Source organism: Lysinibacillus sp. FSL R7-0073, assembly GCF_038009065.1.
Taxonomy (GTDB): Bacteria; Bacillota; Bacilli; order Bacillales_A; family Planococcaceae; genus Lysinibacillus; species Lysinibacillus fusiformis.
On record NZ_JBBPAS010000001.1, the window covers coordinates 1850146 to 2077146 of the forward strand.

267 protein-coding genes, 5 pseudogenes and 1 riboswitch (2 of these 273 cut by a window edge) are annotated in these 227001 nt (G+C 37.9%); of the genes and pseudogenes, 195 read left to right on the plus strand and 77 right to left on the minus strand.

The window, feature by feature from the left end; all coding sequences use genetic code 11:
• The 8 genes from MKY88_RS08795 to MKY88_RS08830 form a co-directional block, all read left to right on the plus strand.
• Window positions 1-928: the 3' portion of an ABC transporter permease/substrate-binding protein gene (locus tag MKY88_RS08795; protein WP_340813443.1), read on the plus strand. The gene continues 590 nt to the left of window position 1, outside the view; only the last 928 of its 1518 coding nucleotides appear in the window; its start codon lies beyond the left edge, outside the window; the stop codon is at window positions 926-928.
• 136 nt (window positions 929-1064) lie between these two features.
• Complete coding sequence (locus MKY88_RS08800) at window positions 1065-1703, plus strand: DUF2975 domain-containing protein (protein ID WP_291758473.1); 639 nt, start codon at window positions 1065-1067, stop codon at window positions 1701-1703.
• 11 nt (window positions 1704-1714) lie between these two features.
• On the plus strand, window positions 1715-1927 hold the full coding sequence (locus MKY88_RS08805; RefSeq protein WP_008175687.1) for a helix-turn-helix domain-containing protein: 213 nt from the start codon (window positions 1715-1717) through the stop codon (window positions 1925-1927).
• A gap of 45 nt (window positions 1928-1972) precedes the next feature.
• A complete protein-coding gene (locus tag MKY88_RS08810; RefSeq protein ID WP_069480925.1) occupies window positions 1973-2296 on the plus strand; it encodes a DMT family transporter in 324 nt (107 codons plus the stop codon).
• A gap of 12 nt (window positions 2297-2308) precedes the next feature.
• Complete coding sequence (locus tag MKY88_RS08815; protein WP_069480926.1) at window positions 2309-2680, plus strand: DMT family transporter; 372 nt, start codon at window positions 2309-2311, stop codon at window positions 2678-2680.
• A gap of 68 nt (window positions 2681-2748) precedes the next feature.
• A complete protein-coding gene (locus MKY88_RS08820; RefSeq protein ID WP_414673995.1) occupies window positions 2749-3411 on the plus strand; it encodes an HAD family hydrolase in 663 nt (220 codons plus the stop codon).
• Window positions 3412-3570: 159 nt separating this feature from the next.
• A complete protein-coding gene (locus MKY88_RS08825; RefSeq protein ID WP_193831594.1) occupies window positions 3571-4002 on the plus strand; it encodes a hypothetical protein in 432 nt (143 codons plus the stop codon).
• Between the two features lie 79 nt (window positions 4003-4081).
• A complete protein-coding gene (locus MKY88_RS08830; protein ID WP_328202015.1) occupies window positions 4082-6316 on the plus strand; it encodes a YheC/YheD family protein in 2235 nt (744 codons plus the stop codon).
• An 82-nt stretch (window positions 6317-6398) separates the two neighbouring features.
• On the opposite strand, the gene MKY88_RS08835 is transcribed toward MKY88_RS08830, so the two are convergent.
• Window positions 6399-7610: an ATP-grasp domain-containing protein gene (locus tag MKY88_RS08835; protein ID WP_069480930.1), complete on the minus strand. Its 1212-nt coding sequence runs from the start codon at window positions 7608-7610 to the stop codon at window positions 6399-6401.
• A gap of 140 nt (window positions 7611-7750) precedes the next feature.
• Here MKY88_RS08835 and MKY88_RS08840 point away from each other — a divergent pair, with 140 nt between their 5' ends.
• Entirely contained in the window at window positions 7751-9145 is a 1395-nt protein-coding gene (locus MKY88_RS08840) for a Mur ligase family protein (protein ID WP_291758483.1), read from the plus strand.
• A 146-nt stretch (window positions 9146-9291) separates the two neighbouring features.
• A complete protein-coding gene (locus MKY88_RS08845) occupies window positions 9292-10680 on the plus strand; it encodes a UDP-N-acetylmuramoyl-tripeptide--D-alanyl-D-alanine ligase (protein ID WP_193831597.1) in 1389 nt (462 codons plus the stop codon).
• 50 nt (window positions 10681-10730) lie between these two features.
• Here the strand turns inward: MKY88_RS08845 and MKY88_RS08850 are convergent, their stop codons facing one another.
• The 4 genes from MKY88_RS08850 to MKY88_RS08865 form a co-directional block, all read right to left on the minus strand.
• Entirely contained in the window at window positions 10731-12077 is a 1347-nt protein-coding gene (locus MKY88_RS08850) for a C40 family peptidase (protein WP_328202010.1), read from the minus strand.
• Window positions 12078-12321: 244 nt separating this feature from the next.
• Window positions 12322-12687 carry a VOC family protein gene (locus tag MKY88_RS08855; protein ID WP_069480934.1) on the minus strand — a complete coding sequence of 122 codons (366 nt, stop codon included), beginning with the start codon at window positions 12685-12687 and terminating at the stop codon, window positions 12322-12324.
• Window positions 12688-12770: 83 nt separating this feature from the next.
• Window positions 12771-13355, minus strand: coding sequence for a TetR/AcrR family transcriptional regulator (locus MKY88_RS08860; protein ID WP_193831599.1), 585 nt, complete (start codon window positions 13353-13355; stop codon window positions 12771-12773).
• 11 nt (window positions 13356-13366) lie between these two features.
• A complete protein-coding gene (locus tag MKY88_RS08865) occupies window positions 13367-14080 on the minus strand; it encodes an MBL fold metallo-hydrolase (RefSeq protein ID WP_193831600.1) in 714 nt (237 codons plus the stop codon).
• A gap of 186 nt (window positions 14081-14266) precedes the next feature.
• A riboswitch (cobalamin riboswitch) is annotated at window positions 14267-14455 on the plus strand.
• 217 nt (window positions 14456-14672) lie between these two features.
• On the opposite strand from MKY88_RS08865, the gene MKY88_RS08870 reads away from it, so the two are divergent.
• From MKY88_RS08870 to MKY88_RS08905, 8 genes are all read left to right on the plus strand, one after another.
• Window positions 14673-14840 carry a hypothetical protein gene (locus tag MKY88_RS08870; RefSeq protein ID WP_008175715.1) on the plus strand — a complete coding sequence of 56 codons (168 nt, stop codon included), beginning with the start codon at window positions 14673-14675 and terminating at the stop codon, window positions 14838-14840.
• 82 nt (window positions 14841-14922) lie between these two features.
• The gene (locus tag MKY88_RS08875; RefSeq protein ID WP_328202004.1) at window positions 14923-15567 is read left to right on the plus strand and encodes a TetR/AcrR family transcriptional regulator; all 645 of its coding nucleotides are present in this window, start codon (window positions 14923-14925) and stop codon (window positions 15565-15567) included.
• A gap of 16 nt (window positions 15568-15583) precedes the next feature.
• On the plus strand, window positions 15584-16603 hold the full coding sequence (locus MKY88_RS08880; RefSeq protein WP_036225052.1) for a 2,3-butanediol dehydrogenase: 1020 nt from the start codon (window positions 15584-15586) through the stop codon (window positions 16601-16603).
• 418 nt (window positions 16604-17021) lie between these two features.
• Window positions 17022-18383, plus strand: a complete 1362-nt coding sequence (locus MKY88_RS08885) for a PepSY-associated TM helix domain-containing protein (protein ID WP_291758496.1) — start codon at window positions 17022-17024, stop codon at window positions 18381-18383.
• 183 nt (window positions 18384-18566) lie between these two features.
• On the plus strand, window positions 18567-20045 hold the full coding sequence (locus tag MKY88_RS08890) for a sensor histidine kinase (RefSeq protein ID WP_193831604.1): 1479 nt from the start codon (window positions 18567-18569) through the stop codon (window positions 20043-20045).
• On the plus strand, window positions 20023-20709 hold the full coding sequence (locus MKY88_RS08895; protein WP_328201998.1) for a response regulator transcription factor: 687 nt from the start codon (window positions 20023-20025) through the stop codon (window positions 20707-20709). The genes MKY88_RS08890 and MKY88_RS08895 overlap by 23 nt, the downstream gene beginning before the upstream one ends.
• 141 nt (window positions 20710-20850) lie before the next feature.
• Entirely contained in the window at window positions 20851-21561 is a 711-nt protein-coding gene (locus tag MKY88_RS08900) for an ankyrin repeat domain-containing protein (protein ID WP_328201997.1), read from the plus strand.
• Between the two features lie 306 nt (window positions 21562-21867).
• The gene (locus tag MKY88_RS08905) at window positions 21868-22953 is read left to right on the plus strand and encodes a hypothetical protein (RefSeq protein WP_328201995.1); all 1086 of its coding nucleotides are present in this window, start codon (window positions 21868-21870) and stop codon (window positions 22951-22953) included.
• A 92-nt stretch (window positions 22954-23045) separates the two neighbouring features.
• Here MKY88_RS08905 and MKY88_RS08910 read toward each other — a convergent pair whose 3' ends face one another.
• From MKY88_RS08910 to MKY88_RS08925, 4 genes are all read right to left on the minus strand, one after another.
• Window positions 23046-23651 (minus strand): response regulator transcription factor, encoded by a 606-nt coding sequence (locus MKY88_RS08910; protein WP_069480942.1) that lies wholly within the window; start codon window positions 23649-23651, stop codon window positions 23046-23048.
• Window positions 23648-24274 carry a sensor histidine kinase gene (locus MKY88_RS08915; protein WP_414674010.1) on the minus strand — a complete coding sequence of 209 codons (627 nt, stop codon included), beginning with the start codon at window positions 24272-24274 and terminating at the stop codon, window positions 23648-23650. Before MKY88_RS08915 ends, MKY88_RS08910 begins: the two co-directional genes overlap by 4 nt.
• Before the next feature lie 499 nt (window positions 24275-24773).
• Window positions 24774-25904 carry a DUF418 domain-containing protein gene (locus MKY88_RS08920; RefSeq protein WP_328201990.1) on the minus strand — a complete coding sequence of 377 codons (1131 nt, stop codon included), beginning with the start codon at window positions 25902-25904 and terminating at the stop codon, window positions 24774-24776.
• A gap of 139 nt (window positions 25905-26043) precedes the next feature.
• Entirely contained in the window at window positions 26044-26751 is a 708-nt protein-coding gene (locus MKY88_RS08925; protein WP_291758510.1) for a class I SAM-dependent methyltransferase, read from the minus strand.
• Window positions 26752-26932: 181 nt separating this feature from the next.
• Here MKY88_RS08925 and MKY88_RS08930 point away from each other — a divergent pair, with 181 nt between their 5' ends.
• Window positions 26933-27178: a hypothetical protein gene (locus tag MKY88_RS08930; RefSeq protein WP_036225075.1), complete on the plus strand. Its 246-nt coding sequence runs from the start codon at window positions 26933-26935 to the stop codon at window positions 27176-27178.
• Window positions 27179-27229: 51 nt separating this feature from the next.
• Here MKY88_RS08930 and MKY88_RS08935 read toward each other — a convergent pair whose 3' ends face one another.
• Window positions 27230-28279, minus strand: coding sequence for an NAD(P)/FAD-dependent oxidoreductase (locus MKY88_RS08935; protein ID WP_328201985.1), 1050 nt, complete (start codon window positions 28277-28279; stop codon window positions 27230-27232).
• Between the two features lie 147 nt (window positions 28280-28426).
• Between MKY88_RS08935 and MKY88_RS08940 the strand changes: the two genes are divergently transcribed.
• The 6 genes from MKY88_RS08940 to MKY88_RS08965 all read left to right on the plus strand — a co-directional run bounded on the left by MKY88_RS08940 (window position 28427) and on the right by MKY88_RS08965 (window position 33528).
• Entirely contained in the window at window positions 28427-29215 is a 789-nt protein-coding gene (locus MKY88_RS08940; protein WP_036125139.1) for an ABC transporter ATP-binding protein, read from the plus strand.
• Between the two features lie 16 nt (window positions 29216-29231).
• Window positions 29232-30158: an iron-hydroxamate ABC transporter substrate-binding protein gene (locus MKY88_RS08945; protein ID WP_069480945.1), complete on the plus strand. Its 927-nt coding sequence runs from the start codon at window positions 29232-29234 to the stop codon at window positions 30156-30158.
• Between the two features lie 23 nt (window positions 30159-30181).
• Window positions 30182-31183 (plus strand): FecCD family ABC transporter permease, encoded by a 1002-nt coding sequence (locus MKY88_RS08950; RefSeq protein WP_036225080.1) that lies wholly within the window; start codon window positions 30182-30184, stop codon window positions 31181-31183.
• On the plus strand, window positions 31176-32183 hold the full coding sequence (locus tag MKY88_RS08955) for a FecCD family ABC transporter permease (RefSeq protein WP_069480947.1): 1008 nt from the start codon (window positions 31176-31178) through the stop codon (window positions 32181-32183). The genes MKY88_RS08950 and MKY88_RS08955 overlap by 8 nt, the downstream gene beginning before the upstream one ends.
• Before the next feature lie 426 nt (window positions 32184-32609).
• The gene (locus MKY88_RS08960; protein WP_328201981.1) at window positions 32610-32882 is read left to right on the plus strand and encodes a nuclease-related domain-containing protein; all 273 of its coding nucleotides are present in this window, start codon (window positions 32610-32612) and stop codon (window positions 32880-32882) included.
• A 313-nt stretch (window positions 32883-33195) separates the two neighbouring features.
• Window positions 33196-33528, plus strand: coding sequence for a DUF4288 domain-containing protein (locus MKY88_RS08965; protein ID WP_291758521.1), 333 nt, complete (start codon window positions 33196-33198; stop codon window positions 33526-33528).
• A gap of 429 nt (window positions 33529-33957) precedes the next feature.
• Here MKY88_RS08965 and MKY88_RS08970 read toward each other — a convergent pair whose 3' ends face one another.
• Window positions 33958-34377 carry a topoisomerase gene (locus tag MKY88_RS08970; protein ID WP_328201977.1) on the minus strand — a complete coding sequence of 140 codons (420 nt, stop codon included), beginning with the start codon at window positions 34375-34377 and terminating at the stop codon, window positions 33958-33960.
• Window positions 34378-34534: 157 nt separating this feature from the next.
• Between MKY88_RS08970 and MKY88_RS08975 the strand changes: the two genes are divergently transcribed.
• From MKY88_RS08975 to MKY88_RS08995, 5 genes are all read left to right on the plus strand, one after another.
• Window positions 34535-34954, plus strand: coding sequence for a MarR family winged helix-turn-helix transcriptional regulator (locus MKY88_RS08975; RefSeq protein WP_069480949.1), 420 nt, complete (start codon window positions 34535-34537; stop codon window positions 34952-34954).
• A gap of 13 nt (window positions 34955-34967) precedes the next feature.
• Window positions 34968-36170, plus strand: a complete 1203-nt coding sequence (locus MKY88_RS08980; protein WP_328201974.1) for an MFS transporter — start codon at window positions 34968-34970, stop codon at window positions 36168-36170.
• Window positions 36171-36332: 162 nt separating this feature from the next.
• The gene (gene efeO, locus MKY88_RS08985) at window positions 36333-37202 is read left to right on the plus strand and encodes an iron uptake system protein EfeO (RefSeq protein ID WP_193831611.1); all 870 of its coding nucleotides are present in this window, start codon (window positions 36333-36335) and stop codon (window positions 37200-37202) included.
• Between the two features lie 6 nt (window positions 37203-37208).
• Window positions 37209-38468, plus strand: a complete 1260-nt coding sequence (gene efeB, locus MKY88_RS08990; RefSeq protein WP_328201971.1) for an iron uptake transporter deferrochelatase/peroxidase subunit — start codon at window positions 37209-37211, stop codon at window positions 38466-38468.
• A complete protein-coding gene (locus MKY88_RS08995; RefSeq protein ID WP_193831613.1) occupies window positions 38443-40158 on the plus strand; it encodes an FTR1 family protein in 1716 nt (571 codons plus the stop codon). Before efeB ends, MKY88_RS08995 begins: the two co-directional genes overlap by 26 nt.
• A gap of 57 nt (window positions 40159-40215) precedes the next feature.
• Here the strand turns inward: MKY88_RS08995 and MKY88_RS09000 are convergent, their stop codons facing one another.
• Window positions 40216-41070 (minus strand): pentapeptide repeat-containing protein, encoded by an 855-nt coding sequence (locus MKY88_RS09000; protein ID WP_193831614.1) that lies wholly within the window; start codon window positions 41068-41070, stop codon window positions 40216-40218.
• Window positions 41071-41246: 176 nt separating this feature from the next.
• Between MKY88_RS09000 and MKY88_RS09005 the strand changes: the two genes are divergently transcribed.
• The 4 genes from MKY88_RS09005 to MKY88_RS09020 all read left to right on the plus strand — a co-directional run bounded on the left by MKY88_RS09005 (window position 41247) and on the right by MKY88_RS09020 (window position 46870).
• On the plus strand, window positions 41247-42827 hold the full coding sequence (locus MKY88_RS09005) for a PucR family transcriptional regulator (protein WP_328201967.1): 1581 nt from the start codon (window positions 41247-41249) through the stop codon (window positions 42825-42827).
• A gap of 131 nt (window positions 42828-42958) precedes the next feature.
• Window positions 42959-44227 carry a cytosine permease gene (locus MKY88_RS09010; protein ID WP_328201966.1) on the plus strand — a complete coding sequence of 423 codons (1269 nt, stop codon included), beginning with the start codon at window positions 42959-42961 and terminating at the stop codon, window positions 44225-44227.
• A complete protein-coding gene (locus MKY88_RS09015; RefSeq protein WP_069480956.1) occupies window positions 44224-45327 on the plus strand; it encodes a DUF917 domain-containing protein in 1104 nt (367 codons plus the stop codon). Before MKY88_RS09010 ends, MKY88_RS09015 begins: the two co-directional genes overlap by 4 nt.
• Complete coding sequence (locus MKY88_RS09020; RefSeq protein WP_328201965.1) at window positions 45320-46870, plus strand: hydantoinase/oxoprolinase family protein; 1551 nt, start codon at window positions 45320-45322, stop codon at window positions 46868-46870. Before MKY88_RS09015 ends, MKY88_RS09020 begins: the two co-directional genes overlap by 8 nt.
• A gap of 58 nt (window positions 46871-46928) precedes the next feature.
• Here MKY88_RS09020 and MKY88_RS09025 read toward each other — a convergent pair whose 3' ends face one another.
• Complete coding sequence (locus MKY88_RS09025) at window positions 46929-47141, minus strand: cyclase (RefSeq protein WP_069480958.1); 213 nt, start codon at window positions 47139-47141, stop codon at window positions 46929-46931.
• 208 nt (window positions 47142-47349) lie between these two features.
• On the opposite strand from MKY88_RS09025, the gene MKY88_RS09030 reads away from it, so the two are divergent.
• The 11 genes from MKY88_RS09030 (at window position 47350) to ptsP (ending at window position 57911) form a co-directional block, all read left to right on the plus strand.
• Window positions 47350-48129 (plus strand): hypothetical protein, encoded by a 780-nt coding sequence (locus MKY88_RS09030; RefSeq protein WP_328201963.1) that lies wholly within the window; start codon window positions 47350-47352, stop codon window positions 48127-48129.
• Window positions 48126-48482: a GntR family transcriptional regulator gene (locus MKY88_RS09035; RefSeq protein ID WP_258268392.1), complete on the plus strand. Its 357-nt coding sequence runs from the start codon at window positions 48126-48128 to the stop codon at window positions 48480-48482. Before MKY88_RS09030 ends, MKY88_RS09035 begins: the two co-directional genes overlap by 4 nt.
• 9 nt (window positions 48483-48491) lie before the next feature.
• The gene (locus MKY88_RS09040; RefSeq protein ID WP_328201958.1) at window positions 48492-49214 is read left to right on the plus strand and encodes an ABC transporter ATP-binding protein; all 723 of its coding nucleotides are present in this window, start codon (window positions 48492-48494) and stop codon (window positions 49212-49214) included.
• Between the two features lie 42 nt (window positions 49215-49256).
• Window positions 49257-50177 carry an ABC transporter ATP-binding protein gene (locus tag MKY88_RS09045; RefSeq protein WP_025114913.1) on the plus strand — a complete coding sequence of 307 codons (921 nt, stop codon included), beginning with the start codon at window positions 49257-49259 and terminating at the stop codon, window positions 50175-50177.
• Entirely contained in the window at window positions 50155-51093 is a 939-nt protein-coding gene (locus MKY88_RS09050) for an ABC transporter permease (protein ID WP_069480963.1), read from the plus strand. The genes MKY88_RS09045 and MKY88_RS09050 overlap by 23 nt, the downstream gene beginning before the upstream one ends.
• Window positions 51094-51267: 174 nt before the next feature.
• Window positions 51268-53217: an N-acetylglucosamine-specific PTS transporter subunit IIBC gene (gene nagE, locus MKY88_RS09055; RefSeq protein WP_340813452.1), complete on the plus strand. Its 1950-nt coding sequence runs from the start codon at window positions 51268-51270 to the stop codon at window positions 53215-53217.
• A 96-nt stretch (window positions 53218-53313) separates the two neighbouring features.
• Window positions 53314-54465 (plus strand): N-acetylglucosamine-6-phosphate deacetylase, encoded by a 1152-nt coding sequence (gene nagA, locus MKY88_RS09060; RefSeq protein ID WP_193833635.1) that lies wholly within the window; start codon window positions 53314-53316, stop codon window positions 54463-54465.
• 33 nt (window positions 54466-54498) lie between these two features.
• Complete coding sequence (locus tag MKY88_RS09065; protein ID WP_193831621.1) at window positions 54499-55209, plus strand: sugar isomerase domain-containing protein; 711 nt, start codon at window positions 54499-54501, stop codon at window positions 55207-55209.
• Window positions 55187-55936 (plus strand): glucosamine-6-phosphate deaminase, encoded by a 750-nt coding sequence (locus tag MKY88_RS09070; protein WP_204162653.1) that lies wholly within the window; start codon window positions 55187-55189, stop codon window positions 55934-55936. The genes MKY88_RS09065 and MKY88_RS09070 overlap by 23 nt, the downstream gene beginning before the upstream one ends.
• Window positions 55936-56202: an HPr family phosphocarrier protein gene (locus MKY88_RS09075; protein WP_193831623.1), complete on the plus strand. Its 267-nt coding sequence runs from the start codon at window positions 55936-55938 to the stop codon at window positions 56200-56202. The genes MKY88_RS09070 and MKY88_RS09075 overlap by 1 nt, the downstream gene beginning before the upstream one ends.
• A complete protein-coding gene (gene ptsP / locus MKY88_RS09080) occupies window positions 56199-57911 on the plus strand; it encodes a phosphoenolpyruvate--protein phosphotransferase (RefSeq protein ID WP_340813453.1) in 1713 nt (570 codons plus the stop codon). The genes MKY88_RS09075 and ptsP overlap by 4 nt, the downstream gene beginning before the upstream one ends.
• A gap of 122 nt (window positions 57912-58033) precedes the next feature.
• Here ptsP and MKY88_RS09085 read toward each other — a convergent pair.
• Window positions 58034-58156 (minus strand): annotated as a pseudogene (locus MKY88_RS09085) (HAD family hydrolase); the annotation flags it as partial.
• Between the two features lie 83 nt (window positions 58157-58239).
• Entirely contained in the window at window positions 58240-59007 is a 768-nt protein-coding gene (locus MKY88_RS09090) for a sporulation protein (RefSeq protein ID WP_193831625.1), read from the minus strand.
• 307 nt (window positions 59008-59314) lie between these two features.
• Here MKY88_RS09090 and MKY88_RS09095 point away from each other — a divergent pair, with 307 nt between their 5' ends.
• The 3 genes from MKY88_RS09095 (at window position 59315) to MKY88_RS09105 (ending at window position 61047) form a co-directional block, all read left to right on the plus strand.
• Window positions 59315-60052, plus strand: a complete 738-nt coding sequence (locus tag MKY88_RS09095) for an urease accessory protein UreH domain-containing protein (RefSeq protein WP_328201950.1) — start codon at window positions 59315-59317, stop codon at window positions 60050-60052.
• Between the two features lie 26 nt (window positions 60053-60078).
• Window positions 60079-60789 (plus strand): cytochrome c biogenesis CcdA family protein, encoded by a 711-nt coding sequence (locus MKY88_RS09100; protein WP_069480971.1) that lies wholly within the window; start codon window positions 60079-60081, stop codon window positions 60787-60789.
• Between the two features lie 213 nt (window positions 60790-61002).
• On the plus strand, window positions 61003-61047 hold the full coding sequence (locus MKY88_RS09105) for a hypothetical protein (RefSeq protein ID WP_340814811.1): 45 nt from the start codon (window positions 61003-61005) through the stop codon (window positions 61045-61047).
• 51 nt (window positions 61048-61098) lie between these two features.
• Here the strand turns inward: MKY88_RS09105 and nhaC are convergent, their stop codons facing one another.
• The gene (gene nhaC, locus MKY88_RS09110; protein WP_340813454.1) at window positions 61099-62481 is read right to left on the minus strand and encodes a Na+/H+ antiporter NhaC; all 1383 of its coding nucleotides are present in this window, start codon (window positions 62479-62481) and stop codon (window positions 61099-61101) included.
• Between the two features lie 545 nt (window positions 62482-63026).
• On the opposite strand from nhaC, the gene MKY88_RS09115 reads away from it, so the two are divergent.
• The 6 genes from MKY88_RS09115 (at window position 63027) to MKY88_RS09140 (ending at window position 68423) form a co-directional block, all read left to right on the plus strand.
• Entirely contained in the window at window positions 63027-63647 is a 621-nt protein-coding gene (locus MKY88_RS09115; protein ID WP_025114899.1) for a DUF47 domain-containing protein, read from the plus strand.
• A gap of 15 nt (window positions 63648-63662) precedes the next feature.
• Window positions 63663-64679, plus strand: coding sequence for an inorganic phosphate transporter (locus tag MKY88_RS09120; protein ID WP_008175807.1), 1017 nt, complete (start codon window positions 63663-63665; stop codon window positions 64677-64679).
• A 300-nt stretch (window positions 64680-64979) separates the two neighbouring features.
• The gene (locus MKY88_RS09125; protein ID WP_193831628.1) at window positions 64980-65678 is read left to right on the plus strand and encodes a response regulator transcription factor; all 699 of its coding nucleotides are present in this window, start codon (window positions 64980-64982) and stop codon (window positions 65676-65678) included.
• On the plus strand, window positions 65675-67114 hold the full coding sequence (locus MKY88_RS09130) for a HAMP domain-containing sensor histidine kinase (RefSeq protein WP_193831629.1): 1440 nt from the start codon (window positions 65675-65677) through the stop codon (window positions 67112-67114). Before MKY88_RS09125 ends, MKY88_RS09130 begins: the two co-directional genes overlap by 4 nt.
• 7 nt (window positions 67115-67121) lie before the next feature.
• Window positions 67122-68192 carry a LolA family protein gene (locus MKY88_RS09135; protein WP_340813456.1) on the plus strand — a complete coding sequence of 357 codons (1071 nt, stop codon included), beginning with the start codon at window positions 67122-67124 and terminating at the stop codon, window positions 68190-68192.
• Window positions 68193-68201: 9 nt separating this feature from the next.
• Complete coding sequence (locus MKY88_RS09140) at window positions 68202-68423, plus strand: hypothetical protein (protein ID WP_340813457.1); 222 nt, start codon at window positions 68202-68204, stop codon at window positions 68421-68423.
• Between the two features lie 254 nt (window positions 68424-68677).
• On the opposite strand, the gene MKY88_RS09145 is transcribed toward MKY88_RS09140, so the two are convergent.
• Window positions 68678-69031: a DUF4260 domain-containing protein gene (locus MKY88_RS09145; RefSeq protein WP_193831631.1), complete on the minus strand. Its 354-nt coding sequence runs from the start codon at window positions 69029-69031 to the stop codon at window positions 68678-68680.
• Window positions 69018-69458, minus strand: coding sequence for a MerR family transcriptional regulator (locus tag MKY88_RS09150; RefSeq protein ID WP_193831632.1), 441 nt, complete (start codon window positions 69456-69458; stop codon window positions 69018-69020). The genes MKY88_RS09145 and MKY88_RS09150 overlap by 14 nt, the downstream gene beginning before the upstream one ends.
• Before the next feature lie 115 nt (window positions 69459-69573).
• Here MKY88_RS09150 and MKY88_RS09155 point away from each other — a divergent pair, with 115 nt between their 5' ends.
• From MKY88_RS09155 to MKY88_RS09165, 3 genes are all read left to right on the plus strand, one after another.
• The gene (locus tag MKY88_RS09155) at window positions 69574-70080 is read left to right on the plus strand and encodes a sigma-70 family RNA polymerase sigma factor (protein ID WP_193831633.1); all 507 of its coding nucleotides are present in this window, start codon (window positions 69574-69576) and stop codon (window positions 70078-70080) included.
• Window positions 70073-71263 (plus strand): hypothetical protein, encoded by a 1191-nt coding sequence (locus MKY88_RS09160; protein WP_193831634.1) that lies wholly within the window; start codon window positions 70073-70075, stop codon window positions 71261-71263. The genes MKY88_RS09155 and MKY88_RS09160 overlap by 8 nt, the downstream gene beginning before the upstream one ends.
• Before the next feature lie 233 nt (window positions 71264-71496).
• Window positions 71497-72945: a tetratricopeptide repeat-containing diguanylate cyclase gene (locus MKY88_RS09165; RefSeq protein ID WP_340813459.1), complete on the plus strand. Its 1449-nt coding sequence runs from the start codon at window positions 71497-71499 to the stop codon at window positions 72943-72945.
• A gap of 46 nt (window positions 72946-72991) precedes the next feature.
• Here the strand turns inward: MKY88_RS09165 and MKY88_RS09170 are convergent, their stop codons facing one another.
• Entirely contained in the window at window positions 72992-73546 is a 555-nt protein-coding gene (locus MKY88_RS09170; protein ID WP_193831636.1) for a GNAT family N-acetyltransferase, read from the minus strand.
• A gap of 166 nt (window positions 73547-73712) precedes the next feature.
• Between MKY88_RS09170 and MKY88_RS09175 the strand changes: the two genes are divergently transcribed.
• The 9 genes from MKY88_RS09175 (at window position 73713) to MKY88_RS09215 (ending at window position 81962) form a co-directional block, all read left to right on the plus strand.
• Window positions 73713-74183 (plus strand): DUF2975 domain-containing protein, encoded by a 471-nt coding sequence (locus MKY88_RS09175; RefSeq protein ID WP_069480983.1) that lies wholly within the window; start codon window positions 73713-73715, stop codon window positions 74181-74183.
• A gap of 10 nt (window positions 74184-74193) precedes the next feature.
• A complete protein-coding gene (locus MKY88_RS09180; protein ID WP_008175824.1) occupies window positions 74194-74406 on the plus strand; it encodes a helix-turn-helix domain-containing protein in 213 nt (70 codons plus the stop codon).
• Between the two features lie 204 nt (window positions 74407-74610).
• Window positions 74611-75258 (plus strand): TetR/AcrR family transcriptional regulator, encoded by a 648-nt coding sequence (locus MKY88_RS09185; protein ID WP_193831637.1) that lies wholly within the window; start codon window positions 74611-74613, stop codon window positions 75256-75258.
• A gap of 38 nt (window positions 75259-75296) precedes the next feature.
• Window positions 75297-77615 (plus strand): ABC transporter permease, encoded by a 2319-nt coding sequence (locus MKY88_RS09190; protein ID WP_193831638.1) that lies wholly within the window; start codon window positions 75297-75299, stop codon window positions 77613-77615.
• A 3-nt stretch (window positions 77616-77618) separates the two neighbouring features.
• Window positions 77619-78377, plus strand: coding sequence for an ABC transporter ATP-binding protein (locus MKY88_RS09195; protein WP_328201924.1), 759 nt, complete (start codon window positions 77619-77621; stop codon window positions 78375-78377).
• Between the two features lie 124 nt (window positions 78378-78501).
• Complete coding sequence (locus MKY88_RS09200; RefSeq protein ID WP_069480987.1) at window positions 78502-79020, plus strand: sigma-70 family RNA polymerase sigma factor; 519 nt, start codon at window positions 78502-78504, stop codon at window positions 79018-79020.
• A complete protein-coding gene (locus MKY88_RS09205; RefSeq protein WP_328201922.1) occupies window positions 79007-79669 on the plus strand; it encodes a TIGR04104 family putative zinc finger protein in 663 nt (220 codons plus the stop codon). The genes MKY88_RS09200 and MKY88_RS09205 overlap by 14 nt, the downstream gene beginning before the upstream one ends.
• Window positions 79670-79817: 148 nt before the next feature.
• Window positions 79818-80369, plus strand: coding sequence for a biotin transporter BioY (locus MKY88_RS09210; RefSeq protein WP_008175833.1), 552 nt, complete (start codon window positions 79818-79820; stop codon window positions 80367-80369).
• Window positions 80370-80387: 18 nt separating this feature from the next.
• On the plus strand, window positions 80388-81962 hold the full coding sequence (locus MKY88_RS09215) for an amidohydrolase (protein ID WP_340813460.1): 1575 nt from the start codon (window positions 80388-80390) through the stop codon (window positions 81960-81962).
• A 20-nt stretch (window positions 81963-81982) separates the two neighbouring features.
• On the opposite strand, the gene MKY88_RS09220 is transcribed toward MKY88_RS09215, so the two are convergent.
• Complete coding sequence (locus tag MKY88_RS09220; RefSeq protein ID WP_069480989.1) at window positions 81983-82192, minus strand: hypothetical protein; 210 nt, start codon at window positions 82190-82192, stop codon at window positions 81983-81985.
• 221 nt (window positions 82193-82413) lie between these two features.
• On the opposite strand from MKY88_RS09220, the gene MKY88_RS09225 reads away from it, so the two are divergent.
• The 7 genes from MKY88_RS09225 (at window position 82414) to MKY88_RS09255 (ending at window position 88812) form a co-directional block, all read left to right on the plus strand.
• Window positions 82414-84186: a glycerophosphodiester phosphodiesterase gene (locus tag MKY88_RS09225; protein ID WP_340813461.1), complete on the plus strand. Its 1773-nt coding sequence runs from the start codon at window positions 82414-82416 to the stop codon at window positions 84184-84186.
• Window positions 84187-84304: 118 nt separating this feature from the next.
• Window positions 84305-85255 carry a copper amine oxidase N-terminal domain-containing protein gene (locus MKY88_RS09230; protein ID WP_193831643.1) on the plus strand — a complete coding sequence of 317 codons (951 nt, stop codon included), beginning with the start codon at window positions 84305-84307 and terminating at the stop codon, window positions 85253-85255.
• A 109-nt stretch (window positions 85256-85364) separates the two neighbouring features.
• On the plus strand, window positions 85365-85898 hold the full coding sequence (locus MKY88_RS09235; RefSeq protein WP_328201912.1) for a cysteine hydrolase family protein: 534 nt from the start codon (window positions 85365-85367) through the stop codon (window positions 85896-85898).
• Complete coding sequence (locus MKY88_RS09240) at window positions 85888-86433, plus strand: GNAT family N-acetyltransferase (protein ID WP_328201908.1); 546 nt, start codon at window positions 85888-85890, stop codon at window positions 86431-86433. Before MKY88_RS09235 ends, MKY88_RS09240 begins: the two co-directional genes overlap by 11 nt.
• A 22-nt stretch (window positions 86434-86455) precedes the next feature.
• Complete coding sequence (locus tag MKY88_RS09245) at window positions 86456-87337, plus strand: DMT family transporter (RefSeq protein WP_193831645.1); 882 nt, start codon at window positions 86456-86458, stop codon at window positions 87335-87337.
• A gap of 631 nt (window positions 87338-87968) precedes the next feature.
• On the plus strand, window positions 87969-88178 hold the full coding sequence (locus MKY88_RS09250; protein WP_328201906.1) for a hypothetical protein: 210 nt from the start codon (window positions 87969-87971) through the stop codon (window positions 88176-88178).
• 97 nt (window positions 88179-88275) lie between these two features.
• Window positions 88276-88812, plus strand: a complete 537-nt coding sequence (locus MKY88_RS09255) for a GNAT family N-acetyltransferase (RefSeq protein WP_328201905.1) — start codon at window positions 88276-88278, stop codon at window positions 88810-88812.
• A gap of 93 nt (window positions 88813-88905) precedes the next feature.
• Here MKY88_RS09255 and fumC read toward each other — a convergent pair whose 3' ends face one another.
• Window positions 88906-90297, minus strand: a complete 1392-nt coding sequence (gene fumC, locus MKY88_RS09260; protein ID WP_328201903.1) for a class II fumarate hydratase — start codon at window positions 90295-90297, stop codon at window positions 88906-88908.
• A 275-nt stretch (window positions 90298-90572) separates the two neighbouring features.
• Window positions 90573-90788: a hypothetical protein gene (locus MKY88_RS09265; protein WP_025114870.1), complete on the minus strand. Its 216-nt coding sequence runs from the start codon at window positions 90786-90788 to the stop codon at window positions 90573-90575.
• 526 nt (window positions 90789-91314) lie between these two features.
• Between MKY88_RS09265 and MKY88_RS09270 the strand changes: the two genes are divergently transcribed.
• The 5 genes from MKY88_RS09270 (at window position 91315) to MKY88_RS09290 (ending at window position 95659) form a co-directional block, all read left to right on the plus strand.
• Window positions 91315-92043, plus strand: a complete 729-nt coding sequence (locus tag MKY88_RS09270) for an AAA family ATPase (RefSeq protein ID WP_025114869.1) — start codon at window positions 91315-91317, stop codon at window positions 92041-92043.
• Entirely contained in the window at window positions 92040-93263 is a 1224-nt protein-coding gene (locus tag MKY88_RS09275) for a GNAT family N-acetyltransferase (RefSeq protein ID WP_328201899.1), read from the plus strand. Before MKY88_RS09270 ends, MKY88_RS09275 begins: the two co-directional genes overlap by 4 nt.
• 138 nt (window positions 93264-93401) lie before the next feature.
• Window positions 93402-93539 carry a hypothetical protein gene (locus MKY88_RS09280; protein ID WP_328201896.1) on the plus strand — a complete coding sequence of 46 codons (138 nt, stop codon included), beginning with the start codon at window positions 93402-93404 and terminating at the stop codon, window positions 93537-93539.
• Between the two features lie 70 nt (window positions 93540-93609).
• A complete protein-coding gene (locus MKY88_RS09285; RefSeq protein WP_340813463.1) occupies window positions 93610-94128 on the plus strand; it encodes a GNAT family N-acetyltransferase in 519 nt (172 codons plus the stop codon).
• 313 nt (window positions 94129-94441) lie between these two features.
• Window positions 94442-95659 carry an MFS transporter gene (locus MKY88_RS09290; protein ID WP_340813464.1) on the plus strand — a complete coding sequence of 406 codons (1218 nt, stop codon included), beginning with the start codon at window positions 94442-94444 and terminating at the stop codon, window positions 95657-95659.
• 84 nt (window positions 95660-95743) lie between these two features.
• Here MKY88_RS09290 and pdxR read toward each other — a convergent pair whose 3' ends face one another.
• Complete coding sequence (gene pdxR, locus MKY88_RS09295; RefSeq protein ID WP_340813466.1) at window positions 95744-97126, minus strand: MocR-like pyridoxine biosynthesis transcription factor PdxR; 1383 nt, start codon at window positions 97124-97126, stop codon at window positions 95744-95746.
• 110 nt (window positions 97127-97236) lie between these two features.
• Between pdxR and MKY88_RS09300 the strand changes: the two genes are divergently transcribed.
• Window positions 97237-97677: a GNAT family N-acetyltransferase gene (locus MKY88_RS09300; RefSeq protein ID WP_291758613.1), complete on the plus strand. Its 441-nt coding sequence runs from the start codon at window positions 97237-97239 to the stop codon at window positions 97675-97677.
• Window positions 97678-97776: 99 nt separating this feature from the next.
• Here MKY88_RS09300 and MKY88_RS09305 read toward each other — a convergent pair whose 3' ends face one another.
• Entirely contained in the window at window positions 97777-98460 is a 684-nt protein-coding gene (locus tag MKY88_RS09305) for a class I SAM-dependent methyltransferase (RefSeq protein ID WP_340813467.1), read from the minus strand.
• 230 nt (window positions 98461-98690) lie between these two features.
• Between MKY88_RS09305 and MKY88_RS09310 the strand changes: the two genes are divergently transcribed.
• From MKY88_RS09310 to MKY88_RS09325, 4 genes are all read left to right on the plus strand, one after another.
• A complete protein-coding gene (locus tag MKY88_RS09310) occupies window positions 98691-99290 on the plus strand; it encodes a CPBP family intramembrane glutamic endopeptidase (protein ID WP_340813468.1) in 600 nt (199 codons plus the stop codon).
• A gap of 71 nt (window positions 99291-99361) precedes the next feature.
• The gene (locus MKY88_RS09315; protein ID WP_328201886.1) at window positions 99362-99547 is read left to right on the plus strand and encodes a hypothetical protein; all 186 of its coding nucleotides are present in this window, start codon (window positions 99362-99364) and stop codon (window positions 99545-99547) included.
• Complete coding sequence (locus tag MKY88_RS09320; protein ID WP_328201885.1) at window positions 99540-99707, plus strand: hypothetical protein; 168 nt, start codon at window positions 99540-99542, stop codon at window positions 99705-99707. Before MKY88_RS09315 ends, MKY88_RS09320 begins: the two co-directional genes overlap by 8 nt.
• 8 nt (window positions 99708-99715) lie before the next feature.
• Entirely contained in the window at window positions 99716-100348 is a 633-nt protein-coding gene (locus MKY88_RS09325; protein WP_340813469.1) for a hypothetical protein, read from the plus strand.
• Between the two features lie 75 nt (window positions 100349-100423).
• Here MKY88_RS09325 and MKY88_RS09330 read toward each other — a convergent pair whose 3' ends face one another.
• A complete protein-coding gene (locus tag MKY88_RS09330; protein ID WP_328201883.1) occupies window positions 100424-100921 on the minus strand; it encodes a DUF1648 domain-containing protein in 498 nt (165 codons plus the stop codon).
• Between the two features lie 92 nt (window positions 100922-101013).
• Here MKY88_RS09330 and MKY88_RS09335 point away from each other — a divergent pair, with 92 nt between their 5' ends.
• The 8 genes from MKY88_RS09335 to MKY88_RS09370 all read left to right on the plus strand — a co-directional run bounded on the left by MKY88_RS09335 (window position 101014) and on the right by MKY88_RS09370 (window position 106595).
• Entirely contained in the window at window positions 101014-101754 is a 741-nt protein-coding gene (locus MKY88_RS09335) for a sulfite exporter TauE/SafE family protein (protein WP_193833636.1), read from the plus strand.
• 12 nt (window positions 101755-101766) lie between these two features.
• The gene (locus tag MKY88_RS09340) at window positions 101767-102702 is read left to right on the plus strand and encodes a PD-(D/E)XK nuclease family protein (RefSeq protein WP_328201881.1); all 936 of its coding nucleotides are present in this window, start codon (window positions 101767-101769) and stop codon (window positions 102700-102702) included.
• Between the two features lie 44 nt (window positions 102703-102746).
• A complete protein-coding gene (locus MKY88_RS09345) occupies window positions 102747-103400 on the plus strand; it encodes a hypothetical protein (RefSeq protein WP_340813471.1) in 654 nt (217 codons plus the stop codon).
• A gap of 171 nt (window positions 103401-103571) precedes the next feature.
• Window positions 103572-103835, plus strand: a complete 264-nt coding sequence (locus MKY88_RS09350) for a hypothetical protein (protein WP_083244649.1) — start codon at window positions 103572-103574, stop codon at window positions 103833-103835.
• A gap of 195 nt (window positions 103836-104030) precedes the next feature.
• On the plus strand, window positions 104031-104162 hold the full coding sequence (locus tag MKY88_RS09355) for a hypothetical protein (RefSeq protein WP_328202877.1): 132 nt from the start codon (window positions 104031-104033) through the stop codon (window positions 104160-104162).
• 133 nt (window positions 104163-104295) lie between these two features.
• Entirely contained in the window at window positions 104296-104448 is a 153-nt protein-coding gene (locus MKY88_RS09360) for a hypothetical protein (RefSeq protein WP_193831660.1), read from the plus strand.
• A gap of 213 nt (window positions 104449-104661) precedes the next feature.
• A complete protein-coding gene (locus MKY88_RS09365; RefSeq protein WP_328201878.1) occupies window positions 104662-105825 on the plus strand; it encodes an MFS transporter in 1164 nt (387 codons plus the stop codon).
• A gap of 110 nt (window positions 105826-105935) precedes the next feature.
• Window positions 105936-106595, plus strand: coding sequence for an MBL fold metallo-hydrolase (locus tag MKY88_RS09370; protein ID WP_328202844.1), 660 nt, complete (start codon window positions 105936-105938; stop codon window positions 106593-106595).
• 39 nt (window positions 106596-106634) lie between these two features.
• Here the strand turns inward: MKY88_RS09370 and MKY88_RS09375 are convergent, their stop codons facing one another.
• From MKY88_RS09375 to MKY88_RS09390, 4 genes are all read right to left on the minus strand, one after another.
• Entirely contained in the window at window positions 106635-107801 is a 1167-nt protein-coding gene (locus tag MKY88_RS09375; protein WP_328201877.1) for a Ger(x)C family spore germination protein, read from the minus strand.
• 140 nt (window positions 107802-107941) lie between these two features.
• Window positions 107942-108187 (minus strand): YkuS family protein, encoded by a 246-nt coding sequence (locus tag MKY88_RS09380; RefSeq protein WP_193831663.1) that lies wholly within the window; start codon window positions 108185-108187, stop codon window positions 107942-107944.
• Window positions 108188-108294: 107 nt separating this feature from the next.
• Window positions 108295-108540 (minus strand): hypothetical protein, encoded by a 246-nt coding sequence (locus tag MKY88_RS09385; protein ID WP_328201876.1) that lies wholly within the window; start codon window positions 108538-108540, stop codon window positions 108295-108297.
• The gene (locus MKY88_RS09390; RefSeq protein WP_328201875.1) at window positions 108540-108812 is read right to left on the minus strand and encodes a hypothetical protein; all 273 of its coding nucleotides are present in this window, start codon (window positions 108810-108812) and stop codon (window positions 108540-108542) included. Before MKY88_RS09390 ends, MKY88_RS09385 begins: the two co-directional genes overlap by 1 nt.
• Before the next feature lie 58 nt (window positions 108813-108870).
• Here MKY88_RS09390 and MKY88_RS09395 point away from each other — a divergent pair, with 58 nt between their 5' ends.
• Window positions 108871-109062 (plus strand): transmembrane Fragile-X-F protein, encoded by a 192-nt coding sequence (locus MKY88_RS09395; protein ID WP_328201873.1) that lies wholly within the window; start codon window positions 108871-108873, stop codon window positions 109060-109062.
• Between the two features lie 57 nt (window positions 109063-109119).
• Here the strand turns inward: MKY88_RS09395 and MKY88_RS09400 are convergent, their stop codons facing one another.
• Window positions 109120-109695: an LOG family protein gene (locus MKY88_RS09400; RefSeq protein ID WP_193831665.1), complete on the minus strand. Its 576-nt coding sequence runs from the start codon at window positions 109693-109695 to the stop codon at window positions 109120-109122.
• An 80-nt stretch (window positions 109696-109775) separates the two neighbouring features.
• Here MKY88_RS09400 and MKY88_RS09405 point away from each other — a divergent pair, with 80 nt between their 5' ends.
• Together MKY88_RS09405 and MKY88_RS09410 are read left to right on the plus strand one after the other, a co-directional pair.
• Window positions 109776-110093 carry a MazG nucleotide pyrophosphohydrolase domain-containing protein gene (locus tag MKY88_RS09405; RefSeq protein ID WP_193831666.1) on the plus strand — a complete coding sequence of 106 codons (318 nt, stop codon included), beginning with the start codon at window positions 109776-109778 and terminating at the stop codon, window positions 110091-110093.
• 78 nt (window positions 110094-110171) lie between these two features.
• Window positions 110172-110567: a GNAT family N-acetyltransferase gene (locus tag MKY88_RS09410; protein WP_340814812.1), complete on the plus strand. Its 396-nt coding sequence runs from the start codon at window positions 110172-110174 to the stop codon at window positions 110565-110567.
• A 16-nt stretch (window positions 110568-110583) separates the two neighbouring features.
• Here the strand turns inward: MKY88_RS09410 and MKY88_RS09415 are convergent, their stop codons facing one another.
• Complete coding sequence (locus tag MKY88_RS09415) at window positions 110584-111036, minus strand: NUDIX domain-containing protein (RefSeq protein ID WP_193831667.1); 453 nt, start codon at window positions 111034-111036, stop codon at window positions 110584-110586.
• 96 nt (window positions 111037-111132) lie between these two features.
• On the opposite strand from MKY88_RS09415, the gene MKY88_RS09420 reads away from it, so the two are divergent.
• Window positions 111133-111630, plus strand: a complete 498-nt coding sequence (locus tag MKY88_RS09420) for a hypothetical protein (protein WP_193833639.1) — start codon at window positions 111133-111135, stop codon at window positions 111628-111630.
• A gap of 71 nt (window positions 111631-111701) precedes the next feature.
• Here MKY88_RS09420 and MKY88_RS09425 read toward each other — a convergent pair whose 3' ends face one another.
• On the minus strand, window positions 111702-112874 hold the full coding sequence (locus MKY88_RS09425) for a multidrug effflux MFS transporter (protein ID WP_291760622.1): 1173 nt from the start codon (window positions 112872-112874) through the stop codon (window positions 111702-111704).
• A gap of 380 nt (window positions 112875-113254) precedes the next feature.
• On the opposite strand from MKY88_RS09425, the gene MKY88_RS09430 reads away from it, so the two are divergent.
• A complete protein-coding gene (locus MKY88_RS09430; protein ID WP_328201870.1) occupies window positions 113255-113794 on the plus strand; it encodes a GNAT family N-acetyltransferase in 540 nt (179 codons plus the stop codon).
• Window positions 113795-114826: 1032 nt separating this feature from the next.
• Here MKY88_RS09430 and tlp read toward each other — a convergent pair.
• Window positions 114827-115060: a small acid-soluble spore protein Tlp gene (tlp, locus tag MKY88_RS09435; RefSeq protein ID WP_036221151.1), complete on the minus strand. Its 234-nt coding sequence runs from the start codon at window positions 115058-115060 to the stop codon at window positions 114827-114829.
• A gap of 225 nt (window positions 115061-115285) precedes the next feature.
• Here tlp and MKY88_RS09440 point away from each other — a divergent pair, with 225 nt between their 5' ends.
• The gene (locus MKY88_RS09440) at window positions 115286-115930 is read left to right on the plus strand and encodes a hypothetical protein (RefSeq protein ID WP_054613295.1); all 645 of its coding nucleotides are present in this window, start codon (window positions 115286-115288) and stop codon (window positions 115928-115930) included.
• A 478-nt stretch (window positions 115931-116408) separates the two neighbouring features.
• Here the strand turns inward: MKY88_RS09440 and MKY88_RS09445 are convergent, their stop codons facing one another.
• The 3 genes from MKY88_RS09445 to MKY88_RS09455 form a co-directional block, all read right to left on the minus strand.
• Window positions 116409-116774, minus strand: coding sequence for a VOC family protein (locus MKY88_RS09445; RefSeq protein WP_340813473.1), 366 nt, complete (start codon window positions 116772-116774; stop codon window positions 116409-116411).
• Window positions 116775-117024: 250 nt separating this feature from the next.
• On the minus strand, window positions 117025-117888 hold the full coding sequence (locus MKY88_RS09450; protein WP_340814809.1) for an IS3 family transposase: 864 nt from the start codon (window positions 117886-117888) through the stop codon (window positions 117025-117027).
• Window positions 117852-118412, minus strand: coding sequence for a helix-turn-helix domain-containing protein (locus tag MKY88_RS09455; RefSeq protein WP_036223000.1), 561 nt, complete (start codon window positions 118410-118412; stop codon window positions 117852-117854). The genes MKY88_RS09450 and MKY88_RS09455 overlap by 37 nt, the downstream gene beginning before the upstream one ends.
• Before the next feature lie 603 nt (window positions 118413-119015).
• On the opposite strand from MKY88_RS09455, the gene MKY88_RS09460 reads away from it, so the two are divergent.
• From MKY88_RS09460 to MKY88_RS09485, 6 genes and pseudogenes are all read left to right on the plus strand, one after another.
• Window positions 119016-119558 (plus strand): RNA polymerase sigma factor, encoded by a 543-nt coding sequence (locus MKY88_RS09460; RefSeq protein WP_340813474.1) that lies wholly within the window; start codon window positions 119016-119018, stop codon window positions 119556-119558.
• Window positions 119548-120720, plus strand: a complete 1173-nt coding sequence (locus tag MKY88_RS09465) for an anti-sigma factor family protein (RefSeq protein ID WP_340813475.1) — start codon at window positions 119548-119550, stop codon at window positions 120718-120720. The genes MKY88_RS09460 and MKY88_RS09465 overlap by 11 nt, the downstream gene beginning before the upstream one ends.
• Window positions 120721-121124: 404 nt before the next feature.
• Window positions 121125-121655: pseudogene (locus MKY88_RS09470) on the plus strand (helicase); the annotation flags it as partial.
• Window positions 121656-121792: 137 nt separating this feature from the next.
• A complete protein-coding gene (locus MKY88_RS09475; protein ID WP_328201868.1) occupies window positions 121793-122053 on the plus strand; it encodes a GNAT family N-acetyltransferase in 261 nt (86 codons plus the stop codon).
• 411 nt (window positions 122054-122464) lie between these two features.
• Complete coding sequence (gene trhO, locus MKY88_RS09480; protein WP_069481027.1) at window positions 122465-123406, plus strand: oxygen-dependent tRNA uridine(34) hydroxylase TrhO; 942 nt, start codon at window positions 122465-122467, stop codon at window positions 123404-123406.
• 298 nt (window positions 123407-123704) lie between these two features.
• The gene (locus MKY88_RS09485; protein WP_193831670.1) at window positions 123705-124598 is read left to right on the plus strand and encodes an SDR family oxidoreductase; all 894 of its coding nucleotides are present in this window, start codon (window positions 123705-123707) and stop codon (window positions 124596-124598) included.
• Window positions 124599-125469: 871 nt separating this feature from the next.
• Here the strand turns inward: MKY88_RS09485 and MKY88_RS09490 are convergent.
• Complete coding sequence (locus tag MKY88_RS09490) at window positions 125470-125865, minus strand: glucosamine 6-phosphate synthetase (protein WP_328201865.1); 396 nt, start codon at window positions 125863-125865, stop codon at window positions 125470-125472.
• Between the two features lie 190 nt (window positions 125866-126055).
• Here MKY88_RS09490 and nagZ point away from each other — a divergent pair, with 190 nt between their 5' ends.
• From nagZ to MKY88_RS09515, 5 genes are all read left to right on the plus strand, one after another.
• Window positions 126056-127756: a beta-N-acetylhexosaminidase gene (nagZ, locus tag MKY88_RS09495; RefSeq protein ID WP_328201863.1), complete on the plus strand. Its 1701-nt coding sequence runs from the start codon at window positions 126056-126058 to the stop codon at window positions 127754-127756.
• A gap of 66 nt (window positions 127757-127822) precedes the next feature.
• Window positions 127823-129259, plus strand: coding sequence for a helix-turn-helix domain-containing protein (locus tag MKY88_RS09500; RefSeq protein WP_328201861.1), 1437 nt, complete (start codon window positions 127823-127825; stop codon window positions 129257-129259).
• A gap of 201 nt (window positions 129260-129460) precedes the next feature.
• Window positions 129461-130168 carry a purine-nucleoside phosphorylase gene (gene deoD, locus MKY88_RS09505; RefSeq protein ID WP_144787966.1) on the plus strand — a complete coding sequence of 236 codons (708 nt, stop codon included), beginning with the start codon at window positions 129461-129463 and terminating at the stop codon, window positions 130166-130168.
• Between the two features lie 207 nt (window positions 130169-130375).
• Entirely contained in the window at window positions 130376-131557 is a 1182-nt protein-coding gene (locus MKY88_RS09510; RefSeq protein WP_340813476.1) for a NupC/NupG family nucleoside CNT transporter, read from the plus strand.
• Between the two features lie 248 nt (window positions 131558-131805).
• Window positions 131806-131991, plus strand: coding sequence for a hypothetical protein (locus tag MKY88_RS09515; protein WP_340813477.1), 186 nt, complete (start codon window positions 131806-131808; stop codon window positions 131989-131991).
• 67 nt (window positions 131992-132058) lie between these two features.
• On the opposite strand, the gene MKY88_RS09520 is transcribed toward MKY88_RS09515, so the two are convergent.
• Window positions 132059-134236, minus strand: a complete 2178-nt coding sequence (locus MKY88_RS09520; RefSeq protein WP_328201852.1) for a DNA topoisomerase III — start codon at window positions 134234-134236, stop codon at window positions 132059-132061.
• Between the two features lie 296 nt (window positions 134237-134532).
• On the opposite strand from MKY88_RS09520, the gene MKY88_RS09525 reads away from it, so the two are divergent.
• Together MKY88_RS09525 and MKY88_RS09530 are read left to right on the plus strand one after the other, a co-directional pair.
• Window positions 134533-135012, plus strand: coding sequence for an RNA polymerase sigma factor (locus MKY88_RS09525; RefSeq protein ID WP_193831678.1), 480 nt, complete (start codon window positions 134533-134535; stop codon window positions 135010-135012).
• Complete coding sequence (locus MKY88_RS09530) at window positions 135012-135530, plus strand: hypothetical protein (RefSeq protein ID WP_193831679.1); 519 nt, start codon at window positions 135012-135014, stop codon at window positions 135528-135530. The genes MKY88_RS09525 and MKY88_RS09530 overlap by 1 nt, the downstream gene beginning before the upstream one ends.
• A gap of 27 nt (window positions 135531-135557) precedes the next feature.
• Here the strand turns inward: MKY88_RS09530 and MKY88_RS09535 are convergent.
• Both MKY88_RS09535 and MKY88_RS09540 read right to left on the minus strand, forming a co-directional pair.
• A pseudogene (locus tag MKY88_RS09535) lies at window positions 135558-135731 on the minus strand (SDR family oxidoreductase); the annotation flags it as partial.
• A 203-nt stretch (window positions 135732-135934) separates the two neighbouring features.
• Window positions 135935-136549 carry a TetR/AcrR family transcriptional regulator gene (locus MKY88_RS09540; protein ID WP_328201848.1) on the minus strand — a complete coding sequence of 205 codons (615 nt, stop codon included), beginning with the start codon at window positions 136547-136549 and terminating at the stop codon, window positions 135935-135937.
• Window positions 136550-136928: 379 nt separating this feature from the next.
• Here MKY88_RS09540 and MKY88_RS09545 point away from each other — a divergent pair, with 379 nt between their 5' ends.
• From MKY88_RS09545 to MKY88_RS09605, 13 genes are all read left to right on the plus strand, one after another.
• Entirely contained in the window at window positions 136929-137681 is a 753-nt protein-coding gene (locus MKY88_RS09545; protein WP_025115647.1) for an SDR family NAD(P)-dependent oxidoreductase, read from the plus strand.
• A gap of 530 nt (window positions 137682-138211) precedes the next feature.
• Entirely contained in the window at window positions 138212-139570 is a 1359-nt protein-coding gene (locus tag MKY88_RS09550; RefSeq protein WP_069481042.1) for an aspartate kinase, read from the plus strand.
• Between the two features lie 104 nt (window positions 139571-139674).
• Entirely contained in the window at window positions 139675-139857 is a 183-nt protein-coding gene (locus tag MKY88_RS09555; protein ID WP_025115645.1) for a hypothetical protein, read from the plus strand.
• Window positions 139858-140063: 206 nt separating this feature from the next.
• Window positions 140064-140747 carry an adenosylcobinamide amidohydrolase gene (locus tag MKY88_RS09560; protein ID WP_193831682.1) on the plus strand — a complete coding sequence of 228 codons (684 nt, stop codon included), beginning with the start codon at window positions 140064-140066 and terminating at the stop codon, window positions 140745-140747.
• Window positions 140744-141700 carry an adenosylcobinamide-phosphate synthase CbiB gene (gene cbiB, locus MKY88_RS09565; RefSeq protein ID WP_069481044.1) on the plus strand — a complete coding sequence of 319 codons (957 nt, stop codon included), beginning with the start codon at window positions 140744-140746 and terminating at the stop codon, window positions 141698-141700. Before MKY88_RS09560 ends, cbiB begins: the two co-directional genes overlap by 4 nt.
• Entirely contained in the window at window positions 141687-142781 is a 1095-nt protein-coding gene (locus MKY88_RS09570) for a pyridoxal phosphate-dependent aminotransferase (RefSeq protein ID WP_193831683.1), read from the plus strand. The genes cbiB and MKY88_RS09570 overlap by 14 nt, the downstream gene beginning before the upstream one ends.
• Window positions 142778-143386: a histidine phosphatase family protein gene (locus tag MKY88_RS09575; RefSeq protein WP_340813479.1), complete on the plus strand. Its 609-nt coding sequence runs from the start codon at window positions 142778-142780 to the stop codon at window positions 143384-143386. Before MKY88_RS09570 ends, MKY88_RS09575 begins: the two co-directional genes overlap by 4 nt.
• A gap of 12 nt (window positions 143387-143398) precedes the next feature.
• Window positions 143399-143974: a bifunctional adenosylcobinamide kinase/adenosylcobinamide-phosphate guanylyltransferase gene (locus MKY88_RS09580; protein WP_340813481.1), complete on the plus strand. Its 576-nt coding sequence runs from the start codon at window positions 143399-143401 to the stop codon at window positions 143972-143974.
• A 20-nt stretch (window positions 143975-143994) separates the two neighbouring features.
• Window positions 143995-144771, plus strand: coding sequence for an adenosylcobinamide-GDP ribazoletransferase (gene cobS, locus MKY88_RS09585; RefSeq protein WP_193831686.1), 777 nt, complete (start codon window positions 143995-143997; stop codon window positions 144769-144771).
• The gene (locus MKY88_RS09590; protein WP_258268465.1) at window positions 144744-145340 is read left to right on the plus strand and encodes a histidine phosphatase family protein; all 597 of its coding nucleotides are present in this window, start codon (window positions 144744-144746) and stop codon (window positions 145338-145340) included. The genes cobS and MKY88_RS09590 overlap by 28 nt, the downstream gene beginning before the upstream one ends.
• The gene (locus MKY88_RS09595; RefSeq protein ID WP_232540509.1) at window positions 145292-145684 is read left to right on the plus strand and encodes a bifunctional adenosylcobinamide kinase/adenosylcobinamide-phosphate guanylyltransferase; all 393 of its coding nucleotides are present in this window, start codon (window positions 145292-145294) and stop codon (window positions 145682-145684) included. Before MKY88_RS09590 ends, MKY88_RS09595 begins: the two co-directional genes overlap by 49 nt.
• Window positions 145685-145716: 32 nt before the next feature.
• Window positions 145717-146208: an ECF transporter S component gene (locus MKY88_RS09600; protein WP_340813482.1), complete on the plus strand. Its 492-nt coding sequence runs from the start codon at window positions 145717-145719 to the stop codon at window positions 146206-146208.
• Window positions 146208-146894, plus strand: coding sequence for a hypothetical protein (locus tag MKY88_RS09605; protein ID WP_328201827.1), 687 nt, complete (start codon window positions 146208-146210; stop codon window positions 146892-146894). Before MKY88_RS09600 ends, MKY88_RS09605 begins: the two co-directional genes overlap by 1 nt.
• 187 nt (window positions 146895-147081) lie before the next feature.
• Here MKY88_RS09605 and MKY88_RS09610 read toward each other — a convergent pair.
• Window positions 147082-147381: pseudogene (locus MKY88_RS09610) on the minus strand (transposase); the annotation flags it as partial.
• A gap of 357 nt (window positions 147382-147738) precedes the next feature.
• Here MKY88_RS09610 and MKY88_RS09615 point away from each other — a divergent pair.
• From MKY88_RS09615 to MKY88_RS09640, 6 genes are all read left to right on the plus strand, one after another.
• Window positions 147739-149472, plus strand: coding sequence for an ABC transporter ATP-binding protein (locus MKY88_RS09615; RefSeq protein WP_340813483.1), 1734 nt, complete (start codon window positions 147739-147741; stop codon window positions 149470-149472).
• Window positions 149469-151280: an ABC transporter ATP-binding protein gene (locus tag MKY88_RS09620; protein ID WP_340813484.1), complete on the plus strand. Its 1812-nt coding sequence runs from the start codon at window positions 149469-149471 to the stop codon at window positions 151278-151280. Before MKY88_RS09615 ends, MKY88_RS09620 begins: the two co-directional genes overlap by 4 nt.
• A gap of 48 nt (window positions 151281-151328) precedes the next feature.
• On the plus strand, window positions 151329-151751 hold the full coding sequence (locus tag MKY88_RS09625; RefSeq protein ID WP_193831690.1) for a DUF1801 domain-containing protein: 423 nt from the start codon (window positions 151329-151331) through the stop codon (window positions 151749-151751).
• Window positions 151752-151899: 148 nt separating this feature from the next.
• Window positions 151900-152871 carry an alpha/beta fold hydrolase gene (locus tag MKY88_RS09630; RefSeq protein WP_069481057.1) on the plus strand — a complete coding sequence of 324 codons (972 nt, stop codon included), beginning with the start codon at window positions 151900-151902 and terminating at the stop codon, window positions 152869-152871.
• A 13-nt stretch (window positions 152872-152884) separates the two neighbouring features.
• On the plus strand, window positions 152885-153556 hold the full coding sequence (locus MKY88_RS09635) for a response regulator transcription factor (RefSeq protein ID WP_069481058.1): 672 nt from the start codon (window positions 152885-152887) through the stop codon (window positions 153554-153556).
• Complete coding sequence (locus MKY88_RS09640; RefSeq protein ID WP_340813485.1) at window positions 153553-154542, plus strand: sensor histidine kinase; 990 nt, start codon at window positions 153553-153555, stop codon at window positions 154540-154542. The genes MKY88_RS09635 and MKY88_RS09640 overlap by 4 nt, the downstream gene beginning before the upstream one ends.
• 35 nt (window positions 154543-154577) lie before the next feature.
• Here the strand turns inward: MKY88_RS09640 and MKY88_RS09645 are convergent, their stop codons facing one another.
• Window positions 154578-155447, minus strand: a complete 870-nt coding sequence (locus MKY88_RS09645) for a DMT family transporter (protein ID WP_193831693.1) — start codon at window positions 155445-155447, stop codon at window positions 154578-154580.
• A 99-nt stretch (window positions 155448-155546) separates the two neighbouring features.
• On the minus strand, window positions 155547-156419 hold the full coding sequence (locus MKY88_RS09650; protein ID WP_193831694.1) for a LysR family transcriptional regulator: 873 nt from the start codon (window positions 156417-156419) through the stop codon (window positions 155547-155549).
• Window positions 156420-156559: 140 nt separating this feature from the next.
• Here MKY88_RS09650 and MKY88_RS09655 point away from each other — a divergent pair, with 140 nt between their 5' ends.
• The 15 genes from MKY88_RS09655 to MKY88_RS09725 all read left to right on the plus strand — a co-directional run bounded on the left by MKY88_RS09655 (window position 156560) and on the right by MKY88_RS09725 (window position 169410).
• Window positions 156560-157768, plus strand: a complete 1209-nt coding sequence (locus tag MKY88_RS09655; protein ID WP_340813487.1) for an MFS transporter — start codon at window positions 156560-156562, stop codon at window positions 157766-157768.
• A gap of 29 nt (window positions 157769-157797) precedes the next feature.
• Window positions 157798-158181, plus strand: coding sequence for an SRPBCC domain-containing protein (locus tag MKY88_RS09660; protein ID WP_340813489.1), 384 nt, complete (start codon window positions 157798-157800; stop codon window positions 158179-158181).
• A 109-nt stretch (window positions 158182-158290) separates the two neighbouring features.
• Window positions 158291-159007: a toast rack family protein gene (locus MKY88_RS09665; protein WP_340813490.1), complete on the plus strand. Its 717-nt coding sequence runs from the start codon at window positions 158291-158293 to the stop codon at window positions 159005-159007.
• Window positions 159008-159129: 122 nt separating this feature from the next.
• The gene (locus tag MKY88_RS09670) at window positions 159130-159681 is read left to right on the plus strand and encodes a sigma-70 family RNA polymerase sigma factor (RefSeq protein ID WP_340813492.1); all 552 of its coding nucleotides are present in this window, start codon (window positions 159130-159132) and stop codon (window positions 159679-159681) included.
• On the plus strand, window positions 159656-160732 hold the full coding sequence (locus tag MKY88_RS09675) for a DUF4179 domain-containing protein (protein WP_340813494.1): 1077 nt from the start codon (window positions 159656-159658) through the stop codon (window positions 160730-160732). Before MKY88_RS09670 ends, MKY88_RS09675 begins: the two co-directional genes overlap by 26 nt.
• 87 nt (window positions 160733-160819) lie before the next feature.
• Entirely contained in the window at window positions 160820-161344 is a 525-nt protein-coding gene (locus MKY88_RS09680) for a tubby C-terminal domain-like protein (RefSeq protein WP_340813495.1), read from the plus strand.
• 90 nt (window positions 161345-161434) lie between these two features.
• The gene (locus MKY88_RS09685; RefSeq protein WP_340813497.1) at window positions 161435-162211 is read left to right on the plus strand and encodes an alpha/beta hydrolase; all 777 of its coding nucleotides are present in this window, start codon (window positions 161435-161437) and stop codon (window positions 162209-162211) included.
• A gap of 177 nt (window positions 162212-162388) precedes the next feature.
• On the plus strand, window positions 162389-163330 hold the full coding sequence (locus MKY88_RS09690) for a VOC family protein (RefSeq protein ID WP_069481065.1): 942 nt from the start codon (window positions 162389-162391) through the stop codon (window positions 163328-163330).
• Between the two features lie 28 nt (window positions 163331-163358).
• Window positions 163359-163565 carry a (4Fe-4S)-binding protein gene (locus MKY88_RS09695; RefSeq protein WP_340813499.1) on the plus strand — a complete coding sequence of 69 codons (207 nt, stop codon included), beginning with the start codon at window positions 163359-163361 and terminating at the stop codon, window positions 163563-163565.
• A gap of 15 nt (window positions 163566-163580) precedes the next feature.
• Entirely contained in the window at window positions 163581-163850 is a 270-nt protein-coding gene (locus MKY88_RS09700) for a GNAT family N-acetyltransferase (protein WP_025117018.1), read from the plus strand.
• A 128-nt stretch (window positions 163851-163978) separates the two neighbouring features.
• Window positions 163979-164110: a hypothetical protein gene (locus MKY88_RS09705; protein WP_340813501.1), complete on the plus strand. Its 132-nt coding sequence runs from the start codon at window positions 163979-163981 to the stop codon at window positions 164108-164110.
• Window positions 164111-164270: 160 nt separating this feature from the next.
• Entirely contained in the window at window positions 164271-165953 is a 1683-nt protein-coding gene (locus MKY88_RS09710) for a methyl-accepting chemotaxis protein (RefSeq protein WP_340813503.1), read from the plus strand.
• A 72-nt stretch (window positions 165954-166025) separates the two neighbouring features.
• Entirely contained in the window at window positions 166026-166970 is a 945-nt protein-coding gene (locus MKY88_RS09715; RefSeq protein ID WP_340813504.1) for a hypothetical protein, read from the plus strand.
• Between the two features lie 234 nt (window positions 166971-167204).
• Window positions 167205-168764 (plus strand): right-handed parallel beta-helix repeat-containing protein, encoded by a 1560-nt coding sequence (locus tag MKY88_RS09720; protein WP_340813505.1) that lies wholly within the window; start codon window positions 167205-167207, stop codon window positions 168762-168764.
• 454 nt (window positions 168765-169218) lie between these two features.
• The gene (locus MKY88_RS09725) at window positions 169219-169410 is read left to right on the plus strand and encodes a hypothetical protein (protein WP_025117023.1); all 192 of its coding nucleotides are present in this window, start codon (window positions 169219-169221) and stop codon (window positions 169408-169410) included.
• Window positions 169411-169479: 69 nt separating this feature from the next.
• Here the strand turns inward: MKY88_RS09725 and aac(6') are convergent, their stop codons facing one another.
• A complete protein-coding gene (gene aac(6'), locus MKY88_RS09730; RefSeq protein WP_193831703.1) occupies window positions 169480-169914 on the minus strand; it encodes an aminoglycoside 6'-N-acetyltransferase in 435 nt (144 codons plus the stop codon).
• 170 nt (window positions 169915-170084) lie between these two features.
• Here aac(6') and MKY88_RS09735 point away from each other — a divergent pair, with 170 nt between their 5' ends.
• From MKY88_RS09735 to MKY88_RS09745, 3 genes are read left to right on the plus strand one after another with little or no spacing between them, the layout of a single operon-like run.
• Window positions 170085-170681: a class I SAM-dependent methyltransferase gene (locus MKY88_RS09735; protein WP_258268483.1), complete on the plus strand. Its 597-nt coding sequence runs from the start codon at window positions 170085-170087 to the stop codon at window positions 170679-170681.
• Window positions 170682-170705: 24 nt separating this feature from the next.
• Window positions 170706-171278 carry a DNA-3-methyladenine glycosylase I gene (locus MKY88_RS09740; protein WP_328201765.1) on the plus strand — a complete coding sequence of 191 codons (573 nt, stop codon included), beginning with the start codon at window positions 170706-170708 and terminating at the stop codon, window positions 171276-171278.
• On the plus strand, window positions 171268-171951 hold the full coding sequence (locus MKY88_RS09745; RefSeq protein ID WP_258268485.1) for a DUF1963 domain-containing protein: 684 nt from the start codon (window positions 171268-171270) through the stop codon (window positions 171949-171951). Before MKY88_RS09740 ends, MKY88_RS09745 begins: the two co-directional genes overlap by 11 nt.
• A gap of 5 nt (window positions 171952-171956) precedes the next feature.
• Here MKY88_RS09745 and MKY88_RS09750 read toward each other — a convergent pair whose 3' ends face one another.
• A complete protein-coding gene (locus MKY88_RS09750; RefSeq protein WP_340813506.1) occupies window positions 171957-172253 on the minus strand; it encodes a transposase in 297 nt (98 codons plus the stop codon).
• Between the two features lie 75 nt (window positions 172254-172328).
• Between MKY88_RS09750 and MKY88_RS09755 the strand changes: the two genes are divergently transcribed.
• On the plus strand, window positions 172329-172529 hold the full coding sequence (locus MKY88_RS09755) for a hypothetical protein (RefSeq protein WP_025117029.1): 201 nt from the start codon (window positions 172329-172331) through the stop codon (window positions 172527-172529).
• A gap of 163 nt (window positions 172530-172692) precedes the next feature.
• Window positions 172693-172992, plus strand: a complete 300-nt coding sequence (locus MKY88_RS09760; RefSeq protein ID WP_193831708.1) for a hypothetical protein — start codon at window positions 172693-172695, stop codon at window positions 172990-172992.
• 97 nt (window positions 172993-173089) lie between these two features.
• Here MKY88_RS09760 and MKY88_RS09765 read toward each other — a convergent pair whose 3' ends face one another.
• Window positions 173090-173482, minus strand: a complete 393-nt coding sequence (locus MKY88_RS09765) for a hypothetical protein (protein ID WP_069481077.1) — start codon at window positions 173480-173482, stop codon at window positions 173090-173092.
• Between the two features lie 201 nt (window positions 173483-173683).
• Here MKY88_RS09765 and MKY88_RS09770 point away from each other — a divergent pair, with 201 nt between their 5' ends.
• The 7 genes from MKY88_RS09770 to MKY88_RS09795 all read left to right on the plus strand — a co-directional run bounded on the left by MKY88_RS09770 (window position 173684) and on the right by MKY88_RS09795 (window position 177432).
• A complete protein-coding gene (locus MKY88_RS09770) occupies window positions 173684-174070 on the plus strand; it encodes a hypothetical protein (RefSeq protein ID WP_328201750.1) in 387 nt (128 codons plus the stop codon).
• A 79-nt stretch (window positions 174071-174149) separates the two neighbouring features.
• Window positions 174150-174770, plus strand: a complete 621-nt coding sequence (locus MKY88_RS09775) for an NAD(P)-dependent oxidoreductase (protein WP_328201747.1) — start codon at window positions 174150-174152, stop codon at window positions 174768-174770.
• A gap of 15 nt (window positions 174771-174785) precedes the next feature.
• Complete coding sequence (locus MKY88_RS09780; protein ID WP_328201744.1) at window positions 174786-174956, plus strand: hypothetical protein; 171 nt, start codon at window positions 174786-174788, stop codon at window positions 174954-174956.
• Between the two features lie 158 nt (window positions 174957-175114).
• Window positions 175115-175270: a hypothetical protein gene (locus MKY88_RS09785; RefSeq protein WP_175423014.1), complete on the plus strand. Its 156-nt coding sequence runs from the start codon at window positions 175115-175117 to the stop codon at window positions 175268-175270.
• 159 nt (window positions 175271-175429) lie between these two features.
• The gene (locus MKY88_RS24550; RefSeq protein ID WP_419182580.1) at window positions 175430-175663 is read left to right on the plus strand and encodes a tyrosine-type recombinase/integrase; all 234 of its coding nucleotides are present in this window, start codon (window positions 175430-175432) and stop codon (window positions 175661-175663) included.
• Window positions 175664-175749: 86 nt separating this feature from the next.
• Window positions 175750-176586, plus strand: a complete 837-nt coding sequence (locus MKY88_RS09790) for a GNAT family N-acetyltransferase (protein ID WP_340813509.1) — start codon at window positions 175750-175752, stop codon at window positions 176584-176586.
• 309 nt (window positions 176587-176895) lie between these two features.
• A complete protein-coding gene (locus tag MKY88_RS09795) occupies window positions 176896-177432 on the plus strand; it encodes a CueP family metal-binding protein (RefSeq protein WP_340814813.1) in 537 nt (178 codons plus the stop codon).
• Window positions 177433-177713: 281 nt separating this feature from the next.
• Here the strand turns inward: MKY88_RS09795 and MKY88_RS09800 are convergent, their stop codons facing one another.
• Window positions 177714-177848, minus strand: coding sequence for a hypothetical protein (locus MKY88_RS09800; RefSeq protein WP_340813510.1), 135 nt, complete (start codon window positions 177846-177848; stop codon window positions 177714-177716).
• 713 nt (window positions 177849-178561) lie between these two features.
• Window positions 178562-178762 (minus strand): hypothetical protein, encoded by a 201-nt coding sequence (locus MKY88_RS09805; protein ID WP_036125393.1) that lies wholly within the window; start codon window positions 178760-178762, stop codon window positions 178562-178564.
• Between the two features lie 147 nt (window positions 178763-178909).
• Between MKY88_RS09805 and MKY88_RS09810 the strand changes: the two genes are divergently transcribed.
• From MKY88_RS09810 to MKY88_RS09825, 4 genes are all read left to right on the plus strand, one after another.
• A complete protein-coding gene (locus tag MKY88_RS09810; RefSeq protein ID WP_232540513.1) occupies window positions 178910-179257 on the plus strand; it encodes a hypothetical protein in 348 nt (115 codons plus the stop codon).
• A complete protein-coding gene (locus MKY88_RS09815; RefSeq protein WP_328201735.1) occupies window positions 179241-179879 on the plus strand; it encodes an O-methyltransferase in 639 nt (212 codons plus the stop codon). The genes MKY88_RS09810 and MKY88_RS09815 overlap by 17 nt, the downstream gene beginning before the upstream one ends.
• A gap of 60 nt (window positions 179880-179939) precedes the next feature.
• The gene (locus tag MKY88_RS09820) at window positions 179940-180497 is read left to right on the plus strand and encodes an isochorismatase family protein (protein WP_328201732.1); all 558 of its coding nucleotides are present in this window, start codon (window positions 179940-179942) and stop codon (window positions 180495-180497) included.
• A 409-nt stretch (window positions 180498-180906) separates the two neighbouring features.
• Window positions 180907-181791 (plus strand): AraC family transcriptional regulator, encoded by an 885-nt coding sequence (locus MKY88_RS09825; RefSeq protein WP_328201730.1) that lies wholly within the window; start codon window positions 180907-180909, stop codon window positions 181789-181791.
• An 11-nt stretch (window positions 181792-181802) separates the two neighbouring features.
• Here the strand turns inward: MKY88_RS09825 and csaA are convergent, their stop codons facing one another.
• The 3 genes from csaA to MKY88_RS09840 form a co-directional block, all read right to left on the minus strand.
• Window positions 181803-182135 (minus strand): chaperone CsaA, encoded by a 333-nt coding sequence (gene csaA / locus MKY88_RS09830; protein WP_069481086.1) that lies wholly within the window; start codon window positions 182133-182135, stop codon window positions 181803-181805.
• A 98-nt stretch (window positions 182136-182233) separates the two neighbouring features.
• Window positions 182234-182410, minus strand: a complete 177-nt coding sequence (locus MKY88_RS09835; RefSeq protein WP_008179752.1) for a hypothetical protein — start codon at window positions 182408-182410, stop codon at window positions 182234-182236.
• A 114-nt stretch (window positions 182411-182524) separates the two neighbouring features.
• The gene (locus tag MKY88_RS09840) at window positions 182525-183241 is read right to left on the minus strand and encodes a hypothetical protein (protein ID WP_193831717.1); all 717 of its coding nucleotides are present in this window, start codon (window positions 183239-183241) and stop codon (window positions 182525-182527) included.
• A 270-nt stretch (window positions 183242-183511) separates the two neighbouring features.
• Here MKY88_RS09840 and MKY88_RS09845 point away from each other — a divergent pair, with 270 nt between their 5' ends.
• The 6 genes from MKY88_RS09845 (at window position 183512) to MKY88_RS09870 (ending at window position 187445) form a co-directional block, all read left to right on the plus strand.
• On the plus strand, window positions 183512-183796 hold the full coding sequence (locus MKY88_RS09845; RefSeq protein ID WP_328201723.1) for a DUF5316 domain-containing protein: 285 nt from the start codon (window positions 183512-183514) through the stop codon (window positions 183794-183796).
• Window positions 183797-183830: 34 nt separating this feature from the next.
• Window positions 183831-184037 carry a hypothetical protein gene (locus MKY88_RS09850; protein WP_328201720.1) on the plus strand — a complete coding sequence of 69 codons (207 nt, stop codon included), beginning with the start codon at window positions 183831-183833 and terminating at the stop codon, window positions 184035-184037.
• A gap of 106 nt (window positions 184038-184143) precedes the next feature.
• Window positions 184144-184452 carry a hypothetical protein gene (locus MKY88_RS09855; RefSeq protein WP_008179743.1) on the plus strand — a complete coding sequence of 103 codons (309 nt, stop codon included), beginning with the start codon at window positions 184144-184146 and terminating at the stop codon, window positions 184450-184452.
• Between the two features lie 67 nt (window positions 184453-184519).
• Window positions 184520-185874, plus strand: a protein-coding gene (locus tag MKY88_RS09860) for an IS3 family transposase (RefSeq protein WP_156314004.1) whose coding sequence is annotated in 2 segments (ribosomal slippage) — window positions 184520-184973 and window positions 184973-185874 — 1356 coding nt in all. Because the reading frame shifts where the segments join, the coding sequence is not laid out codon by codon here.
• Window positions 185875-186010: 136 nt separating this feature from the next.
• Window positions 186011-186430 carry a hypothetical protein gene (locus MKY88_RS09865; protein ID WP_193831720.1) on the plus strand — a complete coding sequence of 140 codons (420 nt, stop codon included), beginning with the start codon at window positions 186011-186013 and terminating at the stop codon, window positions 186428-186430.
• Window positions 186431-186632: 202 nt separating this feature from the next.
• Complete coding sequence (locus MKY88_RS09870; RefSeq protein ID WP_193831721.1) at window positions 186633-187445, plus strand: DnaD domain protein; 813 nt, start codon at window positions 186633-186635, stop codon at window positions 187443-187445.
• Here the strand turns inward: MKY88_RS09870 and MKY88_RS09875 are convergent.
• Window positions 187442-188359, minus strand: coding sequence for a phosphotransferase family protein (locus tag MKY88_RS09875; RefSeq protein WP_340813515.1), 918 nt, complete (start codon window positions 188357-188359; stop codon window positions 187442-187444). The two genes, MKY88_RS09870 and MKY88_RS09875, sit on opposite strands and share 4 nt — an antisense overlap.
• A gap of 386 nt (window positions 188360-188745) precedes the next feature.
• Between MKY88_RS09875 and MKY88_RS09880 the strand changes: the two genes are divergently transcribed.
• Window positions 188746-189525, plus strand: a complete 780-nt coding sequence (locus MKY88_RS09880) for an N-acetylmuramoyl-L-alanine amidase (RefSeq protein WP_328205128.1) — start codon at window positions 188746-188748, stop codon at window positions 189523-189525.
• 111 nt (window positions 189526-189636) lie between these two features.
• Window positions 189637-189921, plus strand: coding sequence for a hypothetical protein (locus tag MKY88_RS09885; protein WP_193831723.1), 285 nt, complete (start codon window positions 189637-189639; stop codon window positions 189919-189921).
• Window positions 189922-189963: 42 nt separating this feature from the next.
• Here MKY88_RS09885 and MKY88_RS09890 read toward each other — a convergent pair whose 3' ends face one another.
• From MKY88_RS09890 to MKY88_RS09905, 4 genes are all read right to left on the minus strand, one after another.
• Window positions 189964-190566, minus strand: coding sequence for a copper amine oxidase N-terminal domain-containing protein (locus MKY88_RS09890; RefSeq protein ID WP_258268504.1), 603 nt, complete (start codon window positions 190564-190566; stop codon window positions 189964-189966).
• A 154-nt stretch (window positions 190567-190720) separates the two neighbouring features.
• Window positions 190721-191212: a DUF2975 domain-containing protein gene (locus tag MKY88_RS09895; RefSeq protein ID WP_258268505.1), complete on the minus strand. Its 492-nt coding sequence runs from the start codon at window positions 191210-191212 to the stop codon at window positions 190721-190723.
• Between the two features lie 140 nt (window positions 191213-191352).
• A complete protein-coding gene (locus MKY88_RS09900) occupies window positions 191353-192060 on the minus strand; it encodes a DNA alkylation repair protein (protein ID WP_340813517.1) in 708 nt (235 codons plus the stop codon).
• Between the two features lie 171 nt (window positions 192061-192231).
• Window positions 192232-192852, minus strand: a complete 621-nt coding sequence (locus tag MKY88_RS09905; RefSeq protein WP_258268507.1) for a hypothetical protein — start codon at window positions 192850-192852, stop codon at window positions 192232-192234.
• A 225-nt stretch (window positions 192853-193077) separates the two neighbouring features.
• Between MKY88_RS09905 and MKY88_RS09910 the strand changes: the two genes are divergently transcribed.
• The 6 genes from MKY88_RS09910 to MKY88_RS09935 all read left to right on the plus strand — a co-directional run bounded on the left by MKY88_RS09910 (window position 193078) and on the right by MKY88_RS09935 (window position 196908).
• Window positions 193078-193413: a KGG domain-containing protein gene (locus tag MKY88_RS09910; protein ID WP_258268508.1), complete on the plus strand. Its 336-nt coding sequence runs from the start codon at window positions 193078-193080 to the stop codon at window positions 193411-193413.
• Window positions 193414-193605: 192 nt separating this feature from the next.
• On the plus strand, window positions 193606-194163 hold the full coding sequence (locus MKY88_RS09915; protein WP_328205119.1) for an integrase: 558 nt from the start codon (window positions 193606-193608) through the stop codon (window positions 194161-194163).
• 72 nt (window positions 194164-194235) lie between these two features.
• Entirely contained in the window at window positions 194236-194418 is a 183-nt protein-coding gene (locus MKY88_RS09920; RefSeq protein WP_230584799.1) for a hypothetical protein, read from the plus strand.
• Between the two features lie 255 nt (window positions 194419-194673).
• Window positions 194674-194892 carry a hypothetical protein gene (locus MKY88_RS09925; protein ID WP_258268510.1) on the plus strand — a complete coding sequence of 73 codons (219 nt, stop codon included), beginning with the start codon at window positions 194674-194676 and terminating at the stop codon, window positions 194890-194892.
• Window positions 194893-195222: 330 nt separating this feature from the next.
• Window positions 195223-196260, plus strand: coding sequence for a threonine aldolase family protein (locus tag MKY88_RS09930; protein WP_258268511.1), 1038 nt, complete (start codon window positions 195223-195225; stop codon window positions 196258-196260).
• Between the two features lie 96 nt (window positions 196261-196356).
• A complete protein-coding gene (locus MKY88_RS09935) occupies window positions 196357-196908 on the plus strand; it encodes a DUF1697 domain-containing protein (protein WP_328205110.1) in 552 nt (183 codons plus the stop codon).
• Window positions 196909-197484: 576 nt separating this feature from the next.
• Here MKY88_RS09935 and MKY88_RS09940 read toward each other — a convergent pair.
• Complete coding sequence (locus MKY88_RS09940) at window positions 197485-197685, minus strand: hypothetical protein (protein WP_258268514.1); 201 nt, start codon at window positions 197683-197685, stop codon at window positions 197485-197487.
• Window positions 197686-197849: 164 nt separating this feature from the next.
• Between MKY88_RS09940 and MKY88_RS09945 the strand changes: the two genes are divergently transcribed.
• Window positions 197850-198653 carry an SDR family NAD(P)-dependent oxidoreductase gene (locus MKY88_RS09945; RefSeq protein ID WP_328205107.1) on the plus strand — a complete coding sequence of 268 codons (804 nt, stop codon included), beginning with the start codon at window positions 197850-197852 and terminating at the stop codon, window positions 198651-198653.
• A gap of 66 nt (window positions 198654-198719) precedes the next feature.
• On the opposite strand, the gene MKY88_RS09950 is transcribed toward MKY88_RS09945, so the two are convergent.
• The 8 genes from MKY88_RS09950 to MKY88_RS09985 form a co-directional block, all read right to left on the minus strand.
• A complete protein-coding gene (locus MKY88_RS09950; protein WP_328205105.1) occupies window positions 198720-199223 on the minus strand; it encodes a DinB family protein in 504 nt (167 codons plus the stop codon).
• 77 nt (window positions 199224-199300) lie between these two features.
• A complete protein-coding gene (locus tag MKY88_RS09955; RefSeq protein ID WP_328205103.1) occupies window positions 199301-199498 on the minus strand; it encodes a hypothetical protein in 198 nt (65 codons plus the stop codon).
• A 133-nt stretch (window positions 199499-199631) separates the two neighbouring features.
• Window positions 199632-200504 carry a DMT family transporter gene (locus MKY88_RS09960; RefSeq protein WP_340813520.1) on the minus strand — a complete coding sequence of 291 codons (873 nt, stop codon included), beginning with the start codon at window positions 200502-200504 and terminating at the stop codon, window positions 199632-199634.
• A 541-nt stretch (window positions 200505-201045) separates the two neighbouring features.
• On the minus strand, window positions 201046-202005 hold the full coding sequence (locus tag MKY88_RS09965) for a bile acid:sodium symporter family protein (protein WP_258268519.1): 960 nt from the start codon (window positions 202003-202005) through the stop codon (window positions 201046-201048).
• A 113-nt stretch (window positions 202006-202118) separates the two neighbouring features.
• Window positions 202119-202544, minus strand: coding sequence for a GNAT family N-acetyltransferase (locus MKY88_RS09970; RefSeq protein ID WP_340814814.1), 426 nt, complete (start codon window positions 202542-202544; stop codon window positions 202119-202121).
• A 216-nt stretch (window positions 202545-202760) separates the two neighbouring features.
• Complete coding sequence (locus MKY88_RS09975) at window positions 202761-202955, minus strand: hypothetical protein (RefSeq protein WP_258268520.1); 195 nt, start codon at window positions 202953-202955, stop codon at window positions 202761-202763.
• 108 nt (window positions 202956-203063) lie between these two features.
• Window positions 203064-203372: a hypothetical protein gene (locus tag MKY88_RS09980; RefSeq protein ID WP_258268521.1), complete on the minus strand. Its 309-nt coding sequence runs from the start codon at window positions 203370-203372 to the stop codon at window positions 203064-203066.
• Between the two features lie 276 nt (window positions 203373-203648).
• Window positions 203649-204101: a CBO0543 family protein gene (locus MKY88_RS09985; RefSeq protein ID WP_309138010.1), complete on the minus strand. Its 453-nt coding sequence runs from the start codon at window positions 204099-204101 to the stop codon at window positions 203649-203651.
• Between the two features lie 149 nt (window positions 204102-204250).
• On the opposite strand from MKY88_RS09985, the gene MKY88_RS09990 reads away from it, so the two are divergent.
• Both MKY88_RS09990 and MKY88_RS09995 read left to right on the plus strand, forming a co-directional pair.
• Window positions 204251-204505 (plus strand): hypothetical protein, encoded by a 255-nt coding sequence (locus tag MKY88_RS09990; protein ID WP_340813522.1) that lies wholly within the window; start codon window positions 204251-204253, stop codon window positions 204503-204505.
• A gap of 300 nt (window positions 204506-204805) precedes the next feature.
• Window positions 204806-206578, plus strand: coding sequence for an oleate hydratase (locus MKY88_RS09995; protein ID WP_328205094.1), 1773 nt, complete (start codon window positions 204806-204808; stop codon window positions 206576-206578).
• Window positions 206579-206741: 163 nt separating this feature from the next.
• On the opposite strand, the gene MKY88_RS10000 is transcribed toward MKY88_RS09995, so the two are convergent.
• Window positions 206742-207203 (minus strand): GNAT family N-acetyltransferase, encoded by a 462-nt coding sequence (locus MKY88_RS10000; protein WP_258268523.1) that lies wholly within the window; start codon window positions 207201-207203, stop codon window positions 206742-206744.
• Window positions 207204-207281: 78 nt separating this feature from the next.
• On the opposite strand from MKY88_RS10000, the gene MKY88_RS10005 reads away from it, so the two are divergent.
• Together MKY88_RS10005 and MKY88_RS10010 are read left to right on the plus strand one after the other, a co-directional pair.
• Complete coding sequence (locus MKY88_RS10005; RefSeq protein WP_328205091.1) at window positions 207282-207680, plus strand: pyrimidine dimer DNA glycosylase/endonuclease V; 399 nt, start codon at window positions 207282-207284, stop codon at window positions 207678-207680.
• 16 nt (window positions 207681-207696) lie between these two features.
• Window positions 207697-208317 (plus strand): HAD family hydrolase, encoded by a 621-nt coding sequence (locus tag MKY88_RS10010; protein ID WP_328205087.1) that lies wholly within the window; start codon window positions 207697-207699, stop codon window positions 208315-208317.
• 35 nt (window positions 208318-208352) lie between these two features.
• On the opposite strand, the gene MKY88_RS10015 is transcribed toward MKY88_RS10010, so the two are convergent.
• Window positions 208353-208823: a DinB family protein gene (locus MKY88_RS10015; protein WP_193831743.1), complete on the minus strand. Its 471-nt coding sequence runs from the start codon at window positions 208821-208823 to the stop codon at window positions 208353-208355.
• Between the two features lie 361 nt (window positions 208824-209184).
• On the opposite strand from MKY88_RS10015, the gene MKY88_RS10020 reads away from it, so the two are divergent.
• Together MKY88_RS10020 and MKY88_RS10025 are read left to right on the plus strand one after the other, a co-directional pair.
• Window positions 209185-209880, plus strand: a complete 696-nt coding sequence (locus MKY88_RS10020) for a hypothetical protein (protein WP_051889636.1) — start codon at window positions 209185-209187, stop codon at window positions 209878-209880.
• Between the two features lie 9 nt (window positions 209881-209889).
• Window positions 209890-210087, plus strand: a complete 198-nt coding sequence (locus MKY88_RS10025; protein ID WP_031419964.1) for a hypothetical protein — start codon at window positions 209890-209892, stop codon at window positions 210085-210087.
• Between the two features lie 737 nt (window positions 210088-210824).
• On the opposite strand, the gene MKY88_RS10030 is transcribed toward MKY88_RS10025, so the two are convergent.
• The gene (locus tag MKY88_RS10030; protein ID WP_328205081.1) at window positions 210825-211052 is read right to left on the minus strand and encodes a hypothetical protein; all 228 of its coding nucleotides are present in this window, start codon (window positions 211050-211052) and stop codon (window positions 210825-210827) included.
• Between the two features lie 101 nt (window positions 211053-211153).
• Window positions 211154-211318, minus strand: a complete 165-nt coding sequence (locus MKY88_RS10035; protein WP_340813529.1) for a YjcZ family sporulation protein — start codon at window positions 211316-211318, stop codon at window positions 211154-211156.
• A gap of 389 nt (window positions 211319-211707) precedes the next feature.
• Here MKY88_RS10035 and MKY88_RS10040 point away from each other — a divergent pair, with 389 nt between their 5' ends.
• Window positions 211708-214926, plus strand: a complete 3219-nt coding sequence (locus tag MKY88_RS10040) for a collagenase (protein WP_340814815.1) — start codon at window positions 211708-211710, stop codon at window positions 214924-214926.
• A 138-nt stretch (window positions 214927-215064) separates the two neighbouring features.
• Window positions 215065-216422, plus strand: a protein-coding gene (locus MKY88_RS10045) for an IS3 family transposase (RefSeq protein ID WP_340812835.1) whose coding sequence is annotated in 2 segments (ribosomal slippage) — window positions 215065-215518 and window positions 215518-216422 — 1359 coding nt in all. Because the reading frame shifts where the segments join, the coding sequence is not laid out codon by codon here.
• A 152-nt stretch (window positions 216423-216574) separates the two neighbouring features.
• On the opposite strand, the gene MKY88_RS10050 is transcribed toward MKY88_RS10045, so the two are convergent.
• Both MKY88_RS10050 and MKY88_RS10055 read right to left on the minus strand, forming a co-directional pair.
• Window positions 216575-217369 carry an SDR family NAD(P)-dependent oxidoreductase gene (locus MKY88_RS10050; RefSeq protein WP_328203318.1) on the minus strand — a complete coding sequence of 265 codons (795 nt, stop codon included), beginning with the start codon at window positions 217367-217369 and terminating at the stop codon, window positions 216575-216577.
• Window positions 217370-217399: 30 nt separating this feature from the next.
• Window positions 217400-218383 carry an AraC family transcriptional regulator ligand-binding domain-containing protein gene (locus tag MKY88_RS10055; protein ID WP_340814816.1) on the minus strand — a complete coding sequence of 328 codons (984 nt, stop codon included), beginning with the start codon at window positions 218381-218383 and terminating at the stop codon, window positions 217400-217402.
• Window positions 218384-218805: 422 nt separating this feature from the next.
• Here MKY88_RS10055 and MKY88_RS10060 point away from each other — a divergent pair, with 422 nt between their 5' ends.
• The 4 genes from MKY88_RS10060 (at window position 218806) to MKY88_RS10075 (ending at window position 220599) form a co-directional block, all read left to right on the plus strand.
• Entirely contained in the window at window positions 218806-219108 is a 303-nt protein-coding gene (locus tag MKY88_RS10060; RefSeq protein WP_340813530.1) for an RNA polymerase alpha subunit C-terminal domain-containing protein, read from the plus strand.
• Window position 219109: 1 nt separating this feature from the next.
• Window positions 219110-219670: a DUF4256 domain-containing protein gene (locus MKY88_RS10065; RefSeq protein ID WP_340813531.1), complete on the plus strand. Its 561-nt coding sequence runs from the start codon at window positions 219110-219112 to the stop codon at window positions 219668-219670.
• A 302-nt stretch (window positions 219671-219972) separates the two neighbouring features.
• Complete coding sequence (locus MKY88_RS10070) at window positions 219973-220173, plus strand: cold-shock protein (RefSeq protein WP_008175097.1); 201 nt, start codon at window positions 219973-219975, stop codon at window positions 220171-220173.
• 198 nt (window positions 220174-220371) lie between these two features.
• Window positions 220372-220599 carry a hypothetical protein gene (locus MKY88_RS10075; RefSeq protein ID WP_069481122.1) on the plus strand — a complete coding sequence of 76 codons (228 nt, stop codon included), beginning with the start codon at window positions 220372-220374 and terminating at the stop codon, window positions 220597-220599.
• 256 nt (window positions 220600-220855) lie between these two features.
• Here MKY88_RS10075 and MKY88_RS10080 read toward each other — a convergent pair whose 3' ends face one another.
• Entirely contained in the window at window positions 220856-220978 is a 123-nt protein-coding gene (locus tag MKY88_RS10080) for a YjcZ family sporulation protein (protein WP_080709324.1), read from the minus strand.
• A gap of 990 nt (window positions 220979-221968) precedes the next feature.
• Here MKY88_RS10080 and MKY88_RS10085 point away from each other — a divergent pair.
• On the plus strand, window positions 221969-222151 hold the full coding sequence (locus MKY88_RS10085; RefSeq protein WP_069481123.1) for a hypothetical protein: 183 nt from the start codon (window positions 221969-221971) through the stop codon (window positions 222149-222151).
• Between the two features lie 253 nt (window positions 222152-222404).
• Here the strand turns inward: MKY88_RS10085 and MKY88_RS10090 are convergent.
• The 4 genes and pseudogenes from MKY88_RS10090 to MKY88_RS10105 form a co-directional block, all read right to left on the minus strand.
• A pseudogene (locus MKY88_RS10090) lies at window positions 222405-222709 on the minus strand (GNAT family N-acetyltransferase); the annotation flags it as partial.
• Window positions 222666-222986: a hypothetical protein gene (locus MKY88_RS10095; RefSeq protein WP_340813534.1), complete on the minus strand. Its 321-nt coding sequence runs from the start codon at window positions 222984-222986 to the stop codon at window positions 222666-222668. The gene MKY88_RS10095 and the pseudogene MKY88_RS10090, both read right to left, overlap by 44 nt.
• A 350-nt stretch (window positions 222987-223336) precedes the next feature.
• The gene (locus MKY88_RS10100; protein WP_340813535.1) at window positions 223337-223984 is read right to left on the minus strand and encodes an excalibur calcium-binding domain-containing protein; all 648 of its coding nucleotides are present in this window, start codon (window positions 223982-223984) and stop codon (window positions 223337-223339) included.
• A gap of 251 nt (window positions 223985-224235) precedes the next feature.
• Entirely contained in the window at window positions 224236-224592 is a 357-nt protein-coding gene (locus MKY88_RS10105) for a helix-turn-helix domain-containing protein (protein ID WP_340813536.1), read from the minus strand.
• Between the two features lie 159 nt (window positions 224593-224751).
• On the opposite strand from MKY88_RS10105, the gene MKY88_RS10110 reads away from it, so the two are divergent.
• Window positions 224752-224946 carry a helix-turn-helix transcriptional regulator gene (locus MKY88_RS10110; protein ID WP_340813537.1) on the plus strand — a complete coding sequence of 65 codons (195 nt, stop codon included), beginning with the start codon at window positions 224752-224754 and terminating at the stop codon, window positions 224944-224946.
• A 69-nt stretch (window positions 224947-225015) separates the two neighbouring features.
• On the opposite strand, the gene MKY88_RS10115 is transcribed toward MKY88_RS10110, so the two are convergent.
• Entirely contained in the window at window positions 225016-225348 is a 333-nt protein-coding gene (locus tag MKY88_RS10115; RefSeq protein WP_340813538.1) for a hypothetical protein, read from the minus strand.
• A gap of 462 nt (window positions 225349-225810) precedes the next feature.
• Between MKY88_RS10115 and MKY88_RS10120 the strand changes: the two genes are divergently transcribed.
• From MKY88_RS10120 to MKY88_RS10145, 6 genes are all read left to right on the plus strand, one after another.
• Window positions 225811-225954, plus strand: coding sequence for a helix-turn-helix domain-containing protein (locus MKY88_RS10120; protein WP_340813539.1), 144 nt, complete (start codon window positions 225811-225813; stop codon window positions 225952-225954).
• Window positions 225951-226076: a hypothetical protein gene (locus tag MKY88_RS10125; protein WP_340813540.1), complete on the plus strand. Its 126-nt coding sequence runs from the start codon at window positions 225951-225953 to the stop codon at window positions 226074-226076. Before MKY88_RS10120 ends, MKY88_RS10125 begins: the two co-directional genes overlap by 4 nt.
• A gap of 25 nt (window positions 226077-226101) precedes the next feature.
• Window positions 226102-226323 (plus strand): DUF2786 domain-containing protein, encoded by a 222-nt coding sequence (locus tag MKY88_RS10130; RefSeq protein ID WP_340813541.1) that lies wholly within the window; start codon window positions 226102-226104, stop codon window positions 226321-226323.
• A 26-nt stretch (window positions 226324-226349) separates the two neighbouring features.
• Entirely contained in the window at window positions 226350-226427 is a 78-nt protein-coding gene (locus tag MKY88_RS10135) for a phage holin (RefSeq protein ID WP_419182590.1), read from the plus strand.
• The gene (locus MKY88_RS10140) at window positions 226424-226648 is read left to right on the plus strand and encodes a M15 family metallopeptidase (protein ID WP_340813542.1); all 225 of its coding nucleotides are present in this window, start codon (window positions 226424-226426) and stop codon (window positions 226646-226648) included. The genes MKY88_RS10135 and MKY88_RS10140 overlap by 4 nt, the downstream gene beginning before the upstream one ends.
• A gap of 161 nt (window positions 226649-226809) precedes the next feature.
• Window positions 226810-227001, plus strand: partial view of a hypothetical protein gene (locus MKY88_RS10145; protein WP_340813543.1) — the 5' portion only. Its footprint extends 93 nt past the window's final position; the window shows 192 of its 285 coding nt (coding positions 1-192); its start codon is at window positions 226810-226812; the stop codon falls past the right edge of the window.

Sequence of the window (227001 nt, forward strand, 5' to 3'; positions counted from 1 at the left end):
ACTGAAAAAGCTTGAATCGCTGTCATTTAGAAAAACAGTAACAACCGTTAGTATAGTAAGTATTGCTGCTTTGATGATGATCTTCATTCCACTGCTAAATAGCAAAGACCAGGATGAAATTGTCATCGCTGGAAAACTTGGAGCGGAGCCTGAAATTCTCATCAATATGTATAAGTTATTAATTGAGCAGGATACAGACTTAACGGTGCAATTAAAGCCAGGACTTGGAAAAACTTCATTTGTATTTAATGCGTTGAAATCTGGTAGCATTGATATATACCCAGAATTTACAGGCACAGCCATCTCGGAATTTTTAAAGCAGGAAGCAATCAATAACAACGAGGCAGATGTCTACCAGCAGGCGAAAGATGGTATGCTAAAGCAATTTGATATGATTATGCTTAGTCCGATGAACTATAACAATACGTATGCGTTAGCAGTATCGGAGGATTTGGCTGAAACATATCAACTACAAACGATTTCGGACCTTAAATCGATAGAACAGGCTGTTAAAGCAGGATTTACATTAGAATTTAATGATCGTGAAGATGGATATATCGGGATTCAAAAACGCTATGATATTGCCTTTCCATCTATTGCAACAATGGAACCTAAGCTACGCTATCAAGCGATTGAATCGGGAGATATTAACCTACTTGATGCTTATTCAACGGATAGTGAAATTCGTCAATACAAGCTCCGCGTATTAGAGGATGATCAAGCGCTGTTCCCGCCCTATCAAGGAGCCCCATTATTACGGCAAGAAACGCTTATCGAGTATCCAGAAATTGAAGCATCTTTGAATAAACTGGCTGATCAAATTTCTGATAATGATATGCGAGAAATGAATTATCAAGTGAATGTAGAAGGAAAGCTAGCGGCAGAAGTAGCAAGAGAGTATCTACTAAATGCCGACTTATTGAAATAAACGATCAGGACCCTCTAGCATTAATGTGCTAGAGGGTTTTATTTCTATCAATAATAATTTAATGATAAACGTTAATTTATTATTGATAGAGACAAATGAAACTGTATAATAAAATAGAAGGAAGGGGATGCTGACAATGGAGAAAACGATTCAGAGTAAAGAATTTCAATTGTTGACTAAGGGACTTCGTACGATTTTTACGATCATCATGGTTCTCATGATTTTTGGCATGGCGTTAATGACAGTTATTTGGGTTGGCGCAATGATTGTGTCAGAAAATGATGTGAATGTTTGGTTAGCCAAGGCAAGTGTGACTGCTTCCATCCATTTTGAGGGGTTGGAAATGCTGCTGTCCGAGCAGACAGTTCAAGATATGCACTACTCGAAAATAGCTGTCGTGAAATTATTATTAACTGCTACAATATACATAACTATTTTATTTTTGATGGTTGTTCAAGTAAGGAATATTTTAAATAATTTATCAAAAGGGATCATATTTTCGTTAGATAATAGTAAAAAAATAGAAAGAATTGCGTATTGTGTGATAGTCTTGAGCTTAACTGTGAATGCATTTCGTACATATATCGTTTATCTAATGATGCAACCATTTAAGCTTGAATCGCTTTTTGTACAAACGGATTTTATTACAGGGATCAGCTATCATTTCACAGGCATTAATTGGACACTATTACTATGTGGTTTGGTGATTTGGACCATTGCGCGTATTTTCCGTTACGGTGCTTTTCTCCAAGATGAATATGATGCAACAGCTTAGGAAGTGAAAATATGACCATAATTATTCGCTTAGACCGGATGCTAGCGGATCGTAAAATGCAGCTGAGCGAGCTTGCAGAGAAGGTTGATGTGTCGATTGTCAATCTTTCAAATTTAAAAACAGGCAAGGTAAGAGCCGTGCGTTTCTCTACTTTAAATGCCATCTGTAAGGCTTTGGGCTGCCAGCCGGGGGATATATTAGAGTATGTTGAGGATGAAGATTAGTTATCGTAGCATCTAAACATAGCAGCAAGAAAGGGTTTTTGAAAAATGAAGGTTTTCAGTTTTTTATTCATCGCCATTGTAGCAGAAGTTTTTGCTAGCTCCATGCTCAAGCGTACCGAAGGCTTCTCCCGTTTTTGGCCATCTCTCGGTGTGGTGGTCGGCTATGGAACGGCCTTTTATTGTTTAGCCTTAACCTTAAAAACCATCCCCATTGGCACTGCCTATGCAATATGGGCAGGGTTAGGCACAGCACTAACGGCTATTGTAGGAGTTGTGCTATATAAGGAAATATTCAATCGTAAGAAGGTACTAGGGATTCTTTGTATTATTGTAGGTGTCGTGGTGCTCAATCTTGCGGGTGGTCATTAGGAGGCTAACGCGATGAAAGGCTATTTATTTTTATCACTTTCGATTATTAGTGAGGTCTTTGCGACAACAATGCTGAAGCTATCGGACGGCTTTACTGTTCCAGGACCATCTGTGGCGGTGGCGCTTGGCTATGGAATATCATTCTATAGTCTATCATTATGCTTAAAAACCTTGCCATTAAGTCTAGCCTATGCCATCTGGTCAGGTGTCGGCACCGCCTTGACAGTGATTGTAGGCATTGTCATTTGGAACGATTTGTTTAACCTCTATTCTGCGCTTGGAATCGCACTCATAATAGGCGGCGTTATTTTGCTGAATCAAGGAGATCGAAATGGCAGAGAGACCGATAGCAAAGTGGAAGTAACGGATAGCATGCGAGAATAGACGGATAGAACCAGCAAAGTGAAGGCTAGCATGCGGGAACGGGATATTAGCTTTTTTGGGGGAGGAGGATGTTAATGAAGGCTATTATTTTTGATTTTGACGGGACGATTATTGATACAGAAACAGCTTGGTATACGGTTTTTAAGGATGCTTATGCATCATATGGTGTGGAATTATCGTTAGAGACGTATGCGAAATGCCTTGGGACAAATCTTCAGGATTTTAATCCTTATACTTATCTCATTACACATCATCAGATGGATTTGGATGTGGAGGCATTTCGAACAACTATTCAGGGAAGGCATGCGGAGCTGATGGAATTGGAAGTGATACGACCTGGTATTTTAAATCTTTTGCAGCAAGCAAAGAAAGCGGGTTTAAAAATGGGTCTTGCAAGTAGCTCAAGCCGTCAATGGATTGATCGGTTTGTGGATGCATTGGATATACGAGAGTTTTTTGATTGTTATTGTACGGCTGATACGGTGACAAATGTTAAGCCTGATCCTGAGCTGTATTTGCAGGCGCTTGAACAGTTAGGTGTAAGTGCTAGTGAAGCGATAGCTATGGAGGATTCGCCAAATGGAGCACGTGCAGCTTTGGCAGCGGGCCTTCATACGGTAGTTGTTCCCAATACCATCACCAAGCAATTACCTTTTGCTACAGGTCATCATACAATAGATGATTTAGAACAATATGATTTAGAAGATCTACTGGCATGCTTTGTCAAATAATGATTTGCTTCGAACCTCTAACCATTCATTTCGTTTGGTAGAGGTTTTTTTAGTTTCTTTGTGAAAAAGTCGTCATATTATTTATCTGTACATATTATAACGAGAGGGCAACTTACGGGGACCAAGATACTTATTCAGACTAGAAAGGGGGGCTACGATTTGAATAGTGAGAAAAGAAGAAATCATTTTTTATGCGAAGCTTTGTGCGATTTGAAGGATCTTCAGGATATTATGATGGATTTTCATTCTAAATATTTCGGTCAGCTGCTTGTAAAAATAGTTGGGAGTGATACGATTCCGTTTTTTTTAATTACCAATAGTGGCGCTCATTTAAGGTTAATGGATACGGTAAAGAATTTTGAAACGGAGTTTTTCCGTATAGAGGATGTCGATAAAGATCGATATCGGGGCACGGTGTCATTGCTGCGCGCCTTTGACTATGAGGGGAACGATACAAATTTCCTTGCAGATGTAGTGAGGCTAGAAAAAACAAGTACAGAAAAATCCATTGAACTTAGTGGCATTTCAGCGATTCAGCTATTGAAGCCAGATATGCTAAAAGGGAAATTTATCATAGAACCTAAATGGTAGCATCATATTAAACTACTAGAGCTAGAGCATCTGTCTATATGAAAGGGATTAAGAGTGAATGTATTAGAGAGAGAATCTAATGAAAGGAAGTTTAGCTATGACGATTATTGGTATGTTGCATCATCGACTTGATCCAACGACAGTTCTCAAGTCTTATGCGTATGCAGCAGTTGCAAAGGCAGAAGGGGCACAGTTTTTTTATTTTACACCTAAAAGTGTTGATTTTGCGAAACGTTCCATTCGAGCTAAGGTTTATGAGGATGGGCAGTGGCAGGAAAAATCAATGCCCTTTCCAGATGTTATTTATAATGCGGGGAGTCCCGAGAAGTTATCTGTGTCCAAAGAGATTATTGATCGTTTAAAAGAAGAGATTCCCTTTACGACGTATTCGATAGGAAATAAATGGAATGTAATGAAGCGATTAAAGGAAGCTAAGGAATTTGAACAGTATTTGATTCCTTCTGAAATTGTCAAGGATGCCGATGTATTTCATAAGTTTATTAATTATTATAAAAGGGTTGTGTTTAAGCCAATTGATGGTCGTAAAGGAAAAGGAATTTATTTTATTACGAAGGCGGGACCGAAGAATTTTGAGGTGAAAAAGGATAGTACGAATACAATCTATTCAAAGCCTCAATTAGATGCCTTATTAAAAGAGCAGCTTGCGTCAGGTACTTTTATTATGCAGCCTTATATTCAATCGATTACAAAGGCAGGTCAAGTATATGATTTCCGTCTGCATGTGCAAAAGAATGGTGAAGGTAAATGGGTGGTGACGACTGTCTATCCTCGGATTGCTCCAAATGGCTCTATCATCCCGAATATTAATAATGGAGGATTCACCAATTACTTAGATCCATTTTTAGAGCAAGAGTTCAAGGAAGAAGCTTACAACATTCGGCGAATGCTAGAGCATTTTTCTTTAGCACTGGCACATCATCTAGATGAAATACAAATGGAGAAATTCGGGGAGGTCATTGATGAAATTGGCATTGACGTCGGTTTAGATCATCAACAAAAAATTTGGATGTATGAGGTTAATTGGCGCCCAGGCTGTCCTCCTGCTTTTTATTTAGAATTAGATGTTGTGATTAATTCCATTCGCTATGCGATGTATCTAGCAAAAAATCAAAAACCTGTAAAAAAGAAAATTGTTCAACAGAAAAGCAATCAAACGGACGTCAAAAAGGATATTGTACAACCAAAAAGCAATCAAGTGGAGATCAAAAAGAACCTACCTATTATTGCCATTACGGGAAGTGCGGGAAAAACAACAACCAAAGCATTTGTCGGTTCGATTTTATCAAAAAAATGGAATGTGTTTGAATCAAAGGATTATTGGAATACGACAGAGCATACAAAAAAGCATAAGGAAGAAATCAATGATTCTCATCAGGCTGTCGTATTAGAATATGGGATGGCCTACCCAGGTATTATTACGAATCACTGTAGCATTATTCAGCCGAATATTAGTATTGTGACAAATATTGGTTTAGCCCATGTAGGTAACTTTGATGGGGATGTAAGAGGAGTTGCGAAGGCGAAATCTGAATTGATTCATGGAATGGATCAACAAGGGCTATTAATATTGAATAAAGATGATGAGAATTCAAAATATTTAGAGACACAGCAATTTAAAGGGAAAATGTTAACGGTAGGTATAAAAAGTGATGCTGATTACCGAGCATATGATCTTCAGTATAAGGATATTGGCATGTCCTTTAAAATGAAGCTACATGGGCAAGAAATAGAATTGTATATTCCTATACTGGGAGAGCATCATGTTTATAATGCCCTTAATGCTGTAGCGGTAGCTGATTATTTAGGGTTTAGTCCATTGGATATTCAGGCGGGGCTCAACTTTAAAAAGCCACCAAGACGATTAACGATTTATAACTTGCGCGATGATATTACGGTCATAGATGATACTGTTCACTCCCATCCACAAGGAGTCCGAGCAGCCATTGATGTACTGACGAATATTGCTAAGAAACGAAAAGTGGCGATTATTGGACAAATGCGTGAGCTTGGGGTGTTGAGGGAAGAAGAATATCGGAAGGTTGGCGAGTATATTTATGAGGTAGGCATCGATGAATTCATCACCTATGGATTTAGGACAGATGAAATGAGCAATGCAGCGATTGAAATGGGCATGGACCCATCTAGGGTACACCATTTTATTAATAAAGATGCCTTGCATGCACTGCTAGATAAACTGATCAAGCCTCATGATACGATTCTCGTCAAGGGTGCTAGTAAAACGAATATGTTTGAAACGGTGAAATATTTGGACCAAACATTAAAAGATGAATAATTAATTACGTTAAGGTAACTGAATGGATATAAAAACCCGAGTAACTGTCCACTGGCAAGCGGCAATTATTCGGGATTTTTTTTCATACTCTTAAAATAAACTTAATTTCTTTGGCGGCATTTGTTGCATGATTCCGAGCTTCAGATAAGGTTGAACCTTGTGCAATGACATAGGCATAACGGTGACCCATTGATAAAGGGGGGGTTAATAAAGTACCTTTCCTTGGCTTAACATAAACCTCAACCACTCCAGTTGAATTCGTCGCTCTTGTTCTGCCAATCACTTTTTCTAAAATTCCTTTGCTTTCCACAATGACATATTTTGTGTAAACAAACTTTTTATGTCTAGGCTTAAGATTAGGCTCTTCGCCAAGTAGGAGCTTGAGTGTTTCTTCCACTAAACTAAATCCGAGAGCTGCATGAAGCATATTGTTCATGGCACCTCCAGAAATCCTTGGGTTAATCTCAATGAGTTTCCAGCCGTTTTTTGTCAATCGTAGCTCCAAATGAAGAGCGCCATTTTCTATATCAAAAGCTTTGACGATGGACTGAAGAACTTCCTCAATGCCTGCCTGAATATCCACAGGAGCTTTCACTAATACTCCATAGCCTGTTATGATAAACCGTTTCCCTTGAGTAATTTCCTGCTCAATAATGCCAATTACATGTGATTGCCGTTGATATACGACCGCCTCCACTAAATATTGAGGGCCTTCCAAATATTCTTCAATCATAATCGTTTCATAGGGGTTTTTACTGCGCAATGCTTTGAGGTGGTTATTCAGCTGGTCGGCATCTGTTGCTAATAGTACATCTTTTGAACCTGTTGACTTTGGTGATTTCACGATTAATGGAAATGTTAAATTTTTCGCAATGGGTTCATTAGGCCTCATGAGTGAAAATTTTGGAGAGTATGGTTGGTCTTTTAAATAATTTCTGGTTTTTTCTTTATCCTCCATAATTTCAATTGCAGAGGAGGATGTATAGTTATGACAAAATTCATCACATAGCATTGAAGCAACATGGACAAATGGATCAACAAAACTAACGATACTTTTTATCTCTAATCCGGTTTTCCCTAGTTTATCAATTTCCTCTTTCATTCTCTCGATATTCAAAGTATCAATGAGTATCATTCTATGAATATCGGGGTAAGATCGGCGCTGCTGAAGTTGTTTTTCATTATTGGTGAAAAGTATTGTGAAATAGCCTAATCTTTCTGCTGCTCTTGTTGCTTCACGACTAGACCCGGATTTGTTTGTACCGATAAATACAATCGCTTTCAGGTATATCACTCCTTCTATTGGTACTTAGATACTTAATCACCTTTATATATATGCTACGAAATAGTTTTCTTCTAGTTGTGTATCTTGTCTACATCCAAGCAACTTTTAAGAGGTTACATATACTAGAAAAGAAAGGAGGGAGAAAAGATATGAAGCCTCTTTCGGTGAAAAATTTAGCAATGATTACGGCGGGCTATTTAGTGCAAGGGTCTGAGGAAATGCTAATACAGCATGGTGCTTATCGATTAAAACAAGTGAAAAAGCCCAATACGGCCCTTTTTACAAGTAAACGTATTGTTAATTGGAAAAGTCTTGAGCCACTTTCTCCTCTTGTAATAGTGACCGACAGAGCATATCGGCCAAATGACATTCCAGCCCAGATCTTCATCATACAGGTTGCGAATGTAAATGAGGCATATTGGAAGTTTGTTCATTTTTATCGCAATCAGTTTCATATCCCCATTGTTGCGATTACTGGTACTTCAGGCAAAACAACGACGAAAGAGATGATTAAACATATTCTATCTGCTGATCGACAAGTGACAGCAACGACATTAAGTAGTAATTCAAGAACGGCTTCATTACAATACTTACTGAATATTGAAGAAGACACAGGAGCTGCTGTATTTGAAACAGCTGTTGGCTCACCAGGGGATGTCACGAATGCCGGGAAGTATTTCAAGCCGACTATTGGGATTATTACTAATATTGGTGCCCATCATTTGAATTATTGTAAGACGCTTGAAGGCTATATTCAGGCAAAGGGAGAAATGCTAGACATCATTCAACCTAAAGGAACCCTCATCATAAACGCCGAAGATATGAATACTCAAAAATTAGATATCTCTAAGTTCAATGGGCGCATAGTGAAAGTAGGCATCCATGATTCTTGTCACTTTCGGGCGAGCCATATCCAATACTATCAAAAGGGTATGAACTTTAAGTTGCATCATAATAGAAAAATCTATGACATTTTTGTACCAGGATTTGGTCAACATCAAGTATACAACGCCCTTGCTGCCATTGCAGCTGCCTATGAAATAGGAGTACCCATTCCAGTTGCCGCCAATCAACTTCAATCTTTCCGACAATTGAAAAAGCAATTACAGCTCTTTGAGGGCATTAATCATTCCATGCTTTTAGATGATACATGGAGTATTACTACAACTTCCTTAGAGGCGGCCTTAAAAGTGTTGAATGAGCTCGGAGAAGGTAAGAAAAAAATTGCTGTTATTGGCACTATTACCGATTTGGGTTCATGGGGCTATATTATTCATGAGCAGGCGGGTGAATTAATTCAACGTATTGGTGTGGATGTGCTCATTACTATTGGAGAGCATGCGCGAATTATGGCTGATCATGCGGTGAACTTAGGGTTTAACGCTCCTGTGTATACCTATAAAAATAGCACGCTTGTTTATCCATTGTTGCAGAAAATTGTGGATGAAAATACGATAGTCCTTATAAAGGGTGATATGTATAGTGAACAGATTTCGAAATTAGCAGCTGATCTTAAACTTAAACCCCCACCTCCCACAGTTTAGCTCACTTCTTCATTTATAGGATATTAACTGTGTCATATAGAATGCCACTCTAATAAGGTATAGTAATTGATCAGAAATGAAGCATTCGTGATCAAGAGAATTAATAGGTCTGAACAAGATTGATAAAGAAAGGAGGCGTAGTACACTTGCAATCCATTAGTGTGCAAAAAATTAGAAGCGTCCTACAGGGGGAAATTATCCATGGATTAGATCAATGGTCTGTGAAGCATGCAATCTACTATAATCGACATGATTTAACTCACAATCATACACTTATGTTTGTTAGTCGAAGTGATAAAATCAATTGGCAAGAGATTGATAGAAAGGGCCCCTCCCTTGTCATTTCCGATAAACCGGCTACTGAGTTGAAAAATGCATTAGATAATACAACGGTTTTACACGTCAAAAGCGTTGCGCAGGCATACTGGACATTTATCGAATATTATCGTGGCCTTTTTCAAATACCGGTTGTGGCATTGACTGGAACTTGTGGTAAAACGACAACGAAAGAGATGCTAAAACATATTGCTAGTAAACATTGGCAAGTGCAAGCATCTGTTAGCAGTAAAAATGAGCCAAGGCAATCATTGCCCTATTTGACGGGCGTTGATGAAAAAACACAGGCTGCCATTTTTGAACTAGGCTTGGGGAATACGGGTAACATAAAACATCAATGCATGATCTATCAGCCGACTATCGGCATTATTACGAATATTGGTGTTCACCATTTAGATGGCTGTCTCAATCTTGAAGGTTATATTAAAGCGAAAGCAGAGATAGTAGAGGGAATTCGAGCAGATGGTACACTAATAATTAATGCAGATGATGCCAACATCCAAAAAATATCATTACAAAAATTTAAAGGGAAAATTATTAGATTTGGCTTACAGAATACGGCTGATTACAAAGCTTCCGCTATCCAATTTGCTCATACAGGCATGAAATTTGTGCTAGAAGTAGCAAACACTAAGTATAATGTGTTTGTGCCTGGTTACGGCGAGCATCAAGTATATAATGCGTTAGCCGCCATTGCTGCCTGTAGCGAAATGGGACTTTCCATACGTCAGGCTATTGCAGGGTTAAGAACCTTTAAACAAATGGCGAGACATTTAGAATTTACGACTGGTATAGGTGAAAGTACGATTATTGATGATACGTGGACCAACAATCCGACTTCTGTCGAAGCAGCTTTGAAAGTGTTAGACACAGTAGGAAAAGGAAAAAAAGTCATTCTTGTGCTGGGGGATATAAAGCGATTAGGAAATTTTGAAGAAAAATATCATCGGGAAATTGGCTCCAAAGTAGCTGAAAGACAGATAGATACATTAATTACGATCGGCAAAAGGGCAGAGGCAATTGCCGACCAAGCAAAAAAAGATGGAACTAAAGCAGAGGTTCATACGTTTAAAGATGTAACAGGTGTTTTAGAATTATTGAAACCAAAGCTTGACGCGGACACGATTGTTCTCATAAAAGGACCGATGTCGAGTAGATCCATGATTGAATTTGCCAACAATCTTAAAAATTTATCCTAAATAAAAGGGGTGTCTCTACTAGTTGAGACACCCTACCATTTAAAGCTTTGTTATTTTAACACACGTCGAGCTGTAACAAAATTCTTTTGCGCCCAAGTGGAGCTTAAATTTTGTTTGACAACATTGTTAGTTGTCATACTAATATATTGATTATTTCCTAAATAGATGCCTGTTTGCGTGATATTTGCTCCTCCATCATTCGTTGAGAAGAACAATAAATCACCTTTTTGAAGCTGAGATTTAAGCACTTTTGTACCGACTAAAGCCTGTTTGCTCGCTAGTTTATCCTTTAAATCAATGCCGTTTTTGTTAAATACATAGTACGTAAATCCCGCGCTTGTGAAAGTTAGTGCACTCTCATTATACGTATAACCAAATTTTGCTTTGCTTGTTAAACCTGAAGCTGTAGCAATAATCTTATCGGCCGACGTATTTGCTGAAGGTGCACTTACAGAGGGGGTGTCAGAGAAAACCCGCTTAGCTGTAATATAGTGTTCTTTATAGTAATCAACTAATAAAACTCTCGTCATCACGCCATCGGAATTAGGGATGATAATACGGTGATCACCGGCATAAATCCCAACAATTGAAGGGTTTTTTGAGCCTGTCACACTATTAAAGAATACTAAATCACCCTTTTTCAAGTTTGCACGTGCTACTGTTGATCCTTGGTTCATTAAATCATTTAACGTTTTTGCCCCTAGTGTCACACCGCTTTTACGATAGACGAAATCAACAAATGCTGGGGCTGTAAAGCGTAGACTCGATTCATTCGTTGATGAACTAATCGTTGCTTTATTTTTATAAGTTAGCGCATTCTCTACAATTTTATCACCTTTTGTTGCTGGGTTGGCAGATAGAAGGGTAGGTAAAACGCGTCGTGCTGATACATAGTTTTCAGTATAATAAGGTTTACTATTTAAATCTGAGATCACAATATTTTGCTTGGAATCAGCCATGTGGATCATTTTATTGCCACCGATATACATACCAACATGGTCGGGATCCGTTCCTGTTTTTTTACTCTTAAAGAATAGTAAATCACCTTTTTGTAATTGGTTTCGCGCTACATATGTGCCTTGTTGAATCATATAGTTTTCATTATACGTCCCAAGATCTACACCATTTTTCTCGAAGATATACATTAAAAATGAAGCACAAGAAAATTTATATGGATATGTAGGCTTGTAAACCGTATTGCTATATGTCGATTGACCCATTAAGCTTTTACCAGTTTGAATCAATTGATCGGCTTTAGCGGCAACTGCCTGTGCGTTGTTTTGTGCATTTGTTGTAGCTGCCTCTACTTGAATTGGCTGCATCGCTGTTTGGACTAATCCGAATGAGCTAAATCCAATTGTTAATGCAAGTGTTGTAGATAAAAATCGTTTATTCATGTTGATTATAACCTCCTGAAGCGTCTAGTAGGATTTCTCCTGTATCGTCTTGCCTTGGAAATAATCGTAGCATGAAAATATAGGGCTTCTCGGCGGTAAATGTTTCCAAGGAGAAGTAGGGGAGTGCCTCAACGCCTGCTATAAGTGGCTTTATCGAAGGAATTTACAGTTATATTACAAATGTTTCAGTAAACTGTAATATGGGAGGATTTCATATAAAAAAACTGCCCCAAAATAGGACAGTTTAGGCAATTGCCTGAATGATTTCTACTCGATTACCAAATGGATCTCGACATTCAAAACGCTCATAATATGGGATAGGTACAGATTCTACTATTTCGATTTGATGTGCGGCTAGTTTCTTCTTCCAGTAATCAATATCTTCAACTTGATACGCAATATGAGCCTTTGTCGACAATCGATCAAAGCCATCCTCTGTTCCTACATGTACCTCTTGGTGACCAAGCTGTAACCAAAATCCGCCTCTACCTTTAAGAGAATCGGGTTTTTCTTTTTCTTTCAGACCTAAGACACCGCAATAAAAATCTTTTCCTTGATCCTCTGAACCTTTTGGAATAGTAATTTGCACATGATGTAAAGCAATAATCATAGTTAGACCTCCTGTTTCAATTACTCATAGCTAATTATAGATTTATTTCTAAATATTAACAATGTAAGACGGTGTGGCAACATCTACGTTTCAGGCTGATTCAGCATAACTGCATGAATGCCTTCTATAAAAGTATTTATTAAGATGGAGAAGCTTTTATTACTATCAAGCGGCATCCCGAATCCCCCTAATTGTTCAATGGAAGTGAATCCATGAAGAATACTGCGTAATCCTCTGACCATATGAATCGCCATTTCGTCTTGCAAATGATAGGTATCTAATACACGAAGAACAAGCTGCACGATAGATTCTTGAGCCTGCTGTAATTCAGGATCATTAGCATCTGGAAAACGAGTGGTAGCATCATATAACCCGGGGTGCTCCCGAACAAATTGAATATAAGCTTTACTAATTGCACGAATGGCATCATCACCTGAACGTCCCACTGCAGCTTGAAGCATATATGCTTGCAAGCTCTTGATGCCTTGAATGGCTAACTTTTGCTTCAATTCAGGTAATCCATCAAGATGGTTATACAGGGAAGGAGGTCGCACTTCTAATTTCTCTGCTAAAAGCCCAATTGACAGTTGGTCCAATCCGTGTTCATCCACTAATTCTGTTGCCATTTGTACAATAATAGATAAATCTAATTTCATACGACGAGACATTTCCTCAGCTCCTATTGTCTTTGTAAACTTTTTTCTGCTTCTGCAATAGCTGTTTCCAAAAGCTTTTCTGGCTGCATTAACATCTTTCCATGTCCGACGGCTAGTAGACTTGGCTTTAATTTACTTAATTTTTTTGCGCTTTCAAGTGCCGAGCTTTTATCCCATGTAGCAAGGGCAGGAAACGGAAATAATGGATTCATCATACCTGATACGACAAGCTTTCCTCTTGTTATAAGGGCGTCTCCAGCAATTAAACTTCTATTGCGTGTGTCGAAAAGAGTAATAGAGCCAGGAGTGTGACCTGGGGTTGCAATTACTTCTAATGAACCTACCCGTGCACCATCTTCCAGTAAAATATCTGGCTTAGTTTTAATGTTTTTAGGAAGGCCTCCCTTGATGGGTACAGGCTTTTCATTGGGAAGCAAGGTTTTATTCCCCTCCAATAATAGGGCATCCCTTGAAGAAATGTACACCTGACAATCAGGTATTACTTCTTTTAATGTATCTAAAGCCCCTATATGATCATTATGTGCGTGGGTAATAATGATCTTCGTTATTGGTTTTCCTATAGTTTTAGCTGCATCCATAATACTTTTTGCACTATAAGGTAATGCAGCATCAATCAGTGTTAGCTCATGTTGCTCTTCTACAAAATAACAATTAACAGGAAATATTCTAGGCATAAATGACAATTGATACACGGTATTGATAGTAGAAACCTTCATTCTCATAATACCTCCTATAAACTAATTATATTTTTATTTTAACTAATACAATTAGTTTTTGCAATATTCTCTTTAAATGGGGTGTATAGTGCTAGAAATATTGTGGAAATAGCTGAATGGGTGAATAAACTATAGTTTTTTTGGAATCTAGTAAGATCGTATAAACCTTATGGTATAATAATAAAAACGGAATAATAGGATAGAGGTACAAACCAAATTGGGTTTGTTTAAAAGGGAAGATCGGTGAAAATCCGACGCTGTCCCGCAACTGTAAATGGGAGCACATTTCAAGAGACCACTGTTACGCCTTGTAATGGGAAGGTGAAAGGTGTGAAGAACATAAGCCAGGAGACCTGCCTTTATCTAGTACAGCCAAAAAAACCTACGCGGATAGGGGGTGTTGAGTGTGACTAGAGAAATTCTCCTGCATGCTCATAGTGCGATGAATGCTAAAAGGGTAGCTTCTATGAAGAATAGAAAGCTTATTTCCATACGGCAAACATCGTATTATGTCGTGTATTTGTCATAAAAGACATCTTTCTAATGAGGGAAAGATGTTTTTTTTATGTAAATTATTAAAGGAGTGGTCCACATGAATCCACAAGTTGTTGAGTACTATGAAAGTTTATTTAAATTTGAAATTATGCAAGAGCCAAAGCCCTTGAAGGAGCTTGTTGAACAATATGTTGGGCATGATACGGCACATGAGCAATCTATTTTAGCAGCGTACGCAAATGTGATGAAAGAATTAATTGGATAATCAATTGAAGGCTACTTCTTATGGGGTAGCCTTTTTTATTGCGCATTTGTTGACAACATTTTGTAGGAGGCGTAAGATTCTATTGAACAATTGTTTTGAACGTTTGTTCAAAAAAGAGGTGAGACCTGTCGATAAGAAAGATTTAGTACAAAAAGAAAAAAATAAAGAGGTAAAAGATCAAATAGTACAGGCGGCAAAATTATTATTTTCTTCAAGAGGATACGATGGAACGACGGTGAGACAAATTTGTGATGAGGCGAATGTATCGCTCGCACTTGTTTCCTATCATTTCGGTGGCAAAGAAAATGTCTTTAATGCACTATTCGAGCCGCTCCGCCATACTTTTATGAATGCGCATTATGATGTCAATGATTCACTAGAAGCACTTCGTAGCTTTTGCAGAAACTTTGTCCTTTATCGCATTCAAGAGCATGAATTAATTGATATTTTACAGCAAGAGATTGTGATGAATAGTCCACGATTAGAGATGCTGAAGGACGTATTTTTACCTTCATGGGAGCAGCTTCGGACAATTTTACAAGCTTGTTTAGAGCAACAAACAATTCATTTTGATTCCATTGATGTTGCCCTTAACTTCATCATGGGGACATTAATGTACTCACTCAATAATCCATTTTTAAATCGATCCGAATTGCCATTAACACCTGAACAAATTGCAGATCTTGCAGTAGATTTCGTGTTAAATGGTCTACAAACAAACTATTAAAAAGAAGGTAATCGCAATGAAAGCAGCAAAATTTTATGGCATGAAAGATATACGAGTAGAGGAAGCCGAACTTCCTGTACTAGAAAATGGAATGGTGAAAGTAAAAATTGCATTTGCAGGGATATGTGGCAGTGATTTACATGAGTATGTAGGTGGTGCTTATGCATTCCGTACACAGCCAGTATTAGGACATGAATTTTCGGGAGTAGTTGTGGAGGTCGCAGAGGGTGTCACTCACACCAAAGTGGGAGACCGTGTGGCAGTGGAACCACCTATCCCATGTGGAAAATGTGCGAACTGTAAACGTGGCTATTCAAACTTATGTAAAAGCGGCCAGTCATATGGCTATACGATTTCAGGTGGTTTTGCTGAATATGCTGTTGTTCGTGAGGAAAATATTTATCATCTTCCTGAAGGTATGAGCTTAGAGCTAGGCGCACTTGTTGAACCTACAGCCGTAGCCGTTCATGCTGTTCGTCAAAGTCAATTAAAGCTTGGAGACACAGCCGCTATTTTTGGTGCAGGTCCCATTGGCTTATTAATTTTGCAAGCTGTGAAAGCAGCAGGAGCAAGTGAGATCTTTGTAGTAGAGGTTTCTGATGAACGACGCCAAAAAGCATTGGAGCTAGGCGCAACCTATGTCATTAATCCAATCGACACAGATGCTGTTGCCTTTATTCGTGAGAAAACTAACGGTGGGGTGGATGTTGCCTATGACGCAGCAGGTGTCCAAGCAACCTTCTCAAGTGGCGTAAGTGCTGTTCATCCTGGTGGAGAATTTAAAATTGTCAGTGTTTGGGAAAAACCAGTGGAATTCAATCCGAACGCGGTAGTTTCTCCTGAAGTGAAAATTAGCGGATCATTTGCTTACGTGAATATTTTCCCAGAGGTCATTCGATTACTAGCACGTGGGGTAATCGATGGGCAGGCAGTGATTACTAGCCAAATTGCTTTAGAGGATATCGTTGAAAAAGGCTTTGAAGCACTCATGAAAGATCGTAGCCAATGTAAAATCCTTGTGAATATGAGTTTATAAAGCTAACCTAAATCGTAGCCGAACCGGTGTCATCACTGGTTTAGCTATGATTTTTTACATCTTTTAAATAACAGAATACCACTAGGAATACATTTGTTTGTCATAAAACTGCCTTTAGGACTTCATTCTTATTTCACTTTTACTTTATATAATAAATTTGATATTTATCTTCATTCAGCAAATATTTGTACAGAAAGTAGTACCAAATACAGAAGGTTCCTCCTTCATAGGAGCGATGAATGCTAATTGAGTGTTCAAACGCCTACTGAATCAAGATAATGCCTCAAGCGGATATCACAGATTTTGAAGAGGAACTTTCGAACTTTCCGGCCAAGCTCCTCTTCAAAATCTGGTCGCAGCCTACCATCAGCGGCAATTACGGTGAGGCGTATTTGATCAAATAGATTGGAGATTAAAAATGAAAAATCTGCTTTATTCAAGGTTTTGGCGTTTGCATTTTTTCGCAGCCCTTTGTATTACGCCATTACTGCTATCTCTCACATTAAGTGGGATCGGTTATTTGTTTTTTACAGATGTAGAAAATCGCTTATATGATGATTATTTTTTTGGCGATAGCCATAAAGAAGAGGTCTTAACAATTGATGAAGCAGTGGAAAAAGCAGAGGCAGCATTTGCAGGATACTCCACGACAAAAGTGATTATGTTGGAAGAGCCTTATAATACACGTTTAACCTTATCAAATGGCAATGAACAGAAATATGTATTTTTAGATGATCAAAATCAAATGGTTGGGAGTCAGGATGCCAATTATACATTTTCTAATATTATGAGAAATACCCATAGCTCTCTATTTATTGGTGGTACATTTGTCAATTATTTAGTAGAACTTGCGGCATGCTGGACGATCTTTTTATTACTATCTGGACTTTATATGACATTGAAAGGCGATTTATTGAAAAAGCGCAAGTCGGAAAATAAACGACAAAAAAGTAAGAGATACCATGCGCTTGTTGGGACAATCATTACTATTCCAATGGTGATGTTCATTTCTACAGGGCTTTTATGGTCGGCTTTTCAAGGTTCAATACTGGCCAATATAGCGTCAGAAAGCCCAACTTTCGGCTACCCATTATTACAGCAAAAGCCACCAACATCCGATGTGTCTGAAATTCCATGGGCAACTCGTCAATTAGAGGCGCCAACATCTGAGGGAGAACATGCACAGCATCACGGTGGTGGGTCTGTCCGTTATACAAACGACAACCAAATGACCATTGCTAATCTTGAAAAAGAAATCACGGCCATGAATATCGCCAAACCTTATTCGATTATATATCCGTCAAACGAAGAAGGCGTATATACAGTGGCAAAGGCTAGTAATTCAGGTGTAACAGGACTTGATGTCAAGCCTACAGACGAAGCAACGATGTATTTTGATCAATATAGCGGCAAGTTTATTGATCAAGTTAACTACGAGGATTATGGTATGCTGGCGAAGTTCTTCACATGGGGCATTCCTTTACATGAAGGTCATTTGTTTGGCTGGCCAAATAAGCTGTTAAACTTACTCGTATGTTTAGCCTTTTTAGCAGTAATTGTATGGGGAATTCGCACTTGGATTTTACGTAGAAAAAAAGGGGAACTATCTGCGCCACCACAAATTTCACATAAAATCTCACTACCTTTCGTCATCTTCCTTATTATTTTAGGAATTATCATGCCATTGTTCGGTGCCTCGTTGATCGCAGTGGTGTTGATCGAATATTTCATTTTAGGATGGCAAACCAAAAAGAAACTAAGAGCAGAAGAAACTAAATAAAAAGAATGGATACGGCACAACCAAAATGTGCCGTATCTTTTTTTGTGGTGATTATTTCAATTGCGTAAGCCGAATACTATGTTGATGCTGAAAATTATTTATAGATTTTTCAGCACGATTTTATAAAGTTTTAAGATTTGTATGATACATTGCTATTAGTTTCAGCTAATTGGGGGAATTTAGATGTCAATTAAAACGAGGTTTTTGCTATCTTATGTAGGCGTTATTATTATTGCGATCACGCTTTTACTTGCAGCGGTTTTTCTTTTTTCCTTTGCTATCACAGGTGATGTTAAAGCAATTGAGCATTTTTACAAAAAATCATATGTCCAAAAGCCTTTAACAACAGTAGAGGAAAATGCTTTTTTAGATTTGAAATTATTGGCTAAAAATAATCCCCAGCAGCTTTTAGATATCGAACAGCTACAAACGATAAATGCTCCTTCCATAGAGATTGTTGTGCGTAAAGACCATCAAATTGTTTTTGCAACTCAGCAAGAGCATCAACAATTATTACTGCAAAGTTTACCAGGTTTTGAGGCGACCAATATTAATTCACGTGACACAATCATGATCAATCAAGCGTTTTATACGTATGTGAAGTTTGATTTTTATTTCCCAGACAAAACGGAAGGGAGTATATTTGTTTTAAGAGAGGTTAGTTCACATGCGGAAGTAACGCGAGAATTATTACCTATTTTGTTAGGTATCTTATTTGTATTATTTATGATGATTATCGGTTTACTCAATTATTTAGTGTCTAGAAGCATTATTAATCCAATTACAGCCTTAAAAGAAGGGGCTCAACGGATTAAATCGGGTGATTTAGATTTTGAAATTACATCTCGTTCTAATGATGAAATAGGTCAGCTCAATCGATCGTTTGAGGAAATGAGAGTCAAGCTCAAGGAGTCTGTACAAATTCAGCTTCAATATGAAGAAAATCGAAAAGAACTTTTATCGAATATCTCCCATGATTTAAAAACGCCGATGACCTCTATTATTGGCTATGTGGAAGGCATTAAAGATGGTGTAGCGAATACCGAAGAGAAAATGGATAAATATTTAACAACGATCTATACGAAAGCTAAGGATATGGACGTATTAATTGATGAATTATTTTTATTTTCCAAATTAGATTTGAAAAAGGTTCCGTTCCAAATGGACAGTGTGGATCTTCAACAATATATGCATGATTATGTGGAGGATGCTAGCTTTGACTTTATTGCCAGAGATATTCATTTACAATATATATCAGCAGGCTCACCGCTTATTGCTATGGCAGACAGGGATAAATTAAGACGTGTCTTATCTAATTTATTGAGCAATAGTGAAAAATATATGGATAAATCCTATAAGCAGATCATTATTTCCTTACATGAGCGAGTAGATGATGCAATCATTCAAGTTACGGATAATGGTACGGGTATTGATCCTACGGCATTACCACATATATTTGATCGTTTTTATCGTGCGGAACCTTCTCGAAATTCGCAAACAGGTGGTAGCGGTCTTGGGTTAGCGATTGCAAAACAAATCGTCCTTGAAATGGGCGGCGATATTTGGGCAAAGAGCGAATTAACAAAGGGAACGAGCATTTTCATTTCGTTGAAAAAGGATGAGGAAATGAGGAAAGATCATGAAAAAAATACTATTAATTGAAGATGAAGTAAGCATAGCAGAGCTCCAACGTGATTATTTAGAAATTAATGATTTTATGGTAGATATACAACATAATGGCGATGAGGGGCTGAAGCAGGCACTTCACGGTGATTATGATTTAATTATTTTAGATATTATGCTTCCGGGTATGAATGGATTTGAAATTTGTAAACAAATTCGAGCAGTGAACAATATCCCCATCTTATTTGTGTCTGCCAAAAAAGAGGATATTGATAAAATTCGTGGCCTGGGTTTAGGGGCAGATGATTATATTACCAAGCCCTTTAGTCCAAGTGAGCTTGTGGCAAGGGTCAAGGCGCATTTATCAAGATATGAGCGTTTAGCCTCTAACCAACCAACGAATAATATGATGTCTATCCATGGTATTACAATCGATACATCCGCTCGTAAGGTTTTTGTGAATGGTGAAGAAGTGGCCTTTACGACTAAGGAATTCGATTTGCTTGTATTTTTTGTTAAACATCCGAATCAAGTATTAAGTAAAGAACAATTATATGAGCGAAACTGGGGCTATGAATCCGCTGCAGATGTTTCTACAGTTACCGTGCATATACGAAAGCTTCGTGAAAAAATTGAACGTGATCCTGCACAGCCAAAGTTTTTAGAAACCATATGGGGTGCAGGTTACCGCTTAAATGTATAAAATCAATGCCTCGTCGTCTTGACGAGGTTTTTTTATTGAAATTTTAGACTTTTTTAAGAAATGGTTAATAGGTAATTTAGCAATGACTTGTAAACTAAGAATATAACGACAAAATTAACTAGTGAGGACGGTGCATAGCAAATGAAAAAAATGCAAGCGGTCACGATCGCTTTATCATTTTTACTGCAGGGATGTGCCCCAAATGATACGGAGGTCATAAAGCTTAATAAAGGAGGAAATGAGGAAATGGCAACAGATTTGGTTAGTCAATTGTTTCAAGCAGTAGAAAAAAGAAATATAGAATCGCTTAAAAAGGTTATCAATGAAAAAGTAGATATCAATGCTCGAGACTCAAACAATCGAACAGCATTAATGATTGCTACATATAATCAGGATGTGGAAGCAGCGAAATTACTAATCGATGCAGGTGCCGATGTAAACATCCAGGATGATATGAAAAACACGCCTTTCTTATATGCTGGTGCGGAAGGCTATTTGGATATATTAAAGCTAACGATTCAAGCAGGTGCCGATCCTACAATTGTAAATCGCTATGGTGGAACGGCATTAATTCCTGCAGCTGAGCACGGCTATATTGATGTCATTGAGGAATTATTAACTACCACTAGCATCGATGTAAATCATGTCAATCATTTGGGGTGGACCGCATTGATGGAAGCGATCGTTTTAAATAACGGCAATCCGACACAGCAAACAGCCATTCAATTGTTGATTGATCATGGTGCTGATGTCAATATTCCAGATAAAAATAATGTATCACCTTTACAGCACGCGAAACAGAAAGGGTTTAAGGGGATAGAAGAAATCCTTATTGCTGCAGGAGCCAAGTAAAGCTGAAGCAGGAGTCATCGCCCTTCGTTCCAAGCAATTTCTGCATAAAGCACTACATTTCCAATTTGTTCCTAAATTTTAAGTGGGGTGAAAACAAGAGGGAGCTATTAATTCATTTATAGAAAGCCTACATAAAAGTCATCGAGAAGATCACACTCTCGATGACTTTTGTTCTATCGTCAACTCTTCTTAAATATTTTTCTCTATTTTTTAATTCTTTTTTAATAGTTTATTTATTGGCAGTTTAGATATGGACTTTATGATAAATATTGTAAACCAAATTAAACCAAAAGGGGAGTTTGTAAGATGAAAATAAGAAAACGTATTGTGCCAGCAGCACTAGCTTTATCAGTATTATCAGTAGGTCTAGTCACATTTAGCGAGCCGTTAAATGCAGATGCAGCAGGTCATAAAGTAGTAGCAGTTACGAAAAATGAGCAGGTGGCGAGAATTACTAAAGTGAAGCCATTAAACACAATGACATTACAAGTTACTTTTAACCAGCCTTTAGCAGCAGCCGATATTGATCCAAACAATTTAGAGGTTATTAAAAAAGATTTTAATTTTAATGGAAATTTAGAGATTGTCAATGTTCCACGATTAATGACAGGTTCTACGAGTACATATATTGTACCTGTTACGTTCCAGGAAGATGATTTCATCTACAGATTGAGCTATAAAGAACAACCTAATAGAATCTTTGAAGGGACAGATGAAAAAGTACTTGTACGAAATGTAGCGCAAGTAACAGATGATACTTTTACATTGGAGTCATTGCAAGAAGATGGTGTAGTGGATTATGCCAATATCATTGAGGCTTACCGTGGAGGACGTGAAGATCTTGCTTTTAGCTTAGATCGTCAAAATCGTGATGCAAGTGGCAAGCGCTTTGATGTTATTTCTTCTTTACGTGATCGCTATGTGACAGTGAAAACAAGTGAAGGGGAGGAGTTTGTTGCTAATTATGTGCCTTTTACACAAGCAGCGGATGGTAAACAAGCACCTCAATTTAGATTACCGGCAGGTCAAACTTTAAAACAAGGTGTCACATACCGAGTGTACTCTCAATGGGCAGAAATTGATGTAAAGAGCTTTGTTGCAAAAAAAATAGAACCGTTTACATTGCAATCAGCTAAAGCGATCGATAGTAAATCATTTGAATTACAATTAACAAATGACCCCCAAACTGACTTATTAGCTGGCAGAAGTGTCGAACTTCGTGGTAATGATGGCAGCACATTACAAGCTCAATATCGATATTCATCACGTAAAGGGGCAGTAGGAGTCTTTGATATTGCGAATGGTGGCACATTAAAAGCTGGTGTAAGTTATACGGTGACGCCATTAAATAATTGGGCTACAGCGACAAATGTAGTTCTACAAGGTAAATAAACAGTAATAGAATAATGAATATGTCAATTGAAATATGTAGCATACGTTCTCCTATCAAAAAATCCCGTCACAGTGTGGCGAGATTTTTTGATTTATAGCCAGCCTTTATCACTAGCAATTTGAGCAGCTTGCTGTCTTGATTCCACTTGGAGCTTCTGTATAGATGTTGATAAATAATTACGAATGGTACCTTTAGTTAAAAATAATTGTTTACTGATTGCGTGAGTGGTTAAGCCTTCCTTCACCAGTTGTAGTACGGCAATTTCTCGCTCATTTAAAGGATTTTGCTCCTTCATAAATAAAGTAGCGGCCAAATCTTTACTGACCACCTTTTCGCCCTGCATAATCTTGCGAATCGTAGCGATTAAATAATCGATCGGTTCATCTTTCAGTAAGTAGCCGTGTACTTCACAATCCATTGCTTTTTGTAAATAGCCTGGGCGTGCAAACGTTGTGACAATCATCACTTTACAGGGCAAATTGGCCTCTTTAATTTTTTCTGCAAGCTCTAATCCAGACAGATGGGGCATTTCTATATCTACAAGGCAAACATCGGGTAGTTCCTGCTGAATGTAGTCCCATGCTTTTTGACCATCAGAAACTTCAGCTATTACTTCAATATCTGGTTCGAATGACAAAAGGGATGTTAAGGCACCACGTAACATTTGTTGGTCCTCTGCTAGTAAAACTCGTATCATGTCAAGGGCTCCTTTCCATCTTGAATTGGTATGCTAAATAACACCTTCGTGCCTGTCTTTGTATCCCCTTCAAACAGGGCATACCCTTGCAGAACACGCATTCTTTCTTTCATCGAGTTCATGCCATTGCCCAGTCCCTTCTGTTCCAAACCAATCCCATCATCTTGAATAGCAATGGTATATTGTGTATTTCGACAGTGGATTTGCATCTGGCAGTTCTGAGCTTGACTATGCTTCAACATATTAGTAGTAGCCTCACGTACACATAAAGCTAGCATTGTTTCCTCAACACTTGAAAGAACAATTTTTGGACAGTGATTGTGAATGGTGGTTGTAATATTGGCACTTTGTAATAGCTGCTGGCAATGTAGCAGCTCCGTTTGTAGAGACACGAAATTCATATCTGAAACGAGCTCACGTACTTGCTTTAAGGCTGTACGTGTAGTAGCTAAGATGTCATTTAATTCTTGTTTGACACTAGAAGGATCTCGGTCGATAAGTTTAGTTGTCAATTCGGTTTTCACTTTAATCATTGTCAGGGTGTGACCAATGGTGTCATGAAGATCTCTAGCAATGCGCTGTCTTTCCTCTTGTTGAACAAGCTGGGTATTAACATCTGCCAATTCATTTTGTAGATTTTTCGATTTTTCTACAAAATAAATGAGGACAGGGAATACCAATTGAATGATCATCATGGGTACTAGTACTTGTGAATCAACGAGTGCTAGGGAATTTGTGGTCGCCAAGAAAACGATTAAAAACATGACAGCCATACCAAAAATTCCGCTAGCAATATGCCATTTTGATTTTGCTCTCCCTAATAAATCGGCAAAGGTAAATCCGAAAATAAGCATGAAGATGTCCTCGTAAATGGCAAGGATGGCAATAAGAAGGAAGCCCACAAGTGAGGCAAGTAGTAGCTTCCAATCTCGATTCCATAAAGCCATGTAGAAGGCACCTAGGTACAAGCCTAAAATAGCTATTTTAGCTGTGAAGGGGAGTCCGGATTGAGACCATAACACCATCGCTACCAAAACTATTATGGATACAACATCGATGATTAAATAATGTTTAACTTGTTCTCTGGGATATATTTTTATGGCTTACACCATCCTCTGTTGTTTATTCTTTTGTTAGAGCGTGAATCGTTTTTTTACGGACCCATTCCATCGGGCCAATATGGAATTGGTGCTGCCAAAATGTTGCTAGGACTAGCTGTAGGCAAGATAGGGCAACCCAAATACTTATAACAAGAATGCTATTTACATGCCCACCTAAGCCAAGTCCCCAGCCGTAAAAAATAATAGACGCCAGCACATTTTGCAGGACATAACAGCTCAATGACATTTTGCCGACATCGGCAAAGCGTTGCCAAAACCAATCTAGCTTCTTATATTCTACCAGTTTACCTAAAATTCCAATATAGCCAATTGATAGTATTGGCGCACATAAATAACGAACAGGTAAATCAAAAAGTCCCCCGGGAATAAAAATTAACAGATTTAATGGAATTCCAATGAATACACCGATTGTAAACAGTTTTTGTCGAGCCTGATGTCCTTTATTCGTTGGCGAAAAAACCTCATTGCGCATAAACTTGACGCCAAGAATAAATAAAAAAACATTCATGGGGATAATAAAAATAGCTTCTGTCCGATAAAATAAAAAGTTTGTTAGGCGATGCTGTACTTGCTCCAGCCATGTACCATTTTCATAGATGGCTGCGACAGTTTCCATACCATTTAGGGAAACGCTATCCGCAAGCAAGGAAATGACAAAAATAAAGAGAATGAGGAGGACATGAAAGCTACCCAAAAGATAGAAAGCCCATGTCATCACTTTGTCGCCTAATCTAATTAAAATAGCCACGATCAAAGCAGTAACGGCGTAGCTCATTAAAATATCATATTCCATGACAAATGTGTAATGAAGCAGTCCCTCCAACCCTAAAAAGACAATCGTCCATAGATACACGCCAGGCCAAGCTCTTCCTCTACGAAGTGCTTGCTGGTATTTTAGCTGTAAACCTACCCCAAACATAATCGTTAATAATCCTAGGAGCTTTCCGTTTACAAAAAATAGTACTAACATACGTAAAAAATCATTGAAAGACCACCAACCAGAATAATTACTCGTTGTGATATACGATAAATCACCGAGATAAGCAAAAATCCAAATATTCGTTCCGAGTGTTCCTAAGACAGCGAAACCTCTTAGCATATCGATAAAGGGAAGCCTTTGTTGTGTTTTCATTGTTCTATCACTCTTTCCTTGTTTTTCTTATATTCATGATAAAAAAAACAGGAGGGGAAAACCTATTCACACGAGTCAAAAAAACTATATGACAGGTGTCACAAAAAAACCAGCAACGCTTTGGATGCTGGTTAGACGATTATTTTGTACATGTATAGATGCGATAATCTAAAATAGTATCGTATTTTTCGTTCATCCTAATATGCTGATCCATGACATCATACAATGTGGATTCAATATCCTTAGAAATGTGGAATTCTGGCTTGGATGAGATATCCTTGTTTTTTTGTATGCGAATATCTTGAAACCCTGTCTCTTGGAATAAAGCAACCCAATCCTTTTTCGTGAGGAGAGCATCGAATCCGTAAAATTGTTGGATGTCGTCTGCCAGCTGCGTGGAAAGTAGCATAGGGATGGTAAATTCAATGGCAATCAAGCGTCCACCTTTTTTCAATAAACGGAAAATCTCTTGCAATGCACGTTGTTTATTTACAAAGGCAAGAACTGATTCAGCAAGTACAAAGTCAAATGCTTCATTGGATAAAGATGTTTCCTCAATCGAGCCTTGAATGATATTGACTGATAAACTTGCTTTTTTCATGCGGTGACGTGCCTTTTCTATCATGATGGGATTGATATCGATACCCGTTACATTTGTTGCATAATGGGAGGCCAAAAAGGCAGCTGTTTGTCCTGTACCACAGCCAACATCTAAAATATGAGAGGCGGGCAGAATACTCTCATTCTTCATGATTTCCTTTGATAGATTAATGCCCCCAGGATGGGCACCACCAACACCAAATTTCGCTAAAAATTGGAGATAATTAGAATTTTGAATGAAAACCACCTTCTTTTTATATAGTATGAAAAGAAAACTAGTATGGTTCCCTTACATATGGTAAAAATCTAGAAATCCCTATTTTTTATAGGACAAAAATAGATAATTTTTGATACTTCTTCATACGTCTAATTCCTTCATAAAAGACGCACATATACTAGGGAAGAGCTTTTAGATAGGAGGTGTATAAATGCCACATTTTCAGCCGAATTATAGAAGAGGAGTCTATCCTTCAAACAATATGGGAACTTTTGGTCCTCCATTTCGAGGTAGAGCGATGCAACCTAACTATCCACCCAATCAGCAATTTCAAGGTCCTAGAATAGGAGGGAGGTTGCCAGATCATCTAAATACAATTATGGGTCATGCTGGAACGATTACGAATGGCGTAAATATGTTAAGACAGATGGGGGCACTATTAAGTTTATTCAGATAAAAGAAAGAAACCCTCTTAAGAATGCTTTCTTTAAGAGGGTTTCTATTATGATTAATGGGATGGGACAAGTTCTTTTTCGATAATGGAGCGGTTTTTCTCTTTAAATAGTTCATTATGAGAGGACACCATTCCATGGCGATAAGCAGTTGGCTCTAAATAAGTTTTAATAGAGTTGACCGCATTGGCTGCATCCTGGAATGTCCCAAGTAGCAAATTAATTTTTCCTTCAAATGATAAAATATCTCCTGCCGCAAAAATACCAGGCTGTACTGTTTCACCTGTTGCTTTGCCTTCGAAATAATAATCATCCTTTTTAGGAATCGAAATCGCTTCATCAAACGTGAGGGACGCTTCACAATTATAGCCATGACTAATGATGACCTCATCAATTTGACGAGTGTAGCTTTCCTTCGTTTTTGAGTTTTCACATCTCACTAATTGAATAGCCGTTTTATCATCATTCGCTAAAAGCTTTGTAATCGTCGTATTACATTCAATAAGGACCCCAGCATCAAGGGCTTCTTTTACGGTTGCTTCATGCGCTGATAATGTATCTTTACGGTAAACCACTGTCACACTTTTAGCAATGGGGCTCAGTTCGACAGCCCAATCAATGGCCGCATTGCCGCCCCCGGAAATAAGGATATCCCTATTCACAAAACGTTTATAGGATTGAACGGTATAGTGTAAATTGGACATTTCATACTTCTCAGCACCTTCCAGCGTTAGTTTCTGAGGATTAATAATACCTCCACCAACCGCTAGTAGAACTGTTTTTGAATAATGCTTTTCACCAGTTGCTGTATGTACAATAAATAGACTTTCTTGTCGTTCAATAAAATCTACTTTTGTATTTGTTAGGATAGTAGGGTCAAATGTTTTAGCTTGCTGGATCAATTGTTTAACAAATTTCTCGCCTAAAATAGGGGGGTGACCTCCTATATCCCAAATAAGCTTTTCAGGATAAAGTAATACTTTTCCACCAAGTTGAGATTGGCTCTCTATTAACTTTGTTTTTAACCCTCGTAAACCACTATAAAAGGCGCTATACAAGCCGGCAGGGCCTCCGCCAATAATTGTCACATCATACACTTGTTGCATTGTTATTGCCACATCCTTAATTAATAGTAAAAAAGTAATTGACAAAATCTTATCATAAAACTAGACTAATTTTAGTGATAATGATTATCATTTTTAACAGTGCCTATAATAGCATGGAATGAAGTAAAAAGAAAGAGAGGGTCCAAATTGCGTTTAGAAGTAGAATCGATTCGTGTTGGTTATGAGAATAAAACGATTGTGCATGACTTATCGCTGCAAATTCCAGATGGCAAAATCACAACGATTATTGGGTCAAATGGTTGCGGAAAGTCTACCTTATTAAAGGCCATTACACGTATTTTAAAGCATGAGAGTGGACAGGTCATTCTGGATGGTCAAAATATATCCAAGATGAACACGAAAGAATTGGCGAAAGAACTTGCCATTTTACCGCAAAGCCCAGAAAGTGCACATGGTTTAACAGTGGAAGAGCTTGTATCCTACGGTCGATTTCCCTATCAAAAGGGCTTTGGCAATTTATCACAGAAAGATAAAGAGGTCATTGACTGGGCTTTACAAGTTACAAAAACAGAAGACTTCCGCTTGCAATCTGTAGATGCTTTATCAGGTGGACAGCGTCAACGAGTGTGGATTGCAATGTCCTTAGCCCAAGAAACCGACATTATATTTTTAGATGAGCCGACAACCTATTTAGACATGGCACATCAATTAGAGGTTTTAGAATTACTCTATAAGCTCAATGAAGAACAAGGGCGTACGATTGTTATGGTACTCCATGATTTAAATCAAGCCGCACGTTTTTCTGATTATATTGTGGCACTGTCACAAGGAGAGCTTGTTAAATTTGGAACAGCTGAGGAAGTCATGGTTCCAGAAGTATTAAAAAAAGTGTTTAATATTGATGCTGTAATTGGCCAAGATCCACGAACAAACAAACCAATGTGCATTACATATAACTTATTACAAACCGTTTAAAGGAGAATGAAAGACAATGAAGAAGTGGTTATTACCAATGTTTATGATGCTCGTACTCGTACTTGCGGCGTGCGGCAATAAAGAAGAGAAAACAGAAAAGGCTGATGAAGGCTCGAAAGAAGCAACTTCAGCAGAAACAATTACTTATCAATCTGAAGCAGGTCCTATTGAAGTACCAGCAAACCCTAAACGTGTAGTCGTGTTATCTTCATTTGTAGGGGATTTATTACAGCTTGATGTAGATGTTGTCGGTGTAGATGCATGGGCAGCAAAAAATCCAAACTTTGAAGATGCTATTAAAGATGCAGTAGTTGTAGAAAATACTGATATTGAAAAAATTCTTGAGCTAGAGCCAGACTTAATTATTGGTTTAAATGGTATAGAAAATGCTGATAAATTATCAGAAATCGCTCCAACTGTATTATTTACGTATGGGAAAGTAGATTATCTACAACAATTTATTGAAATCGGTAAAGTTGTAAATAAAGAAAAAGAAGCAACGGCATGGGTAGAAGATTTTAAAGCACGTGCAGCAGAATCAGGTAAAAAAATTAAAGAAAAAATCGGTGAAGATGCAACTGTCACAGTGGCAGAAAACTTTAATAAACAATTTTATATTTATGGCGATAACTGGGGTCGCGGAACAGAGATTTTATATCAGGAAATGGGCTTGAAAATGCCTGAAAAAGTTAAAGAAACAGCTTTAGAGCCTGGCTACTATGCGATTTCTCAAGAAGTTTTAGGGGATTATGCAGGGGATTATGTGATTTTCAGTATGTTCCAAGACCAAGATAACTCATTTACAGACGCAGCATGGTTTAAAGATTTAGAAGCAGTGAAAAATGGTCATTTATTTGAAGTGAATGCAAATGCCTTTTATTTCAATGACCCGATCACGTTAGAACATCAACTGAAGTTCTTTGAAGAGAAATTTTTACAATAATTAGTAGAGAGTAGCGAAGGCAAATGACAAAGTTTCGACAGTTACCATTTTGGCTTCAGGTATTGCTTGCATTGATCGTATTAATCGGCACAGCCTGTATCTCACTGTGCTTAGGTGCAGCGAATACGAGCATTCAAGATGTCTATCAAGCAATTGTCGGACAAAGTGGTGGTAAGCATTACACGATTTTACGTGAAATTCGATTTCCTCGTATCATTGCTGCTATTTTTGTTGGCAGTGCACTCGCAGTTGCGGGAGCGATTATGCAGGGGGTTACACGCAATCCATTAGCTGATCCAGGGCTACTTGGTTTAACAGCAGGGGCAAATGCTGCCCTTGCTTTAACGATGGCATTTATCCCGAAATTTTCCTATTATACATTAATTTTAGCCTGCTTTATTGGAGCTGGAATTGGTATGATGATCGTTTATGGGATCGGTGCCTCTACTAAGAAAGGCTTCTCTCCATTGAGACTTGTTTTAGCTGGTGCAGCGGTTACTGCTTTATTACAAGCGGTTGCTGAAGGCACGGGCATTTTATTTCAAATTTCCAAGGATGTTTCGATGTGGACAAGTGGCGGGTTCATAGGCACGACATGGCAGGCGTTATTGATCGTTCCTGTTATTGTCATAGGTCTCCTATTGTCATTTGCTTTTAGTCGTCAATTAACGATTTTAAGTTTAAATGAAGAAGTTGCGGTAGGTGTTGGACAAAATACAACATTGATTAAAGGTATTATGATGTTTGCTGTCGTTATTTTAGCAGGCTCTGCCGTAGCTCTTGTTGGGAATCTAGCATTTGTTGGCTTAATGGTACCCCATATTGTTCGTGCGTTTGTAGGGACAGACTATCGTTTTGTCTTACCGATGAGCGCAATTATTGGCGGCTGGTTTATGGTGACGGCTGATTTTGCAGGACGCATGATTAATGCACCATTTGAAACGCCAGTTGTAGCGATTGTTTCGATTCTTGGTCTACCATTCTTCCTACTATTAGTAAGGAAGGGAGGACGCCAATTTGTTTAAAGAAGGTCGCAAAAAACAGCGAAAATGGCTTTTTACTTGGCTTGTCGTCACGTTATTCATTTTTGTTTTAGGCATTTCTTTAGGACCAGCCTCAGTTTCGTTTGATCGCATTCTCCCAACCTTGCTAGGCGATGGTAGTTTTAAAGAATCCTTCGTATTATTCTCAGTTCGCTTACCAAGAATGTTGGTATTAGCAGCGGCAGGGATGGCATTAGCTTTAGCAGGTGCAGTCCTACAAGGGGTTACACGCAATGATTTAGCAGATCCAGGGATCATTGGTATTAATGCAGGAGCAGGTGTCGGGATTACAGTCTTTTACTTACTTGTAAATGGAGATCTCCCACACTTTGCTTATATATTGCCAGTTGTAGGATTTTGTAGTGCTCTTTTCACTGCCCTTTGCATTTACTTTTTCTCTTATCAACGCAATAAAGGGGTGCAACCCGTCCAACTGATTTTAATTGGGGTAGGGGTAGCCTCTGCTTTATCTGGGGTTATGATGGTTTTAATTTCCTCAGCAGAGCGTAGTGATGTGCAATTTATTTCCCAATGGCTTGCAGGAAGTGTTTGGGGTACGGATTGGCCATTTTTCTGGGCTTTAGTGCCTTGGCTTGTCGTGGGGATACCGTATATTTTCTATAAATCCAATGTCTTAAATGTCTTGGCGATGACGGAGCAAACAGCCGTAGGTCTTGGGATGAATATAGGGCGCGAGCGGTTACGCTTATTAATCGTGGCTGTGGCACTAGCAGCAGCAGCTGTTTCTGTAACAGGTGGTATTGCCTTTATAGGATTGATGGCACCTCATATTGCCAAACAGCTTGTCGGACCACGCTACCAATTCTTTTTACCATTGACATTATTCATTGGCGCAAGCCTATTAATGCTGTCCGATACTATTGGTCGTGTTGCGATTGCTACTGCAACTGTACCAGCGGGTATCATTGTTGCCTTTATTGGCGCACCTTACTTTTTATATTTATTACGGAAAAATGTATAGAAAAGTGATAGCGCTAGTAAATGGATGCTCGAAAGCAAAGGCTTTTGAACTAGTGAAATGAATGAAAGATTTATTTTACAAAATTTATATGGCAAGTTTTTAGGAACCTCATTTGTTGAGGTTCTTTTTTTATATAATCAAGGCAGGAGGTGAATAAATGATTCTATAAGCACGTCGAACATCGGAGACACAAAAGGCACTAGAAGCCATTGTTCGAAGACTCTCGATCTCTCACAGCGAGTATTCGAATTTTGATGAAAACTTAAGACGTTTAAAGGCTGGATACGCAGGCGAACAGCGTGTTGATGCAGAATGGCTTGAGATAGACCTACCTGCCCCCTATCATTTTCTCCTTGATTTTCAAACTAAGAATAACCTCGGCTATACTCACCAAATGGACACCATTTTCTGGGTCGACACTTTTTATTGATTGTAGAAATCAAAAATATAACAGGCGTTCTCTCATATGATACCTCCTTTGCACAATTGACACGGATGACCTCAGAAGGCAGAGTAGAGGGAATGACTGATCCATTTCTTCAACTTGAACGACATGTAGGATGGATGAAAAAACTGTTACAACAAGAAAACTTTCAATTGCCTGTTTTGCATGCAGTCGTGCTAGCAACAAAAAATGGAATTTTATCAGAAGGTTTTCAAGGACAGCCAGTATTTCATGAAAATGGTGGAAATTCATAAGAGAAAAATTAAAAAATAAAAAACATTAAACTATCTTAAATATTTTTTTTGAAAAAAGGGATATCGCAATTTCATTGATTCTAAATCATAGACATCTTACCCCTATATCCCTTTACTTTAACATTTAATTCCAATATATTGAAAGAATAGAAAAGGGACTATTAGAAGCGAATTTTCAGGCGAATATTATGACAAAACCCTTAACGAAATTGAAAAAGACGCTAAAGCGGCTAATGCACGTGCAAGAACGGCAAAAAAACTGTTAAATGATAATCACTTTAAAAAATGAATGAATAATTTAGGGAGATAAACTATGAGTATCTATTCAGTAAAATTATTATTAGAATCTACTGTAACACCAAACACTTATTCATCTAAAACATTCGAAGAAACAATCATATTAATAGAGGCTGCAAGTCACAATGAAATAGAAACGAAAATTCATAGACATTTTGTTGATAATACTTACGAAAATGCAGATGGTGGACAAACTACGTGGAGTCTGGTCAAAATTTTGGATACATTTGAGATTATTGATGAATTCGAAGGGAATATTAATTTCAAAGAAGTTTACAGCCGCTTTTTACCATTTGATGAACCTATTACTGCAGATGAAGTCATAAAATTATATTACCTTGACAAGTAAGAAACAGTTTTGTGCTATAGAATAGAATTTTAATCAAGAATAAACAATGATACAGTTAAAGAGAGTAGATTCCTACTCTCTTCCAAATAATTCTATCATGTAAAAAATTAGTTTAAATTACCATTCTATTTCTTTTTCCAGACCTTCTTTTTCTAATAAAAATATAAGATTGATGAAATAAAAACGGAGTAGCAAAACCAAATGCTACTCCGTCTCCATTTCATCAATCATTTCTAATTGAAACTAAACAGCAGATACTTCTTGAATCTCACGCTGTATGTATTTCTTTTCACCCCAAGTATATAAAATTAAATATAATCTGTTGTATCAACCTTCATATACTCTTTCAATTCACTATGACTAGTATACTTTTTTAACTATCTTTTTAAAACGGAGGTACTACTATCTCATATGTCGCTAACACTTCCGTTAGTATGTCTCAATTGTTATGGTTATATTTTCTTTGTTAATTGTTACGTTTTCTGTTTCAGTAACATGCTTAATGGAATCTTCAATTAAAGGTTGAATCACTGAATCATCCACTTTTACATTCTTGGGGAAACTTACTGAAATGGTCATTTCTTTAGAGGGGTTACCATCTAGCATGATTGCTATTGACTCACTATCAAGTTCCGTTTGTTCTGTAATAGATCTGATTATTTCATTTTTTACTTCTGATAATAACGTTAATTCAGCGTTTTCCTCATTTGTCGGAGCAACTACTGCTTCCTGCTCGCTTTCTACTCCTTGTCCTCCTTTCTCTTCTCCATTACAGCCAACTAATAAAATTGACATAAATACCATGCCCGAAAGTATACCCTTTTTCAATATTTTTCTTTCTTCTTCCAAAGTATTTTATAGAATCCCCACTTAATTCAAGTGTTACAAAAAATAACAAATGCACCCAAAACATCCTTATTTTGTAGATGTGAAATCCCGACTAGACAAATAAAGATTTTAGGTATATAGTTAGCTAGGCTAACTAATATAAAGAGGAAGTGATCTTGTGACAATTGAGCAGGAGTTTTTTAATCAGTATCGTTTAATGTATAGACCATTTATCAATAAGTTGAATGTGCAACTTGAACCGTATCAGTTATATAGCTCACAGTGGGCAGTACTTCGTTTTTTAAAGGATAAAGGTCCGCATTCCTTTGTTGATATTGCGAATTTTATGTCTATTGAGAAGCCGAGTGTGACGAAGCTTGTACATAAACTTGTGGAGCTTGGCTATGTAGAAACGATGGCGGGCAAGGATAAGCGGGAAAAGCTTGTCCATTTATCGGCGCATGGGGAAGAGCTTGTGCAGGAGATTAAAGCACACTTGAAGCCATTTTTTGAGCATGCACTGGCAGGTGTACCTCAACGAGATATTGAAATAGCGACACAGGTTTTTGAAAGAATTTGTATGAATATTAATCAATAGGAGAGCGAGTAACGTGGAAGTAACAACAAGAAAGAAACTATGGACAAAGGACTTTTTAATTGTCTCACTCATTAATTTTACCATTACGTTAATCTTTTATTTATTAATGGTTACGATTGCTGCTTATGCAGTAGAACATTTTAATGCATCTACAAGTACAGCCGGTCTTGTTTCGAGTATTTTTATTATCGGGACATTATTAGGGCGTCTTGGGACGGGCCGTATTATTGGGGATTGGGGAAGTAAGAAGACATTATTTTGTGGATTGCTTTTATTTATGCTGTCAACGATGTCCTATTTTATAGCAGGGAATTTACCTTTACTTATGCTGAATCGTTTAATACAGGGGATTGCCCTTGGGGTAGCAAGTACAGCAACGGGAACGATTATTGCACAGATTTTACCCCCTGAGCGACGCGGGGAAGGGATTGGTTATTATAGCTTAAGTGCCATTTTAGCCACAGCTATTGGACCATTTGTCGGTATTTTATTAACGCAGCTGTTTGAGGATTACCGCATGATTTTTGCTGTAGATTCAGTTTTAGCTATTATCTGCTTTTTCATGTATTTTATCGTAACAGTGCCAGATGCACCGAAGAAGGCGAAGGATGCGGCAGCGAAGGCTGGCTTTAAGGTGACGAACTTCATTGAATTGCGCGCTGTTCCGATTGCTTTTGTTGCACTAGTCATCGGTTTTGCGTATTCGGGCGTCATGTCCTTTATGACCTTTTATGCGAAGGAGCTTGATTTAGTATCAGCAGGCAGTTACTTCTTCATTATCTATGCTATCGTCATTTTAGCTACACGTCCATTTACAGGGAAATTACTGGATACAAGAGGCGCTAATATTATCATTTATCCATGTTTGGTGATTTTTGCTATAGGTATGTATGCATTTAGTTCAGCGTCAACAACGATTGCATTTTTAATTGCTGCAGCTTGTATCGGTATTGGCTATGGTAACTTTAACTCTGTTGCACAGGCTATTGCTATTAAAGTAACTCCGAATGAACGTTTAGGACTTGCGACATCTACTTACTTCATTTTTTATGATTTAGGATTGGGTGTCGGGCCTTATTTCTTAGGATTATTTGTTCCATCTGCGGGCTACAGAGCCATATTCTTTGCGATGGTCTTTGTCATTTTATTATCTATTATGCTTTATTATTTCTTACATGGTAAACATGAAAAATTGAAACAATCAAAAATTTTGTAGATTAGAATCATTATATTGTAGAAAAAACGTCTTTTTTCTAGTTGTTCGTAGAAAACAACTTAAAAATGACGTTTTTTTCTTTTTCAAAAAAATTATCTTGCATTAGAGGATGATAATCATTATCATCACAATATAAAACAAAATCGGGAGTAGGTACGAAGTATGAAAAACAAATCATTATTGTCAGTATTAGTAGCAGGAGGTATTCTAATGGCTGGCTGTGGTAATACAGAAGATACAAAAAAAGAAGATAAGTCTGAAACAGAGCAAACAGACAAAGTTGCACAAGAGGTTGATTTATCTTCTGAACTATCAGCCTATCAACAATTTGCATTAGAGCAAATGGATCAATTTTTACTAGAAACAGAGAAATTCGTGAATCTTGTTAAGGCTGGCGATATTGAAGGAGCAAAAGCTGCGTATGCACCAGCGCGTATGTATTTTGAACGTTCTGAACCAATTGCGGAAAGCTTTGGCGACCTAGATCCCCGTATTGATGGTCGTTTAGCTGATATACAGGAAGAAGGAAAAGGCGAAGAAGAATGGTCAGGCTATCATAAGCTTGAGCATGCGCTATGGGAAGAAAATACAACTAAAGGCTATGAGACTGTGGCTGACCAGCTACTTGCAGATGCCAAGGAATTACATGCCCTCGTACAAACAGTTGAAGTGACTCCTGATTTAATGATTACAGGTGCTGTTGATTTATTAAATGAAGTGTCAACATCTAAAATTACAGGTGAAGAAGAAATTTATTCACATACAGACCTGTATGATTTTAAAGCGAATATTGAAGGTGCTGAAAAAATCTTTGAAATTTTACGTTCAAAATTAGAAGCGAAAGATTCAACATTAGTCACAACACTTGATGAAAAATTCAAAGCGGTGGATGATTTATTAGCACAGCATGCAACTGCTAATGGTGGCTATGTTTCCTACGAGGAATTAACTGAGGACCATACAAAAGCGCTTGCGGCAGCGGTAAATCAGCTTGGAGAACCATTAAGTCAAATGGGAATCATTTTGGAGTGAACATAAATGACAGCGTCAAATGAAGAAAAATGGATGAATAAAAAAATCTCTAGACGTGATATGTTGAAACTGACTGGCATTGGGGTGGCAGGTGTTGCCATCGGTGCATCTGGTTTAGGTGGCGTGATGAAAGCAATGGGCTATGATGTTTTTGAGCCTGTTGCTGACAGTTCCACTGCGAGCAATAAGGTCAATTTCTACGGTAGCCATCAGTCAGGTATTGTAACACCAGTACAAACGAATATTTATTTTGCTTCTTTGGATGTGTTAGTGACATCTAAGAAGGAACTGCAAGAGTTGTTCCAGCAATGGACACCTCTTGTTGTGCGCTTAATGAATGGTGAAGTAATGGCTGATGTATCGTCGAATACGAGAGTACCGACAGGTGATACAGGTGAGGCAGAGGGTTTAGATGCTGCCAATTTATCAATTACTATTGGTGTTGGAGCTTCCTTATTCGATAAGCTTGGTATGCAGCATTTAAAGCCAGCGGAATTAAAGGATTTACCACATTTCCCAAAAGATCAGCTACAGAAAGAATATACAGGTGGTGATCTGTGTATTCAAGCCTGTGCAGATGATCCGCAGGTGGCATTCCATGCAGTCCGCAATTTAGTGCGTGCAGCGTCAGGGAAAGTGGAGATTAAATGGTCACAGGCTGGCTTTAACTCGTTTCCAGCAGGTGGTGGTACCCCTCGAAATCTCTTTGCGTTCAAGGACGGTACGGTGAACCCCTCCATTACAGATGAGAAGGATTTAAATAAGGTTGTTTGGGTGGATAAAGGCTGGCTAAAGGGAGGCTCTTATTTAGTTGCGCGTAAAGTTCAAATGCATCTTGAGACATGGGATCGTACATCTTTAAAAGATCAAGAGGCTACATTTGGTCGTTACCGTGATACTGGGGCACCGATGGGTAAAACAAAGGAATTTGATGATTTTGATGTAGAGGCGAAGGATGATAAAGGGAATTATATTATGCCTGATACATCACATGTTCATTTAGCTCGTAAATCAGGAGCTCGTATTTTGCGTAGATCTTATTCCTATGCATCAGGTGTAATGTCAAATACAGGCACTCATGATGCGGGGCTTATCTTTATTTCATTTCAAAAAGACCCAGCCCAATTTACGACGATTCAAAATAGCTTAGGGCGTATGGATAAAATGAATGAGTATATTACCCATCGAGGCAGTGCAGTGTTTGCTTGCTTCCCTGGTGTACAAAAGGGGAGTTATTTAGGTGAAGCACTTTTTAACGCGCTGTAGTATCGTGATTGCTTTAGTTCTAACTTTAGCTTTACCTGCACAAGCTGCCCAATCCTATAGTCATTTATATATTGCGATTAGTGACGCATTGATGAATACGAAGCAGGATAAAGAGGCAGAGGCAAAACAGGCACTAGGACAATTTGCTACAGACTGGGCTAAGGTTTCTTCTGAACAAAAAGAAGCGAAAGCAAAGGTTGATGAGATCCTTGCGCAAGCAACAGAGGCCAAGTCAAAGGATGACCGTTTAGAGGCACTTTCTGCCTTGTCGAATGCATTACGAGCTCTAGAAAAACTGGAAAATCCAGTAGATGAGGCTGCACAGCGAGCAGAGTTTGGGCAAAAGATGAAGCCTATTTTGGCAGACTTTGAAAAAGCATTAGCTAGTGGCGATGTTCAGGCTATAGATGGAGCCTACAAGGATTTTAATCTCAAATGGAATAAAAGTGAGCGACCTGTACGTGAGCAAAGTATTGCAATGTATGGGCAAATCGAAACACAGATGGCATTTCTACGAATCTCTATTTCTGCGGAAGAGCCGGATATCGCTTTAATGAAAACTCAATTTGCAGATTTACAACAAACGATTGCAGATTTTGTAGCGGGTAAAGAAACAGCTGAAGCGGTAGAAGGGGACTATTCATTAGCTACATTAATTGCTTATATTGATGAGGCATTGGACTTTGTAGGTGATGGTGATTATAAGGCAGCATCTAATAAGGTTCGGGAGTTTATTACGATTTGGCCACGAGTTGAAATAGAAATCTCAACTCGTAATGGTAGCCTTTATACAAAAATTGAAAGTGATATGCCCATTATCGCAAGTGATTTATTAAAATCCTCTGTCGATCAAGAGGCTATTACGAAAAAATTAAATACATTCCGTACCGAAATAGAGTTGATTCAAGGTGATTCAGATTATACAGTTTGGGATGCAGCGTTAATATTACTTCGAGAAGGGCTAGAGGCTTTACTCATTATATTAGCTCTTGTGTCATTTCTTAATAAATCAGGGCAGAAGAAAATGCGTAAATGGATTTATATCGGAGCGTTTGTGGGCGTTCTGTTATCAGCCGTTGCCGCAGTTCTTATGTCAACGATTTTAAATTCGGCTACAATTGATACGAATCGTGAATTAATGGAAGGCTATGTAGGCTTACTGGCTGCAGCGATGATGATTGGTGTAGGTATTTGGCTGCATAGTAAATCGAGTGTGGTCAGTTGGAATCGCTATATTTCGAAGCAAATGGGCAATGCCATTTCAAGTGGCTCTATTTTTGCTATGGCAGCGATTAGCTTCTTATCCGTTTTCCGAGAAGGGGCAGAAACGCTTGTCTTTTACGCGGGTATTGCACCGAAAATGACGACTTCTCAATTTATCCTTGGGATTGTCGTGGCACTCATTATCCTTGCCGTGCTTGCCATTGTGTTGTTTAAGGCTAGTGGCAAAATTCCTATTCATAAATTCTTTGCTGTCGCAACATGGCTCATTTATATATTAGCCTTTAAAATAATCGGTGTCAGTCTGCATACATTGCAGCTAACAAATAAGATTTCTACCACGATTGTCGATGGCTTACCTGTCATAAGCATGATTGGTTTTTATCCAACCGTAGAAACTATGATTGGGCAAGCGATTTTACTAGCATTGATCGTGGCAACGATCATTTATAAAAAGAAGCAAGCCTAAGTTTCTTTAGCAAACGTCTATGGCCGGAAAAGGATGTCTCTATGGAGGCATCCTTTTTTATTGCCAATGAGCTGGACGGTTAATATATGAGGGTAGTTTCGTAGTGTTGTCACCTTGTGCGGCATTGATTTGCATTTGTGTTAAAAATAAACTTGTCGATAAATCTGCACCGCGTAAATTCGTATCACGCATATCGGCCCCAATGAAATCTACCCCTTGTAAATTGGCTCCTTGTAAATTGGCAGCAATTAAATAGCCACCTCTTAAATCAGTAGCTCGCAAATCTTTCCCCTTTAAATTTTTACCCATCCAATCAGCACCACGCTGATTTAATTTGGGAGAAGTTTTCCCCTTTACTAGACGCTGTCGCATTTGTTCGCTAGTTTTTAAAAGGAGTGCATTTACCGGCATACGAATAGCAACCATGTCCAGTGCCAATAAACCATTTGCGTCAAGCTCCGTTGCCTGCTGTAGCTGCTCTAATTGTACGAGGAGCTGCTCATGGAGCGCATTGTCAACTTGATAGGATAGAGCTTCAGCTACATAAGCAATCATTTCATACAGCTGCTCCATAATTGGAAACACTTGAAACATCTTGTCAGCATGTTCTCGTGATTGGCGCCAATCTTGCCCTTTAAATGTCACTTGGGAAACTTGCTGACCAGCACCTAAGCAATCAAAAACAGTACAGCCTTTATAGCCGCTTTTTCTTAGCTTGCTATGGATTTGGCAGCTATAGTCCTCCTTTAAATTGGAGCATGGCTTACCTGCTGGTTTATCCATGGCAAAATCACTGGAAGCGACTATATTTAATGCTGTACAACATAACCCAAAACAGCTTTGGCAATCTGCCTGTAAGCTTTCTCGGATTGTCGTGCCAAACGATGTGTCTCTATTTGTTAGTTTAGACATCCTCTTTTTCCCTCTCTTACCTCATAAACTTAGCTATTAGTTTAGCACGTACATGCTAGCTTATGAAATAGGAAGACAACCATATTTTGAAAGACAGGTGCGATTATGGTATTCTTCTTCACAAGACGTTGTATAGAAAATTTAGAAAAGTAGTGGTGGTTGAACATGGGGTAACGGTGAAAGATTTATTGCAATTGCCTTCCTTTCGCGGGGCAGACGTTTTAACAGGTCGAGATAATCTGCATCGTACGGTCTCTTCTTTATCCGTTTTAGAAGTATCGAATGTTGATTTTTATTCGAAAATTATTAATCGTGTGCAAGAGGAATGGTATGCAGAAGAGCTGGTGATTAGCTCTTTTTATTCCATTCGAGATAGTGTAGAACAGCAATGTGAAACAATTCAGCATTTACACGATTTAGGAGAGCTGGGCCTTATCTTATATTATGTTGGTATCGTGTTGCCACATATACCAGAGGAAGTTCTCGCCTTAGCCGAATCTCAAGGGTTTATTATTATCTGTATGCCAAAGAATGATTATTCCCTCCGATATAATGAGGTTATTTATGAGGTTATGGAAGCGATTGTTAGTAACCAGGGTGTCAATGACCATTTTGTCAAGGAAACATTAGAGAAGGTATCCTTATTGCCTGAGCATTTAAGAAGTGTCGAAATTACATTGAAAATGCTTTCAGATCGTTTGAAAGCCAATATTCTGCTAACCAATAGTCATTTGGATATTATCAATCAAGTCATGTGGCCAAGAAATTCATCATTAGATGTGGTCCATGCTATCCATGAATGCTCACAATCACAAGTTTATCGTGAAACAGGTAAATTCGAGTTAAAACGAAGTGACATCTCATGTGTGATTGACTATAAAAGAGTGCATCAAAAAAATGGGGAGCCTCTCTTTTTATTCCTTATAAAGGAAAATACCGATTTACCTGCCAAGACAATTGAAAAGGTGAGTGAGGTTGTCCAAGTCGCGATTAATTTATGGGGAGACAAGCATGATGAGGTCAGCGAATATGCCTTAGTCAAAGCAATCATTAATGATGAAAGTGAAAAAATGAGAAGATTAGCCAATCTCCTTCATATTGATGTTTCTGCTATTCAAATGATGTGGCTAGTATATATGCATGATTTAGCAGATGAAAAAAGGATTCGAGATGAGTTAGAAGAGCAGCTGTCTAAGTACTATCAAACAAGAGTCATTCAATGTATTGACCATTGTATGATTGTGTTACTTGGGAATTGCCTATATAAGCACCATGAGTTTGAAATTACTGCTGAATATAATGAAACTACCAATTACGCTGGACAAATCGCAGAAATCGTCTATGCACCAAAAATGAAAAACACGAAGGCTGTTCGTCAGATGTATCAGTTGGTCAATCAGGTAGGGGATAAAGCCCACACAATATACCCCATGCGAAAATTGTTTACGGCAGCTGAGGTTCGTTCCATGAAACGAGCTATTGATGTAAGTAAGCAGGGGGAAGAAATGATTGAGGAATATTTATCAGTCATTGAACCCATTTTACATGATCATGATACATTACAGACATTGATTACCTTTTTATTAGATGCAAATGCAAGTGTGGAGCGCTGTGCGGAGCTACTTTATATTCATAAAAATACGGTAAAATATCGTATCAAAAAAATTAGTGAGCTGATTGGCACAGATGTGACCATTTACGCCGAATTTTATGATGTGTATATGGCTTGCATGCTCTATCGATTAATTAATGATTAGAATGATCTGGAATTTTGTCATTTTGAACAAAATTTCAGATTATTTTTTTTATTTACGCAAAAGACTCCCTTCTATGCTTTCTTTATAATTAAAAACATTCATCCATCACCCAAGTATAAGGAGGGAGTCACTTGAGAAATGACAACAATGTTCAATCGTGGTATAGCTTAGGGATTATTTGGGCTGGTGCCATGATATGTATTCCTAGTTTATTAGTAGGAAATGCACTCATTACAAGTATGAGTTTATCGAAGGCACTGGCTGTAGCATTTGTAGGCTACGCAATCGTCGTATTCATTATGATATTACAAGGAATGCAAAGTAGTGATTTAGGTAGGCCGACTGTTCATGTCGCTGGGCAAGTGTTCGGTAAAAAGGGCTCTCGTACTATTTTATCTATTATCCTAGCTATCGCTTGCTTAGGGTGGTTTGGTATTCAGGCTAATGTTTGTGGGGTTGCCTTAGCGAATTTGCTAGCAATCTATCACTTGAATATACCAGTTCCTCTAGCATCGTTCATAAGTGGTATGGTCATGGTTGTATCTGCTATTTATGGCATGAAAGTATTACGTACATTAAGCTATATTGCTGTCCCATTATTAGTCATTATTTGCGTATATGGTTTAGTTCAAACATTAGCTGGGGATCAGCTGGAGTTTATTCGTGCTTACCAACCACAAGGAAATATGAGCTTTATGGATGGGTTAGCAGTAACAATTGGCTCATTCGCATTAGGGGCAGTTATAGCGGGTGATTATTCTCAATTTTCCAAAAAACGTTCGGATGTTTTCAAGGCTGCTACGTTAGGAATTATTCCTGCTGGAGTGCTAATGATTGGCGTAGGGGCTATTTTAACAATTGCATATCAAACAAGTGACATTACCGCAGTCTTTTTGCATATTGCTACACCATTTATTGGCGGGGTTGGCTTGATTTTAGCCACTTGGAAAACCAATTTGGTCAATGCGATTTCAGGCGGTATTGCCTTAATTAATGTATTTGACGTAGCTAAAAACAAAGAGAGAATGGCGATTTTTGTTGCTGGGACAATTGGTACGATTTTAGCGGTCGTAGGGATTTTAAATTACTTCACACCGATTATGTCGATTCTATCCGCGATGATTCCACCTGTTGCAGGTGTCATGATTGCTTCCTATTGGGTCATCCATAAAGGTCGTAAAGATAGCTGGGTTGAGGTGGAAGGCGTTAATCGCTTAGGGGTGTTTTCTTGGCTAGTTGGGGCAGTGATTGCCTGTATGCCCGTTGTATTCTCCTTATTTCCTAAATTGCCGACATTACCTAATCAACCAATGATCGGCATTATTATTTCATTTGTTATTTATTATGTTGGGTATCGTGTATCCGTACAAAAAACTGTCATATTGGAGGAACATAGATGAGATATTTAGATCAAGCGGCTATTGAACATATAGCTATAGGTGCAGCATTTTTAGGAACTGGAGGTGGCGGAGATCCATATATCGGGAAATTAATGGCGCTTTCTGCCATTGAAAAAAATGGCCCTGTTCGGTTGTATTCCGTGGATGAAATTGATGATGAGGATTTTTTCATTCCCGCAGCTATGATGGGAGCACCATCGGTTTTAGTTGAAAAATTTCCTCGTGGCGACGAGTTCGTAAAGGTTTTCCAAAAGCTTGCGCAGTATTTAGGTAAGGATAAAATTGCTGGTACATACCCGATGGAAGCGGGTGGGGTCAATTCGATGATTCCGATTGTGGTAGCTGCACAGCTAGGTTTACCTTTGATTGATTGCGATGGTATGGGGCGCGCATTCCCAGAGTTGCAAATGGTGACGTTTAACTTAGATGGCATTTCGGCCACACCTATGGCCATCACAGATGAAAAGGGCAATATCGGCATTTTTGAAACGATTGATAATAAATGGACAGAGCGTATTGCTCGCTCTGCAACTGTTGAGATGGGAGCTAGCTCTTTAGTGAGCTTGTATCCAACAACCGGTGCTCAAATTAAGAAAAGTGGTGTGCATCATATTGTGACACTTTCAGAAAAAATTGGTGAAATTATTGCCTCTAAAGATCAAGAGGTGAACGATAAGCTAGCAAGCCTTTTAAAGCTTATTGCAGGGTACGAGTTATTTCAAGGGAAAATTGTCGATGTGATTCGTGAAACGAAGGGCGGCTTTAACTTAGGGAAAATGCTTCTAGAAGGAATTGATGGCTATAAAGATGATCAGATGAAGGTGCATTTCCAAAATGAAAACTTATTGGCAGAGAAGAACGATCAAGTTGTAGCGATGACACCAGATCTGATTTGTTTAGTCGATTATGAAACATTATTGCCTGTGACGACAGAAAGTTTAAAATACGGCAAACGTGTGCGCGTAATTGGTTTACCATCACATGAAAAATGGCGCACAGCAAAAGGGATAGAAACAGCAGGACCAAAATACTTTGGTTATGATTATGATTTCGTGCCAATTGAAGAATTGGTGAAAAAGGGGGTAGCTGAACATGTATAAAATTGGAATTGACGTAGGCGGAACAAATACAGATGCCATACTTTTAGATCATAATAGTCAGCTTATTTATAGTGTGAAGTCACCGACAAGTTTAGATATTAAATCAGGTATTGAACAATCATTACAGCAATTATTACAGGGGGCAAACATTGATAAAACGAAAATTACACATGCCATGCTAGGGACAACACAATGTACCAATGCCATTGTTGAACGTAAAAAACTAGCAAGGGTTGGTGTTATTCGACTGGGCTATCCAGCTACAGCCTCGGTTCTACCTTATACAGCTTGGCCATCCGATATGATTGATAAATTATCAGGAAATTATGCAATCGCACATGGAGGCTATGAATACGATGGCCAGTTATTGAGTGCGCTTGATCAGGAAGAGGTTACAAAGCTCTTAGAAGAATGGCGTGACCAAGTAGAATCAATTGCTATTGTAGGTGTCTTTTCATCTATTAAAAATGATCAAGAATTGCAGGTTCGTGACTGGATTCAAGCAATCTATGGTGAAGATTTCCCGGTTTCTTGCTCATCGTTAATTGGCTCTGTAGGCTTAATTGAACGTGAAAATGCCACGATTCTAAATGCAGCTCTATGCAAGGTTATCGAGACGACAACACAGGGCTTTATTCAGGCCCTTCAAGCGGAAGGCATTTTTAATGTAGAAGTGTACCTATGTCAGAATGACGGTACATTAATGTCCATCGACTATGCGAAGCAATTCCCAATCTTGACGATAGCTTGTGGGCCAACAAATAGTATTCGAGGTGCTTCGTATTTATCACAAATTCAAAATACAATGGTATTAGATGTAGGTGGTACGACGTCGGATATTGGCGTGTTACAAGATGGATTCCCCCGAGAATCTTCAGTCGCGGTGGAGGTAGGGGACATCCGCACTAACTTTAGAATGCCTGACATTATTTCAGTCGGACTAGGTGGCGGTAGTATCGTTCGAGTGAAGGATAATAAAATTACCGTTGGTCCAGATAGTGTCGGCTATAAAATTAGTGAAGAGGCATTAGTTTTTGGTGGGTCGACTATGACAACAACAGATATTGCCGTCCGTTTAGGTCTTGCAGAAGTAGGAGATCCAAATTTAGTGGCACATATTGATGAAGCATTTGCTAAAGCCGTTCAAGAAGAAATTTCTTCGTTACTAGAACAGGCCATTGATAAAATGAAAACATCGTCAGAGGATGTATCGCTTGTTTTAGTGGGCGGGGGTAGTATTATTGTGCCAGAAAAAATTCAAGGTGTTTCAACGATTGTCAAATCGGAATACGGCGGTGTGGCAAACGCCATTGGAGCATCCATTGCACAAATTAGTGGACAATACGAGCAAATTTATATTTATTCCAAAGAACCTCGTGAGGAATCTTTAGAAGACGCACAAAATAAAGCAGTAAAACAAGCTGTATTAGCAGGTGCCCTTGCGGAAACCATTGAATTGGTTGAAGTGGAAGAAACACCATTAGCCTATCATCCAGAAAACGCAACAAGATTAAAAGTAAAAGTAGTAGGGAAAATGATTTAGCGAAGAAGAGTCCTAAAGAGGGCTCTTCTTTTTTAATGCATTAAGAGGTCGAGTTGGACTAATCTTGTCGTTTATGTTTTTCATTAATAATTTTCTTGTTAAGAATGCTTACTCTGCCAACCATTAGTAACCTCATATCTTCTACAATATATTGAGCTAACGCTTCGTCAGATATGTCATCTCCTTCAATATCAAGGCGGAATCTTTGCCCTTGAATGCCCCCTCCATTTGTAAACTCAATGTCAAAATCAAATAGCACCCTTTTTTCCATTCCACTATCACCTTTCCTCCGTCTTCGTGTGCTCTCAATGTATTCTGATTTTACTAAATTGATGCGTGAAGACCCTATGCTATACAGGTTAATGGTTTCATCCTAACCAAATGAGGCTCTATCTTCTTTTTTCTTGTATTTGGCACTTGAAAATAAATAAGTCATAGTGTAATATCTGACTAGTACACTATGACACGAGGTGTTGAGCATGAAAAGTTTTGTAGGACTTTTAAAAAAAGAATGGGTACTTTACCGCTCTTGGTTTTTGATGGGGATATTTGCAGGCATTATGCTTTCCTGGATCGTTCCCTATGTATTGCATCAATTCGTTGATCTCTTTGCTCAAGAAAATCAGCTTGCATTTGCCTTTACGCTTCTCGTTCTTTTTGTAGGTGGATTTTATTCCGTCTTACAATTTTTAGGGAGTATGCGATTGGATATTAAAGCTAAGGAAAGTTGGCTCCATTCCACTAGCTCCATCACAAAGCTAATAGGAGCAAAGATAGCTTGTTCACTAATAGGGTATGCGCTTTTTAATACGCTCTTTGTGAGTTTTGCCATCTTTCATCTAAAAGAAGAGTTTATTGCAAATATTGGACAAATCGTTTTTGTTTTGGTAATAATTGTTATTATGTTAACCATTTTCCAATTTATGTTATTTGTTTTGCTGTTGTTCTTTTTAGCTTTTTACTTGCAATTGAAGCATGTGATTGGGCGTTTTTCCATTGTGTTGACGATGGTTGCTTTTGGCTTTACAACATCTGCTTGGGTACGAATAACGGAGAGTCATTTTTATGAAATGGTTTTCCAACGTGGCGCCATTTCGTTAAGCAAATTAGAACCGTTTTTACCCAAAGTAAGAGCGACAACAACGATGGAATGGAGGCTAGGCTCTATTTATGTTGTTGAAGAAGTTGCTTTCATTTTACTCATCGTGCTGCTCTTTTTAGCGGCATCCAAGTGGCTTGAAAAGGTGGTATTACGATGACGATGGATTTTTCACGTGATAAACCGATTTATAGTCAGCTTGTCGATCGGATATGCGGGGACATTTTGAAGGGGCAACTATTGCTTGGGGATCGACTGCCCTCTGTTCGAGAATATGCAGTCGAAACGGGTGTCAATGTAAATACGGTGCAACGAGTCTATAAGGAGTTAGAGGCAATGAATATAACGGAAACCAAACGAGGACAGGGCACATTCATTACGACCAATGAAGAACGCATTGAAGTATTACGAGAAGATATGAAAAATAAGTTAGCCGAAAGTTTTTTAACATCTATCGAGGCATTGGGGTTTTCTAAAGAAGAAATGCTCGTTGTTTTAGAAAATAAAGCGTGAGGTGAAGGAATGTTACAGCTATCGAATGTGTCTTTTCAGTATAAAAATAAGCCCATTTTACAGGATATATCCTTTTCCTTTCCTATTGGACAGATCATTGGGCTAGTTGGGGAAAATGGTAGTGGTAAATCTACACTTCTCAAAGTTTTAGCTGGCTTACTACGATCTTCAACTGGTGAAGTAGTATTAAATGGTCAACCTATTTCCCGACGTAGTGCGGACCAAATTGCTTATTTACCAGATACAGATTTGTTTTTTGATTATTATACGGGGGAACAGCTTTTTCAGCACTACGCCTCACAATTTGAAGACTTTTCCTATGATAAGGCTTGTATAGTAGCAGAATTTTTACAGGTGGATAAAAATACGAAGCTACGTCAATTATCAAAAGGGAATCGTGGTCGTATGAAAATGGCTGCTACACTGGGCCGAGAAGTTCCTTATTATTTAATGGATGAACCATTTGCTGGGCTAGATCCCATTGTGCGAGAGCAGCTCATTAAAGGTTTAATTCAATTTACGGACATTGAAAATCAAACGATTTTGCTGTCTACACATGAATTATATGAGGTTGAACCGATTTTAGATCAAATTATTTTATTAAAAGCTGGCTCTATCACAGCTTATGAAGACGTAGAGACATTACGTGATGTGACCAATAAAGATGCGGTTGAGTGGATGAAAGGTTTTTATCGTCATTCTACCAATGACACAGACCACAATAACTTTTAACGATAAAGGCTTAGGCGTAACAAAAAGAAAGGGTGAATAAATATGACAGAACCAATTGTTCAATTGCAAAATCTATCGAAGACCATTCATGGAAAGCAATTAATACAACAATTAAACATTGATTTATATCCAGGACAAATTACAGGTTTTTTAGGACCTAATGGGGCAGGGAAAACAACGACGATTCGTATGATGACAGGTCTCATGCATCCAACAGAGGGCAAGGTCATCATTGATGGGCTTTCGCTACAGGAGCATTATGAGGAAGCGATTAGCAAGGTTGGTGTGATTGTCGAAAATCCAGAAATGTATAAATTTATGTCAGGCTATAAAAATTTATTGCATTTTGCACGTATGCATAAAAATGTTACAAAAGAACGAATTATGGAGGTCGTTAAACAGGTTGGTCTAGAAAATCGTATCCATGAGAAGGTTTCAACGTATTCTCTTGGTATGCGTCAACGACTTGGGCTTGCTCAGGCGCTGTTACATCGACCAAAATTTCTAATATTAGATGAACCAACGAATGGTTTAGACCCAGCTGGTATTCGAGAATTCCGTATGTACCTTCGCAAAATTGCGGCAGAAGATAATGTTTCTGTTTTTGTATCTAGTCACTTATTATCTGAAATTGAGCTAATGTGTGATCGAGTAGCCGTAATTCAAAATGGTAAACTGATCGACATTCGTGAAATTCACAATGAAAGTACATCGTTCTACTATGTGGAAGCACAGCCACAAGAGCAGGTTTCTGCCCATCTGGCACAACATGATTACAAGTTTGAGGCAGTGAATCAGGGCTATGTAATTGAGTTGAAGAAAGAGGATGTTCCTGCATTGACGTTAGGGCTTGTGCAAGCAGGTATGCAGCTATTTGCCGTACAGCCACATCAGAAAACATTAGAGGATCAATTCTTAGAAATGACTGGAGGCGGACAAATTGCTGAAGCTAATTCAAAATGAATGGATGAAATTATGGCATAAAAAAGGGACGTGGGCAATGGTCGCTATGCTTGTCCTTGTCATTCTAGTTCCTGGTGGCATCATGAAATATTATGAGGGTAAATCATCAGATGAAGGATCATGGCAGGAGATAGAGCAGCAGTCTATCCAAAATAATAAGGCAATGCTAGCAGAGGAGGATATATCCGAGGAAGACAAAGCATTTTTTGAAGAGCGAATTGCTATTTCGGAGTACCGTTTAGCCCATGATGCGCCGAGTCAAAAAGATAACAGCCTTGCAAGCTTTATGTCCTTTACAAGCAATATGCTAACACTTGTTACGTTATTTACGGTTATTACAGCTGCAAGTATTGTATCTAGTGAATTTTCAACAGGTACCATTAAAATGCTGCTGACTCGTCCAATGTCCCGTGCGAAAGTGTTAACGTCTAAATTATTGACGACTTTTTTATTCGGTTTGTTTTTAGTTGCTGTAAACGTAGTCGTGAGTGCAATTGTAGGTTTAGTATTATTTGGGGTAGGTTCAGGTGTGGAATTAGAGATTGTCAATGGGCAGGTGGCTGAAAAGGCAGTATGGAATGATTTAGCCTATCATTACCTACTATCTGGCGGTGATTTTGTCATGTCGACATTATTTGCCTTTTTAGTCGGTTCAGTGTTCCGTTCTAGCTCATTAGCAATCGGCTTAACGATGTTCCTTTCATTTACAGGTGGCATGATCGTCATGTTCTTAAGTAGATACGACATTGTAAAATATATTTGGCTAACACATTCAGATTTAACTCAATATGAAAAAGATATGTTAATGGTTCCAGATATGACAATGCCATTCTCGCTAACTGTATTAGCTATTTACGCTGTAATTTTCCTAGTGATTAGTTATACATCCTTTATGAAACGAGACGTTACTGCATAATTTAAATAAGAACTGTGCCCTAATACTTTATTGGGGTACGTTTTTTTTTGCAGCAAGAATTATTAAAAAAGTATTTATTTTTTTTCAAATTGCGCCTATAATAATAGCAACTTAATGAAAACGCTTTTTTTTCATAAAAGTGGTCTAGACAACTATACCAAAGGGGGATAAAGAATGTTTGCTTTCTTACAAAAAATCGGTAAGTCACTTATGTTTCCAATCGCGACATTACCGGCAGCAGCCTTGCTTTTGCGTTTAGGTTCTGGGGATATGCTTGGTGCAGTACCGAATGAAGCAATCCAGTATATTGCTAGTATTATGGCCGCTTCTGGGAATGCTATACTAGGCAATTTACCTATTATTTTTGCGATTGGTATTGCGATGGGGTTAGCACATGATAGCAGTGGGGGAGCAGCTCTTGCGGGTGCGATTGCTCACCTCGTATTAATAGCCGTTTTAGGGACGGTTAATGAAGAATTAAATATGGGTGTGTTTGGCGGTATTATTGCCGGTATTACGGCAGGCTTACTGTATAACAAATATTATAATGTGAAATTTCCAGAATGGTTATCATTCTTTGGTGGACGACGGTTTGTACCAATTATTACGTCCATCACCATGGCGATTTTAGCGAGTATTTTAGCGATCGTTTGGGGACCAATTCAGGGCGGTATTGATGCTGTCGGCAATTGGATGATCGGTGCAGGATCACTTGGCGTTGGGATGTATGGTTTTTTCAACCGTCTGTTAATACCAGTTGGTCTTCACCATGTAATCAATACCGTTATTTGGTTTGATTTCGGGGAATTTACGAATGCCGCGGGAGAAATTGTGAAAGGGGATATCCATCGTTTCTTAGCAGGAGATCCAACCGCTGGACATTTCCAAGCTGGTTTCTTCCCAATTATGATGTTCGGTTTACCAGCGGCTTGTCTTGCGATGTATTTTACAGCGAAAAAAGAAAAACGCCCGATCGTCGGTGGGATGTTCGTATCTATCGCTTTAACTGCCTTTTTAACAGGTGTTACGGAGCCGATTGAATTTTCATTTATGTTCTTATCACCAGTTCTTTATGGTATCCATGCAGTACTAACAGGTATTTCGCTTGCGGTTGCCTATATGGTTGGGTTCCGTGATGGCTTTGGATTCTCAGCAGGGTTAATTGACTACTTGCTAAACTTAGGTTTGGCCGATAATCCATTACTGCTACTACCATTAGGTTTAGGCTTTGGGGCAATTTATTTTGTGGTCTTCTATTTCTTAATTAAAAAACTGGACTTAAAAACACCAGGACGTGAAGATGATGATGAAGAAGATGGAGAATCACATTCAGCTATTTCCGATGATATCGATTTACGTGCCTACTACACAATTGAAGCATTAGGTGGTAAAGATAATATTCAGCAAGTGGATTACTGCACGACTCGTTTACGTATGTCCGTACAGGATGCCAGTGCCGTGGATGAGAAAACATTGAAACAAACAGGTGCGCGAGGTGTTATGCGTATTAGTAAAACCAATGTACAAGTAATTATTGGAACATCTGTTGAGTTTTTAGCTGAGGCTATGAAAGAACGTCTGCAAAAAGGCAACCCAGCACCAGCTAATGCCCAGTTGCCGACGGAACAGCCTGTAGCGACAGTGGAAGTAAAAAATGAAGCAGCAACAACTTTCCATGATTTTGAAATGCCGATGACGGGAGATTTATTACCCTTATCAGAAGTACCGGATGAAGCATTCTCGGCTGGCCTGATGGGTCCTGGTTTTGGGATTCGTCCGACAGATGGAACTGTTTATGCACCGTTTGACGGTCAAGTGGTGATGATTTTCCCTACGAAGCATGCGATCGGTTTAAAATCTGATACAGGATTAGAATTATTAATTCATGTCGGATTAGATACTGTAACGCTTAATGGTGAAGGCTTTGACATACTTGTTTCAGATGGTCAAACAATTAAGCGTGGGGATGCATTATTAAAAGCAGACATCAAAAAAATTAAGGAACAAGTGCCTTCCATTATTACCCCTGTAGTTTTCACTAGCCTAATGGGGCAAGAGATTACGCTAGGAAAATCAGGTTTCCAAAGAGCAGGCTCTACCAATATTATTTCAATGAAAAAGTAACAATTCATAGGGCTGTTTGCGGAGGAATACATGGGCAATGATATTGCAAATGGAACCTTTTCAATAGCCCTTGTTCAAGAAGAGGAGATGTTTTTCTTGAGTTTAATAATTCGGAACATCACAGTGGTCAATGCTAGTGGTCGAGATGAACAGATGGATGTGTGGATGAAGGATGGCAAAATTGCTCAGATTGCCCATCATATTGAGGCGCAGGGCGTTGAACAATTAGATGGTTCAGGCAAGTTCTTATTGCCAGGATTTATTGATATGCATATTCACGGGTCTGCCCAAATGGATACAATGGATGCATCCGATGAAGGGTTACATATCATGGCCAAATCACTTTTAAAAGAAGGTACAACCAGTTTTTTAGCAACTACGATGACACAAAGCTTTGACAATATCGAACGGGCCATCACCAATGTGGCACAATTCCAGCCAAAGCCAGATGAAGCGGAAGTACTAGGTCTTCATATTGAAGGACCTTTCGTATCGAAGCAGCGGGCAGGAGCTCAGCCACTTGATTATATTGTCCAGCCAGATGTAGAAATTATTACAAAATGGCAAGCATTAAGTGGTCAAAAAATTAAACAAATTACGCTAGCACCTGAAGAACCTAATGGAATGACAGCTGTCCAAAGCCTTTCTGAAAGCGGAATTATTGTATCAATTGGTCATTCCGATGCTACATTTGATCAAATACAAGAAGCTGTTCAATTAGGTGCATCACAGGGGACTCATTTATACAATCAAATGCGCCCATTCCATCATCGTGATCCTGGTGTGGTCGGTGGTGTTTTGCTTTTAGATGCCATAAAGGCTGAACTGATTGTTGATTTTATTCATATGCATGAAGGAGCTGTGGAAATGGCTTATCGCTTGAAGGGGGCAGACGGAATTATTTTAATAACGGATGCGATGCGAGCGAAGGGTATGCCATACGGTGAATATGATTTAGGTGGTCAATTGGTGCATGTGACAGAATCAGGAGCCCATTTATCGAACGGTTCACTGGCAGGTAGTATTTTAACAATGGATCAAGCTGTACGAAATATGCATCAGATTACCAATTGTACATTGGAGGAGCTTGTGAAAATGTCCAGCTATAATGCCGCTCAGCAATTAAAATTAACGAACAAAGGGCAGCTTATAGAAGGATATGATGCGGATGCGGTGATTGTGGATGAACATTTACTGCTACATCAAACGATTAAAGCTGGCCAAATCAATATGCATGCAAACAATTAGTAAGAAACGTTTGAAATGAAAAGGTGATAGATCATGAATACCTATTTTCAACAAGTCAATCGCTATTTAACAATGGTGGCACAACAAGAAAATGAACAAATTAACCATGTAGCAAAGTTAATCGTCAAACGTCTCGTACAGGGAGGCATTATCCAGTTATTTGGTTCAGGCCATTCCATGTTATTAGCACAAGAATGTTATTTCAGGGCTGGTGGCTTAGTCCCTGTCAAACCGATACACATTGAATCCTTAATGCTACATCAGGGAGCACGGCAATCTTCACAAAATGAAAAGAAGCAATCATTTTTAGCCTCCTATAAGGATCAGCTACAGTTTGATGACAAAGATGTTTGTATCGTTATTTCAACATCTGCCAACAATCCAGTCCCTATTGATATGGCGATCTACGCAAAAGAAGCAGGTGCGCATACGATCTCACTGCAATCATTGGCCTATCAACATCAGCCATCACGCCATCCTACAGGCAAACGTTTAGAGGATATCGTAGATGACGTTTTAAATACGCATGTCCCGTTAGGGGATGGGGTTTTAACAGTTGATGAGTTGCAATATGGACCTGTATCTACAGTGTTAGGTGCAGCGCTATTAAATGCTCTATTCGCCCGAATCATTGAAGTTCTGCATGAACAAGGCGCCAGCTTACCAGTGTTTGCTAGCAGTAACCTAGGCAACACCAATAATGACGAGCTCATTGATCAATATGGTCAGCGCATTCATTTTTAAGTCTTTAGGAAAAGGAGGATATGTGGTGAACATAGAAAGATTTGATTCAAAAGAAGATTTATATGCACGTGCAGTAGCCATCATAACAGATGCTAAAAATAATGGGTCCACAACGTTCGGGCTAGCTACTGGTGGGACGATGGAACCGTTGTATGCTAAAATCTGTAAAACGGATATTGATTTTTCGAATTGCATTAGCTTTAATTTGGATGAATATGTAGGGCTTGAAGCTAACCATGAGCAAAGCTATGCCTATTATATGCATCAGCATTTATTTCACGAAAAACCATTCCAGGTATCTTATTTACCAAATGGCTTAGCAGCTGATCCTTTAGAGGAAGCAGCTCGCTATGAGGCACTATTACAACAACATTCCTTAGACTTTCAATTGCTGGGTATCGGACAAAATGGACATATTGGTTTTAATGAACCAGGCACACCATTTGAATCCTTGACACATCTTGTGACATTGGAAGAATCGACTCGTCACGCCAATGCTCGCTTCTTCTCATCGATTGATGAAGTTCCCACGCAAGCGTTCACTATGGGGATTCAATCTATAATGCGTGCAAAATGCATTTTGTTACTAGCAGTGGGAGAAACTAAGCGTGAGGTGTTAGAACGTGTGCTGGCCTCTGATTATACGGAGGAAATTCCAGCAAGTGTTTTATCCAGACATCCAAATGTCATCATTTTAACAGACTTACAAGTAGAGGAGAATAAATAATGAAAACACAACAATTTACAGTAATCGATCCTTTAGGAATTCATGCACGTCCAGCGAGCCAGCTTGTGGCAAAGGCTACGCCATTCACTTCCGCTATCGAAGTGCGTACGGAAGAAAAAGCAGCAAATTTAAAATCTATTCTTGGCGTAATGGGATTAGCATTAAAGCAAGGTTCTCAATTTACACTTTATGTAGAGGGGGAAGATGAAGAGCAAGCATTTGAGGCATTAGCAACATCATTGACAGAAATGGGGCTTGCACAATGACACATCTCACTGGTATTGCCGCTTCAGACGGCATTGCCATTGCTAAAGCGTATCGTTTTGTACAACCGGATTTAACATTTAGCCAAACAACAGTTCAAGATGTTCAGGCGGAGCAGCAACGTTTAGCCGCCGCCCTTGCCAAAACGGAGCAAGAGTTAGTGGCGATCAAACAGCAAACATTAAAAAAATTCAGTGCCGAGGAAGCAGCCATTTTTGATGCGCATTTATTAGTGGTGAATGACCCAGAATTAATTGGGCCTATTAATCAAAAAATAGCTGACGAAGGGGTCAATGCAGAGTTTGCCTTACATGAAGTTTCATCAATGTTTGTGGCATTATTTGAAAGTATGGATGATGAATACATGAGTGCACGTGCATCCGATATTAAAGATGTGACAAACCGCATGTTAGCACATTTACTCGGTGTACATATTCCAAACCCAAGTAATATTAGTGAACAGGTGATTATTGTAGCCAATGATTTGACTCCTTCAGAGACGGCTCAATTGGATCGTAACTTTGTTCTTGGCTTTATTACTGATATTGGGGGCCGTACCTCTCATTCAGCGATTATGGCCCGTTCGTTAGAGATTCCTGCAGTAGTTGGAACTGGAGCAGCAACTACGACTATTCAAGATGGAGATTTATTAATCGTGGATGGTTTATCAGGTCAAGTGCTTATTAATCCCACGGCAGATGTAATTGCCAGCTATCAAGAAAAAGCGCAAAGCTGTCATACTAAACAAGCGGAATGGTCAACTTTAGTAAACGAACAAACGGTGTCTCAAGACGGTGTACATGTAGAGCTAGCCGCTAATATTGGCTCTCCAGGCGATTTGGAGGGCGTGTTGCGTCACGGGGCTGAAGGAATTGGCTTATATCGAACAGAGTTTTTATATATGGGTCGAGAAAATCTGCCATCTGAGGATGAGCAATTTACAGCTTATAAGACAGTTCTTGAAGGAATGCAAGGTAAGCCTGTGGTCATTCGAACACTAGATATTGGTGGAGACAAACATTTGCCGTATTTACCGCTACAAGAAGAAATGAATCCATTCCTTGGTCATCGTGCCATTCGTCTATGCTTGGATCAACAGGAATTATTCCGTACGCAATTGCGCGCATTACTAAAAGCATCTGTATATGGCAATCTGAAAATTATGTTCCCAATGATTGCGACTATACAAGAGTTCCGAGATGCCAAAGCTATTTTGTTAGAAGAGCAAGAAAAGCTAGTAGCAGCAGGGAAGGAAGTAAGTGCTGACATTGAAATTGGCATGATGGTGGAAATTCCTGCTACAGCAGTGATGGCTGATGTTTTTGCTAAGGAAGTTGACTTTTTCTCCATTGGAACGAATGATTTAATTCAATATACAATGGCTGCAGATCGTATGAATGAAAAAGTATCTTATTTATATCAGCCTTATAATCCAGCTATTTTACGCTTGATTCAAATGGTCATTCATGCCGCCCATCAAGAACAGAAATGGGTAGGGATGTGTGGAGAGATGGCAGGCGATGAGCTAGCAGTTCCTTTATTGCTTGGCTTAGGCTTAGATGAATTTTCAATGAGCGCAACATCCATTTTAAAAACACGTTCTTTATTGAAGCGCCTGTCTGTAAAGGACATGCAAGCTTTAGCGGCTGAGGCATTACAATGTGCAACAGCTGAAGAAGTTATGGAAAAAGTAAAGCATGCAGTAAAATAACTTTATGCTCAAAACTATCTTTAAGGTGGTTCAGGCTGTAGATGAACTCAAAAAATTTTGAGTTGTCTACAGTCTTTTTTCATTTCGATGAAATAGGACGAAGAAGATCAAGCATTAACTCAATAGCTTTCTTTTGGAATATGTTTCAATGTCTTACCATATTGCGACTCAATAAATAATTTTACAGATTCATCTCTGTTCAACAAAATTCCATCTAAATCAAATAATACTGCTTTTATTCCCATGCAATAAAACCTCCGCCTTCATAAAAGAAGCTAGGAGAAAAAGTAAAGTAGTTGAAGTGCTCTTCAACTACTTTTTATTGAAATTACATATGCTTTGAAATAAGTTGTTGGAGTTTTTCTGGAAGCGTCGGTAAATCGTGCATCGTAATTGTTGTTCGAACGTAGCTTTCATCCATCTCTAAAGCCTCTGCGAAGAAGCTCCCAATGCCTCTTACTTTGCGGTCAATTTGTAAAAGAATTTCTGCTGAATGATTGGACTGGGACAGGAAGACCATTTCAAGTTCATCTAGATGACCTCTAAAGGAGCCTGTTGGTACAAATTCAAACTCCTGTACAAATGGATAATACCCACGGAAGCGAGCTGGGGCTTGCTCACATTCTGCTTCTCGTAAACGAAAACCTAATCGACCTATAGCATCAAGTATTTGCGCTGCGAGGGTTGTTGGCTGGACACGAATATAATCTTTGTCACTTGGGTCAACGGCGTTTTTAATATCGAGTCCAGTTTGAATCCAGACCTGCGTTTTACCCGCACTAATCGGTGTTTCAAATGGCAGTGTCAACGAAATGGGAATGACCTTTTCTTCACTAGAAGCTAGTGTAAAAGGCTCTGTCACTTTGACTTTTTGTAGAGTGGCCACCTCTGTATGTTTATGATCATTTGACTCTCGTATATATGTCGTATTAATAGACAGATAGATGGAATCCACTTGTTGTTCAACTTGACCGCCACGCACGATGATTTCCCCGCGCATGACTTCTCCAGCTTGATAAGTATCCTTTTCCAACCTTGTATCGACCGTTGCTGAACCTATCCCAAAACTTGCTAGTGCTTTATGAAAAAAAGACATTCTTACATTCCTCCTACTGACATTGTTAGCTATACATACGCACAGTTTGAAAAAAGGTTTCAAGACTCGTAAATTTTCACCATACTAATTGAAAATCGAAAAGGGATGCAGTACCTCAAACGGAAGGACCGCTCTCCGTGAAGATTCGAATTAAAGCTTCTACCAACAAAAAGACATACTTTGATCACATCATCGTCTTCTAAAAACAGGAGAGTCGATTTCTGCATCATTTATTCATATTTAACCTTTATACTAGTTTTGGCTAGTTTGTAAAGCTGAAATGATGAATAGATTGAAGGTGTTTAAATTGTATAGTTTTTTGTCAGCTATTAGTCAGTTTCTAAGTGAGCCAATCAATCAATTTTTAAATGCCTATGAGCATTCAGCATGGGCTATGGCGATTCTGTTAGGTCTCATAGGGGCACTAGCTCCATGCCAAATAACCGGCAATATGAGTGCTATTACATTTTATGGAAATAAAACCCTGCAAATGAAAAATAATTGGCAGGAGATACTGTTTTTTATTCTTGGCAAAATAGTTGTTTTTAGTGGACTTGGGCTTTTAGCATGGTTATTTGGTCAATCGTTTGAAACTAAAATGACATTGTATTTTCCCATTTTCCGTCAGGCCATTGGACCAATTATGGTGATGACAGGACTCGTTTTATTAGGTTTATTGAAGCTGAAATTTTTAAATCGTCTGTCGATGTTTATTCCTCCCGTTATGAAAGGGGGCAAATTAGGCTCTTTTTTAATGGGCGCTAGTTTCTCTATTGCCTTTTGTCCGACCATGTTTGTGCTGTTTTTTGTATGGCTAATGCCCATCGTAACTGGCACATCCTATGGGCTTATCTTACCTAGTATTTTTGGGGTTGCAACTTCTGTACCACTACTCATTATGCTTCTTTTCATTTATCTTTTCGATGCTAAGCGACTCATTTTACGAACAAGCATGAAGATGGGGAGAGTTATTCAAAAAGTGGCAGGCATATTGTTACTATTACTAGGTATAATGGACACGATTACATATTGGGGAATAACTTAGCATGTAATATGTAAGGAGCGATCAAAATGAATCCAGATATGAATCTTTTTTTAGCCTTTGGCGCAGGATTTTTAAACTTTATTTCGCCATGCACCTTACCGCTCTATCCTGCTTTTATTTCTTATATTACAGGGATGTCACTGGATGAGCTTCAGGGAAACAATAAAAAATTAAGAACGATTGGTATGTTGCATACACTGTTCTTTTTAATTGGATTTTCAGTAATTTTTATTTTCTTAGGATATAGCTCATCTGTTGTCGGGTGGTTTTTCTTCCAGTACCAAGATGTATTGCGACAGGTTGGGGCTATTTTAATTGTTCTCTTTGGTTTAATTATTATAGGGGCCTTGACCCCGAAGTTTTTAATGCAAGAAAAACGTCTTTCCTTTAAAAATCGTCCTACAGGCTACTTGGGCTCCTTTTTCATCGGGCTTGCCTTTGCAGCGGGATGGACCCCTTGCACAGGCCCGATTACTGGGGCAGTTTTTATGATGGCTTCTCAACATCCAGGGATGGGTATGTTTTATATGGTTGCCTATGTTTTAGGGTTTGCCATACCATTTTTCCTGCTATCCCAATTTGTCACGAAACTCGCATGGATACGAAAATATAGTCAAACGATTACAAAAGTGGGTGGCTATTTCATGATTGTGCTAGGAATTGTTTTATTTTTCGACGGTTTAACAGTAATCATCATTTGGCTAAGCCCATTGTTCGATGGTTTTTCAGGATTTTAACGCTCTTCACATTCCTCTATACTACTTTGTTACATTACTTTTGTCGTAACAGACAGTATTGATTTTACTTATAGGTGTGTGTAGTACTAGTAAAACAGCAGACGATGTTTCTCTCAATGAACGGGGCTGGAAAGATACGGTGTCCATTGAACCAGATGAAACAGTTAAATTGGCAGGAAGTTTCAAGATAAGGGTGTCCATTGTCATTTATTAGTGCATGAAGATAATGGTATGATGGGACAAGTGAAGGTAGAATAGAAACTTTTTGAAACATAAAAAGGTAGCTGATCAAAAATCAGCTACCTTTTGTTATTGCTCAAGCTTTGTTAATGTTTTGCCACTCCAACCAAAAATAACGGTTAGAATTGGTCCAAGCAAACAGAAGAAGGTGAATGGTAGGTAATCGAGTGTGGAAATTCCAAGGACACTTGTGATGAAAATACCACAGACACTCCAAGGTACAAGTGGATTGACAACCGTTCCAGCATCCTCCATGACACGTGATAAGTTTTTAGGTGCTAGGCCAACCTTCGCAAATTGAGCTTTAAATGCTTCACCCGTTAACAGGATAGATAAATACTGCTCACCGATTAATGTATTGACTCCAATGCCGGTAAGAGCGGCGCCTGTAATAACGGAACCGGCACTTTTAAATAAGCTTTCAACCTTAGCTAAAATACTTTGTATGATACCAAGTGTGAACAAAAGGCCACCCATTGTTAAGGCCAGTAAAACAAGAGCAATTGTAAATAGCATACTATTCATGCCTCCGCGTGTCAGTAAGGCATCTACTTCCTTATTACCAGAGTGAGAGACATAGCCATCAAATAAAACTTTGAAGACGTCTGAAGCTGGTAGGGGATCTAGTGTATAAGATAGGCCTACACCGAGAATAGAGACAACGGCTAATGTAATAACGGCAGGAGCTTTATAAAAAGTCATAATAACGAGGACAACAATTGGCAATAATGTATACCAATGAATAAGTCCTGTAGTCAATAATCCTTCTTTAAATTGCTCCACAGTGTCAAAAGATGTTGCTTCGCCTGTTGGCGATAAAATAGCGTATAGTACGAATGAGATCAGGAAAGCAGGGATAGTTGTCCAGCCCATATTTTTAATATGTTCAAATAAATCTACACCGACTGTTCCTGAGGCAAGATTGGTTGTATCGGATAATGGTGACATTTTATCACCAAAAAAAGCACCAGAAACAATTGCACCAGCTGTTATGGTTAATGAAATGTCCATGGCACCTGCGATACCCATAAATGCCACTCCGACAGTTGCTACTGTTGTTAACGAACTACCAACAGAAATACCAACGATGCTACAAATTAAAAAAACAATGGCAAAGAAAAAGTTTGGTGAAACAGTTAAAAAACCATAATAGATGAGCGTAGGGATTGTTCCACCCATCATCCAGCTCGAAATTAAAATACCAATAAAGAAAAAGATGAAAACAGCGCCCAATCCAGCACTAGCACCAGCAATCATTCCACCCTCTAGATCGCGAAAGGGAACTTTTTTTAGTAATCCATAGGCTAGTAAAAGTGAAATAACGAGAAAAATCGGAATATGGGGTGTTGCTTTTAAATACCCAATACTAAAAGACATTGTGGCAATAATTAAAAGTATAACGAAGCTTGCCTCAATAAATCGAGGGTTGCTTTTAGCTTCTATTCGAAACATATGAAACCTCCTAATAAATACTTCTTCGCTTCAATGCGGTGAAGCCCAAAAGTATTATAGCACGCTAATATTTTTTGTCAATTGACAGAAAATTGCAGGATTCCCTCAAGTAAATGCTCTCATGTTGCTGTCCGCAATTTTATGTATAAGCAGCAACGAGGACGAGCATAACAAATAGGAAAGGTGACATGTTTCGACATTCTGTAGGTAAAAAATAACAGAGGTAATACTTATTTCGAATGTAAATATCGTTTACAATTCCTTAACATTTCACGTGGTAAACAAATAGGGAGAAAAAAGATTATTTCAAGTATTTTTATAAAAATAACAGAAAAAATGGTCATATTTAAAGAAAAAATAGTGATTTTTATTATTTGATTTCCAACGTTTACAACTTGGAAACCAGCCTAAAAATAAATGTGGCAAATTTTATATTACAGTTTTGTAAAATCAACATTTAACTGTTTAAAATTTTGTAGAATTGTGTAAATGTTTTGTTATGATGGTTCAGAAATTGATAATTTTTATTTTACAGGAGGAACAAGATGTTCAACTCAAACAAGCAAGATCCATTTTTTCAGTCATTATTAAAAATCGCTAAAAATGTGAATGAGGGAATTTATTATGCTCATAATGCCCATATTCAAGATATAGATGCGTTAAAAGAAATTGCCGATACAATGAAAGAATATGAAACAAGCGGCGATAAATTAATTCATGAGCTTATCGTTATGCTCAATAAATCATTTATGACACCAATTGAGCGAGAAGATATCTTAGCTTTAGCCAATAAATTAGATGATGTAATTGATGGAATGGAAGGCTGTATTGCTCACTTCAATATGTACAATTTAACGGAAGTAACGGAGCCAATGCGTCAATTCCTAACATATATAGCGAAGAGTACTGATGAGATGGTACAAGCCATGGAGCTATTAAATAATAAAAAGCTTGTAGAGATGCGTAAACATGCGATTCAAATTAAAGATAATGAACGTGAATGTGATGAAATCTTCCGTTCCTCTATGAAACAGTTATTTATTCAAGAAAAAGATCCAATGCGCCTCATTGTTTTCAAGGATATTTATGAGCAATTCGAGGATATTGCTGATAGCTGCCAAACAGTGGCAAACACAATTGAAACAATAATTATGCGTAACGCATAAGATGGAGTGTAACAAATGGATACAATATTACTAATTACCATATTAGTCGTTATATTCGCCTTAGTGTTCGACTTTATAAACGGCTTCCATGATACAGCGAACGCTATTGCAACGTCTGTATCAACCCGTGCATTAAAACCACGTACAGCGGTTTACATGGCTGCAGTTATGAACTTCGTCGGAGCCATTACATTTGTTGGGGTTGCCAAAGCCTTAACAAAAGATATTGTGGACCCGTTTACCTTAAATGCCTATGATGGCGATATCACAGGTTCTGTCGTCATTTTAGCAGCTCTATTATCTGCCATTACATGGAATTTATTGACATGGTATTTTGGAATTCCATCTAGTTCCTCCCATACATTAATTGGGTCAGTAGCAGGTGCCGCTATTGCAGCAGCTGGATTCAGTATTCTGAACTATGCTGGGTTTATTAAAATTTTACAAGCATTGATTTTCTCACCACTACTAGCGTTTGCCGCTGGTTTCCTAATGATGACCATATTGAAGGTCATCTTTAAAGATATGAATTTATACCGTACAAATAAAGGCTTCCGTACCATGCAAATCGGGACAGCTGCCTTGCAATCATTTACACACGGAACGAACGATGCTCAAAAAGCCATGGGTATTATCACATTAGCTTTAATCGCAGGTGGATTACACACAGGTGACGATATTCCTTTCTGGGTACGTTTTGCAGCAGCTACAGCAATGGGTCTTGGTACCTCTGTAGGTGGTTATAAAATCATCAAAACAGTGGGTGGCAAAATTATGAAAATTCGCCCAGTGAATGGAGTAGCAGCTGATTTAGCTTCGGCTTCCATCATCTTTGGTGCGACATTAATACACTTACCAGTATCCACAACACATGTTATTTCTTCATCTATCATGGGTGTAGGAACAGCACACCGTGTCAAAGGCGTTAAATGGGGAATGGCCCGTAAAATCGTCACAACATGGGTCATCACTATGCCAATCTCTGCAGTAATGGCCGCATTAATTTACTATTTTTTAAGTTTATTTTTCTAGCTTGATCAGAAGAATGCACAATCACTGTGCATTCTTTTTTTGTTTGGAAAAAAGTGCCGGATAGCCCAAGCAGAGTGGAGGATAGAATCGAGGAATCAGATAGAATGAGTGAAGTGACGGATAGCGCTGCTGAAGTGATGGATAGAACGACCAAAGAGAAGGATAACCCCGTGCAGAAGAAATGGAAAACCCCAATCATTTGTGTAAAATTCAGATTCGTTCTATGTTAAATATAAAGAAAGTGTAAAGTTCGGAGAAAATCGTTTTTTCCGTAGTAAGGTTAGTGCAGGAGGAGAATGGATGAAGGTAAAGTTATTACTGATTGAGGATGATGCAGCTATTGGTCGCATTGTCAAAGATACAATGGAGCAAGAGGGCTATCTGGTAACATGGGCAACTACAGGTCTTGAAGGGCTGGCAGATTTTCAGGCACAACCATTTGATTTAGTGTTGGTGGATTGGATGCTACCAGAAATGGATGGTCTTACAGTTTGTCAAAATATACGTTGGGAAAGTGATGTGCCCATCCTTATGATGAGTGCTCGTAAAGAAGAAGCGGATAAGGTGGAGGGCTTGCAGGGAGCGGACGATTATATTGCAAAGCCGTTTAGTTTGGAGGAATTAAAGGCTCGGGTGGCATCTCATCTTAGACGCTGGAGACGCTATAACAAGCAAGACGATGTAGAAAAGCAGACTGCCTATGCCAATGGATTAATAATTGATTGGCAACGAGAAATAGTGAGCGTTAATCAGCAAGAAATAGCGTTAACTCAAAAAGAATTTGCTCTTGTCAATCTATTAGCAAAAAATCCGAATCAAACCTTTACGAAAGAGGAACTATATCAGCATATTTGGCAGCAAACGACTTTAGAGGACACACATACTGTCACAGTACATATTAAGGCACTACGGGAAAAGCTTAAGGATTCGGTTAAACATCCATATTTTATTCAAACTGTGTGGGGCAAGGGTTATCGTTTTATTGGTGAACCATTATGAAAATTAAATCTTGGTTACTTATCACTTTTTTTATTGTCATGGTGTTGCCCATATCTGGTGCTTATAGTCTATATGTGTGGATAAATGCTTATTATCAAGATAAAAATGTTGCGGAATACTTTGATAAATGGACGGAGCTAAATCAGGTAAAAGCGATCGTTGACAATCCAGCACTATATCAAAAAAATGCAAATTTAGAAGAGATAGAAGAGCTGACCAATGAGCAGCTAGCGATTACACTTTACACGAAATCAGGTTTTGTCTTATATTCCTCTAACCCTTTACAATCGGGCTATGTATGGAAAGAGCGTATGTTTAAAGGTTTATATGATTTACAACAATCGTACAACGCTTTTACCTACAAGGAGCCTGTATATCACAATGGGGACTTGTTGGGCATCTATGAAGTTCAATTAATAAGAACTGATTGGGTAAAAGGTGTAGAGAAGCGTTCATGGCTTGTTATTATAGGCGCTATCTTGCTGTTTCTAGTGATTTATATAGGGGTCATTTTGTTGCTTAATAGGAAACTTAATCGACCATTAAGAGAACTGATGCATCAAATGCGAAATTTTGCCAAAGGTGAGCATATAGAATCCAATTTAAGTACAAGAAAAGATGAGATTGGTTCACTCTCCCAAACATTTATGGCGATGCAACATGAAATTGAAATGACCCGGGCTTCCTTAAAAGTAGAACAACAGCAAAAAGAGATGATGATTGCAAGTATCTCCCACGATTTAAAAACGCCTCTTACCGCTATTCAAGCCTATGCGGAATCCTTACTAAACAATGATTTATCACAACAGCAGCAAGAAGAATATCAGCAGGTCATCATCACGAAGGCTGATCGAATGAAGCATATGCTAGAAGATTTATTGATGTTTACATTACTCCAATCAACGAACTATGAATTAGAGCTGGTAGCCGTTGATGGGGAAGAATTTTTTGAGATGGCTTTGTCAGACTATGAACCGTTATGTGAGGAACAAAGTTTTACATTAGAAGTGTTCTGTGATGTAGATGGGCTGTATGCTGTGCACCCTAAACAACTTCAGCGCGTGATTGATAATTTATTGAGCAATGCATGGCGTTATGGTGAGATCGGTACATCTATTGGTTTAGCGGCGATTAAAGCTGGAAGTTTTCCGGAATGGGGGTTTGATTTCCTTAAGCCAGCTTTAACAAAGCAAGAGGGTATGTATTTGATCGTGCAGAATGTTGGGCAGGGCTTGCCACAAAAGGACATTGTAAAGTTATTCGAGCCCATGTATCAAGCGGATCATGCAAGATCAAAGGCTGGAGAACGAGGAACGGGACTTGGCTTAAATATTACGAAACAAATAATTGAAAAACATGGTGGCACTGTAGAGCTGCTTTCTAGGGAGAATATTGGAACAGCTGTTGTCTGCTGGCTACCACCTATAAAGGAGTAAATGAACTATGAATTGGAAAAAATCATGCCGAGCAGCGGGCTTAATCGCTGCCATGACATTTAGTTTAGTAGGCTGTAATACGGAGGCATCGTATTCACCGCAAGAAATTATTGAGCAAGCACTCCAGGAATCGAGGGAACCACTTACCTATTATGGCGAATATACGTTAGATATGGGGGAGCTAGGTGGCAAAGTTCAAGTGAAAGAATGGGTCAAGAATAGCAATAGACGTATAGAGATGAAAGGGGACAATGATGAACATGTCATCACGGTCAAAACTGATTCTGAACTGATAAGTTATGATGTCACTCAACATACAGCCTATAAAATGGCTTATCCACAAGGTGAATTAGACGGACTGCAATCGCCTAGGGAAGAGGTACAGCTTGTTTTTAATTTGGTTAAAGATACACATGATATTAAGATATCCGGTGAAGAGAAGGTTGCTGGGAGAGACACATATAAAATTGTAGCAAAAGCTAAAAAAACTGAATCATTATTTGGGGATATAGAAGCATGGATTGACAAAAAAACTTGGCTGACGTTAAAAATGAAATCAGATAATGCAGGTAATCAAATGATCACTGAATACTCAAAAATAAATGTTGGTGAAAAAATTGATGATCAACAATTTATACTTGATCTACCAAAGGATGTAACAATCCAAGAAATTAGCGGTGAAGATACTTCAGAATTAATTTCATTGGACGAAGCGAAGCAACAACTAGAAAAGTTTTTAATGGTTCCGCCAGCAAATGGTCTTACTATAGATAAAATTTCAATGGTTAAAGGATTAGAGGATCGACCAGAATATTCTTTTGACATTGGATTAGATGGGGAGCTAGCTTTTTTCGTCACTATTTTTAAAGCAGATGATAGTATCGCTGAAATTGGCCCCATCTTAAATGAAAAAGAGATAGATATTCGAGGACAAAAAGGAACGGTTATGGATGATAAAAATTTCCGTTCGATTGCTTGGCAAGAAAACGGCTACCAATATAGTATTGTTGGCGAAAATCCTGAATTAACGATAGAGGATCTTGTAAGCTATGCAAAACAAATGGAACTTGTTCAATGAGGTGATGCTATGAAACGAACACAAGGGCTGAAATGTCTTGCACTGTTTTTATTTACTACTATTTTTTTATACGGGGTAGGCGATACCTATCAAGTGTCTTGGCTACAATTTCATTTTACAGGCCAATATGATGAAGTAGGCTTTTATTTCAGCTTTACTTCACTTATTCCGATATTAATAGGATTATTGATGGTAGGGCTTTATGAATCACTGTTAAAACGATTAATATAAAAAGTTTAAAGGCAGGATCTCGGATGAGGGTCCTGCTTCTTCTAGTAGGAATACAGAGTATCTATTACAATGTTTATGTAAAAAGGTTTTATCCTCAACAATAGATTTCCCCCTTGTTAATGGCCATTTGCTTTTATTTTACGTTAACGTATTTACAGCATTTAAAAGAGGAGACATTCAAGTAAATGATCGTTCATTGATCCCTTAAGGAGCCTGGTTATCCAAGCTCCTATTTTTTTGCTTCATCTTGCTCATTATGCAATCTGCTGTAAATGTGTTTTTGTAAAGGCTTCGTCATATTTTAATCCGTAACCGAGTGCTCGATCTAAGAAAATATGTGCCAGCCAAATCAAGGCTACCATCAGAAGTGTTGATATGGAAAGCGTAAAGCCAATCACGAGAAGTACAGCAGGTATGACAAAGCTATGGCCCATATTATAGCAAAGGGCACCCATTTTTGAATTGATCAAATAACCGACCATAGTGATATCAGGCAGCAATAAAAATAAAATAAATGATAGCCATGAAAAATCTAAATGCCCATAAAAAAAGGCCATCAAGATAAAGGCGATGACATATTCTAGAGAGATAATTTTACGTAGTTTCATTGTAGCCACGACCTTCCTGTAAATTTTGGTACATACCTTCAATAAGTGAGTTAATTTTTTCTTGATTGTTTTTAAATTGTCCATTAGCCATTAACGTTTTAGTTAGCTGTAGCGATTGTAGTGCATGCTGATAAAAGTGCATGAGCTGTTCAATATGGTCAATCTTTGCAGAAAATAGCTGTACTGTTTCTTCATTACACTTTGTGGATATAGGTTTTTGTTCGAGTGTCAGTAAATAGTTGATTTCTTGTAAGGTAAAGCCAAGCTGGCGAAGGACGAGAATAAATTTCATGGTCTGTTCACATGTGCCATCATACTCACGGTAGCCATTGTTTAACTTCTGTGGATGTAATAGTCCTTCTTTTTCGTAATAACGGACTGTATCGGTGGATAATTGAAACTTCTCGGCAAATTGTTTAATTTTCATATGAGCACCTCCTAAAATCATCCTAACATTGGAGTATGCTCCAAGGTCAATAAACTTTATGAAAAAATTTGAAACGGTCATGAAGTGGGAATCGTTTATTGTGTAAGAGGGGGAGGTGGATGGCATACTTGAACAAATAATTGATGAACATGCAGAGCATTTATTGCGTCTCGCTTATTTTTATGTAAAGAACCGACAAACGGCGGAGGATATTGTACAGGAGGTTTTTATTAAATTTTCTCAATGTAATTATGAGGAACGTGGGCAGCTACGCGCTTTTTTATCCACTTTAACGATTAATCAAAGCAAGGATTATTTAAAAAGCTGGCATTATAAAAAACTACTAGTACAAGAAAAAGTGTTTCCTATGAAGTGGAATAAACAGCGTGATGAGCTAGTCGTGGCGGAGGAACGATCCTCTGTGGGAGCCTCAATTTTAAAGCTAACACTTCTGTATCGAGAGCCGATCATTCTTTATTATTTTGAAGAAATGAAAATACATGAGATTGCCCGATTATTAGGAGTTTCAGAAAATACGGTGAAAACAAGGCTGAGACGGGCAAGAGAGGCATTAAAGCCCCATCTGAAGCAGGAGGAATGGGAGGTGCTAAAGGATGAATAAATTACACAAAGAATTGGTGAAAGTAGCGGGGGATATGACGAGTAGCAAAGAACGTGTTAAACATCGTGTGCTCCATCCTAGGAATTCCAACAAGAAGCCTTATCGATTCACACTTTTATCGGTCGTGCTCACCCTATGTGTGGCAGGATTTATACTGGTACAGCTGTTAGGGAAGGAAACAACCCAGACGACTACATGGTTTCATGAAACACAGCTCGATCATTTCGAGCGTATAACCCAAATGATGTGGCCAAATCAAAACAAGGAATATTATAAAGAAGAGGCTTATCGTTCGTATGAGAAGCTTGTTGCTGCCTACTATTTTGCAGAGTCATTAGGAATTACCTATACGAAGGATGAACTTGAGACGGAGAGGAAAAACTTCGTTGAGCAAATGGAAATACTACAGCAATCGCCTAAATATAAAGCTTTTTTTCGAGGATTAGAACCAAGTAAATATGTGGATGTTTATATGAAACCCCTCCTGCCGATGTATACAGCTAGAACGAAGCTCTACGCGGTGTATAAGGAAAAATATCCAACTTTTTATGCCTACAAAGGAGTAGCGGATATTGAGGCTAGTCGGTACTTCCAAATGAATTTTGCTGAACAGGCGACGGCCTTTCAAAAGGAAAATAACATCGTGGACCATTCTAGTACATCTGGCATCTCTTTAGTGGGAACCGTTGCAAAGGTTGAGTCAAATGCTTTTTTATTTATCGAAGGTATCATTCCAAAAGATCTCGATCATATGACAGAAGAACAGCTGGAGGAAAAGTATGAGCAAGCTGACTGGTACCCTGTATTAGCTGATTTTCCTGTAGAGCAAGGGGACTATATTACCCTCCATTCGACTGAAACGGGTAGCATAGAGGAAAATGGGGTTGTCCGAAAATACGGCTTATTAAACGATGTGAAGGTATTAGAGCCTGACGTCACTGTGGAGCTCAATCTGCAAAATGAACAAGAAGTAGCTGAATTCTTGCAGGATATGCCTTGGCAGACTGCTGACTATATGAGAAGACCACCTAATTACTCCTTTCAGGTGGAAGGGGTGCGTATTGAAATATGGAAAGGCTATGGAGGTTCACTTTATCTCCAAAAGATAGGAAGCGGAGAAATCAAATTGAACTCCGAAAAGGCCAAGAAATTAAAAGAATTACTAGGTATAGAAGAATCTTAACAAGTCTCTGTGAAAGAGGCTTGTTTTTTGTTAGCGAGAAAATTATAGTGAAAGTACTATGTTAAATTTACCATTAAAATATAAAGTTAGAAACATAGGATAATATACACAATAATTTGTTTGTCTAGTATTAATTGCTTAATTTTGTAAAAATAAATGAGTCCAAAGAATTGTAATATTTTATTCGTGCAGGTAGTATTAAAGAAGTAAGGTTGAAGATAAGGGGGAGCGGTATGAACGTACAAGAATTTGAAGAATTATGGATTACGCTCAATGAATTGTATAACGCGGATCGTTTTTTAGAATATATAGAAATAAGTAGTGCCGCAGTCGAAAGTGCCATTAAGCTTGGAATGTATGATAAGGCAATCCTTCTATTACGTTATAGCTGTGCCAGCTATTTTCAAACAGGTGATTTACAGCTATCGATTAGTGTACTTGAACAATATCGTGAGCTAACTTTTCAACATGGTAATGATATTGATCTCATTCAGTATTATAATATAGCCGCGATTTATTGGGGGACATTTGGTCATTTAAAGAAATCTGAAGAGCTGATGTTAAAGGGCTTAAAAATTGCTGAATCTATTCAACATGTGGAGAGCTTGGGGAAAATTTATAATAATCTGAGCGATTTGGAAATCTCTATGGGCAATTATCGTACAGCCAAGGAATTCGCCTTAAAAAGTCTTTATTACTCGAATGCGTTTGAAGTGCAACATAAAGAGCCTTATACAGGAATTATGTATCCAAAAACAAACCTAGCAGTATCACTTATATGGCTAAATGAGTTTGATGAGGCCAATATACTATTACAAGAACTACTAGCCACGATTCATAACCCGCCTTATTCAAAAGTACAATTAGAGGTTTTCAATGCCTATGCCATTCTCTGTGAACGACAGGGACGGGTAAGTGAAGCTATTGATTTATATCAAAAGACTAAACATTATGCTTTGCAAAACAATGATCTGTCTTTGCTTCAAATTATCTATAATTCATTAGTGAAGCTTATAGAGGATCAAGGCAATAAAATTGTATTATGTGCTGTTCAGAAAGAATATATTAATATTTTGTTAGAAATTCAACGTGAAAATTACTCTCATGTATTATTTGAAATGGAGTACAACGATCATAAGAAGCAATTTGAAAAAAATGCTTATTTCGATCCACTGACGAATATTTACAATCGACGCTACTTTGATGAAAATGCAAAGAGGATGCTCGAAAAAGCAGCTGAAGGTAATCAGCAATTAGCATTAATGATGGTGGATTTAGACCATTTTAAAGAAATTAATGATATGAATGGTCATCTATTTGGAGACGATGCATTAACGAATACCGCCAAAACATTGCAAGATTATTTTCAACCCTTTGAATCAATAGTCGCACGTTTTGGTGGAGACGAGTTTATAATTCTCAGTCAAGTAAAAGAGGGGGAAACGGTACAAACATTGGCCGACAACCTTTATCAAACCTTAACGGCTTTGTCACTCATGGTGAATGGTGAAACAGTTCAATTGGAATTTAGTATTGGTGTGAGTACTAATAATTTTGGCAAGATAAAGATAGTGGAAGAGCTCATCAAACATGCAGATGAAGCGCTCTACAAGTCGAAGCGTAATGGACGCAACCAAATTACACACTATAACCATTATTGTGATGTGGGAAATGGTATTTAAAGAGAAAGAGGCATGACTTTATAGTAGGTGCCTCTTTCATGTACGTTTACAAGCTACTGTATGGATTAATAATGCCGTAAAACACGATATCTTCAAAAGTACTATTTTTAAAAACATGATCCTTTAACTTACCTTCATACTGCATGCCACACTTCTCCATGATTTTGCCAGAGGCGGGATTGGAAAGAAAATACTGCGCATAAACACGATGATACTGTTTTTCTTTAAAAGCAAATTCAATGATGGCACGGGCAGCTTCTGTTCCATAGCCATTTCCCCAATACGGCTCACCTATCCAATAAGCCATTTCTCCATTTTGGTGTTGTTGACGATTCGACAGTCCAATGGCCCCATATAAATGCCCACTTTGTTTGTCCGTTATGGCATATTCATAAAGCTTCTCTTGCTCAAAATTTTGTTGATGATTGGAAATCCATGACATTGCACAGTCTAACGTATAGGGATAGGGTAAATTTAACGTGCTTTTATATAGAGCAAAATTATTACATAATAAACTTACTTCAGGTGCATCAGCTTCTGTGAAAAGTCGGAGCAAGAGACGCTCTGTTTCTATTGTTTTTTCTGCAGCTTTGTAAATCATTGAAATACCTCCTTCATCAATGGTAAAACCGATTATAGCACAATAAAAAGAAAAATAAACCAAATAATGGATATTAATATCATCATGAAATTAGATAAAAATTTATTGTAAAACGATAAATTATATGGTAAATTGAACAGGATAATAAATAAAAGAGGTGCGTAATATGAAACGGGAAACGCTCTTTTTAAAGATCGCTGTTCTTCTAATGGGATTGCCGGTTTTTGCCTTATGTATATGGGTGGTGCCACGTGTTGCTTTAGATACAGCCCAGCATTCACCGGTCTTAACGACTGTTGCATTACTTGGCGTCTATGCAACGGCAATCGCTTATTTTGTTGCTCTATATACGACGATCAAACTGCTAAGCTATATTGATCAAAACATTGCATTTTCAGAGCTATCAGTGAAAGCTTTAATTAAAATAAAATATTGTGCAATTGTCATTAGTAGTGTTTACGTGGTTGGCATGCCACTGATATACTATGCTGCAGAAGTAGACGATGCTCCAGGTCTTATACTTATTGGAATGGTCATTATTGGTGCTTCTTTTGTAGTTGCAGTTTTTGCAGCTGTTCTTCAAAAGCTTCTAAAAAATGCCATCGATATCAAATCAGAAAATGATTTAACGGTTTGAGGTGAATACTATGGCGATGATTATCAATATTGATGTCATGTTGGCGAAACGGAAAATGAGTGTAACAGAACTTTCAGAGAAGGTTGGCATAACGATGGCGAATCTTTCTATTTTGAAAAATGGTAAGGCGAAAGCGATTCGCTTTTCAACGTTAGAGGCGATTTGTGAGGCGTTAGAATGTCAGCCAGGGGATATTTTAGAATATAAAAGGAACGAAGAATAAAAACTGTAGTTAAAAGCCGTCGAGAATCACTCTCGATGGCTTTTGTCGTTTTTCGTACGGGTCATCAGCATTTAATTGGAATAGGATAGCTCTTTTTATTGTAAAAAAAGAATGTAGAAAATATTGCCATATGGAATATAGTTGTGCTACGATAAAGCTAAGAAAATTCGACAGTCAGTCGGTCGATTGTAGGGGGTTATTAAGATGAGGGAAATGAAAAAGGCAGAAGAACGCAGAAATGAAATTTTAGATGCAGCAGATAAACTGTTTACGCAGAAGGGGTTTGATGGCACTAGCACAAATAATATTCTTGAAAAAGTAGGAATTGCACGTGGTACTCTTTATTATCATTTTAAATCCAAGGAAGATATTATGGATGCCCTCATCGAACGTTATACGGAAACGATGTTAACGAAGGCAAGGGCAGTGGCTGCGGACCATAGTATTGCGGTGAATGAGCGCATATTGAGGGTTGTAATGGCATTAAATATGCAGAATGAAAATGGTCAGGAAATTATGGAACATATTCATAAGCCGCAAAATGCATTAATGCATCGAAAAATACAGCAGGTGGTCATGAATCAAGTACCGCCATTATTGACTAGTATCATTCGTGAGGGTATTGAACAAGGGATTTATCATACACCATACCCCTACGAATGCATGGAGATGATTGTCGCATATACAAATACCGTTTTCGATGATGATTTGGTGTTGTTGTCAGAGGAAGAGCGGGCTGCTCGTGTCCCAGCATTTATCTTCAATGTGGAGCGAATGCTTGGCGTGGAAAGCGGTAGTTTGTTGTACATGATGAAAATGTTTGGTCATGAAGGAGAAGACGGGACAAAATAATTGTACTTAAGGTCTTAATGCTGACAAAGGGGTGACCTATGTATTTCAAAATTGTGCGGAATGATATAGCGAATAGTAAGCTGATTACATGTTTGACAACACTGTTTGTAGCAGGTGCGGCTATGCTTGTTACGCTTTCAGCCGTCCTTATTGTTCATTTATCAACTTCTATTAATACATTATTAAATCAAGCAGAAACACCTCATTTTCTTCAGATGCATTCGGGTACTATCGATCAAGCGCGTCTCATTGATTTTGCCGAGCGAAATGAGCTGGTGGATGAATTTCAGATCAACGAATTTCTCAATGTAGAAGGTGCCAAGATCAACATTGCAGGCAAAACACTTGCACAAAATGTTCAGGACAATGGGTTGACCACGCAAAGTGAGAAGTTTGATTTTTTACTAGACCTTGATGGGCATGTGATTGAAGTGGATAATGGTGACATTTATGTACCTGTAGGCTATATGAAGGACGGCACAGCCAAGCTAGGTGATACAGTGATGGTCCATAATAAGCCATTTACGGTTGCAGGTTTTTTACGGGATTCGCAAATGAATTCCATGTTAGCATCATCCAAGCGATTTCTCGTGAGTGAAGAGGATTATGCAGCGATTCAGGCAACCGGCACTATTGAATATTTAATAGAGTTTCGTTTGAAAGATTTGGCTGATTTAAGAAGCTTTGAAGAGGCCTATCATCGTGCACATTTAGAAGCGAACGGACCAACGATAACATGGCCGCTCTTCAAAATGCTAAATGCCATATCGGATGGTTTGATGATTGCTGTTATTTTATTAATCAGCGTACTCGTGGTGGTCATTGCCTTTATGTGTATCCGTTTTACATTGCTAACTAAAATGGAAGAGGATTACCGTGAAATCGGTGTAATGAAGGCCATTGGTATACGTGTTGCAGATATTCAGAAAATGTATCTTGCTAAATATAGTGTAATAGCGGCATTTGGCTGTGTGCTTGGCTTTATACTTTCCTTTATGGTGAGGGATATTCTTTTAGAAAATATCCGCCTATATATGGGAGATACAGCCAATACATCATTGGTCTGGCTGTTCACTATTATCGGTCTGTTGCTAGTATTTGCTTCTATACTGTTTTATGTACAATTTATGTTGAAGCAGTTTCGCAAGCTTTCGGCTGTTCAGGCTATCCGATTTGGAGCGATACAAAGTAAAACAAAACATGCAAAGTGGCTAAATATTAGCTCCAATAAAAGACTTCCAATTAATCTCTTTATGGGCGTGAAGGATGTGCTTTCCCGTAAAGGTTTATATGCGACGATGCTCACTGTCTTCATATTAGCAACATTTATTATCATTGTGCCTCAAAATTTATACAATACAATTTCCTCCAAAAATTTTATTACGTATATGGGGATTGGCAATAGCGACATTCGCATAGATATCCCGCAAGGTGACCAACATGTTCAGCATGTAACAGATGTGGTCGAAACGCTAGAGAATGATGTAGATATTACAGATTATACGGTTTTGACGACGAAAAAGTTTACAACCATTACAAATGATGGCGTGGAAGAAAGTCTAAAAATAGAGTTGGGCGACCATACCGTTTTCCCAGTAGAATATGCGCAAGGTAGGGCGCCGGTAGCTCAGGATGAAATAGCACTTTCTGTTCTTAATGCGGAGGAGCTTCAAAAAAAAGTGGGCGATACAATTTTACTTTTCATCCAAGGTGAAACGAACAGCTTAACCGTAAGTGGCATCTATTCGGATATTACAAATGGTGGGAAAACAGCGAAGGCTGCATTCGTTGATGTTTCTACAGAAAGTATGTGGAATGTCTTCTATGGTTCACTATCGAAACAATCGGAAGTCGAGAAAAAGGTTACAGAGTATGCAGATAACTTCCATTTTGCCAAGGTTTCAGGCATCGATGAATATATTTTTCAAACATTTGGAACGACCATCAACTCCATTAAGCAAGTATCGAGTGCAGCGCTTGTAGTAGCTCTCTTGATGTGTGTGCTGGTGACACTGTTGTTTATGAAAATGCTGATCGCAAAGGATCGATCTGCCATCGCTATCTTGAAATCGATTGGCTTTACAAACGTAGATATTTCCAAACAATATGCGGCACGATCAGTTGTTGTATTAATGCTGGCTATTTTTGCGGGGACAGTTCTCGCCAACACATTAGGGGAATTTCTGACGACCACTGTCATTGCATCATTTGGTGCAGCTTCATTTAATTTTAGGATTAATCCACTAACTGCCTATGTTTTTTGCCCATTAGCCCTCCTATGCGTCGTACTTCTCGCAACGTTTATTGGTACTGTGAAGGCGGGACAGTTAAAAATAATGGATTATATAAAGGAGTAGAACATGAAAAAGCTTGTGAGTGGTGAACAAATAGTCAAGTCATTTCAGGTAGGAACAGAACGACACGAGGTTTTAAAGGCTGTATCCATCGATTTATATGAGGGAGAGTTCGTATCTATTATGGGCCCCTCAGGTTGCGGCAAATCAACCTTACTGTACGCTCTCAGTGGAATGGACAGCATAGATAATGGTCGGATTTCTTTTGATGGAGTGGATGTAACAACACTCCATGACAAGGAGCTAGCTGAACTACGTCGAAAGAAGATGGGCTTTGTTTTTCAGCAGCCAACCTTTCTTAAAAGCTTAAATATCCTTGATAATATATTGTTACCCGCAGTCCGTGATCAGCGAAAAAATAGGGATGCATTAACGGAAAAAGCACAGAGCATCATGAAAAGAGTAGGGATTGCAGACTTAGCAAAGCGTGATATTACGCAGGTTTCAGGTGGCCAGCTTCAGCGGGCAGGCATTTGCCGCGCCTTAATTAGTAGTCCATCGATGATTTTTGGTGATGAACCAACAGGCGCATTAAATTCAACGTCTGCCGAGGAAATTATGGATATTCTAGCCTCCATCAATCAAGAAGGTACAACGGTTATGCTTGTGACACATGATCCAAAAATTGCTGCACGAACAGAGCGTATTCTCTTTATGAGTGATGGTTCTATAATCAGTGAATTGCGTTTACCTCAATTCACAGGTAAAGATTTGGATGTTAGAATGGCAAAAGTTGCAACAATGATGCGAGAAATTGGTATTTAATAGCTGAATTCAAAAAATCCGCAATGACTTGAAAGTAGCCGTTGCGGATTTTTTATTTTTTATAGAAAAAATGAATCGCTTTGGGAATGGCGTCCGTCAGTAGTATAGAAAGTAGGTGAGAGCAATGATGGATATTGAACAAGTGATCGAGGAGCATGGGGATTACTTATTAAAGGTCGCCTATTTATACGTGAAGAATAAAGCGACAGCGGAAGATATTGTGCAGGATGTGTTCATAGCGTTTTATCAAAAGCAGGAACAGTTTCGCCAGCAAGCATCATTGCGTACATATTTAGTAAAAATGACAGTCAATCGGAGCCATGATTATTTACGAAGCTGGAAAAGTAAACGCCTGACATTATTTGAAAAGATTACGGGCCGCACAACGGCGATTACACCAGAGAAGGAAATGCTCGAGAAGTCTGTCAAAAAAGAGCTGACAGAGGCGTTATTTACCTTATCGGTAGCCTACCGTGAGGTTTTAATTTTGTATTACTTTGAGGAGATGACAACAGTGGAGATTGCACAGCTTGTCCAATGCCCAGAAGCGACAATTCGTACAAGGTTACAACGAGCTCGTAAACAGCTGGCAACAGCAATTGGTGACTTTGATTGGGAGGTGCTACGTCATGAATCAATTTAAAGAAGAGCTATTAAAGGAACTACAAGAGGTAAAATTTTCGGGGAAGCGTAAACAACTAATCGCAGAAAAGGCTAGACGAAAAGAAAAGCATAAAGTAGGTAATCAATGGACGTACCGCGTCGTACTCGCGACCTTTACTATATTGGTCATTAGTTTTAGTTATCTTTTAACAGAGCAGAAGGAACAGCGCTCCACAGGTCACCAAGCAGCAACTATACAGTCCGATGCCTGGAGCTGGTGGTCATTATTCAATTCTGATTATGTGCGAGGGATTTTGTTGTTGGGCTTTTTTATCGGTGCTGCTTTTATTGTCAAGCGTGTATTACTAAAAAAAGGATATGGTCTTCCTATTTGTATAGAATGCGGGGAGAGCTGGTCTGAAAAGGAAGCACGCAAATTGTATCGCAAAAATGGAGAAATTATGTGCCCTCATTGTGGCCAAAAACAGTATCGTACGAAAAAATCCATGCAATTAGGGGGCATGCTTTCAATGCCGATACCACTATTCATTATGTTGCAACATGTATTTCATAATTACTTCATCGGTTTTATTTTCTTTCTAGTAGGGGTGCTGATTTTTCTTTATCAAGTCGTGCCATATGTCTTTAAGCTACAAGACAAGGATTCTATGAATGAACCTTTATGGTAATCATCATAGCGAAGAGAAATTGCGATAGTTATCTAGCAATTTCTTTTTTTTACTCCAAAATACATTGACAACCGTTTTTATTTGCATTATCTTTGTGTTAACTTATTTTTATTATTAGTTAACGTATAGCAAAGGGAGGCTTTTTACATTGAAAAAAGGAAGTACATATCAATATGTGTTAGCAGCATTTGGGGCAGCGATTATTGCTGTTTTGGCACAGGTGACTATTCCACTACCTCTAATTCCAATCACAGGACAAACTTTAGCAGTCGGCATTGTCGTGACTATTTTAGGGACAAGACTAGGAACATTATCTGTTCTATTATATATTTTACTAGGGGCAGCTGGTTTACCAGTGTTTAGTGGTATGTCTGGGGGGCTTGGAATTTTAGTGGGTCCAACAGGTGGATATATTGTAGGATTCCTTGCCACAGCGATTATTATGGGCTTATACTTAGATAAATTTGGTATTACATTTACCCAAGCAATTATTGCAAATATCATCGGCATGATTATTACGTTATCATTTGGTACGGTATGGTTAAAGATCGTAGCAGATTATACATGGACAGCAGCCTTCTTGGGTGGTACTGCACCATTTATAGTAGTAGGGATTGTCAAAGCGGTAATGGCAGCATGGATTGGTGTGATTGTCCGTCGCCGCTTAGAAAGAGCACATTTAATTGAAGCAATAGCATAGGACACAGGGGGAATTGTTTTGGCAACATTATGGACAGGTGGAAAGATTTACACGATGGCTCAGGTTGGTGAAACAGTAGAAGCAGTCCTTGAAGAAGATGGGAAAATTGTGGCGACAGGCTCAGTGGAGAGCTTGTCGCCATTAGCTACTTCTACTCGACATTTACAAGGCAATGTCATGTATCCAGGTTTTGTAGATAGTCATTTACATATTATTGGTTACGGGGAAAAATTAAAGCATCTTGATGTATCAGCTATTACGAGTAAAGAGGCGTTACTAGAAAAGCTTCAAGAGCGTATGTCCAAGGCATCGCCCAAAGAATGGGTTATAGCGATTGGATTAAATGAAAACCAATTTGAAGAGCCCATTTTCCCAACTTTAGCAGAGCTGGATGCGCTTGGTGAAGCCTATTTAATCATAAAGCGTAGCTGTCACCATTTAATTTTAGCTAATTCTAAGGCACTTGCTTTTGCAGGAATTACCAATGCTACACCTTCACCAGAGGGAGGAATCATTGAAAAAATGGATGGTCAGCTCACTGGCGTATTAAAGGATGCGGCGTTATATTTAGTGGTCAATCAGATGCCCCATATTACACCTGCGTATATTGAAGATGCATTAGTGAAAGCGGTGGCCTCATTACAAGCATATGGTTTAGTGGGAGGTCATTCGGAGGATTTAAGCTATTACGGACCACCAAGCCAACCCATTCAAGCCTACCGTAAAATAGTGGAATCTCAGCAATCTTTCAAAGTTCATTTATTGCAGCATCATACCGTATTTGAAGAGGTAGAAAAGTTGGATACTACTTCCTCGCCTTTCTTGGAGTTTGGTGCCATGAAAATCTTTATTGATGGAGCCTATGGCGGAAGAACGGCAGCGCTTCGTCAACCATACAATGATGATCCATACAATTCAGGAATGCTTATTCATACGACAGAGCAATTAACGAAGTATGTGCAGCTGGCTCGTCAATATGGACAAACTGTCGCTGTCCATGCAATCGGTGATTTAGCCATCGAACTAATTTTAGATGTTTTTGCGGCATATCCACCACAGGCTGGTCAGCTTGATCGGGTGATCCATTGTAGCTTGGTCGATGAGGGCCTATTAACTAAACTAGCTGAATTGCCTGTAGCTATCGATATGCAGCCGCAATTTGTTCAGGGGGAGTATGACGCTGAGCTATCGAAGCTTGGAGAGGAGCGCGCTCAAGGTTTACATCCTTTAAAGTCACTTCTTGACCGTGGACTTGTTGTTGCTGGTGGTAGTGACGCGCCGATTGAAGTACCGAATCCATTAATCGGAATCTATGCTGCTGTCACAAGATGCAATGTGGGAGAAAAACATGATGGCTATAATCCTAAGGAGAAAATTTCTCGTTTCGAAGCGGTCCATTTGTATACAGGGGGAGCGGCTGAAATAATTGGTCAGCAGCACATTCGTGGTAAAATTGCAGCAGGCTATACTGCTGAATTTACCATTTTAAAAGAGGATATTTTCACTGTGGATATAGAGCAACTACCTCAAATTGAAGTATTTTGTACTGTGGTAGATGGTAAGATTGTATATGAAAATCGCTGCGAAGGGTAACCTTGCAGCGATTTTTTTAGCTATTTTCTATTCGCAAAATTATTTACTTGGTGTTCTAAGCTTGTTACTCGTTTTGTTAAGTCCTCTACTTGCTGTTGCATGGTTGGTGGAGGAGGCACAGGTATCGTTGCTTTCATTTTTTTGATCATACGAATCATGCCGAAAAAGATAGCTAAAAACAGGCATAGAAGAACCGTTGTACTAATCATATCGCCAATGTCGAATTTCATGTTTGCGCTCCTTTCGCTACGGGGTATCTAGTTATATACAGGATAGCTTCGAGAAAAGTTTCAAGAAAATGGAGAATGTCACGATAAATACACAAATCTTTTCTCTCCAAGTTGCATAGGATACTTGAACAAATTGCTATTTTATTGCTTTGAGTACTGTGCCGTGGCGGTCAAAACATACGTTAGAAGAGAGCGATTTTAACTGTGACAGGGGTGATTATGTGCACAAGGCAGGACAAGTAATGCGACAGGCTGTTAATAACATTTATATATATCGATTAGACTATGTACAGGTTTTCGCATTAATTAGAATCTTTCAGTTTTTATTAATGATCCCTGTAAGCTCTATGATGTTAAAGCTCATGCTCAGAGTAACAGGATATACACATATCACCGAGCAAAATTGGCAAAGCTTTGTAGCCCATCCCTTTGTCATTATGATGATTTGTCTATTAATCTTGTTGTTCTTATTATTTGTTTATTATGAAATGGGCTTTTTATTTTTAATGGCCTTTCATCAACAAAGAGGAATGCGCTATCGATTTTTTTCTATATGGCAGCAACTGAATCGGAAGGTTGTTTATTTTTTTAGTGTCCAAGTACTATTTTTAATCGTCTATCTTGCTCTATTAATGCCACTCACTTCTTTTATGCTACCACTCACCTTAACCCAATCCATCTCACTTCCACATTTTTTAACAGAAGAAATCATGCGTAGTCGAACAGGTAGGTTAGCATATGTCGCAGTGGCAAGTATTTTAGTAATGATCGGCATTCGGAGTATTTTAACGTTACCTATTTTTACGATCCAGCCAAACATTTCTATTTTACGTTCTTTCAAGCAAAGCTGGCGATTTTCCAAAAGAGGTTTATTGGAGCTTTTAGCCCTTTTGGTCATGCTTTTAACAGGACATCTATTCGTCATGCTCAGTATAACAGTAATCAGCACTATTCCACTTTATTTAATGGAACGCTTGCTACCAAATGCTGCATTGGTGACAGCAGGGCTAACGCTCGCCTTTTTAGAAATGGTTTTTGTGGTACTCTTTAGTTTATTACAGGCCATGTTTTCACAAGTCATGGTTGCCATCACTTACAATACACCTGTAATAGGGAAAATCAACAGATCGGCTAAGCATAGAAAACGACGTTATAAACCTTTACTGCTCATTAGCTTCGTTGTGTTTGTAGTTTTAAGTATGATGAATATCAATTCTTTAGAGAAAAGTGTCTATGCACCCGATACTAAAATTATTGCCCATCGAGGCTATGTGGCTGGCAATGTTGAAAATACTATTAGTGGACTAGTGAGCGCAGCTAATGCGGGAGCAGACCTCATTGAAATTGATATTCAGCAAACAGTGGATGGTGAATTTGTCGTATTCCATGACCGTACATTGCGGCGATTGGCAGGTAAAAACGGGGTCATTGCTAATATGACCTTAAGTGAATTAAAAACATTAACGATACATCAAAATGGCTATAGTGATAAAATTGCCTCTTTAGAGGATTGCATCGAAATTGCTAAAGCTTTAGATGTTGCGTTACTCATTGAATTAAAGGTACACGGCAAGGAAACGGAAGATGTGTTACCCAAATTAGTGGAAAAGCTACGAAAATACAAGGTGCTGGATTCGTATTATGTGCAATCAACAGATGGACAGAAAATGACACAATTAAAAAAATTAGTGCCTAATCTAAGAGTGGGTATTGTCTACGCGCTTAATATCGGTCCGATGGAAGAAAGTGTCGATTTCATTGCCTTAGAGGAGTCATGGGTAACAGAGCAGCTTATTGAGGAGCTGAAGCAGAACCCGATGGATTTATTTGTGTGGACGCTGAATGATGACCGTTCTTTACAAACCTTTATTGAGAAAAATGTGAGCGGCGTCATTACCGATCATCCTGATGTTGCTCGAGATTTAAGAACCAAGCAAAGTGAACATCAATACTTCTTGCAACGCATCCTAAACCGATTGAAATTTATATTTTAAATAAGGAAAGTGATACCTGTACAAGGCAGCTTTCACAAAATTTTGGCCATATTGTAACCTTTTTCATAGGAGGACGACTACTTCTATGAATTCGTGAAATGAAGGAGATGCTTTTTGTATGAAAATGACGAAGGTCGTACCATTTGCTATGACAGCATTATTAGTAGGGAGCGCGATGGGCGTTCCAACTGCATCAGCGAGCGAGGTTGAGGCTGTAGTGAATATTTCAGAAACTAACGAGCAACAAGCTCAGCCAGTTTTTATTAAAGTAACTGGGAAAGTTGAACACGTAGATGTCCGTGAAAACGCAACTTACTATACGGTGGTAGAGGGTGAACAGACGAATATTGTGGTTGTCGATAAAGATTCATTAGTATTTGACAATATGGGGAAAGAAGTGAAGCTCCAAAAAGGGGATAAGGTGTCAGCTTACTCTTATGCGAAAAAGCCGATGCTTGCTATTTATCCACCACAATATAACCCAGAAGTAATTATTGTAGAAAAAGATAATATGGGCAGTGTGGAAGTCGATTACTTCGATAAAAACTTAATCGATACTGACAATTATTTGAAATTAAATGTGGGTGAAGACACAAAAATTGAAAGTGTTTCTGGAAAAGAGCTAAAAGCTAGTGATTTAGAAGAGCAGCACTTAGTAGTGTTCTACACAATCGCAACAATGAGTATTCCTGCCCAAACACCACCTTCAAAGGTTATCGTGTTAGATAATATTGAGAAGGAAGAGCCAGTTGAAGTGGACCCGGTGCCAACGCCTGAACCAACGCCGGATAATGGTGACATTGAAAAGATTATTCAAAAAGATTTTTATGAAGTAGAAGGGACAAAAATGGTTCCTTTACGATTAATCGTAGAAAAGCTTGGCTTTGAAGTAGAAGTAACGGCTAAAGGTGCCATCATTTCTAAAGGTGCTGTTTCCTACACAATTACTCGTGGCCAAAAAGAATATGGCTATAATAAAGCGATCCGCCAATTTGACGTAGCACCTGCTTTATTAGAAAATGGTAAAACATATGTGCCGGTTGAGTTTGTTGAAGAATTAATGAAATAAAGAGTTGAAGTATCTAGCAAATCGCTAGGTACTTCTTTTTTTATATTTTCTTCCAATAAAAAATTCAGTACAATAATTAAGAAAAAGTCGCAAAATAAAGGAGAATCCTATGAAACAAGCTCTAATCATTATCGATATACAAGAAGCCTTCTTTTTAGACAGCCAACAAAATCTATGGAATGACAAAATGGTCATCAACAATATTAATTCGTTAATTGCATGGGCGCGCCACAATGAAGTACCTATTATTTTTATTCAGCATACTGATGCCGATGATGTAGACTTCGCATACGGTCAGCCTGGATGGGAGCTATATCATGGTCTTCATCGACAAGCGGAGGATAAGGTGATTCAAAAATCAACATGGGACGCCTTTTATCAAACTGAGCTTAACCAATACTTGCAGGAGCAACATATTGAGCAATTAGTTTTTGCTGGTGCACAAACGGAGTTTTGCCTTGATACAACGATTCGTAGTGCTTTCAGTCGTGGCTATCATCACAATATTTTAGTGGAGGGGGCCCATAGTACATTATCTAATGACGTTCTTACAGCACCACAAATCATTCAGCATCATGAATGTATCTGGCACAATCGATTTGTGCAAATTCAGCCAATTGTGGAGTTCCAGCATGCTGATTAACAGAAGAGACTATCAATATAAAGAATTGTCCTACACGGTCCGCTGTGCCGAACGGGACGATGCACAAGCCTTGTCAGACCTACGTTTACAATTAGATGGTGAAACGGAAAACTTTGACCGAGCACAAGGGGAGGGATTCATTGATCGAGCAGGATTCGAACAACTCATTTCCAATGACCTAGCAAGCCCCAAAAATCTATGTTTAGTAGCAGTCGTTGGTGATCAACTTGTAGGATACTCAAGGTGTGAAGGCTCTACATTCATAAAGCTTGCCCATAAGGTTATTTTTGGTGTCGGTGTCAGAAAGGATTTTTGGGGGTACGGCATTGGTAAAGCCCTGATGCAAGTATCTATCGACTGGGCAGATGCTAATGGTATTCGGAAAATGGCACTAGAAGTGTTAGAATCCAATGACAAGGCTGTTCAGCTCTATCAAAAATGTGGCTTTGAGGTGGAAGGTATTTTAAAAAATGATAAGCGCCTTTCAGATGGACAATACTATCACACTATCATGATGGGAAGATGGAAGGCATAGGGAAGTTGAAGGAATTTACAGTATGACGAATTTTATGTATATGTTTTGTTTAATCGTTTGGGGTCTTAATTTTATTGCCGTAAAAATACAAGGGACCCCAGTTAGTTTAGAATTATCGTTAACCTATCGTTTAGTCATAACAGCTCTATTATTTTTAATCCTTGCTTGGTTTATGAAACCACAGGGTAAACCACAAAAGCAGGATATGCCCTTTATCATTGTTTTTGGAGTTTGTAATTTTGCATTCAGTTATTTATGTTTGTATTACGCGACGATGCTAAGCTCAGCAGCCATTGTCACGTTAATATTTTCATTAAAAGTGATATTAACGCCCATTGCTTTACGAATTTTTCTGAAAGAGCCGTTACATCGCCGTGTTCTTCTTGGCGGTATTTTAGGCGTTATAGGCGTGGGTGTATTAATCTATCCAACTTTACATAGTTTTTCAGGATTAGCTGATTTCAAAGGGATTCTAATTGCGTTTTTAGGGACATTACTGACAGCAATCGGTGATGCTAGTTCTGCCAGAAATGCGAAGCGCCATATTGACCCGGTTTATGCGAATGCGATTGGCTTTGCTGTTGGTAGTGTGGTCATGTGTGGGATTGTCTGGATGGAGGGGCAAAGAATGATGATTCCGACATCCTTTACCTATTTATCGGCATTGCTTTATTTAACAGTAATCGCCTCATTTCTCGCCTGGCTATTTTATTTAAAGCTAGTCGAAAGAATTGGAGGAGCGAAAAGTGGCTATATGGTCGCTTTATTTCCTGTTATTGGCGGCATTGCCTCTGTTCTGATTGGTGAATCTACAGTAAGCATCTATTTGATCGTGGGTTGTCTATCCAGTTGTACCGGAGCGGCGATTGCCTTAGGTTTTAAAATTAAGCCTATTTTACGATGAACGAAAACCCTTATCTTTTCATATACTAGATAAGAACGTTTGAAAAGGGTGAGGGAGTTGGCATTCGTTCAGAGAAGCACAGAAAAAGATCAGGATCATTGGGATATCGATCGTTGGGAAAATGATGGTGGTAGCAGTTTAGGGGGGGAAGGGAGGCAAATTTGTCTCCCTAAAAATAGTTGAAACCTTTTTCATTTCTGTTCGTATGAATAAGTAGATACGGATTAGATTTGAAAAGGGAGAACTGAAATTTTTGAGCCATTGAACAAAACGATTACTTTTAATTATTTACTTGATTGTCATTGCGGATGCGTACTACACATCATTGTATATTGAACCCAAAACACCACCGCAACATCAAACGATCAAAGCAACGGCTATTTCCGTTAACATACTACGGTAGCAAGCCAAATAAAAAGAAACGGACAACCCGTCGTTTAAAGCCGATGACCATTCTGCCATTTCAAAAGAAATTGATGGACAAAATGGTTATGTTCACAAATAGTTTAGACGTACGTCCATCAGTACTTATATTTTTACGATATCAACAGCTTCGTTGCTGACGCCCTGTCCACTGACAGGGTTTTTTATGATAAGCATCAGTATGGCATGAATAAAGGGGGAGATGGGCATGACGAAAATTTATTTGATGACCATTACAAAAGGGAATGATGAGCAGGATTACGAGCAACTGATGAACGAAAAAATATTTGAGAAAAAATCAGATCTAAAAGAGTATTTAAACAAAGAAGGCTATTTGAAGGAATCTACATATCAATATGTAAAAATAGCGGAAGAATCTATATTTGTTGCTGAAATTCAAAAAATTAAACTTAAATAAGAAATTTAGTTTATAGTAACTAAAAAATAGATAGAGCAATCTTCGCTCTTTTCATATAAAATGTGGAAGATATAACATACTTAAAAGAGGTGGCCACATGTTCCCTACTTTAAATACTGATCGATTAGTGTTACGAGAAATTACAGAAAATGACGCGCAAGAAATTTTAAATTGCTTTTCTAACCCCGACGTATTACGTCATTACGGTCAAAATCCATTAACTAGTTTAGAGCAAGTTAAACAAATAATTAATCGTTTTTCAAAAAACTATGAGGAAAGACAAGGTATTAAATGGGGGATAGAACTAAAGGGGCGAGAAGGCCTAATAGGTACTATTGGGTTTCAAGAATGGTCAACAGAGCATAAGAAAGCTGAAATAAGCTATGCGCTTTTCCCTGACAGTTGGGGAAAAGGCTATGCAGGAGAGGCACTGGATAAAGTAATTTCGTTTGGCTTTCAAGAGATGGAATTATTGCGGATAGGAGCCATCGTTTTCACAGAAAATGATGCTTCTAACAAGCTATTAACAAAAGTAGGCTTCGAAAAAGAAGGTTTATTAAAGAAATATATGCATCAAAATAATGTGCCATATGATACATATATTTATTCTCTAATCAATATTGAAAAATCATAATCAACGTTCATGAAAAATAAAAGGATTGGGGACATAACCCCCAATCCTTTTACCCATTTAGCCCCAAACGGTAGCTATTTAGCTACACTTCCATCATTTTACGTTCGGATAAATCATTGTAGCTGGATCTACATATTCATCGAACTGTTCTTCTGTTAACAGGCCACTTGCGATAGCTGCTGCTTTTAAAGTAGTACCTTCTTTATGAGCTTTTTTCGCAATTTTTGCTGCGTTTTCATAGCCGATATACGGATTTAATGCTGTTACAAGCATTAATGAGTTTTGTAAGTTATGATCGAGCACTTCTTTATTTGGCTCAATGCCAATCGCACAATGGTCATTAAATGATTTCATAGTATCTGCTAATAGGCGAGTTGTTTGTAAGAAGTTATAAATGATTACTGGCTTAAAGACGTTTAGTTCAAAATTCCCTTGAGATGCTGCGAAAGCAATTGTAGCGTCATTTCCTACTACTTGTGTGACTACCATTGTCATTGCTTCACTTTGGGTAGGGTTTACTTTACCAGGCATAATGGAAGAGCCGGGTTCATTTTCTGGAATCGTGATTTCACCAATCCCTGAGCGAGGCCCACTTGCAAGCCAACGAACGTCATTGGCAATTTTCATTAAATCAGCCGCTAAAGCCTTAAGAGCTCCATGCGCAACAACGGCTTCATCATGGCTTGTTAAGGCATGGAATTTATTCGCTGCAGAGGTGAATTGTTTACCTGTTAGCTCACTAATTTCTGCTGCAACACGATCCCCAAATTCTGGATGAGCATTGATGCCAGTACCAACCGCTGTGCCACCAATCGCAAGCTCCTTCATATAGTCAATATTTTGAATAATCATGTGCTCCGATTTTGCCAGCATGGCTGCCCAGCCGCTAATTTCCTGACCTAATGTAAGAGGGGTTGCATCCTGTAAATGCGTACGGCCAATTTTAATAATATCTTTAAATTGAGCTGCTTTGTCTTCCAAAGTAGATTTTAATAATCGAAGTCGTGGTAATAAGTAATCTTCCACTTTTAAAACTGCCGCAATATGCAATGCAGTTGGGAATGTATCATTCGAGCTTTGTGATTTATTGACATCATCATTTGGATGGATGCGATCTGCCTCGCCAGCGTCTTGTAATAGTTGGTTCGCACGGTGTGCAATGACCTCATTAACGTTCATGTTTGATTGTGTACCACTACCAGTTTGCCAAACAACTAACGGAAATTGATCATTCCATTGTCCATTTAAAACTTCATCTGCAGCCTGTACGATTGCATTCGCTTTAATATCTGAAAGCTTGCCTAGTTTGTTGTTCGCGATTGCTGCACTTTTCTTTAAAATAGCCATGGCCTGCACAAGCTCAATTGGCATGTGTTCCGTACCAATTTGGAAATTTTCTTTACTGCGCTGTGTTTGCGCACCCCAAATTTTATCAGCAGGTACTTTAATTTCACCCATAGTGTCTTTTTCAATACGATAATCCATGTCAAACAGCTCCTTTAGTATGTAAAAATCCTCCACATATACAGATAAAAACGGATACTCTTAGTCTGATGTAAGAATATCCGTTTGATACATGCTTATTCAAAAAAGAGGGGGATTCTGAAATAAGCAATTTGGAGAAAAGAAATAATCTATTGATAATGATAATTGTTATCAATTAAAATGTCAACAAATTTGTTTGTAGAAATAATAGGGTGAGAATAATTCGCAATAGTAGTATTTATATTCCCGAATTTGGTGGAAATAAACGTTATTGATTATCTCTTTTTCTTTCCTAAATCTTTAAGAGGTTGCTTTTTAGGAACTTTCTCAAAAATAATCTTCACATGATAATGATTGTCGTCAATTTGAAGCACTTCAGTTACCTTGGCTTTACGCCCTTTAATTCGAATATCCTCTTCGATGGTAGGGAGTTTGACGAGCAATTGGCTTAATACGGACGTTTTATTTTCATAATAATGAGTAACAAACATCGTTCTTCTCCTTCTAACATTTGATTGTTACTCAATTTATGAAAGGAGCCTAGTTTATAGAACTTTTCATGGATGGAAATAGGAACACGGAGGAAATTGTTACTCAAACAGCATGTAACGGAACCATGCCTGCAAGAAAGCTGATTATCTTGGGCGTAATCATAGAACTCCGTTGAATATTGCTGGGAAATTACACTCTTCACAATTGGAAAATTTCATTCATACGAGAGTTGCGCTGCCACTTAATTTTATGAAAATCAAAAATATGACATAATTTTACGAAATGAAATTGCAACTTTCGACATGTTTCTTATTTATTTCTCGGGAAATATCTCTTACATAATGGTGGTGTTGAGTGGGACTATGAGCGTTCGATTTTGCACTATTCCTGCTGTGAACTTTCATTGAAAAAATAATGACTTTATGATTTGTTTGACTATTCTTAATTATTTTTCATAAAAGAGGTAGTGCGATGACGTTTCAGGAGAGGTGTTGTTCGTTATAATAAGAGAAAGGAGGAAATAAAATGTATTTAAAATCATGTAAGATGCTACAGGATACTATTCCCAATAAACAAATGTATCCTTTTAATATCCCAAGCTTGCAGGATTTACAGGAGTTGGAGTTTCCGACAAATGTGACGTTCTTCGTTGGGGAAAATGGTTCGGGAAAATCAACATTACTCGAAGCCATTGCGGATCGGTGCGATTTTAATACGGCAGGTGGTGGCCGCCAAAATCTGTATGAAGTACATAAGGCAGAATCTTCACTGGGTGAATATATCCGTTTGTCATGGATGCCGAAAATTTCAAATGGTTTTTTTCTTCGATCCGAAACATTTTATCAATTTGCTAGTCATATTGATTTGATAGAAGATCCAAGGAGATATAACGCTTTTGGTGGGAAATCTCTACATCATCAATCCCATGGGGAGTCTTTTCTTGCTTTATTTATGAATCGCTTTAAGGGTAAAGCCATTTATTTATTGGATGAGCCTGAGGCAGCATTGTCTCCAACAAGGCAATTAAGCTTGTTAAAAATTATGAAGGACCTTGAGCATGAGGCACAATTTATTATTGCCACACATTCACCTATTTTACTGGGTTATCCAAATGCAACGATTTATAGCTTTGACAATGGAGAAATTGAAACGATTCGCTATAAGGATTCCATTCATTACATTGTCACCAAGCGGTTTTTAGATGCACCACAAACTATTTTAAGTGAGTTATTTGATGAGGAGAGGGAATCATGAATCAACGAAAAGGCTTAGTAATGCGAGAAATTCGATTGGATGAAATGGCACAATCCATTGATTTATTGAATTATGTCTTTCAAATGTCGATGTCTATTCATAAGGACCGTCGTTTTGTGAATGCAAAAAGTAGACAATTTAATGAGGGACATGCTATCGGATGGTTTGATGGCTCACATTTAGTATCGCAAATTTTAAGTTTGCCTTTTGAGGTCAATGTCCATGGGAAGATTTATGAAATGGGGGGGATTACAGCAGTTGGCACTTACCCAGAGTATTCGGGTCATGGCTTGATGGAGAGCTTGATTATTGAAAGCCTACAAAGTATGCGCAACGAGGGACAATGCATATCCTATTTATTCCCATATTCGATTCCTTATTACCGAAAAAAGGGATGGGAAATTATGAGTGATATCGTAGAATTTCAGGTGAAGGATACACAGCTTCCGCATTATTCCGGACTCAATGGAAAAATTCGTCGTGTCGATCCGAAACATCAGGATGTTGTGGATATCTACGCTCGTTATGCGGAAAAAACACATGGTGTGATGGTGCGAAATAGTATTGCGTGGAATGAGAAATTTCAGGAGGATTTCTGGGAAGAGAAATTCATTGACAGTGATGTTAACCTTCAGGCTGCCGTCTACTACGATGAAGGGGATGTGGCGCAGGGCTACATGTTTTATCGTATTATGGAGGAAAATTATTATATTGATGAAATCGTCTATTTACAGGAAGAAGCACGCAAAGGGTTATGGAATTTTGTCTCTGCCCATAGTTCCATGATTTATAATGTCTATGGGAAAACGACAGGTAATGAAGCAGTAGCGTTTTTATTAGAGGATAGCGAGATTATTCAAAAGGTATCTCCTTATTTTATGGCGAGAATTGTTGATGTTAAAGAGTTTTTATTACGCTATCCATTTGTCAGTCAAAACTTTGAGCTTCAGCTAGCTGTAACGGATCGGATTGTAGCTTGGAATAATGGTACATTCATCATCAAAATGGTGGATGGTAAGCTGTCTGTCCAAAAGGTGAGCGAGACATTAAATGATAATGCTGTCCATTTAACGGTGCAAACATTGGCCACTATGCTGCTAGGCTATAAACGCCCAAGTTATTTAGAGAAAATTGAACGGTTACAGGGACATGCGGAGGAAATTGCCTTACTAGAGGACATATTACCCGTAGGCATACCGACATTCATTGATTATTTCTAGGCACGTGGAACAGGTAATGGAGCTGAACTAATTTTTACTATAGTTCAGCTTTTAATCATCATACAGATACTGCATATTTGAACAAGGATGTAACTTTATATACATAGATAAACTTGGATTTAGGAGGGGGAATATGAAATGAATTTATTAGTCGGAATAGCTATTGTACTCATTGTGTTTTTCTCTTCAAGCATAATTGAAAAAAGGTTGAAGTCTATTGAACAACAAAACAATCGTGTCATTAAAATACTGGAAGAAATTAGAGATAAAAAATAAAGGGATATACCAATATGGGAATTTTACTTCAAGTAAAGGGTAAATCCTATTGGAATGGAGTTTATATTACATGGATATATATATTGAAAGATTACAAGTGGTAGATGCCGAAGGATTGTATAAATTCGAACTTGAAAACAGAAAATTTTTCGAAGAAATGGTACCTACTCGTGGAGATGAATACTATAACCCTGAGATTTTTAAAAAAAGACACGAAGCTTTACTTGAAGAACAAGCTCAGGGAAGGTCATATTTCTATTTAATTAAAGATCTAGATAGTTCTATTCTAGGAAGAATAAATTTAGTGGATATTGATAGCTTTCATAAAATCGGTCATCTCGGTTATAGGGTGGGTCAAGAACATACTGGAAAAGGAATTGCTAATAAAGCATTGAAAAAATTAATCGAAACAATAACTGATGAAGACATAAAACAAATTAAGGCGGAAACAACAACAAATAACATAGCTTCTCAAAGAGTTTTAGAGAAAAATGGTTTTAAGAAAATATCTACTAGTAGTGAAAATATCGAAATGAATGGTCAGAAATTAAATTTCATTTATTATGCTCTGACTATTTCGCCTTGTTAAACTAACAGATGAAGAGTATTGAGCTGTTTAGACAGCTCCTTTTTTTATTTATTGTACAAATGGAGCGGCTTAGCTTAAGAAGGATTGGTTACTGAGTAAACATAAAATATGGTAAAAATTACTACGGACGTGTAATGTTTAAACAAACAATGCTATAATTCATTTAAATATGAATAGATGATAAAAAACTTGTGATAAATCGATATCCCCCAGATTTATCCGTCTAGATGATAGGAGTCAAATTTTAATGAATAGTCCAATCTAATATTCCCCGATTAAGCCAAAAATCGAGTAAAATATCGGGGGATATATAATGAAATTGAATAGAAATTTTTCTTTATTACTATTAGGTCAGTTACTCGCTAATATAGGCGATGTATTATATATAGTCAGTGTTATAAGTACGATTTTTTTGTTAACAGGTTCTGCAATTGCAGCATCGTTCGTGCCATTTACAATTGCTTCCTCTATGTTTATATCCAGTCTGCTGACACCTCTTTTGGTGGAGAAACTAAATCTTAAATGGTTACTTGCTGGGTCACAAATCGCAAAAACGATTTTACTCTTTATTCTAGGATTTATGGTAATGGGTTTATCAGCAGCTAATTATTATTTTTTCTTTTTAATAATAGGATGGATTGCTTTTTTTGATGGATGTGCAAATCCAATAAGACAGACATTGACTCCACACTATGTTAAACCTGAACAGCTACTTCAAGCTAATGGAATTTCCGAAACTATTACGCAGGTCATTCAAGCAGGTATGTGGTTCGTAGGAAGTTCATTGTTAATGATTATGAGCCCTCAACAACTGATTTGGTTAGTAGGATGTTTATTTGTAATGGCAAGCCTACTACTTAGCCTTTTAGAAAATGTAAACAGTCATGATTCGACGGAGACAAAAGGGAAACTAGAAAAGATTAAAGAGGGTTGGCAAACTTTATCTAATACGCCCGTTTTAAAAAGGATTGCTTGGATAGAATTTTTAGAAACCATCGCTGCAACAGTTTGGATAGCCGCTATTTTATATGTGTTTGTCAACGACGCTTTGAACGTTGATGAAAAGTGGTGGGGATTTATTAATGGAGCCAACTTTTTAGGCCTGATTTTAGGGAGTGCTTATTGTATAAAATTTTCTTCTGTTATAGAAAAGAAAATTGGAACCTATATTTTTATAGGTTCCTTCGCAAGTTTCATATTGACAATATTATTTAGCATAAACAGCATTGCAATGATTTCCTTACTTTTATCATTTTGTGTAGGGCTTTTTGGACAAATTAAACAAATTCCTCAACAAACAGTGATACAAACTAGTGTGTCAAAAGAACAGTTGTCAACTGTTTATACGTCATTAGGTGCTATCGGAACTGGAATTTTCGGCATTGGCTCTCTTGTTATGGGGGTAATAGCAGATTTAGTAGGAATTAGACTGGTTTTCGTGATTTCGGGGCTATTACTGGCGACAGTCAGTGTAATCGCTCACAAAAATAAGCAATTGTTTGTTAGAAATGCTTTGAAACAATCCAATTAAAGAAGACGTAGGACCATCATATTTGATGGTCCTTTTTATTGAACTAATTGTACTTAAAAGGTGCTTCTTTGAGGATCATGGCTTTTATGAAGACCAGGCTTTTTTTAGTAGTTGGACTCCTAATTTAATTTCTTCCATTGATAGCTTGCTAAAGCCTAGCTGTAGCATCGGTTCTATACTTGCTTGATGGAGAAAAAACGGGCTGGTTGGATAAACTTTTATCCCGTGGGACTCTGCTTGGTGGATTAGCTGTTGTTCCGAGAGGGGTAACTTTATTTTCAACAAAATATAGAGTCCTGATTGTTCACCTAAAATCGTGATTTTCTCCCCAAATTGTTGTTGTAGCTCCTGCACAAGGCAATGCATTTTTTGTTTATAGGTCAGGCGCATTCGTTTAATATGGCGGGTCCATTCGCCTTGGGCCATAAATTGGGCCATTGTGCGTTGATGTAGGGTGGATGCATTTTGTTCAAAATGAGCAAATTTTTCTTTATAAGGCTGCACAAGGGCAGTCGGTAACACCATATAGCTAATTCGAATGCCTGGTAAAAAGGATTTGGAAAATGTGCCTAAATAAATTACCCGAGAGGGGTCGATGGAGGCAAGGGCAGGGAATGGCTGTTGTGTATAACGAAATTCACCATCATAATCATCTTCGAGTATATAGCCATTCACTTTTTGGGCCCATCGTATAAGTGCTTGTCGTTGTTGAATATTCATCGAGGCACCGTATGGGAAATGGTGTGATGGTGTGACATACAATAGGCGTGAGCGACAAGTTGTTAAGACATCAAGCTGTGCACCTTCTTCGAAAACAGGCAAGGCCTCAATGTCAAAGTTATGTAATTGGAATGCCTCCCGAGCCCCATCATAGCCTGGGTCCTCCAGTAGTATACTAGGGAAATTTTTCTTTAATAAAAACCCAAGATACAGAAGCATTTGCTGTGTACTACTGCCAATAATGATATTTTCATTATTGGTATATAGCCCTCTTGCCTGAAGTAAGTATTGGGCAAGCTGCTCTTTTAGCATAGGTTCTCCAAACAGTTCACCATATTGATAGCAAGTTGGTTCCTGTAAAACCTGATTGGCGATTTGACGCCACGTCTTGATGGGAAAGTGTTGTTGATCGACAGCCCCTGCTTGGAAGTTCACAAGTAATGCAGAAGTATCCTTTAGTGGCTTCGATCGAATGGGCTGTGGCTGCTCTTGTAAGAAAACTTGCTCCAACGCATTCACAAAATACCCTTTCCTACCTTCACCACGAATATACCCCTCAGCCACAAGCTGATCATAGGCCGTTAAGGTCGTATTGCGGCTCACCTGTAATGTTTCTGCTAGCTTCCGAATAGAAGGCAGGGAATCATTTTTTTTCAATGTACCTTCCATAATGAGAGTCTTCATTTGCTGATAGATTTGTTTATATTTGACCTCTTTGTCGGTTAATAAAAAGATGAAATCGTCCATAATGCACCTCTTCGACATGTTGAAATGTTTGAAACTGTCTCTTTTGGAATGTCAGATAATCTACTACCATCATACTAGAATGACAAATAAATTGAAATGGGGAGTGGAATATGAATATTTGTACTGTGTCACTGGCAACAATTAGGGAAGTGGTCCCGTTATTTAATGCCTATCGTGAGTTTTATGGACAACCGACTGATTTAATACAAGCCGAGCAGTTTATCCAAGAACGTGTGGAAAAGGAGCAATCCATTATTTTTCTCGCATACTTGGATGGGGAAGCAGTAGGTTTTGCGCAGTTATTTCCTATCTTTTCATCCGTTGCTATGAAAGGGGCATTTATTTTAAATGATTTATTTGTGGCTGGGCATGCCAGAAAACAAGGGGTGGCAAAGGCATTAATCGAACAATGCTACGTCTATTGCCAGCAGGAGAACGCTCGTTACATGATGCTTGAAACCGCAAAGGACAATGTCAACGCCCAAAAGCTCTATGAAAAAGTAGGGATGACCATAGATGATCATGTGTATTATTACAGTATTTATTGGTGAGAAACGGGGCTGTAATTTTTAAAAGCCTTTGTTTGTATGAAATCTATAATCCACCTGTTGAAAGACCCCGCCATTTAGCTAAATGGTGGGGTCTTACGGTTAGGCGTGGCTCATCCAGCCGGCAAAAAGACCTGAATTGAAAAAGCGTGTAATCTGCTTAAATCCAGCCTCTTTCAATAATTCTTGAATGTCATGATCGGATAGAAAAGAGATATTCATAATGACTTTCCCCATATCTTCGACCTTTGATTTTTTGTATCCTGCATCTAAAAAGAAGCTTTGCCAGATTTTAATGCGATCTTGCAGTTCGTTACTATTTCGATCTCCATAGGCACAAGCGAGGACAAAAGGTTTGCCGGGCTTTAATTGCGCATGAATGTTGTGCAGTAAGTTAAGTTTTTGCTGTCTATCTTCAATAAAATGCAGCACAAGGATACAGCTAGCCGCATCATAGGTTAATGGATAGGAGGGCAAGGTATCAATGGTTCCTTGAAGAAGCTGAACTCGGCTTTCTATAGCTAATTGCTGTGCTTTATACTGAGCAATTTGCAACATCTCTTCAGACGGGTCTATTCCTATAAATGTCCAGTTTGGATTAGATGGTCCCCATGCGGATAGCTCATTACCGCCCCCTGCTCCTACAACTAGCAGGGAAGTATCCTGCTCACCTAAATGAGCTCGGAAATAGGCTTGTGTCATGGCGAACAGAGTGTCATAGGCTGGTACAGAGATACGAGTGCTATGTTCATAAATGCGAGCTTTCTCTAATAAATGTGTATTCATAGTCATTACCTCCAATTTATATTGTGTATATTAAAGACCTTAATTGTCTGTAATTGAGTATATATGAGATTTAACCGAAGCACAATAAAGAAATTTTATCCTGTTATAATTAAAGTAAAACGATTAATATTTAATTTTAAGAAATAATAATTTAATGATTATCATTAAAAAATTATTGAATTTAGTAGCTCTTTCTTCTACACTTAACGTAATGAATAGGGGGAGAAAATATGATTAATGCAATTGTGCAAGTGATGTTATTTTCAGTCATACCGTTTGTTTGGTGGAGTTTTACAGCTAAAAAGGAACAACCCTTCCTCGAATGGTTAGGATTTCACAGGCCTGTTATTGTTGATAAGGGGAAATATGCCATATTTTATATGCTTTCTATTGTCGTATTAGTGGTGCCTAATTTCGCTCTCGTCTTTTTTTACATGGATGGTTCCATATTAGCGTCCAATCAATTTGCTGGCCTTGGCTTAGCGGGGGTCATTCCAGCTATTCTATATGCTATGATTCAGACCGGCTTATCTGAGGAGCTATTGTTCCGTGGTTTTTTATTGAAAAGGCTGGCAAAGTCATTTGGTTTCCAGGTCGGAAATTTGCTACAAAGCCTCGTTTTTGGCAGTATTCATGGGGCTATGTTATGGACGGTATTACCATTTCCAATCATCTTGTTAGTTGTACTATCTACAGGGCTAGCAGGCTATGTGATGGGATGGATGAATGAGCGAGTTGGCGGGGGTTCCATTGTAACGAGCTGGAGTATTCATAGTTTGACTAATTTAATGACTGCTTGCTTATCAATGTTTCAAATTCTAACTTTTTGACTTATTTGCATTTCTTTGCCGTCACTTGCATAATAGGGCAGAGAAGATTTTTCGTGAAGGGAAGTGCAAACATGACAGAATGGCCAAAGGGAGTAGCCAAACCTGCAATTCGTGCATTACAAGCAGCAGGCTATACACAATTGAAACAGCTGGAAAACGTTGACCTTTCCACTTTAGCTCATTTACATGGAATGGGACCAAAAGCGCTTGCTGCGATTGAGGCGGCACTAAAGGAAAGTAGGAAGCTGCGTGAATAAGCTGACATTATTTTTATTGGCAATGGTGATCTATTATATAGTCGTTGTCTTCCTCATCAGTAAGCTTTTTATCATTCCTATCATGAAAGTAATGGCACTTGTATTCTTTATAGGAGCGGGTTTCATCTTTTCACGTAAGATGCGCAGGAAATTGCAGTAGGAGATATTATGAAAATTGTTCAATTAACAGTCATTTATTTAGCCATTATTTTGCTGGCAATGGTGCTATCTTTATCAGGTGTTCGGCTATCCTTTTCACTCGGTATAATTGCTGTGTTCGTGGTAGCTATTATTTATCGTCATGTACATATTTTATATCGAACAAACAATATGGAACTGGTAGATAAATGGGTGAAGTGTCGTCAAAAAGAACCGATATTTGCGGCTCTCTATGCATCCGCTTATGGGACGGTAGATGAACAGATTTGTGCTATCGATGTCATCATCCACCATTATAAGCAGCCAGCCATCAAATATAATTATCTATTTACGAAAGCAATTATGGAGAAAAATCTTGGAGCGGCAAAGGCTGCTGCCCAGCAAATTAACAAGGAGCCGTTATCAAGCTATGCCCTATGCTATTTTGCAGCGATGGAAGGTCAAACGGCTGCTATGAGAAGTGACAAGCTGACACAGCCCTGGATGCAACCCGCTGTGGAGGCAGTATACGCCCATAGCCAAAAAAATCAAGAATTATTTCGCCAATGGGCTGATGCTAGCATCGAACAAGCGCGTGGTGTACAAAAGTATGGTTTAATACATAATTTTAGACAAATGGAAAGAGAATTGGATAGTGAATAACTATCTAGTATAGCAAACAATAGTAATTTCATGTTCGTAAGACGTATTAAAGAGCTACTCTTTAATACGTCTTTTTTAACGCTTTTTATTCAATAAAATCCCTCGTACGATCCCCATACTGAAAATACCACAGAGCAAGAAAAGAAAAAGATACGCATGCCATTGTTGTAAAATGCGATCGCGTCCTAATGCAATCGAAAGGTCGTTGAAAAGGGAGTAAGTAAAGTACAATAAAATACTATTTTTTATGAGACAAAAAGTCATGATGGCATTTTGACGCTGGCTATGGGACAGCGGCGGTTTATTTCTTCTCATCACAGGATAGGCTGCTTTCATCTCTAAATAGTGTAAAAGTAAAAATAGCATGAGTGCGATAAAAGGTAAATAAAAAATAGCTATTTTTGGTCCAAACTGTGCATGGTCACTTGTGAAGCTTTGTAATACGGGAATCGTTGCAGGAAGCTTTCGATATTGAATTAGTGTAGCTGTGAAGCCAGCTAAAAAAATGGTGGCCACGATGACCGTCAGCTGGTGACAAAAGCGTGGTGTTGGTGTTTTTTGTTGTGTTTGCATCCTTGCCCCTCATTTCCATCATCATTCAAAATTACAATCTGTTATACTGTATCATAGAATGATTGCTTTTGTGAGAGAGAAAGAAGGATATGATGGAATACTTGTTATTTTTATTCATTGGCATCATTGGGAATGTCATTGGAACGTTAGTGGGTGGGGGTGGTTTAATCACCTTGCCAACGATGATGTTAATGGGGGTGCCAGTCCATTCTGCAATTGGGGCAAATAAAGTATCCAATATGGTAAGTGCATTTTCGAGCTTTTATACGATCTATAAACGAAAGGAATTAGCATGGTCAGAAATGAGACCAGTCTTATGGGTATCCCTAATTGGTGGAACATTGGGTGGACTTTTTGCTTCATTTATGAGTAGTCAAGCATTGACGTTTATCGCCATCATTTTACTAGGCTTTGCGTTAATTATGTCCTTTATGGGTGGGGCTGATTTTGGCGATAAGGAACTCTTTATTATGAATCGAAAAAATGGTCCAATTCTCCTTGGGGTTGGTTTTTATGATGGTATGTTTGGGCCTGGCAGTAGTACACTAGCCCTTTATACATATGCTCATGAGAAAATTTCTTATATTAAAGCAGTAGGACTCTCAAGGGTAGGGGTATTCGCCATGTGCTCAGGAGCAGCAATTACCTATATCGCTACCGGGAAAATTGAATGGCCACTAACGTTGATTTTAATGGTAGGGTCTACGATTGGTGCGCAAATTGGCATTGTTTTAGCAAGAAGGGTGAAAGCAAATCAAGTCAAACTGCTACTCCGTATTGTAACCATTGTTCTGATCGTACAGCTTGTTTATGATTTTATCCAGCAGCTATAGGAGGCGATTGTCGTGTTTGAAATTACACCGTACCCTACGTTTTCATGGTCACTATCACGTCATAAAACGCTAACAAGCTGTGCCCGTAAATATGGCTATGAATATTATTTTTCCCATAACGGGTGGCTAAGCTACAATGTGGAGCCTTATCATCAACTTGTTTATCGTTTAAAAAAGCTACAACCCATGCCTATTTTATTTGGGCAAATTGTTCACCGTTTTATTGAACAGGCTATTAATGATTATTTACAAACAAGGAAGCCCCCCACACTAGAGGAGCTAATTTATTGGGCTAGAGGACAGCTGAATGCGGCTTTTATTGATTCTACCCGCCATCTTGAATCATGGAGGCAAAAGCCAAATAAATATTATATGATGCAGGAAATATACTATTCCGGCAAACTTCCATCCGATCTAGTACAAGACTATAAAGAACGAATTAAGCTTGTTTTTGAGCATTTTTTGATGAGTGAAACATTTCAACAAATTACATCACAAAAAGGTTCTTTACGTATTGGGGAACCAGAACAATTTCGCTCGATGAAAATCAACGATATCCAAGTGTTCGTTGTAATGGATTTTCATTATTTTAATGAACTAACTGATAAATGGGTAATTGTGGACTGGAAAACGGGGGGAGAGTCAGATGATGATCGCCAGCAATTAGCTCTCTATGCCTATTATGTTCAGCAAAAATATCGGGTGCCACTTGAGCAAATTGAGGTCTACAATGAATATTTACTATCGGGAAAACGAAAGAAATATAGCTTTACCGATTTTGATATGGAAAATATTTTACATACATTTCAGTATAGTGTTTTAGAAATGAAAAAGTACCAAGCTGATATTTTTTCAAACGAGCCTGTGGACTTGGAAGATTTTGAACAAACACAAGAAAAATGGCATTGTCGTGGATGCAATTTTAGAGAATTATGTGAGCAAAAGTAGAAATGGGTTTCGCCTATTTTCATTTCTATAAAAGGAGGGAGAAAATGATAAAAAATAAAGTGTCGTTTGTTACTTCCATCATCCTTTTAGGAATTTGTATGTGTTTATTTTTCCCATTTCCTAACTATCAAATGGTGAATGCTCGAATTTCCTTTATGTCGTTTCCTATCCTCACTGATGATGGCTATGTGTTGCTTGGGTTATTTGGTTCAGCTCTCTTTATCCTTGCTTTGATTTTACTTGTCGAGGGGATGAAAAAATATCACCTCCTATCAATTGGTGTAGTGCTAATCACCTTTACCTTTTTACCCATTCTTTTGATGACAATCTATCAAGAGACTTTCGCTCGTGGGATTATGGCGATTTCCTATACAAAGAATGGTGAATGCCAATTTGATGTAGTAAGCAAGCATGTATTACATGGGGAATGTCATCTTGAATTACAAAATCGAAATAATGAAGCAGTGTCATTTGAGCTAGAGTTTTTAGATGATCATTTAACGGGAAAAGGACCCCGTATAGAGTCTCTGATGAATGTAGCTGGCCCTTATTATGTGACAATTGAGCCTAATCGTAATAAGTTCATTCACATAAAGGAATTACTTGATTTATCTGACGTGCCCAATCATATTCAAGGAGGCGGTTCGTCGTTTATACATATTAAAATAATCGACGGGGAGGCTGCACGAATTTTATAAAAAAAGGTATTCAAGTAGGAGAACTTTAAAACAGTTGAAGTGTAGGTAGTAGCTTATGAGTTGCATTAGCAACTCTTTTTTTATTTAACTTCTTAGCGGTTTAGTTGAATAAGAAATAAAATGATTTATGTTAAAATAATGGAAAAGAGAACCAAAAGAGGTGAAGTAATTGTGTTAAGAAAATATTTAAGTATGATTTCATTGTTATTATTTTCTTTGTTCATTGTCTTTGCTTTTATTACCCCCATTGTAGTGAATGGAACCTCTGAAATTGGAGATATTGTGGTCATTTCGTTAATAATAGCGTCTTTTCTAGCTGCCCTTTTTAGCCAAAAGGGGAAGTTAAGAATATTGGCTTTAATTGTTTCCTTGATTCCAGTGCTTTTGCTAGTAGGGTTCATGTTACTTCCGATATTTTATTTACTACAGCAATGAATGGGTTTCCTTATGGAAGAATAGACTAGTGGATTAATTCGATATACAGGTAGCTTTTTCAAAGCAAATGAAGGTACTAGGTATAAAGATGTCTCTATTTTTTCCGCTAGTATAAAATCAAGCTATTAAACATATATAAGAAAAGCAGCCAATAGAGTGTACAATACCTTTTAAGAATCAAAAAGGGGGATGAAATTGGATAAACAATTAACCATGTTTGAACTTTTGATAACTCCTATGAAAAAAACTTCAGATGATCGTATGAAAAGTGTTGAAAAGCAAAACGTAGTGGCACCACGTAAGGTGGGATATATTGTACACAAATAAAGTACTAATCACCTAACTTCACATGATAGGTTGTAACCCTAAATGAATGTGAAAGCAGAAAACTGAGTTTGCTTTTTTGATAATTTTGTATTAAATTATATTGTATTGATATTTCGAGAGGAGGCAAAAGGTTATGGAAACTGTTTTCAGAATGGCTGCAATTGAAGTAAAGACATTTTTACAAGTAACTGATTTCAATTCAACGGGACCAGTCTGTCGTTTTTTAGAAAAACTTCATATAGAATTCAGCAACCGGAAGCTTTTTGCCTTTGTATTTAATAGATAAAGAAGAACCTTTATGTTTGTTCTTTTTAAATACTTTATGCATGTTCTGACGCCGGTTACCTGGCGTCTTTTTGTGTTGTTAAAGAAGATTAATTGAAAATAAAACTTTTGAAAGGGTGAGACGATTGCTTAAAAAGTTAAGACAATTTAGGAATGTTTCAGTGTGCCAAGCGCTTCTAATTTAAAAGATTAATTAGAAGCGAGGAATTTTAACATGCAAAAACAAACCATTTTTACTTCAGCATTTCTTTTTTTATTTATTAGTAACTTTTTAACTTTTATAGGATTTGAAATGTTACTACCTATTCTACCAGCCTATTTAATTAGCATACATGCTTCTCCTTTTCAGGTAGGGTTGGTTACTACAGTATTTACAATAGGCGCGATTATCATTAGACCTTTTGTAGGCTATTATTTAGTCGATCACAAAAGAAAAGGTTTAGCTATTGGTGCAGGGGTTATGTTATTGATGATTACAATCATGTATCCCTTTTTAAACACAATCTGGCTCTTCCTACTATTACGGTTTTTCCATGGAGCAACATGGGGAGTGTCAACAACTGCGAATAGTACAATGGCGGTGGATTTAATTCCAAAAACAAGATTAGGTGAAGGTATAGGCTATTTTTCAATATCCACAACAGTGGGAGCAATCATTGCCCCTAGCTTAGGCATCCTAATCTATCATTCTTTTTCTTTCCAACTATTAATCTATTCTTCCGTCATTCTTTGCCTTATGGCAGTGATAGCACTTCAATTTGTTTATTCGGCTGAACCAGTTAAGCATGAGAAGCAGCCATTTCGATTTATGGAAGCAGTTTTTGAGAGAGAAGTATGGTTTCAAGCATTACTGACTGTTATGACAACACTTGGCTTTGGTGCAATCATTACCTTCCTTGTGCTGTACGGTGAACAAAGAGGGTTAGATCAAATTTTTTTATTTTTCCTTATCAATGCGATTGTTTCCACTTTACTACGTCCATTTACAGGAAAATGGTTTGATAAAACCGGGCCATGGTCGATTATCATTGTGTCAGCAGTAGTAGGGTTTTTATCATTGATTGTGTTATCATACGCGACAAATAATGGGTTGCTTATTATCGCAGCCATCCTATTCGGGGCAGGCTATGGAACCGTTATGCCTTGTTTACAAACATGGACTGTTCAAAAAGTAAGTGAGGCAAAAAGTGGAGCAGCTAATGCAACATTTCTTTCTAGTTTTGATATTGGAGTAGGCATTAGCGCATTTATATTAGGGCTTTTAGCTGAATGGATTAGTTTAGAGATGATTTTCCGTGTTGTTAGTATAAGCTTTCTTCTTGTTGCTCTGTTCGTTTATAAAGATGCTAAGAGAACAAGAAAAAATAAACATATGTAGACAATAAAATTTTAGTCCATGCTAGGGATGGCAGGAAATTTTAGGCTGAAAGCAGAAACTAAAATAGGATCACTATTATCTTTTCATGTTTGGCAAAGGGGGCGAATGCTATAGAAATAACAAAAGGTGTAAAGGTACTCGAACTGAATTATCAAGGATTTATTATTCATCCAACGCTTTTGTGGGACCAAGACATGGCTGTTTTAATAGACGCAGGTTTTCCTGGACAAATGGAAGAATTGCGAGAGGCGATGGTACAGGTTGGTGTTTCTTTGGACCAGCTAAAGGCGGTAATTCTCACGCATCAGGATGTGGATCATATTGGTTGCCTGCCAGAATTAATACAGACATGTGGACAGCATATACGAGTATATGCACATGCACTGGAGCAACCGTATATTCAAGGGGAACTACCATTATTAAAAGATGCGCATTTAGAAAATCCACCAAAGGGACGAGTGGATGTAACCTTGAGTGATGGAGAGGAATTGCCGTTTTGTGGTGGTATTCAAATCATCCATACACCAGGACATTCGCCAGGCCATCTCAGTCTTTATTTGACACAAAGCAAAACATTAATTGCCGGTGACTCACTATACAGTGTAGAAGGCAATATTGCGGGTATCCATGAGCCGTCTGTATTAGATTTAGCGGAAGCACAGGAGTCTTTAAAAAAATACCTAGATCTCGATATTGAAACGGTTATTTGCTATCACGGGGGAATAAGTAGGGGAGCTGTCCTTGATCAGCTTCATCAAGCATTATCATAAACAAGAGACCACTCCAGTAAAAGGGGTGGTCTCTTATTATTATTCGGTAATAGTTTCTTCAAACGATTTTCGCCCAGGGCTTACCTTGTTAATATGAATATCGATTTTACTAATGGATTCCTTGGTTAAAGGGATTTTACCATCCTTCTGTATTTTTTTCCATACCTTTACATTGTCGCGATAGAGATATTCTGACAATCGATAGACGTCTGCATCTATGTTTAAGCCTGCCTCAAAAGTAGCCATAATTTCTTTTTTGACTTCACTCTCTACTTTTTTTCTGACCTGACTCGGTGTCACTTTTCCTTTAAAGCCATTCAAAATGGTGTTAAATTTTAAATACACTTCAAATTTTACTTGATTGTTTTGAACAATTGGTTTGACATTGACATCTAATTTTTTAATATCAACGGTTAAGTAGTCGCGCTCCTCCGTATTGTCTAATTTAATCGTGATTTCTCCTTGCTTCGTTGCATCATTCATCCATTCAATCCCTCGCGCTGTATTGCCTTTAATAAAGCCTTTTAAACTGTTCTTTGACAGGATACCGACACCTGCAAAAACAGTTTCAGTTCGGGATTCCTTTGCTGTTTCCCAGTCTTGATTGATGGAAATGAATGGGACCTTCATTTCGTGGTTTGGCTCATTTAAACCAATGACTAGCTGTCTCAAGTTCACCGGCTCTACAAATGATTCTTGTTTCGAGGTATTTTTAGGATTACTCAATTTAGTCGCAGTTGGCGATTTTTCAAGAATAGGAGATACTAATAAAACTTCCTCGATGGGGTCTTGTGTACAATAAACCCAAATATGGTATCTTGTTTCTCGGAAACGTAGAAAAGTGTCGATAATGGGAATGGCATGCTCACTTTCCATAGCTTTTTCCGAGAAAAGGAGAAAGGTCATATGTCCCCAAAAGACTTCTTGGTCCATTGAACGATACAATTTATAGATAGCTTCTTCAATTGTTTTTCCTGTAGCTTTACCGACTTCAGTTGGTGCAGCTTGTGGGTTCGATTGTTCTGTTTTTGCTACATTGGCAAAGTTCATAAGTTGGATGTACGCTATATATTCATTATCCTTAAAATCAACACCAACACCTTGCACATAATACATCCGTTGGGGTTCTGTTACATCCCAACAGCCTGACAAGAGTAGTGTAGTCGTAAGCATTAAAATAACAAGTATTATATTTTTTTGGCTCATATATCTCCCTACTTTTTAAAGTTCCTATTATTTATTTTGTACAACTAATAGGTGTATTATAAGTAGATATTATAAGTATGTAAGGAAAACCAAATAAGAAAGTGCTGCTCGCAATTTGTTTTTGCGACAGCACTTCATTATTAATGAAAATATTTTTCGACACGTTGAACGACGTCGTTAGCTGTTAGCCCATTCGCGTCAATGACAGGCCCCTTCATAACTGGATCACTAATCCCCATGACGTCTCGATCCTGACCCGTAATGATACAGGCATCACATTTTTTGGCATCCTCTTCATTGCGAAGCTGGATGACTTCATAGCCTTTCGCTTTTAAAGCCTCTTCAATATTAGATAATGACTCTTCAACACCAATAATTCTAGACATAATTTGTCCACCTCCTACAAGTAATGTGCCATTTCATGTTGTGCATTATTCATATTAATATTATTTTTTTGAAGGTGGATAATGACTGTATAAGTAACAAACAATTATTAAGATAAATCCTCTCTTACTAATGGCTGCGTACTACATCTAAAGGAAGCACCGAAGCTTCGAGAAATTGTAAAATCGATATATTCTACCGTGATTCCTCTTTGTCCTAATTGGTTGCCAATCGAAATAAGCGGAATTTCGATGACCGTATAGACGAAGTTCTTCACGAATTGACGAAGCCATTGAATTCCGTTTTTATTCGAAGCTAATCCAGAATTCCCGACAAAAATAGTTTTATCTAACACTAATACATCTCCACCTTACACGGTACGGCTTCAGAATCTAGTCCCTCTGATGAATCAGACTTTGGGATAGAGACATAAAAACACGAATTATGATTGGATTCCTGTACTAATATATGACGCACTGGTAAAATTTCATTGCGCCGATGTGGAAAGTGAAGTGAACCTTCGATTAAAAACGGACCAATCGTGAAAAAAGGGCCTCTTACGAAGAAATTACTATAGCCATCTTCTTTTCCCACTTCTTTTTCATAGGCTGTTAAGCGTCTTGGCATGTACTTCAACACTTCTTTTAAATTTGTTCGTTCTAATTCTTACAAAGGTGGTGAAGAGATGGGCATGGCAGAAGTATTGACCATTGTTTTTGTCCTATTAAAGCTAACGGATATTATTACTTGGTCATGGTGGCTTGTTTTATTACCGGCCTTATTATCATTTAGCTTGTATGTCATCATAATTGTGGTGAAGCTCATCATGGTATTGGTAGCTGTATTTGCGGTAAAAAAACGAGACGTGGCGAGATAAAAATGAAAAGGGTGGTAAGATTAGTCGAGTATGAGTATGACTAATCTTACCACCTGATTATTTGCTAAGCTCGTAGGTTTTTATAGCTGGAGGAACAAAGCTTTGACATTTATCTAAAAGCGCTGACGCATCTGCATCAACGATTAACGCTTCTCGATATTGCGCTTTTAAAAATTGTTCCTGTTGCATATGATCAAAAAATGAAATTAGTAAATCGAAATACTGTTCAATATTGAAAATGGCACAAGGTTTTTGAATGAGGCCGATTTGATTCCAAGTAAACACTTCAAAAAATTCCTCTAATGTACCGGGACCACCAGGTAGGGCAATAAAGCCGTCTGCTAGTTCCATCATTTTACTTTTGCGTTCATGCATCGTGTTGACAACGATTAGTTCTGTTAGCTGTTGATGAGCAATTTCACGCTCCTCTAACAAGGTAGGAATTACGCCAATAACCTTTCCACCTTCTTGCAGCACAGTATTCGCTACTGTTGCCATAATACCAACGCTTGCCCCACCATAAATAAGGGTAATTTGACGTTTGGCTAATTCTTTTCCTAGTTGAATTGCGCCTTCACGATAGGCGTCTGAAGCGCCGATGCTAGATCCGCAAAATACTGCGATACTGTTCATTGTTGATTCCTCCATATCTGATGAGATTCTTTTATAGTATAATTTAATTTAAATAGGAAAGAAATGGAGGAAGAGCGAAAATGGAATTAAATGAGTTCCAACAATGGGTAAAGGGCTACTATGAAAGCCGTGGGTGGTCAGAGCTCAACATATTTACACGAATTGGCTTTTTAGCAGAAGAAACTGGCGAGGTTGCTAGAGCTATACGAGCATTAGAAATTGGCCGAGATCGACCTGATGAAATAACACAATCGTATGAGGAAAATAAGCAAGAGCTTATTGAAGAGCTAGGTGATGTAATAGGGAATATTATTGTTATTGCCAATCACTACGATATACCACTTAAGGAAATTTTCGTGGCGCATCAAGACAAACTATTGAAACGTTATCAGGATTAGGAGGAAACTTATATAGATACGCATATTTCGATTTTATTTGAACAGCATGATGATTTTGCGAATTTTTTAAGTGAAAAAATTCGTAACTTTAATAACGAGCATTCACTTCACCATCGGGAAAGTAGGCAGAAGGGAGCCGTTCGTCCTCTCCATTTGATCGTTACTGATCAACACCAGCAATGGGTTGGGGGGTTGACCGCTGAAGTTTATTGGGGATGGGTGGAAATACATAAATTTTGGTTTCATGAAGAGTACCGAGGAAAAGGCTTGGGCAGTAAGTTGCTGGCACAAGCAGAGATAGCTGCACAGGGAATGGGCGCAAAGAAGGCTCTGCTTACAACCTACTCGTTCCAAGCCCGTACGTTTTATGAGGAAAGAGGCTATCAAGTGGTGGGAGAAATAAACGATTATCCGCCTGGCAGTAGCTATTATACGATGGTAAAACTATTTGATGCTGAAGAAGACTGTCTATGAAAATAGGCAGCATTTACTAATTGATGTCACCTAAATAAATAGTTGTTTCCAGCCCTTGCTCATATCGCTGAAGTTGTGAAATTAATGCTTTCGGATAAAGTTGGAACTCATGGAGCCTTGCCACCGAGACCCATTCTGTCCCAATTTGGTGACTATCTGGATTAGAGGGCTGGTGCAACTGTTCATGAAGCTGACATAGAAAATAATATTCTACTTGATGAACTTCTGCGTCAAAGGCAGCATGCTCATGATTTTTTCCAATATATTCGCGGATAAAAAGAAGTTCTCCAATATGAACAGATGCACCAATTTCTTCAAGGCATTCTCGTTGAAGTGTCGCATGAAATGTTTCACCATGCTCTTGTCCACCTCCAGGACAAATATAAAAATACTCCTCCGAAATTTTATTTTTGATCAGCAATATTTCACCATCAATGAGGATGATGGCTTTGACAGAATTTCTTATCATAGGAACCTCCCTAGGTTTGTTAATTTTTTATGATTATGACTAAAACGCTTCATGAATGTCTACCTTAATAAAAAGGGGAGATGAAGCGTGTATTCAATGTCCAATTTTAAAATACTTGTTGAAAAACAGACTGAGATTGATACAATTTATCAAAATTGCGATGATTTAATCCAATCAACGGTCACACCGAAACTAGATGCTGAGGTCGATCAGTTTCTACAGCTCGTTGAACAACATTTGACAGAGCAAGGTTTTAACATTACGCAAACTTCTACAGGCCTAATTGCCCATTTTCAAAAGGCGGTCATTAATGTCGATAAACATTCTAAGCATTTGGAACAATGCTTTTTTATCAATTTAAATAGCTACGCAGAGGATCAGGTGTCAATTGTGTTAGACATCTCACCTATCATGCTACCTAAAATTTCAAATCAGCTAGACGGCTATACGGATATTATTGAGCAAATGACGGATAAGCTAAAGCAAGCTAAAAGTCTGGAGAAAGCCTGTACGAATCCTAAATTCCTTTATAAAACACAAAGTAATAAAGTGTTCCAATCCGCACAGGAAGTGGTGGATCACTATTTTCAATAAAAGGAGAAGCCACCCTAAGTAAATAGGGTGGCATTTTTGTTTAATTTAGATAAGATGCCCGCTAGCATCCATTATCGAATATATTTTTTTGCACTAAACCACATCATGATCGTTAACACCAAGAAATAAAGTGGCATCGTCAGCAAGGATTCATTGTGAAGCAAACTCATACCAAATGTGATCACACTGACAAGCAAGTAATAGCCGAGACTAAAGATGGCACCGGCTGTTCCAATGACGTCGTGAAAGTCTACCAATGCTAAACTTAAACAATTAGGAAGGGCAATGCCCGTGCCTAACAGCAAGATAAAAACGGTAACCATGATGCTCATGGGTAGCATACTAGTAGGCAATGGTAAAGTACAGACAATCATTAAAAGGAAAGCGCCAATCACCATCACGGAACAACCTACATAAATAATTTGTTGAGGTGGATGCGTGGTGATAAGTCGCTTAGAGATCATAGCCCCTATAATTGAGGCTAGCGCTACGATGATGCCAAGAAAACCAAAGAGACCAGGCGTCATCTGAAAGTGATCAATGAAAATAAAAGGTGCCTCCGCATAATAGCTAAATAACACACCGTTAATGCCCCCAATGAGCAAACCATAGACAAGAACGGTCGGCGAAGCAAAAATGCGTTTGGCGACTGGCCAAATCGCTATTCTTTGCCTAACAGCTGGTTGTGTTGTTTCAGGTAGTCTGGCATAGGCATAGATGAACAACCATATACTCATGACCACTAGGACAAAAAATACTGCCCGAAAGCCAAGTACTTGATCCACCCAGCCCCCAATTAAAGGTCCTACCGCAGGTGTAAACGCAATGACTGCGGAAATTTGAGCGAACATTACATGTCGTTTATTACCGGTTACACTTTCACGCAAAATGGTCTGCGTAATAATAGAGCCAGTAGCAGCACCGAATGCTTGAATAAAACGACTTATAATTAGAATGGAGATAGTGTCCGCATAAAAACATAATGCGCTCCCCATTCCATAAAAAACTAAACCGCCTAACATGGCAGGTCTACGGCCAATAATATCAGAAATCCATCCCCAGCAAAAAACACCTAATGCAAATCCAATAAAATAGATGCTTAAGGTTAATTGGACAGAACTATTGGATACACCAAGTGCATCTGCAATGTCCGGTAGAGATGGTGTATAAATGGTTTCACTAATTTGTGGGAACGCCACAAGAACAATCATTAACAATAAAGATGGTACTGCCTGTTTTTTCAACATATTGCCCTCCTACAAGCAAATTCTACTTTGTTAGTTACAAGTAGAAAGCGTAGCTAGGGAAACGGCGGGACCATTATTAGAATACGTTCATAAGATAGCATGTTGAAATCACCTTTTTATGCTTTAAGTAGGAGTGCATAGTCGCTTTCTATTATAAGCTATTTTTTAATTTTTATATAGTAATAATTGTTATTTCTATTAAAATTTAAGAGAAATAGCTTGTGCTGAAAATGGGAATTTCATAAGATGGAATAAATAGGTTTTCTATAATAGGTAGATGAAATGGAAAGCTTATGAACAGTGTAGAGATTTATAGTAGGGGAAGGCCCCATTATACTTGATGGTAAAGGATAAGAAATTGTGAGGGGGGAAGACCGATGTTTCCAATGTTAGAAACGGACCGACTTAAGCTAAGAGAAATGACGCAGGCTGATGTACCTGCCATTTTTCAATGCCTTTCAAATGAGGAGGTAACACGCTATTATGGGCAGGAACCTTTTATTGAAAAACAACAGGCTGAACAGTTAATTAAGCATTTTGACAAAAACTACGAGGAAAAAAGAGGTATTCGGTGGGGTATTGAGCGTAAAGAAACAGGAGAAGTCATTGGTACGATTGGTTTTCATTTATGGTCTGCTCCACATAAACGGGCAGAAATCGGCTATGAAATCCATCCAGATTACTGGCGTCGGGGGTATATAAAAGAAGCAATTCAGCAAGTAATCGCTTATGGCTTTGAGCACATGAATTTACAGCGTATTGGGGCTGTCGTGTATTTAGAAAATGAAGCATCCAATCAACTGCTACTGAAACTAGGGTTTCAGCAAGAGGGAATTCTAAGAGACTATATGGTGCAAAAGGAAAAACCATATGATACGTTTATCTATTCTTTATTAAAAAAAGAACAGCCACATTAACTTCATTTAAATTAGAATCAGTGAGAAATCGAAAGAACAGTTTGTTCATCTATGGGATGTTTCATGGAATAAATAGGGATTGATATGTAACGCTTTCTGGGGGTGATGCTAAAAATGTTTGATATAATTGTAGTCATTATTTTAGCGATGTAATATGGTGTATTAATTTGGAGTTATTTCTACCGAAGAAAAGCTGCAGCTGTCAACTAGCGCCGCAGCTAAGTGCGTGCGATACACTCAATATTAATATGTGCAATTTAAGGTTATCTATACATAAAAAAGCCGCAGCGAGGGAAGTAGCTGAAGCATAGATATTAACTGAACAATATGAGGAAATTAATAAATATGGTAATCCTCTACCTATTACGAATAACCAAGAATTTGTGAAGAATCATACTTTAACTAACGGAGAGCGATTGCCCAATAAATAGTGTTTGATGATCTCTACGAAATAGTGTTAAGAATCCCCAACACTCATCTTTGTAATTCTTAATTAATATAGGTTTCGGGAAAGTTACGCAGTTAATCAATAACATGAAGAAAACGGCAACCAGCTCAAAAAAGTTTGTTTTTTTGTCTAAACCTATATAGCCTTTCTCACATTTTGTGGAAGCGGCTTGATGCTTGATCCCTGGAACATGATTTTTTTAAACCGATGACCGTCAGAGATAGGAAGATATCATGTAATATACGGATTTTTCCTATGCCTTTTATACGAAAACCCTCTACATTTTTAGATAACATAAGGACTAACAATATCGCGGTAATTTATAAGTCTCCACTTTTGAATAGTCGTCTTGAAAGTATGTAAAGTAACCACTGTGAAACGTTCAAAAGCGGAGAAAAGTAAATGTATCACTTTTCTCCGTTTTATTTCCGTATAATTTCTGTTGCTTTATAAATTAAATATATTATTTTCCGTTTTTTCCCGTATTCACATGAAATGAAACTTAATCAGTGGGGCATTCTTCATCACCCATTGATTATTTAAGGAACTTTGGTACGCGGGATAAAAAGACACTTTACTTAAATTTATGAGTTACCATTTTTTCGAGCAGCCGCTTCATCTAAAATCTCTTCTCGAAAACCACTCATACTTTCTTCCCTACGTGCATTTTTTTGCTTAAGTGCCTTTCGTTCGTTTTCATCAACGTAAGCCATCATTTCTTCTGCAGCTTCCATATTTTCCTTAGTATTTTTCATCATATCTTGAAGCTTTTCAACATTATCTGATCGATCATCTGGCTTTGGGGTATTTTTCTCCATTTTACTTCCTCCTTCTTTTTAATAAAGTCACAAGATTTATCGTCCCCGATTTAACTAAAAATATTCAGTGCAATAAGTGGAATTTTCTTCAAAAACAAATCTTTGTAAGTAATAGGTCCTCACGTTAAGTTGTAAAGAATATAATTCACGATAAATGGATATAATCAGCATGAATAAACGGAAAAAAATTATGACTAGATAAAAAGAAAATGAGGCGGTAGTGACATGTCTATGGAATGGTTTAACAGAGTAACTGGTGAGCTTCAAGATCATTTGAAATCGATTTGCGAAGAATATGACCAAATCGGTCATATGAATATCAATCGAGGTTCAAAACATCCCCGAATTGAATTTTTTATCTCGACAGAAGATGACGACAGGGTTTACTTTTGCACCCTCCTCTTTGATCCGTATAATGAAGAATTTTACTTAGAAAGCTTTGATATGACGCTTCAACAACCTACAAGAATTATTTTGGATGATATTACTGATGTGGTTGAAGCTGTTCATGAAAGTTTTCATGAATTTATTGACGAAGATAGTGAAGTCTTTTATGTAGATGATGAAGAAGAATATGAAGTTCTAGATGATGAAATTACTCTTGAAGAAATTGATGTGGAATGGGAAACTCCGGAAGTCACGGCTTATCAAATTGAAGATAATCTTGAAGTAACCTATCAGTTTGGGGTAGATAGAGCTAATGGAGATGGCGTTCTGCGAAGAGTCAATCGGATCTGGACAGAAGACGGGGAACTATTCGAAGATGAAAGTACCTTGTCATTTAAAAAAGAAGAGGCAAGTACCATTATCGCCATGATTGCGAGCCATATGGATACTATGACTGGGTATGAAGAAATTATAAACGAATAAGAATAACTGGGCAAAAATTTGCCCGGTCCTTTTTTGTCTATTTGACTTCAGAGCTTCATCGTTTAAAGACTTAAGGAAAATAGGTCAACAAGGGAAATTGGATAGCTCTTGGACAAGACAATAAGATATATCTTTACTCACCGAATGAAGAAGTAAATAATTTTGAAACTACAAGTACATTTTATCACTTATCTGAAGCTGAGATAGTTATTGGAAACATAGACATGAAAGAACGTAATGATCTTTCATTTTCTGTGGTGTAGTGTTGATTTTACGCGACATGTGTGGCTAACGGGCGCTTTCCTAGAATATGGAAAGTGCTTTTTTCATTAAAGGGCCATTTTCTTGAGTAACACATTTAAAGAAAATCATTATGGAGCAAAGAAGTTGTGAAGATTTTCACTTCAACTAAAGGTACAGGTTTGATATAAAATGAAATTAAAAAAGTTCAACCATTAAGTTGAACTTTTAAAGTTTGTTACATATTTTCAAATTGGAGATACTCTAAAATATTTCCGAAGGGGTCTCTGAAACTAATATATTTACCTGGAGGACAACTAGCTGGTTCATCTACAATAAATTCCACTTCTTTATCTTTTAAGAATTTAACCGTTTCATAAATATCTTCAGTTCTTAATCCTAATACAACTCCTGTATTTTTATTATCTTGATTAGAAGTTATATTATCTTTTGCCTCTAAAATAATTGGTAACTCACCGTGTACAAGTGATGCAATATTAGGTCCATACTGCTTGTTTAATTCAAAACCTAAAGTATTAGTATAAAAGTCAATTGCTTTGTTTAAATCGGGTACGTAAATACTTATAACACAAACTTGATTCACTATTTTATCCCACCTATTATTAGTATTACTGTAAATATTCTACATATATTTATAAGAAACCTTTATTTTGAAAAATTTAAAAAACGAGTTCATTCTATACATTTTGTTGATGATATCTGTCTCTTAGTTTTAATAGCAACAATCTTTGAGAAAATAGCCAGTAACATTTATGAGTAGACTCTTTGTTGAACTGACGATATTCAACAATCGGGCACGATTCGGTAGTGACCCCTTAAAGTTAGAGTTTTTATTATGCAGCTAATTGGCTGGCATGTTTTCGGAAATTTACCGGACTCATGCTGGCCAGTTTTTGTTTAATACGAACATTATTATAATAATTGATATAATCATTTATTTTCTTTTGTAATGCTTTATAAGAGATTAATTGTTCTCCATAATACATTTCCTGTTTTAGTAAGCTAAAGAAGTTCTCCATGGCCGCATTGTCTGCGCATGTTGCTTTACGAGACATACTTTGAAAAATCCTGTTCTGCCTTAATGTTTTCGCCCACGTATTGTGTTGATAGTGCCATCCTTGATCGGAATGAATTGTTGTCCGATATTCAGCACGCTTTAGAATAATTGGAAGTGCTTGTTTAAGTGAATCTAACACAAAATCTAGGCTTGGCCGTTTTGACATACTAAACCCAATAATCTCACCATTATATAAATCCATGATCGGACTTAAATATAATTTTTCATCATCTGTACATTTAAATTCAGTTACATCAGTCACCAATTTTTGAAGGGCATATGACGTTCTGAATCTACGATTCAAAAGGTTTTTAGCGACTTTCCCAACTGTTCCTTTGTATGATTTATAGCGTGATTTACGTACGAATTTTACACATTTTAACCCTAGGTTTTTCATGATTCGTTGTACCTTTTTATGATTAATTGTATGTCCTTGCACTCTTAATTCCGCATGAATTCGGCGGTAGCCATATCGACCTTCATGTTTTTCAAAAGTCTCTAAAATCAAGACTTTCCACTCTATGTCTGGATCCTTTTGCCCCATCAGTTTAATATGATAATGATACGTCGCTTCTGGAATATCCACTTGTTTTAAAATATCTTTTAATCGAAATCCTTCTTGTTTAAGTTCGAAGGCGATGGCAGCTTGTGCTTTTCGAGGAAGGCATCTTGATTCTCCCGAAAAGCCTTCAACTTTTTTAAATACGCCACCTCTAAACGAAGCAGTTCATTTTCGCGTTCTAGCTGCTCCTCACGTGACATTGTTTTTTCTTGGTTATTCGCTGTGGACTTTTGTTTCTTAGACATAGACGGGCGCCCCTTTGAATTTTTTTGCAGGCCCTCTATCCCTTCTTTTAAAAACCGATGATACCAACTGGCAACTAAAGTTGGATCATTCAAGTTAAAGTGAATCGCAGTATCTTGATAGGAAGCACCTGTTCGTTTCATAAAGTTTAATACATCTATTTTAAAATGAACAGAATAAAACTGCTTCGTTTTCTTAACTAATAAGCCGTTACGTCCAAACTCTTTATAAGCACGTACCCATCTCCTTAATGGAGAATCACCTATACCATATTTCTTCGCTATCGCTCGATATCCTATAGACCCACTTAAATATTCTTGAACCACCATCAATTTAAATTCTTCACTATATTTAGTCATAAAAATCACCCCAAAAGTTAGTTTTTCACTCTAACTTTTGGGGTGCAGTACCTTCTTTAATAAGGATCAGTGCTCGTTTTCATTAAAGGGCCAGTTTGTGGAGTATCACAGGTAGAAAGTGAACAAAGCTTTCTATAAAAGCCAAATAATTAAAAAAAGAGAGAGCTAGTAGCCCTCTCTTTTAGCGTTACACATAAACGTATCCACGACTGTCTTTAATCTTTTCCGTTACTTCTAAAAGAGCATCCTCTTCATTCTTTGCTTCAAGTTGATGGAGCTCAACTGCTCCTTGTTCATCAACGTTAATTTGTCTAAATCCGCCATAATAGATTATTTCATTATTAGCACCAGGATAAAAGGGAAACTGTACTTCATATACATGTAAAACTTCTTTACCGTACGATTACACAACAAAACGAACGATTTTCGATGTTATATGACCTGATTCACGTTTATGGCTTATCGTTCGATGTATATAAAATCGTGTATATTTCTTAGTGTTGTCAATCCGCATTTCCCTTGTACTCCGTCAATAGAAAAAATTAAAATTATTCTGAGAGGAAATAAAGAATTGATCGTTATAGTAGTAAGGAGGTGAATCAGATGGAGATAGATGAAGTGATTGCACGAGTAAAGAACGGAGAAGATCATTGCTTTGCATATATTATCAAACATTATGAACAAAAAGTATTTACCACTGTTCTACGAATTGTCCGTAATCGTACTGTTGCAGAAGATATCGTTCAGGATATTTTTATTAAGGTGTACTATAACCTACATAAGTATGAAAAACAAGGGTCGTTTAATGCATGGCTCTATCGGATTGTTGTCAATAAGTGTTTTGATTATTTAAGAAAATATAAGCAGCAAGCAAGATCAATAGATATTGATATAGCAGACGGTCGTTATCCAGAAAAAATTCTATTATTACGTGAGAAAAATGAGCAATTAGAACAACTCCTACAACAGCTAGATGAAACCGAGTATTTCGTGTTGTTGCTAAAATTTGTGAACGGGCTTCGCTACGATGAAATTAGTGAAGTGCTTCAAATTTCTATGAACGAAGTACGTAACAAACTGCACCGTAGTAAAAGAAAATTAAGATCAATCGGAACTACAAAGGGAGGTTACTTTTATGAAATGTGATTCGTTACTGATAGAAGATTATGTGGAAGGCTTTTTAGAAGCTAATGAGTTGGAGAAACTTGAAGCCCATTTGCAAACCTGTAAAAGTTGTCAAAATGAATACCAGCAATTAAGAAATGAGCAGCAAACTTTATTTGCACAGCTTAATACTCCAATTGTTAAACATAGTAGTCAATCGGATCTAATTATGCAGCGTATTCAAACAAATACTAAGCGTAAGAAATTGCAGCATAGTTTAAAAATTAGTGTAATTAGTGCTGCAGTTCTGGTCTTAAGTTTCGGACTTTATTATTGGAATCGAATGCCCAGTGAAGTTGCACAGCCAATTGATGAACCAGCGGAATTAATCGAACCAAACAGTGGTGACCAGGAGGTACTTAAAACAGGTGAACAAAACCAAAACCCTAGCTTAGATGCACCGTTTTTGGATGTTTCAATCGAGCAAGTGGTTGATGATGGAGATAACATGGAAATTGAATTTCGTGTAAAATTCAATGATGAAAATCAGCGTTATTATGAAAATTTATACACTCAAATGCTAACTCGTTATGAATATGATGAATTTCTAAATCCACCAATTGATAAAATGGAAGATTCCTTTTTCGGTGAAGTTCGAACAAATGTCCATTTTGCCCTTAAAAATGATGCGGGTGAATTGATTACAGGGCATAGATTAAAAGAAAAACCGTTAATCCATAGTTCTTTTAGTGGGAGGGGAACTAATGTATTAGGTGAAATGATTTATTCGGTTTCTGTCCCAAGCTACACTAAGCCAACTGTATTAGAAGTGTTTGCTATGGAAAAAATTGTGCACAATTTAAATGAGACGCAACTAAATCCGCAACAGCCGCAACCATTTCAATTTGAAAACGCAGAATATACAGTAGATTCAATGGAAATTGAAAATAATTCATTGCACATTCAAATTTCTACGGAAGGTGAACCAAAGATAAATCCGATGGGATGGAATATTGTAATAGATAATCGCTTAGTTGTTGCTGATAGAAATTCTAGTAAATTTGATGAAAAACGTACTAATAATCGTACCATTTATAGAGCACAATTTAACGATTTACAAAATATACCGAACACTTTCAAAATAGTGCCTTCTACTGTAAAAATAACAGAAGAGATTGAGCCCATACGGTTGAAATTAAATTAGTGGTAAAAAACTTTACAGTGAGAGCCTTTTAATGAGAAGAAAAAATTTTGTCAGTAATTTCGTATAAAATATGATAAAAGACTTTTTTAATTGTAAGTTAAAAAATGACTTCAACAATCGGGCGCTATTCTTGTAGGTGAATTGTGACTTTTCTGGTATGCCCAAAAACAGTATAACATAAAGAAAAGAGCCATTTGACAAATAGATATTGACAACCTATTAGTCAAAGTTAGGGAAGACACCAAAAGCCAAGAAATGCTATGAAACCAACATTTCTTGGCTTTTCTTTTGAATTTGTTTATACAGCTTTTTATGCAAGGTAAATACATAACTATTATCAATCTTCCAGTATATGTATAATTGAGGTGTGTTGATTTTTTTAATGATGTAAGGAGTGAATACAAATGGGAATTTATCCTGATTGCCGTGTTATTGCTAAGTCAATTGAGGTTGGTGGACTAACGAAATGGCAGCTTATTCAAAAGTTACAAGAACATTCAATCTCAATGAATCCGTATGGAGAGAAATTATTATCTGATGATAAATTTATTACTTCTGAAACAAAGTACAGCCTAAAAACTGTTGAACTTGCTGTTAGGAATCTTGGTTTTCCTGATGGAGCTACTATGCCTCAGCTTATTAAACAAGCAAACAAGCTTGGTTTAGAATTATGTCCGCTTGAGGTTGGACCTTACTTAAGACTTGAATATTTAGACCAAGCTGAAGGCGATTCAGGGAATTCTCTACAACAAAATCAAGCTCCTTCTGGGTCCATCACAATAGCATCAGAGATAGTAAGTGATGATGATAATTTTCCTAAAGGATTTTACCTTAGAAAAATAGCTGGCGTACTATGGCTACGTGGTTATCTTGCTGACGACTTGCATATTTGGAATCCTGATGATCAATTTATCTTTAGTAAATCAGAGAAAATGAATAGGAGGGGAGATGAAAATGATGGAATTACGAAAAATAACCGGGAAAACATAGAAGAAGTCATACCACTTGAGGTTGGAGAAAAGCAGAAAAAATTGTAGAAACTACGAATCTCAAAAGCTTTGCAGATGCTCATATGTTGAACACGGACGGGATACCAGCGACTCAGGTTGCCATTTATGTCGATGAAGTTGTGGTTGGATTTATGATGTATATTTATGATACGTTGGATCATGAATCATTTGAAAATGAAGAGTTTTACGGAAAGAAGAGCTATTTTGTATGGCATATGACGATTGACAAAAGGTATCAGGGGAAAGGGTATGGCAAACTTGCCTTTGAAAAAATGTTGATGGATATCCAAAAGATGCCATATATGGGGAAGCAAAGTATGTAACGCTCTTATATCATACAAGCAATGACAAAGCAAAAGCATTATACGCTCCCTTTGGTTTTGTAAATACAGGCATTATTCAGGATCATTCCATGTTGGCGATTAAACATTTAGATAAGCAAATAACCTTAGCTATCGGAAAGTAATGAAGCTTTCAACGTCTCGACCTATCACCAACTTTAATATTTATACCCCAATCGGATGCTTTTTTATAAAGATCATTCTTTATGAAAAGGCTAGAATGGGCAATAATATTTCTTTCTAAAAAACGTCCGCTGACCCATTTTACAATATTTACAGCTATTTCAGTCTAATTACCGATAGCATTTTAAGTGATTATCCTTTATTGTTAATAGGTCGTAAAAGACACTATCAGGAATATCCTGCAAATATTGAAATGATAGGTGGAAAACAATGAATTATCAAGTTTTATTATATTACCATTACACGAAGATTGAAGATCCAGCTGTGTTTTCAGCAACGCATTTAGAAATGTGTAAAGAAATCGGTTTAAAAGGTCGTATTTTAGTAGCCAATGAAGGCATAAACGGTACAGTTTCGGGTACGATTGAGCAAACAGAGCAATACATGGCAAACATGCAAGCTGACCCATTATTTGAAGGCATTGTCTTCAAAATTGATGCGGCAGATGATCATGCATTCAAAAAAATGCACGTACGCCCACGACCTGAGTTAGTAAACTTAGGCTTAGAAGAAGACGTAAATCCGCATGAATTAACAGGTCGCTACCTGTCACCAGAACAATTCCTTGCAGAAATGCAAGATGAAAATACAGTAGTATTAGATGTGCGTAACACGTATGAATACGATGTCGGCCATTTTCGTGGCGCGATTCGACCAGATGTAAAAAACTTCCGTGATACACCGGAATGGGTACGTGCAAACCGCGAGCTATTCGAAGGGAAAAATGTTTTAACATATTGCACGGGTGGCATTCGTTGTGAGAAGTTTTCAGGTTGGATGAAACGTGAAGGCTTTGGCGAAGTCGGTCAATTACATGGCGGTGTTGCAACATACGGAAAAGACCCTGTTGCGAAAGGTCAATTATGGGACGGACAAATGTATGTATTTGATGAGCGCTTAACGGTGCCAATCAATCAAGTAGAGCATGTAATTATTGGTCGTGATCATTATGACGGTGAGCCTTGTGAACGTTACATTAACTGTGCAAACCCTGAATGTAACAAACAAATCATCGCATCTGAAGAAAATGAAGCCAAGCATCTGGGTGGCTGTACAATTGAATGTACAAAGCATGCGCGCAACCGCTACATCGTGCGTCATAATTTAACAGAAGAACAAGTAGCCCAAACGATTGAGGCATTACAAGCATAAGCATGAACAGCTGTCTAAACGTATAAAAAAATTAAATTTCTTTCATAACCTCTAAAACTATATAGAGGCGCTTAAAACACTCTATGTAAGTGTTCGAACTATCCATTTCAAAATTGGACTAGTTTGCTCGCTTACATCGGGTGTTTTTTCTTTTGTAGGGAAAAAGGAAGGGGGGGGATAGATCTGAAGCTGTTTAGAGTAAATGATCACAGGGTATTCAAAAAAATGTAATGGCATTTAATTAGTCCAAGCTCACAACGTGTTTTTAATAATTAAACAAAATAGGAGATGATTTATAATGGTAAACCCACATCTAACCGACCCACGTAAGAAATTTCATACGGAAAAATTCCCAGATCAAGAACAGAACACTCCAGCGTTACAGAATGAAATGAGCCCCAAACCTGACTGTGGAGAAAAATCATATAAAGGATACAATCGTCTGGAAGGGCGCAATGCCTTGATTACCGGAGGCGATTCTGGGATTGGTCGTGCTGCTGCTATTGCCTACGCACGCGAAGGAGCAAATGTGGCCATTCAATTCTTCCCGGGTGAAGAGGAAGATGCCAACGAGGTCAAAGAACTAATTGAAAAAGAAGGCAGAAAAGCACTATTGCTACCGTATGATTTGCGGGAAGATGGCACTGCGACAGAGATTGTTACAAAAACAGTGGAAGCCTTTGGTGGATTGGACCTGCTGGTATTAAATGCTGCGCAACAAATCGCACAGCCATCCCTAAGTGACTTAACAATCAACCAGGTGCAAGACACTTTTAAAGTAAACATCATCAGTATGTTCGAGACCGTCAAAGCTGCTGAAGAACATCTGGAACCAGGAAGTGCGATTATTACCACCACATCAGTTCAATCTTTCGATCCGTCCTCTTCTTTAATGGATTATGCCGCTACAAAAGGTGCGATAAGCAACTTTATGGTATCCCTGTCCTCGTACTTTGCTTCTAAAGGTGTACGTGTCAATGGTGTCGCACCTGGGCCAATTTGGACACCACTTCAACTGGATAACGGAAAATTGGAAGGAGAAATACCTGAGTTTGGCCAAAATACTCCTCTCGGCCGTGCGGGACAGCCGGTAGAGCTTGCACCCGTGTATGTTCTTCTAGCCTCGGATGAAGGAAGCTATATCACCGGTCAGATATATGGGGTGACCGGCGGCAAGCCGATAGATTTATAAGCTTAAGTAGGTGATAAACAGACTCCTTCGAAATCAGTGATGTTCCACTGACTACTCCTTAAAGAAAGCAAGGGAATGGGTAATAGATGGTGCACAAACAGGTAAGATACTATAAAATCCCTCAAAATGGACCATGTGTATTTGTGTTGAAGAAAGTAGTCAACTACGGTAGCTGCTGTTATCAGCGAACTCCGTCTCCTATATGAGACGGAGTTTTTTATCTTTTGAAAATGGATAATTTATTTATAATTGGAACTTATACTCATTTAGGACGTATTAAAGTAAACGGACTATATCAGTTCGAAGAGATACATATAAAAAATAATCATTAAAAAGGAGAAAATGAAATGAATATTTATTTAGTACTATTTCCAATGGTTAGTATGTTGATAGGTTTGTATTTAGTTTGTTTGGGACTCTGGGAATTAAGAGTGGGCATAGATAGGAAAAGATTTATAACCTTCTCATTTACAGGGCTACTTTTGATTTTTATCTTACCGAATATGTTTAGTTTTTTAAATGTAATGGTTAATAACTTCTAATAAATATCTATTAGCTAATTGAACTAATATGGGCTTTACTTCCGTAGGGAGTAGAGTCTTTTTCTACTTAAACTAGCGGAGCAGGATGGTTGAACAAGCGTATAGGTAGCGATTGTGGAATAAACATAAGATTTTTAAATGACTTTATTGTTATATTCGTAAATGAAGGGATAATGGATGAAGTGTGTGAAGTAGTTCGGGCATTAGTGAAGCCTGAATAGTAAGGAGTGACACCAGTGGTTTTACAAGATATGGATTGTGTTTTCCGACGTGAGACCCACTGACATATTATAAACACCCTCATAAGTAACTATGAGGGTGTTCGCTAATTATTTGACCAATGCTAGCAAAAACTGGTCTCGATCCGTTTCTTCCTGCATTTTACTATCTACTAACATCGCGCCTGATTGAACTTTTGTCATGTCATTGTCCACAAGGAATTGCATATTGACCTTTGCAACTTTATGATCAATGGAGCAATCTCCTTCGAACTCGACTACATCCTGTCTTTTTTGAGTTTCAAAATAAACCCAATAGGGATTTTCGCAGGCAGCAGCAAAGCCATTTTCTAAAGTTTTTGTACTATTTTCATAAGAATAGTTTTTTACATATGTAATATATTCATTGTCTGTAATATCCTTTTGTGGACCATAGAAGTACCAAAACACCCCTAAAATACCGATGGGTACAATCCACAATATATTCCGTTTACTTAATTTCCCCATACCTTGCCTCCCCCTTTATGAGAATATTTTAACATCTTCCTCCACATTTTTGCTAGCTTACGATAATATTTTCTAAAGAGAGAGTCGTTTCTGTTGATTTCACATATTTTGAATTCATTCGTTAGATATGATAACGTTAGCTGGTAGAATGATATGCTACTACTAATGGTTGGATTGAGGAGGTTTTTTCATGCATAAAAGAAGACGTGGCTTTCTCGTATTTCTTGTGCTGATTTTAATGGGTTTGCTCTTTTTTATCGGTATGAAGATGAGACCAGCCACACAAACGACTAGAAATTCGGAGTCACCGCCAGTCCAAGAGCATAGCGATACTGCTACTGAGGGCGGCGATACCGGAAATCTTGACGTAATCATTCAGGAAATTGTCAACCTAGCGGGAGAAGGGAAAGTACCTGATGTACCATTTACCGCAGGGGAGTCAGATAGCCGTACGGTTCATCAGCAATGGGGGGACCCTCAGCAAGTAATGGAGTCCGCTAATGCACAATACGAAGATTTTCTTCAACAAGAGATAACGATTGGCTTTCAAAGTACAAAAGCTTTCGATATCCGTTCGTTTAAAGCAGATATAAGGAATATTCATTTAGCAGATATTAAAAATAAATTGGGCGAGCCGGATGAGGTCCGCTATTATCAGGATACAAAGACCGATCAAATTATTTTGGTGTACCAAGTGAACGCCAACTATCAACTAAAGTGGATTTTGCCAAAGCCGACTGACAGTGCTGCAAATCCGGCTGTTCATCACATCTCCGTCTATACAGAAATAAAGGATGAGATAGCAGAGACGATCAACCAGATGACATTGGAAGAAAAGCTTGGTCAAATGATGTTTGCGGGTGTTTCAGGCACATCCCTTCAGCAAGAGACAACGAGTTTGATTCGTGATTACAAGGTTGGAGGATTGATTCTTTATGCCAATAATCTTGAAACACCACAGCAAACGGTCTCACTGATGAATGATTTAATGACAGCGAATGGGACTAATCGACTGCCACTGTTCTTGGGAACTGACCAAGAAGGGGGAAAAGTAGTCAGATTACCAGGGCCGTTAAAAAATTTCCCGACGAACCAAAAGATTGGGCAAATCAATCAATCACAATTCTCCTATGAGATTGGTCAATTATTAGGGGAACAATTAAAGGCATTTGGCTTCAATCTAGACTTTGCTCCTGTAATGGATGTGAACAGCAATCCGAACAATCCGATTATTGGGGATCGTTCGTTTTCTAATAAGCCTGATATCGTTAGTCAATTAGGTATTCAGACCATGCAAGGCTTAGAAAGTCAGCAGGTGATTCCGGTCATCAAGCATTTCCCTGGTCATGGTGATACATCAGTAGATTCCCACTTAGAGCTACCCAAAGTGTCGAAAAGTCTAGACGATTTAAATAAGCTAGAGCTTATTCCATTTAAAGCGGCCATTGATAAAGGTGTTGATGTGGTTATGGTCGGCCATATTTTATTACCTAAAATCGATCAACAATACCCTTCATCGATGTCGAAGGAAATTATTACTGGGATTTTAAGAAATCAGCTTGGCTTTGATGGGGTTGTAATGACTGACGATATGACGATGAAAGCCATTACGAATCATTTTAATATTGGGCAAGCTACTGTAGATTCTGTGAAGGCGGGTAATGATATTATTTTAATTGCCCATGAATTCGCCAATGTCACAACGGCCATAGACGCATTGAAGGCTGCCGTAAAGAACGGAGAAATCTCAGAGCAGCAAATTAATGACAGTGTCCGTAGAATCATTCAGCTGAAAGAAAAATATCAGCTTGTGGATCAGCCGGTATCAGCAGTTGATCTAAACAAGCTCAATGCTCATATGGACCAAGTATTAAATACGTATATGAAATAAGAGAGAAAGGGACATACATATCGATATGTATGTTCTTTTTTGTGAATGGTAGAAAAGGGTGAAGGCATGGATAAGGAATTCAAATTAGCTAGTCAATTATTAACTTTGCTAGATGCTGAGCAAAGATGGTTTACCTTAGCAGAGGTTGAACAAAGCTTACATATTTCTGATAAAACGATACGCAAGTTAGTGGAGGAGATTAGTACGCAATTGCCATCAGCGCTGACCATTGAAGTGTCTAGAGGAAAGGGTATTTTTCTACAACGTGATGGGCGCAGTACGACGGTTAGTGAAGTGATTGCCAGCATGTTCAGGCAAACGACCTTTTATCAACTCATGGATCTATTATTTACAAATGAGGATCAGTGTTCAATGGAGGAGCTTGCAGAAGCCATGTTTATGAGCACCTCATCTTTGAAGAAATTGATTATACAATTAAATAATGATGATTTGAAGCCATATCAATTACGAATTTCATACTCGACGCCAGCAGTAAAGGGAAATGAATTGAATATCCGCTATTTTTATTGGAAGTTCTATGGGGATGCATACGAGTTCACGGGATGGCCATTTACGAATAGTGACTTTGATGTTATTAATCAATTAATCACAACTATAGAGAATGAAAAAAATATTGTTTATTTCATCAATTCCAAAAGGAAATTATCCTTTTTAGTAGCAATTGTTCTGGAACGAATGAAAAAAGGGAACTACGTAAAAATGAATGACGGTCATTACCTGTGGGAAAAAGGTATATTCTATTGGCCCGTAAAAAAACTGGCGAAGACACTGGAAGAAAGATTTTCAATGGAATTGCCAAATAGTGAATTGTTTTTCCTGCAAGCGCTATTTAGTCTAAGCCAATATCATTATTATGAAGGATCAGAGATGACCCCAAAGAAAGAAATCGAATTATACAAGAATAGAGAAGAAGATCAAATGGGCCAGCAGTTATTAGCTTTACTGGCAAAGGCTTACCCAAACTTAGATAGGAATGAGCGGTTTATTTTAGAAGTATATGAGTTCCTTGACAAACTTTTAATTGATAATGCCATTCCTGAATGGATGATGATTTCAAAAAGTAATTTAACCGCGTATGTTCAAAATGAGTGTCAGCAAATTTATCAAGATATGGAAACATGTCTACACAAGTGGCAATTGACCTATCCTTCTGTTCGATATAATGACTATCATCTAACAAAATTAACATTACTCGTTCGTTCTGGGCTTAACTATAAAAGTAAAAGGGCTTTTTTGGTCATTGGTGAAGAGTTTTCAATCCGCCATTATATAGCGAATCTAATAAAAAATGAAATAGGGGATCAGCTGATTATTAATACGTCCATTTTGAAAGGACTTACTGACGAAATGGTCCAGCAGCAACATATTGATTTTGTTATTAGTAATTTCCCTGTTGACCTAAAGACTGTGCCGGTTGTTATTATTTCAACGATTCCTTCAAAAAGAGATTTAGATAATATACGGAAAGAATTGCTTCAGTAATTTGGTCAAATATTTTCCGTACACAACGTAATAATCTGGTCTAGTTCGTCGTCGTAAAAAAATCTTATACTCATAGTAGTTTCTAGACGAATTCCTTTTAAGAGGAGTCTGTTTGGAAATGGCTATGGGTATTTTTTGATGGTAAATGAAAACGGTTACCTAATGGATTGTAGATAAATTTTATGACTTGGAGGAATCGAAATGAGTAGGCATTTAAGTGCAAAAAAAGGAGAAATAGCTGAAAGGGTATTACTTCCTGGCGATCCTTTACGTGCAAGGTTTGTAGCGGAACATTTTTTAGAGAATGCATTTTGCTATAACGAAGTAAGAGGGATGTATGGCTACACGGGGATGTACAAAGGAGTGCCGATTTCTGTTCAAGGGACAGGGATGGGCAATCCATCGATGAGTATTTATGGTACTGAATTGGTAAACGATTATGGCGTGAAGCAAATGATTCGTATCGGCACATGTGGTGCGATGCAAAAGGAAATTAATATCCGTGATATCATCCTCGCCCAAGCAGTATCTTCAGACAGTAATTTGACGGAGAAAATTTTCTTCGGCAATAATTATGCGCCTACAGCAGATTTTTCTTTATTAATGAAGGCATATCAGCAGGCACAAGGTAAAAAAGGAAATGTCTTCGTAGGCAATATATATAATTCGGATGAATTTTATCGTGAAACATTAGATAGGCTACACAAGTTTATGGAATTCGGTGTATTAGGGGTTGAAATGGAAAGCACAGCTCTCTATACGCTAGCGGCTAAATATGGGGTAAAGGCATTATCCATTTTGACGGTAGGTAGTCAATTACTAACAAATGAATGCTTAACACATGAGGAAAGTGAAAAGTCCTTTTATGAAATGGTGGACGTTGCTTTGACTACCATTATCGATGAATAGTGCCGTGTTAATCGGTAGAGGAACAGCAAGAAAGTGATGAATGTCATTTTGTTTGGATAGCAGTGGAGAGTATCGATGCTATGTAGCTCCATTGCTATGGCAGATTTAGCTAATTTAACGCCCGAATAACGTCTAGGCTGATCCAGTGGACAAGCTAGGGTTCGTTAAATGTTGGTGGTACACATGGAAAGTTACGGAGGGAACTAGATGCATTATTTAATATCTATAGTTGGTTTAATGTTAGTTCTATTTTTAGCATGGGTTGCGAGTAATAATAGGAAAAAGATTAAGTATCGTCCAATATTTGTGATGATTGTAATCCAGCTTATACTAGGATTTCTTCTGCTTAAAACAAGTATCGGAGAATTTTTAATTAAAGGATTTGCTGATAGTTTTGCAAAATTACTCGGATATGCAAATGAAGGAACCGATTTTGTATTCGGTGGGATTGCCAATGAAGGAGCGCATACTTTTTTCCTGTATGTGTTAATGCCCATTGTTTTTATGTCCGCAATAATCGGAATATTGCAACATTATAAAATCCTTCCGTTTATTATCAAGTATATTGGTCTAGTACTAAGTAAAATAAATGGAATGGGAAAACTAGAATCTTATAATGCAGTCGCTGCAGCTATAGTAGGACAAAATGAAGTATTCATTTCGGTGAAAAATCAAATTGGATTTTTACCGAAGCACCGTCTCTATACATTATGTGCTTCTGCGATGTCAACTGTATCTATGTCAATTGTTGGCTCCTATATGACGATGCTAGAGCCCAAGTATGTAGTAGCCGCCTTACTATTAAACTTATTCGGTGGTTTTATTGTGGCCTCCATCATTAATCCGTATGAAGTGAAGGCAGAGGAAGATATAATCGAAGTGCAAGAAGGCGAAAAGCAAACATTTTTTGAAATGCTAGGCGAATACATTATGGATGGTTTTAAGGTAGCTATCATAGTTGGAGTCATGTTAGTAGGCTTCGTTGGGTTAATTGCCCTTATTAATGGTGTGTTTAATGGCATATTCGGCATCTCGTTCCAGGGCATCTTAGGGTATGTTTTTGCGCCAATTGCCTTTGTTATGGGTGTACCATGGCATGAAGCGGTTAATGCGGGTAGTATTATGGCGACAAAGCTTGTGGCCAATGAATTTGTTGCTATGCTGGACTTCGTTAAAATCCAAGATAGCTTTAGTGAGCGTACAGTAGCCATTGTATCTGTATTCCTTATATCCTTTGCTAACTTTGGCTCCATTGGGACGATCGTAGGTGCCGTAAAAGGATTACATGAGAAGCAAGGAAATGTGGTGGCTCGCTTTGGATTAAAATTGCTCTATGGTGCTTCACTAGTAAGTGTTTTATCGGCAATCATTATCGGCATCGTATTTTAATAGTAATGAGTAGAATCATTCAAATTTAAGTTGATTGACGAATAGTAATAAAGGTTTTAAGACGAGACACACCTTGATAGTTTAACTATTAAGGTGTTTTTATTTTGGTGGCGTACAATTGAACATAGAAGACTTTATTACTTAATGAATATGTAAGGAATGAGAAAGAAAAAAGTGATGATTGATAGATACAATGAAAATAGATTGAATCATGTAGTTTTGGTGAGAAGATAAGGAGGCTATAGGAAATGGGCATGATGATTGGGATTATTACAGGTGCAATAATAGGGGTTGTTTTATTATTCATCAGCTTCATATTATTTTGGATGGGCAAAAGAAAGCAAGAAGAACACCGATATGCGATATGGGTGATGGTTGCAGGTTTATTAGCGTTAATTACTTCTGGAAGCAATGCTTTAAAATATTTCTTATGAGGAAGTGGGACAAAAAGGGCGGTATCTATGTATCGCCCTTTAAAGGTGAACTACTAAAATGTTTTATTTATTGAGGGAATTTAAAATGTACCTTATGTTCTTTTTCATCCCAAATAAGATGTGCATTGAAGGTTTTTTGTCCCTTTTTAAACCCTTTTATCATGTCTGTTTCACCAGTGGCTAGTAGCTTTTTTACATTCGTCTGTGAAATGGTTTTACTGAGAATTTTCTTTGAAACAGAAAATTTACAGTTTGCAGTTTTATAGTTTGAACAGCCGTAAAAAGTCCCATGATCTATGATAGAGCCATTGCAAAGAATACACTTTCCGACAACGGTTTTTTCTTTTTTATATTTCTTTTGATAAGGATTATTGGCACTGATCTTTTCGACTTCTTTTTGATCGAATGTCCATACTTTTTCGCGTTCATGCGCATCTGTAATCAATTTATAGGTGAGCTTTTTTACTTGCTCCATAAATGCTTGAGGAGAAGCATGTCCTTCACCAATTTCAGATAGTCGCTGCTCCCATTTTGCCGTCATCGATGGTGAGGTCAATAGGCTGTTTTCACCTAGTGCTTCAATTAACAACATACCTTTAGATGTAGCAAATACTTGGTTTTTCTTTATTTCAATATAGTTTCTATCTTTGAGTGTACCAATAATGCCAGCTCGTGTTGCTTCAGTTCCTAATCCTTCCGTTTTAGACAAAACTTTTTCTAACTCTGCATCATCTAGATGTTTACCGGCTGTTTTCATTACTGTAATTAAATTACCTTCTGTATATCTATTAGGTGGCTGTGTTGCCCCTTTTTTAACGGTAGCTTGAGCCACAGTCCCGAGCTCATTTTCATGAAGAAGCGGAAGCATTTCTTCTTCTTCTTGAGATGAATTTTCTTTAGCAAGATAAATGACTTTACGCCAACCCTCCTCAATTTGCTCCTTCCCCTTCGAAATGAACTCAGCTCGTTTTTCGACAAGCGAATGAATCGTTGTGTACGCAAAAATGGCGTGGTTATAATGTGCTGCAATGACTTGTCTAGCTACTAAATCGTAAATCTTCTCTTCTTCCATGCTTAGCTTAGCAAGATTGGGTATTTGATCTGTCACAATAATCGCATGGTGGTCCGTAACCTTTTTCTCGTTGACATATCTTTTGTTATTCATAATTGAGTTTGTTGGGGCAGGAAGAAGATTTTTATATTTATCTATTTTGCTCAAATTGTTTAATATAGTTGGTAGTGTTTTGGCTTCTTCGCTTGTTAAAAATTGTGAATCAGATCTTGGGTATGAAACTAAACCTTTTACATAAAGCTTTTGTAAAATATCAAGAGTTTTTTGTGGCGAAAACTTAAAAGACTTATTTGCTGTAGCCTGTAACGCGGACAAATTAAATAACAGAGGCGGTGCGTATTCCTTCGTCTCTTTATTTATTTTCGCTATTTCTACATTTTTATATAGACAGAAATTAGCAATCGCTATCGCTTGTTTTTCCTCCGATACTCTTGACATATTATTTTTATGCCATTTTGCTTTTAACACCTTACCTGCGAAATGAAAGACTGCTTCGATTTCCCAAAAAGGTTCTGATTTAAAATTCGCGATTTCATGTTCTCGATGAACAATTAACGCAAGGGTTGGGGTCTGTACTCTGCCAATGGAAAAGACATCTTTGACACCGTTTTTCTTAAGTAGGACGGTATATAGTCTCGATGTATTCATGCCTATTAACCAATCTGCACAGGAACGACTTAATGCTTCGTAATAAATATCTTTCGTTTTCGCTTCGGGTAGTAAATTTGAGAAGCCGTTTTTGACCGAGTTTTCAGTTAAGGACGATATCCATAATCGTTTCATCGGTTTGTTTACACCACATACCCGTAAAATGGTACGAATGATTAATTCTCCTTCACGCCCCGCATCTCCACCGATTATAATTTCTTGAATGTCTTGTCTTTTAACTAGATTTTTTATGATAGTAAATTGTTTATACTTAGATTTAGAAACTTTATATTCAAATCGATCGGGAATAATGGGCAATGTTTCCAATTTCCACTTTTTCCATGTTGGATCATATTCTTCTGGTGTTTTTAATTCACATAGATGCCCAATTGCCCATGTGATAATTGCTCCATTTGGAAAATATGAGTTGGCTTTGACCTCAAAATATCCTGTCTTTTTAGTAAAAGAAAAGGGAGCAGCTAACTTGGCAGCTTGGTCTGGTTTTTCTGCAATTACTATTTTCATCTATCATTCTCCTGTAAATAAACATTCCAACTCTTGTCATATCATTATAAATTAATATTCAGTATAACGGTTATAACAAGCATTGTGTCGATCTATTTGCTAATTGTCATGAAATCCATATTGAGGGGGTAAATCTTTTATGAAAAATAGTTGTTCCTTTAAGGAGAGGGGATTTATTTTCCCTTCTCTTTTCATTTTGGACTGCCACGAATAATCCATGCTAGTAAAAAAATGCCTACTGCACGAATTTTAAAAGATGAATCGTATTATGAAAAGAAGGAGGCTCGATAGGAAATATGAAAAAGTTTGCTGGCTTATGTGTTCAAGAAATCGTTCAAACATATAGTGACACCTTAATCCGAATTGCTGTGCATCAGACAAAAAATATGGCTGAGGCGGAGGATATTGTACAAGAGGTTTATATGACTCTTATGAAACAGAGAAAGCCTTTCGATCATGAAGATCATTTAAAGGCTTGGCTCATCAAAGTAACTTTTAATAAATGTAAGGATTACTTTAAGTCTTCCCGTGTGAAGAAGACGGTACCAATTACCGAAGAAATGTCCTTTATCGCCAAAGAGGAGCAGATAATACTTACGGAAATTTTTGAGCTTAATCCAAAAGAGAGAGTCATTGTTTATTTACATTATTATGAAGGCTATACAACTGCAGAAATCGCTGATCTATTAGGAATGAATGTTAACACGATTGGCTCAAAGCTAAGACGGGCACGAATGAAATTGAAAATTATGTTAGAAGAAGGGAGTAAGGTCTGATGAATGCTTATAAAAACGTGATGAAGCAGATTCATGCTTCCGAAGAATTTAAGATAAAGATGCAAAACGAGATGATGGAATTTCAACAAAAAGAAAAGAGGGTCTTTATGAAAAAAGTACGAATAAGTGTGGGAAGCTTAGTTGCCTGTGCAGTAATAGCTGTAGTCGCTTCTTTAGTAAATGTAAACAATGACACAACAATCGATTTAACAGATAGAATTGAGGTGGACCATGCAGCTCCTGCGGCAAGTGCAGTAGTCAATATCGAAGGAAAGATCACAGAAGTCGGAGATGATGGACTGAGCTTTACGTTGGATAACGGCATGGAAGTAGTTGTTACAGATGAGACGAAATTGGGCATAGATGGTCCAACCGCCCCCCCTAAGGAAGAACAATTTTTTGAGCCGACATTTAGAGTAGGTAACCTAATAGGCGGTTTCACAGAAGATACGACTACAGAGCCAGTAACTGCAGCTGTCATTTATACGAACTGGAATTTTGAGAAACCTATCCGCTGAGGTACAGCCAAAATAACCCCCTTTAGTACCATTTAAGAATAAAGGGGTTGCAGTGGGACCGGGAGCTACTGTATTAACAGTCATATCCTTACCTCTTAGTTCACGGGCTAAAATCATTGAAATGGATTCAATTGCTGCTTTACTTGCAACATTGGTGCCATAGTTTGGAAACTGGCTACGCGTAACAGAGGTTGAAAAAGAGGGGTGGGAAAATCAAGGGATGGCTGTCATAAAGACATTTATGTACTTCCACAACCCCTATTTAGCTGAAAGATAGAGAAACAGTGACCATCCTGAACAGGTATGGTCCGTTATTTGCAAATCACCGTCAGATGTATAAGACATGTACAAACAAAATAATACGTAGTGAACCAATAAAGCTGGCATATAGTAAATGCCAGCTTTTAAGATTGCTGAAAGGGGTTATCCAAGTAGGGTCCTTTAATGGTAATGCGCATTAACTGAGTTGCCATAAATTTTGGCGTATAGGGCATATCATTTTCTAACCACCAGACGATCACCTCAAGGAAGGCGGCGGCATAAAACCGGATAGCCATTTCACGTGGTACAGTTAATTTTTGATCATCAGGCTCCATCAATTGAATGCCGCTTGATACAAAGTCGATAATTATCTTTTTTAAGCCTGCAGAAAAATAAGGAATATCTTTTTCTGTGAGGTAGACTTTGTAAAGCTTACTATTCAGCGCAATTTGTTCAAACAAATGCATAAATGTCTCATGAGGCTGATCATAATGAGGCAATAAATCAAAATCTTTCTTCTCTTCAAACGTTGGGTGAATACTTCCTACTAATTCATGTAAGATTTCCTCAGAGCTCTGGTACAGTAAATCTAATTTGTCACGGTAATGTAAATAGAAAGTGGCACGGTTCAAAGTTGCCCGTTGGGTAATATCTTGCACAGTAATCTTCTCATAGCCTCGTTCATCCATTAACTCCACTAATGCATCTCTTAATAGCTGGCGTGTTCTTTTGACGCGAGGGTCCATTTTTTTCGACATTTTCAAGCTCCTTGTATTAAATTTATCGTTTACACAACACAGGAGCCTTACATGTTGTCAAAACATCAATTCATGCTCTTATGTTGTTTGCCCTTTTTGAACAGACAGTTATAATTATATTAACGACACGGTGTCGATAATACAACTAGTTGTTAACGTGTTCACGAATTATTCATTTATCTGATTCAGCTATTTTATATCAAACATACGGAAATGTCCCTTTTCTATGGGGGAGGATGTATGCTTGTGATGCTCTTTTTAGAAGGTGTTCAAACATCTGCTGAATCAAAATGAAGCCTCAGCTTTTATCAGGGAGTAAAAATATCTGCTGGGATTTGCACAGAGGGAATGGATTAATAAAAGAAAGGGAGTTTTATAGATGGGACGTTTAAATGGGAAAGTAGCCATTATTACGGGAGCAGCGATGGGCATGGGAGCTTCTGAGGCAAAACTATTTGCACAAGAAGGGGCAAAGGTGATTGCAACAGATGTGCAAATCGAGCCATTGAATAACTTAGTGAAAGAAATTAAAGAAAATGGTGGAGATATTATTGGTCTTTCACATAATGTAACGTCTGAGGACGAGTGGAAAGCCGTTATTGCAGAGGCAGTGAAGGCATATGGTAAAGTCGATGTACTCGTCAACAATGCAGGAATTTCATCACCAAAAACGATCGCTAATATGGAAATGGACGAATGGAATAAAGTGATGGACATTAACTTAAATGGCTGTATCATTGGTATGAAATATGTGATACCAGAAATGCAAAAGGCTGGTGGCGGTTCTATCGTCAATATCTCTTCCATTGGTGGAATCGTGGGAATGGCAGGGACAAGCCCTTATACAGCAGCAAAAGGAGCACTTCGAGTGTTATCTAAATCGGCTGCGGTAGAGTATGGGAAAGATCATATTCGTGTAAATTCTGTTCACCCTGGTATTATTGTTACGCCTATGACAGCGCCAACGATGGAAGAAGGGGGCGCATTACCTTTCTACAAAACCTATACACAGCTACCTTACTTTGGTGCACCAGAGGACGTAGCCTATGGAGTGGTCTTCCTTGCCTCTGACGAATCACGCTTTATGACAGGCGCGGAACTAGTCATTGACGGCGGATGGACTGCGATTTAAACGAAAATAGCTTGAGAAAACTAGGTTTCACTAAATATATGTGATCCTAGTTTTTTTTGCTTGGAAGCGAGAGATTGATAAATTAATCCCCAGTTCAAGTATTTTCGTAATGGAGTTTTACATAGCTGGCAAAAAAGTGATGCAACAATTTTCTTGAAAACCCACTACCCAGAAGCATTCGCCTTCCTACTCAAAACCCTCCTTTTGCCTGCAAATTAGCACAAACACCGAGGATGTTTGTGCATATCATAGTGGGGAGTAAGCGTTTTCCTCATTATATAGAAGAAAGTCAAAACAGAAAATTTCACGAATCTGTGAACGTCACGAAAAAAAATTCATAAAAACCTTAACTATTTCATACGAAATCCGTATAATAAATCAAACAGTACGAAAATTGTCCATATTTCTCAGTAAATTGCGCGAATTTTTTAAATTGTATTGACGTAGGAATCGATAATTTGTACACTGTGTACAGTCAATTGTTTTTTGGAGGAATACAATTAATTTGAAAAAGTTAGGATTTGATAGATATGATCGTGTGTAAATTTGGTGGAACATCTGTAGCAAACGCAGAACAAATTCAAAAAGTAGCAAATATTGTGAAATCTAATCCGGCACGTAAAATCGTTGCCGTTTCAGCACCAGGTAAACGATCTGGTGACGATATAAAAGTAACCGATCTATTAATACAATTAGCAACTGCCGCGTTACAACATGAAGATACCGAAGACAAATTGCATATTGTAGTCGATCGTTTTCGAGCAATTGCAGATGGCTTAGGGTTAGATGATGCCATTTGTGACGTGATTGCGGAAGATTTACGTGAACGTGTACAAGGTGACAAAACAAACGTGGAATTATTCATCGATAGCATTAAAGCAGCTGGTGAAGATAATAACGCCAAGCTTATTGCCGCTTATTTTAATGCAATTGGAATGCCCGCACGCTATGTAAGTCCTAAGGATGGTTTAGTGGTCAATGATTTGCCTGAACGAACATTTGCTTTACCCGAAGCGTATGCTAATTTAGCCCCTTTAAAACACACAAAAGAAATTATTGTGTTCCCAGGGTTCTTCGGTTACACTAAAGCGGGCGTATTGCGAACATTTGACCGCGGAGGCTCTGATATTACTGGCTCCATTTTAGCAGCAGCTGTTGAAGCGGAGTTATATGAAAACTTTACGGATGTGGATTGTGTGTTCTCCGCGAATCCGAAAGTAGTCAATGATCCAGTGGAAATTAAAGAAATTACGTATCGCGAAATGCGCGAATTATCATATGCAGGCTTTTCAGTGTTCCATGACGAAGCATTAATGCCTGTCTACAAGATTGGGGTGCCCGTTAACATAAAAAATACAAATAATCCATCAGCCCCAGGTACTCGTATCGTACCAAGTCGTCCTGCAACAGGTCGTCCCGTTACAGGTATCTCGGCAGACAGTGGTTTTTCAACTTTATATGTCTCTAAATATTTGATGAATCGTGAAGTAGGCTTTGGACGAAAGCTACTACAAATTTTAGAAGATGAAAATATTTCTTATGAACACACACCTTCTGGCTTAGACGATATTTCAGTCATTATGCGTTCGAATCAGATATCACCAGATAATGAAGAGCGTATTATTAGTCGAGTGAAAGAAGAGCTACATGCTGAGTATGTAGAAATGCGTCATGGTTTTTCGATGATCGTGATTGTTGGCGAAGGTATGCGCCATAACACAGGTTTAGCTGCCCGTGCTGCTACAGCGATTTCAAAAACTGGCGCAAACATTGAAATGATCAATCAAGGCTCTTCTGAAGTAAGTCTCGTTTTTGGTGTACTTCAGGAATTTGAAAACCGCATTTTACAGGCGTTATATGAAGAATTTTTTGCCCATGCGAAAGCTTAATGACACAATTATCACTAATCCAAGGGTTCTATACTTGGATTAGTGTTTTCTTTTTGCTAAGAATACGGTAAAATCGAGGGCGTACATAGTTGGGAGGGTTTTTCGTGAAGAATTTAACGATTGGTATGCTTTTTTCGGTTGTTGGGATACTTTTTGTCTGTTTAACGATTATGGATATTTTACCGTCATCGACAAAAACAATGAAAGTGGTTTACATAGCTATCGGTTGGGTCTTTATCATCATTGGCTCCGTGATCCGCTTTAAAAATCTCAAACAAAAGCAGTAACAACACGTCAAAATGGAATTGTGGCAATAGGCAAACTTATGATACAATTTCAAAGAAAATAAATAATTTGAGTATTATGAAGTTGTTATTCTGTACAAACGTTCAGAAGGTTCAAATTTTAAATAAAGAATCGACAGTACAAATTCTTCTTTGTAAGAATTTGTTTTTTTATGTTCATATTCTATTTATCGTCAGGAGGCGATTGAATGCCCATACTTTCGAAGGATCATATTCAAATTTCTGACCAATATGTAGCACTTCAAGCTGTTTCACCTATGAAGGTTGTATCCTCTGCCATGCATAATCCAGGCTTTGGTTATTTTACTCATCTGATGAATCGGACTGTGCCGATTACTTATGATGATCGACAGCCGCATCGTGATTTACAGCATTTTTTGCAGGCGCATGATTTTCCAATCGATAACACAGTGGCGATGATGACGGCTGTCCAAGCAAACTTTGCGACCATTCGTGAATTTACATATGAAGGTATTCATCTAGTTATTATGATTACTGCAGGTCTAGGTAATGCCGTAGATATTACACGTGCTTTTCATCGTGTGGAGCAATATCATGCAGGTACTATTAATACATGGGTGCTTATTAACGGAAAATTGTCTGATGAAGCGTTATTTCAGGCTATGATTTCGACAACGGAGGCGAAGGTGAAAGCGTTAACGGATGAAGGCATAACTGATCCTACAACAGGCACGCAAGCAACCGGAACATCCACTGATAGTTTGCTCATTGCTTCTACAGAAGAAGGGGACTACCATCAATATGCTGGTCCTATCACAATGTTAGGCAAGGTCATTGGCTACGGTGTCTATGAAACGATGCGTGAGGCTATTCGTAAATACAAAAAGGATAAAGAGGAGAAGGCGTTATGATTGCCATAGTGATTGCCTGTATCATAGGGATTATTTTCGATATTTTAGTAGGAGACCCTCCAAAGCTTCCGCATCCCGTGCGATGGATTGGTAAGCTGATTCAATCACAAACAGCTTTATGGAATCAAGGCAAATGGCGGAAATTGCGTGGTATGGTGATGGCACTTGCAGTCGTAGGAACAACGATGTTTGTGGTCACACTTATTTTACTACTCAGCTATCAGGTAAGCTTGATTTTTGGCGTTTTGGTTGAAGGACTTCTAATTGGCATTGGGCTGGCGCAGCGTAGTTTGAAGGAGGCAGCACTGGCAGTTTATGAGCCCCTTGTAAAAGGTGATTTTGCAGAAGCGCGCGTCAAATTATCATGGATTGTTGGGCGTGATACTGAAAAGCTTGGCGAAGATGAGATTGTGCGTGGTGTAGTAGAGACCGTTTCTGAAAATACAAGTGATGGAGTGACCGCCCCCCTATTTTATGCCTTTTTATTTGGTGCTATCGGTTTATGGGGCTACAAGGCTGTCAATACGTTAGATTCCATGGTCGGCTATAAAAATGAAACATTCAAAGATTTTGGCATGTTTTCTGCCAAACTTGATGATGTCCTGAATTTTATTCCAAGTCGTATCACTGGCTTTCTTATCGTGCTAGGTACAAAAAATGAAACGAGTTACTCATTTGGACAACGATTAAAGCGTTGGGCCCAAGACGCTAAAAAGCATCCAAGTCCTAATAGTGGTTATTTAGAGGCGGCAACAGCAGTGCAGCTTGGCGTCCAATTAGGTGGGAAAAATACTTATCAAGGCGTTGTTTCTCATCGAGCGATTATGGGAGAAAAATTAGTTCCTTTAACAAAGGAGCATATAATGGCATCTATTATTCATATGCGTATTGCCATGGTGCTCTTTACGCTTGTCATGTTAGCAGTGGAGGTGTTCATTTATGCTATTACCTAATCACGGAGCAAATCCGCAAAATGTTTATCAGCAATTAGGTTTAACGATGCCTGAAGAAGTATATGATTTTAGTGAAAATGTCAATGCGGCAGGACCACCATCTTTTGTCGAGGCGCGTTGGCGTACATTTTACCCGCTTATTCAACGCTATCCAGATCCGGATGGAGAGCCTTTTCTAACAAAGGTCGCTGCTTTCCATCAAGTAGCAAAGGAGATGGTTTTACTAGGCAACGGGGCGTCAGAACTCTTTAGTGTTATTGCGAGACGTTATGCGCAAAAGCGCGTCATTGTCGTACATCCTACCTTTTCAGAATATGAGCGAACATTGCGAGCCGCAGGTGCTATTATTATTCCGATTTTGGTGACGAACTTTATCCAATACACGTTGCCAATGGAACGACTTAAACAAGAAATGGTGGAGGCAGACGCTCTCTATATTTGTACACCGAACAATCCAACAGGTGTATTGCCAGAGAAGGAAGATTTACTAGCCTTATTGGAGCATGGTCGAGCTGTCAAATGTGAGCTTGTCATTGATGAAGCCTTCATGGATTGGGTTGATGAGGCGAATTCCCTCATTCATGAAAGTATGGAGAATTCACATGTCCTCGTTGTGCGTTCGATGACTAAAATGTACGCAATACCTGGCTTACGTCTTGGCTATTTAGTTGCTCATGCCTCTATTGTAAGTGAGCTAAAGGACATGCTGCCCCATTGGAATTTAAATGCCTTTGCACTGGTCATTGGTGCAGGCTGTTTGGATGAGCAGCATTATAGTCAGCAGGCAATTGCCTATGCGACAACGCAAAGAGAGCAGTTGCATCGTTATTTACAAGAAAACGGCTGTCTTGTCACTAATAGTGTGACGAATTATGTGTGCTTTTCATTGCCAAAGGAACAGCAGGCGGACGCCTTTTTTACGTATTGTTTAGCACAGGGAGTTGTCCTGCGTCATACGAAAAACTTTAAAGGATTACAGGGCGAATGGTTCCGTATTGGGATTAAAGATATTGCGGCCATGACGTATTTACATAATTGTCTGCAGGCGTGGTTTAACGCAAATAAGGGGAGAGAAAAGTGACAACTTTTTATCTAGTAAGGCATGGGGAAACACAATGGAATCAGGAGCAAAGACTACAAGGATGGTTGGACTCTACGTTAACGGACAATGGTAGAGAAGCGGCTACAAGATTACAGTTACAACTACAGTCAATCCCATTTGCGGCAGCTTATTGTAGTTCAAGTGGTCGTGCGAAGGAGACGATGGAAATTCTGACGGCTCATCGCCAATTACCCGTTTATTATGAGGATAATTTACGGGAAATCTTTTTAGGGAATTGGCAAGGTAAGAGAATTGAGGACATTTTGATGACAAATGGGCTTGATTATGAATTGTATACGAAATACCCAGCGCAATTTATCGCAACCCATACGGAAAGTTTTGGCGCTGTCACAGAAAGAGCGATGTATACGTTGAAAAAAATAGCGGAGCAGCATCGAGATGAGCCTATTTTGATCGTTTCCCATTCAGTGACGATTAAATGCATGATTAATGCTATTTTACAACGCAATATTAGTGAGCTTTGGACAGCTCCTTATATTCATGGGACAAGTGTCACCATTATTGAACGTCAGGGACAGCAGTGGGTAATCCAAGAAATTGGTACTTTACATCATTTACAATAGGAGGTATTACAAATGCCCCTCATTTTTATTACAGGTGGTGTGCGTAGTGGCAAATCCCATTTTGCAGAACAAGCCGCTATACAGCATTACCAAGTGCAGCCTAGTACAGAAAAACGTTTAATATATATGGCTTCTGGTATTGCTTTGGATGATGAAATGGGCAAGCGAATTGATCGTCATCAAGCTGATCGTCTAGCCCAGCCAATAAAATGGTTAACAGTGGAGGCCCCTTATGACGTTCCCCCGGTATTTGAGACATTCAAGGATGGGGATGTGGTGCTATGGGATTGCGTCACTACTTGGCTGACGAATGCTTTTTATGAAGACTATGATCGTGGGGTACCCTGTGTAACAAAGCCTGGCTGTTTAGCATCCAAGCTAAAGACTGTTAAACAGGCCATCCAATCTCTGCAAACGAAGAACGTGACATTATTAGTGGTGTCGAATGAGCTGTTTGATGAACCTCCTTATCAGAACGAAGAGGTGGAGCTGTATCGAAGAACTTTAGGACAATTCCACCAATGGTTCGTAGCGGCAGCTCAAGAGGCGTATGAAATGAATTATGGTATCGTAAAGAGATGGAAATAATCGAGAAGGAAGGCAAGACGATGAAAAATTTTTGGCATAGTCTGCTGTTGGCATTTCAATTTTTTACTGTTTTGCCCGTACATAAGGAATTACCTTTAACAAGGTCAACGATTACAGGAATGTTCGCTTACTTGCCATGGGTAGGGGCCTTGATGGGTACTACTGTAGCTGGAGCCCTCTACAGTCTCACACAATGGACTGCCAGTAGCGAGGTTATGCTTGCCTTTATCGTCATCGGGCTGTTTGCTTTATGGACAGGCGGTTTACATTTGGATGGCTTTATTGATATGGGGGATGCGTATTTTTCTTATCGCGATCGGGATAAACGACTTGAGATTTTAGATGATCCTCGGGTTGGTGCTTTCGGAGTGCTATCCATACTATTTTTGTTATTTGGGAAATTTGTCGTTTTACATGAGCTTTTTGTGCAAAACAAATTTGCATTATGGATGGTCGTATTCATTCCTTTTTTAACAAGGGTCGGCATGAGCTTTTATTTTATGTCACTTAACTGTTCAAAGGAAAAAGGACTTGCCTATTTCTTTCAATCGCATATTAACGCGAAACTATTAAAAATGATTATGCTACTGTCTCTTTTATTGGCCATGCCGATTGTACTGATCATCACAAAATTCTCAATGCTACCAATATTATTAGTGATCGTTTTAGCGTTTGCACTTGTTATTTTTCGTCAATTTACATTGCGTAATTTTGGCGGTGTCTCGGGTGATTTGCTAGGTGCATCTATTGAAGGGATGGAGGTTGTACTATGGGTGACATTGTTACTGTGTGCTTAATGCGGCATGCGCCCACAAAGGCCAATTTAGAAAAACGTTATCTGGGATGGACGGACGCACCATTAGCTAATATCTCCAAGCTCTCTGTAGTGGATGCAGGTGTCGAAAAGGTTTATGGCAGTGATTTACAACGCTGTCGAGTCACGGCCGCCCATTATTTTCCGAATGCTAGCTATGAAGCAGATGAACGGTTTCGTGAATCAAATTTTGGTGAATTTGAGGGGAAAACCTATGAGGATTTAAAGAAGGATACTCGTTACCGTGCCTGGTTGGACGACCCTATTCATTCTCCACCGCCACAAGGCGAGGCTTTTGATGATTTTGTGGCAAGAGTTGTAAAAGGTTTCAAGCTATTGCCGAAGAATGAGGATAGCTATTACTTAGTCGTTCACGGTGGGGTAATTCGTGCCTTACTCGTTGCCTATGCGCCAACAGAGCAGCCGTTTTGGTCATACCAAGTGCCACATGATCATCAATTTAATTTAACATTTACTAGAAAGGCTTGGGAGGAGGGAGCAAGATGCATGTGTTTATCGGAGGCGCCTATAGCGGAAAAACCGATTATGTAATGCGTTTATATGAACAGCACGAGGTGGTACTTATCGATGGCGATCTACCGGATGTTGCACCAGCCTGTGAAATCCTAGTCATTCAACATGTGGAAAAATGGCTTATGACACAAAATCTTGAGGAAGATGAGCTTGTGGTACAATCGGTCCTCACCAAATTAAAAGCCCTTGCCCAACATTGTTCGCTGGCACTTATTGTGACAGATATGGGCCGCGGTGTTGTACCAATGGAAAAACAAGCACGTTTATTACGTGATACATGTGGCCGCCTATACCAAGCATTATTTGCTGAAGCAGAGCAAGTCGTACGTATTTGGTACGGGATTGGCGAGCAACTCAAGTGAGGTCAACATATTAACGGAAATGAGGAAATGCAATGGATCGACAAAAATTAATGAAATGGATACTAACGGCTATGGTTGCGGCCATCTGTGCAGTAGGAGCAGCCATTAAAGTACCCGCTTTTATTTCAACGGCAGCTCTTGATTCAGCACCTGCCTTTTTAGGTGTTGTTTTTCTATCGCCAATATTAGCTGGGGTAGCTGGTCTCATTGGTCATTTTATTAGCGCATTAACTGCTGGCTTCCCACTTGGCCCACTCCATGTAATTATTGCTGTAGAGATGTTTATCGTTGTCTGGATTTTTGGGGTCATGCATAAAAAAGGCATGCATGTTTGGAAATGGCCAGTTGCCCTAGTATTAAACGGCATCGTTGCCCCACTGCCATTTTATTTTATTATTAGTCCTGCCTTTTTCTGGGGTGCTTTAGCGAGTATTTTCATAGCAACCGCTATTAATTTAATGATTGTCGCGGTGGTCATGCCCATTTTGTCAAAAGTTTTTGTGCGTAAGGCAGGTCGAGTTTAGTGAGAAATGCTATGAAAGTGGGCACGTTTATTGCGACAATGGATAATGCGGCAGCCATCGGGGAAAAGCCACAAGATGCTGTGCTGGCATCCGATCAATTGACAGCCTATATGACAGCCCGTGTGACATTTCTAGAGCAACTGGCTGCACAGGCACTTCCTATTCAAATTCTACTCGCTAATTTTTCAGGGGATGCTGCATGGTCACGCTATGAAAGAGGAATTCAGCAAGTGTTCGAGGAAACGGGCCTTTCCTGCCCAGCCATTGCTGGTAGTTCGGAATCCAATATGCCTACTTTACAGTCTGGTATAGCGATTACTATGCTTGGGGAAATACAACAGCGAAAAGCATTGGAGCTTGCACAGCTTAGTTGGTACACATACGGCTTACCACTTGTTGGCGAGGAACTATTAGCACACCCTGATGATGTGGCGCAGCTGCAACCGGTTTATCAGGCATGGCTGGCGGAAATCGTTCAGCAAGTGTGGCCTGTCGGATCAAAGGGACTTCATGGTGAATGTGTGCGCCTTTTTGGCCAGCAATTAGTTGAATGTTCACATGATATGACCAAATCAGCCGGACCAAGTACAGTTATTTTACTTGGTGTTGATCCCGAGAAAGAGCAGTTGGCCCACCAAATTTTCCAAAGAAATTTTGAAAAACTACAGATAAATTCAATGCAATAGGGCTTGTTTTGAGCAAAACGATTGCTTTGAAAATAATCCAACGAGCGGTACAAGAATTATTTAAAGCGACCTCCATGAATAGACGAGGGCACTGAAAAACTTACGTTTTCATAAAAGCGAACCTTTTTCAGATAAAAATAAGGCACTTCTTGTTCAATTTTGAACAGGAAGTGCCTTATTTCTGTCTCACTGGATCTTCTGGTGCCATATCCAAGAAATAGTTGAATGACATATCATACTTTGAGCGCTCTACTAGGTCGACGTCTGATACATCATTAATCGCTTTTAATAATAAGTACTTAAACATGCGAATTGGAGGAATGGCATTACGTCCATTGTCTAAACAATATTTTGTTTTTAGCTCTTCTAAAATGAATGTAAAATCAACAAGTTCATTGATCTGGGGAAGCATATTATCTTTTGGCACAACAATATCGTAGATTGCCATGTATGGACTTAAATTAAGGGTTTCCTGATTTGAAATCATTGGGGCACCACCTGCATATTAATTCTTTTATTATAAAGGAAAGCGTGACTAAAATAATAGTATGATACATTGCGTTGTTTGGAGAAGCATCGCTCGCCCGCGGAAAGCGAGCGGAATGCTTCGGAAAACAACAATAGAGTCACAGTGCCAAATGAAAAAAGATATGGACTTTTTCAGTGCCCTTTGTATAGGCATGGGGGCTTTTTATTTGGATGGATATCAGCCATATGCTCGACGATATCTCCTCAATTAGTTAAATCTCAACTATTACGTGTCTCGAAAAAATAGTGCCAAATGGGAATAGTTTTCAGTTATAATGAGGAACGAATGGGATTTAAATAGAACGGAGACGAATGTATGCAGGCAATAAAACAATTAGGGCAGTATTTGGAGCCCTATAAATTTTTCACCCTAATAGCGCCCCTTCTAATGGTGCTGGAGGTGACAATGGATTTAATTCAGCCGACGATCATGCAGCATATGATTGATACAGGGATTGCTAATGGAGATCATGCTTATGTACTAAGCATGTTTGTATGGATGCTAGCAAGTGCGGTACTTGGGCTTGTTGGTGGGATTGGTTGCTCGTATTATAGCTCGAAGGCAGCGATTCATTTTGCTTCGGATGTTCGACAGGCACTCTATCAAAAAATGATGTCCTATTCAGCTAAAGAGCGGGATGCCTTTACGACTGGCAAGCTAATTACCATTTTAACGAGTGATGTGGAAAGTATTCAACGCGCGTTTATGATGACGTTGCGTATTTTTGTGCGTGGGCCACTACTCTTTATCGGGGCAGTCATTATCGTCTTTGTAACAGCACGGGAGCTTTTTTCAATACTTCTTATCATTGTGCCGATTTTGATTGTGGCTATGTATTTTTTCACGAAGTACTCGGGGGTGCTGTATCGCCGCGTCCAAGAGGCTATTGATGCAGTGAATACGAAGCTACAGGAAAATTTAGCGGGTATCCGTGTCGTTAAAGCCTTTCGTCGTGAAACCCAACAGGTATCCCAATTTAGTGAGCTGAATGATGGGCTGACAAAACGCTTCATCACTGCAGAACAAATTGTAGGGGTGCTTGTGCCATTTACGATGTTCGTCGTTAACCTAGGGATTGTCGCAGCACTTTGGCTTGGGGCCATTAAGGTTGAGGCAGGGACATTACAGGTAGGGGTTATTCTCGCGTTTATTAATTACTTAACGATTATCTTAAATGGTTTAATGTCTTCCAGTATGGTGCTGATGCAAATTGCGCGTGCATTGCCTTCGGGAGAACGAATTGTGGATGTCTTAAATAAGGACATTGCCGTTAAGGAAGCAGAACTTGCATGGACAGATCCTATAAAAGGAGCAATTGAATTTGATCATGTAAGTTATCGTTATTATGAAACGGCAGAGGATGTTCTTAAAAACATTTCATTTTCAGTGAAGCCAGGGGAAACAGTGGGCATCATTGGGAAAACAGGTAGCGGTAAATCAACCCTTGTAAAGCTATTACCGCGCCTATTCGATCCAACAGGTGGAGCCATTTACTTGGATGACAAACCGCTTTCAGCGTACTCTTTATCCACGTTACGGGACCATATTGGATTTACCTCACAAAAGGCTTTATTGTTTTCTGGGGCGATAGAAAAAAATATACGCCTTGGTAATGAACATGCAACGGCAGAGGAAATACAACAGGCATTGGATGCTGCCTGTGCTAGTGAATTTGTAGAGCGGCTCGATAAGGGTATAGCACATGAGCTGTCACAGGGGGCTACGAATCTCTCCGGTGGGCAAAAGCAACGCTTGGCTTTAAGTCGGGCATTCGTTCGAAAGCCAGCTATTCTCGTGCTGGATGACACTACCTCAGCCCTTGATAGTGCTTCAGAAAAACATGTGCAGCAGGCCATAGCCGTCCATTTTCAAGACACGACGACATTGATGGTAGCTTCGAAAATTGCCTCGATACAGCAGGCAGATGTCATTCTTGTCCTAGAGGATGGCGAGATAGTTGGGCAAGGGACCCACCAACAGCTACTTCAAAACAATGTACATTACCAAGCAATTTACGCGTCGCAGCAAAAGGCTGGTGAAGAAGGATGAGTCAAAATCAACCAAAGCAAATGAATTTTGGACGTGGACCTCGTATGGGAGGGCCAGCTGAAAAAGCGAAAAATCAAAAGGCAACACTGACAAGAGTTTGGCGCTATGTCAAACAGCAAAAAATAGGCCTGTATATTTCCATCATCTTTGTCATCGCTTCTACGTTTTTAAGTTTAGCGGGGCCTTATATGATAGGCCATATCATTGATGATTACATGATGAAAAAGGATATTGATGGGACAATCCGACTAGGAGTCCTATTAGCCGTGATTTTTACGGTAGCGTCTATTCTGACATGGCTGCAAACCTATGTCATGATTCATGTGGCGATGAAAACGATTCGGATATTGCGTCTAGAACTGTTCCAAAAGTTACAAACGCTCACTTTAAGATTTTTTGATCAGCGTGCGCTCGGTGATTTAATGAGTCGTGTCACAAACGATATAGATAATTTAAATACAGCGCTTGCTCAAAGTGTGACGCAAATTGTATCGTCCATCTTAACTGTTGTTGGTGTTAGTATTGCCATGTTCACATTAAGCTGGCCATTAGCGATTGTGACCTTGATCATTATTCCGCTTATCGTTTTCACCACTAAGCAAATTATCAAACGCAGCAGTAAAAATTATGCGGCGCGTCAACGAGATCTTGGTAAGCTAAATGGCTATATTGAGGAAATGATTACAGGCGCAGAGGTACTTACGCTTTTTGGCAAGGAACAGCAATCCATCGATACGTTCCATCGGCAAAATGAAAACTTGCGAAACTCCGCACAACGTGCAGAGATTACGTCGGGCTTATTAGGACCCATCAATAACTTTATGAATAACCTAGGCCTAGCAATAGTCATCGGGACAGGAGCTCTATTAGCGGTGAAAGGTTTTGTGACAGTTGGTATTATCGCTGCATTTGTCACCTATACAAGGCAATTTTTCCGCCCGCTCAATCAATTATCTAATCTGTTAAACACCTTTCAATCAGCTATAGCTGGAGCAGAGCGTGTATTTGAAATACTAGATGAACCGTCAGAGGTAGCTGATCGACCTCAGGCTATTGAGGCACCGTCATTAAAAGGCGATGTCGTTTTCAAACAAGTATCGTTTAGCTATGAGCAAGGGAAGCCAGTTCTTCAAAACATTAACTTCCAAGCAAAGGCAGGGGAAACGATAGCTCTTGTTGGCCCTACTGGCTCAGGGAAAACGACCATTATTAATTTACTAACACGTTTTTATGAAGTGGATCAGGGTGAAATTTTAATTGATGGGCATAATATTGAACACTATAAAATGTCTACAATTCGCCAACGGGTAGGTGTGGTTTTACAGGATACCTATTTGTTCTCTGGCACTATTCGTGAAAACATTCGCTTTGGAAAGCTGGATGCGACCGATGCAGAGGTTGTGGAAGCAGCAAAAATTGCGAATGCCCATCATTTCATAAAATATTTACCTACACAATACGACACGCCAGTTCAAGCGGGTGGCGCTAATTTAAGTCAGGGACAACGGCAGCTCATTGCTATTGCTCGTGCCATTTTGGAGAATGCGGATATTTTAATTTTAGATGAAGCGACATCCAGTGTGGATACGCAAACGGAAGTCGATATTCAAAAAGGCTTACAGCATTTAATGCAGGGTCGCACAAGCTTTGTTATCGCCCATCGATTGAAAACCATTGAGAAAGCAGACCAAATACTCGTTATACAACAGGGTGAAATTATTGAAAAAGGCAACCATCAAGAGTTAATGGAACAACAAGGGATGTATCGACAACTCCAACAAAAACTATTGTTAGAGCAGGCGGAATAGGGAATAATAGGGATGAACAATCCGATTTTGTGAAGGCGAGGGATACACATGTATGAATTAAAGACGAAAGAAACCGATGCAAGTGTCATTGAATTTATTGAAAGTGTTGATCATCCAAAAAAGCGAGAAGATGCCTATCGACTATTGGACATTTTTACAGAGGTCTCAGGCTATGAGGCTAAAATGTGGGGTCCAAGTATAATTGGGTTTGGTCATTACCACTACAAATATCAAACAGGCCATGAAGGCGATGCACCACTTGTCGGATTTTCCCCTCGCAAGGCAAAAATTAGTTTATACTTTTCCCCAGGTGATCGTGAGCGAGAGCAGCTATTACAGCAATTTGGTAAACACACAACAGGGAAAGCCTGCGTTTATATTAATAAACTCGCTGATGTTGAAGAAGATATTTTAAAGGCTCTTATTCAACAGTCTATCGTCTTTTTACAGAAAACCTATCCAAATGCATGACTCTAAAAAAGCTCCTACATAATGTAGGCAGCTTTTTTCTGTTCATTGACTAGCCTCTTAGCTCATCAAGTAAACATTTCTTTAAAAATTAATTAGATATTAATTTTTCGTATGTATCCTTACAAGTATCAACGGAGAGGAGAGGCGTATGAAAAAAATCATAAAGAAAATGTTTATTTATTTGGGGGTCATCGTATCGATCGGCATCGTAGCGGTCAGTATGTACCACAATCGTTTGATCCAAAAGGAGGAGGCCATTTTACGAAATGACGGCATGATAGTGAACGTTAATGGTCAAAGCATGAATGTCTATCGAGAGGGGGCTGGGGAGGATACATATGTTTTTATGGCAGGGTCAGGCATTGCAGCTCCTGTTTATGAGTTAAAGGGGCTTTATAGTAAGTTTTCGCAGCACCATCAAATTGCTGTAGTGGACCGAGCAGGCTATGGTTTTAGTGAGATTGCCCATGATGAAAGAGATATTGATACCATTCTTATGCAAACAAGGGAGTCACTTCTGGCAAGTGGGCTTCAGCCGCCCTATATTCTTGTCCCTCATTCTATATCAGGACTTGAAGCGATTTACTGGGCACAAAAATACCCAGAAGAAGTAAAAGGAATTATCGCTCTAGATATTGGCTTGCCTAGTCAGTATGTAAAGCATAAGATGGGTACCTTGGATAGATGGATGGTGAAGGGAATGAGTCTAGCTACTAAGGTAGGTTTACACCGCTTAGTACCCTCGCAGGTGTATAATCCGCAAGTTCTGAATATGTCCTTTTTAACGACTGAAGAAAAGGAACTCTATCAAGCTTTGTCCTTTAAGCAATTTTTTAATGAAGATATGAAAAATGAGCTGTTACACGTCTATGAAAATAGTTTACAATCAGAACAGCTTCCATTACCACAAGACACCCCAATTATAATAGTTGATGCTATTGCGAAGGAAAATGAACATTCAAAGTATACAGAGCAAAATCGCCAAGATTACGCAGACTTCGCGAAGCAATTCACGCACGCAGAAGTGAAAGAGGTAAGTGGCACTCATAGTATATATCTTTATCAACCAGAGGAAATCTATCAACTAGCGATAGAGTTTATGAAAACGAATGCTGATTAGAGAGGTCGTTAACATGAAAGGATTTAGAATTTTAATTGTAGAAGATGATCCCATGATTGGTGATTTACTTCAAAAGATAATGCAAAGAGAAGGCTATGAAGCCATATGGAAAACAGATGGCCGAGATATAATGAGGCTCATTCAGGAAGTAGATTTAGTCATTATGGATATTATGCTACCAGGAGAGGATGGCTATCAATTAAGCAAAAACATTAAACAATTAGGCTTAAATATTCCTATCATTTTTTTATCAGCACGTAGTGATATTGAAAGCAAGCTAGAAGGTTTAACAGTTGGAGAAGACTATTTGACAAAGCCGTTTGATCCACGAGAACTATTGCTAAGAATCCAAAAAATGCTAGTACAACAATATGGGACGTTTACGCAAATTCAGCATTTATTCATTGATGGAGAGCATCGTAAAGTATTTCATCACCATCTTCAAAACGAAATTTCGTTGACGGCCATAGAACGAAAAATTTTCTTTTATCTATTTGATAACCGTGACAGAGTTTTAACAAAGGACCACTTTTTTGATTATTTATGGCCGTTAGATGAGCGTAACCATAATATTCTCAATGTCTACATAAAAAAGATTCGGACAAAGCTGAACGATTCAACAGGCATTATTTTACAAAATATTTATGGAGAGGGGTATCGTCTAAATACCCATATAAAGAAATGACGTTAAAAACTAAATATAGAACACTGTTGTTGGTAGCGATTGGGAGTGTACCCATCGTATTATTAGGTATTAGTGTGTTCATGTCCATCCTTTATGACAAGGCTTTTAAAACGAAAAATAATGGCATCCCGTTCCATGAATCCTTTGCGTATCCTGTTATGCTTCTTGCCTTTGTGCTGTCTTTAGGGATTCTTGCCTTACTATTTTCCACATCCATCCATTCATTATTAGCTAGAATTACAATGCTCAATCAAACAATACGGGAACTAGCGAGTAATGAACGGATACCCGATACGGTAACGGTACGTAGTGAGGATGAAATAGGGCAGTTAATTCAATCTGTCAATCTTTTAATTGAGCGCACGACTTATCGGGAATTAGAGTTAGCTCAACAGCAGGAGCTCCAAAAAGAGCTGCTTCAAAAATTAAGACATGATATCCATACACCATTGACAGCGATTCGTTTGCAATTGTTTTATTTAGAAGATCAACTACAAGAGCAACCAAAATTGGTGGAATCGTTAAACGCGCAAATTCACTATATTGCGAATTTAACGAATGAACTGCAATACCAGTCTATTGATACGAGCGAAAATGCCTTTGTCGTTCAGGAGGAAGTTCAGCTAGCTTTCCTATTAGAGACGATGATTAAGAAATGGAGTTACTTATACCGCATGCAAAATATTGCACTCCATTTTCATCTAAAAGATGCAGAGGCAATTTGGACAAGTAATGAATTATGGTTACAACGTTTATTTGATAATGTCTTTCAAAATACGTTAAAGCATGCCCAAGCAACAAAACTAGTGGTGACGATTAAAGCGGGAGAGGTACTGATGTGTGATGATGGCATCGGCTTTCAGTCAGACGTCGAACATAGTGGTCTTGGATTGAAAATTATCCAAGATATTGCTAGAACATTGAATATTGAAGTCTCTTTACAATCCAGCAAGGATGGTACGACCTTTCGCTTTACTCAGCCATAAAAAAACAACGGCCGTCTTTTGCCGTTGTTTTTTTATTATGCAGACTTTCGTTGTTGGAGTAAAAAGAGGGCAAGTCCTAGTAAAATGACGATTATGCCAATCCCTTGTTGAACGGAAATCATTTCATCTAAAATAAAATAAGCTAAAATACATGTGCCAATTGTTTCTCCTAAAATACTCATAGAGATGACTGTTGTACTTAACCATTTTAATAGCCAATTAAATATCGTTTGCCCAAAAATCGTTGCAATCACAGCCAATCCTAGTAGGGACCACCATGTGGATGCGGGATAGTCGAAAAACGATTCCTGCATAAAGAGGGCGTAAATGGCTAAGAAGATTGAGCTACTGCCATATCCGATAATCGAATAGGTAATAAGTGATAAATCCTTCCGTACAGATTGCCCGATAAAAAAGTAGGCTGTAATAATGCCTGCCGCGATAAATGCGAGAATATCGCCATAAAGCGCTTGTCCGCTAATTTGAAAATCCTGCCAGCCGATGATGAAACAGCCGATGATCGCTACCAAACAGCCAATAATTGCCCCTTTTGAAAAGCGCTCTTTAAATAAAAAATAGCTACCTACTAAAGAGAATAACGGCTGTAGTGTGACGATAACCGTTGAACTGGCCACGGATGTGTAGTTTAATGATTCAAACCATAAAACATAATGAAAGGACAGAAATAGACCTGATAGAATGCCCAGTCCCCACTGTTTTTTAGACAGGTTAGCTAGCTCTTGTCGTAGTCCCCTTTGTGCTAACAAAAAGGGAAGGAGCACGAGCATCGCAAAAAATAATCGATAAAAAGCCGTAATAGCCGGCGGGGCATCAGCAAGCTTAACAAAAATAGCTGATGTAGATAAAGCAAATACTGCCAAAAACAATGAGATGTAATAAAACATGATGTACTCCTATGTATTTAATAATATCAAACCTATTATATTGCAGTATGCGTGAATAATATAGGCTTTTTAAAATATTCGCATAAAGAGCAACCTGAGCTAACGATCATCCAGTTCATTCCTTTCAAGCAAGGATTCTATTACCTGCTTTAATTGCAGTATAGAAGAATGCTTATAGTTTTCCTTCTTATAAATAAAGACAGTCTCAATGACCTTGTTTAACGTCTCCATTTCATAAAAGTGCAGGTCAGGACATGGGTAGAGTGCAAGTAACTTCGTATTTAATACTGCCAAGGTATGCTCGATTTCTAGAAAATCAAGAATACTACTTACGGATTTAATTTCCTTCATGGTAAACGGGACTTTCTTGTGAGTAAGCCATTGAGCTAAGGCCTTCGAATACATACAGCCTTTACTTAAAACTAGGAGTGTCACAGGTGTTGGCTTGTCAAAATCGATGATATGGGCAGGGCTCGAGATGACTTCAAATGTTTCTGTTGTCATTAAATCATAGTGTAAATCCGCATAATGTTTTAATGGATTACTCGTTAATGCACAGTCTAATTCCGCCTGATGCACTTTGTGATTTAACGATGTACTCGATTCGACTGTGAAATCCACATCGATCGGACTATGACTGGTTTGTAGCGCATTCATGATGGACGCCCCATATATTTTAATCGTCGTATGGGAGGTTCCAAATTGAATATGGGCTTGAGTGAATCCTACGGTTTGTAAAAATTCTTCATATTTTTGGGCAACCTGCTTTAAAAATTGTAAATAGTGGTCACCTACTTCTGTTAGCTTTAAGCCTTGAGGTGTTCGTTTAAAGACTTCCTGTCCAATTTCACTTTCCATCTTCTTTACCTTCGATGTTAAGGCCGATTGTGTATAGTTGGTGATTTCGGCAGATTTACTTAAATTTTGCCTTTCTAAAAGCTCAATTTTAATGGCAATTTCTTCAATGTTCATGTTATTCGTCACACACCTATTAAATTTTTTGATAGCCGCTATCATTTTCCTCCATTTTACGTAAGCTAGCTGTCAACGTAAACTCAAGATATCTAAGTGTACCGCATAAATAGAGCGGTATATAGCTATGGAGGGTTTACATGCATACATATTATAAATGGATCATTTTACTGGTGGCTACGCTTTCGCAAACAGCTTCCACCTTTGTCACATACGGGATGGGGCCGGTTGCTTCCTTTTATCAAATGGAATGGCACTTAACGTCATTCCAAACAGGATTAATTGTTTCTGCCGTGAATATTGGACCGATTTTCTCAATGCTTTTCTTTGGCTATCTCATGGATAAAAAAGGAGAAAAACAAATTATTGGATGGGGCTCTATTTTACTTGGCGTCTGTACGTTCCTCTTAATTCCTGTGAATCATTATACGACATTGCTAGTCGTATTAATAGTTGTTGGCTTTTGGTATGGTAGTGCCCAAACGGGAGGTAGTACGGCCATCGTGAAATGGTTCCCAGACAAGCATCGGGGTTTAGCGATCGGAATTCGCCAAACCGGTATTCCAATCGGAGGGGCTCTCGCTTCCTTAATTCTTACCTATTTATATCATCATTTCCATCTGTCAGCTGTGCATTGGACACAAGGTGTCATAGCAATCGGTGGCGGTTTACTATTTTTGTTCATGTATCAGGAGCCAAAACATCATAATACGACTGTAGCAACACCGATACCGTTTAAAGAAAAGATGAAGGCTATTAAAGACAATCGAGCGCTCTATCCCATTTTTTTTGTGGGCATTGTGATGATGTCTTTACAGATGATCCTCATCGCCCATTTGATGAGTTATTTACATCAGGAAGGTGGCTATTCCTTAACAGCAGCTGGGAAGTATTTAAGTTTGGTCTTGCTTGGAGGGATGGTAGGAAGAATTGCCCTTGCTTGGCTGAGTGACCGATATTTCGCTCAGAAACGCGAGCACTTACTAATAATTGTTATGCTTGCCACATTTGTGATGGTCGCTTGTATGCCTGTTGTTTTACATGCTAAGAGCTTAATGATGTTATTTTGCTGTGTTATGGGCTTTTTCGCACTAGGCTGGTATTCCTTATATATAGCCAGTGTAACGGAGCAGTCCGATCCTCAATCTGTGGGACTTACTGTTAGTGCCGCTTTAACGATTAATCAATTCTTTATTGTTTTGGCTCCGGCTATCTATGGTTTACTCGTTACCATTTTTTCAAGTCATCAAATGGCTCTGGATATAGTAGCTATGATGGTCATTGTAGGAGCGTTTTATTTATGGAGAACAACCAATAGTAGCCTCTCTTCGGAAAGTTCAGTAAAATAATAGAAAAACAGGAAATGAGGGTGTTGGGGATGAGCAGTTCAATTTTGATTCAAGCGGCAGTAGAAAATGTATGGCAAGCGATCACAGAGGAGCAAGCCCTCTCGCAATGGTATGCGCCAGGCTCTACTTGGGACATCCCTAAACTGGCTGAAGGGGAAAAGATGACCTTTACTTTAATGCCTAATGACCATAATCAGCTAGCAGATCCACTGCCAATGCAGTTAACGATCCAGCAAGTCAAAAAATATGAGATTTTTTCATTTTACTTGGAAGTTCCAGAAACGGTGATCGCGATGTCTTTAGCAGAACAGGACAACGGCACAACGGTTAGCTTCAATATGCAGGGCTATGATGCGTCCCTTGCTAATTTAAAAGCATTGCTAGAAGGTGATGATATTCCACACCAATCGTAACTACTACGTCTCAGGTCTTAGATGAATTTCAAACGCAAGGTCGTATTTTATATGTTCCACTCCTATATAATGAAATTATTGGTAGAATATATAGCGGGAGGAAATTAAATTGAAAAAATTAGTTGGGTTAGGTGTCATGATGGGCACATCAGTATTCGTCTTGTCGGGGTGCTTTTCGTTTATGCCAAACAAAATGCAAGAAGAGACCATCTTAGTAGAAAAGGATAAAGCGAAGACACTAGAGGTAGATATTGATCTAGGTGTCGGTGAAATGAATCTAACTGGTGGCGCCAAGGAGTGGGTTGAGGGCAAGGCGGACTATAATATTAAAAAGCTAGCCCCTCAAGTTAACTATGATGTTAGTGGCGATACAGGAGAAGTTGAAATTAAACATAAAGGCTCGACGAAGCTAGGCATCTCCAATATTAAAAATAATTGGGCAATCCAATTAAATGACGATATCCCGATGGATTTGACGGTAGAAACAGGAGCTTCCTTAGCCAATCTAGATTTACAGGGACTGAAACTTGAAAAATTAGATATTGAAGCAGGTGTCGGCGATCTCACAGTCAACTTAGGTGGCGATTGGAAAAAAAGCTTTAAAGCGAATATTGAAACTGGGGTAGGTCAAACGACGGTCATTGTACCTTCGAAGGTTGGTGTCAAATTAACGACAGAAAAGGGCATAGGTTCATCCAATGTCGAGGGCCTTATTTCGAAGGGCAAAGGTGTCTATGTCAATGAAGCGTATGATAAGGCAGATGTTGTGCTAGAAATCAAATCAGAAATAGGCGTAGGAGACATTACGTTTAAATTAGATAAATAAAGAAAATCCGGTAGGCTACTATGAAAGAAGTAGTCTACTTTTTTCTGTGCCTAAAATAATGAATAAAAATGAAACCTTTTACTTGGGTGAATGACTCTAAGTATCGAAAGGAGGGAAAAAGCGTGGAACACGATTTAATAATTGTTCAACAAGCAATAGCAGGGCATAAAGAAGCTTTTGAACAACTACTTGTTCTTGAGGAAGAAAAACTTTATTATACGGCATTATCTTACGTTGGTAAAAAAGAGGATGCACTGGATGCTATCCAAGAAGCGGTTTGTAAAGCTTATTTGAAAGTTCATCAACTAAAAAATCCAGTGTTTTTTTCTACATGGCTGTTTCGCATTTTAATTCATGAATGCTATCGTTTACTGAAAAAGGGGCAGAAAGTGATTCCGTTTGAGGAAAGTGATTTACTAGATCGGTTACATGATCAAGAATATTTCATCGGTAACCCTCTTGATTTATCAGAAGCCATCCAACAGTTAAAACAGTCTCAGCAGATAGCTATCATTTTATTTTATTATCATGATTTGTCGATTAAAGAAATTGCAGACATGATGGAAAAGCCTGAGAGTACCATTAAAACATATTTGCATCGAGGGAAAAAACAATTGAAGAGACACTTAGAAAGGAGTGCATCAATCAATGAAAGAGCCATTGACCCTTCCTGAATTTCCAAGAGATGAGGTAAGAGCAGCAATTGCTCGAGGTATTCAACAAGCAGATGAATTAGGTGAAGCCGTTATATTAAAAAGAAAAGACAAACGGAAACATCTTATATATGTAGCTAGTGCTGTTGCTGTATTTAGTATGACTATTGGCAGAGCTTATGTGTCACCAACATTCGCAGATACTTTGTCCAAGCTGCCTATTATTGGTTCAGTATTCAAAGAATCAGGCTTACCAGGGCTAAAAATAGCCAGTGAACAAGGATTAACGAAAGCTGTTGGGGAAACACAAACCATCAACGGCATTTCGGTAACGGTGGATGAGGTGCTATATGATGAATCTCATATAACGGCCGGCATAACGATCGAATCTGATCGGGAATTGAGTCAATACTATTTCGGAGCAGGCATGAATTTTACCATCAATGGTGCCCAACCAAATGTAAGTACAGGTAGTTATTCTGAAAATATTCTAAGCCCCTCAGCTCGGACAGGAATTAGTACGTTAGATGTAAAGTTGGTAGAGGATATGCCGGATACCTTTGAGTTGGGTCTACTATTAGAAGGAGAAAACGGCGAGAAATGGACGTTTTCTACCCCGATTCAAAAGATTACAGAGATTGTCCAAATTCCTGTGAATCACCAGCAACAGATTGATGGAATTCAGCTTCATGTTTCCAACATCTCCGTTAGTCCATCTGGGATTTCACTTGACTATGAAGCCACTGTGAAGGGAACCATCGACCATCCACCAGCCACTATAGAATTCATGCTGACAGATGGACAAGGTAGAGAAATCGCTTCCCATTCAGGCGGTGGAAAAGCTCAATTTGATGATGGCATATGGAAATTGAGCAGCACAAAATCCTTTGATCCAGCAGAAAAAAATATTGAAAAGTTAATTATCACACCTTATTTAGCCATTCCATCGGCAGGTGAAGGAATTCGAGTAGATACGAATAACAAAAAAACAAACATACCATTCAAACCATCAGCTTATCAAGGAGTGGAGTTCCAACCATTCTCCGTAAACATATACTTACACCAAAAATAATAATTGAAGCGCCCAATACTTTCTTTGAATTGGGCGCTTATTTTATGTTAGTTTAAAGGAAGCAATTGTTTTGAAGGAGCGAGTCGATTGAAAACCTATACATATAAACAGCCAATGGAAATAGATTCTACAGAGATGGTCTCTATTTTAAATGAATTAGGAGAGACATCATCAACGGTTCAACGTGTTTATTCCAATGCTCTTAAAAAAGCATTCGATAAGACGATGGATTTTCGTTATTTTGTTCGTTTTGACGTCCATGATCATCATGGTCAACCTTTATTTACTTGTAAAAAAGTATCCCGTCGTGGTCGCGTGCATTTCCGAGGCAAGGATCTAGTGACGGGAAAAGACTATATGATTGCCTATGATGGCTGGCAAATTATGATTCCTGATTTACTTATTACAGATGGAGAGCATCAAATTAAGCTCAGCAAAGAAATGGAAGACTGGTCGATCTTTACGTGGAATGAGGAGCCGATAGCACGTTGGCAAGCAACTTTTTGCGAAACTCATTTTGACATTACACTAGAAATTGAAGACAACAGTCCTATTCAGCATGAGGCCTTTTTTATTGCGATTGGACAGGCTGTATTATTTGTGGGAGCCTAGCAGCAATAAAAATTCGGCATGATATGATGCTGTGGTCAGTGGCATATGTCTTTCGATTATGCTATAAATACAACAAGAAGGTAGCCTTAAATGAGGCTACCTTCTATTATGATGTACGTGAAGAAAGGTTCTGATGTTGTGCTAACTATTTTACCGGCTAAAGAAATATACTTGAAAGGAAATGAACGGGCAGTCTTGCTTTTACATTCCTTTACAAGTCATACAAGAGATATGAAGAAAGTGGCGACGAAGCTACACGAAAAGGGCTTTACCTGTTATGTACCTCTTTACAGAGGACACGGCCATAAGCCAGAACTGTTATTACAGTACAAAGTTGAGGACTGGTGGCAAGATGTGGTGAAAGCGCACCAATTTTTGCTGAATGAAGGCTATCAAAAAATTTCCGTTATCGGCTTATCCATCGGTGGTATTTTTACATTGAAACTTGCACAATTAGAAAAGCTAGAGCAAATCATTGTGTTATCGGTACCGATTGATAAGGAACCTGCACAACTAAAACAAAGAATCATTGACTATGCTTATAATTATAAACATATCGAGGGTAAATCAGAGCCGCAAGTTACAAATGAAATGAAGCCGTTTAACGACATGCCATTGGACGCGATGATTGGATTTCAGCAGTTTATTAAAGAAACGATGCAACAGCTTGAGATGATCATGATGCCAATTGCTATTTTCTACGGCAAAAGAGACGAGGACTTATACGCGCAGAGTGCCGACACTATTTATCAGCGAGTTCATTCTGTGAAGAAGCTAAAAAAAGGCTTTGAAAACTCCAAGCATTTAATGACATTAGGTCGGGAGCAAGATGAAATTCTTCAGGAAATCATGCAATTTTTAATGTGATGAACTGACGATTAAAGGGGATTGACTACCTATTAAAAATCGTGTTATTATTATCTCGAATTAGAGATAAATTAAATCGAGATAATAATTTCGTAATAGTACTTTAAACAAACACAAACATGTTTTGGCAGTTGAACAAGCATTAATTTAAAAGCATAACAGATAGGAGAATATTCTATGTTAAAGATCGCAGGACACCATCATATTTCAATGATTACGAAAAATGCTCATGAAAATCATCAGTTTTACAACCATATTTTAGGACTTCGTCGTGTGAAAAAAACAGTTAACCAAGATGATCCCAGTATGTATCATTTATTTTACGGTGATTTGATAGGTAGTCCTGGTACAGGCTTAACATTTTTTGAATTATCGCACGCTGGACGGACACATCGTGGTACTGATGCGATTACAAGAATTGGTTTACTCATACCTTCCTATGACAGCTTAATGTACTGGAAAAATCGATTGGATGAATTTCAGATCGAGCACAGTGATATAACAACATATGGTGGCACGGATGCGATCTATTTTGAGGACCCAGACGGACTACGCCTAGTGTTATTAAATAATCAGGACAAGCCTATTCCACAAGAATGGACAAAGTGGCAACATTCATCCGTTGAGATGGCTCATCAAATTTTAGGGATGGGCCCCGTGGAACTAACTGTAAGCTCTTTAGAGGATGCTGCGAAAACAATCGTACAATTATTTGGCTACAAAGAACGATCAAAAACTTTAACTGAAGCTGTTTTTCAAGCAGAGGAAGACCAATTACAAGGACAGATTGTCATTGTCGAGCAAGAGGGTCCTAAAGAGAAACCTGGAAGAGGTAGTGTTCACCATTTAGCCATCCGCGTGAGCGATAAGGAAGAGCTTGAGCAGTGGGAACAACGAATAAAAGACTTTGGTTTTCCTATTATTAGGAAAGCAGATCGTTACTATTTTTCAAGTATTTACATGAAAGAAACACATGGCATAATAGTTGAACTAGCGACAGACGGACCAGGCTTTACCGTAGATACTGCTGTGGAGGATTTAGGAACACGTTTAGATTTGCCACCATTTTTAGAGGAACGGCGGCAGGAAATTGAGGAAAAATTAACACCAATTGAATAATAAACTTACTGTGAGGGGCGTGTTAGGTATGGGGTACCGTGATTATAGAGGAAAAGAGATAACAGTTTATTTCGATAAGGACATGTGTCAACATGCGGCTGAATGTGTAAAGGGCTTGCCAGAGGTGTTTAATGTTAAAGCAAAGCCTTGGATTGCACCAGATGAAGCAGCTGTCAAAAATGTAGTAGAAGTTATCAATCGATGTCCAAGTGGCGCATTAAAATACAAAATTTAAAAGGAGCATTAAGCCATGGAAATTAAACAAGGTAACCAATCATTTTATATCGGCAACGAGGAGAATAGTGAGGCAGAGGTACATTTCGTACGTGTAGGGGAAAGTAGAATTATTCTCGATCATACACATGTAGGCGAGCATCTAAGAGGTCAAAATGTTGGACAGCAATTAGTCAAAGCGGCAGTCGACTATGCGAAAAAAGAAAAGTTACTAGTCATACCATTATGTCCTTTCGCAAAAGCTGAGTTCGAAAAGCATCCTGAATACCAAGAAGTAGTAGGCTAAATCAAGTAGACGCACCCCAAACCAATGGGGTGCGTTTTTTTATTTTAAATTAATTTGAACAATCTGGTAGGAATATGACTATTTAAATTAGAAGGTCCATAGAGAGACAAACTTGAAGGAGTGATTGGATGCACAAAAGGAAAGGAATTACTGGTTTTGAAGCCGACCATTTAATTGAACAAGATATGTGCATGTTTCAATCGATGGTATATTTCAAAAGTGAAACTATTGGAGACGTCATGTTTCATGCTTGGGATTGATTGGGACAAATTACTCATGGTGAAAGATGCTATAAAATACACAAAATTGACTAAGTTATTTCTGGAAATATAGCAAAAATTCCTAAAGCCACCAATCTTTTAATGAAAATGGTAGATTACTTTTTATGGAATAGATTCGAAGAATAAGGAGTTTTTGCATATGTCATTCAAAACAATTAGTAGAAGAATTGTTTTTTCCTTTAGCATTGTCATTACGATAATGGCGTTATATATCGTGTACAACTATTTTGCTATTAAGCAAAGTAACTATGCAACAGAACAAATTGTTCAGCAAGAATTACAGCTATTAACGACTGATTACGAGCAAGCACAAACCATTGACTTAAGAATAGCTGCGGCTAGAGGCTATGTATTGTCTGGCGATGAAAAGTATAAAGATATTTTTCAAGACAATGTAGCACGTGCAGCGAGCAACGAAGAAAAACGATTAGCCATAACAAGCTCTGAAGACTTCAGCAAACTTGCAGAAAAGGCGAAGGAATGGAACCGCTATATTGAACAACAAGTATTTGCTGTATATGACCGAGGTAATGTGGAGCTCGCTATCCAAAACATTACGAAAATGGATGCAACAGCAACGACTATTCGTGAAGGCTATGAAGGTTTAGCAGAGCAACGGAAGCAAGCGATCAATGAGGTAGGCGCTGACATGATAGTTACTGGGGAGAATAAGCAGCTTATTGGCATCGTCGTAGGTTTACTCATTTTTGTCATAGCGATTATTGTTGAGCTATTGAGTGCCCGCGGTATATCAAGACCTATTATGACATTAACGGAGCGGATGCAACAAATGACGAATGGCGATTTAAGCGGTCCTCCTTTAAAAATTCAATCGAAAGACGAAGTGGGCCAGCTAATGGAGGCAACCAACACAATGGCGGATATTTTGAATCGCTTATTGAAGCATATTCAAACGGTATCGAATGACGTAGCGGCCCATAGTGAGGAGCTATTGCAATCAACATCAGAAGTAAAGACGGGGACAGACCAAATCGTCAATACGATGACGGAAATTGCAAGAGGGACGGATGAGCTAGCCAGCCATACGACGGATGTTGCAACTTCTATGAACGACTTTGCAGGAAAAGTAACCTCTGTTCATCAAAGAAATAAAGACGTTCAACACTATTCTCAGGATGTTAAAGCTTTAACAAAGGAAGGACGCGACTTAATGTCCTCCTCTACAAAGCAGATGGGAGCAATTCAACATATTGTGAAGGATGCAGTAGATCAGGTTGACGGATTAAGCAAGCAAACACAAGAAATTTCAAAGCTTGTCACAGTCATTCAAACCATTGCAGCACAAACAAATTTACTAGCGTTGAACGCAGCAATTGAAGCAGCCAGAGCAGGGGAACAAGGAAAAGGATTTGCCGTAGTGGCTAATGAGGTCCGAAAATTAGCCGAGCAAGTTTCATGTTCTGTGGAAGATATTACGGATATCGTCCGTAACATTCAGGATGGTTCCCGTAGAGTGACCGCTTCTCTTGAGCAGGGCTATGGCGAAGTGGAGAAAGGGGCATTGCAAATTACGACCACCAATGCAACGTTCCATCATATTGCCGACGCAATAGAGGCCATTGCTAGAAATATTGAAGGAATGTCCTCTGAGCTAGATGATGTCGTTCACAATACGGTCACGATTAATAAATCCATAGATGAAATGGCAGCTATTTCCGAGCAGTCAGCGGCAGGCATACAGGAGACCTCTGCCACAATTGAACAGTCCGTTAGCTCTATGGAAGAAATTAAACAAAGTGCTGAGCATCTAGCAGAGATGGCCGAGCAATTAAATAGTTTAATACGCCGATTTGCACTGTAACGATTTGTCCCGTTAATTTCAAACTTCCATCACATTTAGGCTGTATACTATGTATTGGAAGGTGGAATCATTTTGAGAAAATATTTACTTTTATTACTAATGAGTACTTTATTCATGGCACCTGCTGCCTACGCCCATACGATGGATAAAAGTACACTATTTACGGATGTCCCTGAAACAACCTTAAATATTCAGGACATAATGGTGTTACATAGTATTGGGCTTCTTGGGTATAACGGCAAAGATATGGCCTTAAACCCAACTGACAACTTATCACGCAAAGATTTTGCAAGCTGGGTAGGTGGCTTCTTTGGACTTGAAGGAGCAACAGTGGATGAATTAGCACAAGCAGCACAAAAAGAAGAATACATTTCTTCCTTAGAGGGCGACCTTACATACAAGGAAATAAATACAGCACTTTTTCATCATAAACTTGAATTAGAGAACCCAGATGCAACGATGACGAAGGAGGAGTATATTGCCTTCTTAACGGAACACCTAGATGATGATATGGGCGGCCATACGCTACTTCAAATGGGTGGCTTTGCTGAAGGTCCAACTGGTACTATTGAAGATGTCGTGACAGGTGATGAAACGGGTATTATCATCAACGGTAAAACGTATATGCTGTCAGGACACCCTCGTATTTTTGCAGAATCAACTGATGCTAAAAGCTGGGTAGGTCAACAGCTAGAACGTTCTATTTTTACGACAGCTGGAGATCACCACCATGGACATGATGACAACCAAGAAGGACATGGTGATCATGAAGAAGGTCACGGGGAAGGTCATGATGCACCAGCAACCAATGCAGCTACACTTCAATATGTGCAATTTAGCTCTGCTCAGGTAGCAGCAGATGACACGAAAGAGGTACAGTCATCGAATGCCACACCAAGAGAAGAGCAGCAAACGGATGTGACGACATCATCTAACTCAAGCACAGTGTGGGTCATTGCTATCCTAGTAGTGCTTGCGGCTATTTTTGCCTTTGTTTTTGTGAAGAGAAAAAAATAATTGAGCGTAATAAGAACCAACAAAGATGAAAATCATTCTTTGTTGGTTTTTTTCGAATCCATTCATATACGTATACATGAAGGCGTGCCATGACTGCCATAAACCGTCATAAAATCTTCAATCCTCACAAGCGAATCCACGCATAATCCAGTAATTTTACACAAAATTGAATAACCACAAGCCTGTTCGGTATATAAATAGGATACGATCATTTTTAGGCTGAGGAGTGTGTAAATGGCAACACTTGTAGTAAAGAGAAGTATTATGCATCGGTACCAAAGCATTGGGCAGGCAATTGAAGAGGCTATGCCTGGGGATATGATTGAAATTCGAGATGGTATTTATGAGGAGAGCTTGGATATTTCGAAGCGGCTGACATTGTATGGAGTTGGCAATGTCACAATTAAAGGTGGCGTGTTTATCCGCTACCAGACCCATGTGGATATGCGCAATTTACGTTTTCGCCAAGGGCAGGGACTCTATGTGAAAGGAGATCTACAGTTAGAAAATTGTATTATTGAGGAGCAATTGATTCGCACACAGATTATGGTCAGCTATGGTAGCTTACTGATGAAAAATTGTGCTGTGCTTGCTACACCGCTCAATCATTTTGGTCTACGTGTTGCTAATGGTTCCAGTGTTATCCTCGTTGATACAACACTTGAGCATCATGTGAAATCTCAAATTATTGCGCAAAACTGTGAGATGACATTAAGCAATTGTCTGCTGCTGGAAGGGAAGAAACATGGTATTTTTGCGATTCGTCATGTGAGGATGGTCATGGAGGATTGTGAAATTCATGGTCATGAAAAGGAGCAAATTGTAGCGGCGTCTAGTGAGCTGGAAATAACTAATTGCCTGATTCATCAAGGACAGGGGGTTGGTATTCAGCTATTCGATGATACGATTTTCCGTATGGATGACTGTGAGATTAACAATCATCAAGACACGAATATGATCGTACACCGTAGCGAGGTTATGGTATCTGATTCAATTTTTTCAGATGGGCAAGGACTCGGGCTGTACTTGGGAGAAAAAACAGAGGCTAAATTTTATGACTGTCAGTTTCATCGTCATGTGAAAGCACAAATGCTGATAGAAAATAGCAAAGCAGAGTTTCGCAAATGTCACATCCATAATGGCATGGCGGTTGGTATGTCCATCGTAGATGAAGCAGATGTTTCGATGACCGAATGTCAAATCCAAAACCATCAGCAATTTCATATTATTGTGGATGCAAGCGGGCTACAGCTCAATCAATCGACTATTCAATTTGGGCAATCAGGTGGTATTTATGGCAATGATCATGCCAAAATTATGCTTCATCATACAAACATTCGTGAACTAGAAAGGCATCATGTTTATATTAACAATGCCCGTTTGTTTACACAGCATTGTACATTTGAACAAATGAAAGGCAACGGGATTACATGTATCGATGCCATTTTTGAGGTAGCCAACAGCCATTTTAAAGACTGTGGGGACAGTACGTATGCGATAATGTGGTCTGATCGCTCAATGGGTCGTATTGAGCATTGCCAAGTAGACGAAGCAGCACGCCCATTTTTAGCGTTGTCCAATCAATCTTTACTAGAAATACGTGATACAGATTTAAGTGCCGTAAAGGCTCCTGCGGTGGTACAGGAGAACAGTCAGTTATATGTGCAAAAGCATGTTCAGACAACAACTTGGCATAAGGACACGACTTCTAGAGTATCACAAATAGAGATGGTACAAACAAATTATGAAAGCCATATAGAAATGCTGAAAAATGATATTAAAAAAATAATTTAATAACCGATTATACAACTAAGATAAGTAGTTTCAATTTTGAAATTACTTTTTTTGTGGCAGGCATCCAGAAAGTTTCGATTTTATTTAAACGGGTAAAGTAATGTGTTTGTGTCAAAAATGATGAGATAAATATGCAGTGAAACTCTATAATTCGACAAATTGACTGATTATTTTTATAATGGTATAGACAACTTCTTTTCAATTTCTTTAATATTCCGAAATATTAGGAAGTGAAATGGTATAATATTTTTAAAATGTTATTTTTTATATAATAAAGTTTCAAATTGATGTAAAAAAAATATTAAGAAATTATAGATAATAGATTGATTAGTTTCGGTAAATTAGCCTATAATTAGTAAAAATGGTTCATATCTAAAGATGATTATATGTTATTTGTGAAGTGTGTGTAATTTGTTTAAAATAATAATTAAAGAAGGAGTGGAGGTGATAAGAGATGTTTGGGCTGACTAAAGAGGAAATTCTTTTAATGTTAGAGGAAATTGAATTAGCAGAGAAGCAAAAAAGTGCGATTGCTGATATCTTACATCTAAACAATATGCGAATAGAACAACAGCTGGCATTATTGATCCATTTAATTATCGATGAGCGCGAACGAAATATTTCTAACCATACATATTTAAATTAACCTATATATAGATGCAAAAAATCACAAGGCGAAATCTGAAGCTCTTGTGATTTTTTATTTTCGCTTTTTTTATAATTTTTTAGTAAAACAAATGATACGGTTCGCTTCCATAAATCCGAGTTGTAAATGTACTTGTAGACTTTCAGTATTGTCCCATTCACAATCGCTTGCAAACTCTGAGCACCCCATATGCTTGGCCCATTTTTCGCAATGCACCACAAGCTGTCTAGCATAGCCTTGTTGTCGGTAGTTTTCCAGGACGAATAATCCTTCTAAATAGCCGACTGGACTAGAGTCTGTACCCTCTACATAATCTGTTCGTAGCTGACATTGCGCAAAGCCAATCGCCTTGTCATGGTCGTAAGCTAAGAAAATGGCTGCATTGTCATCCTGCAATACTTGTGTCATGCTTTCAGTAAATTCCTCTACCGTATGATTGGGCCACAGCAATAAAGCTAATGTGGCAGCAGTAAGGGCATCCTGTTGCTCTGCTTGTTGAATTATCCAAAACTCCTCCATTCTATTGATTCGATAAAAAACGAAACAAAAATCTATTTTACACGTACAAACTAATAAGAGCTTCTGTCGTTGATGTGCTTTCTATCATTATATACAGGGTATACATGTAAAAAAAGGATAAAATCCACATCGACTTTGAAGAGAGGGGAACCGATATGTCATTATTACAATCGTTAATTGAACAGGCAAAAAACCCAAAAGGATGGATTGGCTCATGGATGCTCCGTATCATGAATATCGCTCATCGTGGCATGAATAGCTGGTTTATTCGACAGGGTGCCATCAATGATGGGGACCGTGTGTTAGACATTGGCTGTGGCGGGGGGAAAACACTCCGGATTTTATCGAAATTGAATCCCAATGGTATAATTTATGGGATTGATATTTCTGCACAGGCAGTACGGGAATCCATCAAAATGAATGAAGCGAATGTCGCAAGTGGCAGCATGATTGTTAAGGAGGCAAGTGTGTCTCAAATTCCATATGAAGACCAATTTTTTGATGCAATTACAGCTTTTCAAACCCATTATTTTTGGCCATCATTGGAACATGATGTTGGGGAAGTTTGGAGGGTATTGAAAAATGGTGGGAAATTTATTGTCATAGCCGAGTACTACAAAATGAATTACCATATGGAGGCTTTCCAAACACCGGCAGCTATGAAGGAGTTATTGAAACAAACCGGTTTCCAAACGGTATATATAAGTGAAAAAACAAGTAAAGGATGGCTATGTATCACAGCCATTAAATAATACATAAACATAGGGGGTTTTACGATGAAAAGATGTTCGTGGGTCAAGCTAGATCAACCGTTATATGTAGATTATCATGACAAAGAATGGGGAGTGCCCGTCTATGATGATCAGCATTTATTTGAGATGCTTTGTTTAGAGGGAGCACAGGCAGGACTTAGCTGGTGGACGATTTTACAAAAGCGAGAGGGCTATCGAGAGGCATTTGATCAATTCGATGCTAAAAAAATTATACTTTATTCAGAGGACAAGCTTTTGGCATTACAGCAAGACACACGTATTGTGCGCAATAAATTAAAAATAGCTAGCGTTGTGACGAATGCTAAAGCTTTTCTACAAATACAAGAAAAATATGGCTCGTTTTCTGAATATATTTGGGGATTTGTCGATCATCAACCAATTGTAAATGATTGGCCAACTATGGCAGAGGTACCAGTGACAACAGATCGTAGTGATCGCATGAGTAAACAATTGAAGAAGGACGGCTTTAAATTTGTTGGTAGTACTATTTGTTATTCATTTATGCAGGCAGTCGGTATGGTCAATGATCATATAACGGATTGCTGCTGTCAACAGGAACTTGCGCATGAGCATTAAACATATCCAATCTCAGCTAGCCAAGCAAGCAACCATATTCCAGACGGGTGGCTTCCGTCCAACCCATGAACTTTTAGAAAGTTGGATTGGCTTTGTGGGATGGTCTTTACTAGAGGAGGATCGACCTTCCGACTTTCAACCGCTCGCTACATTATTTTTAAAAGATTTGCCATATGTTCCTCTAGCTTTACAGCCATTTCAATTGGTAACACTATTTGTCCATGAGAATATTTTTGATCATCTAATGGAGGATGATTTGAGCACCTATTTTGAAATAAGAGCCTATACAACTTTAGAAAACCTAGTACAGCGGGACTGGCAGCACGACCATATTCGAGCCTTCCCTTTGCAAGCAGAGCATATTCACAATGATTATCCTGTATGGGATGGCGGGGGTATTCCTGCACAAATAGAAGAGGACATACTAAGGTTGGAGCATGAAGAGGATCTTAATTATTTTGACGATATCCTCGAAGACCTGTATCCGCAACACAAAATTGGCGGCTACCCGACCTTTTGTCAAAGTGGCTATAATTTTGGTGAAGATACACCTTTTGTCTTCCAAATTGCCTCAGATGCCAAGGCACAACTGAATATTGTGGATAATGGCAATTTTTATTTCTTTTATAATCCAACAGAACAGAAATGGCGCGTCTATTGTGATTTTTATTAACATCGTTAAGGCTTAGCCCTAAAACGTATTGTGATATCAATCATGTATTGAATGAAAAATAAACCTAAATACGCGCCTGTCAGTAGAAAAATGGGATTTAAGAAAACAGCGTGAATCGTTGTCATAAAGACCACATCCTCAAGAATAATCTGCGTTATAGAAGTAGCGGCAATATAGCCAAAAAGAATGGCTGATACGACACCTAACGCATTGAAAACAAGGCGCATTTTATCACTTTTTTGCTGAAGATAGACCATGACAGCAGGTATGACAATGATGGTAACCATTATGAATACGTTCATCAACACACATCCTTTTTTCTCAGGATGCCCTTGTTAGTTGTTACATAAACCAAAGATATAGAGGAGGGGAATAAGGTGAGACGGCAAGATGGGGAGATGAAAAAAGTAAAGAAGGTGAAGAAAATGGAGCACAAAACAGTCGTCAAGAATGGCATAGGCTTTGGTTCGGTTTTAGCGATCACGATTTCATGGAGTGTCCATCATTCCATCATATGGGCAATCATCCATGGCTGCTTTAGCTGGCTCTATGTTCTCTATTATGCATTTACTCGCTAAACTTTAAAGCATACCTATCAGCTAAGTATTTGTTTAATCCAAAATAATATGGGGTACAAACAAAGTAACGTTCATAAATATTGACTAACAAGCATAAATAACAAAGTGCTCTTTTTCGAGAGAACAAAATTATCAGTATGAACGTAGAAGAAAGGTTGATAGCATGACACATCAAGTAACGGCATTAAGTAATGTGAATGGAAAAGCTACGGGAGTGGACGGTATTTTACAAAATGTAGCATTTATTTTATCGACGTTTACGGTCTCTTGCCCACAACGAGAATGGAGCATTCGATCAGATATCCGTAAACTCTTCCAACGTATGAAAAAAATGAATACCAAACGTTTGATAGAGTGTATCCAGCGTTTTGAACCGAGAGCAGTTGTAGTGGAAGTTGATTATTTGGGCGATGTTTATCGAGGAAAACTAGAGCCCATCGTGAAAGTAATTATCAATGAATAAGCCTATAAATTCTGCCAGGATTCAACCTGGCAGAAAATAAAATAAATAGTTCTTTAACATTTATCGGAAAGTATAAATTTTCCGATTCCAGAAAGCTTTAAGCAATAGTGCTTCTTCTTATGACAACAATTTGTTGGCAATCAACGATAATTGGAGAAGCTGCTTCATCTGTTACTTCCAAGAATGTTGCACAGCACGTTTTAGGATCTAGGCTGATGAAAAAGACATCAGCTAAGCTAAAACCACCTGCTAACACTACGTCTACAAGTGTGCCCATAGGCAGGCATCTTAATTGATGGCAAATACAGCCCTTACATTCATTTTTGGAACAGCAATCTTTTTCATGGCATTTTTCTTCTTTCTGGCAAGGGCATTTCTCTTCCTTATGTTCGCATTTGCACCTATGCTCACATTTTTTCTCCCAGCATTTTTTCGCTTCGTCTTTTTGTTGATCCCAGTTCATATAATGATTATATCTACAATCTTGCATCTTTTAATCTCCCTTATGGTTAATTTTTAGTAGCGGTCGCGCAACCCTTACACTTATAATCTATGAACGAAACAAATAGAGTTCATGGTAATTTGCCCTTTGAATAGAAAAATGGAAACTTTGTCGTACATAACTAACAGTTTTTAGGGGTGAAATACTAGATTTCCGCCTGTTAATATGAAGGTGAAATGGAGCGAGTGTATGAAGAGAATACTTCAAGGTTTCTTTTTACTAATGTTCGCTATAGTGGTGATTTCATGGCTGATTGTAGAAAAACAGCCTTCACCAATACCCGTAAGTTTCTCTAATTCTCCGACCTATGCGGAAGAGTTTAGTGAAAAATTACAAGTGACTAATTTTACACAGAAGATCATACAAGCGATACGAAAGGCAGGATATTCTCCAGACAGTACGGTAGGCTATTTAGTAGATTCTCCCAACCGTCAAATCATCACCATCCAATTACACGATGGTAGTGAAATAGAAAAAAGCACAGAAAGTGAAATTCAATCGATTATCAATGAGCTGGCCAATGAAGATAATATGGGAGCATTTATAGTAAATGTTGAGCTATTAGAAATAAAATAGAAAAGCCCGAGACACATATTGCATGTGTCTCTTTTGCATAGTAGGGGCATGTTATAATGGAATGAAGAGGTGAGGGTCTATGAAAATATTAGTTTTGGGTGCAACAGGACGTGTGGGAAGGCAAATTGTTGAGTTCGCGTTAAAAGATCAACACGAAGTAACGACATTTGTCCGTGATCCCCATAAATTACAGCTGGACAATAAGAACTTACATATCTTTCAGGGAAATGTCTTAAATAAGAAAGATCTCGAACAGGCTATGGCGAATGTGGAGGTAGTAGTAAGTGCATTAAATACAGATGGTAACGATACTTTATCTACTAGTATTTCGCTCATACTTGAGGTTATGGAGCAACATAAGATTAAGAGAATCATTACGATTGGCACTGCAGGTATTTTACAAAGTCGAGTGTCACCAACAATCCTTCGTTATCAATCAACTGAATCCAAACGGAAATCCACGTTTGCTGCTAAGGAGCATCAGTACGTTTTTGAACAATTACACGTTTCCAATGTCGATTGGACGATCGTTTGTCCCACCTATTTACCAGATGGATCGTTTACAGGAATCTATCGAGTGGAACGCAATTTTTTACCTGAAGGAGGCAGTGAAATATCAGTAGCCGATACTGCCTACTTTGCCTACCAACAAATCTTTAGCAAGGAATTTGTTAAAACGCGAGTAGGGATCGCCTATTAAAAAGAGGGTAGAAAAATGAGAATCATTCACATTATCATTGGCCTGCTCATTACATTTATTGGGCTTGCCCTCCTAAGTACAACGATGGATGCTGCCATTCGAAATATGATGGTGAAAGTATATGGTATCATCCTTATGTCTATTGGGGTGTTTTATCTTAAAAAAATTGCGAAATTGGGTAAGTAATAACTTTCTTAAGTAATTGGTTCCTTCAATTGACAGGGGTTTAATAGGAATAGCGGATACTTATGCTTCTATGGGTGAGAAAGTATATGGATATTTTCCTTTTTATTGAAGGTTTGCTATACTTTATGTCGAATATATATTATTGAAGAGGTGATTGTATGGACAAAGAGATATCAAACAACTATCAATATCCTGAACACCTAACCAATCAAGATGGAATCGAAAAGACAGAGTTATATGTCATAAAGATAACAAAGGAACAAGTGGATAGGTTGATAGAGGATATCGATCAAACTTTAAAGGCGTCTACCTGACGTCTTTTTTATTGTTCAAAAGGCCCCTTATACAGGGGAGGTGGCCCCAAAAAAAGGAGAGTTTTTTGAGAAGGCTAGATTTGCTTCTCATTACTATATTTAACCTGAATTGTTAAAACTGATAAAATAAGCTCAACCCCTTAGTATCCTGCACTTTTTATTTCTGAAAGGGGAACTAGACTAGGAATTAGGCAAATGCAAAAAATTGAGGAGCAAGTAGGAATAGATGCGGAAATTAAGAGGTACCTACATCCTCACCGGTTTAGACATACCTTTGCAACCGAGTTTTTGACAAAAGGTGCTGATCTTTCTTTTATTTCAAATGAATTAACACCGTCCGAAATCGGGTCAAAGGACTTGGTGCTACTAAAGTTGCATACACCTTTATCGTAACTGCCTGTATAAAGCAGTTTTTTATTAAGAAAAAATTATAGTAAAAAAATATTTTATCTAGATTATGAAAGGAGCTGAGCTATTTTATGATTTATAAATTGGATAAAAAAGACTACTACAAAATAAAAAGGTTACTACAAACACCTGATCAGAAGAATGATTTAACATTAAATTCAATAATTAATGGTATGAATAGAGGGACAATTTATGTAGACAATCTGCAAGAACCCAATACAGCTCTAATAGATGTAACAGGAATAAGCAGTATTTTTATTGGGAATGCGACCAATAAACAGTTTATTAATTCTTTACGTGATTTTCTTGATAATGAATTAAAAATTGATACTTATGAATCGTGTGGTGGAACCTGGTTTATTGCAGTCATAAAAGATGAGATATGGGAACAGGTATTAGAAAATGTTATTGCTGATAAAGAATACGAACCAGATTATGAGTTGTATTATCAATTCAATCCTGAAGCTTTCGTTTCTTTAAAAGAGCAATACAAATATTTACCGGATAATTATCTTATAAAAAAAATTGATACTGAAGTCATTAAGAACGATCCAGATGGAATTCTTTCTGAAGTATTAGAAGAGGTTTGGTATTCAATTGAAGACTTTAATACTTATGGACTGGGATATTGTATTATAAAGGGAAATAAAATAGTAAGTGCATGTTTTTCTTGCTGTGTACACGAGAATAAACATGAAATTAGTGTTGAAACATATGACGAGAAACACATGAATAAAGGATTAGCAACTATAGTGTGTTCTGCATATTTAGATGATTGTATAAAAAATGGACTAATACCCCAATGGTCAACGATGGAAACAAACCTTGAATCTAAACGTTTAGCAAAAAAATTGGGCTTTGAATATGAGTCAAAACTAAAAACATTGGAGTTTGAATGGGAATGGTAATGAGATACTCTTAAGAAGCCAAGAAATGAATTATAATTTTATGAATATATTACATATTTAGAAACGGTTCATTTTGCTAGAAAAAATGAACCGTTTCTAATGTAATTTTGAAAAATCAATCATACAATCAGCGACATTATCACGTTTGTTTCATTGGAATGAATTGGTGTCACTAATACTCAAATAAATAAAATTTGTTTGTAATTAATCTATACTTCCTCTGCACAATTTCTTCTTATTTATAGTTTATAGTATAAGTCGTCAGCGTTTTACGACGTAGAAAGAATGAAGAAATTAGAGGTGAATAAAATGAAATTAAAAGCTTTTGCTGTAACTTTGCTTACTACTGTTGTACTAGGTGCTTGCAATGGAGAGAGTTCTAATGACGATAACGCTAGAAAAGAAATGGAGATGCAAAATATTAAGGAGTTGGTGAATGAATATAGCGGGGACAAAACTAAAGACGAATCTGCTTCAATCACATCAAACCAGCTGATTTTAACTGATAAAGAAGGAAAAGAGTCAGAATATGCTTTGCCAGAAGACGAATTTTTTGTTTCTATTGCTCCTTACATAAATGAAACTCACCCTTGTACTAACCATAGCTTGACTGGTTGCCAAGGTGAGCTGGCTAATAAGGATGTAGCTGTCTATATTGAAGACTCAAAAGGTAATGTGATAGTGGACGAAACCATGAAAACTCTAGCGAATGGATTTATGGATTTATGGCTACCTCGTGACCAAACGTATAACATAAAAATGGAGCACAAAGGCAAAACGGTAGAATCGTCATTTTCTACTTATGAAAGTGATGGCACTTGCATTACAACAATGCAATTAAATTAGAAAAAAGTAGGGTTGTCCAAAAAGTCAGTGAAAGCTGATTATTTTGTGGCAACCCTTTATTATTAACATTTTTATAATTCGTTTAGTTTTTGCATTAAAGTTGCAATGTTTATAAAAAAGATATGGTGTTTTTTAGCATATTCGAATTGTATAAATGGAACTCTCATGGCTAATTTATAACTTAAATTTATTTATTTTACTTTGTAAAGACGCGGATTTTTTACTTAAATCTGTAGCGACTAAATTTACTTGTTGCATTGTTCCGGCTTGATCCTGTGTGGCTATCGTGAAAATTTGAGTATTGGAACTACTTGTGGCAGCTCCAGCTGCGATTTCTGAAACAGAAGCAGCAACTTGTTCAGCACTTGCAGAAATTCTTCAGATGTAGCTGAAATATCTGAAATTTGATCTGTCATTGAATGGATCTCCTTGCCTATAGAATTGAATGCTTGACCTGCACCTCCAATAATGCTGACTCTATTCTCTATATTAGAAAATTGAAGAAACATAATGAGGATACTCCCTTTCCTAAAATATTCATTCATTTAAACTAGGACAGTCAATTGGAGAGATATAAACAGTATTATATTAATATAAGTTATTTATATAATATATAGCATGGTATTGCATGGATGATTTTTACTTTTTGTATACATTCATAACAATGATAGATTTAATTAAAGAAAATCTTCATAAACTCGTGTATGCAAGCTTTGGTTCGAAAGGTTTAACAAGGAGGATATAGCGTGAGGTATACAATAGGTGCTGTGTTGAAGAATGAGAGTTTATCAAACATGAACAACGAATATTAACTACAATGGAACTACCTGAATCCCATCCATAGATGTAGAAATCGGGCATCTATTATTTTTTTATCGGAAAATTAATTAGTCAAATAAAAGTCAGATTTTAAATCTTTTTTTGATATAAACACTAAAATTCTCTGCTTCCCATTCATGAATAGCATGCTGATCTGTCTCCAAAACCTTTTCCATTTAAATGATAGTTTCAATCTTTTTATGGTCGAGGGACTTCATAATTCTATACATATATGGAAGTAGATTTGCCAGCTAGCCATTTGTCCAAATGATAGATAAAAATGACTGCAGTATCTAACTTGTGTAAAACTTCAGTCCTTTTGACATGAAAAGGAATAGTTAAGAGCCAAATAATCACGAATGATTTTAGGGTGTCCGCCATTTTCAAGACAAAGTTTACTCGCAATTTTAATTTCCTTCTGATTATAGTGAGATTGCGCACCAATTAAAAATATGCCTGACAGTATCAATAATGTGCCAATCGCCAAAACATATTTTATGACTCTTTTCAATACACGTACCTCCATTTCAAAAGTAATCGCTATCCCTAGTATATGTTGAACGATGAAAGCAATATGTTTATTGACAAATTGTATACACTTGTATACAATTTATTTAAATTAATGTATACGTTTGTATACAAAAGGAGTGTTTAATGAATGAGAGGTTCAGGATTTAGAGAACATATGAAGGAAGGTCATCATCGCGGTGGTCGTCACAGAGGAATGGAAGGAACGGCACCACGTGGAGCAAAAACGTTCCGAAGAGGAAGAGCAATTGCCTTTTTAGAAACGTTAAATGTGAAGCGTGCAACGATTAAACAGCAATTAGAACAGCCAGAGTTTCAATCCATTCAGCAAATTTTAGTAGGTGAGTTAAAGGCCATTGATATGGTGATCCAAGAATTTAGCCAGCTGTTTGATATACATGAAAGCGAGACAGTAGAAAGTGCAGTTGACCATTCACAGATAGAAGAAGGAGAACATGTGCATGAAAAAAGTGAATAACTATATTGATACGGTATTTGCCCAGCAGGATCACATTCTTGAGAATGTCATATCTTCCATTACGGAACAGGGTATGCCAGCCATTTCTGTTTCTCCTTCATCAGGAAAGCTATTGACGATGCTCGTGTCGATTACAGGGGCTCAGGATATTTTAGAAATCGGCGCATTAGGTGGTTATAGTGGCATTTGTCTAGCGAGAGGAATTGAAGATGAGGGCACATTAACCTCATTAGAGTTAGAGGAAAAATATGCACAGATAGCTGCACAAAATCTTGCCAATGCAGGCTTTGCTGAACAAGTGACCTATCTCACTGGGCCTGCCCTTGAAAGCCTTGAAAAACTTGTCGCTGATGGAAAACGCTTTGATTTTTTCTTTATTGACGCGGATAAGGAAAATTACGAGCATTATTTAGCATATTGTATAAAACTAGCAAATACTGGTGCATTAATTGTCATGGATAATGTTTTAGCAGCGGGTAGTGTTGCAGACCCAGAAGTGACACCAAAACGATATACAGACATCATGAAGAAATTTAATAGGCTGGTGGCGAATCACCCACAACTCGAATCAATCCTTTTGCCTATTGGGGATGGAATTACCGTTTCGAAGGTAAAAAAATAATAAAGATCAGTCCTCCTTTATGGTAAAGTATGGTTAGTAACCAAAAAAGGAGAGATGCGTTTGAAACAAGCGTTAGTTGTGATTGATGCACAGCAAGAACTGATAGAGGGTAATCAGGAGGAACAAGCTGTTTATCGCAAAGAAGAATTACTAGAGACGATCAATAAGGTAATAAAAAAGGCTATCGAGGAAAAAGTTCAAATTATTTTTGTTCGTGATCAAGATGTGGCTGGTGGGGAAGGAGATGGCTTTCAAGTACATAAAAAAATCCATGTTCCAACGTCAGCTGTCTTTTTTGATAAACTCGCTACTAATGCATTCTACAAAACTGGGTTGCTGGACTATTTAAAGGATCAAGACGTACAGCATTTAGTAATGATGGGGTGTAAAACCGAGCATTGTGTGGATACAGCCGTCAGAGCAGCCACTGTTCACGGCTTCGATGTCACAGTTGTCGCTGATGGACATTCTACGAACGGCTCCAAGCATTTAGTACCGGAAGCCATGATCGCACATCATAATGACATATTACATGGTCATTACAATGTTGACCATTTCTCGCTTGTGCGTCATTCAGACGAAGACTTATTTGAACCTAGCCATTCAAGCTACCGCTAACATAATAATGACCAAGAATTTTAGTTCTTGGTCATTTCTTTCACTTTATAATGATCAAACTACTACATAAAAGACGTTATGATAGAGCTAGGGCTTGTCCCAAAGGATAGAGTTTTTTCAGAAATTGAAATTGATAACACATTTGATATGCTAAAAAAATGGAATACAAGCTATGCTTGATCCTTCTTATTCATAGGGCCACTGTGCGAGCAGTGACCCTAAGTATCAAGTCAGGAGGTGTAAGGCTAAAATTAGCTTTACACTATTATATGTATGTGAAAGTAGCTTCGAAAGTTAGTTATCTGCCTGTTCGATAGATTATTTTTTTGAAAGGCGACTAAATCGGGCACAATATGTCGGATGACTCAATTCTATTCTTGCTAATGTTGTGGAAAGGGAGGTTATTCAAGTGGATTCATGCACACGATTGAATGAAGCGGTTGCCTATATTGAGGCCAATTTGATCAATGACATTGATATGAAGGAAGTGGCAAGAAGAGCGTATTGTTCTGAGTACCACTTTAAAAGAATGTTTTCATTTCTTGCAGGCATATCGCTCTCCGAATACATTCGTCGGAGACGTTTGACACTGGCTGCTCTTGAATTGTCGAACTCCTCTATGAGAATCCTGGATATAGCAGTTAAGTATGGATATAGCTCAGCAGATGCATTTACAAGAGCCTTTCAGCACTTACATGGGATTACACCTTCAGAGGCGAGGCAAACTGGCCAAACATTCAAAGCTTTTCCACGTATGACCTTCCAACTTACTATCCAAGGAGGAATTGAAATGAATTACCGACTCGAGCAAAAGGAAGCCTTTCACATCGTTGGCTTGATGAAACGCGTACCAATTATATTTCAGGGAGAAAATCCGGACATTGTGAAATTAGCGCAATCCCTAACAATCACCGATATTGAGCAACTGAAAAAGCTGTCTAATGTGGAGCCTAAGGGCATCATCCAAGTCTCTACAAATTTTTCAGAGGGGCGAATGGAGCAGAAGGGAGAACTCGATCATTATATTGGCGTGGCTACTACAGGAACAAACCCTGGGCACTTTTGTCAACTTGCTGTCCCAGCGAGTACATGGGCTGTCTTTACAGTGGTAGGACCTTTCCCACAAACACTTCAGGAAATGTGGGGCCGCATCTATGCTGAGTGGTTTCCATCTTCTAGCTATGAACAAATTGCTGGCCCTGAAATAGTCAGTCATACGAGCACCGATTTTTCCTCTCCAACCTTTACAAGTGAAATATGGATACCCATTCACAAAAAAGAGCCTCTTGCATAATGCATGGCTCTTTAATGTATTTTTGTTCCATTTGGTACATGTTGATCAGGTGTTAACAGGATGACGTCTCCCTCACCTGGCACTCCACCAATCACTAACACCTCTGATTTAAAGCCGGCAACTCGGCGTGGGGGGAAATTAACAATTGCTACGACTTGCTTTCCGACCATTACCTCTGGCGTATAACGTTTTGTAATTTGGGCCGAAGACTGTTTAATGCCGAGCTCCTCACCAAAATCGATGTTCATTTTTATTGCTGGAACACGCGCTTTTGGTAGCTCCTGTGCCTCCAAGACCGTACCAACTCGTAGATCAAGCGCTGTAAAATCTTCAAATGTGGCCATTATACAACTCTCCTTCATTTCAACTATATTACCATGCTAACATTGTGTGGGAAATTATTCAAAATAAAAAAGAAGAGCACTATAGTGCCCTTCTTTTCTTAACGACGATGCTCTACCAGGTCAATAGCTCCTAACACAATATGAGCTAAACCAAAGCCAAAAATGGTGTTGGCCACCATTTTATTAGAGCCATGCTTTTGCTTCATGGCATATCCTGCCGCTGTGACAGCCGACCCGAGAATAGTTGGGATTAAACCTTCACGAACATTATTCATAAAATTGATCCCTCCGTCGTATGATTCGGTATAAGTTTCATACCATACTTACTATGAACGTTTGGAGCTTATCCTATACGAATAAATAATAGGATGAAAATATACGACTGTCATTTATTGTTGAATAGGTACTACTTCTATTTGAGCGACCATAAATTCATTCCTAGTATGATCAAATTTATAGGTAATGTGGAAATCAGCCACATACATAGGAAAGACACTGGCTGCAAGGGTCAATTGTATCTTTTGATTTTCTAAATAGTAAATCGTTATCCCACCAAAGCCCAATTCATCCTGCTGTAATTCTAGCTCTGGATCGATTTGATAGTCAAAGTGATATTCCTTGCCAAGTGCTCGGCCCGTAATATTTAATGTTTCATGGTCTTTTTTCACAATGTTTGACTCCATATGCTGAGCAACAATTTCCTCATAATGAGGAACCTTTATTTCTTGTAAGTCCTGATCTACAACATGAATATCATAATTATCTAGCTCTGTTCCTCTGCCAGTTTGAATGATTATTACAGCTTCTTCTTTGCCATCTTCCGTCATATCTATGTAAAACACTTGTGGCTCGGTTCCTGTATCACTAGGGTTGTTCCAATTAAAGTCCTTCACCCTCCCATTAACCTCTAGCTTTACGCCATCTTCTTTCTTATATAGTTTTACTTCATTATTGTCGGAGGCCCCAATTAATGTGGCATCTATATGTGTTGGGCTGTGGGCTTCATTAGAAATTCGTTCTTCTATTGGATCTTCTTTTTGACCTGACTGGCATCCTGAACATATAACTGTACTCAACAATAGCAATGTACCAATTTCTTTTTTCAATTTTTATCTACACCTTTCTTATTCTTTGTAAAACCTAGTCATTTATAACGAATAGCTGCAAACCAATGGGGGAATAAGCCGATATACATGAGCGAACTATTACTACATTATTTTTGCCTCATTCTATAAAGCGAGCTTAATTGCAATAATTTACAATATAAATAAAATTCCACTTTATATTATATAATTGTTGTAGTGAATATGAAAATTTTGGATTTATTGAAACGAAAATGAAGCATCAACCGTATACTAAAGTAAGGGGGTGCGGAAATGAAATATGTAGGCATCGGAACGATATTGTCCATCCTAGGTGTAGTATTTTCAATCCTAATATGGGGTACAGAAAAAGCGCATTTACTTTCTGGATTTATAGGTGGAATATTCATAATATTCACTCTGTTGATGTCGGGCTCAATGGGTAGTGGTGATAGAATGCGTGCTAATTTTGCAACAGAAACAAAAGAAGATAGGGACGAACGCAATCATAGTATGAATAACGCATTATTGTTAGCATTACCGAATATTATTGTCGCTATCTTTGCGTATTATATGTGAAAATACCAGCTCAATCGAAAGGATGTTGCGTACCTTGGATAAAGAAAAAGATTATTATTCAGAAGCATCTAGATATACACTTGCAGTTGTTCTCTTTACACTCATTATTTGGGGCATCTATGATTGGCGAAATGCAACTCCCAATGGTTTTCAATTTTTATTGATAAACGAAATTGTTATCACTCTTGCGATTACACGCTACATTTTGAGGAAACGAGATCAAAGAAGAAAGCACTCTTAATAATCTTTACATAGATAATCAATAAAAGTGTCACATCTACCCTAGGTGTGGCTTTTTTTGTTGCATTTAATAGGTAGGAGTACATTTGCAATAGAGAGGTGGTACTATGCAATTAACAGATGGTACACGGACATTTGAAACGGATATAATTGATGAAGCTGCTAGAAAAAAAGAACGTGATGAGCAGGAGCGAGAGATGCTTAATGCATTTGCGCGCTATGCATATCTTCGATACAAGCAAATACGGGATAAGGTCAATCCGCGTAAATGCAAATATATGTATATCCATCAAGTTCGCCAACAATTAACTTCACCAGCAAGATTGCAACGTGTTTGCAATCTTGTAGGCATGACTGATGAAGAAGTACTTTATATTGTAGAATTTGTCCGCAAGTATTTGAAATACGTCAAATAAAAACCTCATCATTGAACTGCACCCCAATTGTTAGACACATCTAACAATTGGAGGTGCAGTTTTTTTAATGGCTAAATATACTGCAGAGGAAAAATTACAAGCAGCTTTACGATACTTAGAAGGCAAAGAAAGTTCACATGAAATTGCTAAATCGATCGGGACAGATAATAAGGCAATTCTTATTTGGGCTAAACAATATGAGTATAACGGTGTAAAAGCGTTTATAAAATCGTATACAAACTATACAGCACAGTTTAAACTAGACGTACTAAACTACATGATTGAACACGGTACGTCCTTAATAGAAACAGCAGCTATCTTTGGTATAGCAGCTCCATCGTCCATTATTCATTGGCGAAAACAGTTTGAAACAAAAGGATTCGATGCCCTTCAATCAAAGAAAAAGGGGCATCCATCCATGAAAAAAGAAACCAATAAACAACCACAACAAACACCAGTAGAAGGCTCACCGGAAGCACTTCAAGATCGTATCAAGCAGCTTGAAATGGAAAACGAGTATTTAAAAAAGTTGAACGCCTTAGTTCAAGCCAAGGAAACATCACCAAAGAAGACAAAGTAAAGGTCATCTATGAATTAAGGCATAAATACTTGGTGAAGGCACTTGTCGCATTCGCACAGATTCCACGTAGTACGTATTATGACTTAGTGAAGAAACTGAATCGTCCAGATCCAGATACCGACTTAAAGGCCGAAATTCAATCCATCTATAACGAACATGAAGGCCGATACGGATACCGTCGCATTCGTGATGAACTCGCAAATCGTGGACGAAGAGTGAATCATAAGAAGGTACAACGTATCATGAAAACACTTAATTTAAAGTGCATAGTCAGAATGAAAAAGTATAAATCATATAAAGGGGCAGTCGGTAAAATCGCACCGAATATTTTAGACCGCAATTTTACAGCTGAAGCCCCTAATGAAAAGTGGGTAACAGATATTTCGGAGTTTAAATTGTTTGGTGAAAAACTCTATTTATCTCCTGTTCTAGACTTATTTAACGGAGAAATTATTACTTACACAATTGGTCATCGACCAACGTATTCACTTGTTTCAGAAATGTTGGAGAGAGCATTAGAGAAGTTACCAGAGGAACGCCAATTACTGATGCATTCCGATCAAGGCTGGCATTATCAAATGAAGCAATACCGTCACGCGCTTGCATCAAAAGGCATTGTGCAAAGTATGTCACGTAAAGGCAACTGTTATGACAACTCGGTGATGGAGAATTTCTTTGGGATTTTGAAATCGGAATTCCTTTATTTAAAGGAGTTTGAAAGTATTGAGCATTTTAAATTGGAGCTCGAAAACTATATAACGTATTACAACACGAAACGAATTAAGGCAAAATTAAAACTGAGTCCGGTACAATACCGAACTCAGTTTACCCAAGCTGCCTAAATGAAATAACCGTGTCTAACTTTTAGGGGTCACTTCACATTGAATGGGGTTTTTTTACATAATTTCTAGGGAGAATTGTTTCTCAATAACCCACTCCATATAGTATGATGAACGTGGATAAAGGAGTGAAGCGAATTTGAGATTCATTAAATGGTTAGTTGTTTTTATTATTTTCATTGGTATAGTTGGCTATGGTGTATTACATTTTGGCACAAAATTTGCGTCCGAAAAAATTGTCAATACACTCTCAACAGAATTAGAGAATAGTGGACAAATGGAAGAAATAAAAAATACGATTGAAAATGATCCTGAGTTAAAAGCCTATATGGAAGAGGCGAAAACGGTTGATAGTAGTACGTTACCGTTTACATCGAAAGAAGAAGCTACGAAAGTAATCATTCAAAAGGTAGGCATTACAGAGCTAAATGATATTCGTGTGAAATTACAAGATGGCTCCATGACGAAAGAAGAGGCATTGCAACAGGTAGAAGGAAAATTATCAGATGAAGAAATAGCTGCATTGAAAGTTATTATTTATAAAGAACTGTACGAATAACAAAGCACACTCAAAATGGGCAGTTAGCCTTGCAGTAGAGACACTTACTAAATGGTAAGTGTCTTTTTTGTTGTACATGTATGCAGAAGGCCATCCTCTGGAAACGACCATTTTTTAGCGAATTAGAAAAAATTGTCCCTTTTTACAGCATGCACTTGTATATAGATAGTACAGAGATTAATTGTGGAGGAGATGGATAGCCATGATCTACAGAGTTGTGAAGAACGAAAATTTTGTCGTATTGGACAAGGGCTTTTTAAATGATGACCAATTAAGCTGGAAGGCAAAGGGGTTACTTGCTTACATGCTGTCATTACCGGATGATTGGGATTTTTGTCTGACCGATTTAGCGACACGTAGTAAATGTGGACGTGAAGCAACTGCTAGCATTATTAATGAACTGATTCTGGCAGGTTATCTTCAAAAGGTACAGGAGAGAACAAAGGATGGGAAATTCAGTAAGGTGGAGTTTGTCGTTTTTGAAGCCTCAAAACGTGCTGCCCAGCCGTCAACGGGTTATCCGTCAACGGCCGCGCCACAAACGGAAAAGCCCACACAACTAAATAATAAATTACTAAATAACCAATTACTAAAAAATAAAGATGATGATCAACAATCACATACAGCCTACTACTTTTACGAACAACAAGGCTTTGGCTCTCTGTCGGCATATATGACTGCAAAAATTCATTCCTGGCTTAACATTTTTTCAGAGGAAATAGTCATCCATGCGATGAAGCTAGCTGTGGAACACAATGTATTGCGCTGGCGGTATGTTGAAAAAATATTGCAAAATTGGCATCATAAACAACTAAAGACTATGGCAGATATTGCTTCAGATCAAATGCGCTTTCATGCCCAAAAGATAAAAGTGACGGACATGCCAGCCAATAGACGTCAAGAGATTATTCCGCAGTGGTTTTATCATCGTCATGAAGAGGAATGGCCACAGCAGCCAACCATTAATTTTGAAGCAGAAAGACAAAAAATATTAGCGCTGCTCGAAAGTGGTTAAACGTCCTGTTGATCGGCATACCATAAAGGCTTAACGGATGAAAAGTAATCATGATCCTGTAAAATTAGCTGAATTCTGGCTAACCCATCGTCAAACGATTGCGAATCATTTTGGCGTGTCCAAGCAATGGTTGAAATGACATTCATGGCTGCATATAAGGCATAAAGTCGCCAAAACTGATCATCTGGTGGCTGGGTGAAATACCCATTAATTTGCCCGACACAAAAGGGGACACTATGCCCTCTACTAAACAAGGCTAGATTATAAAAATCATGATAGGGATCCCCGACATCATAGCCATTGAAATCAATAATCCCGTTGAAACTATTTTGGTGGCAAATAATGTGACCAAGATGGTAATCATCATGAAGAAGCGTAATAGGGCGTTGTCTTAATAGCGGCCAATGTTCTTCAATAAAGCTCAATAATTTAGCCTCTTTCGGGATTTGATAAGAATCCTGGTGATAGGCTTGTAAATAATTAGTAAATTTCTTTTTTTGTAACGTCTCCCAATGGACAGTTTTTGGTGATTTCACCTGATGAATTTTTCTTAATTCTTTCCCAGCCATCAGACCAAGATGGTACTGCTCTATGTCCGAAAGCTGAAGAATGATTTCATCCGCAGGGGTGCCTATTAAATAGCTCATAACCATCGCTGAAAGATTGTCGTCAGGGAGGACCATATATTCAATGGCCCTATGTGTTTGAACTCCCTGTAGCTCTAAGTCCTGCAGCAAAGTAAATTCAATCCATCTTTTGTCGTGGTGTGCGAGATCGGATAGGCGTACAAAATAAGGTGTATCATCAACTGTTACGACATATTTGATATCAGGGGAATAACCTTTGTCGATTTTTTTAATAGCAGTGTAACCGTGTAAACTAGTTAATCGATTCATGATATTTTCTACAACCACTTTATCTCTCTCCTTCAATCAGTTTAGAAGATACAAAATACTATATTGAGCTGTCCTTTGTCAATGTACCTGTTGAAGTGAAATGATCATTTATTCATCATTTTAAATAATATTCATGAGCACAACTAACTAGAAAAAATGGTGTAGCTTGCATTTACTAGAATAAGTGAATGTTTTTCTCTTAAATCATTTACGGTCATTAGCTTTACATGCAGCAAAAAAGGTGAAATAGAGCAGTCACCCATTCAGCCCCATCAGTCAACCATGGCAAATAGCTAGAATATCGCAATATAACTAGTAGTTGATTCTCCCCTAAAATCGACATAAATATTGATGAATAACATGGTTGTCATTTGCAAAAAAATGAGAGGAAAGGATGGTGCATAATGAGTTATGTTATTGAAATGCAAATAATGTCAGGATTACCTAATCAGCCGCTCACCGCCATCAAATACGTGGTAGCACATGAATCAGGTAACAGCACTAACACAGGTCCAAAAGCATTAGAAAATGAAATTGCCTATATGAATAGAAATAAAGCCAATGCCTTCGTTTCTCACTGGGTAGGGGGAGGTGGACGCATTGTGCAAATAGCACCCGTTAACCGCGTCCAATATGGTTGTGGACCAAAAGGAAATCCATATAGCTATGCCCAAGTAGAGCTAGCGCGGACTTCCGATAAGGAACAATTTAAAAAGGATTATGCGGCTTATATTTGGTTATTGCGTAAAATGGCTATAGAAGCAGGGATTCCTACTATTTTAGATGGTACCGGCAACGGCATTAAATCACATCGATGGATAGCCGATAATTTGGGCGGCACCACACACAAAGATCCGTTTGCCTATTTAATGAGTATGGGTATTTCCGAAGCACAGTTCCAACAAGATATAAAAAATGGCCTGGAGGAGGAGTTAACCGTGTCACAATATAATGAGTTGAAGCAGGAAATAGAAGCTTTAAAAAGCTTATTAGCAACTAAAGCCAGTTTACAATCCGACCGAGAAGTAGGCGCATCTTATAAAGAAGCATGGGATTGGGCTATTCGAGAAGGTATTATTCGAGGAGATGGTAGTAAAACTATGAATCCAGCAGGCGTTCTCACGCGGGAGCAAATGGCTACTATGCTCAAACGATATTACGATAAATTTGTCGATAATAAATAACTATGCTATAATAAAGAAAGGATAAAGTTCGTTGAAACAGCGTGCTTTATCTTTTTTTTTTAAATCTTTAGAACTTTTGTCGAAATAAATAGAAGAGAGGCGGGGGTTAGGATGTTAACAAAAATAAGAAAAGTAAAATTTGAGCAGGAACGAAAAAATCCGTTATATAACGTGGTCATGGAGTGTCCAGATGGAAAGCAACTATATGTAAAATTTGATTATACTTATAAGACTAAAAACTTCTGGCCATTAGAAGTAAATTATAATAAGAAAAATTATGGCGCTAAACTGGCATGGTATACAAATGAAGTAGAAAATATGACAGTTGCTGCATTTTTAGAGAAAATTGCTAATAAAATTAATAAAAAATATCAGTTTGAGTTAAAACAACACTAAAAAAGCAGCATCCTTCAGGGGAAGCTGCTTTTTGCTTGTCCATTATTTTGTTGTAATATAGACCGTTAATTTGGCTTCATCAAATGTTACCTCTGCGCCAAGTGCTTGACTTACAAAACGTAAAGGTACCATTGTTGTTCCTTGATAAACTTCAGCAGGGTGACTGAGGCTAATGGTAGATGTCGTTCCATTGGCATCAACATAAGCCGTTTTGTTACCAACGCCGATGACAATTTTCTTGCTGTTCTTCGTCGCAGTTACTTTTTTAGTAGCACTATCATAAGAAACTGTTGCACCAAGTGCTTCAAAAATCGGTTTCATCGGTACCAATGTTGTACTATTTTTCATGTAGGCGCTTGGCGTATAACTTTGTTTTACATTATTCAAATAAACGGCTACTTTTGTCAATGCTGGTGCTTGTATTGCTGTAGTGGGCTGTGTATAGTTGCTTTGACCACCTGAGGACGAACCCCCACCCCCATTCCCATTATGATAATGGTAGCCTGTACAAAGACCTTTTGCCTTTGACTTCTCTGAACAATTATGGCCACCATTTTTATCTAGACGCCCTGGATGCGCGTCAGCAATCGAGGTAGTAGTGAAGAAGAGTGTCATCATCGCTAAAAATAAGACCAGTTTTTTCATATGTATCCTCCTATTATCAAAATATGTAATTATTATACTATAAAAAAGTAAAATTTGGAATGTTTTTATAGTAAATTAGTAGTGAATGACAATGAAGCTGTTACATGCACAAAATGGAAGGCACTAACAAATCAATTGTTGGTGCCAACTTGTTTTAAACGGTTAATTCATTTTCAGATTGCAACTCCACTGTTTTTTGTAATAGACGATGAAGGACAGCTGCAAAGATTGCTATGGTACTGGATACAAATATACTAATCAGTGCCATCATAATAATTCCAGTCATATCTTCTTTACCATAAAAAAGTATCATAGACAGTGTAATACCAGTTAGTAGGAAGAGAACGATGGTCATTGCACACTGTTTGATCTTTTTTAGCACACGAACAGAAGAATCTGAGAAGGCCTTGTTCTGATCGATATTTGTTAATAGGCGATACGCTTGATATAAAGCCATAAGGTAGGGAATACAAAGTGTATAGGTATAGATGAAAAAAAGATAGGACAAATAGGCGGTCTCGGGATGTGCCGCAGCATCTCTTTGAACCATACCTGGTAACCAAATTATCCCGACAGCACAAACGGGGATAGCCATTAAAATAAGAACAATCTTTAAGAAAAAGGTTGTTCCTTGTTGTCGTTTCATAAAAGCACCTCATTCATCATTGGTAAATTGATTCTAAAACAAAATTTATCGATAATCAATAAAAAAATAGTGAAAAGCAATATTTTTTTATTTAAAAAGGCATTCATCCATATTGGATCAATGCCTTTTAGTATGATTCATTAACATCTTACATATTTACGTTTAAAACCGAGCTTCCCTCGATTGAGTTCCTTTTGAATATTTTCATAGGCATTCAGTGTCGTGCTTTTTTTATTGTCACGCTTCATTTCCACAGGACCGACTGTCTGTGCTGTTGCCACTGCTTTTTCGTGAAGGGGTACATAAGAAATAGCGACTGTGTAAAGGAAATTATTCATCGCAGATTTTGTTCGTTCGGGTGCAGTGTGAATCGTTTTATTCACGACATCTAGCATGCTCGCTAATTTGCTCTCAGAAAACTCGCTATCTTTTCGATTTCCTAAAAGCCAACAATAGCAGCTCCAGCCCGCTGACATTTTCAGTTCCTCACCACTTGCAATCCATGCATCTGCCACCTCTTGTGCTATAGGGGATTCCGCTAAAGTGACTGCCACTACATAATCAGATAGCATATAAAAGTAGGCAGAATCCATCCATCGATCAAAGTCAGCCGCCGTCATCATTTTTGGATCGGCAATGATACCCGCAAAGTACATAGCATCATAATTGCCAGTAGCATAAAGCTCTTCTGCTAAAGCTTGATTGATTTTAATTTTTTTAGCAATTGGCTTCATCGCTCCAGTTGCCACGCCAAAAACTGGTTCATGTGCCCCATTCGACATATACATTTTCTTCGTACGTTCTTTACCTAGCTCCTCCAGCTCCTGCATCACCATTTCTGCATTCATAGAAGCACTTCCTTTTTATCTAATTTCAACGCCATCCCTTATTATCCTATATGGAATGCCCTTTTGTCATGGCTGAACTAGTTTCGTCAGGAGAAGGAGAGTGTGCTAATGCTTCCATGCGATTAGAATAAAAAATTCTCTATTCAAATATAGTTGGTTCACTTGAATGGATTAAAGCCTATTCCAAATAAACATAAATTGTGCTGCATCCGCTTCAAGAGCTAGTTGGTGATACTCGGTTGACTCATCCTCAGTAATTAAGCGACCTTTTTGAACATTTAAAATGGCATGCTTAACAGAATCGGGATGTTCAACGGAATAGTGAGAATCCTTTAGGAGCGTCAGGGCAGATCGACATTTATGTTTATCAATACGTTCATTTTTTCCTTTGAAATATAGTTTTATAAGGTAGGGGATATCATCGATGATTAATCCAAGCTCTGGGTTTGAACGCACGATAAGGTCATCACAAACCCAATTAGATTTACCCGGTTCAAACCACTGCACATTTTTGTTTTTAAAAAATTTTAAGTAAGATTTTATAGCTTCTTGATAATTTTTCTGACGAGCAGGGAGGGCATTGTCTACAATATCGAGAAGGTAGGAGTCATTAAAATGATGCTCATGGTATTTTTTTAACCCCTCGCGTAATGCTTTCCAATAATCCTTAATTGGATGATAATCCCCCTGATATTTAATATCTTTCACAAACTTCGTCTTGGCGGCACTTCCCTTCATCGTGAAGTCCGTAAATTGTGTTAAGCCAATAGATGGCTTTGTCAAAATCGTCATTTTCACATCACCCTTCCTTCAAAAAATTACAATGTTATAGATTAGTATTATATTGAAATGAGTAAATTTATATGATTGCTCAAAGCCTGATGAGCGCTAGGATTGAAAGGTTCTACTACTATAGAAAAATCATTTTTTGAAAAAAAGGATGTTTAGATAGGATGAAGCTGGGAATATAAATAGCGAGCTAGTCAATAGCTCAAAAAAAATTAGGAGGAATAGAAAATGGCTAACAAGCAAAACAATCGCAACAGAAACAACAATGAAAACATGACTGTCGAAGAAGCGGGACGTAAAGGCGGAGAAGCTACCTCCAGAAATCATGATCGTGATTTTTATGAAGAAATAGGACGTAAGGGTGGCGAGGCTACGTCTAAAAATCATGGACATGAATTTTATCAAGAGATTGGTCAAAAGGGTGGAGAAGCTACAGCTGACAACCACGGCGAGGATTTTTATGAAGAAATAGGTCGCAAAGGCGGCGAGGCTCGCAGCAAACAGCGTAGTAATAGCACCCACACCAACGGTAACCAAAATCGCCAAAATAACAATAATCGCTAATAACTTTAAAAATAAGATAAAACCCTTCACACACGGGGCGTTTGTAGTTTTTACTACAAGCGCCTTTTTTGTTGAGCATTTCCTCTATATCAATAGGATGAATTTGTTGAATTTATATGAATTGTAGTATATATTTAATCCGCTTCTATTATAGTTACATGAGAATGTTTGCAGAGGAAATGAGGACGGTTCATGACCAAACAACTTAAAGAGAAAGATCTATATGAAATCATCAACTCCGTTGTGCAGGCTGTTGGCATGACGATGACTATAAAGCAGGACCATTCAGGAGTTAATATGAGTTATAACTTTATTGGGGATTATGTAGGTTTTGATGCTGAACGTTTAATCGAGGCAAAGAATGAGCTGCAATATCCACCTTCACTTGAAGTGTATGTAAAAACAATGACCTTACATGAACTGGGTCATGCGGTGGATCGTGAAGCATTACAGTCATCGCTTCCGCGTACCATTGAAATTTTTACAATGAAAAAACAACATACCTTACAGGAAATTTATCTTCATGAGCATCTGTTATCTATGTTGCTGGAAGAACATGACATGAATATTCAATTTGAGCAAACAGCATGGGAAAATGCTTGGGCTCTCAATCGCAAACATCACTTCGTATGTGAAGAGGATTTTAATTATATAAAGCAGCATAGCCTAGCGACCTATAAAAAAATATATGAGCAAGATTTACAAGCATATCACCATCTTTTGAACCAGCTTGTACCTCAATTAGCATAGCTAGAAATGATTATTTCATACCTTTCCAAGAATGAGATCAAACCAATTAGGGCAATGTAATATTACTTGGAGGTGATCATTTTGACAAAGGGCAAGCAATATAAACGTCAGTCAGAGTTGGCGGAATTAGCGACAGATTTAAGTCCAGATGATTTAGATGTGCGTGAAGATAATGCTTTAACAAAAGAACAAAAGAAAAATTCAAACGATACTCATTGTTCGAACGAATCATCATCACGTAAATCTCAATCATAATTCACACACCACAATCCATTCGATTGTGGTATTATTTTTGACCGTCATTTCATCATACGTAAACTAAAGCTACAAAAGATGGATAGAATCATGACATAAAATAACATAGAGACATTTCATTTTCATTCGGAATGGTTCCTAAAACGACCTTTCCTCTTAAGATGTATTGGCGAATTCTACATATATTAAGAACCATCACTTTTTTTTGTAAACACAATGTTATAATCTTTGTATTGAAAGAGGGGGTTGGAAAAAATGGGATTTTTTATTATGTTTATAGGCATCATCGTAGTCGTCAGCATTATCAGTAATGTTAGCAAAAAATCAAACGAATCCAATGAGCTGACACATGATCTACATTCAACAAACGATTTCAATGGTCATCATTCGCCTACTACTATTCAGGAGAACCATCATTGTGCTGACTATAGTTCAACAACTAATGATTCGTCATGTGGTCCTTCAGGGGATTGATCAATGAGTTGAATGGAAGAGGATAAAAAAAGCCTAATGATAAACAATTATCATTAGGCAAATTCATATTTAAGATTGATGTGCTTGAATGGACTGTCTTTGATGTAGTTTTTTCATCGCAAACCGAGCAATAGGCTGTGCTAATAAAAGTTCAATCCAAAAGGTCACAGCAAAATTCCTTGGCCAAATGTTAAAAAATGTCAAAATGGATCTTTCTGTAAGCAGCGTCCAAAGCTAAATAAGCCCTTCCGACTAACTAACCATAGATTATTACCATCATAAGGTTGTAAAATAAGGTTTAGATACAGAGAGAATTTGGAGGGAAAAGATATGATACGATTTGAAAATGATTATGCAGAAGGCGCCCATCCGCAAATTTTGAAAAAATTAGTGGAAACCAATGAGGAGCAATCACCTGGTTATGGGATGGATGAGCATTCGGAAAGAGCTAGAGCGTATATCAAAAAAACGATAGCGGCTGAACAGGCAGACGTTCATTTTTTAGTTGGTGGCACGCAGACGAATACAACTGTGATCTCCTCCATCCTACGTCCTCATCAAGGTGTTATTGCTGCAACTACAGGCCATATTGCTGTCCATGAGACGGGGGCAATTGAAGCGACCGGTCATAAAGTGCTTACTTTGCCTAGTGATGATGGCAAAATAACGGCCGCACAGGTTAAAGCATGCTATGACGCGCACTGGCATGATGGCACACATGAACATATGGTACAGCCAGGCTTAGTGTACATATCACATCCAACAGAAAATGGAACAACCTATAGTAAAGCTGAATTAACTGCATTAAGTAAAGTTTGCCGGGATTGTGGATTGCCATTGTTTCTAGATGGTGCCCGTTTAGGCTATGGTTTAGTAGCACAGGATAATGATTTATCTTTAGCAGATATCGCTCAGCTTTGCGATGTATTTTATATAGGTGGTACAAAAATGGGTGCACTATTCGGCGAAGCGGTCGTAATCGTGAATCCTGCCTATCAACGAGATTTTCGCTATATGATCAAACAAAGAGGTGGGCTGCTTGCAAAAGGCAGATTACTAGGTCTTCAGTTTGAAACATTATTGGAGGATCATCTTTATTTGGATATTGCCCAACATGCGGTAGAGATGGCAATGCTTATTCAGCAAGCATTTATCAATAAAGGCTTTGCATTACGCTATGATTCGAAAACCAATCAGCAATTCCCGATTTTGCCGAATGATTTACTTAAGACATTAGGCGAAAAATATTCATTCTCTGTTTGGGAATCATTCGATGAAACACATACGGTTGTTCGCTTTTGTACAAGCTGGGCGACAAAAAAAGAAAATGTGGAGCGTTTAATAAAGGACATTGAGCGTCTAGCATAATGATTAAACTGCACGGGGACTTCCTAGGTGCAGTTTTTTCCTATTATTCCCTAATTATTGTTGTTATAATGAGATTAGGGAGAAAGGTGGCAGTGTATGATTAACTATGTAGCATTACTGAGAGGGATTAATGTAGGTGGACATAATAAAATAAAAATGGCTGACTTAAGGGAAGCTCTAATACCGCTAGGATTGCAAAACATTCGTACCTATATTCAAAGTGGAAATATTCTTTTTCAATCGACCGAATCAGAGGAAGTTTTGCAGAAGCAAATTCATGAAACAATCCAAATAAACTTTGATATTACAAGTACAGTCATCATTAGAACCGCTGAGGAATTTCAGCATATCGTCAACAATTGCCCATTTTCACCGCAAGACATCGCTGAAGCAAGTGCCACAGCAATGGGGGAAAGCCTACATGTTGCCTTATTACCTGCTGCCCCTACAAAAGAAAATCGTGATAAGTACTTATCATATGAAAATGATCAAGAGCGTTGTGTCATCATTGGCAGAGAGGTCTATCTTTTATTTTACAATAGCATCCGCAACGCCAAACTTAGCCAACAATTGCCCAAGCTCGAAGTGCCCGCAACGGTTCGTAATTGGAAAACTATCATGAAGCTTACGTCAATGTTTGAATCATGAAACGAGCTCAATTAAGTTATTTTCTTTATCCAATTATCTACTTCATTGTAAGAACGATCAATCAATGGAGGAAACAATCATCTATTACATGGGGCGAAAACGTAACAATGATGATAATCACGATGGTCATCATATATCTCTTTATTCTGCTGTGGAATTGGTCAAAAAAGCCGTATCAATGGGGGAAGAAAAATAATAAGGGAACATAAAAACGGGAGCAACTTTCATTTCTTTTGAAAGGATGCTCTCGTTTTATTTTTTTCAAAACGGTTTACTTAGGAAAGGGCTCGTAATGGCTGTGTTAATAAAGTAAACGATCACATAAAAAAGCTGTAGCGAGGTTATTCGCTACAGCCAAGAATTGGTTGACCCTTTGAGGTTTTCCAATGTATTATAGCATAATTATTTATTTTTTGCATAGAAGGGGAGGAATGAAGTGTTTCGCATTGTAACACTTCATCGATCTTCCACCATCCACTGTCTATCGATGAGCAGATAAAAATAACCAATTACCTCATTTTTTTGTCTTTAACCTATTCGCTACCTCATTTTTTTGTCTTTAACCTATTCGCTACCTTATTTAAATTTCTCTGGCTTAGCTACTTTGATGGATGCAGCTTCCCCACATTTTGTGCAGAACGTTAAAATAAGTGGAGATCCAGTAGCCATAATTGAACCGAACGGCCGTATATTTCCTTCACTCGTGAAACTGCCAATTTGTCCTGACGCAAAGGCATCGTTTCCACAAGCTTTACAATTCACTTTATTATTTTCCATATGAACACCTCTTTATGTAATATATGTAAATAGTAACATAAAAGAGTTGGCGCAGGTAATCAATGAGCTTGTCTTTTTAGTTTAAGAATAAATAGTTTAATGTTAAACTACTTTACGGAAAGAAAGAGTTGGTTGCTCTTTTTTGTTAGAAGGAGGAATTAAATATGAATCGTGTACAAAATAAAGTAGCATTAGTAACAGGTGGCGCATCAGGAATTGGTTTATCTGCAGCTACCTTATTAGCCAAGGAAGGCGCAAAGGTTGTTATTGCGGATTTCAATATAGATGGTGCTCAAGAAGCGGCACATTGTTTAGGGAAAGAAGGTTACGAAGCTTCAGCGATTTTCCTTGATGCAGGGGATGCTTCTTCGATTGAAGCGGCGGTGAACTTCACGGTTGAACAATACGGCACATTAACAGTACTGTTTAACAATGTTGGTTTAACAAACTTGCAGAAGGATTTAGATGTTGTGAATATCGACTTAGATGAATGGGATCGTTTAGTCAATGTGAATTTAAAATCCATTTTACTCGGAAGTCGTTTTGCAATTCCACATATGCAAAAGGCAGGTGGGGGCTCTATTATTAACACAGCTTCGATGGCTGCATTCGCTAGTGATCAAATCCGTACAGCCTATGGTGCTACAAAGGCAGGAGTGGTAAATATGACGAAGAACATTGCCACTCAATATGGCAAAGATAAAATTCGCTGTAATGCGGTCGCACCAGGTCTCATTTTAACACCAGCAGCAAAAAATAATATGCCAGATGAAATGCTAGCGATCTATTCTAAATTTAATGCCCTCCCATACCATGGCGAAGCAGATGATATCGGTCACGCAGTGGTATTTTTAGCCTCGGACGAATCGAAATTTATGACAGGTCAAACCATGCAAATTGAAGGTGGCCATTATTTAGCAAACCCAACCATTGCAGACACAAATAATTGGTTAGCTACTCTTAAATAAGCTCTCAAAAAAGAGGTTGTCCTTCAATGGGCAACCTCACTTTGAATGTTGTCTGTCTAGCTTCTTTTACATTTTGGGGGCTTGCAATCCGAACTGTGCCCATTCCTCTTTGGCGGGACCATAAATGCCTGGAACAGCTAAGCCGGCTTGACGCATTAGCACAGTCATTTGTCCACGATGATGACTTTGATGCTGCAATAAAAATAATAACAGGGAACCGTTAGGGATGGATTGACCAATAAATTCAATCGTTTCATTCATGGTCTGGTCTGTCCATTGTGTTTTTACAGCATCGATAAAGGCATTACTCGCTTGATGATAACTATCTGCAATCAATTGAGCTGAAGTGGGAACAGGAAAATCCTCTGCTGGTGCCTCGAATGTTAGATCAGTATTGGCAGAAATAATTCGAATAGCTGTGACAGTATGCCAAGCTATACGTCCTAAAGTCCAATGTCCAGCAGTTATTGCTTGATGAAGTGATTCATCGGTAAGCTGGTGGAGTAAATTTTGCGTAGCAGTAGCTTCAAATGTCCAAGATTGTAAAAAATGCTCTACTGTTTGAAACATAAAAAAACCCTCCTAAAATGAAGTCTTCCACCTAATTATATAGTTTTTATGAATAAGTAGGATTATTTTTCCACAAATTATGTTCCTAAAAGAAAAACAATATAAAGTACGGTATAAACAGGAAGTGCGGTCGAAGTAACGATATACATAGTCCATTCACCAATCGTCAGTTTTCTTTTCCATCTCGTTAATTTAAGGTGTCTGCGATACACCATACTAGAAATAAGTATGAGTAGAAACGATAGTTCCTTTAAGGAATCTAAAAAGGTGATCAAATCATCAGCTCCTTTAGGCTGTTGCAATATATGAGCCGAGCTATAGGAACATGACTACAAAAAACGTCATAACCGCCGGTAGCTAGATCAAGAAAAAAGTGCGCCTCTATACAAGATAGAAACGCACATACTTTTACTCTTCTCGAATGACTATAAATACACCGCTAAAAATGAAAAGCGAGCCCAACCAAAATGAAAGACCAATCGTCTCCCCTAAAAGGAGCCAGCCTAATAATGTGCCTACAATAGGCTGAAAGAAGAAAAATAAGCCCCCACTAGAAGCATTCATTAGTTGAAGCCCTTTATTCCACAATAAAAAACCACCAGCAGTTGAAACAATACCTAAATATAGTAAGCCACCTGAGATTGTTGGCTGCACAACAATGGATAGATCCATCTCTTTTAACCTTGGAATGACAAAAGGCGTCAATAGTATGACGGCAATCAAAGAAGAATAGGTTGTCACTACAATTTGAGAGTAATGACTTGGAAATTTTTTGACTAGGACAGACATCAATGCCCATGTTACTGCAGCAAGCAATAAGTAGAGTCCACCTAATTGTTGGGTTAAATCAATTCCGCCATGGCCTACAATTACACCAACACCAATCGTTGCTAGGATAATAGACAAGCATTTTTTGACGGTTATGTCTTCCTTTAATATGACACGTGCAAAGACAACCATAAAAGCAGGTGTTGTAGCCGTAATAATTGCACCCATTTGAGCAGTGGAAAGCATGGTGCCTATTTCTTGGGTAACAATCGAAATCGTATTCCCGATGAGACCGACAAGAAAAATAAGGAGCCAATCCTTTTTGGCAATTTTCCAAGATTGTTTCATCATAATGCCAATCAAACCAAGTGCAAAGACGGCAATCACATACCGAATCCAAACAAGCTCTAACGGTGGCACGACCTCCACCACTACTTTGACAACTACATACATTGCGCCCCAAATACTCGCCGCAAGCGATAAAAAGAGGGCGCCGATTATTTTATTTCTCATGTTTTTTCCTCCGTTTTCATAGTTACCTATGTCCTTAACGGAGAAAAAGCGCTTCTACCGTTAAGGAAGAAGAAGTGCTGGAACGTCCTGTTCAAATAATGGAGCATACATCATCTAGATCACACCATCCTATTCATATTTTTTTATAAGTATAAGGAGAAAGTCATTGATTTCATCGAGGCTATTCACTAGTTTCGAGCTGTTCTAAACAACGATACAATACTAAAAACAAAGCCTATGAATCCACAAACGAAGAACATATAAGCTACAAGTAGGGACATAGCTTCCAAGTTATCGGTAAAAATTTTATAGGCTCCTAATAAAAATAATGCTAAGCCGCTAATTAAACAAATGAAAATCCTACTCTTAACAGTCATAATATCACCCCTGAAAATTAGATTGGCGAATGAAACTCGATACATTCCACTTCTTCTTTGCTCTGTTAAGGGTTAGACAGCCTAAAAAAGCAATAAAAGAGGAGTGGCACCAATAAAACTAAAATAGCTCCTATTCCATAAACAGAAATAGCTGTGATCATGTCCTAATGCGAAACTTGATTTTCATCCATCAAAGCGGTTCTTTTTATCACCATTTTACTAAAGATTGAAGCAAGCACTTGTTGAAATAACATGCCAAACACGACAGGCATTGCTACTTTACCTGGGAAGTATGTTGTAGCAACAATGACCCCAACAGCAATATTTCTCATACCTCCAGTATAGACAAATGTAGACATATTTGAATAGTCTTTTAACAGATAGCGACCTATGAAAAAGGCGAAAACATAGCCTGATACAGCAATCAGAAACACTAATAATATAACGAACAATAGGTGTAGATTAAAATCCTTCAAGTATGGAGCGATTGCACTGCTATTAATTAAAATGACGGCAAATAAACATAGCTTTGAAAAAGGCGCAAGCTTCTTTCCAATTTTCTTTGGTATTTCTCCCTTTGACCATTCATTCACCAATATACCTATAATCGTCGGCAAGACAATCATTAATAGTAAGTTAAGTATAAGCGATAGTAAGTCTAATTCAATTTTTTCACCCGATACAAAGAAGAGAATTAAAGGGAGAATGAATGGAGAAAGTAGCGTATCGATTAAAATTATCGATAAGCCTAACGGTAAGTTTCCTTTGCAAATATTGATCCAAATAACACTTGTAACGCCTGTTGGAAGTGCAACCGCTAAAACAAAGCCGACCGTTAACAAATGGTCGTCAAAGATAACAGTGGATAAGAAATACGCCCATAACGGCATTAATAGGTGAAGAAAAATAATGGAGAAGATAATAAGTCCGGGATGCTTCACAAAGATTTTTACATCTTTAAATTTCATATGTAAGCTTCCTGAAAATGTCATGAATGCAAATAGCCATGATACGAGGAATAATAAACTTTGTCCTATGCTTTCTAATAATACACCTAAAATTAAACTTAATGGTGTTAAGATCGCAATGTATTTCTGGAGAAATACATTTAATTTTTCTAACATCAAAAGACCTTCTTTTTCATCTGATTTTATACCCTTATTATAATAATAACAATAAGAATAGGGGGAGGATAGGCAAATAAAAAAGCAGAAGGTTTACTTCTGCTCGAAAATGACTATCGCTGTAAATGGAGTATGGGATAAGGACGACCTTGACCATCCATTGGAGATTCACCGATAATGGAAAATCCATTTTTTACGTAAAATATTTTCGCATATTCATTGTCTTTATTAACATCAACCGATTGGACATCAAAATTTTGGATAAGTTGTTGAATGATTTGTTTGCCATATCCTTTTCCGATTTCATGAGGATTTAAAAACAACATTTCTACATGTTGATGTTGTATGGCTGAAAACCCTATAAAAGCTGTATCTATATACCATAGCTGGACATTAAGATGGGGGAAATATGAAGGGATTTCCTTCTTTATCGCCTGTAAATCCTCTTGCTTTAGAAAATCATGTGTCGCTAATACGGATTGTTCCCAAAGTTTTAAAATACTATCATAGTCATGACTTGTCGCTTGTCTCATTTGCATCATTTCATAGCTCCTCTATAATTTTTTATCACGCTCCTTCCCATTTCTTATTTTATAATCTTCATGACATAGCTCCAGGACATATACAATAACATGTAATCACTCATTCCAATGTGATATTTTTCTATAGTATAGCAAATTATTCAATCAAACAGCCCTTCAAAATGGAAGGGGACTGTTCGTGGAGGTTGAAATTTCCCTGCAAGTCCAAGGGATTTATCGAATATTGATTTGTCTTTTATCAGTTTCCTTCGTAAAAGGAATCCGTACAATACCGACAATTAATAAGATATTGCCTGTCCATCTTAGCCATAAATAATAGGGATGATCCTTTAACAGAAACAGCGAAATGAGGATAATAATCATCCCAATACTAATTAGCAACTTTATATAAATCGGTATTTTTGACATTCATCTACCTCCTTTTATAAAAAACTATTTGAATTTATAGAAGTGAGAGAGGGAAAATAATACGAAACACGTAGTAGCCCCATAACAGAGTTACTACGGTATTCGGTTTTATACTTCATTTCGTTTAAAAATAAGAACGAGGATATTTAATAGGATCGTACTAACTAATAAGAATAGGACAGCCAGTACGGAACTTCTTGTGATATCCATAAGAGCACTCCAATCCTCAATCTTCACAAGATAAAAATTGTAAAATAATTGGAAACTTATCGAAATGGCACAAGCACTTAGACTTAATATGCTTATCATTAATCTATAATTTTGGATTTGTTTCGGAGTAGCTGAAAGAATAGCAATGGGTAACAATATTGCTATGAATCCAAGGACTAAGCTTCCTACATTTAGCATACTAATCATTAACATTTCCTCCTTTTTAACATGAAAACGAAATAGAGAGGGAAATGTTTCAATATATTGTAAATTTTAAGTTTACTAAATCTTCCTACTAACTTATGTAAGTCCTATTAAACATATGAAGGGTCACTTTGGTTAGAAGTGACCCTAAGTAACAAATCAGGAGGTTGTTAAACTAGTTTAGCTTAACACTACTATATATATGATGAGTTCAAGTAGTATATCTAGTTGATTGCCTCTTCAGTAGAAATAAAAACTATATTGAAGGAAAATTGAAGATTATTTGAGGACACTTATTTTCAGTAAAAATCTATAATACCCATATAAAAATAAATAAGGGAGCAAATAGGAGAAAAAGGTAAAATAAATATTCCATCCGTTTCGGTATATGACCCTATCAAAGAAAACAAATATCCCTTCTAAAAAAGTGGTGAGCAAAGTCATTAATAATAGAACCAAAAAAGGTTTGTTCATTTTTTTTATGGAATATATACAGTAGCAGGATAAGACAGGGTATATGCCAACATCAAAGGGTAGTGTAGCAAAACTTTTTTGTTGGGGAAAAGGTAGCACCTCCCAAAAATCGAAATAAAAGCCGAGAGAATTCATGAGATAGGCAACGACGCTAAAAAATGGAGCCACTAAAAAAAACAACATTTTATCTTTTTTGTATAGATGCATGAGACAGATAATCCATGGAATAAGAAAAACTAAAAATAAATGTAAAATCATCTTTTACCCTTTCATTACTAACGAATTAATCTTTATTAGTATTACTGCAGAACCTTAGAAACATACAGATGTTGGTGATGTGGAATATAACTATACGTCAAAAAAATTTTAATTGATGTGGACAATAATGAGGACGGGAGTTGAACAAAGTGAGTGGAATTGATAAACGAAATCGATTAAGTGAGGAGCCATTTACGTATCAAATTACCAAAAAAGGGACTGTCGTTATTCATTATGAGGGGAAACAAATTAAAGTGGTTAAGGAAAAAAAGGCTGAGCGTCTTTTAGCAAAAATCCATGAAGCGGAACAACAGACAATAGAAGTTCAATTACTATTAGCGAAAATGACAGGCAATTTTAAAAGAGGTAATGAAAAATTAGGTAAACATAAAAGGGAATTTTAACTATGGAAAATCAAAATTTTGTGATGAATGGTTTTTTGATATAATATTTATGCAATTTAAGTTCCAATTAATGTATTTATTTTTTCCTTTTTAAGTCATTGGTCTAGGGACGGAACGTAATTTTCATACTTAATTATCCACTTATAAAAATACAAATAGTTGTCATGTCCAATGATAGGGGGCTTCGAGTAGAGGGCTTTCTTTTGAATTTGAATATTTTGTTAATCATTCGCTCGTTTTACCATTTCTATGGCAATACATGTTATTCTATATTGGAATAATAAATATGGAGGCGGTAATATGTATTACAGCAATGGTAACTATGAAGCTTTCGCACGTCCTAAAAAATCGGAGGGAGTAGATGAAAAATCTGCTTATCTAATTGGTTCGGGCCTAGCCTCGCTGTCAGCAGCATGTTTTTTAATTCGTGATGGCCAAATGAAAGGTGAGAACATTCATATTCTCGAAGAGTTAGATATTTCAGGAGGTAGTCTGGATGGCATACTTAATCCGACGAGAGGGTTTATTATTCGTGGTGGTCGAGAAATGGAAGATCATTTTGAATGCTTATGGGATTTATTCCGTTCCATTCCTTCATTAGAAGTAGACAATGCTTCTGTTTTAGATGAATTTTATTGGTTAAACAAAGAGGACCCCAATTATTCAAAGTGTCGTTTAATAAAAGATAGAGGTCAAAGACTTGAAGATGATGGTAAGTTCACCTTATCGGATCAGTCATCTGAGGAAATGATTAAGTTATTCTTTACGCCTGAGGAAAAGTTAGAGGATAAAAAAATCACAGATGTTTTCTCAGAAGAGTTTTTTGAATCGAACTTTTGGCTGTATTGGTCTACTATGTTTGCCTTTGAAAAGTGGCATTCAGCAATGGAAATGCGCCGTTATATTATGCGTTTCATTCACCATATTGGTGGATTACCAGATCTATCAGCATTGAAATTTACGAAATATAACCAGTATGAATCATTAGTGCTACCGATGATAAAATATTTAGAAAGTCATGATGTTGATTTTCAATATAATACAGTAGTAGAGAATGTTTTGGTAGATAAAGTGGGCGACAAAAAAATAGCTCATACATTAGTTTTAAGAAAAAATGGTGAGAAAAAGAATATTGAGCTAACAGAAAATGAATTGGTGTTTGTGACAAATGGTAGTATCACGGAGAGTACAACATACGGGGATAATTATACACCAGCCCCGGTAAATAAAGAATTAGGTGGAAGCTGGTCACTGTGGAAAAACATCGCCGCTCAAGATACTGACTTTGGACGACCAGAAAAATTCTGTGATAATCTTCCAGAAGAAAGCTGGTTTGTTTCCGCCACTCTAACGACTTTAGACGATCGTGTGGCTCCTTATATTGAAAAAATTAGTAAACGGGACCCGTATGCAGGCAAAGTAGTAACTGGAGGTATTGTCACAGCAACAGATTCTAATTGGATGCTAAGCTATACGTTAAATCGACAACCTCACTTTAAACATCAACCAAAAGACCAATTAGTCGTTTGGATTTATGGTTTACTATCAAATAAACCAGGTGATTTTATTAAAAAAAGCATTACCGAATGTTCAGGTATTGAGATAGCACAAGAGTGGTTATATCATATGGGTGTACCAGTTGATGAAATTCCAGACATCGCACAAAATTCTTGTAATACGATTCCATGCTATATGCCTTATATCACCTCTTATTTCATGCCAAGAGCAATGGGGGATCGTCCACTAGTTGTGCCAAAAGGATCTGCTAATCTAGCCTTCATTGGCAACTTTAGTGAAACCGCAAGAGATACAGTTTTTACTACTGAATATTCAGTAAGAACTGCGATGGAGGCAGTCTATCAATTATTAAATATTGATCGTGGAGTTCCAGAAGTATTTGCATCATCTTTTGATGTTCGCACTTTATTAGCTTCGACTGCCCGCTTACTAGATGGCAAAAAATTAACAGATATTGATGCGCCATTTATTTTAAAACAAATTGGTAAATTAGGAATTCACAAAACAAAAGATACGATTATTTATGACTTACTGAAAGAAAGTAAATTAATATAGACAAGTGGTACTGGCTGAAATCAGCTCACTCAATAGACAAAGTCTTTAAGGGGACTTTGTCTATTTTTATATATCTAAATCCCAGAAAGATTTAATGGAATTTAATAATATCATTAATAAAATTTTTGTAAAAAATGTTAATCCTACATTGCTTGAGAGTTCTCTACAATTCAAAGCGCATCGTATGATTCATATCCTTAAACCCAAGTCTTTCGTATAAAGCTATAGCTCCTTTATTTCCAGACAGAACGTTCAACTCCAAATAGTCCAATTTGCGAGTATCAGCCCATTTTTTCGCTTCTAATAGTAGGGCAGTACCAATCCCTTTACTTTGATATCGCTTTCCAACAATGACATCAATAATAAAAGCGTATTTGTATTCGACCATGCATGTATAACGAGGGGTCGTCATTTCCTTTAGTAATAAAAACCCTACAATTTCATGATCTTTTTCAGCGATTAAAATATCGGAATCATCCTCGATAATTGTAAAACGAATAAAATTGACATCTTGTTTAGTAGGTCTGATATATTTAGGTTGTAGAATGGACATTTCTAAAAAGAGCTCTTGGTATAACACCTCGATTTGTGGAATGGCATCAAGTGTGGCAATTTTTATTTCCATAGTAATATACCTCCATTTATGTTTTACTAATATGGAATATTTTACATGATTGGATGAATAATAGAAAGGGGAGAGAGCATGAGATTATGGCATATGGATTTAATAGCATTTCTACCAAAAGGGCAGCTACTTTCACAATGGCGAGAATTAAACAGTATATTTGCCAAGGAAGATAAGCATATACTCATTAATTATATATACGAATATCCTAAAGAAGACTTGTTTATTTATACGGAAATGGTCATTGGTGAAATGAAGAAGCGAGGCTATCAAATTAGAACATTTGAAAAGATGAATAAATATTTTGAGGAGTTAGGGGCGGTCGAGGCAAAAACACCTTTCAAGCAGCATCATAATAAGGAATATCTTGAAATTTGTTTTTATAATTTAAAAGAGAAGTATATACGCGGTCAGAAAGATTATGATGCGGACAAGTATCATCAATTATGTATGTTTGTAAACAACAATCATTTATAGGGAAGGTGGAATGGTCATGCTACAGGCGATAATTTTTGATGTAGATGGGACGATTTTGGATACAGAACAAGCGATATTACAGTCGCTGCAAAGGACATTACGTGAGGAAACAGAAAGAGAGTATGCTTTGGATGAATTACGGTTTGCCCTAGGCATTCCTGGGAAGGACACATTAAAACGGCTAAACGTTGATGATATAGAGACGGTTCATCAAAAATGGTCTGCAGCTGTTCTTGATTTTTCACAGGAGGTCTCGGTCTTTCCCAAATTGGAAGCGGTCATCCAATCTTTAGCAAGTGAACCATTACAGCTCGGCATTGTGACATCGAAAACAAGACAAGAAGTAACAGATGAGTTTAATCCTTTTGGGTTGAGTGATTATTTCACGCAAATTATTAGTGCCAGTGATACGGAGCAACATAAACCTCACCCAGAGCCTCTTTTATCCTGTCTGGAATTATTACAGGTAGCCCCTGAAGATGCTATTTATATTGGGGATTCGGTTTATGATCTGCAATGCGCAAAACAAGCAGGAGCGAAATTTGCCCTTGCCCTGTGGGGGGCAAAAACGACGAAGGGGTATGAAGAGGCAGATTATGTGTTACAGGAACCGACTGATATTTTAACGATCATTTAAAAAAGGTGTATCTACTAGTGATACACCTTTCATCATTAATCCCAAATATTCGGGATCGTCACTTGCGCTGTTCGTAAATAATCCAGTAATTGCCCCGTATGAACTGACTCATGGTAGGCAATCCTCAGCAACATATCTCCCAAATCTCTTATGTATCCTACATCTGAACGGTCAATTTGAATACTTGTCAAATCCTCATTAGCGAATGATTGAACCGTTTCCATAAATTCCAGTCGATAGGGAGCTGCTAATAATAGTTCGGCTTCTACAGTGGTGTAAGGAAGGTTTTCAAATGGTGATTCATAGTTAGCTAGACTACCCTTATTTTTAATCGCCTGGTGGTAATAATGTTCACTTTCAAGCACATGTCGTATCATCTCGATGCAAGACATTGCTTCATTATCGGGCTTCCAAAGTAACTTTTCTTGAGGGATTGACGTCCAAAGCTTAATACTACGTCTACGCACTTCCTTGAAATTTAATACAAGTACATCTATTGAGTTCATATTCTTCCTCCATTCGCTAGTATAATAAAATTATACACGAATATACGTTCTGTTGAAAGCTATTTCTACCAACCTAGAGGACGATTTTTCAATTGTTTATGTAAAAAATCTATAAACTTGGTTTGCGCTCTTTTTTTCTTCATCATCTGATTGACTCGCCAATTATGTTGAAGATATTTTCTAACGTGGCGATTGGCAAAAAATAATCTGCGATACCGATCATCTTTAAGGATTGAGAGTAGCAACAGATAATTCTTTTTAAGATTAAATGTAAAAAATTACTTTTTATAGAAGGGATATTCCAATTGGATGTTGAATTAATAAAGTGTGTAACAAAATACCAAAAATAGGAGGTTTTATTATGTCGAAGGCGAAAAAAATAATTTTGCCAGTATTAATGATCTTTACTATTTTTTGTTTAGGTTTTTCTCCAGCTCAAGATATGTCCGTGCAAGCTAAGGATTCTCCGAGTGTTGTTGTAGTTTCTGGCAAACTTGCTAAGGAATTGGTAAATGCAACGCTCCGAGCAGTCAAGGAGGGTGAAGTTGAGAATGTAGCTCCTGTGTCTGCTTTTGATTTGGAAGGTTCGAGTGTGTACACTGTTGGTGGTGGAGTTACGGTTGTTACAGTTCCTTTGCATGGGGATTATAGCCTTCCTAGTAATATAACAGTATTCTTCGATGAGGATAATACTGTATTACAAACAAATGAAATGTTGGTTACCAAGAATGATTTAGGAAACTTCCGAGTTGAGACGTATTTGGATGGATCACTTAGTAATTCTGTGGATACTGAGCTTGCATATATTACAGATGAAGAGATGCTTGCGGAGGAGCCAGTTATGGAAGCGATGGGTGTAGGAGCAGTGGCAAGTTGTCTTGGTGCAGTACTTGGCATTGGTGCTACGGCGGCATATATTATTGCAGTTGCGTGTGGTGGTTCGTGTGCAACACCGACACCAGTGACTGCTGCGATATGTGCTGCATGTATTGGTGCATATGCAGTTATTGGTGCCGGTGGTATTGCCGGAGCGGTAGCTTGTTTCAATTACCTGTGAGGTGAATAGATGCATAAGGTTTTGGCAATCTCGATTTTGGGAATGGGTATAACTGGGGCCGTTTTAATCATCTCGGTCGCGTTGTTATTCAAATCTCCAATTGGAAATGTGGTACTGATGGTTACAGCTGCTTCAACAATAGCATTCATTATATTCGCTGTTGCAGCTTTAGTATTTCGTCGGCGATTAGATGCAAAAAGAGAGTAATATATTTATTAAATTAATAAAGAGAATAAAAGGGGTTGGGAAAAAACAATCTCTACTTAAAAAGCCTGTGAATTTTTACGAACAGTTAAAATTCACAGGCTTTAAATTTTTATCTGAAGCTATTAGAAAATGGAAATTAAAGATTTAGTTTTATATATGGAAGAAGGAAATAAAGAACAAAAACAATGAAAAACAATAATAAATTAAACACTAGTCACAAAATAATATTAGGAGTGTATGTATTCGTAAATATAGCTACAATTTTCGCTTTCATTTTTGGTAGCGAATTAATAGAATATTTTGGTTTTATAAGGGGATTTTTTGTTATTATATTGTGCTTCATTATTGATGGTTCTGGGAAAATTCCTAAGCTTATATCGATGAGGATTTACTCAAAAACAAAAAACCTACTATATTTACAACTGATTATGTTCACTTTTTTTAGTTATGGCAAAACAATATTATTATGCTTACTTTCAATGTTAATAACGATTAACCAAATGAATGAAGTAGATCGTTCTTATCTCGCGTATTCAATGACCGAAAAATGGGAGGGGCACTCATTGAAAGTGCCCCATAGTAACAAATCAGGAGGTGCCTTGTTAAACGTTTTCGCTTAACATTACTATTTATATGATAAGATAATTAGGTTTTATAGACCATCATAACGATCTCGCAATAAAAACCAGATCTATTTATTGCCTTTAGGATAAATGTAAAAATAAACCAGATACCCTTTATTTAGGCGTTCCTGGTTTATTGTATGAATGAGGATGAAATTGTCTATGTAATAAATGAATGCCTATAAAAATACTGCTGACGCCGATGACTCTTAATAATACATTTTCGAGGAATTGCTTGTCGTCAACAGTGATTACGATGAACATGAGACCCATCGTTAGTAATGCAGAGCCAATGAACCCTTTTATGACTCTCATAAAGATGCTCGGTTTAAAATGCTGCAAAAACGAATCGCTCCTTTCTGAAAAGCAAAAGGATCACTAGGCTGGTTTAAGTGACCCTTTCATTATATTGAAGGGATATTTTTAGGTGCTAAAGGGAAGTATTAGTATCCACCACTCATAAAACTAGCGCCAACGATAATTAAAAGAATGAAAAGAACAACGATTAATACAAAAGATGAACCGTTATAGCTGCCGCCATTGTACCCGCCATAATAACAGCCGCCATTGTTCATATTACCTACATTTCCGCCGTATCCGTAACCCATTGAAAATCCCCCCTTTCTACAACCTATAATATGTAGGTGGGGAGGATAAAGAAATGTTATTTACCCTATACTAGCTTATTTATTTTCAAGAATATCATAAATAGAGGGGAATTTCCTTGCTTGTCTAGTGAGCCAAATAGGAAAAGAGGGGTATTCTTTCAGCTTGTATGATCGCTCCCTTTTGAAAAGAATCCGCATATCGGGTTCTTTTTTTAATAAGGAAACGATCTAAATGTGTCTTAGTGTTCAAAATATAGAAGAAAATATTCCTAAATATAACATTTAATGTTGATATTTTTACATAATATGTTATTTTAAAATAGGTAATATAGTACCAAATAATAACTATATTACCAAAAAATCTACACAGGACTATAGGAGGATATATGATGAAGAAAAAATTTACATTCAATCAGTTGTTAATTGGGGTTAGTACAATGGCAATTTCGTTAGGGGGGTTACAGGCGGAAGCATCTGCAGCAGAAAAAACGCCATATAATGTATTACAAATGAAACCTATTGGCATAGAAATGCCGAAAGATGAAATGGCGCATTCGACAAAGGCTGAAGAAACATTATCCTATGAAGAACGTTTAGAAATTGGAGATTTTTCACAACATCCAGCTCCCATTATAGAGCGCACGCATACACAGCAATTACAGGAGCAGTACTCGATGGCGGAGCTTAATAAAATGAACGATCGTGAGCTCATTCATACGCTCGGTAGTATACGTTGGTACCAAATCACAGACTTATTCCAATTCAATGATGACACAAAAGCTTTTTATCAAAATGAAGAGCGCATGCAAGTAATCATTAATGAATTAGGGAATAGAGGAAGTTCGTTTACGAAAGATGATTCAAAGGGTATCGAAACATTTGTTGAGGTACTTCGTTCTGCATTTTATGTAGCGTTTTATAATAATGAACTAGGTTATTTAAATGAGAGAAGTTTCCAAGATAAGTGTTTACCAGCATTAAATAAAATAGCCAAAAATCCAAACTTTATACTTGGTACAGCTGAGCAAGATAAAGTAGTATCTGCCTATGGGAAATTAATAGGTAATGCATCTAGTGATGTGGAGACCGTTCAACATGCTACGAAGATTTTAAAACAATATAATGAAAATCTTTCTACCTATGAAAGTGAGAATTCAAAAGGACAAGCTATTTACGATTTAATACACGGCATTGATTATGATTTGCAGTCGTATTTATATGAGGCTCGTAAAGAGGCCAATACAACGATGTGGTATGGGAAGATTGATAGCTTCATAGAGGAAGTTAATAGCATTGCTCTAATACATAATGTAACGGATAGCAATAGTTGGTTAATCAATAATGGTATTTATTATGCAGGGCGTTTAGGGCAGTTCCATAGCAATCCGAATAAAGGTTTAGAAGTTGTTACACAAGCGATGCATATGTATCCCTATTTAAGTGAAGCTTATTTTGTGGCAGTAGAGCAAATTACTACAAATTATGGTGGACATGACTTAAACGGAAATACGGTTGATTTACAAAATGTACGTGAAGAAGGAAAAAAACAGTATCTACCGAAAACATATACATTTGATGATGGATCAATTGTATTCAAAACGGGAGATCAAGTAGCGGAAGATAAAATTCAAAGATTATACTGGGCTGCAAAAGAGGTAAAGGCACAGTATCATCGTGTAATCGGGAATGATAAAGCACTAGAGCCAGGTAATGCTGACGATGTCTTAACAGTTGTCATTTATAACTCTCCCGATCAGTATCGATTAAACCGTCAATTGTACGGATATGAAACAAATAATGGTGGTATTTATATTGAAGAGACAGGAACATTCTTTACATATGAACGTACACCTGAGCAAAGTATTTATAGCTTGGAAGAGCTGTTCCGTCATGAATATACGCACTTTTTACAAGGCAGATTTGAGGTGCCTGGTCTATTCGGGACGGGTGATATGTACCAAAATGAGCGACTAACATGGTTCCAGGAAGGAAATGCAGAGTTTTTTGCTGGGTCAACACGTACAAATGACGTTGTGCCTCGTAAGAGCATTATTAGTGGGTTGTCACATGATCCATCACAACGTTATACAGCTGAACAAACAATGTTTGCCACATATGGTTCCTGGGATTTTTACAATTATTCATTTGCTTTACAGTCTTATATGTATACTCATCAATTCGATATGTTTGATAGAATTCAAGATTTAATTCGCGCGAACGATGTGAAAAATTATGATGCCTATCGTGACACTTTAAGTAAAGATTCACAGTTGAATATGGAATATCAAGCGTATATGCAGCAATTGATCGATAACCAAGAAACATACGAGGTGCCACAAGTAGCAGAGGATTATTTAATGCCGCATGAACCAAAAGCGTTAAACGAAGTACAGCAAGAAATTGTCGATATTGCACATGTGAAAGATGCAAATATGACCAAACACCAGTCTCAATTTTTTAATACGTTTACACTCGAGGGAACATATGTGGGTGGTGCTACACAAGGAGAATCTCAAGATTGGAAAACGATGAGTAAGCAAGTAAACCAAGTGCTAGAGCAACTGTCTCAAAAAGAGTGGAGCGGCTATAAAACAATGACTGCGTATTTTGTCAACTATCGTGTAAATGCGGCAAACCAGTTCGAGTATGATGTAGTCTTCCATGGCGTTTCCACTGATGACGGAGAAACGCAAGCACCAATTGTACAGGTAAATGGTCCATATACTGGCATCACCAATGAAAAAATTCAGTTTAACAGTGATGGGTCAAAAGATAAGGATGGAGAAATAGTTTCTTATCTTTGGGATTTTGGTGATGGAACAACAAGTGAAGAAGCAAATCCTACTCATGTATACGAAAATGAAGGAACTTACAAAGTGACGTTAACCGTGAAAAATAATAAGGGACAAGAAAGTAAAGGGCAAACAACTGCCACTGTACGGAAAGGAGGACAGACAGAGCAAGAACATGCGACGATCATTCCCTTTAATAAACCACTAAAAGGTAGCTTGATTGATAATGATACAAATGTCTATCAATTTGACATTACGTCGCCTGAAGAAATAGATATTTCTGTCGTAAATGAAAATCAAATTGGCATGACATGGGTGCTTTATCATGAATCTGATAAGCAAAACTATGTAGCGTATGGACAGGAAGATGGACAGATAATCAAAGGCAAGTTGAGTGCGGAACCTGGAAAGTATTATTTATACGTTTATAAATTTGATGATGAGAATGGGACATATACCGTTCAAGTACAAAATGGTACAAAAACTGAGGTAGAACCAAACAATCTTCCAGAAGAAGCCACTATGCTTCCATTTAATACACCACTAAACGGTAGTTTAATGGATGATGATCATACGGATGTATACGAATTCAATGTTACATCTCCAAAAGAAATAGATATTTCTGTTTTAAATGAAAACCGGATTGGCATGACATGGGTGCTTTATCATGAATCAGATAGCCAAAATTATGCGTCTTTTGGACAGGAAGACGGAAACATGATTAATGGTAAATTGAATGCAGAGCCTGGAAAGTACTATTTATATGTATATAAATTTGAGAATGAGAACGGAACATACACAGTTCATGTGCAGTAATGAATGGATAGAAAAGCAAATCGTAGTATAGCAGTATAAAAATATGCCGCTTAAACTGTAGACAAAAGCCATCGAGAAGTTCACTGAACTGCCCCGTAAAAGTTGGACATCAATCTAACTTTTACGGGGGTTTTTTTTATGGCAAAAGTAAGTGTTGAACAACGTATTCAAGCAGTTCAACGATATTTAAATGGAAATGAACCTATGATCGAAATTGCGAAAGATATAGGTGTGACAGCTCAGATTGTCAGTGAATGGGTTCGCCGTTATCAAAAAAATGGCGTAGAGACTTTCTTAAAGTCCTATACAAAATATTCAGCTGACTATAAAATGAATGTACTTAATTATATGAACGAGACAGGTACATCTTCGAGAGACACAGCTGCACTATTCAATATTTCATCTCCTGGCATGATTCGGAATTGGAAGTTGAAGTTTGAAGTTGGTGGTTATGATGCCCTTGTTTCTAAGAAAAAGGGGCATCCATCTATGAAAAAAGAGACAAAAAGAACAACGAAATCAACACCAGCTGAAGGATCTGTTGAGGCGTTAGAAGCACGAATCAAACAATTAGAAATGGAGAATGCGTACTTAAAAAAGTTGAATACTTTAGTTCAAATGCAAGAAAAATTACCAATCAAATCAAAGCGCAAGTAATTTATGAACTAAAGGAAATCTATGAAGTAGTGGAATTAATCAAAGTCGCTGATATTCCACGTAGTACGTATTATTACTGGGAAAAGCGTTTGAATCGTCATGATAAATACGCTGATGTGAAAGTCGCAATTCAGTCCATTTATCATGAACATAAGGGACGTTATGGTTATCGTCGGATCACCAAAGAACTAAAAAAATTTGGTATTCACCATGATCCGAAAACGATTAACTGCTTGATGAATGCCATTGGCATAAAGTGTGAAGTCCGCATGAAGAAATATCGTTCGTATAAAGGTAACGTCGGAAAAATTGCCCCAAACATATTACAACGCGATTTTACAGCGGAAAAAATGAACGAGAAATGGGTAACAGACGTGACAGAGTTCCATCTATTTGGTGAGAAACGCTATTTATCACCCGTCCTTGATCTATGTAATGGCGAAATCATTGCATACACGGTTATGAAGCGTCCAGTGTATAAACTAGTCCATAATATGTTAGAACAAGCATTGGAGCGCCTCGAATCAAGTGATCAAGTTATTCTTCATTCAGATCAAGGTTGGCATTATCAAATGAAAAAGTATCAACAAACATTAAAGCAACATGGTATTACGCAGAGTATGTCCCGTAAGGGTAATTGTTTGGACAACTCAGTCATCGAAAATTTCTTTGGCTTATTAAAATCTGAACTCCTGTATCTACAAGAATTTGAATCCATGGCACATTTTGAACAGGAACTCAACGACTATATTCACTACTACAATCACAAACGAATGAAAGAAAAATTAAAAGACCTAAGCCCGGTGGAGTACCGAACTCAGGTCTTAGCAGTTGCTTAACTAAATATGTCTAACTTTTTTGGGTCAGATCATCACTCTTGAAGGCTTTTGTCAATATAATAGCTAAAATCGGAGGGCGGCGACTCATGAAGTAGGCAGCTCGACCTCGCTGTAGTAGTAATGATCGGCTATACGTTTACGAGATCGAAATATTAAAAGATTGTCGGTACCATACCTCCATCCATACGAATCGGTGAGCCTTTAAATGCGGAAGCATAGGGACTACAAATAAATGTAGTGATTCGCCCAATTTCAATGGGTTTGATAAATCTTTGTATTTCTGATTGAGGAAGGTTTGTAGTCATAAAGTTATGTTCTTTCTCTATAAAGCTCATCTCTTTATTAGGGTACATACTATCAATGATTTCATACACATTCTCAGAAAGTGTTGGCCCAGGCATAATTGTATTGACGGTAACTTCTGTTCCCTTTGTTAATTGAGATAGGCTTTTTGACAAAGAGAGGAGCATCGTTTTTGTCATACAATATTGAGGCATTTGCCCGGAAGGCATAATGGCTTCCTCACTCGCGATAAAAATAATGCGGCCAAAATCATTTTGTAGCATTTTAGGTAAGTAAAATTTACATAGCCCATTAGCTGCAAGAACATTCGTACGGAAGTATTTTTCCCATATCTCATCGTCAACATCTTCATATGACATCATTTCATAAATACCCATATTGTTCACTAAAATATCTATATGAGGATACTTTTCGAATAAGGCTTCTCTTTGCAGGCTATCTGCAATATCGGCTGTTGCATTTTGAGGATAAGTAGATGGGTAGGCTGACTTTATTTCATTTACAATTCGTTCTACCTCATCATTATTTCGCCCATTAACGAGCACATGAACACCTTCTTTGGCTAGCTCAAAAGCAATAGCTTTCCCTATACCTCTCGTTGATCCAGTAACTAAAGCTGTTTTGTTGTTCAATCCCATATCCATACTATATTTCTCCTTTATTATTATAGTAATTTAAACATTTGTTTCTACATGTTTAGTACGCCAATTTGCTGGTGTATCACCTTCCCAAAGGCGGAAGGCGCGGTAGAACGAGTTTTGATCTTCATAGCCAATTAAGAAGGCGACCTCTTTAATATCAAGAGAGGGGTCTGCTAAATATACCTGTGCCTGCTCATGTCTAACTTCTGTTAACAGATGCTTAAAGCTCGTACATTCGTCTGAAAGCCGACGCTGTAAAGTACGATCGCTCATCCCTAACTCGCTCGCAACCGTCTGAATGTCTGGACGTCCTCCTGTTAGGCTACGTTTCATCATCCACTTGACCGTCTCAGTAAGCGAACGGCTATGTTGGTGCTCACTCAATGATTGATCCAGAAGCGGAGTCAGCATCTCTAATAACTCTAAGTTATATGAAGAAAAGTGACGGTCCAAATCCTCTCGATGTAACGTCAACTGGTTCCGTTGTGCACCTATCTGGATATGACAACCGAAATAGGCTTCAAGCGTTTGTATATCACCCATTGAATGTGAAAATTCAACGCATTTTGCTGTCAAAGGTCTACCCGTTCCTCGTCGACCAAGCTCAAGAAGAAATGCCAGTGTGATGCCAACTAGCATTGGTGGTCCCGATTGCTCCTTATCTGACCATTGCAGCTCGATTGTACAATTCTCACCCTCCTCAGTAATACGGAGGCTTTCAGGCGGGCACAATTGTTTGTAGCGTGCCATTCTCTTGAGAGCATCACGGTAATCACGTGCATGGTAAGCCGCCAAGACAGTTGGTGGGTAATGATTGCTATCAAAGCTAGTTGCCAGTTGGATGATTCCTTTAGCCATGTCGTCAATGTGATCGGCATATGCCTGCCAAATCGCGTAATATTGTGCTAGCGAAACAGTTGGTTCAGTAATCAAAGTGATGGGTAATTGTGCTTTTCGAATGACATCGTGGGGGGCTATCCCCAATTGACGGAGCCCCTCCCAAAATCCTAACGGCATTTTAATACGAGTAGAGGTATGTAACGTCAACGTATCAGGCTCCTTTATTCATTTATTGTCAATAAAATGTTGCGTTTAAACGGAACAGTATATATAGTATCTTTTTCATCACGCCATGTAACTAGCAAATGCTGACTACCAACTTGCTAATGGCGCCAAAATTTTTTGAATGACAACGGGGGCATTCTTTATCAAAAATAATCTTTATTTAAAAGGATACATTATGAAGATATAGTATTGAATAATATTGTGCTATCGTTATTTAACATCGTTATCACCTGAATGAATTTTTATGTTATTAGTCACATTGATGAGTAGAGCTCCTCCTTCAAACGATTAGGAACTATTATGAATGGAAAACATCGAGTGAGTAGTGAAATATGATAAAATAAACTAATAGCATGTATGCTGGAGGGATGATAGTGAAAGCAGAAAAACGTTTAAGGTTTTGCGAAAAAGGACATAGTTTTTACAAAAGCACAGATTGTCCAAGCTGCCCGACCTGCAATAAAGAAAATAAGCCTACGAGTGGTTTTCTTTCAAAACTGAGTTCTCCTGCAAGAAATGCCTTAGTTCACGAGGGGATTGATACCTTGCATGAACTATCCAAATACACCGAAAAAGATTTATTAAAAATTCATGGAATTGGACCAGCGTCTATCCCCATGATGAGAGCTTCATTGGAAGAAGAGGGACTATCATTTAAGCGTGAGGGAGAAAACTAAAATGACAAATAAAGAATTATCAGTTGAACAACGCGAGGAACTATTGCAAACATTGCAAGCTCGATTTGAGAAAAATATGAATCGCCACGAAGGCCTTGAGTGGACAAATATACAGGCTAAGCTGGAAGCGAATGTGGACAAACTGTGGTCGCTCCATGAAATGGAAGCAACTGGCGGAGAACCGGATGTCGTTCACTATCATCCAAAGACGGATGAATATATGTTTTATGATTGTTCGGCAGAAAGTCCAAAAGGTCGCAGAAGTGTATGTTATGACCGAGAAGCATGGGAAGCAAGAAAAAATCATAAACCCGAAACTACCGCAATGGATATGGCAACAGACATGGGGATTGAGCTTTTAACGGAAGAACAATATCGAGAGTTACAGCAACTAGGTAAATTCGATTTAAAAACATCAAGCTGGATTCAAACCCCTGAAAAAATCCGTAAACTGGGCGGTGCTATCTTCTGTGATCGTCGCTACGACACAATCTTCCTCTATCATAATGGGGCAGATTCTTATTATGCAGCTAGAGGTTTTCGAGGATCACTAAAGGTTTAAGTGGAAAATAATCATGAAAAAACAATTATCTTTAGGTAATCAATGGACTTGATTGCCTGAGTTTTTTTAGAAATACATGCAAACATATAACGATCCAAATAATTGTTAATGTTTTTTTTACTTAGTACTAGACAAATATGGTTTTTTATTATACAATGATATTAATAAAATCGGTCCTAAAGAAACAATGAATTCACATATTACAAAGAGTAATCGTGTTTTTTTGATACTTTTTGCAATATGTGAATTTTTTCTTTAAAGATGTAAGATTTTATTTAATACAATTAATGGAGGTCATTTAAATGACACAAGGTACAGTAAAATGGTTTAACTCAGAAAAAGGTTTTGGATTCATCGAAGTAGAAGGCGGACAAGACGTTTTCGCACACTTCTCAGCTATCCAAGGTGAAGGTTTCAAATCACTTGAAGAAGGCCAAAAAGTAGAATTCACAATCGAAGATGGTCAACGTGGACCACAAGCTGCAAACATCGTAAAACTTTAATATTTGCATGCTTTCAATACCCATTATCGGGTAATAATAAAAAACCAGGCGCTCATTTATAATGAGTACCTGGTTTTTTTTCTATGGATTATACATAAAAACCCTTACAATGGCATGGGATTTTATTACATTTATATTTCTTTTGATTACTTCCACACCATTTATCCCATGATAAAGATAGATGGGGGGTGTTGGTTCATGGATTATGAATATACAGTGAAGTTCCACTTTAACGAAAGTCGCGAAGAAGAATATAAAATCAAGACTAATATTGGACAAGAAACATTTACAGAAGAAATTTCTAATGGGTTCAACGAGAAACCGTGGTATACCTTTACTGAAACAGAACATTTTAAATCGATATTAATAAATACGAAAGATATTTATAAGGTATCCATCGTGCAACAGACTATACAATTTGATTAACTTTATGTCGAAGGCCACATCCCATGTGAACTGCCCCGTAAAAGTTAGATTGATGTCTAACTTTTTTGGGTCAGATCAATGTCGGAGTGGCTTTTTCTCATGTCGTTCGATATAAATAGGGAGAAAGAAAAAATTAAAAGAGTCACCGGAAAGTGACTCTAAAAATAGATAGGTGTATAGATGATTGTTATTACCTGTATTGGAGGATTTATTGTTTTCACGGGACGGATTAATAGGTTGAACCCTTTTAATGATATTAATATGAATTATACAGGAAAGCAGCTCCAACGATTATGAGAAGAATGAATAGAACAACGAGAAGTGCAAACCCTGTACCATTCCCGTAGCCTCCACCGTTACCACCATAGTATCCAGACATAATGATAAACCTCCTTTCGATAATTTTATAATATGTATGCCTAACAAGATGATTAGCGATAAATGTCATAGGAAACATCAGAAAAAAGTGAAAAATTTTATGTCAAGAAGGTACAAAATTGTATTTAATTCAGTGGGAAACAGAAAACTTTTTGAATTATGAAGTGGAAGGAGTGTAGGGTATTTTTAACAGGAACAAAGCAATTGAAGGACATTAATAAGCTTTATGAAAATCCACGATCAAATGCAAGCGCACGAGCACCTGCTTTTGAAAGGGACTACATACATATAAATCATCATTACATATTAGTTTTTGTCCTTTTTTCTTTTCTTGCATAATATGTTCTTATGATGGTATTAAATACAGAAGTGAAAATGATTATATACCACGGTGCCCCGATCTCCCCAGTCGTAATCCGATCATAAATTCCCCAAACTAATACAGAAACTAATAAAAAAACAGCAGTAAATCTTTCTGATTTAGGATAAATTTTATACTTTTTATAGTCATGCGCACTAATGATTCACCACATCCTTTCATTTTTATAGGACTATATTCTATTTTGGGAACTTTTAAAAATGCATGCTGATGAAGAATGCCAAAAGGAAGCATATGGCTTTTATTTGACCTAATATTGGAATATTAAGTAATTATAAGTATACTATAGGATGTTCCGTAAATAATCAATGCGGAGCGATGAAATGGTAGTTAAAGCTTTAAATAGCTCAAAATGTGTTGCAATTTTTAATTCTTAAGACTCTATATGTGCGTACTGTAGCAGTTACATAATTACGGCAAAAGCAATCAATTCTTTTGATAGGGGGAAGGTACCGAAACCACCTTTATCGTTTATGGTGGAAAGACGTAGTTAGCTGAAGTTGAAGGGATAAATAGATGTGGGCCAGGTACTTATTCATGTTGAAGTTGATCATCTCTTATTGCCATCACGATTTAGTTTTATTTTATCTGATTGACATAAGGAGGATTTGAATGAAAAGTTTAGCAGGGACACTATCATTATGTTTTTCATTTACATTATTCATCTATTTGTTTGGATTAAAAATGGAGCATTCCGTCAAATATGATGCAGGATTCTTTTTCCTCCCCGTTATTTTACTAGGACTTTCACTCTTTTTCTTTATTTCAGATTACAAAATAAATAGTAAAAGTTAAGGGAAGAGGGGCAATACAATGTATTTGCTTAGGGGATAACAAGGCGTTGGAATTAATTCAATTGGATGAAGGCTTCGAAGCAAACATCGAAGCTGAATAATCTTTTTTATCAAGCATCCTCTTATGATAATTTGGATGCTTTTTAATATGTATCTAGGAGGGCTGAACAAATAGTAAATGGTAAAGTATGAGTTGGATAAAAATTCCTAGTTATTCAACTTAAGCCCTCCGTTAGCACATTAAATATCTACATCTATTCCTTCAAATCAGAGGCTAACATTCCATACACAATACTATCGGTCCATTCATTTTTATTCCAAAAATCTTGTGTGAAATGGGCTTCTTTTCTCATGCCTATTCGTTCACATATTTTTGTGAAGCGATATTCCGTGCATCCAGTTTAGCTTGTATACGATGTACATTAAAAACATCAAATAATTTAACTACTAAACTACTTACTGCTTCGGTTGCCAAACCTTTCCCAGCCACTTCATTCGAAAAGCTATATCCAATTTCAACAGTATCTTTCATATCTGTATACCATACAGACCTGATCCCTTAGTGAAATCGGGTATAAATGTGTATAATCAGGAACATTATTAACTAATTCATCATAAAATATTGCTTCTAATTTTATCAATGATTGTTCACTATTAAATACATCGCACTTTTCGATTAAATCTGAAGCTTTTAGCCACCCATTTTCACACAGATTCTCTTTCCAAACTCTATTGAATGTTGTTTTTGAATCAAAAAAACCTGTTAAAGTAGATTGTAAGAAATCTACCTGAAAATTGCGTAATAGCTGCCCTCCATATATTCTATCTAAATCCATCTCCATCTCCATAACCATCGCCATCATCCTTATCATTACCTATTAGTTTGTCCGTTTTAATTAATTTTTAACATAATACCATTGTTTCTCCAATGCTTTTTACCTCTGGAGTTAGGAACTCCATGTCTGATGCTTGTAAAACTCATTTGTCATTGGATCTTCCTCATTAGGTTGGAATTTAGCAGTCTGTATTTTGAATTGAGAAACTTTCAAATCATTCACTCGAACAAGAATGGTGATTGTATCAGCACCTTGAAATCTTTTTAATGTAAGAAGTGTAGACTGTTTAAAGTACATACTATTAAAAGCATGTTCTATTTTCTCATTTTGACGTAACAGCTGAACTATTTTTATTCGCAACCGATTCCGTCGCCGTCTCTATCTAAGTGCCGAGCATAACCAGGGTCACCTTTTCGGATTGGAGCTGCACCAGCTGAGCGAACTTGAGTACAGTTTTTGTAATAGATGTTTTGAGGTGTACTAGCTGGCGGTGCTGATTGTGTATTGTTAGCTGAACTTTGGTTACTTGAAGCGGTTGTTTGAGAAACTTTTTGGGCGCTTGCAAGCTTTGTTGACAGATCTTCATTTTCTTCTTTGAGAGTTGCAATTTGTGCTTTCAGAGTACTTTGCTCCTCTTGTAAGATCTTCTTATCAGTCTGGAATTTTTCAATTGTTTTACTTTCAGCATCTTTAATATTTTGACTTTCCTTTGAAACTTGAGCAATTTCAGCTTTTAAATTTGCCAATTTACCATTTAATGTATCCACTTGTGATTGTAATTCTTTGTTTAATTTAACTTGCTTATTATATTCTGTGCCTGATACAGTATCAAATTGCATTGAAATAGCAAGTAAAATGAAACTTCCAAGAAATGTTGAAAAGAAGAGTTTCTTTGAAAATAGACCTTCTTTTTTTCGGATTTTTTTTAATAGGAAATAGAGTAAATAACCTATGGAAAAAAGAAATGCTAGAACACCAATAAAATCTAATACAATCATAAAGTTTATTCTCCTTTGTTTTATATAGTATGTTGTATTTTCCCCATTCAATTTGAATTGTAGTGACAAAATGCTTTAAGGGAATATTGCTTATGAATTTCTTTAATTTTTGAGCCCATTTATAAATGGGCTCGGTACATTGTCATACGTAAATATAACTACTAACACACCAAAAAAAATAACGTCGTACCATTTATGTTTAATATTTACATGTAAGGAGTGTTATTAAGGACATGCCATTGCAGCATGTCCTATTTTTTCTCGTTTTTTATGATTCCCCAAATGTTGCGAAGCTTACGTACTGCTTCTACATCTGATTCAGGAAGCTCTCTGTAAAATACATTAAGCTCTGGATCATTGGCGAAGGCTTGAAAAGCAGCTTCGTCTTTTTCTTGCTGTGTATTTACTGGATTGTCTGTACGTCCAAGAAGGTAGTCGGTACTTACTTCAAAATAATCAGCTAATTTAGCTAGTGTTGAGTTATCAGATTCACCTAAATTATTTTCATATTTTGCATAACCTTGTCTTGTAATCCCAAGTAAATCAGCCATTTCCTGTTGGGTCTTACGAAGCTGTGTTCTTAAAGTTCTTAAACGAATTGAGAGCATTGTAATCCCCCTTAGTTTAGTAAATATTAAATAATTTTTATTATATCGTAACTATGAGTTGTTGTGTGCAACTAAAAGTTGCTAAAAGTATTGTAACATATAGTTGCGTTATATTGGGTTGTAAGGTAACTAAACGTTGCTTTTAAGGAGAGGTGAAATGTGAGAGATAAATTAATTAAACTTAGCGGAGATAAAACATTAACAGAAGTTGCACAAGGTCTTGAAATAACAAGACAAATGTTAAGTGCCATTGAAGTGGGTTTAAGAACACCTTCATTAGAATTAGCTAGAAAAATTGCTATTTACTATTCAACCACAATTGAAGATATTTTTTTTGAATCTGAATGCAACTAATTGTTATTTGGTTCTGTGGAGGAGATGATTTGAAATAGAAGCCGCCTCTTGAAAGACGGCTAAGAAGAATTATTTATACAACATACGAGCAATTTGTTTTTTTCGGTTAGCTAATTCTTTTTTTAATGATGCGATTTCAGTATTGAGTTGCAAATAGGCATTGTAGGCTGCTCCAGTTTCAGAGGCTTGAAAAGCCTTGGCGATACTTGATATTTGGTTTGTATCACCATCAATCAAGCCTTTTGGAATTTCTCCTTCAAGAATTGAAATGATGTGTTTGCAAAGTTGTTGTTTTACACCAGCAGGACAGTTGCATTGAGCAGAAAAAGTGGTATCTATGTGCAAGAAGTTTGTTGAATATGGATCGGTTCCACTACCTTGAATTTTGAATGTTTGTATCATATGTAATCACCGCCTTTCCTAGTCACTATTCGACAAGGTAGGTGGAAAATCCTACAAATAACTATTAAGGAAGTGAAAGGATGTATAGCGAGGAGTTTAAGGCGGAGATAATAGAAGAATTTCGCCGGTTGTTTCGAGATGAAATAGAGAAGGCACTTACACCAAAACCTCTAATCCGTGAATTACCAGTATTATTAACCCGAAAGCAGTTGATGGAGTTGTTCAACAAAAGATACAAAAGCATCAGCATTATTAGGAAGAGCCGATTTCCCGAAGTTCTATGAAGCAGGGAGGGTACTGATACCATCCAAAGCATTATTGCAATGGATTGATGAACATACAGAATGGGTCAATACAAATACAAAGTATTTTCGCTCCATTGGATGATACTTCATATAAAAATTTTAACGTACAACAACTGAATAGAGTATTCCAGTTTGGAATGAGGAAGGTGGTGAGAATATGAAAATAGGAGCCATATTGCAAGCTTGTCGTGAGCGTGCTGGGCTATCCCAAGAAGAACTGGCACATCGGATGAATCGTACGCAGCCTTGTATCTCAAAATTTGAGAACAGTGCAAGGTTCCAGATGCCATCACTTTTATGAATTGGTTCAAGCAGACAAATACACAAGAGGTCGCTGTCGCATTCTTAATGGGAATGGACGGGCTTACGATTTTACAAACATTGCTACCAGTTATTGGTGGGTTTGTTTGGTGGTTTATTTAATTAAGTTTGCACAGGAAGTGAAAAAATGAAGAAGAGAAATGATTCAATTATTGAAAAAATCAAAGGTTTATTGGTTCATGCAAATGATCATCAAAGTGATGAAGAATGCCAGACTGACTTTATGATGGCTCAGAAATTGATGATTAAATATGATATTTCATCATCTGAATTACAAGAAGGTGAGAATGATAGAGCTGTATCAGAAGGACAGGCAACAGATCATAAAACCCTTCAGAGACTGTATTAAGCATTTTAGGTTTACTTGGTATTATTATCGACCCGACTACAAAAGGTACATCAGACAGCGAGCAAGCATTGAATTATGACAAGCCAAAGGGTGATGTGAAATGACAAGCATTACAACAACCTGCCGAGATATTTCTGAACTATTACCAGTTTCACAAGCTGCCTGTCGATTGTTATTCCAAAAGTGCTTTAAAGCAGGTATTAAGAACATCTTTATTACTGAAACATATCGCTCACAAGAACGACAGAAGTACCTTTATGCACAGGGAAGAACTAGACCAGGACAGATAGTTACTTGGACACTAGACAGCAACCATAAGCCTTGATTAACTTGGGATATTGCTGTTGGTCCTCCACAGGCTTTATATGATGTGGCAACCCTAAGTAGAGTAGGTGTGCTATTGCACGTAAGCTAGGCATTGAATGGGGTGGAGATTGGACAGGTAATATTGATCGTCCTCACTTCGAAGTTAAGCCAACTTGGATTATGCCGAAGGGTTACAAAATTGAAGGGCAAGTGATTATTCCAACCAATAGCAAATACCAAGTGCAATTAACTGTGGAAGGCAATACAACTAAACCAATTGCAAAGGATGATGACACAATGAAATTCACAAGCACAACTGCAAAAGCTGCTGTACGTGATTACATTAAACAAGCAGTCGGTAAAGGACTGATT

What these genes read in the sequence shown, in the direction of transcription:
- MKY88_RS09855 (WP_008179743.1), top strand. Translation starts at nt 184,144, where the DNA reads ATGCAATTAACAGATGGTACACGGACATTTGAAACGGATATAATTGAT.
- MKY88_RS09245 (WP_193831645.1), top strand. Translation starts at nt 86,456, where the DNA reads ATGACGAATTTTATGTATATGTTTTGTTTAATCGTTTGGGGTCTTAAT.
- MKY88_RS09400 (WP_193831665.1), bottom strand. Translation starts at nt 109,695, where the DNA reads ATGAACAGTATCGCAGTATTTTGCGGATCTAGCATCGGCGCTTCAGAC.
- MKY88_RS09650 (WP_193831694.1), bottom strand. Translation starts at nt 156,419, where the DNA reads ATGAACATTGAAGAAATTGCCATTAAAATTGAGCTTTTAGAAAGGCAA.
- MKY88_RS10125 (WP_340813540.1), top strand. Translation starts at nt 225,951, where the DNA reads ATGAATTGGTTCAAGCAGACAAATACACAAGAGGTCGCTGTCGCATTC.
- MKY88_RS09620 (WP_340813484.1), top strand. Translation starts at nt 149,469, where the DNA reads ATGAGTCAAAATCAACCAAAGCAAATGAATTTTGGACGTGGACCTCGT.
- MKY88_RS09600 (WP_340813482.1), top strand. Translation starts at nt 145,717, where the DNA reads ATGGATCGACAAAAATTAATGAAATGGATACTAACGGCTATGGTTGCG.
- deoD (WP_144787966.1), top strand. Translation starts at nt 129,461, where the DNA reads ATGAGTAGGCATTTAAGTGCAAAAAAAGGAGAAATAGCTGAAAGGGTA.
- MKY88_RS09530 (WP_193831679.1), top strand. Translation starts at nt 135,012, where the DNA reads ATGAATGCTTATAAAAACGTGATGAAGCAGATTCATGCTTCCGAAGAA.
- MKY88_RS09065 (WP_193831621.1), top strand. Translation starts at nt 54,499, where the DNA reads ATGAATACCTATTTTCAACAAGTCAATCGCTATTTAACAATGGTGGCA.
- MKY88_RS08850 (WP_328202010.1), bottom strand. Translation starts at nt 12,077, where the DNA reads ATGAATAAACGATTTTTATCTACAACACTTGCATTAACAATTGGATTT.
- MKY88_RS09540 (WP_328201848.1), bottom strand. Translation starts at nt 136,549, where the DNA reads ATGTCGAAAAAAATGGACCCTCGCGTCAAAAGAACACGCCAGCTATTA.
- MKY88_RS09275 (WP_328201899.1), top strand. Translation starts at nt 92,040, where the DNA reads ATGAATCAACGAAAAGGCTTAGTAATGCGAGAAATTCGATTGGATGAA.
- MKY88_RS09595 (WP_232540509.1), top strand. Translation starts at nt 145,292, where the DNA reads ATGCATGTGTTTATCGGAGGCGCCTATAGCGGAAAAACCGATTATGTA.
- MKY88_RS09980 (WP_258268521.1), bottom strand. Translation starts at nt 203,372, where the DNA reads ATGATTAGTATGCTAAATGTAGGAAGCTTAGTCCTTGGATTCATAGCA.
- MKY88_RS09115 (WP_025114899.1), top strand. Translation starts at nt 63,027, where the DNA reads ATGTTCAACTCAAACAAGCAAGATCCATTTTTTCAGTCATTATTAAAA.
- MKY88_RS09940 (WP_258268514.1), bottom strand. Translation starts at nt 197,685, where the DNA reads ATGGAAAATAATAAAGTGAATTGTAAAGCTTGTGGAAACGATGCCTTT.
- MKY88_RS09415 (WP_193831667.1), bottom strand. Translation starts at nt 111,036, where the DNA reads ATGATAAGAAATTCTGTCAAAGCCATCATCCTCATTGATGGTGAAATA.
- MKY88_RS09985 (WP_309138010.1), bottom strand. Translation starts at nt 204,101, where the DNA reads ATGATTTTACATTTATTTTTAGTTTTTCTTATTCCATGGATTATCTGT.
- MKY88_RS09035 (WP_258268392.1), top strand. Translation starts at nt 48,126, where the DNA reads ATGACGATGGATTTTTCACGTGATAAACCGATTTATAGTCAGCTTGTC.
- MKY88_RS08820 (WP_414673995.1), top strand. Translation starts at nt 2,749, where the DNA reads ATGTTAATGAAGGCTATTATTTTTGATTTTGACGGGACGATTATTGAT.
- MKY88_RS10010 (WP_328205087.1), top strand. Translation starts at nt 207,697, where the DNA reads ATGCTACAGGCGATAATTTTTGATGTAGATGGGACGATTTTGGATACA.
- MKY88_RS09395 (WP_328201873.1), top strand. Translation starts at nt 108,871, where the DNA reads ATGGGCATGGCAGAAGTATTGACCATTGTTTTTGTCCTATTAAAGCTA.
- MKY88_RS09720 (WP_340813505.1), top strand. Translation starts at nt 167,205, where the DNA reads ATGGCAACACTTGTAGTAAAGAGAAGTATTATGCATCGGTACCAAAGC.
- MKY88_RS09765 (WP_069481077.1), bottom strand. Translation starts at nt 173,482, where the DNA reads ATGCAAGATTGTAGATATAATCATTATATGAACTGGGATCAACAAAAA.
- MKY88_RS09170 (WP_193831636.1), bottom strand. Translation starts at nt 73,546, where the DNA reads ATGATTTACAAAGCTGCAGAAAAAACAATAGAAACAGAGCGTCTCTTG.
- MKY88_RS09500 (WP_328201861.1), top strand. Translation starts at nt 127,823, where the DNA reads ATGGATAAGGAATTCAAATTAGCTAGTCAATTATTAACTTTGCTAGAT.
- MKY88_RS09700 (WP_025117018.1), top strand. Translation starts at nt 163,581, where the DNA reads ATGGAAATTAAACAAGGTAACCAATCATTTTATATCGGCAACGAGGAG.
- MKY88_RS09705 (WP_340813501.1), top strand. Translation starts at nt 163,979, where the DNA reads ATGCACAAAAGGAAAGGAATTACTGGTTTTGAAGCCGACCATTTAATT.
- MKY88_RS08830 (WP_328202015.1), top strand. Translation starts at nt 4,082, where the DNA reads ATGAAAGGAAGTTTAGCTATGACGATTATTGGTATGTTGCATCATCGA.
- MKY88_RS09290 (WP_340813464.1), top strand. Translation starts at nt 94,442, where the DNA reads ATGAAATTGAATAGAAATTTTTCTTTATTACTATTAGGTCAGTTACTC.
- MKY88_RS09725 (WP_025117023.1), top strand. Translation starts at nt 169,219, where the DNA reads ATGTTTGGGCTGACTAAAGAGGAAATTCTTTTAATGTTAGAGGAAATT.
- MKY88_RS08840 (WP_291758483.1), top strand. Translation starts at nt 7,751, where the DNA reads ATGAAGCCTCTTTCGGTGAAAAATTTAGCAATGATTACGGCGGGCTAT.
- MKY88_RS09790 (WP_340813509.1), top strand. Translation starts at nt 175,750, where the DNA reads ATGATTTATAAATTGGATAAAAAAGACTACTACAAAATAAAAAGGTTA.
- MKY88_RS09515 (WP_340813477.1), top strand. Translation starts at nt 131,806, where the DNA reads ATGGGCATGATGATTGGGATTATTACAGGTGCAATAATAGGGGTTGTT.
- MKY88_RS08930 (WP_036225075.1), top strand. Translation starts at nt 26,933, where the DNA reads ATGCCACATTTTCAGCCGAATTATAGAAGAGGAGTCTATCCTTCAAAC.
- MKY88_RS10025 (WP_031419964.1), top strand. Translation starts at nt 209,890, where the DNA reads ATGCATAAGGTTTTGGCAATCTCGATTTTGGGAATGGGTATAACTGGG.
- MKY88_RS10105 (WP_340813536.1), bottom strand. Translation starts at nt 224,592, where the DNA reads ATGCTCTCAATTCGTTTAAGAACTTTAAGAACACAGCTTCGTAAGACC.
- MKY88_RS09125 (WP_193831628.1), top strand. Translation starts at nt 64,980, where the DNA reads ATGAAGGTAAAGTTATTACTGATTGAGGATGATGCAGCTATTGGTCGC.
- MKY88_RS09950 (WP_328205105.1), bottom strand. Translation starts at nt 199,223, where the DNA reads ATGTTTCAAACAGTAGAGCATTTTTTACAATCTTGGACATTTGAAGCT.
- nhaC (WP_340813454.1), bottom strand. Translation starts at nt 62,481, where the DNA reads ATGTTTCGAATAGAAGCTAAAAGCAACCCTCGATTTATTGAGGCAAGC.
- MKY88_RS10130 (WP_340813541.1), top strand. Translation starts at nt 226,102, where the DNA reads ATGAAGAAGAGAAATGATTCAATTATTGAAAAAATCAAAGGTTTATTG.
- MKY88_RS10015 (WP_193831743.1), bottom strand. Translation starts at nt 208,823, where the DNA reads ATGAACTCAATAGATGTACTTGTATTAAATTTCAAGGAAGTGCGTAGA.
- MKY88_RS09995 (WP_328205094.1), top strand. Translation starts at nt 204,806, where the DNA reads ATGTATTACAGCAATGGTAACTATGAAGCTTTCGCACGTCCTAAAAAA.
- cobS (WP_193831686.1), top strand. Translation starts at nt 143,995, where the DNA reads ATGAAAAATTTTTGGCATAGTCTGCTGTTGGCATTTCAATTTTTTACT.
- MKY88_RS09560 (WP_193831682.1), top strand. Translation starts at nt 140,064, where the DNA reads ATGCCCATACTTTCGAAGGATCATATTCAAATTTCTGACCAATATGTA.
- MKY88_RS09335 (WP_193833636.1), top strand. Translation starts at nt 101,014, where the DNA reads ATGGAATACTTGTTATTTTTATTCATTGGCATCATTGGGAATGTCATT.
- MKY88_RS10020 (WP_051889636.1), top strand. Translation starts at nt 209,185, where the DNA reads ATGTCGAAGGCGAAAAAAATAATTTTGCCAGTATTAATGATCTTTACT.
- MKY88_RS10050 (WP_328203318.1), bottom strand. Translation starts at nt 217,369, where the DNA reads ATGGATATGGGATTGAACAACAAAACAGCTTTAGTTACTGGATCAACG.
- MKY88_RS10095 (WP_340813534.1), bottom strand. Translation starts at nt 222,986, where the DNA reads ATGGATTTAGATAGAATATATGGAGGGCAGCTATTACGCAATTTTCAG.
- MKY88_RS09930 (WP_258268511.1), top strand. Translation starts at nt 195,223, where the DNA reads ATGATACGATTTGAAAATGATTATGCAGAAGGCGCCCATCCGCAAATT.
- MKY88_RS09900 (WP_340813517.1), bottom strand. Translation starts at nt 192,060, where the DNA reads ATGAATGCAGAAATGGTGATGCAGGAGCTGGAGGAGCTAGGTAAAGAA.
- MKY88_RS09870 (WP_193831721.1), top strand. Translation starts at nt 186,633, where the DNA reads ATGATCTACAGAGTTGTGAAGAACGAAAATTTTGTCGTATTGGACAAG.
- MKY88_RS09885 (WP_193831723.1), top strand. Translation starts at nt 189,637, where the DNA reads ATGTTAACAAAAATAAGAAAAGTAAAATTTGAGCAGGAACGAAAAAAT.
- MKY88_RS09625 (WP_193831690.1), top strand. Translation starts at nt 151,329, where the DNA reads ATGTATGAATTAAAGACGAAAGAAACCGATGCAAGTGTCATTGAATTT.
- MKY88_RS10035 (WP_340813529.1), bottom strand. Translation starts at nt 211,318, where the DNA reads ATGGGTTACGGATACGGCGGAAATGTAGGTAATATGAACAATGGCGGC.
- efeB (WP_328201971.1), top strand. Translation starts at nt 37,209, where the DNA reads ATGACAGCGTCAAATGAAGAAAAATGGATGAATAAAAAAATCTCTAGA.
- MKY88_RS09460 (WP_340813474.1), top strand. Translation starts at nt 119,016, where the DNA reads ATGGAGATAGATGAAGTGATTGCACGAGTAAAGAACGGAGAAGATCAT.
- MKY88_RS10120 (WP_340813539.1), top strand. Translation starts at nt 225,811, where the DNA reads ATGAAAATAGGAGCCATATTGCAAGCTTGTCGTGAGCGTGCTGGGCTA.
- MKY88_RS10065 (WP_340813531.1), top strand. Translation starts at nt 219,110, where the DNA reads ATGACAAATAAAGAATTATCAGTTGAACAACGCGAGGAACTATTGCAA.
- MKY88_RS09915 (WP_328205119.1), top strand. Translation starts at nt 193,606, where the DNA reads ATGACCAAACAACTTAAAGAGAAAGATCTATATGAAATCATCAACTCC.
- MKY88_RS09150 (WP_193831632.1), bottom strand. Translation starts at nt 69,458, where the DNA reads ATGAAAATTAAACAATTTGCCGAGAAGTTTCAATTATCCACCGATACA.
- MKY88_RS08865 (WP_193831600.1), bottom strand. Translation starts at nt 14,080, where the DNA reads ATGAAGGTTTCTACTATCAATACCGTGTATCAATTGTCATTTATGCCT.
- MKY88_RS09910 (WP_258268508.1), top strand. Translation starts at nt 193,078, where the DNA reads ATGGCTAACAAGCAAAACAATCGCAACAGAAACAACAATGAAAACATG.
- MKY88_RS09795 (WP_340814813.1), top strand. Translation starts at nt 176,896, where the DNA reads ATGAAATTAAAAGCTTTTGCTGTAACTTTGCTTACTACTGTTGTACTA.
- MKY88_RS09800 (WP_340813510.1), bottom strand. Translation starts at nt 177,848, where the DNA reads ATGACAGATCAAATTTCAGATATTTCAGCTACATCTGAAGAATTTCTG.
- MKY88_RS08935 (WP_328201985.1), bottom strand. Translation starts at nt 28,279, where the DNA reads ATGCAACAAGTGTATGATGTGACAATTATTGGCGGAGGCCCTGCCGGC.
- trhO (WP_069481027.1), top strand. Translation starts at nt 122,465, where the DNA reads ATGAATTATCAAGTTTTATTATATTACCATTACACGAAGATTGAAGAT.
- nagZ (WP_328201863.1), top strand. Translation starts at nt 126,056, where the DNA reads ATGCATAAAAGAAGACGTGGCTTTCTCGTATTTCTTGTGCTGATTTTA.
- MKY88_RS08885 (WP_291758496.1), top strand. Translation starts at nt 17,022, where the DNA reads ATGAAAAATCTGCTTTATTCAAGGTTTTGGCGTTTGCATTTTTTCGCA.
- MKY88_RS09835 (WP_008179752.1), bottom strand. Translation starts at nt 182,410, where the DNA reads ATGAATAATGTTCGTGAAGGTTTAATCCCAACTATTCTCGGGTCGGCT.
- MKY88_RS09750 (WP_340813506.1), bottom strand. Translation starts at nt 172,253, where the DNA reads ATGAACGTATTCATAATGGTTACCATCATTGTCATACCTGCTGTCATG.
- MKY88_RS09345 (WP_340813471.1), top strand. Translation starts at nt 102,747, where the DNA reads ATGATAAAAAATAAAGTGTCGTTTGTTACTTCCATCATCCTTTTAGGA.
- MKY88_RS09025 (WP_069480958.1), bottom strand. Translation starts at nt 47,141, where the DNA reads ATGGAAAAAAGGGTGCTATTTGATTTTGACATTGAGTTTACAAATGGA.
- MKY88_RS09710 (WP_340813503.1), top strand. Translation starts at nt 164,271, where the DNA reads ATGTCATTCAAAACAATTAGTAGAAGAATTGTTTTTTCCTTTAGCATT.
- tlp (WP_036221151.1), bottom strand. Translation starts at nt 115,060, where the DNA reads ATGGAGAAAAATACCCCAAAGCCAGATGATCGATCAGATAATGTTGAA.
- MKY88_RS09160 (WP_193831634.1), top strand. Translation starts at nt 70,073, where the DNA reads ATGAATAAATTACACAAAGAATTGGTGAAAGTAGCGGGGGATATGACG.
- MKY88_RS09965 (WP_258268519.1), bottom strand. Translation starts at nt 202,005, where the DNA reads ATGTTAGAAAAATTAAATGTATTTCTCCAGAAATACATTGCGATCTTA.
- MKY88_RS09045 (WP_025114913.1), top strand. Translation starts at nt 49,257, where the DNA reads ATGACAGAACCAATTGTTCAATTGCAAAATCTATCGAAGACCATTCAT.
- MKY88_RS09615 (WP_340813483.1), top strand. Translation starts at nt 147,739, where the DNA reads ATGCAGGCAATAAAACAATTAGGGCAGTATTTGGAGCCCTATAAATTT.
- MKY88_RS09365 (WP_328201878.1), top strand. Translation starts at nt 104,662, where the DNA reads ATGCAAAAACAAACCATTTTTACTTCAGCATTTCTTTTTTTATTTATT.
- MKY88_RS09000 (WP_193831614.1), bottom strand. Translation starts at nt 41,070, where the DNA reads ATGTCTAAACTAACAAATAGAGACACATCGTTTGGCACGACAATCCGA.
- MKY88_RS09580 (WP_340813481.1), top strand. Translation starts at nt 143,399, where the DNA reads ATGCCCCTCATTTTTATTACAGGTGGTGTGCGTAGTGGCAAATCCCAT.
- MKY88_RS09465 (WP_340813475.1), top strand. Translation starts at nt 119,548, where the DNA reads ATGAAATGTGATTCGTTACTGATAGAAGATTATGTGGAAGGCTTTTTA.
- MKY88_RS09230 (WP_193831643.1), top strand. Translation starts at nt 84,305, where the DNA reads ATGAAAATGACGAAGGTCGTACCATTTGCTATGACAGCATTATTAGTA.
- MKY88_RS10040 (WP_340814815.1), top strand. Translation starts at nt 211,708, where the DNA reads ATGAAGAAAAAATTTACATTCAATCAGTTGTTAATTGGGGTTAGTACA.
- MKY88_RS09630 (WP_069481057.1), top strand. Translation starts at nt 151,900, where the DNA reads ATGAAAAAAATCATAAAGAAAATGTTTATTTATTTGGGGGTCATCGTA.
- MKY88_RS09440 (WP_054613295.1), top strand. Translation starts at nt 115,286, where the DNA reads ATGTCTATGGAATGGTTTAACAGAGTAACTGGTGAGCTTCAAGATCAT.
- MKY88_RS09075 (WP_193831623.1), top strand. Translation starts at nt 55,936, where the DNA reads ATGAAAACACAACAATTTACAGTAATCGATCCTTTAGGAATTCATGCA.
- MKY88_RS09570 (WP_193831683.1), top strand. Translation starts at nt 141,687, where the DNA reads ATGCTATTACCTAATCACGGAGCAAATCCGCAAAATGTTTATCAGCAA.
- MKY88_RS09235 (WP_328201912.1), top strand. Translation starts at nt 85,365, where the DNA reads ATGAAACAAGCTCTAATCATTATCGATATACAAGAAGCCTTCTTTTTA.
- MKY88_RS09735 (WP_258268483.1), top strand. Translation starts at nt 170,085, where the DNA reads ATGTCATTATTACAATCGTTAATTGAACAGGCAAAAAACCCAAAAGGA.
- MKY88_RS09200 (WP_069480987.1), top strand. Translation starts at nt 78,502, where the DNA reads ATGATGGATATTGAACAAGTGATCGAGGAGCATGGGGATTACTTATTA.
- MKY88_RS09165 (WP_340813459.1), top strand. Translation starts at nt 71,497, where the DNA reads ATGAACGTACAAGAATTTGAAGAATTATGGATTACGCTCAATGAATTG.
- MKY88_RS09070 (WP_204162653.1), top strand. Translation starts at nt 55,187, where the DNA reads ATGGTCAGCGCATTCATTTTTAAGTCTTTAGGAAAAGGAGGATATGTG.
- MKY88_RS09760 (WP_193831708.1), top strand. Translation starts at nt 172,693, where the DNA reads ATGACACATCAAGTAACGGCATTAAGTAATGTGAATGGAAAAGCTACG.
- MKY88_RS09845 (WP_328201723.1), top strand. Translation starts at nt 183,512, where the DNA reads ATGAAATATGTAGGCATCGGAACGATATTGTCCATCCTAGGTGTAGTA.
- MKY88_RS09785 (WP_175423014.1), top strand. Translation starts at nt 175,115, where the DNA reads ATGGACAAAGAGATATCAAACAACTATCAATATCCTGAACACCTAACC.
- MKY88_RS08855 (WP_069480934.1), bottom strand. Translation starts at nt 12,687, where the DNA reads ATGATTATTGCTTTACATCATGTGCAAATTACTATTCCAAAAGGTTCA.
- MKY88_RS09655 (WP_340813487.1), top strand. Translation starts at nt 156,560, where the DNA reads ATGCATACATATTATAAATGGATCATTTTACTGGTGGCTACGCTTTCG.
- MKY88_RS09660 (WP_340813489.1), top strand. Translation starts at nt 157,798, where the DNA reads ATGAGCAGTTCAATTTTGATTCAAGCGGCAGTAGAAAATGTATGGCAA.
- MKY88_RS08950 (WP_036225080.1), top strand. Translation starts at nt 30,182, where the DNA reads ATGACAAAGTTTCGACAGTTACCATTTTGGCTTCAGGTATTGCTTGCA.
- MKY88_RS09775 (WP_328201747.1), top strand. Translation starts at nt 174,150, where the DNA reads ATGAAAATATTAGTTTTGGGTGCAACAGGACGTGTGGGAAGGCAAATT.
- MKY88_RS09185 (WP_193831637.1), top strand. Translation starts at nt 74,611, where the DNA reads ATGAGGGAAATGAAAAAGGCAGAAGAACGCAGAAATGAAATTTTAGAT.
- MKY88_RS09455 (WP_036223000.1), bottom strand. Translation starts at nt 118,412, where the DNA reads ATGACTAAATATAGTGAAGAATTTAAATTGATGGTGGTTCAAGAATAT.
- MKY88_RS09280 (WP_328201896.1), top strand. Translation starts at nt 93,402, where the DNA reads ATGAATTTATTAGTCGGAATAGCTATTGTACTCATTGTGTTTTTCTCT.
- MKY88_RS10070 (WP_008175097.1), top strand. Translation starts at nt 219,973, where the DNA reads ATGACACAAGGTACAGTAAAATGGTTTAACTCAGAAAAAGGTTTTGGA.
- MKY88_RS09640 (WP_340813485.1), top strand. Translation starts at nt 153,553, where the DNA reads ATGACGTTAAAAACTAAATATAGAACACTGTTGTTGGTAGCGATTGGG.
- MKY88_RS09040 (WP_328201958.1), top strand. Translation starts at nt 48,492, where the DNA reads ATGTTACAGCTATCGAATGTGTCTTTTCAGTATAAAAATAAGCCCATT.
- MKY88_RS10075 (WP_069481122.1), top strand. Translation starts at nt 220,372, where the DNA reads ATGGATTATGAATATACAGTGAAGTTCCACTTTAACGAAAGTCGCGAA.
- MKY88_RS09300 (WP_291758613.1), top strand. Translation starts at nt 97,237, where the DNA reads ATGAATATTTGTACTGTGTCACTGGCAACAATTAGGGAAGTGGTCCCG.
- MKY88_RS08860 (WP_193831599.1), bottom strand. Translation starts at nt 13,355, where the DNA reads ATGTCTCGTCGTATGAAATTAGATTTATCTATTATTGTACAAATGGCA.
- MKY88_RS09315 (WP_328201886.1), top strand. Translation starts at nt 99,362, where the DNA reads ATGACAGAATGGCCAAAGGGAGTAGCCAAACCTGCAATTCGTGCATTA.
- cbiB (WP_069481044.1), top strand. Translation starts at nt 140,744, where the DNA reads ATGATTGCCATAGTGATTGCCTGTATCATAGGGATTATTTTCGATATT.
- MKY88_RS09815 (WP_328201735.1), top strand. Translation starts at nt 179,241, where the DNA reads ATGAAAAAAGTGAATAACTATATTGATACGGTATTTGCCCAGCAGGAT.
- MKY88_RS09880 (WP_328205128.1), top strand. Translation starts at nt 188,746, where the DNA reads ATGAGTTATGTTATTGAAATGCAAATAATGTCAGGATTACCTAATCAG.
- MKY88_RS09645 (WP_193831693.1), bottom strand. Translation starts at nt 155,447, where the DNA reads ATGTTTTATTACATCTCATTGTTTTTGGCAGTATTTGCTTTATCTACA.
- MKY88_RS09375 (WP_328201877.1), bottom strand. Translation starts at nt 107,801, where the DNA reads ATGAGCCAAAAAAATATAATACTTGTTATTTTAATGCTTACGACTACA.
- MKY88_RS09960 (WP_340813520.1), bottom strand. Translation starts at nt 200,504, where the DNA reads ATGAGAAATAAAATAATCGGCGCCCTCTTTTTATCGCTTGCGGCGAGT.
- MKY88_RS09325 (WP_340813469.1), top strand. Translation starts at nt 99,716, where the DNA reads ATGAAAATTGTTCAATTAACAGTCATTTATTTAGCCATTATTTTGCTG.
- MKY88_RS09675 (WP_340813494.1), top strand. Translation starts at nt 159,656, where the DNA reads ATGAAAGAGCCATTGACCCTTCCTGAATTTCCAAGAGATGAGGTAAGA.
- MKY88_RS09740 (WP_328201765.1), top strand. Translation starts at nt 170,706, where the DNA reads ATGAAAAGATGTTCGTGGGTCAAGCTAGATCAACCGTTATATGTAGAT.
- MKY88_RS09770 (WP_328201750.1), top strand. Translation starts at nt 173,684, where the DNA reads ATGAAGAGAATACTTCAAGGTTTCTTTTTACTAATGTTCGCTATAGTG.
- MKY88_RS08805 (WP_008175687.1), top strand. Translation starts at nt 1,715, where the DNA reads ATGACCATAATTATTCGCTTAGACCGGATGCTAGCGGATCGTAAAATG.
- MKY88_RS09970 (WP_340814814.1), bottom strand. Translation starts at nt 202,544, where the DNA reads ATGCAAATGAGACAAGCGACAAGTCATGACTATGATAGTATTTTAAAA.
- MKY88_RS09635 (WP_069481058.1), top strand. Translation starts at nt 152,885, where the DNA reads ATGAAAGGATTTAGAATTTTAATTGTAGAAGATGATCCCATGATTGGT.
- pdxR (WP_340813466.1), bottom strand. Translation starts at nt 97,126, where the DNA reads ATGGACGATTTCATCTTTTTATTAACCGACAAAGAGGTCAAATATAAA.
- MKY88_RS09220 (WP_069480989.1), bottom strand. Translation starts at nt 82,192, where the DNA reads ATGAAATTCGACATTGGCGATATGATTAGTACAACGGTTCTTCTATGC.
- MKY88_RS08880 (WP_036225052.1), top strand. Translation starts at nt 15,584, where the DNA reads ATGAAAGCAGCAAAATTTTATGGCATGAAAGATATACGAGTAGAGGAA.
- MKY88_RS09205 (WP_328201922.1), top strand. Translation starts at nt 79,007, where the DNA reads ATGAATCAATTTAAAGAAGAGCTATTAAAGGAACTACAAGAGGTAAAA.
- MKY88_RS09745 (WP_258268485.1), top strand. Translation starts at nt 171,268, where the DNA reads ATGAGCATTAAACATATCCAATCTCAGCTAGCCAAGCAAGCAACCATA.
- MKY88_RS08890 (WP_193831604.1), top strand. Translation starts at nt 18,567, where the DNA reads ATGTCAATTAAAACGAGGTTTTTGCTATCTTATGTAGGCGTTATTATT.
- MKY88_RS09305 (WP_340813467.1), bottom strand. Translation starts at nt 98,460, where the DNA reads ATGAATACACATTTATTAGAGAAAGCTCGCATTTATGAACATAGCACT.
- MKY88_RS10085 (WP_069481123.1), top strand. Translation starts at nt 221,969, where the DNA reads ATGAAAAGTTTAGCAGGGACACTATCATTATGTTTTTCATTTACATTA.
- MKY88_RS09175 (WP_069480983.1), top strand. Translation starts at nt 73,713, where the DNA reads ATGAAACGGGAAACGCTCTTTTTAAAGATCGCTGTTCTTCTAATGGGA.
- MKY88_RS09145 (WP_193831631.1), bottom strand. Translation starts at nt 69,031, where the DNA reads ATGAAACTACGTAAAATTATCTCTCTAGAATATGTCATCGCCTTTATC.
- MKY88_RS09135 (WP_340813456.1), top strand. Translation starts at nt 67,122, where the DNA reads ATGAATTGGAAAAAATCATGCCGAGCAGCGGGCTTAATCGCTGCCATG.
- MKY88_RS09780 (WP_328201744.1), top strand. Translation starts at nt 174,786, where the DNA reads ATGAGAATCATTCACATTATCATTGGCCTGCTCATTACATTTATTGGG.
- MKY88_RS09420 (WP_193833639.1), top strand. Translation starts at nt 111,133, where the DNA reads ATGTCCAATTTTAAAATACTTGTTGAAAAACAGACTGAGATTGATACA.
- MKY88_RS09935 (WP_328205110.1), top strand. Translation starts at nt 196,357, where the DNA reads ATGATTAACTATGTAGCATTACTGAGAGGGATTAATGTAGGTGGACAT.
- MKY88_RS09905 (WP_258268507.1), bottom strand. Translation starts at nt 192,852, where the DNA reads ATGACGATTTTGACAAAGCCATCTATTGGCTTAACACAATTTACGGAC.
- MKY88_RS08945 (WP_069480945.1), top strand. Translation starts at nt 29,232, where the DNA reads ATGAAGAAGTGGTTATTACCAATGTTTATGATGCTCGTACTCGTACTT.
- MKY88_RS09330 (WP_328201883.1), bottom strand. Translation starts at nt 100,921, where the DNA reads ATGCAAACACAACAAAAAACACCAACACCACGCTTTTGTCACCAGCTG.
- MKY88_RS08910 (WP_069480942.1), bottom strand. Translation starts at nt 23,651, where the DNA reads ATGATACGAGTTTTACTAGCAGAGGACCAACAAATGTTACGTGGTGCC.
- MKY88_RS08965 (WP_291758521.1), top strand. Translation starts at nt 33,196, where the DNA reads ATGAGTATCTATTCAGTAAAATTATTATTAGAATCTACTGTAACACCA.
- MKY88_RS08815 (WP_069480926.1), top strand. Translation starts at nt 2,309, where the DNA reads ATGAAAGGCTATTTATTTTTATCACTTTCGATTATTAGTGAGGTCTTT.
- MKY88_RS09895 (WP_258268505.1), bottom strand. Translation starts at nt 191,212, where the DNA reads ATGAAACGACAACAAGGAACAACCTTTTTCTTAAAGATTGTTCTTATT.
- MKY88_RS10080 (WP_080709324.1), bottom strand. Translation starts at nt 220,978, where the DNA reads ATGTCTGGATACTATGGTGGTAACGGTGGAGGCTACGGGAATGGTACA.
- MKY88_RS09510 (WP_340813476.1), top strand. Translation starts at nt 130,376, where the DNA reads ATGCATTATTTAATATCTATAGTTGGTTTAATGTTAGTTCTATTTTTA.
- MKY88_RS09390 (WP_328201875.1), bottom strand. Translation starts at nt 108,812, where the DNA reads ATGCCAAGACGCTTAACAGCCTATGAAAAAGAAGTGGGAAAAGAAGAT.
- MKY88_RS09550 (WP_069481042.1), top strand. Translation starts at nt 138,212, where the DNA reads ATGATCGTGTGTAAATTTGGTGGAACATCTGTAGCAAACGCAGAACAA.
- MKY88_RS08800 (WP_291758473.1), top strand. Translation starts at nt 1,065, where the DNA reads ATGGAGAAAACGATTCAGAGTAAAGAATTTCAATTGTTGACTAAGGGA.
- MKY88_RS09695 (WP_340813499.1), top strand. Translation starts at nt 163,359, where the DNA reads ATGGGGTACCGTGATTATAGAGGAAAAGAGATAACAGTTTATTTCGAT.
- MKY88_RS09020 (WP_328201965.1), top strand. Translation starts at nt 45,320, where the DNA reads ATGTATAAAATTGGAATTGACGTAGGCGGAACAAATACAGATGCCATA.
- MKY88_RS09405 (WP_193831666.1), top strand. Translation starts at nt 109,776, where the DNA reads ATGGAATTAAATGAGTTCCAACAATGGGTAAAGGGCTACTATGAAAGC.
- MKY88_RS09090 (WP_193831625.1), bottom strand. Translation starts at nt 59,007, where the DNA reads ATGTCTTTTTTTCATAAAGCACTAGCAAGTTTTGGGATAGGTTCAGCA.
- MKY88_RS09100 (WP_069480971.1), top strand. Translation starts at nt 60,079, where the DNA reads ATGAATCCAGATATGAATCTTTTTTTAGCCTTTGGCGCAGGATTTTTA.
- MKY88_RS09240 (WP_328201908.1), top strand. Translation starts at nt 85,888, where the DNA reads ATGCTGATTAACAGAAGAGACTATCAATATAAAGAATTGTCCTACACG.
- MKY88_RS10115 (WP_340813538.1), bottom strand. Translation starts at nt 225,348, where the DNA reads ATGATACAAACATTCAAAATTCAAGGTAGTGGAACCGATCCATATTCA.
- MKY88_RS09270 (WP_025114869.1), top strand. Translation starts at nt 91,315, where the DNA reads ATGTATTTAAAATCATGTAAGATGCTACAGGATACTATTCCCAATAAA.
- MKY88_RS09130 (WP_193831629.1), top strand. Translation starts at nt 65,675, where the DNA reads ATGAAAATTAAATCTTGGTTACTTATCACTTTTTTTATTGTCATGGTG.
- efeO (WP_193831611.1), top strand. Translation starts at nt 36,333, where the DNA reads ATGAAAAACAAATCATTATTGTCAGTATTAGTAGCAGGAGGTATTCTA.
- MKY88_RS09945 (WP_328205107.1), top strand. Translation starts at nt 197,850, where the DNA reads ATGAATCGTGTACAAAATAAAGTAGCATTAGTAACAGGTGGCGCATCA.
- MKY88_RS09120 (WP_008175807.1), top strand. Translation starts at nt 63,663, where the DNA reads ATGGATACAATATTACTAATTACCATATTAGTCGTTATATTCGCCTTA.
- MKY88_RS09975 (WP_258268520.1), bottom strand. Translation starts at nt 202,955, where the DNA reads ATGTCAAAAATACCGATTTATATAAAGTTGCTAATTAGTATTGGGATG.
- MKY88_RS09690 (WP_069481065.1), top strand. Translation starts at nt 162,389, where the DNA reads ATGTTAAAGATCGCAGGACACCATCATATTTCAATGATTACGAAAAAT.
- MKY88_RS09180 (WP_008175824.1), top strand. Translation starts at nt 74,194, where the DNA reads ATGGCGATGATTATCAATATTGATGTCATGTTGGCGAAACGGAAAATG.
- MKY88_RS08920 (WP_328201990.1), bottom strand. Translation starts at nt 25,904, where the DNA reads ATGAAAACACAACAAAGGCTTCCCTTTATCGATATGCTAAGAGGTTTC.
- ptsP (WP_340813453.1), top strand. Translation starts at nt 56,199, where the DNA reads ATGACACATCTCACTGGTATTGCCGCTTCAGACGGCATTGCCATTGCT.
- MKY88_RS10140 (WP_340813542.1), top strand. Translation starts at nt 226,424, where the DNA reads ATGACAAGCATTACAACAACCTGCCGAGATATTTCTGAACTATTACCA.
- MKY88_RS09520 (WP_328201852.1), bottom strand. Translation starts at nt 134,236, where the DNA reads ATGAAAATAGTAATTGCAGAAAAACCAGACCAAGCTGCCAAGTTAGCT.
- MKY88_RS09265 (WP_025114870.1), bottom strand. Translation starts at nt 90,788, where the DNA reads ATGTTTGTTACTCATTATTATGAAAATAAAACGTCCGTATTAAGCCAA.
- MKY88_RS10100 (WP_340813535.1), bottom strand. Translation starts at nt 223,984, where the DNA reads ATGATTGTATTAGATTTTATTGGTGTTCTAGCATTTCTTTTTTCCATA.
- MKY88_RS09140 (WP_340813457.1), top strand. Translation starts at nt 68,202, where the DNA reads ATGAAACGAACACAAGGGCTGAAATGTCTTGCACTGTTTTTATTTACT.
- MKY88_RS10000 (WP_258268523.1), bottom strand. Translation starts at nt 207,203, where the DNA reads ATGGAAATAAAAATTGCCACACTTGATGCCATTCCACAAATCGAGGTG.
- MKY88_RS08870 (WP_008175715.1), top strand. Translation starts at nt 14,673, where the DNA reads ATGAATCCACAAGTTGTTGAGTACTATGAAAGTTTATTTAAATTTGAA.
- MKY88_RS08895 (WP_328201998.1), top strand. Translation starts at nt 20,023, where the DNA reads ATGAAAAAAATACTATTAATTGAAGATGAAGTAAGCATAGCAGAGCTC.
- MKY88_RS10005 (WP_328205091.1), top strand. Translation starts at nt 207,282, where the DNA reads ATGAGATTATGGCATATGGATTTAATAGCATTTCTACCAAAAGGGCAG.
- MKY88_RS09545 (WP_025115647.1), top strand. Translation starts at nt 136,929, where the DNA reads ATGGGACGTTTAAATGGGAAAGTAGCCATTATTACGGGAGCAGCGATG.
- MKY88_RS09925 (WP_258268510.1), top strand. Translation starts at nt 194,674, where the DNA reads ATGGGATTTTTTATTATGTTTATAGGCATCATCGTAGTCGTCAGCATT.
- nagE (WP_340813452.1), top strand. Translation starts at nt 51,268, where the DNA reads ATGTTTGCTTTCTTACAAAAAATCGGTAAGTCACTTATGTTTCCAATC.
- MKY88_RS09380 (WP_193831663.1), bottom strand. Translation starts at nt 108,187, where the DNA reads ATGTCTAGAATTATTGGTGTTGAAGAGTCATTATCTAATATTGAAGAG.
- MKY88_RS09285 (WP_340813463.1), top strand. Translation starts at nt 93,610, where the DNA reads ATGGATATATATATTGAAAGATTACAAGTGGTAGATGCCGAAGGATTG.
- MKY88_RS09525 (WP_193831678.1), top strand. Translation starts at nt 134,533, where the DNA reads ATGAAAAAGTTTGCTGGCTTATGTGTTCAAGAAATCGTTCAAACATAT.
- MKY88_RS09685 (WP_340813497.1), top strand. Translation starts at nt 161,435, where the DNA reads ATGAGGCTACCTTCTATTATGATGTACGTGAAGAAAGGTTCTGATGTT.
- MKY88_RS09490 (WP_328201865.1), bottom strand. Translation starts at nt 125,865, where the DNA reads ATGGGGAAATTAAGTAAACGGAATATATTGTGGATTGTACCCATCGGT.
- MKY88_RS09310 (WP_340813468.1), top strand. Translation starts at nt 98,691, where the DNA reads ATGATTAATGCAATTGTGCAAGTGATGTTATTTTCAGTCATACCGTTT.
- MKY88_RS09590 (WP_258268465.1), top strand. Translation starts at nt 144,744, where the DNA reads ATGGGTGACATTGTTACTGTGTGCTTAATGCGGCATGCGCCCACAAAG.
- MKY88_RS09190 (WP_193831638.1), top strand. Translation starts at nt 75,297, where the DNA reads ATGTATTTCAAAATTGTGCGGAATGATATAGCGAATAGTAAGCTGATT.
- MKY88_RS09430 (WP_328201870.1), top strand. Translation starts at nt 113,255, where the DNA reads ATGTTTCCAATGTTAGAAACGGACCGACTTAAGCTAAGAGAAATGACG.
- MKY88_RS08900 (WP_328201997.1), top strand. Translation starts at nt 20,851, where the DNA reads ATGAAAAAAATGCAAGCGGTCACGATCGCTTTATCATTTTTACTGCAG.
- MKY88_RS09015 (WP_069480956.1), top strand. Translation starts at nt 44,224, where the DNA reads ATGAGATATTTAGATCAAGCGGCTATTGAACATATAGCTATAGGTGCA.
- MKY88_RS09890 (WP_258268504.1), bottom strand. Translation starts at nt 190,566, where the DNA reads ATGAAAAAACTGGTCTTATTTTTAGCGATGATGACACTCTTCTTCACT.
- MKY88_RS09485 (WP_193831670.1), top strand. Translation starts at nt 123,705, where the DNA reads ATGGTAAACCCACATCTAACCGACCCACGTAAGAAATTTCATACGGAA.
- MKY88_RS09810 (WP_232540513.1), top strand. Translation starts at nt 178,910, where the DNA reads ATGAGAGGTTCAGGATTTAGAGAACATATGAAGGAAGGTCATCATCGC.
- MKY88_RS10055 (WP_340814816.1), bottom strand. Translation starts at nt 218,383, where the DNA reads ATGCCGTTAGGATTTTGGGAGGGGCTCCGTCAATTGGGGATAGCCCCC.
- MKY88_RS09360 (WP_193831660.1), top strand. Translation starts at nt 104,296, where the DNA reads ATGGAAACTGTTTTCAGAATGGCTGCAATTGAAGTAAAGACATTTTTA.
- MKY88_RS08810 (WP_069480925.1), top strand. Translation starts at nt 1,973, where the DNA reads ATGAAGGTTTTCAGTTTTTTATTCATCGCCATTGTAGCAGAAGTTTTT.
- csaA (WP_069481086.1), bottom strand. Translation starts at nt 182,135, where the DNA reads ATGGCCACATTTGAAGATTTTACAGCGCTTGATCTACGAGTTGGTACG.
- MKY88_RS09250 (WP_328201906.1), top strand. Translation starts at nt 87,969, where the DNA reads ATGACGAAAATTTATTTGATGACCATTACAAAAGGGAATGATGAGCAG.
- MKY88_RS09475 (WP_328201868.1), top strand. Translation starts at nt 121,793, where the DNA reads ATGTTGAACACGGACGGGATACCAGCGACTCAGGTTGCCATTTATGTC.
- MKY88_RS09255 (WP_328201905.1), top strand. Translation starts at nt 88,276, where the DNA reads ATGTTCCCTACTTTAAATACTGATCGATTAGTGTTACGAGAAATTACA.
- MKY88_RS09195 (WP_328201924.1), top strand. Translation starts at nt 77,619, where the DNA reads ATGAAAAAGCTTGTGAGTGGTGAACAAATAGTCAAGTCATTTCAGGTA.
- MKY88_RS09030 (WP_328201963.1), top strand. Translation starts at nt 47,350, where the DNA reads ATGAAAAGTTTTGTAGGACTTTTAAAAAAAGAATGGGTACTTTACCGC.
- MKY88_RS08905 (WP_328201995.1), top strand. Translation starts at nt 21,868, where the DNA reads ATGAAAATAAGAAAACGTATTGTGCCAGCAGCACTAGCTTTATCAGTA.
- fumC (WP_328201903.1), bottom strand. Translation starts at nt 90,297, where the DNA reads ATGGATTATCGTATTGAAAAAGACACTATGGGTGAAATTAAAGTACCT.